Here is a 229649-nt window from a genome sequence, read left to right as displayed (position 1 = left end):
GGGGTCCTGGTCGACCGCCGCCTGTAGTTCTCCCACGACCTCGTGATGGCGACGGCAGGCCAGTTCCGCCTCGTAGCAGTCCTCGCGCGTGGCCATCCGCTCACTGTGCAGACCGGCCAGCTCCGCCCAGGCGACGCCGGACTCGGCAAGATCCTCCAGCGCCGGGCCCCGCCACATCGCGAGGGCCTCTCGCAACAGCCGTGCCGCGCTGCCGAACGAGCCGACCGACAGTTGTGTCCGGCCCCGGGCGGCGGCTCGTCGGAATGAGACGAGATCCAGGCATCCGGGATCCAGCCGCAGAGTGTATCCGGGGCCGCGGCTCACCAGGGCCGTGGCGTCGGCGTGCACTTCGTACTGCCTGAGGGTGCCACGCAGCCCGGAGACCGCGTTCTGCAGCATCTTGCGCGCCGTGCGGGGTGCTTCGGCCGGCCACAACGCCGTCACCAGATCACGGGTGGTGACGGCGTGGTTGGCATGCAGGAGCAGGAATCCCAGGGTGGCGCGTTGCGTGAATCCGCGTACGGGCAGGATGCGCTCGCCGCTCACGACCTCCAGCGGGCCCAGTATCCGGAACCCGACCGCGTGCTCACCTGCGGTGGGTGGACATACGGTGCGTGCCAGCAGTCCGTCCACGGGGGCACTCCTCGTCAGTCGGCGTCGGGAGCGGCGGACCGCTCGGCCAGGGACCGCAGCTGCCGGCGGTCCACCTTCCCGGAGACGGCCAGTGGCAGTTCGGCGTGGAAAGTGATCCGAGCCGGAACGTGCAGTGGTGTGAGTACGGAGGCCACGTGGCGGCGCAGTTGCTCCGCGGTGCACCCGGCCCCTGGCCGCAGAGCCACGTCCGCGTGCACGTGCTCCAGCTCGTCCGAGTCCCGTACGCCGTACACGACGGCGTTCGCGACGCCCTCGTGGGAAGCCAGTGCCTTCTCCACCGTCGCGGGGTGGATCTTGGTCGCGCGGGACTTGATCACGTCGCTGAGCCGCCCGGTGAGGTGCAAATAGCCCTTGGCGTCCAGATGACCGAGGTCACCGGTACGCAGCCAGCCGTGCCGCAGCGTTCTCGCGGTCAGAGCGGGATCGCCGACGTAGCCGGACATCATGTTCGGGGATTTCATCCACACCTCGCCGGTGCGCCCCGGAGGCAGTTCCTGCTCGGTCTCCGGATCGCGGACGCTCAGGTCGACCTCGGGGAACGGGCGGCCCACCGTGGACAGCAACTCCGGGCTGTGGTGGTCCCGCGGGCCGAGCAACGTGATTCTCCCGCCCTCGCTCGTACCGTAGTTCTGCATCAGGGCGTCGCCGAAGAACCGGACGGCCTGGGCGAGGCGTTCCGGCGAGGCGGGGCAGCCGCCGTACATGAGCTGGCGCAGCGAGGAGACGTCGGTGTCCGCGAGCGCGTGGTGGTCGAGCAGGGCGTACAGCTGGGGCACCGCCATATAGGTGCCGGTGATCCGCTCAGCCTCGATCGCCCGGATGGTCTGTCCCGGTTCGAAACGCTCGTGCAGTACGACGGTGCCGCCGGCGGCGAGCACGATGTCCAGGATCACGCCGACGGCGTGGCTGACCGGGGTGACGACCAGGAACGTGACTTTCCCCGCGTTCCGAAGCGCTGGGTAGGCGGACAGCACCGTGCTGTTCCAGCCGGTGAACGACTGGCGGATGCCTTTCGGCCGGCCGGTGCTGCCGCTGGTGTAGGTCACGACTGCGAGGTCGGGCTCGTGTGCCGGAGCCGGTCGGTCCGCGGGGACGTCCGCCGCGGTGAGAGTGGGGATCCCCGCCCCGCACTCGCCGAAGCCGGCCAGGCGGACCGGAGGGGACAACAGGTTTGCCGCGGCCTGCCCGGTCCGGGCGTTCGCGGGGTCGACCACCAGCAGGTCTGCGCCCGTCTCGCGGAGGATCTCCGCCTGGTCGGCGGCCGGCAGGGCGGGGGCCTGTGGTCCGGGGTTCGTCGAGCGCACGTACACGACTGTCGCGCCGAGCAGGTGCGCGGCGTAGCGAGCGGTCAGTGCCAGGGGGCTGTTGGCCTCCGTCAGCACGCCGACCGTGGTGCCCGGGCCCACGCCCAGCCGGCGCAGGCCCTCCGTCGCGAGGCCGATGTCCCGGTGGAGGCCGCGTGCGGAGACCGATGTGCCGCGCCAGCGCAACGCCGTGTCGTCCCCGCGGAGCCACAGGCTCCTGAGGATGGCCTGCACGTAGTGGGTCGTATCGCGCTCCGGCTCTCCGGTGGACACGGGAATGAGTGCTGCCACGGTGATCCAATCTCGGGAGGGTGGGACGGGCCCGAATCGGGTGATGGGCATCGCGGACGGCCCATGGTGTCCGGCGGCTCTCGAGATTCGATGGGGAAGGGCTGGTGGGGTGATGCCGGCCGGACTGGCCGGGACCTGCGCAACTGCGGTCCCGGCCGGCCCCGTTCGGGGGCGGCGGCGCGTCGAGGTGCTATTCCTGGACGCGGGCGATCTCCAGCTCGCGCCAGATCTGGTCCAGGACCTCCACGAATTTCTGCACGTCGCTGAGTGTGTGCACGGCGGCCGGCGCGACCCGCAGGATCTCCTGGCCGGTCCGCACGCTGGGAGCGTTGATCGCCTGCACGTAGATGCCATGGCGATCGAGGAGCAGCCGGGAGGCCTGCTTGCTGGTCGCGTCGTCACCGATGAACACCGACACGATGTGGGAACCGTCGGAGAGGAAGGGGATGCCCCGTTCGGTGAGCAGACGGTGGAGCAGGCGGGCGTTCTTCGCGAGGGCGTCACGTTCCCGTTCCGATGCCCTGAGGTGCCGGACCGCGGCGAGCGCACCCGCGGCGACGGCCGGCGGCAGGGACGTGGTGAAGATGAACGAGCGGGAGAAGGCGCGGATGGCGTCGACGAGCGGCGTCGGCCCGGCGATGTATCCCCCCGCGGTGCCGAACCCCTTTGCCAGAGTTCCCATGATGACGGTGAAGTCGTCGGCGATCCCCTCGCGCGCCGCGATACCGGCGCCCTGGGGGCCGTACATTCCCACGGCGTGCACCTCGTCGAGGAACGTGGTCGCCTTGTACCGCTTCGCGATGTCGCTGATCTCGGCGAGCGGCGCCACGTCGCCCGACATCGAGTAGACCGATTCGAGGACGATCATCTTGGGTCGTTCGGGGTCGGCGGCCGACAGCAGTTCCGCCAGATGTGCCGGATCGCTGTGGCGGAAGATGCGCTTCTCCGCACCACTGTGCCGAAGGCCATCGATGATGGAGGCATGATTGAGCTCGTCCGAGAAGACCAGGCAATCCTTCATCCGGCCGGCGAGAACCGACAGTGAGCCGTCGTTGGCAGTGTATCCGGATGTGAAGAGCAGGGCGTCTTCCTTGCCGTGCAGATCTGCCAGTTCCTTTTCCAGCAGCACGTGGTAGTGGTTGGTACCGCCGATGTTCCGTGAACCGCCGGAGCCGGCGCCGAATTCGTCGACGGCACGCTTCACCGCTTCCAGTACGTCCGGGTGCTGTCCCATACCCAGGTAGTCGTTGCTGCACCAGACGCTGATGTCGGAGGTGTCTTCAGTGCCCCTGTTCCAGGTGCGGGCACTCGGGAACCTTCCTGCCCTGCGGCCTATCTCAAGGAACTCCCTTTTCCTTTCGGCTATTTCTTCGATCTGCTCCGAGAAGAGGTCAAGATGCTGCGGCACGGTGATGACTCGCTTTCTGTCGAGTGAGTACCTTCGCGGCTTGCACGGACCTCAATGACGGTAGAGAGATGCTGTGCGGCCTGTAAAGGCGGATGTTCCGCTGCGCGTCCAGTGCCGGGTAACCCGTCGTCCATCGTGCTTTCCCGGCCCGATTACCGGGCAATTGACGGCCGACTGAACATTCCGCTCAACAGAATCCGGATATGCATGCCATGCTCATGGGCCTCGGTCGTGCATGCTCTTAAAATTTCCCGCGCGGAGGTCAACATGTCCCTCTCAGTGGCTGCCATCCTCGCCGAATCCGCTCTGCGCCGCCCGGATCATCCGGCGCTCGTCTTCGGCGCCGCCCGCATCACCTACCGGGAACTGTGGGGCGGGGCAGCACGGTATGCGGCGGTCCTGCGCGAACACGGGATCGGCCCCGGCGACCGGATCGCGTTGCTGCTGCCCAACACGCCTCATTTCCCGATGGTCTACTTCGGCGCGCTCGCCCGCGGAGCGACGGTGGTCCCCGTGCACGCCCTGCTGCGCGCGGACGAGATCGCCTACGTGCTGCGGGACTCGGCGGCCAAGGTCCTGGTGTGCGCGGCGCCGTTGCTGCCGGAGGGCGGTCCCGCCGCGCGTTCGGCGGGAGTCCCGCTGCTGACGGTGATGGCGGAGGAGGACGACGCGGCCCCGCGTCTTGATGTGCTCGCCGAGCGTGCCGTTCCAGTCGAGCGCCCCGTTCCGTGCGAGCCCGGCGACGTGGCGGTGGTCCTCTACACCTCCGGCACCACGGGACGTCCCAAGGGCGCGATGCTCACGCACCTGAACATCACCATGAACGTGGACACGACTATGCTGTCGCCCTTCGATCTCCGTGCCGACGACGTCCTGCTCGGTGCGCTGCCCCTGTTCCACACCTTCGGTCAGATCTGCGGCATGAACACGTGCTTCCGTGCCGGCGCGACGCTGGTTCTCATGCCGAGGTTCGACGGGCGACAGGCCCTGGAACTCATGGTGCGCGAGCAGTGCACCGTCTTCATGGGCGTCCCGACCATGTACACGGCGTTGCTGGAAGCCGCCGAGACCAGCCCGGCCCGGCCTCCCCTCGACCGTGTCTTCTCCGGCGGCTCGCCCCTGCCGGTCGTGCTCCTGGAGAAGGTCGAGGAAACGTTCGGGTGCCCCGTCTACGAGGGGTACGGGCTGACCGAGACCTCACCGGTGGTCGCCTACAACCAGAAGGCGTGGCCGTGCAAACCGGGCACGGTGGGCCGGCCGATCTGGGGTGTCGAGGTCGGCATCGCGCGTGCCGACGTCGAGGGCAGGATCGAACTTCTTCCCGACGGGGACCTGGGGGAGATCGTCATACGCGGCCACAACGTGATGGCCGGCTACCTCAACCGGCCGGAGGCCACCGCCGAGGTACTGGTCGACGGCTGGTTCCGCTCCGGCGACCTCGGCAGGAAGGACGCCGACGGCTGTCTGGTGGTGGTCGACCGCAAGAAGGACATGGTGCTGCGGGGCGGCTACAACGTGTACCCGCGCGAGGTGGAGGAGGTACTGGTCCGCCATCCGGCCATCGCGCAGGTCGCGGTCATCGGTGTTCCGGACGAGGCGCACGGTGAGGAAGTGTGCGCCGTGGTGGTGGCACGAGGAGGCGTCCGCACGGACACGGAGCTCGCCGGGCGGATCGTGGCGTGGAGCAGGAGTCGTCTGGGCGCGCACAAGTACCCGCGCCGGGTGGAGTTCGTAGAAGGCTTCCCCCTCGGCCCGAGCGGCAAGGTCCTCAAACGCGAGCTGGCCCTCCGCTTCGGCGGTTCCCGGGCCGCCTGACCCGAGGCTTCTGGAGGCGGGCTCGATACCAGGTGGTGGGAGCGTCCACGGCGGTCGTCCGCGCGCGAAGGCCTGGGAGCCTCGGTGTCGGAACAGCCACTCGTCGAATGCACTCAGACACGGGGAGCGTAGTCATGCTGCCAATCACGCCGGTTCCCTCCTCCCACCTGCTCGGGAACGCATCGCGCTCCCGGGCCGCCGGTACCAGCACCCTGCTGTCCCAGCTCCTCCTGGCCACGGGGGCCACGAACGTGGCGGAGTGCGGATCCGCCGAGGGGGACCTCACGGTCCGGATCGCCCAGACCCTGAGCGCCAACGGCCGTGGGCAGGTGATCGGTTGCGAAGCCGACCGACAGCGGGCCGGGCGGGCCCGAGGCACGCTGGAACGAGTGGGACTGACGGCGTACGGCCGTGTGGTGCCGGGCGTGCCCGGGGATCTGCTGGCCGCCGTCGAGGGCCCCGTCGATCTGCTGGTGCTCGGGGGTGAACCCAGCCAGTTCCTGCCCGCGCTCCGTCTGTTCGAGCCCCGGCTGCTGCCGGGTGCGGTGATCGTGACCCGCACCGGCGCGGCCGGTGCGGAGGACGCCGCGGGCCTTCTGGTCCGCCTTCGTGCCGCTGACAGCGGCTACGTCTCTCTCCCTCTGACGCTCGACGGCGGTCTGGAGCTGTCCGTCCGTGTGGACTGACCTTTCACCATCGCAGAAAGCGGGGTACGTGCGGATGACATCCGAACAGCAGGCGACCACGCCCGGGACACGGCTGCGGGTCGCCGAAATCGAGTGCCTCTACGGCGCGATGCTCGACTGCCTTACGCCGCCACCGGCGGAGTGGCCCGACAGGACCGCGGATCACGATTCTTTCAGACTCGCTCGAGCAGTCCTCCAGATCGTGACCGCACCGTGGTCCCCGCAGCAGGCCTTCTGAAGATTCCGAGGAGAGTTGTCATGAGCGATGCTTGGCTCGTCGGTACCTGGAACACCCAGCTCGACGACGACGGCAGGGCCGTCCCGGGGCTCGTCACCTTCTCCGCCGACGGTGGGGTCGTGTCCGTTCAGGCGAACACCAAGAGCGTGGGCCTGGGCGCGTGGCGGTCCACGGGGCCCAACACCTTCGCGTACGAGTTCCGCATCCTCGCCGTGAACGACGAGGGACAGCATGTGGGGCAGGCCCACGTCAGGGTGGAAGGGGAGTTCGTTTCCGCTTCCAGCTGGCACGGCACCGGAGGCGCCGAATTCCACGACCCGCAGGGCACCAGGCTTCGTGGTCACTCCGGCTCGAAGGTCACTGCCGACAAACTCGGTGCCTCCGAATGAGGCTGCGAGAACGCCTCAGCGGCGATCTGATCCTCCCCGGCGACCCCGGCTACCCGCTGGCCCGTCAGGTACAGAACACAGAGTACGACGCGATCCTTCCGGCAGCCGTCGCGTACTGCGAGACCCCGGAGGACGTCAGCGCGTGCGTACGACACGCCGCAGAGAACGGACTGCGCACACATGTGCGCAGCGGTGGGCACAGTTTCAACGGCTGGTCCACCGGGACCGGACTGGTGATCGACGTCTCCCGGATGCACCTGGTGGCCGCCGACGGTCCGACGGTGCGGCTGGGAGCCGGCACGCAGTCACTCGACGCGCTGGACGCCCTGAAAGAGCGGGGACGCCAGATCGTGACAGGCACCTTTCCCACGGTCGGCGCCGCCGGCTTCCTCACCGGTGGTGGCATCGGCTGGCAGACCAGGAAGTTCGGGGTCGGCAGCGATCGTATGGTCTCCGCCCGGGTGGTGCTGGCCGACGGCACGGCCGTGCGCTGCTCCGCGGATGAACACCCCGATCTTTTCTGGGCGTTGCGGGGCGGCGGAGGCGGCACCTTCGGGATCGTCACCGAGATCGAGGTACGGCCGATCGACGCGCCGCTCCTCATCGGCTACGAGACGCTCTGGGCGTACGACGACGCGGTCCAGGTCCTCGCGGCCTGGCAGGCCTGGTGCGTCGAGGGTGCCGACGAGCTCGGCTCGTCCCTGGTCGTTCTGCCCGGCATGTTCGGTCCGGGCGGCAGGCCGGTGGTCCGGATCTGGGGCGTCCACCTGGGGCCGGCCGAGGTCCTCGAACGAGCGCTTGACGAGCTCACCGAGCGGGCCGGCAGCAAGCCGATGAGCCGGACCGTGGGCACCCGCGGGCCGTACGCCGACGTGCTGCACGAGGCGATGTGCGGCTCCAAGACCGTCGCCCAGTGCCACCGTACGGGAACCGGTCCCGAGGCGGAGGGCCATCGGCATCCCTGGACCCGGCAGAGCTACCGCCTCACCTCACGGGCCGTCACCGAGTCCGAGGCGACGTCCCTCCTTGCGGCCTGGAACCCGGAATCGGATCAGGAACGGTATCTGCTGTGCATCGCCGTCGGCGGCGCCGCGAACCGGGTGGACGCCACGGAGACGGCGTACGCGCACCGCACCGCACAGTTCCTCACGGGCTATCAGCTCGCGTGCCGGGACCCCGAGCCGGCCCCCGGCACCGTTGCCGAGTTCACGGCCTGGGCCGACCGCTGCGCCGCTGCCCTCGCCCCGCTCGCCTGCGGCTCCTACATCAATTTCCCCAGTTCACGGGTGACACCGGGCTGGGAGGCGGACTACTACGGTGCGAACCACGACCGGCTGTCCCGGGTGAAGAGGACCTATGACCCGGAGGACTTCTTCCGGCACGGGCAGAGCATCGGCAGTCTGCCACTCACCACGGAGGCGCGCTCATGAAGACCGATCTACGCGACAAAGTGGTGCTGGTCACGGGGGCGTCCTCGGGTATCGGACGCGCCACCGCCGTGGCGTACGGTGCCGAGGGCGCGCGCGTCGCCGTCACGTACCACACCGGAGAGGAGCGCGCGCAGGAGACGGCCCGGCTGGTGGCCGAGGCGGGCGGCACTCCGCTGGTCCTGCGCTACGACCTTGCCGACGAACGGTCCGTCCGCGACGCGGTGTCCCGGATCGCCGAGGAATGGGGCCGGATCGATGTCCTCGTGGCGAATGCCGTCGTGTGGAGCGAGGCGATCCCCCGTCCCGGCAGACCGGTTCCACGCTTCGAGGACATCCCGCCCAAGCAGTGGCAGGAGGTGCTGCGGACCTCGGTCGACGCCGTGTTCCACACGATCCAGGCTGTGCTGCCCCTGATGCGCGGGTGTCCCTGGGGCCGCATCGTGATGATCGGCGCGGGGCTGGCGGACACGGGCAAGTCCGGTGCCGGCGCGTACGGGGCGGCCAAGTCGGCGCTGTACGGGCTGACACGCAGCCTCGCCTGGGAGCTGGGTCCGGAGGGCATTCTCGTCAACATGGTCGTCCCCGGGCAGACGCTCACCGAGACGGTACTCGCCAACGTCCCCGCCTCCTTCCCGGAGGAGAAGGGCAGGTCCCTGCCGTCGGGGCGGATGTCGCTGCCGGAGGACGTGGCGAACGCCGTGGTCTTCCTGGGCTCCGCGGCGAACGGGAACACCCATGGGGAGACCCTCCGGGTCACCGGGGGTGCCTGATGGACGTACGCGCTCTGGACGGGGACGCCCCGGCCACGATCGCCGTACTGCTTCCCGGGTTCCGGGAGACCATGCGGCGTGAGCTTCCCGCCGATCCTCCGGTGACCGCGGAACTGCTCGCGCGCCTGCTCCAACGCCGGCACGGTGCCGACCGCATCCTGCTGGTCGCCTTCGACGGGGCGGAGCCCGCTGGAATCGTCAAGCTCGGCCTCGACCTGGCGGATCCTGACGGTCCCGGGCATGGCTCCCTGTGGGTCTTCCCGGGCTTCCGGCGCCGGGGGTACGGCCGGGCACTCGTGGATGCCGCTCTGGCTGCCCTGCGAGAGCGTGGACGTGGTCCGCTCCTGGTGGACGCCCCACAAGGAAAGGCGGCAGACGGCTTCGCCGCCCTCGTGGGCGCGCGGTGCACGGCGGTGAACGCGCGCAACCGGCTGGTGCTGCGGGGACCCGCGCACGCGGCGCTCGGGGCCGCCGCCGCCCGGCCGGTTCCCGGTCACGGGTTGAGGCGCTGGGCGGGCCGTTGCCCCGACGACCTGGTCGACTCCTACGCCCGCACCTGGGGAGCGCTCGACGCCCGGGTGAACGGGCAGGCCAAGGTGCGTGAACCGACCGTCGAGGACGTACGTGCCAGGGAGGCCGAGGCAGAACGGGCGGGACACCGGCAGTACGTCACGGCGGCCGTCCGCACCGACGGTGACGTCGTGGCCTACAGCACCCTCTACGTGCGGGCCAGCCCGATGGCCGACACGGGGGAGACCTTCGTGGTGCCGGACCTGCGCCGACGTTCGCTGGCCACCTGGGTCAAGGCCGACCTCCTGCTCACGGCCGCCCGCGAGAACGCTCACCTGGCCGTGGTCCAGGCCTTCAACGAGACCACCAACGCCGCCGTCATCGCGCTCAACCGAAGGCTCGGTTTCAAGGCCGACTCCCACTGGGCGACCTATGCGCTCGCAGACCTGGAAGGATCTCCGCGATGAGTTCCAGCGACACCTCCGTGCTGATCGTGGGTGGCAGCCTGGTCGGGTTGTCCACCGCGCTGTTCCTCACCCACCACGGCATCGCGTGCACCATGGTCGAACGCCATCCGGGCACGTCGATCCACCCCCGTGCGGTCGGCTACTACCCGCGTACCGGTGAGCTGTTGCGCCAGGCCGGTGCGGAGGAGGCGGCCAAGCGGGCCGCATCGGGGTTCGAGAACCACCGGACGCGTGCCGGAGTGGAATCGCTCGCCGGTGAAGTGCTTTTCAGCCGTGAGGAGTTGGCGGGTGCGGACGATCTGGGTGACGTCACCCCGGCGCGATTGCTGTTGCTTCCGCAGGACCGGCTGGAACCCGTGTTGCGTGCTCGTGCCGAGGAGCTCGGCGCCCGCCTCCTGTTCGGCACCGAACTTCTCTCGTTCGAGGAGGACCCCGAGGGCGTCACAGCGGTGCTCGGCGCTGCCGACGGCACCTCCCGTACGGTGCGCAGCGACTTCCTGGTGGCCTGTGACGGCCCGGACAGCATGGTGCGCGAGACCCTCAAGGTGCCCCGGCACGGCCGCGGCGTGCTCTCCCGGCATGTGAGCATCGCCTTCGGCGCCGACCTGAAACAGGTGCTCGGGGACCGTCGTTACAGCGTTGTCCACGTCAAGAACCCACAGGTCACCGGGATCCTGGTGCATGACGACACGCTCACCGGCGGGACCCTGATCGTCGGCCGCGACGCGGAGCACGAGGAAGGTCTCGACACCTTCACCGACGCTCGCTGTGCCGAGCTGGTAAGCGCGGCCGTCGGTGCGCCGGGAGTCGAAGTGACGATCCGCTCCCGCTTTCCCTGGGACATGGCCGAGCAGATCGCCGAGGGGTACGTGCACGGGAGGGTGCTGCTGGCCGGCGACGCGGCCCATGTCATCCCGCCGACCGGTGGATACGGCGCCAACACGGGCATCGCCGATGCGCACAACCTGGCCTGGAAGCTCGCGCTGGTGCTCCAGGGCTCGGCGGGTACGGCCCTCCTGGACACCTACGACGCAGAGCGCAGGCCCGTGGGCGAGTACACGGCACAGCAGGCGTCGCTCCAGCTGGCCGTGCGCTCGGGAACCGCCACCCCGGAACAGCGCGCCGAGCTGGTCGACGAGCTCACGGTGACGATGGGACAGTCCTATCGATCCACCGCAATCGTCCCCGAGGCGGGGCACGAGCAGTGCCCGGACCCGTGCGATCCCCGTACCCTGCGAGGCGCCCCGGGCACGCGTGCGCCGTACGTGATACTCGAAGGCCGAGGCGGCCCGGTTTCCACGCTCGACCTGTTCGGAGAGGGCTTCGTCCTGCTGGCCGGTGAACGCGGCACGCCCTGGGCCGTGGCCGCAACGGCCGGTGCGCGGCGGTGGGACGCCGACGTCACCGCCTGGCGAGTGGTCGCGGAGAGAGCGGACGAGGCGGGAGTCCTCAAGGATCCGGAGGGGCTCTGGGCCGACCGGTACGGAGTGGGAGCCGAGGGCGCCGTGCTCGTCCGGCCCGACGGGTACGTGGCCTGGAGGTCGGACGGCGCCGAGCCCGCCGGCGACGAGACCGGGGTGCTGACGGAGGTACTGCGCGCCGTACTGGCGCGAATCTGACGGACGCGGGTCCCGCGCGGGTCACCGGGGCCCGCCCTCGTGCGCTGCTATCCGGATTCCGTGCCGTGCGGCAGGTGCGCCAGGGCGTCCACGTACTTGATCAGCAGGCGGGCGAACTCCAGCCGCTCCCCTTCCGGCCACGCTCGGGTGATGTGCTCGTACGCCGCTCTTTGGTGGCGGCGGAAGCCCGCGAGCATCTCCTTGCCGAGGTCGGTGAGTTGCAGGATCGTGCGACGGCCGTCGAGCTGCGAGGCCGCGCGGGCCAGATAGCCCGCAGAGATGCAGTCGGACACCATGCGGCTGGCCACCGAAGGGTCCACGGCCAGCCGCTCACCGATCACACCCACGGTGACTTCCTGTCCGTCAGGGCTCGGCCCCTCCTCCACGAGCCCCAGTACCAGGGTCCTGCTGAGGTCTTTGCGGGACAGCGGCCGCTGTGCGTTGAGCGCGGCGGCGCGCCGCAGCCGGGAGAAGGCCGGGCCAACGGCATCGAGCAACTCGGCGGCAGCCGGCGGCGAGGGCGAGGGGTCCATGGAAGACATCCTAGGCGAGCTCTTTGAACCTCGTCTGCATATGCGTAACGATAAGCAATTGCATGCCAATGTGCATATGATTCTCATGTCCCCCTCCCAGAAAGGCTGATCCATGACATCCGACCAGGACTTCGACGTGCTCATCGTCGGCGGTGGTCCGGTGGGTATGCTCCTCGCCGCCGAACTGCGGCTCGCGGGAGTTCGCCCGGTTGTCCTCGAACGGCTGCCGGAGCGCTCGCCGCATTCCAAGGCGTTCGGGCTGCACGCCCGCTCACTGGAGTCGCTCGACCGGCGCGGTCTGCTCGCCCGGTTCCGTGACGGAGCCCGTTCCTGGAACAACGGACACTTCGCCGGGCTGGACGAGTGGGTGGACTTCTCTCTGCTCGACAGCAGGCACGGCTATGCGCTGCTGTCCGAGCAGACGCGGACCGAGCGGCTTCTCGAGGAACACGCCCGTGGCCGTGGTGCCGAGATACGCCGCGGGCACGAGGTCACGGCGGTGCGCCAGGACGCGGACGGCGTCGTGGCCGACATCGTCGCCCCCGGGGGTGCCTACACGCTGCGCGCCGCATACGCCGTGGGCTGCGACGGCGGACGCAGCCTGGTTCGGCGAGCCGCCGGCATCGGATTTCCGGGTACCGGAGGGCGGGTCACCGCCCGGCTCGGTGACGTCGTGCTGGCCGATCCGGAGCACGCCCCGATGGGGATGGAGCGCACCGGGCGGGGGCTGCTGTTCTGCGTGCGTCTGGACGACACGTACCACCGTGTCGCCACCTTTGACTTCGAGCGGGGAAAGAACCCCGACGACGACCTCGACCTGGAGGAGCTGAGCGCCAGCCTGCGGGAGATCTGGGGCGACGACCTGGGCGCGCACTCTCCGCGCTGGCTGTCCTGGTTCACCGACTCGGCCTGCCAGGCCGAGCGGTACCGGGAAGGACGGATCCTCCTCGCGGGCGACGCCGCGCACACCCACTTCCCGGTCGGTGGGCAAGGGGTCAATCTCGGTCTCCAGGACGCCTTCAACCTCGGCTGGAAGCTCGCCGCCGAGATCCACGGCTGGGCCCCGGAAGGGCTCCTCGACAGTTACGACCGGGAACGCCAGGTGCCCGCGCGCAAGGTCCTGGAGAACACCCGCGCACAGATCGCGCTGATGAACCCCGATCCCTACGTCACCGACCTGCGCCTCCTCTTCACCGATCTCATGCGCAGGGAACAGGTCAACCGCCACCTCGCCGAGATGCTGAGCGGCGTCACCGTCAGGTATCCCGTCGAGGGACCCGGGCACCGACTTCTCGGTGACTTCGCCCGGGACCTCGACCTTCGGACGGGCGACGGCAAGTGCACCCTCCCGGAACTGCTGCACGAGGGCGCGGGCGTGCTGCTCGATCTCGACGGGACCGGCCGGATCGGGGAGGCGTTCGAGGAGTGGGGTGGGTCGGTCTCGGCGCCGGCCCGGGTGCGTCATGTGCGGGCCGAGTGCGATGAGGAGCCGGACCTGGCGGGCCTGCTGGTGCGCCCTGATGGCTATGTGGCGTGGGCCGCGGACCGTGCTGCGTCCGACGGCGAGGTCGGCGACGGGCTCCGGGCCGCGCTCCGGGCCTGGTTCGGGACGGTCTGAGAGCCGCCGCAGATACGAGTGGTGACCGCCTGCAAACATGTGTATGCTTGCAGACAAGTGCTTGAAAGCATATAAATGTAACCCGCATGTCGGGCGGAGTCCCAGGCTGTGACCCGGGACTCGAGAGACCTCCTGAGTTGGGAGAAATCATGCGTATCGTCCGCCACGACGAGCACGGGGCTCCGGCAGTGCTGCGCGTCGAAGAGGTGGAGAAGCCGCAGCCCGGTCCGGGCGAGGTGCTGATCCGCGCGGAAGCCATCGGAGTGACATTCGCCGAGGTCCAGCGCCGTCGGGGAATTCCGATCGGCGGTCATGCGGATCTGCCGGGATCTCCGGGTGGTGACGTGGCCGGCGTCGTCGAGGCGGTCGGCGAGGGCGTCACCAACGTCATGGTGGGAGACCGTGTGGTCGCCGATGTGGACCGAGGCGCCTACGCCGACTATGTCGTCGCGGACAGTGCCTGGCTCATCGCCCTGCCCGAGGCCATCGACGCGGCCGAGGCCACGCTGCTGCCCAGCCCCGCCCAGACCGCCTACCACGCGATCAAGGAGTCCGGTCAGCTCAAGCCGGGCGAGACCATTCTGATCGACGCCGCGTCCGGCGGGGTAGGGCACCTCGCGGTGCAGATCGCCAAGGTCATGGGTGCGGGCAAGGTCATCGCGACGGCCAGCACTCAGGCCAAGCTGGACTTCGTGCGCGACCTCGGAGCCGATGTCACCATCAACTACACCGACGACGACTGGGACGAGCAGGTCAAGGCCGCGACCGACGGTCGGGGCGCCGATGTCGTCCTGGAGACCGTGGGCGGGGACATCCTGACCAAGAGCGTCCAGCTCACCGCCCAGTTCGGGCGGTTGGTCTTCTACGGCTCGGCCAGCGGAACCATGCAGCCGATCCACCCGCTGGCCCTCAGCCGGATGAAGACCGTCGCCGGATTCGCCCTGTACGCGATGCTGTACAACCGTCCGGAGGCCATCGCGGCCGGACAGCGCGATCTGTTCGACATGATCCTCAGCGGCAAGGTCCGACCGGTCGTGCACGAGCGCCTCGCCCTCACGGACGCCGTGAAGGCGCACGAGCTGATGGAGGCCCGGGCGCACATCGGCAAGATCGTTCTGGTTCCCTGACCCGTACGAGCTGCGGCCGACCGTCGTAATCCCCCGAGGCGGTCGGCCGCTTCGTCATGCCCGAACCGGATACCGGGCGGATCCGCGCCGTGCCCGGGCCGGCCGGGCGCACGGCTTCAGAACTCTTCGAGCCCTCCTCGAACCCTGCCGACCATGGTGTTCACACAGCAACACCCCGGACGTCGACAGGCTGCCAGGAGGCACATGTGACCACGACCGAGAATCCGACGACAGAGGAAGCGATCGATCCCGGCCCGTTGATCAAGCTCACCATCGCGGACTGTGCCGCCAAAGCCCTGCACAGCGCCCTCGCGCTCGGGGTGTTCGAGGCGTTGGCCGAGGGGCCTGCCGACCTGGCCGGAACGGCCCAGCGCGCCGGTCTGCACCCTCGCATGGCTGCCGACTTCCTCGACGTCCTGGTCGGCCTCGGTCTGCTGGAGCGTGCCGGTGACCGGTACGGCAACTCTGCTCTGGCGCAGGCCTACCTCGTGCCCGGCTCGGCCTCGTACCTCGGTGGGTTCGTCGAGCTCACCAACGAGACCCTGTACGGGACATGGGGCCGCCTCACGGAAGGGCTGCGCACCGGCGAACCCCAGCATCTCGACCCGGACAAGGGCGGGTTCGTGGGGGACAGGCATCAGGACCCCGCCAAGATGAAGCGTTTCCTGGCCGGCCTCGACGCCTACAGCGATCGGATGGGCACGGAGCTGGCCCGTCGCGTCGACTGGCAGGGTTACCGGTCGTTCCTGGACCTGGGAGGCGCACGCGGAAATCTCGCCGCCGTTCTGGTCCGGGCGCATCCCCACCTTGAGGCGATGTGCTTCGACCTGGAGCGCACCAGGCCCCTGTTCACCGAGCACATCCGCGGGCTGGGCCTCGAAGGCCGGATCGGGTACACGGGGGGCGACTTCTTCACCGACCCTCTGCCCGAGGCCGATGTGGTCGTTCTCGGGCACATCCTGCACGGATTCGACACCGCTCGACGGCGCGCCCTGCTGCGCCGGGTGTTCGACGCCGTCCGGCCGGGCGGCGCGGTGCTTGTGTACGACCGGATGATCGACGACGACCGCAGCGACCCGGAACGGCTGCTCAGCAGCCTGCACATGAGGCTGGTCAGCCCCGAAGGATCCGAGTACCGGGCGGCGGACTGCCGGAACTGGCTCCGCGAGGCGGGCTTCGCCGAGGGGCGCACCGAGGCGATGCTCGGCACGCACACCCTCGTGACGGCCTACCGGTGACCACGCCCTCAACCAGCCCCGCAGACTCCCCCAGGAGACAGGACATGAAGCAGGAGAACGCGCCCGTCGTCATCATCGGAGGCGGGCTCACCGGACTGTCGGCCGCCGTCTTCCTCGCCCGGTGCGGGGTGCGGGCGACGCTGCTCGAACGGCATCCGCACACGTCCACCCACCCCAAGGCCCGGGCCATCAACCCGCGCACCATGGAGCTCTTCCGGTCGGTCGGCATGGAGGAACGAATCCGGGCGGGCCGTTCGCCGATCACAGGCAACACCGACCTGATCCACGTCGTGACGTTGGCCGGTGAAGAACGTGTGCGCATGCCCAACGCCTCGATCGAGGACATCGGGCGCATCAGTCCCGCGACGTGGACGCTCATCGACCAGAACCAGCTGGAACCGATCCTGCGCGAGCGTGCCGTGGAAGTCGGTGCCGACCTGCGCTTCCACACCCGGGTCGATGCCCTGGAGGAGGACGCCGACGGTGTCGTGGTCCACACCACCGACATGGCGACGGGCGACACCGGACGCATACACGCGGCGTACGTGATCGCCGCGGACGGCAGCCGCAGCCCGATGCGTGAGCACCTCGGCATCGGTGCGCACGGCCGGGGCACCATCACCAATCTCGTCAGCTTCTTCTTCGAGGCCGATCTGGAGTCCGCCCTCAAGGGCAGGAAGATCATCGCCGCCTACGTCAACAACCCCGAGGTGCGCGGCACGATCATTCCGATCGACAACGACCGGCGCTGGGTCATCAACGTCTCCTTCTTTCCCGAAAAGGGGCAGAGCGCGGCGGACTTCACCGAGGAACGCTGCGTCGACCTGGTCCGGGCCGCCGTAGGCACCTCCGACCTGCCCTTGAAGATCGAGTCCGTGAACATGCCCCCCTGGGACATCTCCGCCCGCGTCGCGGACCGCTTCGCCACCGGACGGATCTTCATCGCCGGCGACGCGGCCCACGTCATGCCCCCCACCGGGGCCTTCGGGGCGAGCACGGGTATTCAGGACGCCTACAACCTTGCCTGGAAGATCGGCCTCGTACTGTCCGGTGCCGCCAGTCCCGGGCTGCTGGAGAGTTACGACGCCGAACGGCGGCCGGTCGCGGAGGCGACCGTCGAGCAGGCGTTGCTGCGCTTCGCCGTGCGGGAGGGCAAGCAGTTCCGGGAAGTCGCCGACCGGCTGCTGGACGAGACGACCATGACCTTCGGCTACTGCTACCCCGTCGGTGCTTTCGCGGCCGAGGCCGGCGCCCCCGACACGGTGATCGAGAACCCCGACCAGCCGAGCGGCCGTCCGGGGAGCCGTGCGCCGCACGTCGCCCTGGACAGTGCGGACGGTCCGGTGTCCACGATCGACCTCTTCGGTAACGGGTTCACCTTGTTCGCCGGGGCCGCCGCACGGCAGTGGACCGGCTCGGCCGTGGCCGCCGCACAGCGGCTCGGCGTCGAGTTGACGGCGCACACCGTGGGCAGCGGCGCCGAATTCACCGACCCGACAGGCCAGTTCAGCAAGCGTTACGGCCTTGAGGACGGCGGAGCCACGCTCGTACGGCCCGACGGGTTCGTCTGCTGGCGGGCGACGACGGACCGGAACGGCGGCTGGGCAGACGCGGTCACCGACGCTCTGCGCGACATACTCGACCGCCGCTGATCAAACTGCCCCGTACGCCTCGGCGCGCCTCCGTGGAGGCGCGCCGAGAGCATGTCCGGGAGGTGCGGGGGTTCACCCGGCGCGGCACAGGATCCGGTCGAGGACCGAAGAGAGCTCCGCGCCCGCGGAGAGCGGCCCTTCCGAGGTACGCCAGGCGATGAAGCCGTCGGGCCGTATGAGGACCGCCCCCTCCTCGCCCACGCCGTACGCCTTGGCGAAGCGCTCCGAGACCTCGGACGGCTCAGCGATACCGATCCGGTGGAAGGCGACGGCGAGTCCGGTGGCGGTGCGCACTTCCGCGAGTGCTGGGCCCCATGCGCTGCCGCCGGGGCCGGCCATCAGCAGGAACCCTCCGTCGAGCAGGTCGTGCAGGGGAGTGCCCTCTCCTCCCTCGGCCTTGCCCAGCGGCAGATGAGGGGCCCTCGTCCCCGGCCGGCCGGAGGGGAGCGCGGGGTCCTCCACGGGGGAAGCGTCGTCCATGCAGGTTTCCCCCACGACCGCCCCGGAGCGGTAGACATGGCCGAACAACACGGTGGTCTCCGGCTGATGCCGGGCCGCCGCCTCCTCGTCCAGCCCGCTGCGTTGCAGATACCGGATGACACCCTGGTCCACGGTGAACTCCGCGACCGGCGCCCGCTCCTGCTCGTAGCTGTCCAGCAGCCCGGGACCGGCCTGACCGCGCAACACCAGCGAGAGCTTCCACGCCAGGTTGTGCGCGTCCTGCACACCCATGTTGCCGCCGAACCCGCCGGTGGGCGGCATCACATGTGCGCAGTCGCCGGCCAGCAGCACTCGGCCCGAACGGAACCGGTCGGCCACCCACGCCCCGATCTCCCAACTGGTGGACGACTCCACGGTCACCGCGAGGCCCGGCACCCCCGTGGCCGCACGCACCAGATCCACGCATGCCTGTGTGTCGTACTCCTGATGGCTGTCCTCGGGCGGCAGGCTGGGCGCCAGCACCCAGCGGTCGGATCGCTCCCCGCCCAGCTTCCCCAGCACACCCTTGACCTGGGCATTGCTCACGAAGCACAGGAAGAAGGTACGCCCGGCGACGTGCGCGTCGAGATCCGCGTGGAAGACGATGTTCATCTGGCGCCCGAAGACGCCCGGACCGTGCACACCGATGCCCAGCCGCTCCCGGATCGGAGAACGAAAACCGTCCGTGGCGACGAGATAGCGGGCGCGTACCGAACGCTCCGTACCGTCGGAGACATTTCGGAGGATCGCATCGACACCTGAATCGTCCTGGGAGAACGAGACCAGCTCGGTGGCGAACCTGAGGTCCGCCCCGAGCGCTTCGGCGCGGGCCCGGAGGACGGGTTCGAACTTGTCCTGACCGATCAGGGTCCAGCCGGTGGCGGCCACCTCGCTGGGGTCGTGGCGGAACGGGCCCCTGAACCGCCCGAGTTCGCGGCCGGCGAGGGATTCGGCCTGAAGAATGTCCCCGTACTGGGCGTGCGGGTTCTCGTTGGCGCGCACCTCGTCCTCAAGTCCTAGCGCCCTCATCAGTTCCATGGTGCGCGGGCTCACGGCCTGGGCGCGTGGATGGGCCGAGAGATGCTGGTGACGTTCCACCAGCACCGGCCGCACGCCCTGCTGGGCGAGGAACAGGGCCGTGGACAGCCCCACCATGCTGCCGCCCACGATGAGCACCTCGACTGTCTCGTCCGCCATTGAAGACTCCTTCGGATGAGTCGGGACCACACCGACCGAGGTAACGCGGCACGCATCGAGCCCGGCTGGGGCGAGGCGCCAGCCGATGGAGGTGCCGGGTGGCGGGACACCAGGGGGAATCGAGTGGACTCCCAGATTCGACTGCGAATGTTCGATCCGCCGACGCGGATGAGCTGCCGCGATGGCGGACGGGACGGACCGACGAGAGGGACTGACCGTGGTGGAGGCGCTGAGTGTGCTGGTGCTGCTGGGCACCGGGCTGGTGGCGGGGGTGCTGTTCGCAGTAGCGGTGAGCGTGATGCCCGCGCTGATCGCCATGCCGCCCGACCGATATGTGATCACGCACAAACTGCTCGGCCGGCACTACGACCGGATCATGCCGTTCATCGTCACCGGGTCCGTCGTGATCGACACGGTCCTCGCCTTCCGGGGATCCGGCACCGGTCAGGTGCTGTTCGCCGCGGCAGCCCTGTGCATGGCCGGCGTGGCTGTGATCTCCCAGACCAGGAACGTTCCGATCAACAAACGGGTGAAGGGCACGCGACCCGAGGACCTTGGACCGGACTGGGAGGATCCGCGGATCCAGTGGCGTGACTGGCACCTGGTACGCACCTGCTGTGCTGTCGCCGGGTGCGCACTGACCGCTGCGGCGGTGGTGCTGTCGTGAGCTCGGTCGTCGAACGGGCGCTGCCCGACGAGAAGGACAGGGCCGAGACGGACGCTCGGATGCGTGAGCTGCTGTCGAGGCCCGCACCCGGGCCGGTTGCCGAACGCATCGCACTGCTGCACTTCGTCGGCAGGCGCACGGGCCGTCCGTACATCGTGCCGGCGGGCGTGCACGCCCTCGGGAACCGGCTGGTCGTGGCGACGGGAAGTGCCTGGCGGCACAACTTCGCGGGCGGCGCCGACGGTGAGCTGACCTGGCGGGGCGAGCGCCGGAAGGTCGGTTTCGCTCTGCTGAGCGACACCGCGCTGACCGCCCGTGGCTATCTGGAGCTCTATGAGAGGTACGGCGACCAGGCGGAGCGGCGCCTGGGGATCGTGGTGCGCGGCGTGACGCCGCCGGGCCTCGACGACTTCCGGGAAGCCGTCGAGCACCGCGGACTGTCGCTGGTGGAGGTCCGGCAGTCCGGCGACACGACCGTGCCCCCCAACACCCTTGTCGCGAACGAGAGGACACCACGATGAGCGGAATCGCAGGCTGGGCGGACTTCGAACGGGACCTGGTTCCCGAAGCGAGGACGGTACGGGCGATGGCAGGGACACTCGCCCATCGCGGGCCGGACGGCGAAGGAGAGTGGATCAAGGGTCATGTCGCTCTGGCCCATCGCCGGCTGAACCTGCTCGATGACGAGCACGCACAGCAGCCGGCCGTCGTGTCGTCCGGGAGCGGCCCCGCGGCCGTGCTGGTGATCGACGGTGCGCTGACGAACGGTCCCGAGCTGAGCCGCCACTTGGCGGCCAAGGGGCACCGGCTCACCGGCCACGGCGACGCCGAGCTCGCCCTGCACGCCTACCTGGAGTGGGGCTCCGGCTTCCCGAATCATCTGGAGGGGCTGTTCGCGCTCGCCGTGTGGGACGAGCGGCGACAGGAGTTGCTGCTCGTTCGTGACCGGCTCGGAGTCAAGCCGCTGTGCTACTTCCGTACCCCGTCCGGTCTGTTGTTCGCCTCTGAACCGAAGGCTCTGCTCGCCCACCCGGCAGTCGAACCGGTGGTGGACGCCGACGGGCTTCGTGAACTGTTCGCCCACAGCCGCAAACCCGGCACAGCCGTGTACCGGGGAGTGCATGAGGTGCTGCCCGGTCATACCGTCGTCGCCCACCGCTCCGGCGTGGAACAGCGCCGATACTGGCAACTGGCCGCCCAACCGCACACCGACGACCTGGAGACGACGGTCGCCACAGTGCGCACGCTGCTGTCGGAGGCTGTCGCCTCCCACCTGCACGCCGACGTTCCGGTGGGCGCGATGCTCTCCGGGGGCATCGACTCAAGCGCGCTGAGTGCTCTGGCCGCCGCGTCGCTGCGGGACTCGAACTCCGGACCACTGCGGACCTTCTCCGTCAACTTCACCGGTTACGCGGAGAACTTCGAACCGCACCCGACGATGCGGGCAACGCCCGACGCCCCCTTCGCCGAGCTGGCCGCCCGGCACATCGGTACCGAGCACACCGAGATCCTCCTTGACACCGGAGCCCTCGTCGAACCCGAGGTGCACCTGGCCGCACTCCGCAGCCAGGACGCTCCGTCACCCCTGGGCGACATGGACGTCTCCCTGCTTCGCTTCTTCGAGGCCGTGCGACGCGCAGGGGTGACGGCGGTGCTGTCGGGAGAGACGGCGGACGAGGTCTTCAACGGGTACTTCTGGGCCTACGACCCGCAGCACAGCAACTCCCGGACGTTCCCGTGGATCTCCTTCGAACGTGGTCACGACGCTGCGGCCGGCGGGCTCGGCTGTTCCCTGGTGGACCGGACGCTGCGCAAGGAACTGGACTTCATGGAGTATGCGGACCAGCACTATCGGGACGCACTCACGGAGGTGCCGCACGTGGCCGGCGAGAGTCCCGAGGAGCGAAGGGCCCGTGAGATCACTTATCTCGCGCTCACCCGCTGGGCGCCGACGCACCTCGACCGGGCAGACCGGATGAGCATGGCGCACGGCGTACAACTGCGCCCACCGTTCTGCGACCGGGCCCTCGTCGAGTACGTGTACAACGTGCCGGCGGCGATGAAGCGGGTGAACGGGCAGGAGAAGAGCCTGCTGCGTGCCGCAGTCGCCGACCTGCTGCCCAAGCCCGTGCTGGATCGGCGCAAGAGCGCCTATCCCACCACGCAGGAAGCGGCCTACGGTGAGTCCGTCCGCAGCCGTTTCGTAGAGCTGACACGAGACCGTGGTTCCCGTGTCGCCGCGCTGCTGGACACCAGGGCCACCGATGCCGTGCTGACGTCGGAAGCCGCACCGAGCGGCGCTTTCGCGTGGGTGGAGCGCGCGAGTATGGAGATGATGCTGCAGCTCGATGCCTGGCTGGCTGACTACAATATCGAGCTGCGTCTGTAATTCTTATATTCTCGACAGTCGGTCTAAGAGGCTGACCGTCTGGTCCATTCCAATGGAACCGATCGGCGTGACATGTGTCACGTTTGTGTTGGTGAGCGGAGTGCTGGACGGAGTCACCGGCCCGCATGTTTCTCCGATACGGAAAGAACCTGGCCATCCGTCCCTTGCCCTGGTGACACTGACGGGTAAGTGTGAGTAGGTTCGCGGATGGCCAAGGCCCCATCACGACAGGATGGTTCAACTAGGCTGCGGGGGAGTGTGTTGATAGAGATCGATTTACTGGGCGCGTTCCGAATACGACGAGACGAGTTGGAGGTCACGCCGTCTGCCCCGAAACTCCGTCAGGTGCTTGCCCTCCTGGTGCTCAATGTCAATACCCTGGTGACGGCCGACCAGATATGCGAGGAGTTGTGGGGAGAATATCCCCCGGTCAGTGCACTGACCACTCTGCAGACCTACATCTACCAACTCCGCCGTAAGCTCCGGTTGTCCACAGGACAGTCCGGTGCGGCTTTCGGTTCCCGGCCCTCGCGGGAATTGCCGGCCCTCCTGACCAGAGTGGGCGGCTACGAACTGCGTTTGCGGAACAAGGCAGCCGTGGACGCATACCGCTTCGAGCGGCTTGCGGAACAGGGCATGACCGAATATCGCGCAGGTGCGGGCGAAACGGCCGTCCGAACGCTGCGGGAGGCGTTGGCGGTCTGGCGAGGAGAGGCGCTCGTGGACGTATCGGGCGGCCACCGGCTCTCGGCCTGGTCGACGCAGTTGGAGGAACGGCGCAAGAGCACGTTGGAGAAGCGATTCGCCATCGCGCTGGAGCTGGGCCATCACCAAGCGGTGGTCGAAGAGTTGTCCGCCGTCGTGCGCACGTACCCCACCGATGAGATCTTCGCGGGGCAGCTCATGCGAGTCCTGCAGCACTGCGGTCGCCGTCCGGAAGCGCTCGACGTCTTCCGCGTGCTGCGGTCCCGGCTCGTCAACGAGTTGGGGCTGGAGCCCTCTGCGCCGCTTCAGAAGCTGCACCAGGAGGTGCTGGCGGACCGGGGGCATCTGGTCAAGCAGGACCGACTGAAGTCCGTCCCCGCCGCGTCGGCCCGGCTGGCCGCCCCCAGGCCCGCGCAGCTTCCCGCTGACGTGAGCGATTTCGTGGGCAGGGAAGCGGAGCTGGACCAGGTGGAGGCATACCTGTGCGGCGACGCCTCCCCCGAGACGGGGTTGCGCCTCCTTGAGGTTCACGGCCCGCCCGGAGTGGGCAAGACCGCCTTTGCCACCAGAGCCGCGCACCGGCTGCGCAGGTATTTTCCCGACGGGCAGCTCTTCATCGACCTCACCCACGTGGACAACGGTGCCTCTCAACTCGCCGATGCGCTGGCCGCGAGTCTGAGCGCGTGCGGCATGGCCCGGGAGAAGCTGCCCACGGGGCTCGACGAGCTGGGTCAGCTGTTCCGCAGCGTGACCGCCGACCGTCGAGTCCTGCTGGTGATCGACGACGTGCTCGTAGCGTCGCAGTTGCGTGCCCTCCTGCCGGGCGGTTCCAGTTGCTCGGTCATCACCACCAACCGCTATCGCACGCAGGGCCTCGCCACCGGCCGGAAGATCGCGCTCTCCGCGCTCTCCCCCGGAGAGTCGCTCCAGCTGTTCGACGGGTTGGTCGGTGGCGGCAGCCAGGGCAACGAGGCCGCCGCCGTACGTGAACTGATGCGCATGTGCGACGGCCTGCCGCTGGCCGTGCGGGGCGTGGGCACCCGCCTCGCCGCGCGGCCGACCTGGTCCGCCACGCGGTTGATGGCCCGACTGCGCCGTGACCATGGTCTGCTGCTCGAACTTCAGGCAGGCACCCAGTCCTTGCTGAGCACCGTCGAGTCGAGCTACCGCTTGCTGCCGGAGCGGCACCGGCTGCTGCTGTACCTCATGGCCGAGAGCGGCCGTAGGCGGTGGCGCCTGGACGAGGTCGGCCGGCTGTTGCCCGGGGACGACATCGAGACGCTGGTCGAGTCCCTGGTCGACGTGCACCTGGTCAACGAGTCCCTCGGCCTGGAACGCCTGTCCGGGCGGCAGTCGGAGAACGAGCCGGTCTACACCCTGTCCAGCCTCAACCGGCAAGCCGTACTCAGGCTGTACCCGGAGCGGGGCAGGCCGGGCCCGGTGAGCCTCACGAAGGCACGCGGCGTCGTGCGTCCGCGTCGTTCCACCGTGCCGAGCCGGCCGTCCTCCTGATCGCTGGTGCCAGAACCGAACGGCCCTTCACACCTCCCGGTGTGAAGGGCCGTTCGGTTCTGCTCGCACCGCACCACCGCCGCCGGGTGGCACCAGCATCCTTCGAGACTCCTTCGAACCCCGCCGACCAGGGTGAACCAGGAACCAAGCAGCTGGAGGGCATCGTGCATCGAACGCTGATCGTGGCGAGGATGGACCTCACCGACGCACAACAGGTCGCGGAGATCTTCGCCGACTCGGACCGGACCGAACTGCCGCGCATGGTGGGGGTGTCCCGGCGAACCCTGTTCGCTTTCCACAACCTCTACTTCCACTTGGTGGAAGCCGACGAGGACATCGCACCCAACCTCTACAAGGCGCGCAGTCATCCCCTCTACGGCGAGATCAACACCCGTCTCGGCCAGTTCATCTCCCCGTACGACCCTGACTGGCAGGAGCCCAAGGACGCCATGGCTGTCCCCTTCTACTCGTGGACGCCGGACCAGGGGCCGCTGATCACCGAGCCGACCGGTGCGAACCGGGGAGGCGCCGCGTGACCGACTCACCTGCCACCACCAAGGTCGCCGTGGACTCCGTGCCGGCCAACACCAAGCGCGGCGGTGACATACGCGTGACCCTGAGCCCGAAGACGGTGGGGTGCGGCTCCGGCTTCGGGGGAGTGCTGAGGCTGGCGCCCGGAGAGTTCGTGACCGAGCATCTCCACCCGTACTCCGAGGAGTTCCTGCACATCGTCCAGGGGCACGTGGAAATGAGCCTGGACGGAGTGCCGGTGAGGCTGGAACCGGGTGACTCGTTGCTGGTACCGATCGGCGTCCGGCACCGGCTCGTGAACACCGGTACCGTCTCCGCCGAAGCGGTCTTCCACCTGTCTCCGCTCGCGCCTCGCCCCGAACTCGGCCACGTGGACATCGAGCAGCCGGTACACGTGGACGCCGGTGACCCGAGTGTCGGCGGCTCCCGATGAGCCGCCGCGCTGTCATCACCGGCGTGGGGGTGGTCGCGCCGGGCGGTGTCGGGCATGACGCCTACTGGGACCTGCTCACCGCCGGGCGCACCGCGACCCGAGCCATCAGCCTCTTCGACGCCTCCGGCTTCAGGTCCCGGGTTGCCGCGGAGTGTGACTTCGATCCGCTGGCGGCGGGACTGTCGCCGCAAGAGGTGCGGCGCATGGACCGTGCTGCGCAGTTCGCGGTCGTCGCGGCGCGTGAAGCGATCGAGGACAGCGGGTTGGAGCTGTCGTCGGCCGACCCCGGCCGGGTCGGGGTGAGCATCGGGAGCGCGGTGGGCTGCACCATGGGCCTTGAGGACGAGTACGCCGTGATCTCCGACGGCGGACGGGACTGGCTCGTCGACCACACCTACGGGGTTCCGCACCTCTACGGCTACATGGTCCCCAGCACGCTGGCCGTCGAGGTCGCGTGGCAGGCAGGGGCCGAAGGCCCGGTCGCCCTGATCTCCACAGGATGCACGTCGGGTCTTGACGCGATCGGTCACGGCGTCCAGCTGATCGAGGAGGGCGGCGCCGACATCGTCCTGGCAGGTGCCACCGATGCCCCGCTGTCCCCCATCACCTCCGCCTGCTTCGACGCGATCAAGGCGACCACCCCCGACAACGACGATCCCGCACACGCCTCGCGTCCCTTCGACGGGCGGCGCAACGGGTTCGTACTCGGCGAGGGGTCGGCTGTGATGGTGCTGGAGGAGGCCGAGGCGGCGCGGCGCCGCGGCGCATCCGTCTACGCGGAGATCCTCGGATTCGCCGGTCGTAGCAATGCCTTCCACATGACGGGGCTCAAGCCGGACGGCAGGGAGATGGCCGAGGCCATCCGGGTCGCTCTGGACCGGGCGCGGCTCGATCCGGACGACATCGACTACATCAACGCCCATGGCTCTGGTACCAAGCAGAACGACCGCCACGAGACGGCAGCGTTCAAACGCAGCCTCGGAGAGCGCGCGTACCGCGTTCCGGTCAGCTCGATCAAGTCGATGATCGGGCACTCGCTCGGTGCGATCGGCTCGCTGGAGGTCGCCGCCTGTGCCCTGGCACTGCGGCACCAGGTCGTGCCGCCGACCGCCAACCTTTCAGTGTCCGACCCGGAGTGCGACCTGGACTACGTGCCCAGGGACGCGCGTGAGCACCGGATGGAGCGGGTGCTGACCGTCGGCAGCGGATTCGGCGGATTCCAGACCGCGATGGCCCTGGGCAGGCCCCGTACCCAGCGGGAGGTGGCATGAGCGCATCAGGTCTGCGATCCGGTCACCATCCACCACCGGTGGTCACCGGGCTCGGCGTGGTCGCGCCGACCGGGATCGGCGTGCGCCGGCACTGGGAGTCGGTACTGGCCGGCAAGAGCGGCCTGGGCCGTATCACCCGCTTCGACCCTTCGCGGTATCCGGTTCAAGTGGCGGGTGAGATCCCCGGGTTCGACGCCGGACGCCTGGTGCCCGGACGTCTCGTCCCGCAGACCGACCGGTTCACCCATGTCGCCCTGATCGCCGCGGAGGCCGCGCTCGACGACGCGCGCGCCGAACCCCGGTCGCTTCCCGAGTACGAGATGGCCGTGGTCACCGCCAGTTCCTCCGGCGGCACGGAGTTCGGTCAGCACGAGATGGAGCGGCTCTACCAGAAGGGATCCTCCTGGGTCAGCGCCTACCAGTCGATCGCCTGGTTCTACGCGGCGACCACCGGGCAGGTCTCCATCCGGCACGGCATGCGTGGCCCCTGCGGCGTGCTGTGCTGCGAGCAGGCGGGCGGCCTGGAGGCGCTCGCCCAGTCCCGTCGGTTGCTGAACAGCGGCTCCAGACTGGTTCTCAGCGGCGGCACCGACGCCTCCTTGTGCCCGTACGGTCTGGTGGCTCAGATGGCCACAGGAAATCTGTCGACCGAGGACGACCCGGCGCGGGCTTACAAACCCTTCGACGTGGCCGCCTCGGGCCAGGTACCGGGCGAGGGCGGTGCGTTCCTGGTGGTCGAGAGCGCCGCCTCCGCCCGGGAGCGGGGCGTCGGCCACTACGGGACGCTGCTCGGGCACGCGGCCGGGTTCGACCCGCCCCCCGGATCCGGGCGGCCGCCGGTGCTCGCCTCGGTGATCCGGCAGGCACTCGCCAATGCCGAGGTGGGACCGGAGGAAGTCGACGTCGTCTTCGCCGACGCCTCCGGTGTTCCGGCACACGACCTCGCCGAAGCCCGCGCCATCACCGAGGTGTTCGGGCCGGGCGGAGTCCCGGTCACCGCACCCAAGACCCTCACCGGACGCCTCTACGCGGGTGGTGCGGCTCTGGACACCGTCACCGCGCTGCTCGCTCTGACCAGCGGCGTCGTGCCGCACACCGCCGGGCTCGAACGTCAGGCCCCCGGCTGCGACCTCGCCCTGGTCCGCGACCGGCCGCGCCGGACCGACCCGCGTGTCGCGGTGGTGCTCGCGCGGGGCCACGGCGGCTTCACCTCCGCGCTGGTGGCGGGCCGCGGCGACCGTACGGACATAGGGCAGTGAACCGGCCGACATCCCACAACAGCGATCCACGAAAGGGGCCGAAGATGGCCAAGTTCACGGTGGACGACTTCACACGGATCCTGCGTACCGGCGCCGGAGTCGACCAGCAGACCAACCTGGACGACGAGCGCGCCGCCGACACCTCGCTCGTCGACCTCGGCTACGACTCGCTGGCGGTCCTCGAACTCACCAGCCGGATCGAGCGTGAATACGACATCGCCATACCGGACGGCGATCTGGCGCACACCCTGACGCCGCGCGAGGCCGCCACCTACGTCGCCTCCCGGATCGCGGAGGTGCAGGTCTGATGGCCGGGCACGTCGACAACGAGATCGTCATCAACGCGCCCATGGAGTTGGTGTGGTCGATGACCAACGACGTGGCCTCGTGGCCGCAGCTGTTCAACGAATACGCGTCCGCCGAGATCATCGAGCGCCGTGGGGAGACCGTCACCTTCCGGCTTGCGCTGCACCCCGACGAAACCGGCACGGTGTGGAGCTGGGTCTCCGAGCGTACGGCGGATCAGACGACCCGTACCGTGCAGGCTCACCGTGTGGAGACCGGCCCCTTCGCGTACATGAACATCCGCTGGGAGTACGAGCAGCGGCCTGAAGGCGTCCGGATGCGCTGGATCCAGGACTTCGCGATGAAACCCGGTGCACTGCTCGACGACGCGGGCATGACCGAGCGCCTCAATCGCAACACGCGTGTTCAGATGCGGATCATCAGGAACAAGGTGGAGACCGCCGCACGGGCGGACCGGCAGCTGGCCGGTCGTCGCATCCTGGTCACCGGCGGCACGCGGGGCATCGGGCGGGGGATCGTACTGGCCGCCGCGCGGGCCGGCGCGCAAGTGGTCACCTGTTACCGAAAGCCCGGCGAGGCCGTCACCACGCTGGAGCACGAGCTGGCGCGAGTCTCTGGCAAACACACGGTACTGCGGGCCGACGTCTGCGACGAGAACGACGTCGACCGGCTTCTCGCCGAGTGCCAAGCGAGTCTCGGCGGACTCGACGCGGTGGTCAACAACGCGGGCGCCTTCGTCCCGAAGCCCTACGAGGAGCTGGACACCGCCGATTGGTCGGACACCCTGCGCGGCAATCTGACAGCCGCACACCTGGTCAGCAAGGGCGCCATCCCGCTGCTGGGGCAGGGATCCTCCATCGTGAACATCGGTTCCACCGTGGCGTCCATCGGTATGACCGGCGGCGTCCACTACACGGCAGTCAAGTCCGCGCTGGTGGGCATGACCCGTTCACTCGCCCGTGAACTCGGCCCGCGGGGCATCCGCGTCAACACGGTCTCACCGGGCCGGATCGCCACGGAGGCACTGGACGCCCTGCCGCAGGACGTCGCCGACCAGCAGCGGCGGATCTTCTCCTCGTTCGCGGCGCTGGGCCGGCTGGGCACAGTCGAAGAGGTCGCCCACGCCGTGCTCTTCCTCATCAGCGAGCACGCGACGTACGTCACCGGTCAGAACATCCACGTCGACGGCTGCGTGTGAGCAACGCCCATTCTCCAGAAGGGAACACCCCAGTGGAACTCGCCCTGCACGGCAAGAAGGTCCTCATCACCGGCGGAACCCGCGGTATCGGCCGTGGGATCGTCCTCGCTGCCGCACAGGCCGGCGCAGATGTGCTCACCTGCCACCGGCAGGACGGCGCAGCCGTCGACAGCCTGGTCCAGGCGCTGAAGGAGACCGAAGGCGATCACCACGTGATACGGGCCGACGTCGGCGATCTCGACCAGGTCGACCGGCTCGTCAACGAGGCCAAGGACCGCTTCGGACGGCTCGACGGCGTCGTCAACAACGCCGGGGTGATCAGTCACGTTCCGTTCGCGGAACTCCCCGCGGCGGAGTGGTCGCGGATCCTCGACACCAACCTCACCGCCTCGTACCGCGTCATCCAGCAGGCCCTGCCGTTGCTCGGGGCGGGTTCCTCGGTGATCAACATCGGGTCACGAGGTGCGGCCGCCGGTATACCGCTACGGGCCCACTACACGGCGGCCAAAGCAGCATTGATCGGCCTCACCCGGTCACTCGCCAAGGAACTCGGACCACAGGGCATCCGCGTCAACGTCGTCGCTCCTGGTGTCATCGAGACGGAGGCGTTCGACGACATGCCCGCCGACCGCGCCGCGGGCCTGCGGGCCACCTATGCGCAGAAGACCGCCCTGGCGCGGCTCGGCACCGTGGACGAACTCGCGGGGCCTGTTCTGTTCCTGCTCAGCGATCTGTCGACGTACGTCACCGGTGAGACCGTCAACGTCGACGGAGGGATCTGAGATGGATGACGTCGTTTTCCGGGTGATGCTCCGGATGGAGATCAGGGCCGGTATGGAAACCGACTTCGAACGGGTGTGGCGCGAAGTGGGGGACTCGGTCACGGGCCATCCCGCGAACCTCGGACAATGGCTGTCCCGCAGTGCCGAGGAAGACGGCATCTACTACATCGTCAGCGACTGGGTGGACGAGCCGCAGTTCCGGGAGTTCGAGACCAGCGACCGGCATCTGGCGCACCGCACAAAGCTGCACCCCTATCGACGCGGCGGCTCCATGACGACCATGCATGTGGTCGCGGCACTGGCCGGTGCCGCCGGCGACCGGTCGTGACGTCGGGTGCGGTGGAGGTGGTGCTCTACCACCTCAGCGAGGACTCGGACCAGGTACTCACCGCGTACCACGAGTCGAGCCGCCGGATGGCAGGCACGCCTGGACTCCTGGGCAACCAGCTGCTGACCCGGGCGGACGATCCTCGGGCGTTCGTGGTGATCAGCCACTGGACGGACTGGAACGCCTTCGCGGCGTGGGAGGGCGCGGCCGCGCACAAGGAGCAGACAGCACCGCTGCGCCCGTTCCGTGACACCGCCCGGGAGCGCCCGTTCGAAATCTATCGAGAACTTGCCCACTACGGCCCTGGCCGGTTCGGACCAGTCGGAAAAGGAGCATGAGATGACGGAAGCCAATACGTCGTCGCCCCCGCTCGAACTGTTCACGCCCACGTTCTTCCAGCAGCCGCACGACGTGCTCGCGGAGCTGCGACAGGCCGGGCCCGCACTGCCGGTGACCACTCCGAACGGGCTGCGCACCTGGCTGGTCACACGCTATGAGGATGCCCGGACGCTTCTCGCCGATCCGCGGTTGAGCAAGGACATGCGCATCGGCCGGGACCTCATCCCGCGCAACTTCGCGGACCCGGCGAAACGGGAGGAGTTCCTGAAGGAGGCCGGCGACCAGAGCCAGTTCCCCCATGTGCTGAGCGTGCACATGCTCGACAGCGATCCCCCCGACCACACACGGCTGCGGCGACTGGTGGGCAGGGCGTTCACGGCCCGCCGGGTGGCCTCGCTACGGCCGAGGATCGCCGAACTCACCGACGAACTGCTGGAAGGAATCGCTCGGCACCAGCGGACCGACCTCATGGAAGCACTGGCGTTCCCCGTTCCGTTCACGGTGATCTGCTGGCTGCTCGGTGTCCCTCCGGACGACCGGACCGAGTTCCGCCGGTGGTCGAATCTGCTGGTGTCCGGTGCGGGCACGGACGAGGTGAGGCAGGCCAGTGCCGACATGATCGGCTATCTGCGGGCTCTGATCGACGCCAAGCGCGCTACGGCGGACGACGACTTGCTCTCCGACCTCGTCCACGCCACGGACGAGGGGGATCAGTTGACACCGGACGAACTGATCTCCATGGCCTTCCTGCTCCTGGTCGCCGGGCACGAGACCACGGTGAACCTCATCGGCAACGGTGCACTCGCCCTGCTTCGCCATCCGCGGGTACGTGAGCAGCTCGCCGCGGACGAAGCGTCATGGCCTGCGGCGATCGAGGAGTTCCTGCGTTACGACGGTCCGGTGACCAACGCAACGTGGCGCTTCACGACCGAGCCTGTCGAGGTGGGCGATGTCGTCATACCCGCAGGGGAGTTCGTGACGATCTCCCTGGGCGCCGCAGCCCGTGATCCGCGACGCTACGAGGACCCGGACCGGTTGGACATCGGCCGCGACAACTCCGGAGGGCTTGCTTTCGGCCACGGCGTGCACCACTGCCTGGGAGCTCCTCTCGCCCGGTTGGAAGGGCACATCGTGCTCAGCCGGCTCTTCACACGGTTCCCGGGACTGCGGCTCGCGGAGGCCCCGGACGCGCTGCGCTGGCGCAGCAGCCTGATGATGCGTGGACTGGAGAAACTGCCCGTGTCCACGGCCTGAGCCTTCCGCCGGACACCTCGGCTGTCGGCGACGCCTGAACCGTGGTCCTGGATCACTCCCAGCGCCAGGGCCACGGTGACACACGGAAACCGCGGTCATGAACGTCCGTGGGTGACGTACTCCTCCAGGCGGCCACCCTCCTCACCGACCAGGTGCTGTCCGCCCACCTGTCTGGGTGGGCACCTTGCCGGCGATCTTCGCGAACCGGAGAGGAGGGCGGCGGCACGAGGCCTCCTTCGCCTCGACCGCCGTGGCCCACGGTGTTCCCAGCCACGAGGTCTCGCGCCTGCGGCCCTGACTGCGTGATCGCTTTCCCCGGATGCCAAGCCTCTGGTGCAGCCCCACGCACACCGGAACCTGAGCGGGGCGGGGAGGCGGATCCAAGCGGGCCCGCGTCGACGATGCCGGTGGCGGTCGGCGAGGAGCTTGCCGCCGGGCCGCCGGGTCCGCCCGTCTCCGCGCAGCCCCGCTGTCGGATCCCGGGCCTATGTTCTCACCCATGACTCCTGAACTGATGGGCCGGCTCACGCCGTTCCGTGAGGAAGCGCTGAGGCGCGGGATACCGCTCCAGGACGTCGAGCGGTGGATCGCCGCCGCCCGTCCGTCCGGAACGCTCGTCACGCGTGGGGAGGGGCCGGTGGCCGGCCGGTTCGGCGGCTCCCTGATGCTGCCCGCTGATGCCCCCGATCCCTGGTACCCGCTGCTCGCCACCCTCGACTGCGCGGCCCTGCCCGAGGCGGTGACGGGCCTTCCGCTGCCGGCCGACGGTCACCTGCTGTTCTTCGGCTTCCCCGAGATGACGTACTACGGCGACAGCGCCGGTGAGGTCGTGTACATCCCTGCCGGGACGCCCGTCGAGGAGCGGCGGACGAAGTACCCCTGCGTCCACGGCGAGGAGGGGGACGGGTTGGACGACGAGACGCTCCGCATCCACGAGCAGTTCCCCCAGGACGACCTGCGCCTCTCGGCCGACGTCTCCCTGCCGTACCACTTCCTGGTCCCGTCCCCGGAGCCCGGCCAGGAGGACGCTCCGCTCCCCGGCCATCCCCGCGCCTGGGAACTGGCCGAGGCGTGGACGGACACGTGCGACGGCATCGTCGTCGACGGCCCCCTGCACATCGGCGGGTACGCCTCCCACGAGTGCACGGAAACGGACCCGGTCGCGGACGCCGCGCAGGACGCGGAGCGGGCGCGACGGCACCGGACCGCGGGGGCGCACGAACCCGTGGACGCCGCGGAACTGCCCGCCCCCGACCAGTGGACGCTGCTCGCCCAGTGGGACATCGGACTCACCGGGCGGGAGGGCGCCACCTTGCACTGGGTGATCCCGCGACAGGACCTGGCCGAGCGCCGCTTCGAGCGCGCGCATGTCTCGTTCTTCTGGAATCCCTGAGCCGACTCGTACCCTGCGCGCCGGGAACCCTCCTTCCGAAGCCATGGCGCCGGCCGGACGTCTCGGACGGCGGCAACCGGCGAGAGCCGGCGCGAGGGGAGGGCGCGGCTCGCGGGACGTCCCGGAGGCGGGGCAACGGCTGGGCCGGATCGACGACTGGTGCGAACAGGCGGGCGGCGCACGGGAACACCGGCGGGTGCCGGGGAGTGGTACTGCTGTTCCCACCCTCGCGACTGGCGGCCGGTCGATCGCCCGGCGGATGATCGAACAAGCGAACTACGGCCGGGTCCGCAGCGTTCGGCACAGGGCACGGCACCATCAGACCGGAGACCGTCATGACCATGGCCTACCTCGCCCAGCCCGACCAGCAGCAGCGCCTCGAATGGCTCGACGGCGGGGAGTTCGCCGTACTCCTGGACAGCGCGGCCACCGCCGGACAGCTGACCGTCGGACGGTTCTCCGTCAGCAAGGGCGAAGCGCCGCCGTACCACACGCACACCCGTGAGGACGAGGTCTTCATGCTGGTCAAGGGCAGTGCGCTGCTGTGGTGCGACGACCAGGAGATGGAGCTGTCGGAGGGCGGCATCGTCTTCCTGCCCCGGAACGTCCCGCACGGCTACCGGATCACTTCCGACACCGCCGACCTGCTGATGATCTGTACCCCCGGCGGTATCGAAGGCATGTTCCGGCACGCCGGACGTGACCTGGCCACCCCGCGTCCCGAAGGCTTCGCGATCTCACGGGACCTGATGGCCGAAGCCGCCGACAGGTACGGCCAGATCATCGTCGGGCCGCCGCGCTGACCGCCCGCGACTGCGCGCCGGTCACCGCTCTGCCGTACGCACGGCACCCACCGGAACCCACCGGAACCACGAAAGGCACCGCCATGTCCCGGTCACAGCGCCAGACCCTCGACGACCTGCTGCGGCACGGCCCGCTCGACCTCGGCGGCGACGTCGCCGAACAGCGCGCCGTCTTCCACGACATGATGACGTCCCTGCCCTTGCCCGCCGATGTCCTGACCACGGCGGGTGAGCTGGGCGGCGTACCCGTCGTCACCGTGGGGACGCCGGCGGACGACCCGGCGACCGTGCTGCTGTACCTGCACGGCGGCGCGTACGCCATCGGCTCGGCGGCCGACGCCGCGGGCCTGGCCGGGGACGTCGCCCGGCGCGCCGGCGCCCGCGCCGTGTGCGTGGACTACCGGCTGGCCCCCGAGAACCCGTTCCCCGCGGCCGTCGACGACGCGCTGGCCGTCTACCGCGCGCTGCTCGACGGCGGCGTGCCCAGCTCCGCCGTCGCCTTCGTCGGCGAGTCGGCGGGCGGCGGTCTCGCCGTCGCGACCCTGGTCGCCGCCAGGGACGCGGGCCTGCCGCAGCCCTCGTCGGCCGCGGTCTTCTCCCCGTGGGCCGATCTGAGCGTGTCCGGCGACAGCGCCGTCGGCAAGGCCGCCGTCGATCCCGCGCTGACCGCCGAAGGCCTGCGCAGGCGTGCCCGCGACTACCTGCGCGACACGGATCCCGCCACGCCGCATGCCAGCCCCGTCTTCGCCGACCTGACCGGCCTGGCGCCCCTGCTCATCCAGGTCGGCTCGCACGAGATCCTGCTGGACGACGCCGTACGGCTGGCCGCGCGCGCCGCCGAGTGCGACGTCCACGTCGAACTGCAGGTCTGGCCCCGGGTACCGCACGTCTTCCAGGCGTTCGCCGCGATGCTGGACGAAGCCGACGCCGCGCTGCGGGCCGCCGCCGCCTTCACCCGCGCGCACTGGGCCGCCACCGATGCCGACGACGTGTCCGGCGAGGTGTCCGGCGAGGTGCTGCCGGGGGGTAAAGAGTCTGTTGTGCGGCAGTAGAACCACCGTGCAGGTCACGGCAGTTGGACGACGATGACCTGCATGGAACCGACGAACCACTTCGGCATCGCGCTGCGGGGCTGGCGTGAACGCGTGTCGCCGCAGGACGGCGGACCGGAGACGGGCGCGGTCCGGCGCATCCCCGGACTGCGCCGCGAGGAACTCGCCCGGCTGGCCGGGCTGTCGGTCGACTACGTGGTCCGGCTGGAACAGGGCCGCGCCCGGCACCCCTCTGGCCAGGTGGTCGCCGCCCTGGCCAGAGCGCTGCGCCTCGACCCGTCCGAGCGCGACCATCTGTTCCGCTGCGCCCGGCTCGCACCGCCCGCCACCGGGAACGTGTCCCGGCAGGTGCCCGCGCGGGTACAGCGGCTGGTGAGCCGGTTGGGGGACTTCCCCACCGCGGTCTTCGCCGCCGACTGGACCATCGTCGGCTGGAACGGGATGTGGTCCGCCACGATCGGCGATCCCCGGACGTACGGCTGGGACGAGCGCAGTCTCGTCGCCGGGATGTTCCGGCCGGGCGCGGGCCGGGCCCGGCAGCCGATCGCGGCATGGCCCGTGCTGTCCTGGGCGGGCGACGAGGCGGAGGAGGAGAACCTCGTCGCGGACCTGAGGGTGACGGCGGCCGCCCATCCTCACGACGGGCGGCTCGCCGCGTTCGTCGAGCACCTGCGGCGGAACAACTCCCGTTTCGCGCGACTGTGGTCCAACGGCACCGCCCGTACCCAGGGCGGTGACCGCAAGACCGTCCAACACCCGCTGGTGGGTGACATCGCACTCGACCTCGACGTCCTGACGGCCGCCGGCACCGACCTCAGGGTCGTCACCTACACGGCCGAGGCCGACTCCGCCGACGAGCAGAAACTGAACACCCTGCGTGCCACCTGCCGGCCGCGCCCTGCCTCGTCGGACACCTCCGCCGCTGAGCCTGACTCCGGCGAGGATCTCGGAGGCGCCGAAGCCGTCCGCTGGTGACCCGCCAGGTCTTCGGCCGGGGGTCCGCGTGCCGAACCGTGCTGATTCTGCGCGGGCCCGGATCACTCGGAGGTGCGCGGCGGCACTCGGTGGCGCGGCCGCCGCTCGCGCAGGTCCGCGGCAGCCGCCCGGCACGCCCCGCGCGGTCAGTCGTAGTGGAGGAAACGGGGCCACAGGGCGTGCCACGGCCGGACCGGGTCGTGGCAGAGGTAGACGGCGCGGTGCTGTTCCTCGGTGTCGATGCGGTAGCCGCTGTCCAGCCGGCCCTCGACGCGGCAGTCGGCGAACTGGGCGGACAGCCAGGCCCGGTCGTCGTAGCCGACGACGACGGCCGTACGGGCGGAGTCGGGGGGAGTGCCCAGGGTGCGCAGGGCGTTCTGCCCGCTGTAGAGGACCTGCCGGGGAATGCCGTGGGCGGCGCCGTAGCGGTCGAGGGCGCCGTACTCGCCGTAGTTGCCGGTGACGATGATCGCGCCCGGGCGGTAGACGGCGGCGATCTGGGAGACGTAGCGCGGCCAGCCGATCTCGTCGCCGAGGCCCTGGTCGGCCTCGGCGAGGTGCAGGCTCTGCTGGCTGCGGAGGGAGACCACCGGCAGGGCGAACGCCGCCGAGACCACCAGGTTGAGTCCGAGGAGCAGGGCGAACAGCGCCCGGCTGTGCCGCCGTTCGGCCAGCGCCCGCGCCACCGGCACGGAACCCACCGCGTGCAGGGTCAGCACCGTGCCCATGGCGTAGTAGGGCTGTGCGGCGACGGCGCAGAGCAGCACCAGCAGCAGGAGGTATCCGACGCCGAAGGCGCGCAGGGGCCCCAGCACCGGATCGCGGAACACCCGGAGCAGGCCCGCCACGGCGATGTACGACAGGGGCAGCCCTACCGTCAGGAAGAAGAACGGGATGTTCAGCACGCCGCCCAGGGCGCCCTTGTCCGAGCGGAGGGCACCGGCCATGGTGAGCGCCGGGAAGTGGTGGGTGGCCTGGTAGACGAGGTTCGGTGCGCCGATCAGCGCGGCCAGCCCCATGCCCGCCCACGGCCACCGCGACAGCAGCACCCGGCGCGGTCCGACCGCCAGCAGGCCGGCGCCCAGCGTGGCCAGAAGCAGCAGGACCAGCAGCTTGTTGTACAGCCCCACGCCGACCACCGCGCCGACGGCGAGCCACCACCGCGGCCGGTCGCGCAGCAGAGCCCGGAAGGCGAACAGCGCGACGGCGAGCCACACGACCATGTCCAGCGACGTGGTCACGAACAGATGCCCGAAGGTCAGCACGAGCGTCCCCGAGGAGGCCGCGGCCGCCAGCGTCTGCGCGCCGGGGCCGCCGCCGACCTCACGGGCGATCAGCGCACACAGGTACGCCACCGCTCCCGCCGCCAGGACCGCCGGGACCCGGAGGCCGCGCACGGTGTCCCCGAACAGGGCGATCGACGCGCGGGTGAGCAGCGGGGTGCCGGGCGGCTGGTCGACGTATCCCCACGCGGGATGCCGGCCCAGCACCCGGAAGTACAGCTCGTCCCGGTGATAGCCGTACCGCGAGGCGAACATCAGCAGCAACGCCGTCACCGCGAGCGCCACCACCGAGACCGGGAGCCAGGCGAATCCACGACGCTGCGGGCCGGTGTCCGTCACGGCGAGAACGTAGCGGCGCCCGCGATGCGTACGGAAGCGGCATGCCGCAAGTGGTATGCGACTCCGTCAGTTGTGACACCGGTCCGAGGAGCCGGCGCATGATCGTCGAGGAGGAACAGGCGCGTCTGGGCATGACGGCCCCGGACCGCGTCGAGAGAGCCGACGCCTGACACCTGGAGAAGACAGAACGCGGTGCTCCGGCCTCATCGCCGTCGAGCCCTGAGCCCGGTCCCCCCTACGCCGACTCGCGCACCCGCAGTTCCGCCCCCACCGTCAGCTGGTCGGAGTGGAGCGGGCCGGTGCCGGTCAGCAGCCGGGCCGCCTGTTCGACGGCGAGCGCGCCGAGACTGCGGGTGTCCAGGGCCACCGTGGTCAGCTGCGGCTCGACCAGCGTGCCGAGCCGCAGGCCGTCGAAGCCGATCAGGGCCAGGTCCCGGGGGACCTGCCGGCCCAGCCGGCGCGCGGCGCGCAACGCCCCTATGGCGATGATGTCGTTGAACGTGAACACGGCGGTCAGGTCCGGGTGCCGGGCGAGGAGTTCCTGGAGCGCCCGCTCGCCGCCCTCGACGCTCTGGTCCGCGCGGGCCACCGAACCGGAGTCCAGCCCGCACGCGGACATCGCGGCGTCGAACCACTCGTGCCGGACGCTCGGCTCGGAGCGTTCCGCGTGGTCGAGCATGCCGATGTGCCGGTGCCCGGCCGCGGTCAGGTGCCGTATCGCCGCGTGCACGCCCGCCTCGCCGTCGATCAGGATCGAGCTGAAGCGTTCCGAGCGGTGCTTGCGGTCGATGAGGACGACGGGGAGCCCCCGGGTGAGCCGTGCGATCTCGTCCTCCGGCAGGCTCAGGTAGCCCACCACCGCGTCCACCTGGGAGGCGATCACCTCCAGGGTGCCGCGCTCCTCCTCGACCCGGTCGCCGGTGTCGTACACGACCACATGCCAGCCGCGTCCCCGTGCCGCGTCCAGCGCGGCGGCGGCGACCTCGGTGAAGAACGGGTTGAGCAGGTCGGGGATGACCAGGCCGACGCTGAACGTGTCCTGCCTCACCAGCCCCCTGGCGAACCGGCTCGGCCGGTACCCCAGCGCGAGGGCCGCGTCCAGGACGCGCTGCTTCGTGGAGACGCCGATCTCGCCCTTGTCGTTGAGCGCCCGTGACACGGTCTGCCGGGAGACTCCGGCGGCCTCGGCCACATCGTCGATCGTCACCCTGCGGGGTCCGGTTCCCGACGACGCCATCGCGCACCTCCGTGAAATTGCCGACGCGCCCGCGTCGCAGGGACACCGAGTATGCCCGGGTCCGACGTCATGAGCCTTGACACTCCGGCGGACCGGAGCTCACACTCCCAATCAACTTCCCGTTACCGCTCCCGTGAGCGCTCACGTTACCGCTCACGGACCCTTATTCCAACCAGCAGGCAGCCGCCTCCAGGAGTCAACGTCGACCCGCCTGACCACCTTCGCCAGGCGTTCTCTGGAACGGAAGATATGAGCAGCACAGTCACGCGCACCCGCCTCGCCGTCGCAGCGGCCACGGCCGGCATCGTCGTACTCGCCGGGTGTTCCTCGTCCGGTTCGTCGGACAAGGCGTCCGCATCCTCCTGCGAGCCCGCGAAGGGCAAGGTCACCCTCCAGTACTGGAACACCGTTCCGGGCATGGACAAGGTCGTCGACCTCTGGAACAAGCAGCATCCGAACGTCCAGGTGGAGATCAAGAACATCTCCAACGACCAGTACGGCATCCTCGGCAACGCCCTCAAGGCGAACAAGGCCCCGGACCTCGCCCAGGTCGGCTACGACGAACTGCCCAACCTGCGCACCCAGAGCGCCTTCGTGGACGCCTCCGCCTGCAAGGCGGCCACCGCGGCCAAGTCGAAGTTCGTGCCGTGGACCTGGTCGCAGACCAGCTTCGGCGGCACCGGGGTGTTCGCGATCCCGCAGGACACCGGACCGATGGCGCTCTACGTCCGCAGCGATCTCTTCAAGAAGTACAACGTCGCCGTGCCCACCACCTGGGACGAGTACGCGACGGCCGCCGAGAAGCTGCACAAGGCGGACCCGAACCTCGACATCACGTTCTTCGACCCGAACAACGCCGAGTGGTTCAACGGGCTCCTCTGGCAGAACGACGCCAAGATGTACGGCTACTCCGGCGACAAGTGGCAGGTCAGCGTCGACTCGGCGCAGAGCAAGCAGGTCGCCGACTACTGGCAGAAGCTGATCTCCGAGAAGGTCGTGCGCACCGACCTCGCCCACGGCTCGACCCAGATGTACGCGGCGTACCAGAAGGACCAGATCGCCACCTACGTCGGCGCCGCCTGGGGCTACAGCATGTTCCGCGACAACCTGCCCAAGCAGGCCGGGAAGTGGACCATCGTCCCGATGCCGACATGGGGTGCGAACGGCTCCTCCGGTGACTGGGGCGGCTCGACCGTCGCGTTCATGAAGGGCAGCCGGCACCTCTACGAGTCGGTGGAGTTCAACACCTGGCTGAACTCCGACCCGGACGCCCTGGCGCTGGAGAACAAGCTGGGCGGCCTCTACCCGGCGGCCACCGCGGGCCTGGACCTGCCCGCGCTGCAGCAGGGCGTGCCGTACTACGACAACGAGAAGATCTTCGACGTCTTCGCCGACGCCTCCAAGAAGATCGACACCAGCTTCGCCTGGGGCCCCACGCAGAAGACCGTGAACCTGGCCCTCCAGGACGCGATGGCCAAGGCCGCGGCCGGCAGCGGCACCCTCACCGACGCGCTCGCGACCGCCCAGGCCGCCGCGCTGAAGTCGATGAAGGACCAGGCGATCCCGGCGACGGCGGGCAAGTGACCGTTCGATGACCGACCTCGCAACCCGCTCGGCCGGCGTGCGAACCACGCCCGGAGGCCGCCGTCGCCCGAACGGCGGCGGCCCCCGGGCGGCCACCGTCGCCGCCTTCGTGACCCCGTTCTTCCTGCCGTTCCTGCTCTTCTACCTGGTGCCGGTCGGCTACGCCCTCTGGCAGAGCTTCCGCGTCGTGCGCCGCTCCGGCGGCCAGTACGGGACGTCGTACACGACCTTCGGCGGCTTCGAGCAGTACGGGCAGGTGCTCCAGAACACCGAGTTCTGGTCCAGCATCGGCCGCATCGGCCTGTTCGGCATCGTGCAGGTGCCGGTCATGCTGTTCGTGGCCCTGATCATCGCGCTGCTGCTCGACACGCCCCTGCTGCGGGCCAAGGGGTTCTTCCGCATCGTCGCGTTCATGCCGTACGCGGTGCCCGGCGTCATCGCCGCCATCATGTGGTCGTACCTCTACTCGCCCCAGCTCAGCCCGGTCGTCGATCTGCTGAACGGCATCGGGCTGCACCCCGACTTCCTCGGCCCGGGTGCCGTCCTGTGGTCGGCCGCGAACGTCTCCACCTGGCTGTGGACCGGCTACAACATGCTGATCATGTTCTCGGCGCTCCAGTCGATCCCGCAGGAGCTCTACGAGGCCGCCAAGATCGACGGCGCCTCCAACTGGGCCATCGCCTGGCGGATCAAGGTCCCGATCATCGCCCCGTCGATCGTCCTGACCACCGTCTTCTCGATCATCGGCACGCTCCAGCTGTACGCCGAGCCGGCGGTGCTGCGGCAGATCTCCTCGAACATCTCCAGCACGTTCACCCCGAACATGCTCGCCTACACGGTGGCCTCCGGGAACAACTACCAGCAGGCCGCGGCCATCTCCGTCGTCATCGCCGTCATCACCTTCGTCTTGAGCTTCGGGTTCATGCGACTGACCTCGAAGAAGGCGGGACTGTGAGCAACCCGACCACTACTCGCGAAAGCCGGGTCAGCCGTACCGCCGCCATGGGGCTGATGCTGCTCCTGGCCGTCTACTTCCTGCTGCCGGTGTACTTCCTGGTCGTCGCCTCGACCAAGCCGCAGGGCGACCTCGCCGCCACCAACGGCCTGGTGTTCTCGCACTTCAGCCTGTTCGAGAACCTCCGGACCCTGTTCACCCGCAGCGACGGCATCTTCGGCCGCTGGGCCCTCAACACCGTCCTGTACGCGGTGCTGGGCGCGGCCGTGGGCACCCTGATCTCCGCGCTGTGCGGCTACGCCCTCGCCAAGTTCACCTTCCGCGGCCGGGAGTTCCTGTTCTCCGTCATCCTCGGCGGCGTCCTGGTGCCCACCACCGCGCTCGCCCTGCCGCTGTTCCTGCTGTTCTCGGCGACCGGTCTCGTCAACACCTACTTCGCCGTCTTCCTGCCCAGCATCGTCAGCCCGTTCGGCGTCTACCTGGCGCGGATCTTCGCCAACGCCTCCGTGCCGCAGGAGCTGATCGAGTCGGCGCGGCTGGACGGGGCCGGCGAGTTCCGGATCTTCTTCTCGGTGGGCTTCCGGCTGATGACACCGGCCCTGGTGACCATCTTCCTGTTCCAGTTCGTGGCCATCTGGAACAACTTCTTCCTGCCGATGGTCATGCTCCAGAAGGAGTCCCTCTTCCCGATCACCCTCGGCCTGTACGAGTGGAACGGCCAGACCGCCCGCGCCCCGCTGCTCCAGGAGTCCATCATCACCGGCTCACTGGTGTCGATCCTGCCGGTGATCGTCGTCTTCATCCTCCTCCAGCGGTTCTGGCGCACCGGCCTCGCCGCCGGCTCGCTCAAGTGACCCCCCACGCACAGAAGGTGTTCCCCACCATGCCCAACCCGGCTGTCTTCGTGCCCCACTTCCACTGGGACCGGGAGTGGTACGAGCCGTTCCAGGTGTTCCGGCACCGCCTTGTCGCCGCCCTCGACACCGTGCTGGAGACGGCCGAGGCCGACCCCGGCTTCCGGTTCACCGTCGACGGGCAGATGGCCGCGGTCGAGGACTACCTGGAGATGCGGCCCGAGAACCGCGACCGGGTCGCGGCCCTGGTCCGCGAGGGCCGGCTGGCCGTCGGGCCGTGGCTGATCCTGCTCGACGAGTTCCTCTGCTCCGGCGAGACCGTCGTCCGCAACCTCCAGATGGGCTGGGCGGCCGCCGAACGGCTCGGCGGTGCGATGCCGATCGGTTATCTGCCGGACATGTTCGGCCACATCGCGCAGATGCCGCAGATCCTGGCCCGCGCCGGCATCGAGCACGCGGCGCTGTGGCGCGGGGTGCCCGGCACGGTCGACGGACACGCCTTCCGCTGGCGCGCGCCCGACGGCTCCGAGGTGCGCACCGAGTTCCTCTTCGACGGATACGACAACGGTCTCGACGTGCTGCTGGTACCGGACCGGATCCGGCACGCGCTCGGCGAGTACGCCGAGATGACGGCGGACCGGTGGGGCGACGACCCGGTGCTCGCCATGGCCGGCACCGACCACAACGCCCCGGACCCGCGGCTGGCGGACTGGCTGCGCAAGGCCTCCGGGGAGGAGCGGCCGATCACCGTAGCCACCCTCGACGAGTACATCCGGGGGCACGTGCGGGACGAGGTGACCGCCGTCGTCACCGGTGAACTGCGCAGCCATGTGCGGGGCAACATCCTCCCGGGCGTGCTGTCGGTCCGGCTCGGGCTCAAGCAGCGGATGGCCGCCGCCGAGCGGACGGTCGACCACGCCGAGCGGATGAACGCCCTGTGGTCCGGCCGCGACGAGTCCGGCTTCCTCGCCCTCGCCTGGCACAAGATCATCGAGTCCACCGCGCACGACTCGGTGGTCGGCTCCGGCACCGACGAGACCTGCGACCAGGTCGCGGCCCGCCTCGCCGAGGCCGCGCAGACCGCCCGCGCGGTCCGGGACGCGGCCCTCGCCGAGCCCGCCGCCGGGGTGCCCGGCGACGCCTACCTGGTCGCCAACCCGCTGCCGGCGCCGCGGACCGCACTGGTCGAGGTGGACGTCGTCGCCGCACCTGAGGGGAGCACGCTGGTCGCCACCACCGCCGACGGCTCCGCGCACCCCGTACAGCTGGTCTCCCAGGCCCCCACCGTCCTCAGCGACGAGCAGCTCGACGCCTCCCAGCTGGAACGCGTCCTGCGCCGCATCCACCGCCGCGAGCTGTTCGGCCTGCTGATCAACGGCTACGAACTCACCCCGAACTCCCTGGTCTTCCACCTCGCCGAGGTCCCGGAAGGACCCTTCGACCTGATGACCCTGCGCGGCGAGGTCGCGGCCGCGGCCGCGGCGCATCCGGGGGAGTGGCGGGTGCGGACCCTGGCCCAGGCCCGGGCCACCGCACTGGTGGCGGTGCCCGTCCCCGCCGCCGGGCTGGCCGCCTTCCGGGTCGAGGCGGGCGACGACCGGCCCGCCGCCCCCGCGCCGCGGGGCGCGACGGCGACGGCGGACACCCTCTCCAACGGCCTGGTCCGGGTCGCCGTGGCCGCCGACGGCACCCTGGACGTGACCGGCGCCGACGGCACCGTCCTGTCCGGCGTCGGCCGCCTGGTGGACGGCGGTGACCGAGGCGACAGCTACAACTACGCCCCGCCCGCCCACGACGTCCTGGTGTCCGGGCCGACCCGTGTCGCGGTCGATCTCCTCGAAAGCGGCCCGCTGCGGGCCCGGTTGCGCGTCACCCGCGTCTACGACTGGCCGGAAGCGCTCGCCGACGGCGACCGGGACCGGCGCAGCGGCCGTACCGTCCCGACCCCCGTGGAGATGCTCGTGGAGGTCCGTGCGGGCGAGCCCTTCGTCCGGGTCTCCACGGCGTTCCTGAACCGGTCCGCCGACCACCGGCTGCGCCTCCACGTCCCGCTGCCCGTGCCCGTCACCGGCTCCGCGTCGGCCGGGCAGTTCGCCGTCACCGAGCGCGGGCTGACCGCCGAGGGCGGCTGGGGCGAGTACCCGCTCCCGACGTTCCCGGCGAGCACCTTCGTGTCGGCGGGCCCGGCCACCGTCCTGCTCGACCACTCCGCCGAGTACGAACTCGTCGACGACGGCTCCGCGCTCGCCCTCACCCTGCTGCGCGCCATCGGCTCCATCAGCGTCAACATCCACCCCCTGCGCGACGAACCCGCCGCGAGCGAGATCCCGGCCCCGGGCGCCCAGGACCTGGGCATGCGCATCGAGAACCGGTTCGCCGTGCTGCCCTGGGCGGCCGGCTGGCAGGGCGCGAACGCGGTCGCCCTCGCCGAGGAGTTCCGGAACGACTGCCTCGTCACCCGCGGCACCGCGCCCGGCGGCGCCCCGCTGCCCCCCGACGCGGCCGGCGTGCAGGTCGACGGCCGGGACGTGCACGTGTCGAGCATCCGCCGCGTCACCGACCCCGAGCACGGGCCCGGCACCGAGGTCCGGCTGGCCGCGATGCGCGACACCGCGACGGCCGTCCGCGTGACCGGCGCCTTCACCGAGGCGACCACCGTGGACCTGCTCGGCCGGCCCATCGCCCCCGAACCGGTGCGGGACGGCCTCGAACTCGTCCTGGGCCCCTGGGAGATCCGCACGGTGGTGCTCCGCTGGTAGGGCCGCGATGTGCCGTCTGTCGTCTGCCGGTCCGTCGTGGCTGGTCGCGCCCACGCGGCGGAGCCGCATATTGACACAGCCCCGCGCCCCTTCGGGCGCGCTGTAGCTCCCCCCATCATCAAGAAAGTTGTGACCCCTTGCCCTCCCAGCTCACCGCGTACGTATCGGACCCCGCCCCCTGGCACGGCGCCCTGCGCCCGGCCCGCTCCTGGCTGCACTCCGACGCCCCGTCCCTGTCGCTGAACGGCCCCTGGCGCTTCCGGCTGTCGCCCACGGCGGCCGTCGCCGAGGAGTTCACGACCGAGGACTTCGACGACCAGGGCTGGGACGGCATCCCGGTGCCGGCCCACTGGGTGCTGGAGGGCGACGGCGCCTACGGCCGGCCTGCCTACACGAACATCCAGTTCCCGTTCCCGATCGACCCCCCGCACGCCCCCGACGAGAACCCCACCGGCGACTACCGCCGCCACTTCGGCCTCCCCGCCGACTGGGCGGACGCCGAACGGGTCGTGCTGCGGTTCGACGGCGTCGAGTCGCTCTTCAAGGTGTGGGTGAACGGCGTCGAGATCGGCAGCGCGAGCGGCAGCCGGCTGGCCCACGAGTTCGACGTGACCTCCGCGGTCCGCCCCGGTGACAACGTCGTCGCGGTACGGGTGCACCAGTGGTCGGCGGCCAGCTACCTGGAGGACCAGGACCAGTGGTGGCTCCCGGGCATCTTCCGGGACGTCACCCTGCTGGCCCGCCCGGCCGGGGGCATCGAGGACGTCTGGCTGCGCACCGGCTACGACGGCGGGCGCGGGCGCCTCGACCCGGAGGTCACCGCCGGCGCGGCCGCGTTCCCGGTCACCCTGCGCATCCCCGAACTGGGCGTGGAACGGGTCTGGCAGACGGCGGCCGACGTGGCGCCCGTCGACGTCCCGGAGGTGGAGCCGTGGTCGGCCGAGCGGCCCCGGCTGTACGACGTGACCGTGTCCTCGGCCGCCGAGACCATCGCCCTGCGGACCGGTTTCCGCACGGTCGAGATCCGCGGCGACCAGTTCCTGGTCAACGGCCGCAAGGTCGTCTTCCACGGCATGAACCGGCACGAGGCCCACCCCGAGCGCGGCCGGGTCTTCGACGAGGCGCACGCCCGCGCCGACCTGGCCCGGATGAAGCGGTTCAACGTGAACGCCATCCGCACCAGCCACTACCCGCCGCACCCCCGGCTGCTCGACCTCGCCGACGAACTCGGCTTCTGGGTCGTCCTCGAATGCGACCTGGAGACCCACGGCTTCGACAAGGTCGGCTGGGTGGGCAACCCGACCGACGACCCGGCCTGGCGCGCGGCCTGCCTGGACCGCATCGAGCGCACCGTCGAGCGGGACAAGAACCACCCCGGCGTCGTGATGTGGTCGCTCGGCAACGAGGCCGGCACTGGCGCCAACCTCGCCGCCATGTCCGCCTGGGTGCACGCCCGCGACCCCGAGCGCCCCGTCCACTACGAGGGCGACTACACCGGCGAGTACACCGACGTGTACTCCCGGATGTACGCGACGGTGCCGGAGACCGAGCAGATCGGCACGGACGGCTCCACCGCGCCGCTGCTCGGCTGCACCCCCGCCCAGGGCGCCCGGCAGCGCACCAAGCCGTTCCTGCTGTGCGAGTACGCCCACGCCATGGGCAACGGTCCGGGCGCCCTCGACCAGTACGAGGAACTCGTCCACCGCCACCCCCGGCTGCACGGCGGCTTCGTCTGGGAGTGGCGCGACCACGGCATCCTGGCCACCACCCCCGACGGGACGCCGTACTACGCCTACGGCGGCGACTTCGGGGAGGTCGTGCACGACGGCAACTTCGTGATGGACGGCATGGTGCTCAGCGACGACGTGCCGACACCCGGCCTGCACGAGTTCAAGGCGGTCGTCCAGCCGGTCCGGTTCGCCTTCGACGGCGACAAGCTCGCCATCACCAACCTGCGGCACTCGGCCGACACCTCCGACCTGCGCTTCCGCTGGCGCGTCGAGTTCGACGGCATCCCCGTGGAAGCGGGGGAGCTGGAGACCCCCCTGCTCGCGGCCGGCGAGTCGGGACGGGTGCCGCTGCCCGCGATCGCGACGGCCGCGGACGCCGAGACCTGGCTGACCGTCGAGGCGGTGCTGGCGACGGACACGGCCTGGGCCCCCGCCGGGCACGAGGTCGCCACCGCCCAGCTGGACTGCTCGGTACGGCGGCCGGTGCCTGCCGTCCGGCCCCGGTCCGGCTGGCGGCCGGGCGGCGGAACCCGCACCCTCGGCATCGCCGAGTTCACCGACGGCTCCCTCACCCGGCTCGCCGGGCGGCCCGTGACCGGGCCGCGGCTGGAGCTGTTCCGCGCCCCGACCGACAACGACGAGGGCACGGCCGACCGGCTGGAGGGCAGCGACGCCAGCGCCGAAGGGGTGTCCAGCGCCGAGCTGTGGCGCCGGGACGGACTCGACCGCCTCACCGCACGGCGGATCGGTGTGGAACACGCCACGGACGCCCTGCGCACCGTCGACCGGGTCTCCGCCGCGGACTCCGCGCTCTCGGTGACCGTGGAGTCGGTCTGGTCGGTCGAGGACGGCCGGCTGGAACTGCGCGTCGAGATCGAGCCCGCGCGCGGCTGGGCGACGGTGTGGCCGCGGATCGGCGTGCACTTCGAACTCCCCGACGGGCCGGCCCCCGTGGACGGCGCCGAGTGGTTCGGCCTCGGCCCGCTGGAGTCCTACCCCGACAGCCTCCGGGCGGCCCGCACCGGCCGCTTCTCGGCCACCGTCCGCGACCTGTCGGTGGACTACGCGCGCCCCCAGGAGACCGGCCACCGCTCCCAGGTCCGCCACCTCACACTGAACAGCGGCGACACCGAGGCACTGCGTGTCGAGGCGCTCCCCGACACCCGCGGGCGGCGCCCCGGCTTCACCCTCGCCCGCCACACCCCGCAGCAACTCGCCCGGGCCGCCCACCCCTTCGAACTCCCGGAGTCCACCACGAGCCACCTCATCATCGACGCGGCCCAGCACGGCCTCGGCTCCCGCGCCTGCGGACCGGACGTGTGGCCCGAGTTCGCGCTGCGCCCCGAGGCCCGCACCATCAGGCTGCGCTTCACGGCAGGCGCCTGAGCAACCGGACCTGACAGCCCGACAGCTCCTTCACAGTCCGCACCCACGCGTCTCACGGCCGGGAGGTGGACGGTCACCGGCCATGAAGTTATCCACCGGTACCCCACGGATCCTGGTCGTGGACGACGAGAAGGACCTGACCGACCTGCTGGTGACGGTGCTGCGGGCCGAGGGCTGGCGGACCGAGCCGGCACCGGACGGCACGACGGCCCTGCGGGCGGCCCGCGGCTTCCGGCCCGACGCGGTCGTCCTGGACCGCGGGCTGCCCGACCTGGAGGGCCTGGAGGTGCTGCGGCGGCTCCGGGCCTGGCGGCCGGACCTCCCCGTGCTGTTCCTGACCGCCCGGGAGAGCGTGGAGGACCGGGTCGCCGGCCTGTGCGCGGGCGCCGACGACTACGTGCCCAAGCCGTTCGACCTCGACGAGGTCGTGGTCCGGCTGCGCGCCCTGCTGCGCCGCTGCGACGCGGGCGGCGCGGGCGGCTCGCTGCTCGTCGTCGGCGACCTGACCCTCGACGAGGAGACCCGGCAGGTGCACCGGTCCGGCAGCCCGGTCCGGCTCACCGCCCGGGAGTTCGAGCTGCTGCGCTACCTGATGCGGCACACCGGCCGGGTCCTCGGCCGGGCGGAGCTCCTCGACAACGTCTGGGCCGACGAGGCCGACCGGCACCTGAACATCGTCGAGAGCTACGTCAGCTACCTGCGCCGCAAGATCGAGCACGACCGGTCCGTCCTCATCCACACCGTGCGCGGCGTCGGCTACCTGATGAAGCCCGCCGAAGCGAAGCGATGAGACGCGGCCCGCGCCGGCCGCGCAGCCTGCGTTCCCGGATGATCCTCTCCAGCAGCCTGCTGCTGGCCGCGCTCTCCGTCGCGATCATCGCCATCACCGGGCTGACCATGCGCACCTACCTGATGGCCGGACTCGACCAGCGCCTGGACGCCCTCGCCGAGCACTCGTCGGCCGCCCGCGGCCAGATCGGCGCCCCGACCAGCGGCCTGCCCTACCTCAGGGCGTTCGGGGTCCCGGCGGGCACCATCGGCGTCTCCGTGGCCGGCCGGCACGGCGCGGGCACGGTCCGGCACGCGGCGGTGGTGACCGGCTCCGGGGAGCTGACCGCCCCGACCGCCGGCCAGCGGCGGATCCTCGCCACGGTCGAGGCCGACGGCCACCGCCACACCCTGGAGCTGCCCGGCCGCGGCACGTACCGGGTCAAGGCCGTGCGCGCCGACACCCGGACCACCGAGATCACCGTGGTCACCGCGCTGTCGGTGCGCCCGGTGGACCGGATGCTCGGCCGGCTGCTGGCCGTCGAGTCGGCGATCGCGGCCGCCGCGCTCGCCGTCGCCGCGCTGATCGGGGCCACCGTGATCGGCCGTCAGCTACGGCCCCTGCAACGCGTCGTCGCCACCGCCACCCGCATCTCCCGCGAACCGCTCGGACACGGCGAGGTCCGTGCCCTGGAGCGGGTTCCTGAGGCCGACTGCGGCACCGAGACCGGCCGGCTCGCCGAGGCCGTCAACCGGCTGCTCGGACACGTCGAGAGCGCCCTCGCCGACCGCTACGCCACCGAGCTGCGCATGCGGGACTTCCTCGCCGACGCCGGCCACGAACTGCGCACCCCGCTCGCCTCCGTCGCCGGCCACCTCCAACTGGTGCGCCGCGCACCGAAGTCGGCGGCTCCGCAGGCCGAGTACGCGCTGGGCCGCATGGAGTCCGGCATCGGCCGGATGCGCACCCTCGTCGAGGACCTGCTGCTCCTCGCCCGCCTGGACACCGGCCGCCCGCTGGCCCACGAGGAGGTGGGCCTCGGCCCGCTGCTCGCCGAGGCCGTGGCCGACGCCCGCGCGGCCGGACCCGACCACCGCTGGGAGTTCCTGATGCCGGGCGACCTGGTGCTGGTCGAGGGCGACCCGGACCGCCTCCACCAGGTCGTCGCCAACCTCCTCGCCAACGCCCGCACCCACACCCCGCCCGGCACCAGGGTCACCGTGACCGTCCGGACCGTCGGCGACCAGGCGGTGGTCCGGGTCGCCGACGACGGCCCCGGCATCCCGCCCGAGCTGCTGCCCCGCGTCTTCGAGCGGTTCGCCCGCGGCGACGCCTCCCGCTCCCGGGCCACCGGCAGCAGCGGCCTCGGCCTCGCGATCGTCGCCGCCGTGTCCGCCGCCCACGCGGGCCGCGCGGAGGTCAGCAGCGAACCGGGCCGCACGGTGTTCACCGTACGGCTGCCGCTGCTCACGGCGTACGCCGGTGAGGTGAACCCGCCGCGGAAACCCATTGGACGTGAACTCCCTTTCGGGTAAGGGTGGTTGGCTGAGCACACCACGAAGGACCGGGAGACGGCGTATGAGCAGGGTCTGGCTGATCACCGGCGCGAGCAGCGGCTTCGGCCGGGCGCTCGCCGAGGCCGCGCTCGCCGCGGGCGACACCGTGGTCGGGGCGGCCCGGCGCCCCGAGGCACTGGCGGAGCTGGCCGCCGCCCACCCCGGCCGGGTGGACCCGGTCCGCCTGGACGTCACGGACACGGCGGCGATCGGGCCCGCCGTGGCGGACCTGATCGCCCGGCACGGGCGGATCGACGTCCTGGTCAACAATGCGGGCCGCACCCACGTCGGCGCCTTCGAGGAGACCACCGACGCCGAACTGCGCGACCTGTTCGACCTGCATGTGTTCGGCCCGGCCGCGCTGGTCCGGGCGGTCCTGCCGCACCTGCGCGCCCAGCGCTCGGGAGCCGTCGTCCAGATGAGCAGCATGGGCGGGCAGATGTCCTTCGCGGGCTTCTCGGCCTACAGCGGCACGAAGTTCGCGCTGGAGGGCATGTCCGAGGGTCTCGCCGACGAGGTGAAGGAGTTCGGGATCAAGGTGCTGATCGTGGAGCCGGGCGCCTTCCGCACGTCGCTCTTCGATGCCGGTCGGGCCGGGGTCAGTTCCGACACCGGCGTGTACGCCAAGGTCGCCGAGACCCGCGGCTTCGTGGAGGGCGGCGACGGCAGCCAGCCCGGCGACCCGGCCAAGGCGGCCGCCCTGATCCTGGCCGCCCTGAACGCCGAGGAGACCCCGCTGCACCTCCCCCTGGGCGACGACGCGGTAACCGCCGTACTGACCCAACTGGACGCCGTACGAGGGGACATCGCCGCCTGGGAGAAGCGCACGCGGGCCACTGATTTCAGCTGAGCATCAGCGCCCCGTAAGGGGCGCGGGGAACTGCGCGACCAGCCACGACGGCGCCGCAGCCGAACGACGGCGCATCGCGGCACTTACAGCCGGCCCACGGCTGTCGGCTCCGTAACCCACCCCGCCGCCAGCACCAGCCGCGTCTGCCGGTGCACAGCAAGGAAGCCGAACGGCCGGTCGAAGGCGGCCCGCACCACCGTGGACTCGTGCCGGTGCTGCGCCGGCCCGCCGCCCGGCGCCGCCACCACGGCGGTGACCGCGGCGGCCCGGAAGCCCAGCGGCCCGAACTCCGCGACCGCGGACTGCCCGGCCGCCCCGATGGCGAGCGGCGCGGCGCTGATCCCGGGGAAGTGCCCCTCGCGGGCGTCCGCGGCCGTGGAGAGCCCGAACAGCCCGTGGAGCTGGAGCAGATCGTGGTCGGCGCGGACCGCGAAGCCCGGGGTGGTCACATCGAGCCGTATCGGGTCCGGGGCCACGGACGGCTGCCGCTCCACGACCACACCCGGCCCCGCGGGCCCGTACGGCAGCTGTCCGCCGGTCGTCACCGGCAGGGCCCGCTCCAGGACGCCGATGCCGGTGTGCAGCACCTGCCCGGGAGCCATCCCCTCCGCGCCGAGCACCAGGTGCACGTCGAGGCCGTTGTCCCCGAGGACCTTCAGCGTGGTGACGTGCCCGTCCGGGCCCGCGGTCACGCCGATCCGGTCCAGGCGGACACTGCTGCGGTGCAGACCGGCCAGGTCCCGCCCCTGCCAGGGCCCGGAGCCGGGCCGCAGCGTCGTCTCCCGGAACGGGTGCTGCCAGTCCGTGCGCAGCGCCAGCGCGGTCGCCAGCACCATCCGGGCGCCCTCGGCCGGCCGGACCGGCATCCGCTCGACCAGCCCCTCGGTGCGCTTCGCCGCCCACGCGTCCAGCGCCTCCTGGGAGGCGGCGAGATCGGCGCCGAGCACCCCGTGCGCGTCGGCGGGCAGCCTCGCCGCCCACTGCTCGCGCAGTTCCAGCGTCCGGTCGGTCCACAGCCCCAGAGCCGAGCCGACGCCCGGCATCGAGTCGAGCCCCGTGAGTAACTCCCGCGCACCGGCGGCGGCCTGGTCCGCTTGCATCCCCACGGCCCGGGTCAGTTCGTCCCGGGCCGGGCCCGCGGCGCCGTCGGCGAGAAGGGCCAGCAGCGGCCAGACACCGGCGGCCGAGAAGACCGTGCTCTGTCTGGTCTGCCGCGCCCAGCGTGCGGTGAGCGCGTTGACGGCGCGGACGGTGTCGTTCATTCGTCGTGCTCCCAGGGGTACTAGGGGAAGGGCGGGGGATCCGTCACCCGGCCCGCCGCGAGGACGAGCCGGGAGTGCCGGTGCAGGGCGGGGAAGCCGAGGGGGCGGTCGAAGGCGGCGCTGATCCGGGTGGTGACGGGACGACGCCCGGGCGGGGGTCCCGCTGCGGCCGTTCCCGCCGGCAGCGGCCCCGCCCCGGCCGCCGGGAACACCGTGCCGCCCTCCGCCGCGGCAGCCCGGTGCGCGGTCGGGCCGTTCACCGCGCGCACGGCCGCCTTCCCCACCCTCATTCCGCCCCCGTTCACGGCGCGCTTACGATGCGCGCAGTCGTACGTCAGTTCAGCCGTCCGTTTCCGCGCGGCCCGACGCCCCCTCAGGAGCACGGTACCGGTGTCCATACCTCCGCCCCCCGGCCCCCACCAGCCACAAGGGCCCTACCCACCGCCCCAGTCGGGCCAGCCGCAGTACCCGCAGTACCCGCAGGGACCGTACGGGCAGCAGCCGCCGTACCCCGGGCCGTACCAGCCGTGGGGGCAGGGCTACGGCCCCTACGCCGCCCAGCCGCCCGTCAACGGGCTCGCCATCGCCTCCCTCGTGCTCGGGCTGCTGTGCTGTCTGCCGGGGGTGGGGCTGGTGCTGGGGCTGATCGGGCTGAGCCAGATCCGCAAGCGCGGTGAGCGCGGCAAGGCGATGGCGGTCACCGGGTCGGTGTTCTCCTCGGTCGGGCTGGCCCTGTGGGTGCTGCTGCTGGCCACCGGCGGGGCGGGCGAGTTCTGGGACGGCGTCAAGGAGGGCGTGAACGACAGCTCCAGCCTCTCCCTCTCCACCGGCGACTGCTTCGACACCCCCGACGGCACGCTCACCGGCGACCTGGTCTCCGACGTCACCGTCGTGGACTGCGAGAAGGCGCACGACGGCGAGGTCTTCGCCACCTACAGGCTCAAGGGCTCGTCCTACCCGGGCGACGACAGCGTCGGCGACTCCGCCGACCGGCGCTGCTACGCCCTGGAGGACGGCTACGCGATGGACGGCTGGGCGATCCCCGGCGACGTCGACGTGTACTACTTCACGCCCAGCGAGGACAGTTGGAAGTACGGCGACCGGGAGGTCGCCTGCGTCTTCGGCAACACGACCGAGGGCCGCACCCTGTCCGGCTCGCTGCGCAACGACGAGAGCGTGCTCGACGCCGACCAGGTCGCCTACCTCCACGCCGCGCACGTCCTCAACTCCGCCCTCGCCACGGTGCCCGAGGCCGAGTACGTCGAGGACGACCTGCCCGGCTACCGGCAGTGGGCGGACCGGGTGACCACGGCCATCGGCAAGCAGACCGCGATGCTCCGCGCGCACGGCTGGGGCCCGGACGCGAAGCGGCCGGTGAACGACCTGGTCACGGAGCTCGACCGGGCGAAGGCGGAGTGGGCGAAGGCCGCGAAGGCCACGGACGCGGACACGTACTACGCGCACTACGACAAGGGTTCGGCGCTGCTCGACCCGAAGCGGACCGTCACCGCGCGCAAGGCTCTGGGCCTCGCCACGACCCCGCCCTCGTACGACGACGGGGGCGCGGGCTCCGGCAGCGGAGGAAGCGGCTCCGGCCTGGAGGTGTGATCGCGGCCATAGCGGGGAGAAAGTGCCTGCGTAAAGCCTCCCCCGGCCATATGTCATCACATCGAGTGATTCTCTGGCCTTTGCTTGCACCGCTCAACCCACGGTTGCCACGCTGTTGCTGTCTGTACAACCTGATGGGAGCGGCCAGTGACTTTCGGTGAGCAGCCGGCGTATCTACGTGTCGCGGGTGATCTCCGCAAGAAGATCGTCGACGGTTCGCTGCCGCCTCACACCCGGCTGCCCTCCCAGGCCCGCATCCGCGAGGAGTACGGCGTCTCGGACACGGTCGCCCTGGAGGCCCGCAAGGTGCTGATGGCCGAGGGGCTGGTCGAGGGCCGCTCCGGCTCCGGGACCTATGTGCGCGAGCGGCCCGTGCCCCGGCGGGTGGCCCGCTCCGGGTTCCGCCCGGTCGGCGGTGCCACCCCGTTCCGGCAGGAGCAGTCGGACGCGGCCGCGCGCGGCACCTGGGAGTCCAGCAGCGAGCAGGCCGAGGCCGGCGCCGCGATCGCCGACCGGCTCGCCATCCACCTCGGCGACCGCGTGATGCGCACCCGGTACCTGTTCCGGGACGCGGGCGAGCCGATGATGCTCTCCACCTCCTGGGAGCCCCTCGCCGTCACCGGCCGCACCCCTGTGATGCTGCCCGAGGAGGGGCCGCTCGGCGGGATGGGCGTGGTCGAGCGGATGCGCGCCATCGACGTCGTCGTGGACAACGTCACCGAGGAGGTCGGCGCCCGCCCCGGCCTCGCCGAGGAACTGCTCACCCTGGGCGGGGTGCCCGGCCATGTCGTCCTGGTGATCCAGCGGACGTACTACGCCTCCGGCCGCCCGGTGGAGACCGCGGACGTCGTCATCCCGGCCGACCGCTACCGGGCGTCCTACCATCTGCCGGTGAAGTAGCGCGCGTACCACCTCTGCGTGAAGTAGCGCACACCCTTGCGATGGTTGACGCCTTCACCACTCAGGTCCGGGCCTGCGCCCGGGCGCTGGAATCCGGCCGTTCTCCCAGGTGGCCCCGGCTGTCCCCGGTATGCTCGCGACCCGAAGTGTGGGGCGTGCGAACGGCGCGTTCGTCACCGTGCGCCCCCACCGTTCTGGCTGGTTGCGTACCTCTTTGTGAAAAGGCGTATTCGCTGCGTAAAGGTTAGGCGTACGCTCGGGCATATGCGGAGTGCGGTTTCCTTAGCGGGGCGGGGATGGGCGGGAGCCGGGAGATGCGGAGGGGCGCGATGACGGAAGGCACGGTCTCTCTCCCCTGGCTCGTCATACGGCAGGACGACAACGGCAATCGCTACCGCGTCGGCCGGTACGCGACCCGGGCCGAGGCGCAGAAGATCGCCGACAGTCTCGACGACCGCGGACACAAGCAGCTCTACTGGGTCGAGCGCATCGGCCACAGCAACGGGGACGGGGCCAGCCGGAACTGACCCTCCCGTAGGCTCCGGCCCATGAGCGAACGGATCGTGGTGGTCGGAGCCGCCCTGCTCGACGCCGGCCGCCTCCTCGCGGCCCGCCGCAGCGCACCCCCCGAACTGGCCGGCCGCTGGGAACTCCCCGGCGGCAAGGTCGAGCCCGGCGAGACCCCCGAGCACGCCCTGGTGCGCGAACTGCGCGAGGAGTTGGGCGTCGAGGCGGAGGTGCTGACACGGGTGCCGGGGGAGTGGCCGCTGCGTGAGCCGTACGTCCTCCAGGTGTGGACGGCCTGCCTCCACCCCGGCTCGCCCGCCCCCAAGCCCCTCCAGGACCACGACGAGCTGCGCTGGCTGTCACCGGAGGAGCTCTGGACCGTGCCCTGGCTGGACCAGGACGTCCCGGCGGTACGCGAGGTGGCCGCGCTGGTGGGACACGGGGCTGTATGAGTCCGGGGCGCAGCCCCGGCGAACAGGGGCGCGGGGAACTGCGCGACAAGCCACAACGCACCCGCAGCCGCCCGACCCCCGCGCCCCCCGAGCTCCTAGGCGCCCGGCCCTCCCGGCGTAAGCCGTTCGCACCACAGTGCGCCCTCCCGTGCGGTACTGCCTCCCGGTAATCGGGTATGTGCCCATTAACCCCACGAAACCGGACAGGGGCGGGCTCGCAGCCAGGAAAGCGACTGGGAAGTGATCGGTGTGATCGACACCGAAGGTGACACCGCCGAGTGGACCTTTCCCGCGGAACCGGACGCCGTGCGCACCGCCCGGACCGCGGTCCGTGACCAACTGCGTGGCTGGGGTCTCGACCCCCTCGCCGACATCACCGCCCTGCTGGTCAGCGAGCTGGTCACCAACTCGCTGCGGCACGCCACGGGCCCCATCGGCGTCCGCCTGGTGCGGCCCCCCGGCCTCGGCGACACGCTCCGCGTCGAGGTCTCGGACCCCCTCCCGGACCCGCCCCGCGAACGCGCCGTCGGCCCCGACGACGAGAACGGCCGCGGCCTGCAACTCGTCGCGGGCTCCTCGCGCAGCTGGGGCACCCGGCCCGGAGTCAACGGCAAGACGGTCTGGTTCGAGCTGGCCGTACCCGGGTGAACGGGGTGTACACGCGGTGCTACGCCGTCCACCCGCGAGAGTGGCTGATCAACACGTGCCGGAGTACGTGATTCGACGGCGTGTTCCCTGGTTAGAAGACTGGAAGTGTTGTCACGGTCCGGTCCGGAAATCGTCGGGACCGTGCTGTGATCGTGAACACCGTGTCAGGCGGCGCCGTAGTGCTGGATACTGCGGGCAGCCGCACCCGGTGACCGGTGCCGGACGCGGTGAGCTGGAGGGGACGGTTCGCGTGAGCGAGATACCAGCTAAGGCCACGGAGTCCGAGGACCCGTCGGACGGCGCGAGGGCGGGGACCGCGGAGACAGCCGCGGCGGCCCCTGGCGACGCCATGTGGCAGAGCAGCCCGCCCGGCTCGATCTACGACTACATCAAGGTCGCCTCGTTCTCCATCGGCGCCGGCGGCCTGGTCGACCAGTGGAGCCTGCGCGCCGAGCAGATCTTCGGCATCCCCGCCGAGCGCGCGGTCGGCATGGACCCCATCGAGGCGTTCATAGACTCGGACCTGCGCGAACGCGGCCAGCGGAAGATGGCCGAGATCCTGGACGGGCGGGAGTGGACCGGCGTGGTCCCGTTCCGGATGCCCGACACGGCGGACGGCGAGCGCGGCGAGGAGGGCATCGCCGAGGTCTACGTCATGCCCACCCGCACCGCCGAGGGCGAGAACGCGGCCGTGTGCATCGTGGTCGACGTCCGCACCCTACGCAGCATCGAGACCGACCTCGCGGCCTCGCAGTCGATATTCGGTCAATCTCCGTTCGGCTTCCTGCTGATCGACACCGACCTGCGGATCCGCCGTGCCAACGTACGGTTCTCCTCCATCTTCGGCGGCACCCCCGACGACCACCGCGGCAAGGGCGTCCACGACTATCTGCCGCGCTCCGAGGCCGAGCGGGTGGCGGCCACCCTGCGCCGGGTCCTGGAGACCGGCAACTCCATCACCGACATGCACGTCACAGGCTTCGTACCGGGATCCGAGGAGCGCCGGCACTGGTCCATCAACCTCTACCGGGTGCACAGCGGCACCGGCCGCCCCATCGGCATCGCCTGGCTCGGCCTCGACATCACCGCCCGCCGCGCCGCCGCCCGCGAGGCCGCCGCAGCCCGGCGGAATCTCGCCCTCCTGAACGAGGCCGGTGCCCGCATAGGCAACTCCCTCGACCTGGAGACCACCGCCCGCGAACTCCTCGACGTGGTCGTGCCCGGCTTCTGCGACCTCGCCACCGTCGACCTCTACCAGGGCCTGCTGGCGGGCGACGAGCGGCCGCCGGGGCTCTCCGACGGCAGCGCGGAGCTGCGCCGGGTCGCGTTCGCCAGCGCGGTCTCCGACGCGCCCTTCGTGGGCGGCGGCGTCCCGGTGGCCGTCGGCGCGGTCCACCACTACCCCTTCAACTCCCCGTGCGCGGACGCCCTGCGCACCGCCCGCCCGCAGCACGTGCCGGCGACGGACGGCGGCCTCGTCCAGTCCACGCTGGCCGTGCCCATGGTCGCCCACGACACGGTCGTCGGCCTCGCCCAGTTCGCCCGCACCAAGGGCAGCGAGCCGTTCGGCGACCGGGACCGGGACCTCGCCGTGGAGCTGGCCGCCCGCGCCGCCGTCTGTATCGACAACGCCCGCCTCTACCGGCGCGAGCACGAACGCGCGCTGATACTGCAACGGTCCCTGCTCCCGCCCGGCGACCCGGAGGCCTCGGGCCTGGACATCGCCTGCCGTTACCTCCCCGGCAACGCGGCCACCGAGGTCGGCGGCGACTGGTTCGACGTCATCGAACTCCCCGGCCACCGCACGGCGCTGGTGGTGGGCGACGTGATGGGCCGGGGTCTACGCGCGGCGGTCGCGATGGGCGAACTCCGCACGGCGGTCCGCACGCTGGCCCTGCTCGACCTCGAACCGGCCGAGGTCCTCTCCGCGCTGGACGAGATCGCCCGCGGTCTGGGCACCCCCGGCGGGGTCCAGCAGGCCACCCGCACCGCCCGCCAGCCCCGCGACGCCGACCTCTCCGAGGTCTACCTCGCGACCTGTGTGTACGCCGTCTACGACTCCGTCACCCGGCGCTGTACGTTCGCCAACGCCGGCCACCTGCCCCCGGTCCTGGTCGAACCCGGCGAGGACGCCCTGATGCTCGACGTCCCGCCCGGCATGCCGCTCGGCGTCGGCGGCGAGCCCTTCGAGGAGGTCGAGGTCGAGCTCCCCGAGGGTGCGTTGCTGGCGCTCTACACCGACGGCCTGGTCGAGTCCCGCGACCACCCCCTGGACGAGGGCCTCCAGGCCTTCGTCGGAGCCCTCACCGACCCGTCCCAGCCCCTGGAGGACGTCTGCGACCACGTCCTCAGCACCCTCGACACGCACCACGGCGAGGACGACATCGCGCTGCTGATGGCACGTGTACAGGGGTTGCCGGCCGAGTCGGTCGGCGACTGGACGCTGCCGCGCGAGCCGCGCAGTGTGGGCCGCGCCCGTGAGTACGCCCGCGGCCAGCTGGTCACGTGGGGCCTGGAGCCGCTGGTCGACACGGCGGAACTCCTGGTCAGCGAACTGGTCACGAACGCCCTGCGGTACGGCGAGGGCGAGATAAGGCTACGGCTGTTGCTCGACCGCACGCTGGTGTGCGAGGTGTGGGACTCGGGCCTGGTCCAGCCGAGGCGCCGTAGGGCGCGGGACACCGACGAGGGCGGGCGTGGACTGCAACTGGTCGGCCTGCTCAGCGCGGCGTGGGGCTCACGCCGGACGCCGCGCGGGAAGACGGTGTGGTTCGAACTCCCGCTGCCGGACGGGGAGACGGGCCTGACGGACCCTGCGGAGGCTCTGCTCAGCCTGTTCTGAGGAGGGGCCCTCCGGCCGGTGGTTCGGCGCGGCGCCGTGGGGGCCTGTCGCGCAGTTCCCCGCGCCCCTAAAGGGGCGCTTCGACTGACGTCCACGGGAACGCGCCCCAAAGGGGCGTTTCGACTGACGTCCGCTGGAACGCGCCCCAAAGGGGCGCGGGGCTGTGTCTGATATGCGGCTCCGCCGCGTGGGCGCGAACAGCGAAACGCCCCGTAAGGGGCGCGGGGAACTGCGCGACAAGCCCCCACTCACCCGCAGCCGCCCACGGCCCCCCCGTGGCACCCCCTGACGCGCTACCCCAGCCGCCCCCTGCTCTCCGGCCCCCCGAAGGCCACCACCGGCCCCCCGTCGCCCTCCTCGCCCAGCAGCACACCCCCGAGCACCGCCCCCGCCACCCCACTCCCGTGCACCGCCTCCCCGGCGAACGGGTTCCCGTGCGCGCGCACATCCCGCTCCGCCAGCTCCCGCGCCTTCCGGGCGAGCCGGTCCGTATCCGTCGGCCCCGCGCCCCGCGCCGCCGCCAGCAACGCCCGCGCCTCCGCCCCCACCGCCGCCCGATGCGTCCCGGCGAAGTCGTCCGCCGCCCCCAGCGCGCTCCGCGCCACCAGCCCCGCCCCCGCCGCGATCACCCCGGACCGCCCGCCCCCCGTCCCCTCCACCGCCCGCACGACCCGGCGCAGGGCGTCCAACGGGTCGTACGGCCCGCCGGTCATCTCCTCCCGTACGGCGGCCAGCACGGTGTCGGCATGCGCCAGCCGCGCCGGCAGGGCCGTCCCCCGCAGACCCGCCAGCTCCGCCTCCGCGCCCGTCAGGGCGGCCGGCAGCAGCTCCGCCGCCGTCCGCAGCTCCCGCACCAGCCGTTCCACCCCGCCCAGCAGCACCCCGGCCTGCGCCACGGCCCCCTCGGCGGCCCGCACCCCCCGCCGGAACCCGTCGCCGTCGCCCGAATCGGCGTCCTGGCGGGCCCGGTTGAGCCGTGAGGTCGCGAACACCAGCCGGTCCTTGGCCTGTTCGACGTGTCCGACGACGGAGGCGACCGCCGTCGCGCCGTACCGCTCGCCCGCCTCGGCCAGCCCGCCCGCCACCCCGCCGGTCCGCCCCGCCAGCTGCCGGAACCGCCCCTCGGCCACCGCCAGCGCATCCCCCGCGTCCCACTCGGCGTCGAACTCCGCCGCCCCTGCGTCCAGTTGCCGCCCCGCCTCCGCGGACCGCCCTATCACCCCCACCAGGGCCTGACGCCGGCCGGCGTCGTCCCCCGGGACCCCCTCCTCGTACCGCCGCCATATCGCGAACGCGGCCGCCAGCTCGGTCTCGGCCGCCCGCAGGGCCCGTACGACGGACTCGCCCCCGTCGACGTACCCGAGCGCCTCCCGGCTGGTGCGTACGCAGTCGTCGGCCAGGACCAGGGAGGCGCGGGCCTGCCGCTCGACGTCGACGGGCGACGGAGCCGGCGGGGCGGGGGAGAGGATCCCCGGCGTGGTGCGGGAGCGGGCCCGCCGTGTCCGGCGTACGTACCCGTAGCCGCCCAGGGCGCCGGCGGCCGCGACGGCGACGAGCGGCAGGACGTAATCGGTGGCCGACGCCCCGTCCGCCGCCTGGGCCGCGGCGACCGTTCCGCCGCCCGTCACGGGAACCGGATCTTGAGTGGCGCTCGTCATCACCGGCAACACCAGCCAGACCGCCCCGGCCACCCCGCCCAGCACCGCATGCCCCACCCGCACACCTATGTGCCCGGTGGCATGCCTCGGCCGACCCCGGATCAAGGATGACGTCACATTTCGGAGCGTATGGGCAGCCAGTCGCCTTCGCGACCGGGGCGGAGACAGCCGGGGGACGACGCGAAAAGGGGGACAGACCATGAAACGGAGCCCAAACCCGGAGAGAGACCCCACAACCACCGACAAACCGAACTCCACCCAGCCGCCACCCGCACCCGCCGACGGCCGGAACTCCGAGCAGGCGTCACCCTCACCCGCCGACGGACCGGTCTCCGCGCAGGCCTCGCCCGCACCCGCCGACGGCCGGAACTCCGAGCAGGCGTCACCCTCACCCGCCGACGGACCGGTCTCCGAGCAGGCCTCGCCCGCACCCGCCGACGGACCGGTCTCCGCGCAGCCGTCACCCGCACCCGCCGACAGACCGGACCCCCTGTCGGTCTCCGCCGCGGCCGCCGACGCGCCCGCACCCCCGCAGGGGCCACCCGCACCCGACGACGAGAGCCGCACGGGCCGGGCGGGTGGGAAAACGAAAGTCGGCAGATGGACGCTGCGCGTCCTCCTCGTGCTGCTGGTCCCCCTCCTCATCGCCGAGACCGCCCTCCGCATCAACTACACCGGCGACCCGAAGGCCGGTACCCACAGCAGGAGCCGGGACGCCCTCTGGCTCGGTCACGCCTGGGTCGACGGCCGTAAGACCGACGCCGATGTCACCGCCCTCGCCGCCCGGCTCGCGGACACCGGCATACGCGACCTCTACGTCCATGCCGGACCACTGGAGCACAACGGCACGCTGCCCAAATCGGCCTACCCCAAGGCTCGTTGGCTGATAACGGCCGTGCATCGAAAACTCCCCGGCGTCCGGGTGCAGGCCTGGCTCGGGGACGAGGTCGCGCCCGAGAAGCCGTATGCCATGCATCTGGAGAGGAGGGCGACGCGGGACGCCGTCGTCGCGTCGGCCCGGCAGGTCGTCGGCGCCGGGTTCGACGGCGTGCACTTCGACCTGGAGCCCCTGCACTCCGGCGACCCGAACTACCTCGCCCTCCTCGACGCCCTGCGCCCCGCAACCCCGCTGCTCTCCGTCGCCGCACACCAGATCGATCCGCTCCCGGCCTTTCACTCCTTCTGGGGTACCGTCACCGGTCATCCCAAATGGTGGTCGCAGGAGTATTTCGGGCAAGTCGCTCGTCGGGTGGATCAGATCGCGGTGATGTCGTACGACACCATGCAGCCCCTGCAGAGCCTGTACGGCGGCTACGTCGCGCAGCAGACCAGCCTCGCGCTGGAGGTCACGCCCAGGTCGACCGAGCTCCTGATGGGGCTGCCCTTCTACCACGAGAACCGGTTCGGGCACTGGGCGCACGCCGAGACCGTGCCGGCGGCCGTGCGCGGGGTTCGGCTGGGATTGTCACGGACGGACGCGGATCGCGCTAACTTCGGCGTCGCCCTGTACGTCGACTTCGCCGCCACCGACGATGACTGGACCTCTTATCGGAAGGACTGGGTTCGTACGTCATGACAACCGCTCGTGCCCACCTCACCCGTGACGACCTCGCGTCGCTCTCCCGCGAGGCCCTCGGCCGTGCCCCCGCCGCGGTCACCCGGCTGCGCGGAGGGAGCAAGAAAGGCGTCTACCGGCTCGCCCTCGACAACGGCCGCAGCGCGATCGCCTACGTCTGGTCCCCGGAGGAGGACTACTGGGGGCCCGCCGACGCCGACATCCGCGACCCCTTCGCACACGCCTCGGGTCTCGGCCTCTTCCTGTCCGCCCACGACCTGCTGACCGAACTCGGCGTGCGCACCCCGCGCCTGCTGTTCGCCGACGAGGACGCCGCACACCTGCCCGCCTACGCCGCGGTCGTCGAGGACGTCCGCGGCGGCAGCCTGGAGGTGCTGCTGCGCAGCGACCCGGGCGCCGCACGGGTGCCGCTGGCCCGGCTGGCGGGAACGCTCGGCGTGCTCCGCGAGTGCGTCTCCGCCGGGTACGGCAAGGCCGCCCTGGTGGAGGAGGGCGGGAAGCCGCTCGGCAACTCCTGCGAACAGGTCGTCGCGGACCGTGCGATGCGCGACATCGCGGAGGTGGCCGAGCGGGACCCCCGGGTGCGCGAGGTACGGCAGGCGCTGGCCGAGCGGGTGCACGAGCTCTACGACGCGGTCGAACCGCGCGAGCACGCCTCCCTCGTGCACGGCGAACTCGGCCCGGACCACGTCCTGGTGACCGAGGAGGGCGATCCCGCGCTCATCGACATCGAAGGCCTGATGTACTTCGACGCCGAATGGGAGCACGTCTTCCTCGACCTCCGCTTCGGGCCCGCCTACGACGTGCTGCGCACCGCCGACCTCGACGAGGACCGGACGGCGCTGTACCGGCTGGCGATGCACCTCAACCTCGTGGCGGGGCCGCTGCGGCTGCTGGACGGCGACTTCCCGGAGCGGGAACCGATGCAGGACATCGCCGAGTCCAACCTCCGGCAGGTGCTCAGCCTCCTGCGGGGCGCCTCCTGATCTTCGAGCCGAGCCACACGAGGGGGTCGTACTTGCGGTCGACCGCCCGCTCCTTCAGGGGGATCAGGGCGTTGTCCGTGATGTGGATGCCCTCCGGGCAGACCTCCGTGCAGCACTTGGTGATGTTGCAGTAGCCGAGACCGTGTTCGTCCTGGGCCGTGCGCTTGCGGTCCAGGCCGGAGGCTTCCGCCGCGTCCAGCGGGTGCATGTCCAGTTCGGCGACCCGCATGAGGAAACGCGGCCCGGCGAAGGCCGTCTTGTTCTCCTCGTGGTCGCGGACGACGTGACAGGTGTCCTGGCACAGGAAGCACTCGATGCACTTGCGGAACTCCTGCGAGCGGTCCACGTCCTCCTGGTACATGCGGTACTCGCCCGGGCCGAGGTCGGCGGGCGGCACGAAGGACGGGACCTCCCTGGCCTTCTGGTAGTTGAAGCCGACGTCCGTGACCAGGTCGCGGATGACCGGGAAGGCGCGCAGCGGGGTGACCGTGATGGTCTCGTCCTGCTCGAAGACGGACATCCGGGTCATGCACAGCAGGCGCGGGCGGCCGTTGATCTCCGCCGAGCACGAACCGCACTTGCCCGCCTTGCAGTTCCAGCGGACGGCCAGGTCGGCGGCCTGGGTGGCCTGGATGCGGTGGATGATGTCCAGGACCACCTCGCCGTCGTTCACCTCGACCTTGAAGTCCTCCAGGCCGCCGCCCTCGACGTCGCCCCGCCACACCCGGAAGTGGGCCGTGTAGCCGCTCATTCGTACAGCTCCTCTTCGGCGAGGTACTTGACCAGCTCCTCCTTCTCGAAGAGGGCGAGCAGGTCGGCTCGGATGGGGTCGGTGCTCTCACGGGTGAGGTCGATCTGGTCGCGCTCCGGGTCGGCGGCGGCCAACCCGCCCGTGGGGTCGGCCAGTCGGCAGAGCAGGTTGACGGGACGCCACCGGCGGTCCATGACCGGGTGGTCCTCGCGGGTGTGGCCGCCGCGCGACTCGGTGCGCTCCAGCGCGGCGCGGGCCACGCACTCGCTGACCAGCAGCATGTTCCTGAGGTCCAGGGCGAGGTGCCAGCCCGGGTTGAACTGCCGGTGCCCCTCCACCCCGGCCCGGCGCGCCCGTACCCGCAGCCCGGCGAGGTTCTCCAGGGCCTGCTCCATCTCGCCCTCCCGGCGGATGATGCCGACCAGGTCGTTCATGGACTGCTGGAGCGCCTGGTGGAGGGTGTACGGGTTCTCCGGCGGGCCGGAGTCCGGTTCCTGGCCCTCGGCGGAGAAGGGCCGCAGCGCCTCGGCCGCGGCCGCGTCGATCTGCTCGTCGTCCACCGCCGGCCGCTCGTCGAGGTCCGCCGCGTGGTCGGCCGCGTGCCAGCCCGCCCGGCGCCCGAACACCAGCAGGTCGGAGAGCGAGTTGCCGCCGAGCCGGTTGGAGCCGTGCATCCCGCCGGCCACCTCACCGGCGGCGAACAGCCCCGGTACGCCACGGGCGGCGGCGGTGTCGGAGTCCACCGCGACCCCGCCCATCACGTAGTGGCAGGTCGGCCCGACCTCCATCGCCTCCGCCGTGATGTCGACGTCCGCCAGCTCCTTGAACTGGTGGTACATCGACGGCAGCCGGCGCCGGATCACCTCGGCCGGCATCCGCGTCGACACGTCCAGGAAGACCCCGCCGTGCGGGGAGCCGCGGCCCGCCTTCACCTCGGAGTTGATCGCGCGGGCGACCTCGTCGCGGGGGAGCAGCTCCGGGGGGCGCCGGTTGTGGTCCGGGTCCTCGTACCAGCGGTCGCCCTCCTCCTCGGACTCGGCGTACTTCTCCTTGAAGACGTCCGGGATGTAGTCGAACATGAACCGCTTGCCCTCGGAGTTGCGCAGCACCCCTCCGTCGCCGCGCACCGACTCCGTGACCAGGATCCCCTTCACCGACGGCGGCCAGACCATACCGGTCGGGTGGAACTGCACGAACTCCATGTTCAGCAGCGGTGCCCCGGCCAGCAGGGCCAGCGCGTGCCCGTCGCCGGTGTACTCCCACGAGTTCGACGTCACCTTGAACGACTTGCCGATGCCACCGGTGGCGATGACGACGGCGGGCGCTTCGAGGACGAAGAAACGTCCGGTCTCCCGCTCGTACGCGAAGACCCCGGAGACCCGTGTGCCGTCCTTGAGGATCCGGGTGACCGTGCACTCCTGGAAGACCTTGAGCCGGGACTCGTAGTCGCCGGTCTCCTTCTCGTCCTCCTGCTGGAGGGAGACGATCTTCTGCTGGAGGGTGCGGATCAGTTCGAGGCCCGTGCGGTCGCCGACGTGGGCGAGGCGCGGGTACTCGTGGCCGCCGAAGTTGCGCTGGGAGATCTTCCCGTCCTTCGTGCGGTCGAAGAGGGCGCCCCAGGTCTCCAGCTCCCAGACCCGGTCCGGGGCCTCCTTGGCGTGCAGTTCGGCCATCCGCCACTGGTTGAGGAACTTGCCGCCGCGCAGGGTGTCGCGGAAGTGGACCTGCCAGTTGTCGTGCTCGTTGACGTTGGCCATGGCCGCCGCGATACCGCCCTCGGCCATCACCGTGTGCGCCTTGCCGAACAGCGACTTGCAGATCACCGCCGTACGGGCGCCCCGCTCGCGCGCCTCGATCGCGGCGCGCAGCCCGGCCCCGCCGGCGCCGACGACCACGACGTCCCACTGCTGCCGCTCCACCGCTGACATCAGAAGCCCCTGTCTCAAAAGAATCGCGGATCGTCGAAGACACCGGACGCGAGCAGATAGACGTAGAAGTCGGCGAGCGCCACGCTCACCAACGACGCCCAGGCGAGCTGCATGTGCCGGGCGTTGAGCCGGCCGACGAACTGCCACGCCTTGTAGCGCACGGGGTGTTTGGAGAAGTGCTTGAGCTTGCCGCCGACGATGTGCCGGCAGGAGTGGCAGGACAGGGTGTACGCCCAGATCAGCACGATGTTGACCAGGAAGACGAGGGTGCCGAGGCCCATGTGGCCCCAGTTCTCGTGCGTGTCCCGGAACGACAGGACCGTGTCGTAGGTCAGCACGCCGGCGACCAGCAGGGCGAAGTAGAAGAAGTACCGGTGGACGTTCTGCAGGATCAGCGGGAAGCGGGTCTCACCGGTGTACTTCGCGTGCGGCTCGGCCACCGCGCAGGCCGGCGGGGACGCCCAGAAGCTGCGGTAGTACGCCTTGCGGTAGTAGTAGCAGGTCAGGCGGAAGCCCAGCGGGAAGATCAGGATGATGATCGCCGGGGAGATCGCCCACCAGCTGCCGAAGAGGTCGGCGTTCGGGCCGGACGGCATGGTCCTGCAGTTTTCGGCCAGACACGGCGAGTAGAACGGCGAGACGTACGGCGCCGAGTAGTAGTGCGCGTTCGAGAAGGCCCGCCAGGTCGAGTAGACGACGAACGCGAACAGACCGGCCGCGGTGACAGCGGGTGCCAGCCACCAGCGGTCGGTCCGCAGATGCGGGGCGGAGATCGCGGCGCGCGTACGGGTGCGTACGCCGCCGCTGTTCTGATGTGGTTCCGTACCAGTGGCCAACGGATGACTCCGGTCGGGTCGGGGGTCGGGTCCCTGCGGGCGGCGCTCCTAGGGGGCGTGCCGGTCGCGGGCGCCGAGACCCTCGTCGTCCGTGTCCGTCCACAGGTTGATGTCGTACGGATCGTCGGAGATGGTGACGAGCTCGGGGCGTTTGCTCGGGGCGCCGGAGTTGGCCGCCTCCCGCAGCAGTGCCACGCTCTCGCGCAGGTGAGCGGCGTCGGCCCGGACGCGGCGCATCTCCAGTCCGCCGCTCCCGAGCTGCTGCTCCAGGCGGCCGACGGACCGGTTCAGGTCCTCTAGGCAGCGCTGGACTGACGTCAGGTCGTCGTGCACGGACATGACGTGACCTCACTTCCGGACCCCGTGGTCCAAGGCGGCAACGTTCATGCGCCTGCGAGTGTTGCGCGTCACACCTACTGATGTGAAGCCATGTGCAGCGATTGGCGGATTGCGTGCCTCCGTCGCGCGCCCGCACGCGCTCTGTGTGCGCCGGGGAAGACACCGCATTGCGCCGCACGGGTGGCCTTTGGCAGCCCCCGCCGCCGTGTCGTCCCCGGCCGACGGACCCCGTCCATTTCAGTGGGGTCCGTACTTCTGACGTACATGTGATCAACTCCAAAATACCCCCAAATGTGAACAGACCGCACCCTTGTCACGGGGCCTCCCGGAGGTAAGCAGAGATGTCTCACCACGGCGTCAGCCGTAGCGCCCCTTCAGGGGCGCGGGGCGTTCTTGAATTTGCGGCTACCGCCGCGCGGGCGCGACCAGCCACAACGGCGCTGCAGCTGAAGGACGGCCCATCGCGCCGCCTCCAGCGAAGCGCCCTCGCCTTTCTCGCCGCAGGCGCGCTCGCGGTGCCTCTCCTCGCCGGCTGCGGTTCCGACGACGAGGGGAGCAAGCCGCTGGCCGGGCAGGACATCGTGCCGGTCGCCCGGGACGCGGTCGCCGAGGGCGGCACCCTGAAGATCGCCGTGGACGCCGTACCGGAGACCCTCAACACCTTCCAGGCCGACGCCGACGCGGGCACCACCCGGGTCGCCCAGGCCGTCCTGCCGTCGATGTTCACCATCGACGCCACCGGGAAGCCGGTCCGCAACCCCGACTACCTGGAGTCGGCGAAGGTCATCGAGACCGAGCCCCGCCAGGTCGTCCTGTACAAGCTCGACCAGCGGGCCGTCTGGAGCGACGGCCGGGAGATCGGCGCCGCCGACTTCGCCGCCCAGTGGCGCGCCCTGTCCGGCAAGGACTCCGCCTACTGGACCGCCCGCAACGCCGGCTACGACCGCATCGCCCAGATCGAGCGCGGCGCCAACGACCTGGAGGTCCGGGTCACCTTCGACCGGCCGTACGCCGACTGGAAGTCGCTGTTCTCGCCGCTGTACCCGAAGGACGTCATGGGCACCCCGGACGCCTTCAACGACGGCGCCCGCCGCAAGCTCACCGTCAGCGCGGGCCCCTTCCGGGTCGACAAGGTCGACACCGTCAAGAAGGACGTCGTCCTCACCCGCAACCCGCGCTGGTGGGGCCGCCCCGCCAAGCTCGACGAGATCGACCTGCACGCCGTGGACCGCGAGAAGCGGGCGACCGCGCTCGCCGCCGGCACGGTCGACGTCGCCGACATCGACGCCTCCGAGGCCGAGCGGATCAGCATCGCCGGCCGCGAGAAGGGCACCGGCCTGCCGTTGCAGGGCGCCGGGAAGACCTCCGCGAAGAAGCTGCGGTCCTGGGCGCTGACCCTCGGCATGGACGAGGAGAAGCTCCCCGAGGGGCCGAAGAAGCTCCGCAGGAGCATCGCCAAGTGGCTGGAGCAGCAGCACGAGCTGCGCGACTTCGAGGTCCGCAAGTCGCTGGAGCCCGCCTTCACCCAGCTCGCCCTCAACGGCTCCGAGGGCCCGCTCGCCGACGACCGGGTGCGCCGGGCCGTCGCCCGCGCCCTCGACCGCAAGGCGCTCGCCAAGCTGGTGCTCACCCCGCTGGGGCTGCCCGCGGTGCCGGTCGGCAGCCATGTCGCCCTGTCCGGGCAGCCCGCCTACACCGACGGCAGCGGGGCCGTCGGCGGCCTCGACACCCACGAGGCGCAGGCGCTGCTCGCCGACGCGGGCTGGGTGGCCGGCGGGCCGGTCAAGACCGGCGGCAAGGCGGCCGGCGCGCAGGACGAGAAGAAGGGCGACAAGGGCGACGAGTCGGACGGCGGGCACGACGGGCAGTACATCGTCGGGGAGGACGACAAGGCCCACGACAAGGACACCCGCGACCACCAGAAGGACCACGCCCACGGGGCGCCGGGGGCGTACGCGCCGAAGGGCACGGCGGCACCCGGGGGAGGGGCGCCGGCCGGGCCGCTGGCCAAGGACGGCAAGGCGCTCTCGCTGCGGTTCGTGCTGCCGTCGGGGCCGGGCTCGCAGACGCTCCAGACGGTCGCCGACCAGATCTCGAAGATGCTGGACAAGGTGGGGATCGCGACCGAGATCCACAAGGTCTCGGACGACAGCTACTTCAAGGACCACATCGCGTCCGGGCAGTACGACCTCGCGCTGTACTCGTGGCCGTCGTCGGCGTTCCCGGCGACGGACGCCCGGCCGATCTACGCGAAGCCGGTGGTGGCGGCCGACGGGTCGCTGAACGTGGAGCAGAACTACACGCGGGTCGGCACCGACCAGGTGGACCAGCTCTTCGACCAGGCGCTGGGCACGCTGGACGAGGACGAGGCGGACGGGCTGCTGCGCAAGGCGGACTCCAGGATCTGGGCGGCGGCGGGGTCGCTGCCGCTGTACCAGCGGCCGCAGATCGTGGGCGCCCGCAAGGACCTGGTGAACGTGGGCGCCTTCGGCTTCCAGACGCCGGTCTACCAGGACATGGGCTTCCTGAAGAAGGGCGCGAAGGTGTCGCCGAGCCCCAGCAAGTGACTGACCGCCGTGGGCAGGCGTTCCGCAGGGCGGAACGGGTGGGCACGGCGAGCAGCGCCGGGTGCGTAGAAAACCAAGCTGAAGTGCACATACGTATCCCGGCGCGCCCTAGTGGCAGCGGCCCCGTACCATGGGGTGAGGCCGTGGCGTGTTCAGCCCGGCAGGGTCCGCGTAACACCGACGTACGCGCAGGCCCCTTCCTCACACTCTGGGAGTACGCCGCACTATGGCCACGCGCCACGACATCCGCAATGTCGCCATCGTCGCTCACGTCGACCACGGCAAGACGACCATCGTCGACGGCATGCTGAAGCAGGCCGGCGCGTTCGCAGCGCACCAGCTCGAAGGCGTCGACGACCGCATGATGGACTCGAACGACCTGGAGCGTGAGAAGGGCATCACGATCCTGGCCAAGAACACGGCGGTGAAGTACCACCCCAAGGACGGGGGGGACGTCATCACCATCAACATCATCGACACCCCCGGCCACGCCGACTTCGGTGGCGAGGTCGAGCGCGGTCTGTCGATGGTCGACGGTGTCGTCCTGCTCGTCGACGCCTCCGAGGGTCCGCTGCCGCAGACCCGGTTCGTGCTGCGCAAGGCGCTCCAGCAGCGCCTGCCCGTCATCCTGTGCATCAACAAGACGGACCGCCCGGACTCCCGCATCGACGAGGTCGTCAACGAGACCTACGACCTCTTCCTCGACCTGGACGCGGACGAGGAGCAGATCGAGTTCCCGATCGTCTACGCCTGCGGCCGTGACGGCATCGCCTCGCTGACCAAGCCGGAGAACGGTACGGTTCCGGCCGACTCCACCAGCCTGGAGCCGTTCTTCTCCACGATCCTGGAGCACATCCCGGCCCCGACCTACGACGAGGAGGCCCCGCTCCAGGCCCACGTCACCAACCTGGACGCCGACAACTTCCTCGGCCGGATCGCGCTGCTCCGCGTCGAGCAGGGCGAGCTGCGCAAGGGCCAGACCGTCACGTGGATCAAGCGTGACGGCACGATGTCCAACGTGCGCATCACCGAGCTGCTGATGACCGAGGCGCTCACCCGCAAGCCCGCCGAGAAGGCCGGCCCGGGTGACATCTGTGCCGTCGCCGGTATCCCGGACATCATGATCGGCGAGACCCTCGCCGACCCCGAGAACCCGATCCCGCTGCCGCTGATCACGGTCGACGAGCCGGCGATCTCCATGACCATCGGCACCAACACCTCGCCGCTGGTCGGCCGTGGCGGTACCGGCAAGGGCGCCGACAACAAGGCGGCCGTCAAGGACCGCAAGGTCACCGCCCGCCAGGTCAAGGACCGCCTCGACCGCGAGCTGGTCGGTAACGTCTCCCTCCGCGTGCTGGACACCGAGCGTCCGGACGCCTGGGAGGTCCAGGGCCGCGGTGAGCTGGCGCTCGCCATCCTGGTCGAGCAGATGCGCCGCGAGGGCTTCGAGCTCACCATCGGCAAGCCGCAGGTCGTCACGAAGGACGTCGACGGCAAGACCTACGAGCCGGTCGAGCGCATGACGGTCGACGTGCCCGAGGAGCACATGGGCGCCGTCACCCAGCTCATGGGTGTCCGCAAGGGCCGTATGGACAACATGTCGAACCACGGCTCCGGCTGGGTCCGCATGGAGTTCGTGGTGCCCTCGCGCGGTCTCATCGGCTTCCGGACCGAGTTCCTGACCCAGACCCGCGGCACCGGCATCGGCCACTCGATCCACGAGGGCTTCGAGCCCTGGTTCGGCACCCTGCAGACCCGTAACAACGGCTCGCTGGTCGCCGACCGCGCCGGTGCCGTCACCGCCTTCGCGATGACGAACCTCCAGGAGCGCGGCGTGCTCTTCACGGACCCGGGCACCGAGGTGTACGAGGGCATGATCGTCGGTGAGAACTCCCGCTCCGACGACATGGACGTCAACATCACCAAGGAGAAGAAGCTCACCAACATGCGGTCTTCGTCGGCCGACTCCTTCGAGGCGATCGTGCCGCCGCGCAAGCTCTCGCTGGAGCAGTCGCTGGAGTTCTGCCGTGACGACGAGTGCGTCGAGGTGACCCCGGAGGCCGTTCGCATTCGCAAGGTGAACCTGGACGCCCGCGAGCGGGCCCGCGCCGCCAGCCGCGCCAAGCACGGCTGATCGCAGGACACCTGAGCCCGGGTGCCCCCATCATGGGGGTGCCCGGGTTTTTTGCAACCCTTTTTCGGGCGGGCGGAAGTCGGCCATCCTCGACCCGGTGTACGAAATGCGGAGATCCGCGCCCGATACCCATGTAACAAGTCCGTTTCGCGGCCTTCTCCCGTCGAACGCTTTGTCCATTTTTCGGAAGAACTACGCGCCAGCTGTGACTGAATTGAGATTTAAAGACAGTGGTCGGCACCTGGCTCATGGCAGATAGTTAGCCGCGTAGCGCTCGGGTCAATGGGTCTCGCGCTGTGGGGACAGCGCCCGACTCACGAGCACCAGGGGGTGTCTGACCCTCCGTCAGGGGTGTCGGAGGGTATGGACGGAAGCCTCCTGTTGGTGAACACGTGAAGTCATGAGGAGAAGTCCCATGTGCAGTGTCACAGGCACCAGGTGGGTTCCATCGTCCGTTCCGTCCGTGCCGTCCGTTCCGTTCGACCGCCCTTGCCCGTCCGGCGGTTCGTCCTGAAGCAGCGGTCGGCCGTGTAGCGCCGTCGCTCGCCTACGCGCGTCCGGCTGCGGCATTCCCGCTCACCGCGGGCTGCCCTGACGCTTCATCGGATCACCGCTCATCGGATCACGCCTCGGTGGCCGCGCACCCGCGCCGGTCGCCGGTTCGGCACACCCATACCTGTGAATTGGACCAACTGTGACAAGTCCTACGGACATTGAGGGCGGCGGAAGGTCGGCCGTCGTGGACGGCGGACCCGAGCCCGACACGAACACCGGGACGGTGAAGGTCGAGGGCCGGTCGCCGGGACAGCTGATGTGGATCCGCTTCAAGCGCGACCGCACCGGCGTCATCTCGGCGTTCGTCGTGGCCTTCTTCTTCCTCGTCGCGGCGGCGGCCCCGCTGATCTCGAAGCTGTACGGCAAGGACCCGTACACCATCTACGCCGACGTACGCCCGGAACTCTTCGACAGCGCGGGTGTGCCGGTGCAGCCCAACGGCGGCATCAGCAGCGAGTTCTGGTTCGGCCTCGAACCGGGCAACGGCTACGACGTGTTCACCAAGCTGATCTACGGCATCCGGACCTCGCTGATGATCTCCTTGGCGGTCACTGTCGCGGTCGTCCTCACCGGAATCCTCCTCGGTGTCACGGCCGGCTACCTCGGCGGCAAGACCGACTTCTTCATCGGCCGGCTCATCGACTTCCTGCTCGCCTTCCCCTCGCAGCTGTTCTTCATCGCGAGCATGCCGGTCGTGGTCTCGCTGTTCGTCAGCCCGCGCGACCAGACGCCGACCTACGTGCGCGTCGTCGCGCTGATCGCCGTCCAATGGGTGCTCGGCTGGATGAGCCTCGCCCGCATCCTGCGCGGCACGACACTCGCCCTGCGGGAACGGGAGTTCATCGAGGCGGCCAAGGTGAGCGGCGCCTCGCCGTGGCGGATCATCCGCAGGGAGATCCTGCCGAACGTGGTGACACCGCTGCTGGTGCAGACCACGTACACGCTTCCGTACCTCGTCACGGGCGAGGCGGGCCTGTCGTTCCTCGGCGTCGGCATCGTCGAGCCCACCCCCGACTGGGGCCAGATGTTCTCCAAGGCCTCGACCGAGCTCGTCCTGCAGAACGACATCACGTACATGTTCTTCCCCGGCGTCTCGATGGTCGTCTTCATCGTCGCCTTCAACCTGCTCGGGGACTCGGTCCGGGACGCCTTCGATCCCAAGACGGCGCGCTGACCGGGAGCTTGTGGGCGTCCTCGCCCGGATACCGCACGGCCATTTCCTTCGCACCGGCGTACACACAGATGGGTGGAGACTTCAGTGATGAGTAGGGGCGGACGCCGTACATACGCCGCTTTGTCGATATTCGCGGCCGGGGCACTCGTGCTCAGCGGTTGCAGCAAAGGCGGCAGCAATGCCAGCGACAACAACAAGAAGGACCAGCAGAACGCCAAGCGGCAGCAGGCGTCGATCAAGTTCGGTGGGGCGGCGGACTCGACAGGACCCGCGGCCGCCGTGCCGGGCGCGAAGACCGGCGGCACCCTGGAAGTGCTGCAGCGCGACTCCTACGCCCACCTCGACCCCGGGCAGATCTACGTCTCCGACGAGGGCTCGCTCGCGACGCTGATCCACAGAGGTCTCACCGGCTACAAGGCCACCAACAACAAGGGCAGCGGCCACGAGGTCGTCGGCGACCTGGCCACCGACTCCGGCACCACCACGGACGGCGGCAAGACCTGGAAGTACACGCTCAAGGACGGCATCAAGTTCTCCGACGGGACGCCGATCACCTCCGCGGACTTCCGCCAGACCTTCGAGCGGCTCTTCGCGTCCTTCATCAACCAGGGCCCCACGTACCTCCAGCAGTGGATGGCCGACACCAACGGCGCCGACTACCGCAAGCTGCTCCCGGACGGCCCCTACAAGGGCAAGCACCTGCCGAACAGCATCCTGGAGACGCCCGACAGCAAGACCGTCATCTTCCACTTCAAGACCCCGCACCCGGACCTGCCCTACGCGCTCGCGATGGCGGGCTACGCCGTCGTCTCCAAGAAGGGCGACACGAAGGAGAAGTACGACAAGGCCCCGGTGACGACCGGCCCGTACAAGATCCAGTCGTTCAAGTCCGGCAAGTCGATGGTGCTGGTCAAGAACCCCAACTGGGACCCGAAGACGGACCCGATCCGCAACCAGTACGTGGACCAGATGGACTTCTCCTTCAACGTCCAGTACGAGGACTCCACCAAGGCGCTCCTGGCCGACACGGGCGCCGACCAGACCGGCATCAGCTTCAACAACTCGGTGGACGCCGGCAACATTTCCGCGGTCCTCGGCGGCGACGCGGCCGTCAAGGCCCGTACGGTCGCCGGCTACCAGCCCTACGTCGGCCAGATCAACATCAACCAGTCCCACGCGGCGCTCCAGGACAAGACGGTCCGCGAGGCCATCGCCTACGCCCTGCCGATCACCCCGATCATCCGTGCCTTCGGCGGTAGTTCGGCCGCGGAGGTCGCCGGCGGCTACATCAGCCCGACCGTCAGCGGCTACGACGCCTCCTTCGACCCGTGGGGCAAGAAGAAGAACCCGGGCGGTGACGCGGCCAAGGCCAAGGCGCTGCTGAAGAAGGCCGGCAAGCTCGGTCTGAAGCTGACCTACGGCTACCAGAACACGCCCGAGGGCCAGCAGTACTCCACCGCCATCGCCGCCGCCCTGAAGAACGCCGGCTTCAACGTGCAGCGCCAGGACATCCCGGCCGAGACGTACTACGACCAGGTCGGCAAGATCGACAACAACTACGACATCTACGCCTCCGCCTGGGGCGCCGACTGGCCGTCCGCCTCGACCGTGATCCCGCCGCTGTTCGACGGCCGCGCGATCGCCGACGGTTCGCCCAACTACTCGCACGTCAACGACGCCAAGGTCAACGCCGACATCGACGCCGCCAACAAGATCAGCGACCCGGTCAAGTCGGCCGCCGCGTGGGAGAAGATCGACCAGTACCTGGTCAAGGACGTCATCAACGCCGTTCCCACCATCGACTACAAGCAGGTCCAGATCGCCGGTTCCAAGGTCGGCGGCCTGGTCTACGACGACGTGATCGGCGGCATCGACCCGCGTCGCCTGTACATCAAGTAACCCCACCAGTCCGACCGGTACCCGGTGCGCCAGCCCGTCGGGGCGGCAGCGCACCGGGTACCGCCCGGCCCGCCGACGTCAGAAAGCCCCTCGCATGCTGCGCTTCCTCGTCCGCCGGATCCTCGGTGCCGTCGTCATCCTCTTTCTGTTGAGCATCGTGACGTTCTTGCTGTTCTTCGGGATGCCACGCGACCCGGCGCTGCTGATGTGCGGCAAGACCTGCAATCCGACCAGCCTCGCCAACATCCACCATGTGCTCGGCCTCGACAAGTCGATCCCCGAGCAGTACTGGATCTTCCTGCACAACCTGATCCTGGGCAGCAACCAGTTCGCGCAGGGCCCCTGCCCCGCCCCCTGTTTCGGGTACTCGTACCACACCAACGACCCGGTCTGGGCCACCATGATGGACCGGCTGCCCACCACGGTCTCGCTCACCCTGGGTGCCGCGGTGGTGTTCCTGATCGTGGGTCTGGGCACCGGGATGGTCGCCGCGTGGAAGCGGGGGACACTGCTCGACAAGACGGTCACCGCCGGTTCGATGGTGATCAGTTCGATGCAGATCTACTTCCTCGGACCGCTGGCCCTCGCCGTCCTTGTCTACCAGTCCCACCTCTTCGACAAGCCCGCCTACAACAACTTCACCGCGAACCCGGTCACCTGGTTCTCCGGGCTGATCATCCCGTGGGTGGTGCTCTCCACGATCTTCGCCTCGCAGTACACCCGTATGGCGCGCTCGTCGATGATCGAGCAGCTCCAGGAGGAACACGTCCGCACCGCCCGCGCCAAGGGCATGTCCCGCAGATACGTCTTCTTCCGCTACGCCTGGCGCGGCTCGCTGATCCCGATCATCACCATCTTCGGTATCGACCTCGGCACGCTGCTCGGCGGCGCCATCATCACGGAGTACACCTTCGGACTGCCCGGCCTCGGGCGCCTCGCGGTGGAATCCGTGCAGTTCAGCGATCTGCCGCTGCTGCTGGGCGTCATGCTGTTCTCCGCCTCCATGATCCTGCTGTGCAACCTCATCGTCGACGCGGCCTACGCGTTCATCGACCCGCGCGTCCGGCTCGCCTAGGCCGGGCAAGAGGAGAACCGTCGTGACCACTCTGACCAAGGACGCCGGCACCCCCGCACCGGCCGACGCGGGTGCCTTCCTCTCGGTGCGGGACCTGCACGTCAGCTTCAAGACCGAGGACGGCGTGGTACGGGCCGTGGACGGGCTGTCGTTCGACGTGGAGCGGGGCAAGACCCTCGGGATCGTCGGCGAGTCGGGCTCCGGGAAGTCGGTCACCAACCTGACCATCCTCGGCCTGCACAACCCCCAGTTCACCACCGTCGAGGGCGAGATCCTCCTGGACGGCCAGGAGTTGATCACCGCCCGCGAGTCCGAACTGGAGAAGGTACGCGGCAACAAGGCCGCCATGATCTTCCAGGACCCGCTCACCGCGCTGTCGCCGTACTACACGGTCGGCCGGCAGATCGCCGAGCCGTTCATGAAGCACCGGGGCGCCTCCAAGCGCGCGGCCTGGGACCGGGCGGTCGAGATGCTCGCCAAGGTCGGCATCCCCAACCCGAAGGAGCGGGCGAAGGACTACCCGCACCAGTTCTCCGGCGGTATGCGCCAGCGCGCGATGATCGCGATGGCCCTGGTCTGCGACCCCGACCTGCTCATCGCCGACGAGCCGACCACCGCCCTGGACGTGACCGTCCAGGCGCAGATCCTGGATCTGCTCAAGGACCTCCAGCAGGAGTTCGGATCGGGCATCATCTTCATCACCCACGACCTGGGGGTGATCGCCGACATGGCCGACGACATCATGGTGATGTACGCGGGCAGCGCGGTGGAGCGCGGCACGACGAACGAGGTCCTGCGCGCGCCCCAGCACCCGTACACCTGGGGTCTGCTGAACTCGATGCCGCGTCTGGACTCCGACCTGGGCATGCCGCTGAACCCGATCCCCGGCGCCCCGCCCTCCCTGCTGACCCCGCCCTCCGGCTGCCGCTTCCACCCGCGCTGCACCTTCCAGGACCGGGTCGGCGGCACCCGCTGTGTCACCGAACGCCCCCTGCTGGCCCCCGACCGCGCCTCGGCATGCCACCTCACGGCGGACCAGAAACGCACCATCTTCCTCGAAGAGATCAAACCCCGACTGGCCTAGGTCCTGGAGGACACGTCATGACAGAGGACATGGTCCTCCCGGCTCAGCACAATCCCGTCACCGTGGGGGAGCCTCTCCTGGAGGTCTCCGGGCTGACCAAGTACTTCCCGGTCAAGGGCGGTTTCCCGATCCGGCGCACGATCGGGCACGTCCAGGCGGTGGACGGCATCGACCTCACCGTGCGGGTGGGGGAGAGCTTCGGCCTGGTCGGCGAGTCCGGCTGCGGCAAGTCCACGACCGGCCGGCTGATCACCCGCCTGCTGGAACCGACGAACGGCTCGATCAGCTACCGCGGCCAGGACATCAGCCACGCCTCGCGCAGGGAGCTGGCGCCGGTCCGCTCCGAGATCCAGATGATCTTCCAGGACCCGTACTCGTCACTGAACCCGCGCCAGACGGTCGGCAAGATCATCTCGGGCCCGATGGAGATCAACGGGATAGAACCGGACGGCGGCCGCGAGAAGCGGGTACGGGAGCTGCTGGAGATCGTCGGCCTCAACCCCGAGCACTACAACCGCTTCCCGCACGAGTTCTCCGGCGGCCAGCGCCAGCGCATCGGCGTGGCCCGTGCCCTGGCCCTGGAACCGAAGCTGATCGTCGCCGACGAACCGGTCTCGGCGCTCGACGTCTCCATCCAGGCCCAGGTGGTCAACCTCCTCCAGGAGGTACAGAGGGAACTGGGCATCGCGTTCCTGTTCATCGCCCACGACCTGGCGGTGGTACGGCACTTCTCGCAGCGCGTCGCGGTGATGTACCTCGGCAAGATCATCGAGGTCGGCGACCGGGAGGCGATCTACACCCGCCCCCGCCACCCCTACACCCACGCCCTCCTGTCCGCCGTCCCCGAGGTCAGCCTCACGGACGACGGCGACTCGGCCGGCCGTGAACGCATCCGCCTGGCCGGCGACGTCCCGTCCCCCATCTCCCCGCCGTCCGGCTGCCGCTTCCGCACCCGCTGCTGGAAGGCCCAGGACAAGTGCGCGACGGAGGAACCCCCGCTGGTCCAGATCTCCGGCAACCACGCGGGCCACCTCACGGCCTGCCACTTCCCGGAGGACCCGACGACGGAGGCCCGGGACGAGGACATCGTGCTGGATCCGGCGCTGGCCGCGCTGGAGGAGGAGGGCTAGGGCCTGTCTGACAATTCCCGTCTGCCTCGCGACGCCATGCACGCACTCTCGCCGCACCGGGCGCAGACCCAAGTACGTCCAGTACGAGGGCCTACGCCCGGCACGCCGAGAGCACGCACCTGACGCCGCGAGGCCGCCCTCCGGGCGACGACGGGAATGGTCAGACAGGCCCTAGGGCGCCCGTGTGAGGGAGGCGGAGAGGCCCTGGTCCGAGCCCGTCGGTAACCTCAAGGACCCGATCCGCTGCATCACACCTTGGGCGACGCATGACGAGCACGGAAGTCAAGATCACGACACGCCCGTCCCGGAGGACGGGCGTGCTCCTCGCCCTGGCGTACCTCGCAGCGGTCTTCGGTCTCGACTACCTGAGCGTCGAACGCGGCCTGGACGCCGCGACCGCGGCCGTCACCGTCATCACCTTCCCCTCGGGCGTCGTGACGACGATCCTGTTCCTCCTCGGCGCGGTGGTCTTCGGCTACGACGACTACAGCCCCGGCCCCGACACGTACGCCCCGTCCGTCCACGCCGTCGCGGGCATCGTCCAGGTCGTCCTGGTCCGGCTGGTCCTGAGGCTGCTGCGGAAGCGCCAGGAGAACAACCGGAAGAACACCCACCGCGGCCTGGTGTCCACGGGCCTCAGGCGCGTCGGGCGACCGTGATGATCTCGGGGCTGCCGGGGGACAGCGGCCCGCGCGCCCAGTCGCCGTACTGCTCGACGACCTCCAGACCGGCACCGCCCAGGAAACCGGCGAGGGCGTCGGGCCCGAGGAAACGCAGGGTGGACCGGCACACCTGAGGCTGTGTCCAGGTCCCGCCCTCGTACGTCTCGGTGAAGGTCACCCGTTCCCCGCTCGGCGGCCCCTCGACCTCGTGCCAGACCCGGACGGCACAGCCGTCCGGGCCGGCGATCTGACGCACCCGGTCGGGGGTCCAGCCCTCCCAGGCCCGGGCGGCGGGGTTACGGGTCTCGAACACGAAGCGCCCCGTCGCGGACAGCGCACAACGCACGGCGGTCAGCGCCGCCCTCAACTCCTCGTCCCCGAGCAGCTCCTGGAACGCGTGACCGGTCATCACGACGAGATCGAAGTCGTCGGTGTCCCAGCGGCGGGTACGCAGATCGCCGAGCACCCACTCGACGGCGGGTTCGGCCCGACGCGCCTGTACGAGCATCGCCGCGGCCGGCTCCAGCCCCGTCAGCCGCCCGCCGTGCCCTTCGGCCCGCGCCCCGCGCAGCAACCGCCCGGTACCGCAGCCGACATCGAGCACGGACCCGGCCGCCATCACCAGGTCCAGGTAGAAGTCGTCACCCGGCCCCCACGGGTTGAGGCTGTCGTAGAGCGCGGCGAGCGAGAGATCCGCGTACGAATGATCGACCACCGCGGCAGTGTGCCACATGATGTTGAACGACGGGTCAGGAACGGCTTACTTCTTGAGCATCTATCAACTTCCTGTGGAACCAGGCACTTTGAGCCCCGCGAGAAAGCCCGCGAAGGCGGCGGCGGGGAAGGTGAGGGCGGCTCTGGCGGGGGCTTTGGAGTCACGGACGGATATGTGGGCGGGGTGGTGGGCTACCTCGACGCAGTTGTTGCCGTCGCCGCTTCCCGAGTAGGACGACCTGCGCCACTTGTCAGGGGCCACGGTGTGCCTCACAGCTCTTTCGTCAGGTTGTGGATGAAGTCGCGCGACCGCTCGGGGTCGAGGGACGCGGACTCCACCTTACGGAAGAGCGTTCGAAAAGACCCGAGTTGGGCCTCCGAGTCGATGAACCCCGCGCCCTGCGGCGCATCGCGTACCGCTGTGTCCAGCTTGGGCACGGCGCCGCCCGCGTACATCATGGCGTTCGTCGCTCCGGCGAAGCCGTCCAGGTCGAACGGAATGACCCGGACGGTGATGTGGGGTGCTTCGGAGAACTCCAGGATGCGGTCGAGCTGGGCACGCGTGGCGGCCCGGTCGCAGACCCTGATGCGCAGGGCTGCCTCGTGGATGACGGCCTCGTAGGGAACACGGGCCGGCTCTTCGATGACTGCCTTGCGTGCCATGCGGTGACGGACGCGCAGCTCAAGCTCGTCCGCGGGGAGTTCGGGGACCCGGTACGAGAAGATGGCGCGGGCGTGGTCCTCCGTCTGGAACAGACCGGGGATGTGCAGGAACTCCACGTCGAGGCGGTACGAGGAGTGGTACTCCAGCTCGGCGAGATCCAGAAACGGCGTCGGCAGCAGACCCCGGTACTCCTCCCACCACCCCCGGGTCCGGTCGGTCGCCACCGACACCAGCGCCTCGATCAACTCCGCGTCCGTGCAGGAGTAATGGGCGGCCAGTCGCCGTACGCGCTCCTCGCTCACGCCTGCCGTGCCGAACTCGATCTGGCTGATCTGAGCCGAGTCGGTCCCGAGCAGTGCGGCAGCTTCCAGCCCTTTCAGCCCCGCGGCCTCGCGGAGCTTGCGCAACTCGGAACCCAGGCGCGCCTGACGTGCAGTGGGTTGTTTCCTGCGCGTCATGTCTTCCTCCTCGCCGAGAACTGCCGCGAAGCAGCACCTCGTTCGAGGGGAAGATTACGGCAGCGACTTGCACCGTCCCAAATTATGACTCTACTGTCGGTGACGTAACGCACACGCTGCGGAAGTGCACCGCACCGTTCTCGTGCGGCGATGCCACCCTGCGTGAAATCCCCTTCATCCGCCTGGAGTTGATGACGCATGCCCGAGACCTGGGACTACACGCTCTACATCCCCAACGACCCCAGAGCGGTGACGATCTGCCGTCGCACCCTGCGTCTGATCCTGACGATGCACGGGTTGATCGGCCTCGCCGACACCGCAGAGCTGCTCGCTGCGGAGCTGGTCTCCAATGCCGTACGGCACACGAAGGGGCCGGCGGCACTCAGGGTCCGGCGCTCCCCGGAGGGCGTCGTGTGGATCGGGGCGTGGGATGCGGATCCCGTGCCTCCGGAGCCGCCGGGGTCGTTGGAGGTGGTGACGGACCGGGAGCAGGGGCGGGGGTTGGGGCTGGTGGTGGCGTGTGCGGACTGCTGGGGCTGGCAGCCGTCGGCCCGGTTCGGGGAGCGGGGCAAGTACGTGTGGTGTGAGTTGGGGGTGGCGTGATGGTGGGGTCGTCGCATGAGGCGTTGCACCGGATCTTCCAGAAGGAGCCGGGGTTGCTGACCAAGGCCTTACGGCAGGTCTTGGCTCTGCCGTTTCCGGAACCTCTGAAGTTCGCCGCGCTGAACGTGGATCTCACGGAGGCCCAGCCGGTCGAGCGCCGGGTGGATACGTTGCTGCGGGCGGAGACGGAGCAGGGGACGTATCTGCTGGTCGTCGAGTCACAGGGGAAGATCGATGACCGCAAGCGCGGAAGCTGGCCTTACTACCTGTCGTATCTCTACGAGAAGCCCCGCTGTGAGCCGGTGCTCATCGTCATCACGCAGAGCAGTGCGACGGCGCAGTGGGCGTCGCGCCCCATCCAGCTGGGGTTCCCAGGATGGGATTCGCTGACGGTACGGCCGTTGGTGCTGGGGCCGGACAACGTGCCGGTGATCGCGGACAAGCGGCAGGCCGAGAGCGACGTATCTCTTGCGGCGCTTTCGGCCATGACACACGGGCGGGGTCCGCGGGCCGCGGCCATACTGGAATCCCTGGCAGCCGCCTTGAAAACCATCGACCGTGACAGTGCCGCGGTCCTCGTGCAGTTCGTCGACTCGTGCCTGGCTGATTCCAAGGCGAAGCAGATGTGGAGGGACCTGATGACGGAGATCCAGTACTTCTGGAGGCACGAACTGGCCGAGCAGGTGCGCGAGGAAGGCCGCGAGGAAGGCCGCGAGGAGGGCCGCGAGGAAGGCCGCCAGGAAGGGCGTCGGGAAGGGCGCGAGCAAGGCTGGGCCGAGGCCAAGGCCGAGACGGTTCTCCAGATCTTGCAGTGGCGCGGCATGCCGGTGACCTTCGCTGTCCGCGAGCGGGTGAAGGCCTGTACGGACCTGGACCAGCTGGAAGCCTGGACGCAACGGGCGATGCACGTCACGGACGCTGCGGAGTTGTTCGCCGGAGAGTGAGTGTTGGGGCCGCCTGCCTCTGGGGGCAGAGCTGTGTTTCCGCGAACCAAGTCGAGGGTGCCGCGACCCTCCGATCACCCTTGGCCATGGCTCACTGCCGCGGGGGAAAGCGAGTGGGCGGCCAGTAGAGGCTGTCGCTGCCGGGCGGTCGGTAGTCGGACGGAGTGGACTAGGAGGAGCCGGGTGACGGGGATTCAGTACTTCTGGCGGCATCCGCTGGCGGAGCAGGTGCGCGAGGAAGGACGTGTGGAGGGCCGGCGAGAGGCTCAGAGCGAGGCCCGGAGCGAGGGCTGGGAGGAAGGATTCCGGGCCGGGCGCCTTCGGGAGCGTTACGAGATGGTCGTGAGCGTCTTGGAATGGCGCGGCATCTCGGTTGGTGACGATGTTCGTGCGCGGGTGAACGCCAGCAAGGACCCGGATGAGCTCACAACCTGGGTGATCCGGGCCTTGCGCGCGAATGACGCCGAGGAAATCTTCGTCGACGTATGAGAAGGGCCCGCACCTGGGGAGGTGCGGGCCCTTGCTCCCCTGGAGCGGACGTTCAGGGCTCGGGTCAATGGGCCGGTGAAAGTCCGATCCGCAGGCGGCGGCTGACGGAAAAAGGGGTGTGTCAGGCCGCTGCCTCGGGGTCCTTGGAGAGGCGCGGGGCGGGAACCGTGTCCCGCACCTCGGGGTAGTGGCAGGCGGTGAGGTGGCCGGGCTTGTTGCCGTCGGCCTGGACCAGCGGCGGAGCCTCCGTCGCGCACTTCTCCGTCGCCTTCCAGCAACGGGTGCGGAAGCGGCAGCCGGACGGCGGGTTGATCGGCGACGGCACGTCTCCGACCAGGCGGATCCGCTCGCGCGGCTCCGCGTCCACCGTCGCCTCGGGCACGGCGGACAGCAGGGCCCGCGTGTAGGGGTGGCGCGGGTTGTCGTACAGGTCCTCGCGATCGGCGATCTCGACGATCTTACCGAGGTACATGACCGCGACGCGCTGTGAGAAGTGCCGCACGATCGCCAGGTCGTGGGCGATGAAGACGAACGCGATGCCCAGTTCCTTCTGGACCTTCTGGAGAAGGTTCACGACCTGGGCCTGGATGGAGACGTCGAGCGCCGAGACCGGTTCGTCGGCGACGATCAGCTTCGGCTGCAGGGCCAGGGCGCGGGCCACGCCGATGCGCTGGCGCTGGCCGCCGGAGAACTCGTGCGGGAAGCGGTTGTAGTGCTCGGGGTTGAGGCCGACAATCTCCAGCAGCTCCCGGACCCGGTTCTCACGACCGCCGGCCGGGTTGACGTTGTTGATCTCCATCGGGCCGGAGATGATCTTGCCGACCGTGTGGCGGGGGTTCAGCGAGGCGTACGGGTCCTGGAAGATCATCTGGATCTCGGACCGGATCGGCGCCAGTTCCTTGCGGTTGGCGTGCGTGATGTCCTGGCCCCGGTAGCTGACCTTGCCGGCGGTCGGTTCCAGCAGGCGGGTGATCAGCCGGCCGGTCGTGGACTTGCCGCAGCCGGACTCGCCGACCAGGCCGAGGCTCTCGCCCTCGGCGACCTGGAAGTCCAGGCCGTCGACGGCCTGGACCGCGCCGACCGTGCGCCGGATCGGGAAGCCGCCCTTGATCGGGAAGTGCTTGGTCAGCCCGGAGACGTCCAGGAGGGGAGTGGTGCTGCTCATGGTGGTGATGTCCCGTCTCTTGTACGTCAGTGGTGCTTGGCCGCGGTCAGGTCGGCGAGGTGCTCGGTCCGCTGCTCGTCGGTCAGGTGGCAGGCACTGCCCCGGCCGTCCGTGATCTCAAGGACCGGGCTCTCCGTGGCACACCGGTTGCCGCCCACCTTCTCGGCGAAGGCGCAGCGCGGGTGGAAACGGCAGCCGGAGGGCGGGTTGAGAAGGGAGGGCGGGGAACCGGGGATCGGGTTCAGCGGGACGTCCACCGGGCCGTCCAGGCTCGGCATGGAAGCCAGCAGGCCCCACGTGTACGGGTGCTGCGGGCTGCGCAGCACCTCCTTCTTCGTGCCGCGCTCCACGCACCGGCCGCCATACATGACCAGGACCTCGTCGGCGATGTCGGCGATCACGCCCAGGTCGTGGGTGATGAAGATGATCGCGGTGCCGAACTCCCGCTGGAGGTCCTTGAGCAGGTCCATGATCTGGGCCTGGACCGTCACGTCGAGCGCGGTGGTCGGCTCGTCGGCGATCAGCAGTTCGGGGTCGCAGACCAGGGCCATGGCGATCATCGCCCGCTGGCGCATACCGCCGGAGAACTCGTGCGGGTAGTTGTCCACCCGGCTCTCCGGCTGCGGGATACCGACCCGCCGGAGCATCTCGATGGCCCGCTCGCGGGCCTCCTTCTTGGAGGCGCCCTTGTGCTTGCGGTACACCTCGCCGATCTGCGCGCCGATGGTGTGGTACGGCGACAGCGAGGCCAGGGCGTCCTGGAAGATCATCGCCATCTTGTTGCCGCGGAGGTGCTCCAGCGTCTTCTCCGGGGCGCCGTTCAGCTCCTGGCCGTCCAGCTCGATGGAGCCCTCGACCGCGGTGCTGTCCGGGTTGTGCAGGCCCAGGATGGTCAGGTTGGTGACCGACTTGCCGGACCCCGACTCACCCACGATGCCCAGCGTCTTGCCGCGCATGAGGTCGAAGGAGAGGCCGTCGACGGCCTTGACGACGCCGTCCTCGGTCGAGAAGTGCACCTTCAGGTCCTTGACGGACAGGAAGGGCTGCTGATCGGTGCTCGTCACGGGGACGCTCCAGAGGGGGGTGATGCGGGGTGCTGGTAGGGGCGGGCGCGGTCAGGCGAGCCGGATGCGCGGGTCGATGAGACCGTAGACGGCGTCAACGATGATGTTGGCGATCACCACGAACGACGACGTGATCACCATGATGCCGAGCAGCATGGGCAGGTCGTTGGTCTGCACCGACTTCACGGACAGCAGGCCGATGCCCTGGAGGCTGAAGGTGTACTCGGTGATCATCGCGCCGCCGAGCAGGGTGCCCAGGTCGATGCCGAAGATCGTGACGATCGGGGCCATCGCGCCGCGCCAGGCGAAGCGGAAGAAGACGTTGCGCCGCGACATGCCCTTGGCCCGGGCGGTGCGCACATAGTCCTCGGTGAGCGTCTCGACCAGTTGGGAGCGCGTCATACGCGTGTAGTTGGCGGTCCAGATCAGGGCCAGCACCAGCCAGGGCACCAGGAGACCGTTCGCCCAGGAGAGCGGGTCGCCGAGGAAGCTGTTGTACGACGGCTGGTCGAGGATGTGGAACTGGTACACGAGGAAGTACAGGGCCAGCGGGCCGACGAAGTAGATCTGCATCGACGAGGCGACCAGGGACGCGCTGCTGGCGATCTTGTCGAGGGCCTTGCCCTGCTTGACCGCGGCGAGCATGCCGGTGCCGATACCGAAGATCAGGAACACCACGGCGGAACCGAGGGCGAGCGAGACCGTCGTCGGGAAGCGGTCCGCGATCGTGGAGAGCACGGGCTCGCGGTTCACGAACGAGTAGCCCAGGCACGGGGCGTTGCAGTGGCCGAAGCCCGGGTACTCGCGCCCCAGGAAAATGCCCGTGATCCAGTGCCAGTACTGGACCGGCAGCGCCTCGTCGATTCCCATGTTGTGGCGGATCAGCTGGAGCGTCTCCGGCGTGCAGAGCTTGCCGCAGGCCATCCGCGCCGGGTCACGAGGCACCGCATAGAAGAGCATGAAGGTGATCGCGCTGATGATGAACAGCGTGATCACGGCGCCGAGGATTCGGCGGACGAGGAAGCGAAACATGGGGAGTGGCTTTCCTGGGAGGGCCGTCGTGCGGATCGGGCCGTGCCGGGGTGACCGGAGGTCCGGTGGACGAGCCGAGGGTGGGGCGGCCGGTAGCCGCCCCACCTCTCAGGTGATGGATCAGGCCTTGACGTACAGCTTGTAGAGCATGCAACCGTCGAAGTTCGGGTCCATCTTCACGTTCCCGAGCTTGGAGCCGTGCAGGTACAGACGGCGCATGTAGACGTCCGGGATGAACGCGCCGGTCTCGGTGACCTGCTTGTCCAGGGCGGCCCACATGGCGTTCGCCTTGTCGTTGTCGGTCTCGGCGGTGGCGGCCTTGATGGCGGCGTCCACAGCCGGGTCCTTCAGGTGCGAGTAGTTCGAGCCGCCGTCGGCGATCGCCTTGCTGTCGAACAGCGGCTGGAAGACCGAGTAACCGGTCGGCCAGTCGGAGGACCAGCCACCCCAGTAGATGTCGTACGGGTTGGCGATCTTGCCGGTCTGGTCGTACCAGGTGGTGGAGTCGATGCCCTTGGAGACGACGTCGAAGCCGGCCGCCTTGAGGGCGTTCTCCACGACGACCTTGATCTTCGCCTGGGTCGGGTCCTGCTGGTACGCGTAGACGACCTTGGCGCCGGTCTTGCCGGCCTTCTCCAGGATCTTCTTCGCGGCCGCCGGGTCGCCCGCCGGGTTCTTCAGCTTGCCCCAGACGTCCTGCGACTTGTAGCCGGCGACGAGCGGGCTCATGACGCCGGTCGCGTAGTCACCGCGGACCGAGCCACCCTGCAGCTGACGGATCGCGGCGGTCGGCCAGGCCTTGATGATGGCCTCGCGGACGTCCTTGTCGGTGATCCGGGTGGTGTTGATCCAGTAGAGGCTGACGCCGCTGCTCAGACCCTGGAAGATGCGGTCCTTGGCGTCGGTCTGCGCCTTCTGGACGCGCTCCTGCGGGATGGTGCGCCAGGAGACGGCGTACTGGTCGTTGCCGGAGTCGGCCAGCAGGCGGTCGATCGCCGTGAGCTGCTCGATACCGAAGGAGAAGTCGAACTCGTCCGGGTAGGCGTTGCGGATCGGGTCCGTGCTCGCGTCCCAGTGCTCGTTGCGGACGAGAACCATCGACTTGTCGGTGTCGTGCGACTTGACCTTGTAGGGGCCGTTCGAGAACGGCTTCTTGTCGTAGTTCTGCTTGGTGTCGTGCTTCACCGGGGTCGGCGCGTACGTCTGCATCGCGACGACGTAGTTGAAGTCCGGGCGAGCCTCGGAGAGGTGGAAGGTGATGGTCTTCCCGCTCGTCGTGATCGACTTCAGGTGCTTGCCCGAGTACGGACCCGAGTAGGACTTGCGGTAGTCGGTGGAGCCCGTCAGCCACGACTGGACGTACATGGCGCCCTCGGTGATGTAGCTGGCGAAGGCGCGCTCGAAACCGTGGCGGACGTCGTCGACGGTGACGTCGGAGCCGTCCTCCCACTTGACGCCGTCCTTCAGGGTGAAGGACCAGGTCTTGCCGCCGTCCTTCATCGTTCCCGTGTCGGTGGCGAGGTCGCCGACGAGGGTCTGGGAGCCGTCGTCCGCGATCTTGTAACCGGTCAGGGCGCGGTTGATGACGATGACCGCGAGCGAGTTCCAGGCGTAGTAGACGCGCTGCGGGTCGAGGTGCGAGAAGTCGTCGTCGTTCAGAAGGTAGACCTTGCCGCCCTTCTTCGCGCCGGAGACCTCGGGAGCCGGGCCCTTGGAGTCCTCCGCCGTGCCGATCTTGACCGTGGTGGTCTGGGCCTTGGCGGCCTCCTGCTTGCCACCGCTGGAGCCACCGCTGGAGTCACCGCTGCTGCACGCGGTCAGCACGGAGCCCGCCGCGGCGGCGACACCGGTGGCTATCAGGAAGTTTCTGCGCGAGAAAGACATCGCATCCTGCCTTGATGTGGGTTGGTGAGAGAAATCCGGCACCCGGCGCCTTTGCCGTGGTCCTGAAGAAGCCGGAGATCAGCGCTTGGTCTTCGGGTCGAGCGCGTCACGCATCGAGTCACCGAGAAGGTTGAACGCCAGCACGAAGATCACCATGGCCACGCCCGGGAAGAGCAGGAAGGTGATGTCGTCCTGGTAGAACTTGGCGGCGTATCCGATCATGACGCCCCAGTCGGGGGTCGGGTCCTGAAGACCGACACCGAGGAACGCGAGACCCGCCTCCGTGGTGACCATCGCCGGGAGCGTGAGCGTTCCCTGGATGAGGATCGGTGTCCACAGGTTGGGCAGCAGTTCCTTGAAGATGATGCGTGCCGGAGACGCACCCGTGACCTTGGCCGCCTCGACGAACTCCCGTTCGCGCAGGGCCAGTACCTGACCGCGCAGCAGCCGGGCGATGGAGGCCCAGCCGAAGGCCGTCAGGAGGCCGATGAGGCAGACGACGACGAGCCAGGTCGGGGTGTTCTCGTTGTCCGGCACGAACAAGGAGACGACGACGGGGGTGAAGGCCACGAAGAACAGCTGCTGCGGGAAGGCGAGCAGGATGTCGATGACCCGGCCGAAGAACCAGTCCGTCTTGCCGCCCATGTAGCCGGCGGTCACGCCGACCACCACACCGAGGACCACGACGAAGAGCGTGATGCCGACGGAGATCAACAGCGAGTTGCGGATCGCGTAGAGCAGGAAGGTGAAGACGTCACGGCCGAGCTGCGGGTCGATACCGAACCAGAAGTCCGGGCTGATGCCGCCGTTGGGCTTGACCGGGAAGCCGTTGTCCCCGAGCAGTCCAGGCGTGTTCAGCCCGTACGTGGTGTACGGATCCTTCCCGTACAGCTTGGCGATGAGCGGAGCGGCCAGCGCGATCACGAAGAAGAAGATCACGATGATCGCCGATATGACGCCCGTGCGGTCCCGCTTGAAGCGGCGCCACGCGAGCTGTCCCGGGGACCTGCTCTCGCTGCCCTTCGAGCCGTCCGAAGTGATCGACTTCTTCTCGGTCTCGTCGGTCACCTCGAGCGGGGCAGCCGCGGATGGAGTTGGGGGGGTCATGGTGCTCCTGGCCCAAGGGAGGGTCTGATGACTCCGCAGGGACACACTCCCCTACGGGCTACGCCGGACTTTTTCAACGCAATTCATTCAAGGTCAATAAATTCTCGGTCGGCTTGGGCTTGTCTTTACTTTCTTTGCCTGGGCTTGACCGTTCCGTAGCTACGCGGGTAGCGCCTCGTGATCGCACCGTGCTTTAGTTCGGGCGAACTACGCGAAACGGGCAAGGAGTTCGTTATGCGGACGCCTGGGTGCCGAAATGCGTACATCGCCGGGTGGCAATCCAACGTTTCGGCATCGTTGCGCGGAGATCCATTGCGTCGCCTCCACAAGATCCTCAAGAGGGTCCCGGAGGGGCGTCTGCAATCGGGTGACGTGTCCCTCTAAAGGTCGGCATGGGGCCCTCGGGGGGCCGCCGTTCGGGGCAGTGGGTGAGCGATATCGGCCTATTGGGTCGATATTGACCGATAGCGGAACATCCACGGATCAAGCGATCTCGACGGATCAGGCGATCCCGACGGATCAACGGATCTGGACGGATCAACGGATCTCGACAGATCGACGGATCTCGACGGATCACCTTTCACGGAGGAGGCACGCCATGCGTTCAGCCACGCACGCCCGAGGGGCGGCCTGCGCGGTGGTGGTGGCGCTCGCCGCCACGGCCTGCGGGGGCGGCGGCAGCGGCGGGGGCGGCGGAGGCGAGAGCGGCGTGCTCAGCTCCTCCTGGGGCGACCCGCAGAACCCCCTGGAGCCGTCCAACACCAACGAGGTCCAGGGCGGCAAGGTCCTCGACATGATCTTCCGCGGCCTGAAGAAGTACGACCCGAAGACCGGCAAGGCCACGGACATGCTCGCCCAGAAGATCGACACGAGCGACTCGCAGAACTTCACGATCACGCTCAAGGACGGCTGGACCTTCTCCAACGGCGAGAAGGTGACCGCCAAGTCGTTCGTCGACGCCTGGAACTACGGAGCGAGCCTCAAGAACAACCAGAAGAACGCCTACTTCTTCGGCTACATCCAGGGCTACGACAAGGTCCACCCGGACAGCGGCTCCCAGAGCGCCGACACGCTCTCCGGCCTGAAGGTCGTCGACGACAGCACCTTCACCGTCGCGCTCAACCAGAAGTTCTCCAGCTTTCCCGACACCCTCGGCTACGCGGCCTTCGCCCCGCTGCCGCAGTCCTTCTTCACCGACCACGCCGGCTGGCTGAAGCAACCGGTCGGCGACGGGCCCTACAGCATCGAGTCGTACACCAAGGGCTCGCAGATGGCCCTGAAGAAGTGGGACGGCTATCCCGGTGCCGACAAGGCACAGAACGCCGGGGTGACCCTCAAGGTCTACACGGACAACGACACCGCCTACACGGACCTCATCGCCGGCAACCTCGACCTTGTCGACGACGTTCCCGCCTCGCAGCTCAAGAACGTCAAGAACGACCTCGGTGACCGTTACATCAACACCCCGGCCGGCATCATCCAGACGCTCGCCTTCCCCTACTACGACAGCGCCTGGAACAAGAGCGGATCGGAGAAGGTCCGCACCGGCCTCTCCATGGCCATCAACCGGAAGCAGATCACCGACACCATCTTCCAGAACACCCGCACCCCGGCCACCGACTGGACCTCGCCGGTGCTGGGCACGGCGGGCGGCTTCAAGGAGGGGCTGTGCGGGAGCGCCTGCGACTACGACCCCGCCCAGGCCAAGAAGCTCATCCAGGAGGGCGGGGGACTGCCCGGCGGACAGCTCAAGATCACATACAACGCCGACACCGGCTCGCACAGGATGTGGGTGGACGCCGTGTGCAACTCCATCAACAACGCGCTGGGCAACGACAAGGCGTGCGTCGGGAATCCGATCGGTACTTTCGCCGACTTCCGCAACCAGATCGGCCAGCACAAGATGACCGGACCGTTCCGCGCGGGCTGGCAGATGGACTACCCGCTCATCCAGAACTTCCTCCAGCCGCTCTACTACACGAACGCCTCCTCCAACGACGGCAAATGGTCCAACAAGGACTTCGACAAGCTCGTCGACCAGGCGAACGCCCAGACCGACACCGCCAAGGCCGTGTCCACCTTCCAGCAGGCCGAAGGGGTTGTCCGCGACAACATGGCCGCCATTCCGCTCTGGTACCAGAACGGCAGCGCCGGATACTCCGCGCGGCTGTCGAACGTGGCCCTCAATCCGTTCAGCGTCCCCGTCTACAACGAGATCAAGGTCAGCTGAACCGGCATGGGACGCTATGTCGTCCGGCGGCTGCTCCAGATGATCCCGGTGTTCATCGGGGCCACGCTGCTGATCTTCCTCATGGTCAATGTGATGGGCGATCCGATCGCCGGCCTGTGCGGTGAACGGGCCTGCGATCCGGCGACCGCCGCCCAGCTGAAGAAGGAGTTCGGACTCGACAAGCCGGTGTGGCAGCAATACCTCACCTATATGGGGAACGTCTTCACCGGGGACTTCGGTACGGCGTTCAACGGGCAGCCGGTCACCGAGCTGATGTCCACCGCGTTCCCCGTCACCATCCGGCTCACCGTCGTGGCGATCCTCTTCGAGATCGTCATCGGCATCACGCTGGGGGTGGTGACCGGTCTGCGGCGCGGCCGGCCCGTCGACACGGGGGTGCTGCTCGCCACCCTGGTCGTCATCTCCGTGCCGACCTTCGTCACCGGCCTGCTGCTCCAGCTGCTCCTGGGCGTGGAATGGGGCTGGATCAAACCCTCCGTCTCCCCGGACGCCACCTTCGGCGAGCTGATCGTGCCGGGACTCGTCCTCGCCTCCGTGTCGCTCGCCTATGTCACCCGGCTGACCCGGACCTCCATCGCCGAGAACAAACGGAGCGACTACGTCCGTACGGCCGTCGCCAAAGGGCTGCCCAGGCACCGGGTCATCACACGGCACCTGCTGCGCAACTCCCTCATCCCCGTCGTCACCTTCATCGGCACCGACATCGGCGCGCTCATGGGCGGCGCGATCGTCACCGAGCGGATCTTCAACATCCACGGCGTCGGCTACCAGCTCTACCAGGGGATCCTGCGGCAGAACACCCAGACGGTGGTGGGCTTCGTGACCGTACTGGTCCTGGTGTTCCTGGTGGCCAACCTCCTGGTGGACCTGCTCTACGCCGTACTCGACCCGAGGATCCGCTATGCCTGAGCAGCCGTTCGAGCCCGACCGGGCGATCGCGGGGACCGGGGCGGGCGGGGCGATGGACCTCGCGACGAGCGAGGCGCAGACGCTGGAGACGACCCCGGGCGGACCGCTGGGCACGGGGCCGGCGGCCAAGCCGCGCTCGCTCTGGTCCGACGCCTGGCGGGACCTGCGCCGCAACCCCGTCTTCCTCGTCTCCGCGCTCGTCATCCTCTTCCTCGTCGTCATCTCCCTGTGGCCGTCCCTGATCGCCTCCGGCTCCCCCCTCAAGTGCGACCTGGCCAAGGCCCAGGAGGGCTCCCAGCCGGGCGCTCCCTTCGGCTACGACGGACAGGGCTGCAACGTCTACACGCGGACCGTCTACGGGGCCCGTACGTCCGTCACGGTGGGCGTCTGCGCCACGCTCGGGGTCGCGCTGCTCGGGTCGGTCCTCGGCGGGCTCGCCGGGTTCTTCGGCGGGTTCTGGGACTCGGTGCTCTCCCGGATCACCGACGTCTTCTTCGCGATCCCGGTCGTCCTCGGCGGTCTCGTCCTCCTCTCGGTGGTGACGAGTAATACGGTCTGGCCGGTCATCGGGTTCATGGTGCTGCTCGGCTGGCCGCAGATCTCCCGGATCGCCCGCGGCTCGGTGATCACCGCCAAACAGAACGACTACGTCCAGGCCGCCCGCGCCCTCGGCGCCTCCAACTCCCGCATCCTGCTGCGGCACATCGCGCCCAACGCGGTGGCCCCCGTGATCGTCGTCGCGACCATCGCGCTCGGCACCTACATCGCCCTGGAGGCGACCCTGTCGTACCTCGGCGTCGGCCTGAAGCCGCCCAGCGTCTCCTGGGGCATCGACATCTCCGCCGCGTCGCCCTACATCCGCAACGCCCCGCACGCGCTGCTGTGGCCCTCCGGAGCCCTCGCGCTCACCGTCCTGGCCTTCATCATGCTCGGCGACGCGGTGCGCGACGCCCTCGACCCGAAGCTGAGGTGAGCGCCGCCGTGCTGCTCGAAGTGCGCGACCTGCACGTGGAGTTCCGGACCAGAGACGGGGTCGCGAAGGCGGTCAACGGCGTCTCGTACGCCGTCGACGCGGGGGAGACGCTGGCCGTGCTGGGCGAGTCGGGGTCCGGCAAGTCGGTGACCGCCCAGGCCGTGATGGGGATCCTCGACATGCCGCCCGGGCGGATCGGCGGCGGCGAGATCCTCTTCCGGGGGCGCGATCTGCTGAAGCTGAAAGAAGAGGAGAGACGGAAGATCCGGGGCGCCGAGATGGCGATGATCTTCCAGGACGCGTTGTCGGCGCTGAACCCGGTGCTGAGCGTGGGCGACCAGCTCGCCGAGATGTTCGTCGTGCACCGCGGGATGTCGAAGAAGGACGCGCGGGCCAAGGCCGTCGAGCTGATGGACCGGGTGCGGATCCCGGGCGCCGCCCAGCGGGTGCGGGACTATCCGCACCAGTTCTCCGGCGGCATGCGCCAGCGCATCATGATCGCCATGGCGCTGGCCCTGGAACCGGCGCTCATCATCGCCGACGAGCCGACGACGGCGTTGGACGTGACGGTTCAGGCCCAGGTCATGGACCTGCTCGCCGAGTTGCAGCGCGAGTACCACATGGGGCTGATCCTGATCACCCACGACCTGGGCGTGGTCGCGGACGTCGCCGACCGGATCGCCGTCATGTACGCGGGGCGGATCGTGGAGTCCGCGCCCGTGCACGACATCTACAAGGCGCCGGCGCACCCGTACACGCGTGGGCTGCTCGACTCCATCCCGCGCCTCGACCAGAAGGGCCAGGAGCTCTACGCCATCAAGGGCCTGCCGCCCAACCTCATGAACATCCCTCCGGGCTGCGCCTTCAACCCGCGCTGCCCCATGGCCCAGGACGTGTGCCGCACCGACGAACCACCGCTGTACGAGGTGGACCGGCACCGGGGCAGTGCCTGTCACTTCTGGAGGGAGTGCCTCAATGGTTGACGCGGTGGTTGAGCCGATCCTGGAAGTGAGTGGACTGGTCAAGCACTACCCCTTGACCCAGGGCATCTTGATCAAGAAAGTGATCGGTGCCGTCAAGGCCGTTGACGGTGTTGACTTCACGCTCAACAAAGGAGAGACCCTCGGCATCGTCGGGGAGTCCGGCTGCGGCAAGTCAACAGTTGCCAAGATGCTCGTCAATCTTGAGCGGCCGACGGCGGGGTTGATCAAGTACAAGGGCGAGGACATCACCAGGCTGGGCGGCCGTGCGCTCAAGGCGGTGCGCCGCAACATCCAGATGGTCTTCCAGGACCCGTACACCTCCCTCAACCCCCGTATGACCGTCGGCGACATCATCGGGGAGCCGTACGAGATCCATCCGGAGGCGGCTCCCAAGGGCGACCGGCGCAGGCGGGTCCAGGAGCTCCTGGACGTCGTGGGACTCAACCCCGAGTACATCAACCGCTATCCGCACCAGTTCTCCGGCGGCCAGCGGCAGCGCATCGGTATCGCACGGGGGCTGGCACTGCGCCCCGAGGTGATCGTCGCCGACGAGCCGGTGTCCGCGCTCGACGTCTCGGTGCAGGCCCAGGTGATCAACCTGCTGGACCGGCTCCAGAACGACTTCGACCTGTCGTACGTCTTCATCGCCCACGACCTCTCGATCGTGCGGCACATCTCGGACCGGGTCGGGGTGATGTACCTCGGGCGGATCGTGGAGATCGGCAAGGACGAGGAGATCTACGACCACCCGACCCACCCCTACACCCAGGCGCTGCTCTCCGCGGTGCCGGTACCGGACCCGGAGGCGCGGGAGCGCCGGGAGCGGATCATCCTGAGCGGGGACGTCCCGTCGCCGACGAACATTCCGTCGGGGTGCCGGTTCCGCACGCGGTGCTGGAAGGCGCAGGAGCGCTGCGCGCTTGAGGTGCCGTTGCTCGCGGTGCCCGCCGTGTTCCGGCTGGTGCCGGGGCCGGCGGCGCATGACTCGGCCTGCCACTTTGCGGAAGAGAAGCAGGTGGTGCCGCCGGAGGAGCCGACGGACGATCTTGGTAACGGGGGTGCATAGCGGGGCGTATGCGGGTCAATCGCGTTAACACGCAGGCAACTTCACCGACCCGGTCTCGATATACGGACGCGGCACGCTTAACAGCGTACGGCCGTGCGGGTGCCGTAAACGGGCCGGAGCGCGCCATGTCGCTCCGGCCCGTTGCCGTGTGCGGGTGTGCGGGGGCTGATCGCGCAGTTCCCCGCGCCCCTTTGGGGCGCGTTATGCCAAGCCCAGTGACCTCTTCAGGAAGTCCAGCTGGAGCAGCAAGAGGTTCTCCGCCACCTGTTCCTGCGGGGTCATGTGGGTCACGCCCGACAGGGGGAGGACCTCGTGCGGGCGGCCCGCTGCCAGCAGGGCGCTGGACAGGCGCAGGGAGTGGGCCACCACCACGTTGTCGTCCGCCAGGCCGTGGATGATCATCATCGGGCGGTGGGGTTCGGCGGCGTCGACCAGGCCGGTGTCGTCGATCACCGAGTTGCGGCGGTAGACCTCCGGCTGTTCGGCCGGGTGGCCGAGGTAGCGCTCCTGGTAGTGGGTGTCGTACAGGCGCAGGTCGGTCACCGGGGCGCCCACCACCGCCGCGTGGAAGACGTCCGGGCGGCGCAGGGCCGCGAGGGCGGCGAGGTAGCCGCCGAAGGACCAGCCGCGGATCGCCACCTTGGTCAGGTCGAGGGGGAAGTCGGCGGCGAGTGCCTGGAGCGCGTCGACCTGGTCCTGGAGGACGATCGCCGCGATGTCGTCCTTGACGGACTTCTCCCAGGCCGGGGAGTGGCCGGGAGTGCCCCGCCCGTCGGCGACGACCACCGCGAAGCCCTGGTCGGCGAACCACTGCGAGGTGAGGTGGGCGTTGTGCGCGGCGACCACCCGCTGGCCGTGCGGACCCCCGTAGGGGTCGAGCAAAACCGGAAGGGGAGTGTCTCCGTGGTAGTCCTGTGGCATAAGCACGGCGCACGGAATTCGGCGTGCGCCCCCCACAGTGAGCGTCACGCGCGGGGACAAACCGGGGTCTTCGGCGTACGACGTGACAGTTGCCAGATGCTTTCCGTCGCGCAGCACCTGGACCCGGGCGCCCGGGCTGTCCAGGGTGGCGGAGACCAGTACGGTCACGCCCCCGGCGCGCACCGCCGTGTGCACGCCGGGCTCCTGCGACACGCGCTCCACGCCGAGCTCGTTCACGCGGTAGACGTGCACCTCGCCGATCTCGGGGGACTCCGCCTCCTCGCCGGCGGACGCGGAAACCAGCACGTCATCGGCGGTCACGTCGAGAACCGCGCGGATGTGCAACTGGGGTCCCGTGAGCGGCCGTTCACCCACCGCGAGCACCCGGGCGCCGCCCTCGTCGGCGATCCGGACCAGCTGTCCCGAGGGGCTCCAGCAGGGCACTCCACCGAAAAGTTCAAGCCATGTTGGATCTTCGTCGGCGTGCACCATCCGGGTCGCCCCCGACCCCGGGTCCACGGCCAGGAACAGCTGGCTGCGCTGGTCGCGCGCCTGTACGAGCAGCAGCGGGGCACCCGCCTCTGACCAGTGCACATGCGCCAGGTACGGATAGCGCGCCCGGTCCCAGGAGACCTCCGTGCGCTCCCCTCCGAGGTCGTGCACGAACAGGCGTACGTCCGCGTTCTCGGTGCCCGCCGCCGGGTAGGCGACATGATGTGGCTCACGCTCCGGGTGGGCGGGGTCGGCGATCCACCACCGCCGTACCGGCGTGTCGTCCACGCGCGCCACGAGCAGCCGGTCGGACCGCGGCGACCACCAGAAGCCGCGCGATCGCCCCATCTCCTCGGCCGCGATGAACTCGGCCAATCCGTAGGTGACCTGTTCCGACTCCGGCTCGGCGAGCGCCCGGTCGCCCTCGCCCTCGGCGCCCACCACGCGCAGGGCGCCCTCCGCGACGTACGCGACATGACGGCCGTCGGGGGACGGACGCGGGTCGATCACCGGCCCGGGGACCGGGAGTTCGCGCGCCGTGCCGACCCTGAGCTCGGCCGTGAAAAGCCGCCCTGACAAGGCGAAAGACGCCAACTCCAGGGCCGCGTCGGTGGCGTAGCCGACGATGCCGGCACCGCCCTCACGGCTGCGTTCGCGACGGGCCCGCTCCTGGGGCGAGAGGTGCTCGTCGGCACCGCCGAGCAGGGTGCGCGGGTCCGCCGCGAGACGTTCCTCGCCGGTCGGTACATCAAGGACCCAGAGGGAGTTGGCGCGGTCGGTGCCGGAACCGGAGCGCAGAAACGCCACGCGGGAGCCGTCGGGGGCCACGGTGAACGCGCGCGGCGCGCCGAGCGTGAAACGCTGGGTGCGGGCGTGCCGGCGGGGGAATGAGACAGCCTCGGTCGTCATCCCCCGACCATATTGGCCATGCGCCCCCTTGTGCGGCCGTGCGCCGAGCGATGCGCGAGCACGCATAGTTATGATCACTACCGCTGAGTGGGTATGAACCTGCTGGCATGCGCATGGATTTGCTGTACCGATCTACAACCCCCATACCCGAACCCCCCTCGTCCCTGGGATCTTTGGAGGTGAGCCGCCGTGGCACTCTCGATTTCGGCGGTGGTGCTGCTGGCGATCATCGTCTTCTTGTTGATCAAGAAGTCAGGTCTGAAAGGCGGTCATGCGGTCGTCTGCATGCTGCTCGGTTTCTATCTCGCCTCCTCGACCATCGCACCGACGATCAGCGATCTGACGACGAACGTCGCCAGCATGATCGGCAGCATCAAGTTCTGACCCCGATCACTTTTCGCACCGGTCGACCGGGGCTGCGCGGCACTGTCGGTGTCGTTTCGTAGGGTGGGCACATGACGGAACTGCCTACCCGGCGTCTGTTGCTCGTGCACGCGCACCCGGACGACGAGTCGATCAACAACGGCGCCACCATGGCCCGCTATGCGGCCCAGGGCGTCCATGTGACGCTGGTCACCTGCACCCTCGGCGAGGGCGGCGAGGTCATCCCGCCCGAGCTGCAGCATCTCACCGGCCCCGCCCTGGGCGAGTACCGGCTGGGCGAGCTCACCACCGCCATGCGCGAGCTCGGTGTGGACGACTTCCGGCTGCTCGGCGGCCCCGGCCGCTACCGCGACTCCGGAATGATGGGCCTGCCCGACAACGACGCGCCCGACTGCTTCTGGCAGGCCGACCTCGACGAGGCCGCCGGACACCTGGCCGAGGTGATCCTGGAGACCCGCCCCCACGTCCTCGTCACCTACGACGACAACGGCGGATACGGCCACCCGGACCACATCCAGGCGCACCGCGTCGCCATGCGAGCAGTCGAACTGGCGGCCGAGGCCGGCCACCGCATCCCCAAGGTCTACTGGAACCGCGTCCCGCGCACGGTCGCCGAGGCCGCCTTCACCCGGCTCCAGGAGGACCTGTCGGGGCTGCCCTTCGGCAAGTCCGCCGCCGTCGACGACGTACCGGGCGTGGTCGACGACCGCCGTGTCACCACCGAGATCGACGGCACCTCGTACGCCGGTGCGAAGACCGCCGCGATGGCCGCCCACGCCACCCAGGTCGAGGTGGCACCGCACGGCGCCCGCTACTTCGCGCTCTCCAACGAACTGGCGCAGCCCGTGTTCACCACGGAGTTCTACGAGTTGGTGGGCGGCGAGCCGGGCGCCGCGCGCGAGACCGATCTCTTCGCGGGCCTCGGGGAGGCGTCATGAGTTCCGGCGGACGCGGGTCGGCGCTCGCGCAACCCCTGCAGGCGCCCTCGGCCGGCCGGGTCGCGGCTCTCCTCGGGCTGGTCGTGCTCGGGGCCGTGGTCGGCGTCGCAGGGGCCCTCGTCCAGGCCGGCTGGTTCCCGGGCGGGCTGCTGCTCGCCCTGGCCGGCGCCGCCGGGCTCTTCCTCGGCGGGGCCCGGGCCATGGTGAGCCGCTCGGGGGCCGTCGCACCCGCGTTCGGCTGGGTCGTCGCCGTCATCTTCCTCACCGCCAGCCGCCCGGAAGGCGACTTCCTGTTCGGCGCGGGAGTCGGCTCGTACCTCTTCCTGCTCGGTGGCATGGCGCTGGCTGTGATCTGCGCCACAATGGGTTTGGGGCGGCAACCTGAAGCGGACGGCGCCCGACTTGGCAAGTGACGTACCACTTCGCCGTGGGGCGCCCGTGGGAGTCCGGTGTGGGTTTCCCCAGCGGTCATGGGATAAGCGTGAGAAGTGGCCAGTATGGTGGTGCGCGCCGCCGAGCCGCCTGAGCAAGGTCGTCACCGGCGGTGGAGCCAACCGGGAGAACCTGCCTTGAGTCGTGAAACTGACACTCCGTCCTCCGGGCCCAACGGGCGCGGAGGATCCGCATACCCTTCGGGCACGCCGCCGTACGGGACCCCCATGGCTTCCGACGACGGTACGGACGCGGCCCGTTCGGCCGCGCAGCCGGAGGAACGCAAGACCGAGACCACGCTGACGACCCGGATCCGGATCAACATCCCCGGTTCCCGGCCGATTCCGCCCGTGGTCGTCCGTACCCCCGTCGCGGACGTCGACGGCGCCGCCGCCGGTGCGACCGGCACGGGCGGCACCGGCGAGGAGACGGGCACGCACACGCTGCCGACGGGCGCCGCCACGTCCACCGGCATCGTCGAGCCGCCCGCCGCCGAGCCGGCGCCCGCGCCCGCCGCCGACGAGAAGGCCAGCGACTGGTTCGCGCCGCGCAAGTCCGGCCCGGCCAAGGGCGGTCCGCGCGGCGGCGCCACGAACGGCGGCGGAGCGCCCGGCGGTTCCCCCGCCGCGGCGCCGAGCGCGCCGAACGGCCCGGCGACCCTGGGCGGTGCGCGTCCGGGCGGCGGCCGTCCCGGCGGTGTCGTCGGCTCCATGAGCGTGCCCGGCACGTCCCGGCCCGGCGCGACCAACGGCGCGGGGCTGCCCACGGGAGCCACCGGCGGCCCGGTGGCTCCCGGCCACGGTGGCGGCACCGGCTCCTTCGACGTGACCGAGGCGCTCGCCGCGGGCCCCCTCGGTGGCCCCCGGGGCGGCGCGAAGGGCGGCGGCGACGGCCGCCGCGACGACCTGCCGTACTTCTCGGACAACGGCGGCCAGAACGGCGCCCAGACCGGTCCCGGCGCGCCCGGCGGCGGCCCGGCCGGACCTGGCGGCCCCAGCGGCTTCAACGGACCGGGCGGACCCGGCGGCCTCGGCGGCCCGCAGGGCCCGGCAGGCCCCACCGGCGGCCCGGTCACCGGGGACGGCCCGTTCGTCCCGCCGGTCAACGGCGGCGAGCCCTTCGGCGGCCCGGCCGTCCCCAACGGAACGGGCGGCCCCGGCGCGGCCTTCGGCGGCGGTGAGCCGTTCGGCACCCCGGGCGGTCCCGCGGGCCCCGGCGGCGGCCCCGCCCGCCCCGGTGGTCCCGGCGGCCCGCGCGCCCGTGCCGCCCAGGCCCGGCCCGGCGCGCGCACCGCCCCCGCCGGCCTCCCCGGCGGCGGCCTGAGCGACGACACCGCGATCCTCACCCCGCAGAAGCCCGCCCCCGAACCGGGCACGCCCGGCTACGGCTCCCCGGCGCACAACGTCTCCGGGCACACCGTCACCAGCGGCATCCCGGTCGTGCCGCCGGGCGCCAACTCCCCGTTCGCGCCCGGCGCGCCCACCGACGGGCCGCTGCCGCACACGCCCCCGAAGCTGCCCGAACCGGTCTCGCCGCCCCCGGCCGAGGCCAAGTCCAAGGGCAAGGCGAAGGCCAAGAAGAAGCGCGGCAAGCTGCCGCTGCTCGGCGGCGTCGTGGTGGTCGCCGGCATCGGCGTCTACGGCGCCGGGCTGCTCATGAACCACTCCGACGTGCCCAAGGGCACCACCGTGCTCGGCGTCGACATCGGCGGCGGCACCCGGGACGACGCCGTCAGGAAGCTCGACGACGCCTTCGGCAAGCACGTGAACCAGCCGCTGAAGCTGTCCGTCGACGGCAAGACCGTCTCGCTGCCGCCGGACCAGGCGGGCCTCCAGTTCGACATGCAGAACACCGTCGAGGCGGCCGCCAAGAGCGACTACAACCCGATCTCCGTGATCGGCTCCCTGTTCGGCCAGAAGCGGGTCGTCGACCCCGCCATGCCGGTCGACGAGGAGAAGCTCCAGGCCGCCCTCAAGGACCTCGGCAGCAGCTCCGGCTCGGTCACCGAGGGCACGATCAAGTTCACCTCCGGCAAGGCCGTCGCGGTCTACGGCAAGGCGGGCAAGGGCATCGACGCGGCCGCCTCCACGCAGGCGGTGAAGCAGGCGTACGAGACGATGGTCGAGACCGGCACCGCCACCGCGGTGAACGTGCCGACGACCACCGTGCAGCCGACGGTCTCCAACGCCGAGGTCGACCGCGAGATGAAGGCGTTCGCGCAGCCGGCGATGTCGGCGCTGGTCACGGTGAAGACGGACACCGGCGTCCAGGTGCCGATGAGCCCGCAGAACTCCCTGTGGAAGTTCCTCCGGGTCAAGGTCGTCGACGGCAAGCTCGTCGACAGCCCGGATCTGAACGCGCTCAAGAACCTCTACGGCAACGCCTTCGACGGCGTCAAGATCACCCGCGCCAGCGGCGAGAAGACGGCCGTCACCCCGCAGGACGTCTACGTCGCCCTGCGCCAGGCCCTGCTCAGCAAGACCAACCGGGTGGGCGTCATCGACACCAACCCGAGCTGACGCGCGGCGAAGGGGCGCCCGGTGCTCACCGGGCGCCCCTTCGCGCTTGTCACGCGCCGCTCATGACATCTGTCATGCGGCTCTCCGGACGACCGGCACTGCCCCCGGCCAGGGGCTCGCCGACAGCATGGAGGCATGACAACGACAGCGGCGACGACGGCCACCGGGACCCCGGTGGTGGTCGGGTTCGACCAAGTGAGCAAGACCTACGGGAACGTGCGGGCCGTCGACGGGCTCTCGCTGCGGCTGCACCCGGGGGAGACCGTGGCCCTGCTCGGGCCCAACGGCGCGGGCAAGTCGACCACGCTCGACCTGCTGCTCGGCCTCAAGCAGGCCGACACCGGCACGGTGAGCGTGTTCGGTCTGAGCCCGCGCGAGGCCATCGTCGCCGGACGCGTGGGCGCGATGCTGCAGAGCGGCGGCCTGATGGACGAGGTCACGGTCGCCGAGCTCGTCAAGCTCGCCTGCCAGCTGCACCCCAAGCCCTACAAGGTCACCGACGTCCTCGCCCGCGCGGGCATCTCGCAGATCGCCGACCGCAAGGTCAACAAGCTCTCCGGCGGCCAGTCCCAGCGCGTCCGCTTCGCCCTCGCCACCGCCGGTGACAGCGACCTGATCGTCCTGGACGAGCCCACCACCGGCATGGACGTCTCCGCCCGCCAGGCGTTCTGGGCCACCATGCGCGAACAGGCCGACCAGGGCCGTACCGTCCTGTTCGCCACCCACTACCTCGAAGAGGCCGACGCCATCGCCGACCGGGTGCTGGTGCTGCACCGGGGGCGGCTGCTGGCCGACGGGACGGCCGCCGAGATCAAGGCGAAGGCCGGAGCGAGAAGGATCTCCTTCGACCTGGAGGGCGAGATCGACGAGGCCCCGCTGCGGGCGCTGCCCTTCCTCACCGCCGCCACTGTGTCAAAAAGCGGCTCCGCCGCGGGGAGCGGCCAGACCGTCCGTATGCAGTCGTCCGACGCCGACGCCACCGTCCACGCCCTCTACGGCCTGGGGCTCTACCCCCGCAACCTCGAAGTCGCCGGGCTCGGCCTTGAGCAGGCGTTCGTCGCCATCACGGAGGCCGAAGAGGCCAAGGAGGCCACGCAGTCATGAACGCCCTGATCAAGCTGGAGCTCGCCCGCGCCCTGCGCAACCGCAAGTTCCTGTTCTTCTCGGTGATCTACCCCTCGATCATCTTCCTGCTGGTCGCGAGCCAGGGCGGCACCGGCGCCACCGTGGACAACTCCGGCCTGTCCGTCGCCGCCTACGTCATGGTCTCCATGGCCTCCTTCGGCGCCCTCACCGCCGTCCTGATGGGCAACAGCGAGCGCATCGCCAAGGAACGGGAGAGCGGCTGGGTACGGCAGCTGCGGCTGACCACGCTGCCCGGGCGCGGCTACGTCCTCGCCAAGACCGCGAGCGCCGCCGTGGTGAGCCTGCCCTCCATCGTGGTCGTCTTCCTGGTCGCCGCCTCGGTCAAGCACGTACGCCTGGACGCCTGGCAGTGGTTCGCCCTCACCGGTGCGATCTGGGCCGGCAGCCTGGTCTTCGCCGCGCTCGGCGTGGCCATCGGCTACCTCGCCTCCGGGGACGCGGTCCGTCCGATCACGATGATCACCTACTTCGGCCTGTCGATCCTCGGCGGCCTGTGGTGGCCGTCCTCGTCCTTCCCGACCTGGCTCCAGGACATCGCGAAGTGGCTGCCCACGCACGCGTACGCTGCACTCGGGCGGGCCATCGAGCAGAGCCAGGCCCCGAAAGCCCAGGACATCGCCATCCTCGTCGTCTTCTTCGCCCTCTTCGTCGGCGGCGCGGCCTGGCTGTACCGGAAGGACACGCTGAAGGCGTGAGCACCATGACGGAAGACCTGCGACCCGGCGACGAAGCCCGGGCGGAACGGCTGGTGCGCATCGGCCGGCCGCCCCGCAACCGGAGCGAGGCGATGCGCAAGCTGGTGTGGGTCCTGCCCTGGCTGGTCTTCCTGGCCTCCCCGGCGCAGGACCTGGCCTCCGGCCACCACACCACCGGAGCCACGGCGGCCGGCTGGGCGGGCCTGACGGCCTTCGTCGGGATCTACCTGACCATCGTCTTCCGCTCCATGGGCCGGCCCTACCGCGGCGGGATCGTCACCGCCGCGATCGTCGTGGAGGCGACGCTCGCGGTCACTCTGGCCTTCACCCTCGGCGGCTCCTGGTTCGGCCTGTTCGTGTACGTCTCCGTGATGTGCGGAGTGACCTTCCCGCTGCGGGCCGCCTACTGGACGATCCCGCTGACCACCGCCGCCATGATGCTGGCGGGCTGGTACGTCCACGACATGGACGAGGCGTGGGGCCTGTTCCTGGTGGTGCTGCTGGTCGGCTTCTCCATGACCGGCGTACGGCAACTCGTCGCCACCACCATCGAGTTGCGCAAGGCCCGCGCCACCGTCGCCCAACTGGCCGCCAACGAGGAGCGGTTGCGCCTCGCCCGCGACCTGCACGACCTGCTCGGCCACTCCCTCTCCCTGATCACCCTGAAGAGCGAGCTGGCCGGCCGGATGCTCCCCGACCACCCCGACAAGGCGGCTCAGCAGGTCTCCGACATCGAACAGGTCAGCCGCCAGGCCCTGGTGGACGTCCGCGAGGCGGTCACCGGCTACCGGCGGCCCCGGCTCGCCGCCGAACTGGCGGGCGCCCAGGTCGCCCTGACCGCCGCCGCGGTCACCGCCGACGTCCCGGCCGACCCCGACCTGGCCGGCGTACCCGACGACGGCGAGGCGGCCCTGGCGTGGGCGCTGCGGGAGGCGATCACCAACGTCGTACGGCACAGCGGTGCGAGTGTCTGCACGGTGGAGCTGCTGCGCCGTCAGACCCTGGACGGCCCGGTCCTCGAACTCGCCGTCGAGGACAACGGTTCGGGCGGCGCGGGCAAGGGCCCCGGCAACGGGCTCACCGGGCTCACCGAGCGGCTGGAGAAGGCGGGCGGCACGCTGGAGGCGGGCCGTGCGAAGCGCGGTTTCCGGCTGGTCGCCCGGGTCCCGCTCGGCTCCGGCATGGCCGTAGGATCCGGGGCATGAGCAGCACGATCAAGGTCCTCCTCGCGGAGGACCAGTCGATGGTCCGCGAGGCGCTGGCCGCCCTGCTGGGCCTGGAGGACGACATCGAGGTCGTCGCTCAAGTCGCCCGCGGCGACGAGGTGTTGCCGACGGCCCGGCAGCACGACATCGACGTCGCCCTGCTCGACATCGAGATGCCGGGCTGTACGGGCATCGAGGCGGCGGCCCAGCTCCACAAGGCGCTGCCGACGGTGAAACTGGTCGTCCTCACCACCTTCGGCCGGCCCGGCTACCTCCGCAGCGCGATGGAGGCGGGCGCCGACGCGTTCCTCGTCAAGGACGCCCCCGCCGCCCAGCTCGCCGAGGCCGTCCGCAAGGTCCTCGCCGGCGAACGCGTCATCGACCCCACGCTCGCGGCGGCGGCCCTCGCCGAGGGCGCCAACCCCCTGACCGACCGCGAACGCGAGGTCCTCCGCGCGGCGGCCGACGGCTCGACCAACGCGGAACTGGCGGCTGCGCTGCACCTCTCCCAGGGGACGGTACGGAACTACCTCTCGACGGCGATCCAGAAGCTCGCGGTACGGAACAGGGCGGAAGCGGTCCGGATCGCGAGAGAGAAGGGCTGGCTCTAGAGGGCGACCGGTGGGTTGAGGGCGACCGGCGGGGCTCAGTTGAGACGAGCCCGTGCCGCCCGGGCCTCCCCCCGCACCTTCTCCGCCGCCCCCTCGTCGACCACGTCGATCAGCCCCGCGTACTCCTCCAACTCCTCGGCGCCGTCCGCGAACTCACCTCGTTCCACCAGCAACCGCGCCCGCTCGTAGCGCAGTCGCGCCGGATGCGACGGCATCAGCAGGGACAGGTCCACCCCCCACAGGCCCACGTCCGACCGCTCCGGGCGGGTCGCCGCCCACGCCCGCACGTTGTTCAGAATCCGCCGTACGACGTCCAGGGCATCGGCCGGCTCCAGCATCGCCGGCTCCAGCGGCACCCCCGCCGCCCCCACCACCAGCAGCTCCGCGTCCGCCCCGGTCAGCACCCGCCCCCCGTCGAACGGATCGGCCAGCACCTGCTCCTCCGCCGCCCCGAACCCGACCACGAAGTGCCCCGGCAGCGCGACCCCGTACACCGGCGCCCCCGCCCGCCGGGTGACCTCCAGCCACACCACGGACAGCAGGATCGGCAGCCCGCGCCGCCGCCGCAGCACCTCGTGCAGCAGCGAGGACTCCAGCCGCTGGTAGTCCGCGGGGGTGCCCCGGAAGCCGAAGCGTTCGCCAAGGACCCGGTGCGCCGCGGTAGCCCACGCGTGCGGCCCGCCCGGCCGGTACGGCAGCTGCCCGGCCAGCCGGTCCAGTTCCATCTGCGCCGCGTCGATCCCGGCCTCGTCCAGCGAGCCGTCGGCCGCCGCGCCCAGCAGCAGACACAGCGTCGCCAGATCGGGCCGCTCGGACCGCGCCTCCTCGGCGAACCGCCGCCGTACCTCGGCGGCCCGCCCCGACGACGGCGGACGTGGGTGTGGCTGACCGGAAGCCATAGCTGTCTCGTGCCCCTTCGGAATGATCGGTACCGCCTCGACGCCAGGATTCAGGAGCCGTCCGCCCCCGGCGCCCGGTAGTGGTGGTACGCGTGATGCGCCGCGAAACCAAGCCGCCCGTACAGCTCCCGCGCCCCCTCGTTGTCCGTCTCCACCTGCAGCCAGGCCGCCGACGCGCCCTCCTCCAGCGCCCGGCGCGCGAGCGCGGCCATGACCTCGGTGGCCAGCCCCCGCCGCCGCAGCCCCGGATCCACCTCCACGGCGGCGAACCCGGCCCACCTGCCGTCCACCACCAGCCGCCCGATGGCCGCAGGGGCACCTCCCTCGGCTCCCGGCACGGTCGCGAACCACACCGACGGCCCGCTCCCCAGCACCTTCAGCGCAACCTCGCTCACCCCCTTGCGCTGGTACCGCGCCAGCCACTCCTCGCCGGCCTCCCGGTCGAGCAGCACCCCGGCCCCGGCCGCCCGGTCCGCGACCGGCGCCAGCCCGCCGGTCCACAGCTCGGCGCTCACCTCGCGCACCCACCCGCGCCGCTCCAGCTCCGCGCAGAGCAGCTCCTGCGTGCCCTCGGCGCCGGTCGCGGTCTGCACGTACGCGGGCAGCCCCCGCTCGCCGTACCAGCGCCGTACGGCCGCCAGCGCCGCGTCCAGCGGCAGCCCGGGATCACCGAGCGGCAGCACGCTGTTCGCCCGCCGGGTGAACCCCGCGGCGGCGCGCAGCTCCCACTCGCCGAGCCGCTCGCTCTCCACCGGGCGCCAGCCGCGCGCGGCGACACGCGCGAGTTCCCGATAGGTCGCCGCGGGTCCCCGGCGGCGCGCCGGAGCGGCCGGCACCACCTTCCCCGCCACCAGCGCGGACTCCGGTATCCGGACGGTCTCCCCGTCCCGCCGTGTGATCGTCAGCATGCCGTCGTCGTCCCATGATGTGAGAACACCCACCGTGTCGGTGAACTTCTCCGTGGCGACACCATTTCCGGTCAAACGGCGCACGGATACTCGTTTACCCACGTCAGCAGCGGTGATACGGACCTCGAAGCGTCCTGCGGCAGAGATTTCCACTGGTCAGTTCACCCCTCCTGTTCGGATCATGCCCAGGAACGGAGATACTAGGGGCGGGCATCGACGACGCCGCGCTCCCGCGCGCCAGGCGGCGGAGCCTACGGAGGCCCGCCAGCGCCCATTCGAGGAGGAACGACAGCGTGACCTACGTCATCGCGCAGCCTTGTGTCGACGTGAAGGACAAGGCGTGCATCGAAGAGTGCCCGGTCGACTGCATCTACGAGGGCCAGCGGTCCTTGTACATCCACCCGGACGAATGCGTCGACTGCGGCGCCTGTGAACCGGTCTGCCCGGTCGAGGCGATCTTCTACGAGGACGACACTCCGGAGGAGTGGAAGGACTACTACAAGGCCAACGTCGAGTTCTTCGACGACCTCGGCTCCCCGGGCGGCGCCAGCAAGCTGGGCCTGATCGAGCGGGACCACCCGTTCATCGCCGCGCTGCCCCCGCAGGCCGAGTAGTCCGCACCGGCGGCCCGCCGCATCACCGTGCCGCCTCGGTCCCGTACGGCCTGATCACGCCCGATCGGCGCCGTACGGGGCCGAGGCGTTTGCCGTACCGGCCGTTGTCGGCTGTACCGGCTGTACCGGCTGTACCGGCTGTACCGGCTGTACCGGTCGTACCGAAGAAAGTGAGCAAGGAACCGTGTCCGCAGTCTCCGACCGTCTGCCCACCTTCCCCTGGGACAAGCTGGAGCCGTACAAAACGACGGCAGCGGCGCACCCGGACGGCATAGTCGACCTGTCGGTCGGCACCCCGGTGGACCCGGTCCCCGACCTGATCCAGAAGGCCCTGATCGACGCGGCCGACTCGCCCGGCTACCCCACGGTCTGGGGCACCCCGGCGCTGCGCGACGCGATCACCGCCTGGGTCACCCGCCGCCTCGGCGCCAGGGACGTCACCCACCGCCACGTCCTGCCGATCGTCGGCTCCAAGGAACTCGTCGCCTGGCTCCCCACCCAGCTGGGCCTCGGTCCCGGTGACAAGGTGGCCTACCCGCGCCTCGCGTACCCCACCTACGAGGTCGGTGCCCGCCTTGCCCGCGCCGGCTACGAGGTCTACGACGACCCGCGCGACCTGGACCCGGCCGGCCTGAAGCTCCTCTGGCTGAACTCCCCGTCCAACCCGACCGGCAAGGTCCTCGCGAAGCAGGAGCTCACGGAGACCGTCGCCTGGGCCCGTGCAAACGGCGTGCTGCTCTTCTCCGACGAGTGCTACCTGGAGCTGGGCTGGGAGGCCGACCCGGTCTCGGTCCTGCACCCGGACGTCAACGGCGGCTCGTACGACGGCATCGTGGCCGTCCACTCCCTCTCCAAGCGCTCCAACCTCGCCGGCTACCGCGCGGCCTTCCTGGCGGGAGACCCGGCGGTCCTCGGCCCCCTCCTGGAGATCCGCAAGCACGGCGGCATGATGACGTCGACCCCGACCCAGGCGGCGGTGGTGGCGGCCCTGTCCGACGACACCCACGTCCACGAACAGCGCGAGCGCTACGCCTTGCGCCGCAGCCTCCTCCGCGAGGCCCTCCTCTCCCACGGCTTCCGCATCGAACACAGCGAGGCGAGCCTCTACCTGTGGGCGACAAGGGACGAGTCCTGCTGGCAGACGGTGTCCCACCTGGCCGACCTCGGCATCCTGGTGGCACCGGGCGACTTCTACGGCAAGGCCGGCGAAAACTTCGTACGCGTGGCCCTGACGGCAACGGACGAGCGAGTGCGAGCGGCGGTGGAGCGGCTCTCGTAGCGCCCCGCAAAGCGCCCCGTGAGGGGCGCGGGGCTGTATCACTTTGCGGCTCCGCCGCGTGGGCGCGACCAGCCCCCACCCACCCGCAGCCGAAGCACAACGGAAAGGGACCCAGGGAAAACCCCGGGTCCCTTTCAACCACCGGTCAGGCAACTCAGCCCAGCGGCAGACCCTTGACGGGCAGCCCACCCTTGGCGAGCCCGTCCGTCGGCAGCCCACCCTTCGTCGCGGTGGACGCCGTGTCACCCAGCAGCCCACCGGCGGAGCCGGCCGCGTCGCCCGCGGTGTGCTGCACCACCGGCGCCGCCTTCTTGACGGTCTTGCCGCCGGTCTTGCCCGCGGCCGGCACCGCCGACTCGACCGCCTTGCCGCCGGTGTGGCCGACGACCCCGGTGACGTGCTGCGCCGCACCGTCGGCGGTGTTGCCGACGTTCGCCCCGTCCAGCGCGGTCAGACCGCCCAGGTTCGGGGTGGCCGGCAGACTCGGGGCCGCACTGGCGGAGCCGGCCGCACCGACCCCGGCAGCCGCTCCCGCTGCGACGAGCAGCGCGGCACGGGCGATCCGGCGGGTCAGGGGGAGAGACATGGTGCTCCATTCGACGGGAGGGAACGTGATCGCCGTGACTACCGCTCGAAGCCCGCAAAGGTTGCGGAGGCCCAAGGTAAAGAATTGATAACGCATCGCATTATCGGGTGTGGAGAAAAACGGGCAAACAGTGCCTTGCCGGTGGATCCGCAGAATCCTTACGGCTCAGTGTTCCCAAGGGGATTCACGCATGCGCGAGTGACCGTGCGGAAACGTGGGCGCACCACGCATGCGTCGCGTCCCGGCTGACCCGCCGGAGGGAATCCCCGAACTACTGCCCGGTCACGATCCGCACCGAGCCCGCGGACTTCTCCGCTCCGCCCGTGCCCTGCGTGCCGGACGCCGTCTCCCACTGGCTGTCCGTGCTCCCGGCGGCCCACTCCCGGCCCGCGTACGACACCCGCTGGATGTGCAGCGCCGAGGAGTTGGCCACCGCCCAGTGCGCCAGCTGCCAGCCGCGCTCGCTCTCGGTACGGCCCGACTTGTCCTTCTTCTTCCCCTCCGGCACCGGCACGGTCACGGTCCGCCCGTGCGCCGTGGCGGTCACGCTCGGCGTCGGCGTCGGCGAACTCGCGGACGAGCCGCTCACCTCCGCGCCGGCCTCCTCGACCGCGTCCCGCCCGAAGTCCCGTACGAGCGCGGTCCGTACCGCGTCCGTACCCGTACCGGTACTCGTCGTCGCCGTCGTCGTCACCGTCTCCGTGCGGGCCGCCGGGCGCCCGTCGCAGGTCAGCGTGGCCGCCGCCTGCCCGGTCAGGGCCGCCGCGAGCAGTGTGGCGTCGGTCTCGTGCTTGGCGTACGCCTGCGGGTAACCGCTGCGCTGGACGCGCTGTGCGGCCACTGTCAGCGGCAGGGTCTCGTAGTCGGGCACCTTGGCCAGGTGGGCGTAGAACATGCCCGCCGCGTACGCCGGGTCCAGGATCTGCTTCTCGGTGCCCCAGCCCTGCGAGGGCCGCTGCTGGAACAGGCCCAGCGAATCGCGGTCGCCGTGTTCGATGTTGAGCAGCCCGGACTCCTGGATCGCGGTCGCCAGGGCGATGGCCACCGCCCGCTCGGGCATACCGCGGTCGGTGCCGACGGCGGCGATCGTCGCCGCGTTCACCGCCTGCTCGGGCGTGAACTCGTACGACTCGCCGTCGCTTCGGCCCGAGACGACCTTGCAGCCCTCGGCGCCACCGCCGCCGGTGACGTACTGGACGACCAGGTAGGCCGCGACGGCGCACAGAATGAGCAAGCCCGACACGAAACGCAGGACACGGCTGCGACGCTTGGGGCGGATGGGGGACGGCTCTGGCACGCGTACAACATACTGGACAGTACGAGCCGCTCACCCCCGGGTCCGGAAGCCTGTGAACCAGCCCGTGGGCCGACGGGCGCTAGGGTCGAGGCCATGGCCGACACCTCGCTTGACCTCACGCTGGACGCCGCCGCGCTCACCGCGCGGCTCGTCGACCTCCCCTCCGAGAGCGGCACCGAGAAGCCGCTCGCGGACGCGATCGAGAGCGCGCTGCGTGTCCTGCCGCACCTGACGGTCGACCGGTACGGCAACAACGTGATCGCCCGGACCGACCTCGGCCGCCCCGAGCGCGTGATCCTGGCCGGCCACATCGACACCGTCCCCATCGCGGAGAACGTGCCCTCCCGCCTCGACGAGGACGGCGTGCTGTGGGGCTGCGGCACCTGCGACATGAAGTCGGGCGTCGCGGTCCAGCTGCGCATCGCGGCCACCGTCCCGGCCCCCAACCGCGACCTGACCTTCGTCTTCTACGACAACGAGGAGGTCGCCGCCGACCTCAACGGCCTCAAGCACGTCGCCGAGGCCCGCCCCGAGTGGCTGGCGGGCGACTTCGCGGTGCTGCTGGAACCCTCGAACGGCGAGGTCGAAGGCGGCTGCCAGGGCACCCTGCGCGTGCTGCTGAAGACCTCGGGCGAGCGGGCCCACTCGGCGCGCTCCTGGATGGGCTCCAACGCGATCCACGCGGCCGCCCCGATCCTGGCCCGCCTCGCCGCCTACGAGCCGCGCTACCCGGTCATCGACGGCCTGGAGTACCGCGAGGGTCTCAACGCGGTCGGCATCTCGGGCGGGGTGGCGGGCAACGTCATCCCCGACGCGTGCGTGGTCACCGTCAACTTCCGGTACGCCCCCGACCGTTCCGAGGCCGAGGCCATCGCCCACGTCCGCGAGGTCTTCGCCGACTGCGGGGTCGAGGAGTTCGTGGTCGACGACCACAGCCCCGGCGCGCTGCCCGGCCTCTCCCACCCGGCCGCGGCCGCCTTCATCGAGGCGGTCGGCGGTACGCCGATGCCCAAGTACGGCTGGACCGACGTCTCCCGCTTCTCGTCCCTGGGCGTCCCCGCGGTCAACTACGGCCCCGGCAATCCGCACTTGGCTCACAAGCGGGACGAAAGGGTGGAAACCGCCAAGATCCTGGCGGGCGAGGCGCGGCTGCGCACCTGGCTGACCAGCTGAGCCGCACGACGGCGCTGCGCACCCGACATGCCGACGTCCCGCGCCTGTAACCCGCGCGGATCTACGCTGGGGCGGATACACCTGCAAGCGGAGGGAGCGCACATATGCCTACCGGGAACCCCGAGGGGAAGAAGGTGCCGCCGGACGAGCAGCGCCTGGGACCGGTCCTCCGACGGCGCGGCCAGGTGACCGCGAGCACGACAGACCAGCGTCTCCTGGACGCGGGCGGCCCCTCCGACTGGGTGCACACGGACCCCTGGCGGGTGCTGCGCATCCAGTCGGAGTTCATCGAGGGCTTCGGCACGCTCGCCGAACTGCCGCCCGCGATCAGCGTGTTCGGCTCTGCGCGAACGCCGGTCGACTCGGCCGAGTACGACGCGGGCGTGAAGTTGGGCCGGGGCCTGGTCGAGGCCGGCTGGGCGGTCATCACGGGCGGCGGGCCCGGCGCCATGGAGGCGGCGAACAAGGGTGCCCTCGAAGCGGGCGGTGTCTCGGTCGGCCTCGGCATCGAGCTCCCCTTCGAACAGGGCCTCAACCAGTACGTCGACATCGGCCTCAACTTCCGCTACTTCTTCGTGCGGAAGATGATGTTCGTCAAGTACGCGCAGGGCTTCGTGGTCCTGCCCGGCGGCCTCGGCACCCTCGACGAACTCTTCGAGGCCCTCACCCTCGTCCAGACCCAGAAGGTCACCCGCTTCCCGATCGTCCTGTTCGGCAGCGGCTACTGGGGCGGCCTCGTCGAGTGGCTGAAGAACACGCTGGTCGCCCAGGGCAAGGCGGCGGAGAAGGACCTCCTCCTCTTCCACGTCACGGACGACGTGGAGGAGGCCGTGGGCCTGGTCTCGAAGGAAGCGGGCCGCTAGGACCGGCGGTTGCCCACCCGCCCACCCGACTCGGTCTCTTGAGGAGTGGACCTCGAACGGTCTTTCTGCCTCGTCTTTTCAATCGACCGAGTCGGGTGGTGGGTGGGCGAGGAAACCGGGGGGGCTGGGGGCGGAGCCCCCAGGACGCTACGCCAGCCCCCGCCGGGCCACCGCCGGAGGCCGGTGCCCGGCGATCGACGCCACCATGTCCAGCACCTGCCGCGTCTCGGCGACCTCGTGCACCCGGTACACCTGAGCCCCCAGCCACGCCGACACCGCCGTCGTCGCCAGCGTGCCGATCACCCGTTCCTTCAGCGGCCGGTCCAGGGTCTCGCCCACGAAGTCCTTGTTGGACAGGGAGACCAGCACCGGCCACCCCGTCTCCACCATCTCCCCGAGCCGCCGCGTCGCCTCCAGGCTGTGCCGGGTGTTCTTGCCGAAGTCGTGCCCGGGATCGATCAGCACCGACTCCCGCGGCACCCCCAGCGCGACGGCCCGCTCGGCCAGCCCCAGGGTCACCCGCAGGATGTCGGCCACGACGTCGTCGTACGTCACCCGGTGCGGCCGCGTCCGCGGCTCGGCCCCGCCCGCATGCGTGCACACCAGCCCCACCCGGTACCGCGCCGCGACCTCCGCCAATCCCGGGTCGACCCCGCCCCACGCGTCGTTCAGCAGATCCGCCCCGGCCTCGCAGGCGGCCTCCCCGACCGACGCCCGCCAGGTGTCCACGCTGATCACGACGTCCGGGAAGCGTCTGCGCACCTCCGCGACGAACCCGACGATGCGCCGCGCCTCCTCCTCGGCGCCGACCTCCTCGCCCGGCCCGGCCTTCACCCCGCCGATGTCGATGATCGCGGCCCCTTCGGCGACCGCCTGCTCCACGCGCGCGAGGGCCGGCTCGTCGCGAAAGGTCGCCCCCTGGTCGTAGAAGGAGTCCGGCGTCCGGTTCACGATGGCCATGATCACCGGTTCGTACGGCCCGAATTCCCGCCTGCCCAGCCTGAGCATCGCCTGTGACCTCTCGTAGTAATTCCCTCGGTAAGACCGCCTGCGACCCTAACTGTCAGACTCGCATGGCACGATCGGACGCAGACACATTCGACACCGAGCACACTGAGCACAACGAGTGCTGCTGCACCGAGCTTCATCGAGCCTGGGGGCCCACCGCGATGGTTATGTTCCTGTTCCTCGTCGTCGCGCTCGCGGTCGTGGTCGCCGCGGTCACCCTCTCCGTGGTGAGCGGCGGCGAGAGCGGACCGCTGCCCGAGGTGGCGCCCGAGCGGTTCCAGGACCCGCTGCCCCCGGACCGCCCGGTGAACCGCGCGGACGTGGAGAGCATCCGCTTCCCGCTGGTCCCGCGCGGCTACCGCATGGCGGACGTCGACGACGCGCTGAGCCGTCTCGGCGCCGAGCTCGCGGAGCGTGACGCCCGGATCAACGACCTGGAGTCCGCGCTGGCCGGCGCCCAGGCCGCGCCGCACACCCCGCACACCTCGCTGGACAAGCCCGAGCCGGAGGACCGGCCATGACCGACGCGCCCGACGTGCCAAACGTCATCGACGGAGCGGCGGTGGCCGGCCCGGACGGCAGGCTGCGCTGCCCCTGGGCGCTGTCCACCGAGGACTACGTGGCGTACCACGACGAGGAGTGGGGCCGCCCGGTCCACGGCGACGAAGCCCTCTACGAACGCCTCAGCCTGGAGGCCTTCCAGTCCGGCCTCTCCTGGATCACGATCCTCCGCCGCCGCCCCGGCTTCCGGGCCGCCTTCGCCGGCTTCCACATCGAGAAGGTGGCCGCGTTCACCGACGAGGACCGCGAACGCCTGCTGGCCGACCCCGGCATCATCCGCAACAGAGCGAAGATCGACGCGACGATGGCCAACGCCAGGGTCCTGGCGGAGTGGGCCCCGGGCGAGCTGGACGCCCTGATCTGGTCGCACGCCCCGGAGCCGGGCACGTATCCCGCACCGAAGACCATCGCCGACGTGCAGGCGGTGACCCCCGAGTCGACGGCCCTGTCCAAGGCCCTCAAGAAACGGGGCCTGCGCTTCATCGGCCCGACGACGGCGTACGCCCTGATGCAGGCGTGCGGGTTGGTCAACGACCATCTCGAAACCTGCGTAGCCCGGAAAACCCCGTAGGCGGCAGCGCCCCGTGAGGGGCGCGGGGCCGCATCGATATGCGGCTCCGCCGCGCGGGCGCGACCAGCCCCCACCGGCCCGCAGTTCCCCCCAACCGTCACCGCCCCAAATACTTCGGCTTCTCCTTGTTCACGAACGCCTGCACGGCGATCCCGTGATCCTCGGACGCCCCGGCCCGAGCCTGCAGCTCGTCCTCCTTGTCGAGCGTCTCGTCGAGGGAGTGCGTGAGCCCGTAGGCGACGGCCTCCTTCAGCGCCGCGTACGCCACGGTCGGCCCGTCGGCCAGTTTCCGTGCCACCTTCTCGGCCTCGGCCCGCAGCTCGGCCGAGGGCACCACCTTGTTCGCGATGCCCAGCTCATACGCGTCCTGCGCACCGATGCTCCGCGGAAAGAGCAGCAGGTCGGCCGCGCGCCCCGGCCCCACAACCCGCGGCAGTGTCCACGACACCCCGGAGTCCGCGGTCAGCGCGACCCCCGCGAACGACGTGTTGAACGCGGCCGTGTCGGCGACCACCCGGTAGTCCGCGGCGAGCGCGAAACCGAACCCGGCCCCGGCCGCGACCCCGTTCACGCCGGCCACCACCGGCTTCGGCGCTCCCGCCAGCGCCCGGACGATCGGGTTGTAGTGCTCCCGAACCGTCGTCATCGTCTGCCCCGCCCCGGTCTCCCGGTCGGACGCGAGCAGCGTGATGTGCTCCTTGAGGTCCTGGCCCACACAGAACGCCCGGTCCCCGGCGGCGGTCAGCAGGATCGCCCGGACGGCCGTGTCGGCCGACGCTTCCTGCGCGGCCTCCCGAAGAGCCACCTTCGTCGCGATGTTCAGCGCGTTCATCGCCTCGGGGCGGTTCAGCGTGATCGTCGCGAGCCCGTCGCTCACCTCGTAGAGCACGGTGTCGGTCATGGTGCGTCCCCTCCGTCGTCTCCGTCGTCGCGGCTGACGTACCGCTCAGTACGTCGATGTCCGAAGGACAGCATGGCGGAGATCGCCGTCGGGGGACCGGACCCGGCGTGTGACCTGCGTCAAAGAATTCCGGAGCCGACTCGGTCGGCGTAAGGACGCAGGGTGGCGGAGTATCGCAGTCACATCGCCGAATTGGGTGGTTTTGCTCGCGTGCGTTGCCCAAGCGATGCCGACTGATGTTGGTCATCGGGTCCTGAGATGCGGGATAATGGCTTGGAAGCAATGTGTTCGATGCCGGTGTCGCGTGTCCCGTGAGGATCACGCGTGCCCTCCAGGGCCGTCGGTAGACGATGAGCTGTTTTGAGGAAGGGGACGAGCATGGCGGCCATGAAGCCGCGAACGGGTGATGGCCCGCTCGAGGTGACCAAGGAGGGGCGGGGCATCGTCATGCGCGTTCCGCTCGAAGGCGGCGGTCGGCTCGTCGTCGAGCTGACCCCTGACGAGGCCGCGGCGCTTGCCGACGCCCTCAAGAACGTCGTCGGCTGAGGCGTCAGCGACCATACCCTTTCGGCCGCCCCGGCACCCCAAGAGGTGCCGGGGCGTTGCCGTCTTTCCGGTCCCTGTCCGCCCGGTCCCTGTCCGCCGGGACCCTGTCCGCCGGGACCCGGTCCCTGCCCGTGAGGGCTATCGCTTGACCGCGCACAGCAGTCCGTCGCCCACCGGCAGCAGCGACGGCACCAGCTCCTGGCTCTCCCGTACCGTGCGCAGCAGTTCGCGCAGCCGCAGTACCTCGGTCGGCTGCGGCCCCGAGTCGACGGTGCGGCCGTTGGCGAAGACGCCCTCGAAGACCACCAGGCCACCCGGACGCAGCAGGCGCAACGATTCAGCGAGATAGTCGGAGTATTCCTGGCGGTCGCCGTCGCAGAAGACGAGGTCGTAGCCGGCGTCCGCGAGGCGGGGGAGCACGTCGAGGGCGCGGCCGGGGATGAAGCGGGCCCGGTTGCTGGCGAAACCGCAGGCGCGGAAGGCCTGCCGGGCGAACTGCTGGTGTTCGGGCTCGGGATCCACGGTGGTCAGCACGCCGTCCGGGCGCATGCCGTGCAGCAGATACATCCCGGACACCCCGCACCCGGTGCCGATCTCGGCGACCGCCTTGGCGTCCACGGAGGCGGCGAGCATGCGCAGCGCGGCGCCCGTGCCGGGCGACACCGAGCGCAGCCCTGCCTCGCGGGCCCGGTCACGGGCCCACCGCAGTGCTTCGTCCTCGGCGACAAAGGCGTCGGCGAACGCCCAGCTCGTCTGCCGGTTGCCGGTAATGACCCTCTCCTGTCCCCGTGGTTGCCTGGGCGTGACTGTATCCGTTGGCACCGGGAACCCGCAGATGGGACCAGGCGTTTAGAGGGGTGGAAGACAGGGCGGGGGGACACGAATGGATCACGATGACGAGACGGTGGTCGAGCAGCTGCTGGCGCGGTCGGACGAGCCCCATCAGCAGAGATCAAATTCTCGTAAAACCGCTTATCCGGTGCTAACGGGCGAGGTGGCTATGGTAGGGGCTCCACTGGACACCACCAGAGCCGACAGGGGAGGTGCGGCTGCGCCTGGGGATCGGGGAGGAGTGCTGCGGCGCTTCCTCGGATCGGCAGGCAGGCCGAAATCCGTGAACGACACCGCTGCTGACCCCAGCCACGCCGCCGCGCTCGCCATGGGCGAGGACCGGACCGCGACCTTCTCCACCGACGCGGACGGGCAGGCATGGACTCCGCCCACGTGGGAGGAGATCGTCAGCACGCACAGCGGCCGCGTCTACCGCCTGGCCTACCGCCTGACCGGTAACCAGCACGACGCCGAGGACCTCACCCAGGAGGTCTTCGTCCGCGTCTTCCGCTCGCTGTCGACGTACTCTCCGGGCACCTTCGAGGGCTGGCTGCACCGCATCACCACCAACCTGTTCCTCGACATGGTCCGCCGCAAGCAGCGCATCCGCTTCGACGCCCTCGGCGAGGACGCGGCCGAGCGCCTGCCCAGCCGCGAGCCCACCCCCTCGCAGGCATTCAACGACGCGCACTTCGACGCCGACGTCCAGCAGGCCCTGGACACCCTCGCGCCCGAGTTCCGCGCCGCCGTCGTGCTCTGCGACATCGAGGGCCTGTCGTACGAGGAGATCGCCGCGACCCTCGGCGTGAAGCTCGGCACGGTCCGCTCCCGTATCCACCGCGGCCGCTCCCAGCTGCGCAAGGCTCTCGCGCACCGCTCCCCGGAGGCCCGCAAGGCCGAGCGCCGTTCCTTCGTGCCCCGTGTTCCCGCACTGGGAGGAGGGGGCGCGACCGCGTGAGTGGATCACGACCGAAACCGGCCGAGCGACAGCTCGCCGAGCAGCACCTGGGAGACCGACTCTCCGCTCTGGTGGACGGAGAGCTCGGTCATGAGACGCGTGAGCGCGTCCTGGCCCACCTGGCGACCTGCGCCCGGTGCAAGGCCGAGGCGGACGCGCAGCGCGCCCTGAAGAACGTCTTCGCGGCGGCCGCCCCGCCCCCGCCCTCCGAGAGCTTCCTGGCCCGCCTCCAGGGGCTGCCCGCGGGCGGCGACCCGGACGGCGGCGGTTCGCCGTTCGGCGGGGGAGACCCCGCGGGACGCGGATCCGACAGCGGGGTCTTCGACCTGAGCCGGGACGACCGCTTCGAGTTCGGCTATGTCCCCGCCCGCCCCCACGACCCGGCCGCGGCCGCCGGCCGGGGCTTCCGCATCCACCCCGTCGGCCGCCCGGACAGTGACCGCTCCGCCTCGCGCGGCATGCGGTTCGCGTTCGTCGCCGCCGGCGCGGTCTCGCTGGCCGCGGTCGCCCTCGGCGGGGTCACCGCCGGCCTGCCCGGCGCCCCGGCCGCCGACGCCCGCAGCGGCACCGGCGGCGGCAGTGTCGCCCCGGCCGGCACGGCGGGCTCCGGCACCAGCGGGACCGCCGACACGCAGCGCCGCCGCCTGCTCACCCCGCTGCTGTCGTCCGGCACGCTGCTCGGCGGCGCCGCCCCCGCCATGCCCACCTCGGTGTCCGCGCCGTTGCTGCCCGGAGTGCCCTCCCCGGCCGCCGCCCAGCAGAAGCTGCGGGAACTGACCGCACCGGTGATGGCCGGCGCGGCCGCGGTCTCCCCCTTGATACGGCCGCTGAGTGCCAACCCGCCGTTCGCCCTCACCTCGTGGACCAGCACCCCCGAGGCGACCGGTACCGGCCTGCTCGCCGCACCCGTCCCCGACACGACCTCCGCACCCTCCCCGTCCCCGTCCCGCTCCTACCGCGCCGCCCACTGACCGGGCCCTGCCCACCTGCTGAACGGCCCTGCGCGGCGACTCGCGAACCTGGTTGAATCCTGTGAATCAGCCATGCCCGTGGCACCACCGCGGGCACGGAGCCGACCTTCCGCGAGCCGCCGGTGCACGGCGGCCGCGGTGAGCCCGCGAGGAGACCATGGACGAGGGGATACCGACGTCACCGACGACACCCGGCGACACCACCGGCAGCACCCCGTCCCTGCCGCAGGGCGATGCGGCCGGGGCCGCGGCAGGGCGGCGGCGGTCGCGGAGCCGGCGGACGCTCGTCGTGGGGGCGCTGGTGCTCTCCGTGCTCTCCGGTGCGGCCGGCGGGCTGCTCGGCGGCTATCTGGTGCGCACCGGCGGCGTGGAGGCCGTACAGCTGCCCCAGCCGGGCCCGCCGCCGCCCGGGCGGCCGCCCGGCGATGCCGCCGGGATCGCCGCGCGGGCGCTGCCCAGCGTCGTCACCCTGCACGTCACCGGCACCGGTACCCGTGCCGGTGAACAGGCCACCGGCACCGGCTTCGTCCTCGACACCCGCGGGCGCATCCTCACCAACCACCACGTCGTCGCCCCCGCGGTCTCCGCGGGCGGCCGGATCACCGTGACGTTCAGCAGCGGAGCCACCGCCCGGGCGACCGTCGTCCGCCTGGACGCCGGCTACGACCTCGCCGTCCTCCAGGTGTACGGCGTGCACGGCCTCACCCCGCTGACGCTCGACGGCCCCGGCGACCGCCCCGGCTCCTCGGACAGGAACTGACAGAAACCTCACAGGCAGGGCCCCACTCGTGCCCCGACTAGGCAAACAACCCGGAAAACCGGTCGTACACACGCAGTCGGACACCTCGGGGCAGTACCGGTCGGACAGGTGCGCCGGGTACCGTGGACCCGGCCCGGACCACGGAACAGCCGCAACAGCGACCGGAGGGCCGAGGACCGAGGACATCGCAAGGAGCTTCAGGTGTTCAATGACATAGGACCACTCGAGCTGGTGACGATCATTGTGCTCGCCGTGCTCGTCTTCGGTCCGGACAAGCTCCCGAAGGTCATCCAGGACGTCATGCGGACCATCCGCAAGATCCGGGAGTTCTCGGAGAGCGCCAAAGAGGACATCAGGCAGGAACTCGGCCCGGAGTTCAAGGACTTCGAGCTGGAGGACCTCAACCCCAAGACCTTCATCCGCAAGCACCTGGACAGTGACGAGCTGGGGCTGAAGGAGATCCGCAACGGCTTCGACCTGAAGAAGGAGATGGCCGAGGTCACGGAAGCGGTGCACAGCCGCGACACCGACCCCTCGCCCTCGTCCTCCGGAAGCGGTTCTTCGGGGAGCGGCCGGATCGACATGACCAAGAAGCCGGACGACCCGGGCAAGGAAGACCGTCCGCCCTTCGACGCGGACGCCACCTGAGCCCGGATCGCCGATCCGCGCATGAGCGGCGCACGTGACGCGTTTCATACCGCGTGTGCGCCGCCCATACGTCTCTTAGGGCCCGAACCCGCCGCCCGTGCGACCCACGCACCGGGCGGTTTCGCTGCTGGTCCCAGCGGGGTCGATATGCTGCCGAGTTGTTGTGCGGACCGGACGAGTGCGCCCGAAGGGGGGCGGGCCGCCCCGGACCGACCAGAGCTAGGAGGCGTCGGGGCTGATGGAGACGACAAGTCAGGTGGACGGACAGGCACCGGTCGCGGAGGGCGAACGGCAGGTCCCCTCCGTTCGCCGCACGGTCGACGGCTACCTGGAGGCCGCCTTCCCCTGGTACGGCCTCGACGAGGCGTTCACGGGGCAGCGCTGGCTGATGCAGGTGGGTACGGCGGCCGACGGTGCGGTGGAGCACGGGTCGATCGGGCACGGCGACGAGCCGTCGGTGCGGAACGAACACCTCGCCTCGGCCGTCGGTGAGCCGCGGGAGAAGTTCGCGGTGGTCGTGACCGTCGCGGCGAGTCCGTCCCGGAGGAGTGCCGACGGGACGGGGCTGCTGGAGGCCACGTCGGTGTCGTCCGCCGCCTGGCTGGCCGGGGTCGGGCTGCTGTCCTTCACCTGGCCGGGGCAGATGGACCACAGCCTGCGGGACGACTGGCTGGAGCAGCAGACCGAGACGGCGTGGGAGCTGGCCGACGATCTGGCCGGGCCCGAGTGGTCGGCACTCTCGCTGCCGGTGGACGGGGTGTCGACGCCGTTCCACTACCGGGAGTCGGAGTTCGGGTGGGTACTCGCCGGGTCGACCGGGGAGGGCGTGCATCTGGGGGCGTACGGGCGGGGGATGTCGGCGTACGGGCTGGGGTTCGCGGTGATCAAGGACATCACGACGTACGCGTAGGGAAAGGGCCTTGGTGCGAGTCGCGCGCCCGGGCCCAGGCGCATGCTGCCTCAGCGGTGGGCCAACGTATGCCAGAGCCCCACGGCTGCCACTACTTGGGCCAAGATCCAGCCGACGTGTGTCGAGAAGCCCCGCACCTGGTAGATCGACAGAAGCAGGGCGACTCGACTGCTCCACAATTCCTGCTCGTGTTTGAAGGTCGCCGTGTCCAGCCAAATGCTGGTGAGTGCGAGCGTGATGAGCATGAGCAGGAGATAGAGAAGTACGTGGCCGAAAGGTGCATCGGTGATCCTGATGATCAGCAGCGCGAGGCAGATCGGCAACGCGGATGCCAATGTCAGGCTCCAGGCGCGTACCGGACTGCGGTGCCCGGGCAACAGGCGCCACAACGCCCCGAGGGCGAATCCGGCGCCGGTCCATGCCAGCTGATAGAGCAAGAAACGCGCGACGAATTCCGGAATCCCGGTGGCCTGGTAGGTGTATTGCGTAACATTCCGGTCGTCCTGTAGATCGAGAAACACAAGGGCCGCACTGGCCGGGAGTCCGAAACAGAACGCCAGGCGTGCGGCATGCACGGCATTCGACCACCAGTGCCCCTGTGGACCCCAGGCGAGCGCGACGTCCAGTACGGAAATGTGCTCGGGCGGACTCTCCCCGCCGCACGCGTCGACCAGCCATCGATGCAGTCCATGCAGCTCGTCCTCCAGCTGCTGACGTGTAGCGCTGCCCCCATGGCCCTGGTCCAACAGGTGCAGTTGGTGGTTCAGGCTGCGATAGCGCTGCGCCTTCGACAGCAGTTCGGGTCGACGTTTTTTGCTGTTCAGTTGCCTTCCGTGGAAGCAAGCTCGCAGCTGGCCCAATACCGAGTATCGTCGACCCATAGCGAGAACCAGGTACAGCGAGCCGATGTTCAGCGGGATCCAGGCGCTGCCGTACAAGGCGCTGGCACCTGCGAAGCTTCCCCCTGGCACGCCCACGAGGAAGGCGAATACGGCTGCGATCAACAGGAGTTCGGGAGTTCCCGGCCACAAAGAGGCCTGCTCCTGTTTGTTCCGAGCCTGCTCCTGCTGTGTCCTGACGCGAAGATACAAAAGCGCTACCAAAGCGACCACGGTCAAAATCCAGCTGTGCGAGAAGACCCAAATCAGGTCCGAGAAGGAGAAATCCGCCATGAGCTGGTTGACGTACGGCGCCTTGGCGAACGAGGTTTCGCCGGTGAGCCAATTGGCGCGCGCCCACTGCCGATAGCTCGACCACAAGGCACACCCGAGCAGGGTCAACGTGACCCCCACCAGCAGGATTCCGACCGTTGCGGTGCAGCGGCCCGGCGCGCGATCCCATGCGGCGGCCCAGGCGCGTGCCAGACCTCCCTCGCGCGCAAAGCGCCAGGCCCAGGCGGTCATCGCGGCGAGCCACAGCCACACGGTCGCCAGTCCCAGCAATGTGAGCCCGAACAGGCCCAGAACGGTCGGTGGCGCTTTCGGCACCAGGTTCGCCGGCAAGCCGAAGAGCCCATGGCCCAGGAGTACCAGCAGGCCGACGGCCGTGGCCACGGCCGCGGCCACGGCCACGGCGTGGATCTGGCGGCGCTGGACATCATCCGGATCAGCGGCCCCCTCCGCCTCTGTGTCTGCCGCGACCGGTGACCCACCGCGCTTCCAGGGGCGGGCGACGAAGAGCAGAGCCAGACCCGCGCCCATGCAGATGAGGCTGCGCCACTTGCGGGGGATGGAGTTCTCGGGAATGACCAGAATCAACGTAACGACAACGGCTGTGCTGAGCACGGCCCATTGGAGCGTCGTCCCCACAGGACTCTCGATTCGGATGACGTCGGACCGCCACCCGGGTGTCCGCGAACTCTGGCCTGATGCACCTTGGGTGGCAGAAGAGTACGACTGCCGGCTGCGAAGTGCGGCCAGCGCCATCACGCAGGAAGCGGACACCCACCACGTGGCGACACCCGCTTTGCTCAAGAACGACTCAGTGAAAACCAGTGTCACAGAATGCTGGAAGGGAATATCGAAATCGACCTTGACATCTTTGGGCATTTCATGGTCCCACTCCAGTCCGTTCGCGTCCGAAGATTTCACATCCCGTGTGGAGTGATTGTCGAAGTCCAGTCCGTCCAGTTGCACTCCGATATGCTTCCAGGCGAACCCATCGAGGCTCGGCGGTTGAAGCGCGACCTCCCAATGGTGTTTCTTCAGGGCCGAAACCCGCCAAGGGCCGAGCTGGAAGATGCCGTATCTGTCAATCCAGGTGTATGCATCGTACTGTACGGTGACCAGGCCGTCCTTTGCGGTCACTCTAGGGTTGCTGGACCGCCATTCCCTGTCACTCGCCACGCCCTTTTTGCCGAGTAGCAGGCAGTGTATTGCCCTTCGGTAATCCCCGGAACTGTCGCTGAATGTGAGGTTCTTTGCAAGGTCCCATTTCATGGGTACCTTGATCGTCATGTCGGAATACATCTTGATGTAAGTCTGGTGGTGCTGTGTGAACCGGATGTCTGCAGTCACCTCACTCGCCCGAAGTTGATCCGTCAAGCAGCGGTCGGGGCTGCCTTCCCGCGCCTCCGCAGGGGAGCACCCCCACCACACCACCGCCAACACCATCAGCGACACCAGTCGCCACCACCTGAGCTCCGGCAAGTTCCAGCACCTCCTGCCCGGAGAATTTAGACACATGTTCCACGTGTCACACCCAGGCGCACTGTGGAGCAGGGGCAACCCCACCCCTTCGTCCCAGTCTCCCGAATTGCAGGAAAGCAGTCAGTGACTGATAATGGAATCCGATCACCGTCAGCTATTCGACGGAGGGGTTATGGCTGACATAAACGTTTCCGCGCCGAGAAGTTCGCTTCCCGGTTTCGAGGAGGCCGAGGCGCTAGGCCCTCAGGACGCCGAGTTCGTGCGGGATCTGGCCGCGGTACTGGCCAAGCACGGCAATCTGAACCGGTTCGGTCTGTGCCTGCTGCACGATCATTTCCCGATCGCCGCCGACGAGGTACTGGTGGAGACCAACGACCCCCGAACCCGCACCCTCCACGCCCATGTGGAGAAGGCGGACGGTACTCGCCACACCAAGGCCTCGCAGTGGCGGTTCCTGCCGCATACCGAGGCCGCTGAAGGTGGCCGCTATGAGGTGATCCAGCTCTGCACTCCGCTCGACCTCTGCCCGGGACGGGCGGCGGAGTAGCCGGCGGAGTAGCACGACGAAGGGGGCGCCGTCCGTGACGGACGGCGCCCCCTTCGTCGTAGCGGCTCTAGAACTTGTTCTTCGGGGTGATCCCCAGCGAGAGGCCCGACAGGCCCCGCTGCCGTCCTCCCAGCTTCCCCGCGATGCCCCGCAGTGCCGCGCCCGCCGGGCTGTCCGGGTCGGTCAGGACGACCGGCTTGCCCTCGTCGCCGCCCTCGCGGAGGCGGACGTCGATGGGGATGTTGCCGAGGACCGGGACGGTCGTGCCCGTCGTACGGGTGAGGCCGTCCGCGACCAGCTGGCCGCCGCCCGTGCCGAAGATGTCGACCATCTCGCCGCAGTGCGGGCAGGGGAGGCCGGACATGTTCTCGACGACGCCGACGATCTTCTGGTGGGTCTGGACCGCGATGGAGCCGGCCCGCTCCGCGACCTCTGCCGCCGCCTGCTGGGGCGTCGTGACGACCAGGATCTCGGCGTTCGGGACCAGCTGGGCGACCGAGATGGCGATGTCGCCGGTGCCGGGCGGGAGGTCGAGGAGGAGGACGTCCAGGTCGCCCCAGTAGACGTCGGCGAGGAACTGCTGCAACGCCCTGTGCAGCATCGGGCCGCGCCAGACGACCGGGGTGTTGCCCGGGGTGAACATGCCGATGGAGATGACCTTCACGCCGTGCGCCGACGGCGGCATGATCATGTTCTCGACCTGGGTCGGGCTGCCGTCCGCGCCGAGCATCCGCGGAACGGAGTGGCCGTAGATGTCCGCGTCGACCACGCCCACCTTGAGGCCGTCGGCGGCCATCGAGGCGGCCAGGTTGACCGTCACCGACGACTTGCCGACGCCGCCCTTGCCCGAGGCGACCGCATAGACGCGGGTGAGGCTGCCGGGCTTGGCGAAGGGGACCTCGCGCTCGGCCTGGCCGCCGCGCAGGGCGGTGGCCAGCTCCTTGCGCTGCTCGTCGCTCATCACGTCCAGGGTGACGTCGACCCGCGTGACGCCCTCGACCCGGGAGACCGCCTCGGTGACGCGCTGGGTGATCGTGTCCCGCATGGGGCAGCCGGAGACCGTCAGGTACACGGTGACCGCGACCGCGCCGTCCTCCCCGATCGCCACCGATTTGACCATCCCCAGTTCGGTGATGGGTCGGTTGATCTCGGGGTCGTTCACCGTCGCCAGTGCCTCGCGCACCGCGTCTTCGCTAGCCATACAGAGATGGTACGGCGAGGCGCAGTGCCCCTATAACGCCCCTCAGCGGTCGTCTACGTCACGCCGTGCCGACCGTTCTGCCGGGAATACGACATGCCCGTCCCGTCGCTCGTCCGTCATCTCCCTGAGGAGGTCCTGTAGCTCGGAGCGGATCCAGTCCCGGGTCGCCACCTCGCCCAGGCCCATGCGCAGGGCGGCGATCTCCCTGGTCAGGTACTCGGTGTCGGCGATGGACCGTTCGTTCTGCTTGCGGTCCTGTTCGAGGTTGACCCGGTCCCGGTCGTCCTGCCTGTTCTGCGCGAGCAGGATCAGCGGGGCCGCGTAGGACGCCTGCAGGGACAGAGCCAGCGTCAGGAAGATGAACGGGTACTCGTCGAAGCGGAGCTTGCCGGGTGCGGCGATGTTCCAGATCACCCAGAGGATGATCACGAACGTCATCCAGACGATGAACCGCCCGGTGCCCAGGAACCGCGCGATGCGCTCGGAGAGCCGTCCGAAGGCTTCCGGGTCCCACTCGGGCAGCAGCCTGCGCCGCGGCGGGCGCGGCTGGTCCAGGCGGGTGCGCGACCGGCCGGCGGCGGTGGCGCCGGCCGGCGTCCGCTCTCGCGTGCCCTCCCGCTCAGCCGCCATGGATCCCCGCCCCCTTCTCCGGCGCCTTCTCCTCCGCCGGCTCCCCTTCGTCCAGGTGGAACTCGGTCTCCCGCCAGTCCTCCGGCAGCATGTGGTCGAGCACGTCGTCCACGGTCACCGCGCCGACGAGCGACCCCGCCTCGTCCACCACGGGCGCCGCGACCATGTCGTACGTGGCGAAGAACCCGGCGATGACCGGGAGCGTGGCGTCGGGGGCCAGGGGCTGCAGATCGTCGTCGACGACCAGCGAACTGACCAGGGTGTACGGAGGATCGCGCAGCAGCCGCTGGAAGTGGACGGTGCCGAGGTACTTGCCGGTCGGGGTCTCGTCGGGCGGCCGGCAGACGTAGACCTGGGCGGCGAGGGCCGGGGAGAGGTCGGCGTTGCGGACCCGGGCGAGGGCGTCGGCGACGGTGGCGTCCGGGCGCAGCACGATCGGCTCGGTGGTCATCAGACCGCCCGCCGTGTGCTCCTCGTACGACATCAGGCGCCGCATCTCGGCCGCGTCCGCCGGCTCCATCAGGCTCAGCAGCCGTTCCTTGTCCTGTTCGGGGAGTTCGGCGAGCAGGTCGGCCGCGTCGTCCGGGTCCATGGCCTCCAGGACGTCCGCCGCCCGCTCCTCCTTCAGCTTGCCGAGGATCTCGATCTGGTCGTCCTCGGGGAGTTCCTCCAGTACGTCGGCCAGGCGGTCGTCGTCGAGGGCCGCGGCCACCTCGGCGCGGCGCTTGGGGGAGAGGTGGTGCAGCACGTTGGCGAGGTCGGCGGGGCGCAGCTGCTCGAAGGTGGCCAGCAGGCTCTCGGCACCCTGGCCGTGTTCCTCCAGGGAGAACCCGGTGACCTGCGACCACTCGACGGTGAGCGTCTCGCCCCTGGTCCGCCGGAAGGTGCCGGTGCGGCCCTTGCGGACGAAGACCCGGTCGATCTCCCAGTCCCGGCGGGCCGGCAGCTGCTGCACGGCCAGATCCAGGACGGTGACCTCCTCGCCGGTCTCGACCAGCTGGACGCGGCGGTCGAGGAGCTCGCCGAAGACCAGGCGTTCGGTGGGGCGCTGCTCGAAGCGGCGGACGTTGACCACACCGGTGGTGATGACCTGGCCGGACTCGACGCCGGTCACCCGGGTCATGGGCAGGAAGATGCGGCGCCGGGTGGACAGTTCGACGACCAGGCCGAGCAGCCGCGGGGGCTTGCGGCCGACGCGCAGCATGACGACGAGGTCCCGGACGCGGCCCACCTGGTCGCCGTTGGGGTCGAAGACGGGGATGCCGGCGAGGTGCGAGACGAAGATGCGGGGAGCGCCGGCTGCCATGGGGTTGCTTCCTTTGCCTACCGAAGTTCTGCTTGCGTTGTTTTCAGTCCCTTTTGACCGCTCGGTGGGCTTCAGGCTAGCCCGTACCGATCGGATATGCCCTGGTGGGCGGTCCGGACGGACTGGCTCCGCCGGGCGGGTGGGGCACCGGTACGCTGCGGTACGCCGTGCCGGACCCCTCAGAAAGGTGGCCCTGTCTGTGACCGCGATTGCTCCGGGCCGTACTCGCCACACCGCACTGGTCACCGCCGTGTGCGCACTGGCCGTCCTCACCGGGTGCAGCGGGGATCCGGACGCCGGGACGAACGGGGTGGGCAAGCTGTCGCCGGCCGTGATCCAGTCGAAGACGCGGGCGGCGGCGGCGTCGGTGGCGACGGTGCGGATGGCGGGGACGGTGGTCACGAGCGGGCGTACGTACGAGCTGGACATGCGCCTGAACAAGGACGGCGGGACCGGGTCGGTCACGTCGAAGGGGTCTACCTTCCAGCTCGTCCGGGTCGGCGCCACGCTGTATCTGCAGGCCGACTCGGGGTTCTGGAACCACGCCGACGGCAGCGACACGACGGCCGCGACCAAGCTCGACGGCAAGTACGTCAAGGTGCCGCGGACGGATCCCGCGTACAAGAAGTTCAGCGGTTTCACGGACAAGGACGTCCTCCTCTCGGGCCTCCTGACCCTGCACGGCTCGCTCTCCGTGGCCGGTCACCACGAGCAGTCCGGTACCCGCACGATCCGCATCGCCGGCGACAAGGGCTCCGGCGGCACCCTGGACGTCTCCCTCGAAGGCAAGCCGTACCCCCTCCGCCTGGAACGCGGCGGCGGCGCCGGCACCCTCACCTTCTCGGACTGGGGCAAGGACTTCAGCGTGGCCGAACCGGAGAAGAGCGAGACGGTCGACTACGGCAAGCAGCTGCCCACGTCGTAGGGGGCGGCGGAATGGGGGCACTGGGACTTCGGCGGGTTCGGCACCGCCGACCGGTGCCGCGGGGGCTGAGCGCCGTTGCTGCGGATCCAGAAGACCGCTGGATCCAGAAGACCGGCGGATCCGTGGGATCTGCCGGACTGGCGGGGTTGCCTGGTCGGCAGGTCGGCAGGTCGGCAGGTCGGCAGGTCGGCAGGTCGGCAGGTCGGCAGGTCTGCCGGGTTGGTGGAGCTGTGGGGCCGGTCGTTTCGCAGGTTGGATCATCGGGCTTGTGGAACGGGCGGTCGAGACGACGGCCGACGGCCCCCGAATCCCGCCGCGACGGCGATCCGCCACGACGGTCGTGTCCGGCGGTGCCGAACTTGGCTCAGGTGTCCGCTACTTGCGCTTCCGGCGTCTGGAAAGCAACCGTGGCAGGGCGGCCGGGACCGCGCGCCGGGTCGTTGCCGGGGAGGGGAGCGGGGCCGCTGCCAGGTTCTCCTTTGGCAGTGGCGATGTCGCTCCCGTCGGTGTCAGGCGCAGCACCCTGCACTCCCTCGCCCAGCGGCCGGTCATCGCCTCGCCGTCGGGGGCGTTGAGGCGCTTGCCCTTCAGTTCCGCGACCGCGGCGTCCCACTCCGGGGTGCCGGCGGGCAGTTCCGTGACCGTCGCCGTCCAGGTGACCAGCCGGCCGCCCTTGTCCTTGCTGCGGACGGTCACCTCCGCCGACCCCCCGTCGACCAGCTCGCCCAGCGGCTGCTCGGCTCCGTCGCCGACCAGGCACACGCCCCCGTCGGCCCACGCGTGCCACACCGCACGCGCGGCCGCCGCCCCCGCGCCCCGCACCCAGATGAGGCCCGACTTCTTCGTGGCCTCCTCGACGAGGGCCTGGTCGAGCAGCTCGCTTGTCATGGCGCCAGCCTATCCAGGGCCGCTCAGAGCCAGCCGTTGCGCTTCAGCGTCCGGTGGATGCCGAGGCAGATGCAGACCGTGATGCCCATGATCACCGGGTAGCCGTACTTCCAGTGCAGCTCCGGCATGTACTTGAAGTTCATGCCGTACACACCGCACACCATCGTCGGTACGGCGATGATCGCGGCCCATGCCGTGATCTTCCGCATGTCCTCGTTCTGCGCCACGGACGCCTGCGCGAGGTTGGCCTGGAGGATCGAGTTGAGGAGTTCGTCGAAGCCGACGACCTGCTCCTGGACGCGGGCGAGGTGGTCGGCGACGTCCCGGAAGTACTTCTGGATGTCGGGGTCGACCAGCCGCATCGGCCGCTCGCTCAGCAGCTGCATGGGGCGCAGGAGGGGCGAGACGGCGCGCTTGAACTCCAGCACCTCGCGCTTGAGTTGGTAGATCCGCGCCGAGTCCACACCACGGGAGACCCCGCCCCTGCGGGCCGGCGTGAAGACCTCGGTCTCCACCTCGTCGATGTCGTCCTGGACGGCGTCGGCGACCGCGACATAGCCGTCGACGACGTGGTCGGCGATGGCGTGCAGCACGGCCGAGGGGCCCTTGGCGAGCAGTTCGGGGTCGTCCTGGAGCCGGTGCCGCAGCGCCCGCAGCGAGCCCTGCCCGCCGTGCCGGACGGTGATGAAGAAGTCCCGGCCGGTGAAGCACATGACCTCACCGGTCTCCACGACCTCGCTGTTGGCGGTGAGCTGGTCGTGCTCGACGTAGTGGATGGTCTTGAAGACGGTGAAGAGGGAGTCGTCGTACCGCTCCAGCTTCGGGCGCTGGTGGGCCTGGACGGCGTCCTCCACTGCCAGCGGGTGGAGCCCGAACTCGCTCGCGATACCGGCGAATTCGGCCTCGGTCGGCTCGTGCAGGCCGATCCACACGAACCCGCCGTCACGGCGCACCAGCCGCATCGCCTCGTGCGGGGTGAGCGGCTTGCCGGTCTCGACCCGGGCGCCGTCGCGGTAGACGGCGCAGTCGACGACGGCCGACGGCGTACCGGGGTCGCGGGTGGTGTCGTACGCGCCGTTGTCCGGACGCAGGCTCTTGCGCATCGAGGGGCGGGAGGGGCGGACCACGGCACGGAGGTCGCGGATCATCGACATGGGCAGGCTCCTTCGCGACAGGCAGCGGAAGATCGCATGCGAACGAGTGGAACTACCCGGAATGAGGACGTCCTGACTGCGGATGTTTGGCACGTCCACAAAGCGGGGAGCACCGCACCGTTGCGGTGGCGACTTCGCTACTGATTCAGATCAGACGAACGGATCCAGACAGATCCGGAACGGACCGGTCAGAAGGATCAGGCAAGCGAAACGAAGTGCTCTTCCGAACGACAACGCGCACGAGAAGGCGGCAGCCAGCCAGAGAAGAAATCAGAGGCCGGAAGAGCGAGTGGTACTGCACGGGTGACTTCGATCCATGACAGCCCCACCTCCTCCAGCCGGTCCCTCGTAAGGGAGTCCTGTCGGCGTCGGATATGGCCGCGACGCGCTGCGTGCTGCCCCGAACCGCCGCGGTCAGAGTAGCAGCAGCCCTCAGTGTCAAGGCGCCGCTTTGCCCGGTACTGACGAGTTCTATGCTCACGACATGGCTGAAGTTCTTCCTCTGGTCGAGGCCCGGTTGACCACCACGCTGGGCGAACCGGACGCGCGCGCGGCGGTCACCTTCCTCGGTACGGACCCCATTGAGGTGCTCCGTTTCCACGAGGACCTCCAGGGCGAGGACGTCGTCCGGTACGCCACGCTCGGCATGTCCGCGCACCCCATGACCGACCCCACCGCGATGGTCGCGGACCCCGTCAAGGGACCGCGTGCCGAACTGGTCCTGTCGGTCCGGGCCGGGCTCGCCGAGACCGACAAGGTGCTCCGCGCGCTCGCCGTACTCGCCGCGTCCCCGCAGGTGGAGGGCCTGGTCGTGGCGCCGGGCGCGTCGCTGGACGTCGGTGACCCGCTGTGGCCGGGGGCGCCCTTCACCTCCGTCCTGGTCGGCGAGCCGGGCGGCCTCGTCGAGGATCTGGAGCTGGACGAGCCCCTCGACCCCGTACGGTTCCTGCCGTTGCTGCCGATGACACCGAACGAGGCCGCCTGGAAGCGCGTGCACGGTGCCGGTGCCCTCCAGGAGCGCTGGCTCGCGAACGGGACGGACCTCCGGGACCCGCACCGGAAATCCGCCCCGCTGGACTGAACCGGACCGAACGGGCGGGGTGAGCAAGCTCACCAAGCACCGCTCGGGGAGAGTCAGTTGGCAAAGACCGTGACGCCGTCCTCGGTGGCGTGCCGAGGTTCCAGCTGCTCGGCGTCGTGAGTGAGGGCGTTGCGTCGTACGAGCACCACGACCGCGCCCAGGACCGCGGTGACCGCCGCCACCACGAACGGGATGTGGATGTCGCTCCACTCCTCGATCTTCGGCGCGAAGTAGGGAGCCGCCGCCGCGGCGAACCAGCGGACGAAGTTGTAGCCCGCGCTCGCCACCGGGCGCGGCGCGTCCGACACTCCGAGGGCCAGTTCGGTGTAGACGGTGTTGTTCACGCCGATGAACGCGCCGGACAGGATCGTGCAGACGACGGCGGTGGTGTGGTCGCCGTAGCCGAGGACGAGGACGTCGGCGGCGAGCAGGACGAGCGAGCCGCCGAGCACCTTCAGGGAGCCGAACCGCCGCTGCATGCGCGGGGCGACCACCACCGAGAAGAGCGCGAGCAGTACGCCCCAGGCGAAGAACACGGCGCCCGATCGGTACGGGGTCATGTTCAGCACGAACGGGGTGAAGGCCAGCACGGTGAAGAACGTGTAGTTGTAGAAGAAGGCGGAGGCGGCCGCGGAGGCGAGGCCGCCGTGGCCCAGCGCCCGGACGGGGTCCAGGACCGAGGTCTTGCGGGCCGGCTTCGGCTGCTCCTTCAGGAACGCCGTGATGCACAGGAAGCCGATCGCCATCAGGGTGGCGGTGCCGAAGAACGGGTAGCGCCAGCTGATGTTGCCGAGTACCGCGCCCAGCAGCGGGCCGCACGCCATGCCGAGGCCGAGCGCGGACTCGTAGAGCAGGATCGCGGCGGCGCTGCCGCCGGCCGCCGCGCCGACGATGACGGCGAGGGCGGTGGAGACGAAGAGGGCGTTGCCGAGGCCCCAGCCGGCCCGGAAGCCGACCAGCTGGCCGACCGTGTCCGAGGTGCCGGCGAGTCCGGCGAAGACCACGACGAACGCGAGGCCGAGCAGCAGTGTCCGGCGGCCGCCGATGCGGCTGGAGGCGAAGCCGGTGAACAGCATCGCCACGGCGGTGATCAGGAAGTACGAGGTGAAGAGCAGGGAGACCTGGCCGGCCGTGGCGTCCAGGCCCTTGGCTATGGAGGGCAGGATCGGGTCGACGAGTCCGATGCCCATGAAGGCGACGACGGACGCGCCGGCGGTCGCCCACACGGCCTTCGGCTGTCGCAGGATGCTGCCCGCTCCCGCGTCGAATGGGTCGTCCATGCGCTTCCTCCGCTCAGACGGATTTAGTTGGTATATGCACATAGTAAGTTAGGGCAGCTAATTAATGCAAGATGCATCTAGTCCCCCTCGGTGAACGGGTCCGCCCGGACGGGTGATCGTCCTTGACGTGGACGATTCCGGGTAGGACCGTGGGGCCCTATGAGGGGCGAACCCAGTTGCCCGAAGTGTGGTGGCCGGGTCAGGGCTCCCGGACTCTTCGCCGACACCTGGCAGTGCGATGTGCACGGGACTGTGCATCCGGTACAGCCCGTGATCCCGCCCAGCGTCGAGGCCCTCGGTGTGGTGGTGCACCGCACCCAGGTTCCGGTGTGGATGCCCTGGCCGTTGCCGGTCGGCTGGCTGTTCACGGGTGTCGCGTGCGCCGGTGACGACCGCAGTGGCGGGCGCGCGACCGCCGTCGCCTGCTCCGGACCCGCGCCGCTCGGCGGCATAGGGGAGATGATCCTGATCGCCGAGGAGCTGGGTGTCGGCCTCGGAGCCCGGTACGCGGGGATCGACGGGCCGGACCCCGGGCCGTTGATGAACGTGGAGAAGCCGCCGCAGGCGAAGGTGCTGGCGGCGGGGCGGCCGGCGCCGCTCTGGCATGTCTCCGGTGCGCCGGACGACAGGGCCGTCTTCCTGGGCGAGGCGCGGGGGCTGTGGCTCTGGATCGTGGTGTGGCCCGAGCAGACGGGGCTGCTGATGTACGACGAGTTGGTGCTGACCGACCTGCGGGACGCGGGGGCGGAGCTGGACCTGGTGCCCTGCGGGGCGTTGTCGCCGCGGTTGCTGGAGCCGTAGGGGGGTGCCGTGCGTGGGCGGCTGCGGCGCCGTCATGGCTTGTCGCGCCCACGCGGCGGAGCCGCATATCGATACAGCCCCGCGCCCCCAAAGGGGGCGTGTTGTCCTGTGCGTTGGCTGTATGGGGCGCCGCCTGCTTTTGGGTGTGACAGGACACCCTCTGTCGGCGGCTATCCTTGACGCGTTCCCTTCCGTTCCGTCCCGTTGGAGTCTGTGTCGTGCGCATCGATCTGCACTGCCACTCCACCGCGTCCGACGGTACGGACACCCCGGCCGAGCTGGTGCGCAACGCCGCCGCTGCCGGTCTTGACGTCGTCGCGCTGACCGATCACGACAGCACCCGTGGGTACGCCGAGGCGATTGCCGCGCTGCCCGAGGGACTCACCCTGGTCACCGGCGCCGAGCTGTCGTGCCGGATCGACGGCGTCTCCATGCACATGCTGGCCTACCTCTTCGACCCCGAGGAGCCCGGTCTGCTCGCCGAGCGCGAGCTGGTCCGGGACGACCGGGTGCCGCGCGCCCAGGGCATGATCGCCAAGCTGAACGCGCTGGGGGTGCCGGTCACCTGGGAGCAGGTCAAGCGGATCGCCGGGGACGGCTCGGTCGGGCGGCCGCATGTCGCCTCCGCGCTGGTCGAGCTCGGCGTCGTACCGACCGTGAGCGACGCCTTCACGCAGGAGTGGCTGGCCGACGGCGGCCGGGCCTTCGTGGAGAAGCACGAGACCGACCCCTTCGAGGCGATCCGGCTGGTCAAGGGGGCCGGCGGAGTGTGCGTGTTCGCGCACCCCGCGGCCGCCAAGCGCGGGCGTACGGTGCCCGAGTCGGCGATCGCCGAGATGGCCGCGGCCGGCCTCGACGGCATCGAGGTCGACCACATGGACCACGACGAGGACACGCGCACCCGGCTGCGGGGGCTCGCCGGGGACCTGGGGCTGCTGGTCACGGGGTCGTCCGACTACCACGGCAGCCGCAAGACCGTGACGCTGGGCGAGTACACCACCGACCCCGAGGTGTACGGCGAGATCACGCGCCGGGCGACCGGTGCGTTTCCCGTCCCGGGAACCGGCGGACTCTGAGGCTCGGCCCTCGCCCGTCCAAGTCCCTCACTCCCGCAAGGCCTGTGGCACCACCATGTTCGATCTCGCCGTCTTCGGCTCCCTCTTCCTGACCCTGTTCGTCATCATGGATCCCCCCGGGATCACCCCGATCTTCCTCGCCCTCACCGCCGGCCGGCCCGGCAAGGTGCAGAAGCGGATGGCCTTCCAGGCCGTGTGCGTGGCCGGCGGCGTGATCACGGTCTTCGGACTGCTGGGGCACCAGATCCTGGACTACCTGCACGTCTCCGTGCCCGCGCTGATGATCGCGGGCGGGCTGCTGCTCCTGCTCATCGCCCTGGACCTGCTCACCGGCAAGAACGACGAGCCGAAGCAGACCAAGGACGTCAACGTGGCGCTGGTGCCGCTGGGCATGCCGCTGCTGGCCGGTCCCGGTGCGATCGTGTCGGTCATCCTCGCCGTGCAGAAGGCCGACAGCGTGGCCATGCAGGTGTCCGTGTGGACCGCGATCCTCGCCATCCATGTCGTGCTGTGGCTGGTGATGCGCTACTCGCTGCTGATCATCCGGGTCATCAAGGACGGCGGCGTGGTCCTGGTGACGCGGCTCGCGGGCATGATGCTCTCCGCGATCGCCGTGCAGCAGATCATCAACGGCGTCACCCAGGTGATCAAGGGCGGGTAGGGGGCGCGGGTCCACAGGGCTCCGAACGCAGAACCCCCGCACGGCGTCGGTGCCGTACGGGGGCTCTGAAGACTGTGCGGTGTTCCGCGTGTCGTCGGTGTGGCTGCTGCTCGTCTGTCGTATCGCGTCGTCGTGCGGTGAAGCCTCGTTGCGAAGCCTCGTTGCGAAGCCTCGTTACGAAGCCTGGGTCTCGGCCGGTCGGATCCACAGGCGCTGCCCCACGGCGGCGGCCTGCTGCACGATCCTGCTGACGGAGGCGGCGTCCACGACAGTGCTGTCCACGGTGGTGCCGTCGACCTCGTCGAGTCGCATGATTTCGAAGCGCATGGCCTCTCCCTTCGTCGTCCTGTTCCGTAGGAGTCAACGGCTTGCGTGTTACAAACATTCCCTACGCTAAAGAAATTTTTCGAACGTCTAATTACCGACCGGTACAAGTCTCAAGGAGACTGACCGGGACCGGTTGTGTTCGCAGCGTGACCGCCGGGACAATGGAGGCGATGAACGACGACCTCGCCGCCCTCCGGGCCCGTATCGACCGCACGAACGAGCTGCTCACCCGCATGCTCGCCGAAGTGGCGAAGACGCCCTCGACCCACGCGATCTTCGTCGACGCGGGTTACCTCTACGCGGCCACGGGCCGGCTCGTCGCCGGGACGGAGGACCGTCGCGCCTTCGACCTCGACGCCGAAGGGCTGATCGAGGCGCTCATCGACAAGGCACGCCAGATCTTCGCCGACAGCCGGCTGCTGCGCGTCTACTGGTACGACGGTGCCCGCCGCCGCATCCACACCGCCGAGCAGCAGACCATCGCCGAACTGCCCGACGTGAAGGTCCGCCTCGGCAACCTCAACGCCAACAACCAGCAGAAGGGCGTCGACTCCCTGATCCGCACCGACCTGGAGTCACTCGCCCGGCACCGCGCCATCAGCGACGCGGCCCTGCTCGGCGGCGACGAGGACCTGGTCTCCGCGGTCGAGGCCGCCCAGGGGTACGGCGCCCGCGTCCACCTGTGGGGCATCGAGGCTCCCGAGGGCCGCAACCAGGCCGAGCCGCTGCTCTGGGAGGTCGACAGCCAGCGCACCCTCGACCTCGAATTCTTCAAGCCGTACGTCTCCCGGCGCACCGCCCCCGCCTACGAGGCCGGCACCACCAGACCCACCCGCGAGGACGTCCGGTTCGTCGGTGCGCAGATCGCCGCGAAGTGGCTGTCCTCGCGGGGGCGCGAGGCGCTCGTCGAACTCCTGCCCGGCCACCCCTACCTGCCGGGTTCCGTCGACCAGGACCTCCTCGTCGAGGCCGAGGGGATGCTCCAGTACTCCCTGCGCGGCCAGGCCGACCTGCGCCGTGCCCTGCGGGACGGCTTCTGGGAACACCTCCAGACGCAGTACTAGCCCTGGTTCTGGTCCACTAGCCCTGGTTCTGGTCCGCGGGGCCGGTGCTGTCCCAGAAGGCGGCTGTCGCCTCGGCGGTGGCGGCCGGCCGGTCGGTGTTGGGCGAGTGCTCCGCCCCCGCGACGACCGTCCGGTGTGCGCGCAGCCGCAGCGCCATGTCGTCCAGCAGCGGCACCGGCCAGGTGTCGTCCCGGGCGCCCGACAGGACGTGGAACGGCAGCGGTACGGCGGCGAGTTCCGCGACGCGGTCCGGCTCGGTGCACAACTGGCGGCCGGTGGCGATGAGTTGGGCAGGCTTGTTGCCCAGCCAGCGGCGCCGCAGATCCTCGCCGTCCTCCAGGCCCTCCGCCGGGGCGTCCGGTTCCTCCAGCTCCTCCGGTGCCTCCATGGCCTGCATGGCGTCCCACACCTCGGCCATCGACATCACGGCGAGCGCGTCCCGCAGCAGCTTCACGCGCTGCTGCTGGGAGGAGGAGATCTGCGCCGGGCCCGAGGCCATCAGGGTCAGCGAGCGGAACGGTGCGCGGTCGAGGAGCACGGCGGCACGCGCGATCTGACCGCCGAGGGAGTGCCCCAGCAGATGCACCGGCCGGCCCGCGCCGACCGTCGCCGCCTGCGCGAGCACGTCCCGCGCCAACTCCTCCTGGGCGTAAGCCGATTCGTCGTCCACAGGCCCGTCCGACTCGAACTGCCCGCGCCCGTCCACGGCGACCGTCCGGTAACCGCGCCGGCCCAGTGCCTCGTGCAGCAGGTTGAAGTCCTCCTTGCTCCCGGTGAACCCGGGCAGCAACAGCGCGACCCCCCTCGGCTCGACCCCGGCGGCCACGGGCGCGTCGACGACGGCGAACTCACCCCGGTCGGTGGCGAGCGCATACGCACGGGCACCGGCGGGCGGGACGAAGGTACGAGGCCTGCTCATGGGGGAGAGGGTATCCGGAGCGGGGTGACCGACCGGGAGCCGGTGGGTGCATCCCGGCGCCGATGCGCGCCGAGCGCCGCGGAGCGGGTGGCGACCCGCGGCGCGTGAGGTCGCGTGGGGTTGGGGTGGGGTGAAGGGGGGGCGGGTGGGGCGGGTGATGCGGAAACGCCGACGGCCCGGACCACACGGGGTGGTCCGGGCCGTCGCGTGACGGGCTCAGGCCTCGGGAGCCGCGGCGGTGGCCTTCCGGGTCCGGCGGACCTTCGGCTTCGCCTCCGCGTCGGCCGCCTCGGCGGATCCGGCGGTCTCCGGTGCCTCGGTGGCCTTGCGGGTGGTGCGTCGCCTCGGCTTGGCCGCCGGCTCCTCAGTGGCCTGCGCCGGGATCTCCGCGGTGACGGCGGCTGCCGTCGTCCTGCGGGTGCGGCGGGGCTTGGCCTCGGTGCCTTCGGCGGTGTCGACGGCGGCCTCGGCAGTGGCAGCCGTCTTCCGGGTCCGGCGCGGCTTGGGCGCGGCCTCGGCTTCGGCCTCGGCGGTCTTCTCCGGGGCGGCCGCGGCCGTCTTCCGGGTCCGGCGGGGCTTCGCCTCGGCGACTGCCTCGGTCGTCTCCGTGTCGGCGGCGGGTGCGGTCGCCTTGCGGGTGCGGCGGGGCTTGGCCTCGACGGCTTCGACGGTGTCCACCGCGGTCTCGGCGGCTGCGGCCGTCTTGCGGGTGCGGCGGGGCTTGGCCTCGACGGTCTCGGCGGTGTCCACCGCGGCTTCGGCGGCTGCTGCCGTCTTCCGCGTGCGGCGCGGCTTCGGCTCGGCCACCGTTTCGACCGCCTCGACGGCTGCCGCGGGTGCGGTCGCCTTGCGGGTGCGGCGGGGCTTGGCCTCGACGGTCTCGGCGGTGTCCACCGCGGTCTCGGCGGCTGCGGCCGTCTTGCGGGTCCGGCGCGGCGTGGCCTCGGTGGCTGCCTCGGTCGTCTCCGTGTCGGCGGCTGCGGCCGTCTTGCGGGTGCGGCGGGGCTTGGCCTCGACGGCTTCGGCGGTGTCCACCGCGGCTTCGGCGGCTGCTGCCGTCTTCCGCGTGCGGCGCGGCTTCGGCTCGGCCACCGTTTCGACCGCCTCGACGGCCGCCGCGGGTGCGGCGGCTGCCTCCGGAGCCTCGGCCGTCTTGCGGGTGCGGCGGCGTACGGGGGCTGTCGGCGCCTCCTCGGCCTCCGGAGCCTCGGTCACCGGCGTCGTCGCCTCCGCAACCGGCGCGGTCTCCGCGGACCTGCGGGTGCGACGGCGGCGCGGCTGCTCGGCCGCGGCCGGTTCGACCACGGCCTCGACCGTCTCGACGACGGCCTCGGGCGTCACGGTCACCGGAGCGGCGGCCGCCACCGGCTCCTGCGGCGCACCGTTGCGCGTACGGCGACGGCGGCGCGGGGTCCGGGTGGCCGTCGGCTCCGACGCCGCGAGGGCGTCGTCGGCGGAGACGGGCGGCGCGGACTCGGCGGCCGGCGCCGTGGACGCCGTACCGGATGCCTGCTCCAGGGCCGTACCGCCACGTGTGCGACGGCGGCGGCGCGGGGTGCGGGCCGGACGCTCGCGCTCCTCGGCACGGGCCTCGGCGCGGGGCTCAGGGCGGCCGCCCCGGCCACCGCGACCACGGCTACCGCGGCCGCCGGTCTCGCCCAGGTCCTCCAGCTCCTCGGCCTCCAGCCCGGCGCGGGTGCGCTCCGAGCGCGGCAGGACACCCTTGGTGCCCGCGGGGATCTTGAGGTCCTCGAAGAAGTGCGGGGAGGTCGAGTACGTCTCCACCGGGTCGGGGAACTTCAGGTCCAGCGCCTTGTTGATGAGCTGCCAGCGCGGGATGTCGTCCCAGTCGACGAAGGTGATCGCCGTACCCGAGGCGCCGGCGCGGCCGGTACGGCCGACCCGGTGCAGGTACGTCTTCTCGTCCTCGGGGGACTGGTAGTTGATGACGTGGGTCACGCCCTCGACGTCGATGCCGCGCGCGGCGACGTCGGTGCAGACGAGGACGTCCACCTTGCCGTTGCGGAACGCGCGCAGCGCCTGCTCGCGCGCGCCCTGGCCGAGGTCGCCGTGGACGGCGCCGGAGGCGAAGCCGCGGCGCTCCAGCTGCTCGGCGATGTCGGCGGCGGTGCGCTTGGTGCGGCAGAAGACCATCGCGAGCCCGCGGCCGTCGGCCTGCAGTATGCGCGCGATCATCTCCGGCTTGTCCATGGAGTGCGCGCGGTAGACGAACTGCGCGATGTTCGCGACGGTCGCGCCCTCGTCGTCCGGCGCGGTGGCGCGGATGTGGGTGGGCTGGCTCATGTACCGGCGCGCCAGGCCGATGACCGCGCCCGGCATGGTCGCCGAGAACAGCATGGTCTGGCGCTTGGCCGGAAGCATGGCGATGATCTTCTCGACGTCGGGCAGGAAGCCCAGGTCGAGCATCTCGTCGGCCTCGTCGAGGACGAGCGACTTGATGTGCTTGAGGTTGAGCTTCTTCTGGCCCGCGAGGTCGAGCAGGCGGCCCGGGGTGCCGACGACCACGTCGACGCCCTTCTTCAGGGCCTCGACCTGCGGCTCGTAGGCGCGGCCGCCGTAGATGGCGAGAACGCGTACGTTACGGACCTTGCCGGCCGTCAGCAGGTCGTTGGTGACCTGGGTGCAGAGCTCGCGCGTGGGGACGACGACGAGCGCCTGGGGGGCCTCGGTGAGGGCCTCGGGGGCGGCGCGGCCGGCCTCCACGTCGGCGGGGACGGTGACGCGCTCCAGGAGCGGCAGACCGAAGCCGAGGGTCTTGCCGGTGCCGGTCTTGGCCTGGCCGATGACGTCGGTGCCGGACAGGGCGACCGGGAGTGTCATCTCCTGGATGGGGAAGGGGTTGATGATGCCGACGGCTTCCAGGGCCTCGGCGGTCTCGGGAAGGATTCCGAGTTCACGAAACGTCGTAGTCAGGGTGCTGCCTCTTCTGTGTGGCGCGGCGCGAGGCGAGCGCGGGGGTCTTTGACGGACCGTGCCGGGGGACGTCGGCTGCCTTACGTGCGGGCCGTGGGGGGCACGCCGTACTGCACGGGACCTCTGCCGACGCTCTAGCGCTCGTACCGCTGAGGGTGTGTCCCTCCGGTCGTCGTACGCACAGTGCCGTACGAACCGGGAGGGCTGTCAGGTCGGAGCCGATCGGGCCACCGACCGGGCATCCTCATACGTGCGGCCTGTCGAGGTACGTCGAAAATCGACGGCGTACCAGCAGGCGCATTACCACCATACCCCGGAATCGTGCACATGCGATGGCCGATTTGGTCACGTCGTGGTAGTCACAGTGGTTGACCAGGGGGTTCGCGAAGACTTCCGGTGGCCTTACGGGACTTCCCCGGGGGTTCCCCAGGGCTTCCCCGGCGCGGCGGGCGGGCTATTGTGCGCTTCATGACGAGCTCTGACAAGCCTGAGACCGCTTCCGCCGAACCGACCGGTGTCGCCGCCCAGGACTGGGCGACGGCGGCTGCCGACCCGCACTACCGTGCCGCGGTCGTGGACCTGCTCGGCGCGCTCGCGTACGGCGAGCTCGCGGCGTTCGAGCGGCTCGCGGAGGACGCCAAGCTGGCGCCCTCGCTGGCGGACAAGGCCGAGCTGGCGAAGATGGCGTCGGCCGAGTTCCACCACTTCGAGCGGCTGCGCGACCGGCTGGCGGAGATCGGCGAGGACGCGACGCAGGCGATGGAGCCGTTCGTCGCGGCCCTTGACGGCTTCCACCGGCAGACGGCGCCGTCGGACTGGCTGGAGGGTCTGGTCAAGGCGTACGTCGGCGACTCGATCGCCAGTGACTTCTACCGGGAGGTCGCGGCCCGCCTCGACTCCGACACGCGCGAGCTGGTGCTGGCCGTCCTCGACGACACCGGGCATGCCGGGTTCGCGGTGGAGAAGGTCCGGGCGGCCATCGACGCCGACCCCCGGGTGGGCGGCCGACTGGCTTTGTGGGCGCGGCGGTTGATGGGTGAGGCGCTGTCGCAGTCGCAGCGGGTGGTGGCCGACCGGGACGCGCTGTCGACCATGTTGGTCGGGGGCGTGGCCGACGGGTTCGATCTCGCCGAGGTGGGGCGGATGTTCTCGCGGATCACGGAGGCGCACACCAAGCGGATGGCTGCGCTGGGGTTGGCGGCGTAGCGCTCTGAGGGGGGTGGCTGCGGGGGTTGCGCGGCCTTCCGGCCGGTGGGGGCTGGTCGCGCCCACGCGGCGGAGCCGCACATCGACACAGCCCCGCGCCCCTTCGGGGCGCGCCTCGGTTCGGGGCGTTGAAGAGTCCGGGGCGTTCGAGGAGTGCGGCGTGCTCGACGGGCTACGCCGGGATCGATCGTCGGCGGAGTCGGCGGCCCGCCGGGCGGAGCAGCAGCGACAGGGACGCCGCCGAGACGATCGCCGCGCCCAGGAGAGTGACCAGGACCGCGCCGGGGCCGAGTGCGCTGTGGGTGACGAAGTCGCCGAAGAGGGCTCCCGCGACACCCGTGGAGAACACCAGGGGGCGGGCCGGGAGCCGGTGGGACAGGCGGCTGGTCGCGGCCCACGACAAGGCCAGGCCGAGCAGGGCGGATCCTAGGACTTCCAGGAGCATCACGAGGGGTCCCTCCCACGGCTGGCCGGCGCTTCACGGTCGTAGCCCGTCCTACCCGTGACCTGCGGAATGCAATCCTCCCCTGTGGACGACTTGTGGGCCACATGTGGAGGGCCGACACGCGGAGGGGCCGGGCGGACACACGTCCACCCGGCCCCTCCGCGCTGCTGTGGTCAGACCGCGCTGAAGCCGACCTTGCGCACGGTCGGCTCACCGAGCTCGATGTACGCCAGCCGGTCCGTCGGGACCAGGACCTTGCGGCCGCGCTCGTCCTCCAGGGACAGCACCTGCGACTTGCCGGCCAGCGCGTCGGCGACGAGACGCTCGACCTCCTCGGCGTTCAGACCGCTCTCCAGCACGATCTCGCGGGGCGCGTGCTGCACGCCGATCTTGACCTCCACGGCTATGTCCCTCCGACGGTCAGTTAAGTGCGCGACCTTCCGCGCCGTACGCTGCACACATTAGCCCGGTGAGGGGACGTACACGCTGCGGGCGTGCACGCCAGGAGCGAACAGCGAACGGGAATGCCGCGCGGGTCCGTCAGTGGTGGGAGTCGATCCCGTGCAGCGGGAAGCCGGCGATGCCCCGCCATGCCAGCGAGGTCAGCAGCTGTACCGCCTGGTCGCGCGGGACGCTGCGGTCGCTGTGCAGCCAGGACCGCGCCACCACCTGGGCGAGTCCGCCGAGGCCCGAGGCCAGCAGCATCGACTCGGCGCTCGGCAGACCGGTGTCCTCGGCGATGACCTCGCAGATCGCCTCGGCGCACTGGGTGGTGACCTTGTCGACGCGCTCGCGCACCGCGGGCTCGTTCGTCAGGTCGGACTCGAAGACCAGGCGGAAGGCCCCGCCGTCGTCCTCGACGTACGCGAAGTACGCGTCCATGGTCGCCCGGACCCGCTGCTTGTTGTCGGTCGTCGACGCGAGCGCGCCGCGCACCGCCTGGATCAGCGCTTCGCAGTGCTGGTCCAGCAGGGCCAGGTAGAGGTCGAGCTTGCCCGGGAAGTGCTGGTAGAGGACCGGCTTGCTGACGCCGGCACGCTCGGCGATGTCGTCCATCGCGGCCGCGTGGTACCCCTGTGCGACGAACACTTCCTGGGCGGCGCCCAGCAACTGGTTCCGTCGGGCACGGCGCGGCAGGCGAGTGCCCCGCGGGCGTGCCGCCTCTGTCTGCTCGATGGCTGTCACGCCGCGCCTCCCAAAGTCGTCCACATGCGGATCGCTCCGCGCGGCCATCGTACTTTTCGGTAACCGTGCTGTGCGCGGTGCGAGCGCAGAATTTCACGTACCGGACGACGGCGAAAGCCGCACCGGGAAATGCGGACGGGCCAGGTGGGCCCGCCGGAGGCCGGTTCCGGTCAGCGGTAGTCCTCCTCGTCGAGGGAGACCACACGTGCCTGTTCGATGAGATCGGCCTCGTTCGCGCGGCCCGGGTCACCGGTGAGCGGGTCGTCGTGGGACGGTGTGACGTCCGTGTGCTGCTCGGCTGAGTCGCCCTCGGGAGCCTCGACACCGATCTCCGGGGCGTCCTCCGCCTCCAGATCGTCGAGCACGTCGGGGTCGGTGGGGTCATGGGCCATGGTGGGCTCCCTTCCTTCGAACATCCCTGCGGAAGCAGGGGGCCACAAACGGGTGCCCTGTGTACGAGCGTAGGAGACACCGGATGCGGGCGCTATGCCATCCGGGACCGTTCGTTCCGGACGGCCGGTGGCCGGTCACTCCGGCCGGTGCGCGGTTCGTACGCGGCTCGCCCGGCTGGTCCTGTGACGGCGAACACATGAATCACAGTGTGATCGTCTCGTAACATTGGCCCATGTCTTCGACCGAGCTGCCCTCCGTGCCGCCCACCAGCGTGCTCTCCGGGGCGGAGGCAGTCAGAGTCGCGGAGGGCGAGCGGCTGCGGTCGGTGGGACTGCCCGGCGTCACCCTCACCGTCCGTTCGCGGCCGCCCGCGCGCGCGGGCCTGCCGCCCGCGCTGTACATCCACGGGCTCGGCGGCTCCTCGCAGAACTGGTCGGACCTGATGGAGCGGCTCGAAGGCGTCGTGGACGGCGAGGCGGTCGACCTGCCGGGCTTCGGCGACTCGCCGCCGCCGGACGACGGGGACTACTCCGTCACCGGGCACGCGCGCGCGGTCATCCGCTATCTCGACGCGGTCGGCCGCGGCCCCGTCCACCTCTTCGGCAACTCCCTCGGCGGTGCGGTCGCCACCCGCGTCGCCGCCGTCCGCCCGGACCTCGTCCGCACCCTCACGCTCGTCTCTCCGGCCCTGCCCGAGCTGCGCGTCCAGCGCACGGCCGTGCCGACGGTCATCCTCGGCCTCCCCGGCGTCGCCGGGCTCCTCACCCGCACGACCGGCAAGTGGACCGCCGAACAGCGGGTACGGGGCGTCCTGGCCCTCTGCTACGGCGATCCCGGCCGGGTGACGCCCGAGGCGTTCGAGCACGCGGTGGCGGAGCTGGAGCGGCGGCTGCGGCTGCCGTACTTCTGGGACGCGATGGCGCGGTCCGCGCGCGGGATCGTCAACGCCTACACGCTGGGCGGCCAGCACGGGCTCTGGCGCCAGGCCGAGCGCGTCCTCGCCCCCACCCTGCTGATCTACGGCGGCCGCGACCAGCTCGTCAGCTACCGCATGGCCCAGAAGGCCGCGCGCAGCTTCCGCCACTCCCGGCTGCTGTCCATGCCGGACGCCGGGCACGTGGCGATGATGGAGTACCCGGAGGCGGTGGCCGGGGCGTTCCGTGAACTTCTCGCGTCTGCCGACGAGTTGGCCGGCGGACCGGCTGCCGGGACCATCGGCGGCCGACCGGTCGCGCCGGGCGCGGGGAGCTGAGGGGCGAGTGGGACGCCACAGCCGCCGCGGCCCGGCACCCAAAGGTGACGACGCGGACATAGCGGACGTGCGTGCGGCCCGGAAACAGGGCCCAGGAGGCGGGGAGCGCGGGCCCGCGGGCACGACGGTGCCACATCCGGCCGACGGGACACCCTCGGGCGGGCCGCCCCGGTTCGCGGACGGTACGCCTGCCCAGGGCGTCCCGCGAATACCCGACGGCACGCCTGTGCGAGGAGTGCCGCGGATCGCCGACGGCACGCCGGCGAATGGCGTGCCTCGCTACTCGGACGGGACCCCGGCCCACGGCGTCCACCGCCTCCCCGACGGGACCCCGGCCCACGGCGTCCCCCGGGTCCGTGGTGGTCACCCCCAGCAGCGTGAAGCGGGCGGTGGCTGGGGAGAGTTGGGCGGGCAGGCCGGTGTTGCAGGGGTGGCCGGTGCTGCTGGTGCTGCCGGGGTGTCGATACCGCGGCAGCGGCGGAGCGGGCCCGGTGGGCCCCGGCAGGACTACGTCGACGCCTTCGACGAGGACGTCGACGTCTTCGCGCCCCGCCCCGGCATCGGCGCCCAGCGTGCGGAAACGTATCCGCCCTTCTCCGGCCCGCACGCCTCACCGCTCCCGTCCGGGACGGACGACGGCGATGACGACGCGCCGCCCACCGGTGAACCGGCCGCCCAGCCCAAGGGCGGCAAGGGCCGTGCCTTCACCGGGATCGCGGCCGCCGCCGTCACCACCGTGCTCGCGGTGATCGTCGCCGGGCAGGTCGTCGACGGCCGCGACGGCAGCGCCGTACGGTCGCAGTCGGCCGCGGGCGGTACACGGGCCACCGACGGCGCCGCCTCGCGCGGAAACAGCCGTACGACGCCGTCCGTCTCCGCCTCGCCGAGCGTGGCGACGCTCTCGTACGAGCAGGCGATGGGCGAGAAGTACCCGCTCAGCGCCAAGCTGGCCGGGTCCGGGAAGTTCACCACCGTGCCCGGGAGCGCGAAGGCGCCGGGCAAGGGACGGAAGTACACCTACCGCGTCGACGTGGAGCAGGGGCTCGGGCTGGACGGGAAACTGTTCGCCGAGGCCGTGCAGAAGACACTCAACGACGACCGCAGCTGGGCCCACGACGGCGCCCGCACCTTCGAGCGCGTCTCCTCGGGCAAGCCCGACTTCGTGATCACGCTCGCCAGCCCCGGCACCACCGCCAAGTGGTGCGCCAAGTCCGGCCTCGACACGACCGAGGACAACGTGTCCTGCGACTCGGCCTCCACGGAACGCGTCATGATCAACGCGTACAGGTGGGCCCAGGGCAGCAAGACGTACGGCGACAAGATCCACGCCTACCGGCAGATGCTGATCAACCACGAGGTCGGCCACCGACTCGGCTACGGCCATGTGACCTGCGAGAAGGACGGCGAGCTGGCGCCGGTCATGCAGCAGCAGACGAAGTTCCTCGACCATGACGGAATCCACTGTCTGCCCAATCCCTGGCCATACCCCAAGAGTTGACAGGTGGCTCATACATCACGTTGACATGCGCAGAAAGTTCGTACATATTTCTGGGCATGTCGTCCCTTCACGCCTCCGCGCGCGCCGCCATCGAGCTGGCGCTCATCGGCGTGACCGCGCTCTGCGTGGCCGACATCGACTGTCGCTGACGCCCGCCCTCAGGCGTTCGCGTCGCGATCTCCTTCTGTTGCCGTGACCTGGGTCACGGCTCTTTCGACGACCTGACGCCGGGGCAGACGTGTGTTCACTTTCGTCTCACTCCTCGTCAATCTGTCTCACCAATCGAGACTCGCCTTCCGAGAGGTCGTCATTCCGATGCGTCACCCGTCCGTAACCAGCGCCCGCGCGGCGTACGTTTCGCTTGCCCTGGTCGTGGCAGCGGGCGCCGCCGCCTGCGGGCCGAAGGACAACGATGCCAACGGCTCCAGTGGCGACTCCACGCCGCACAAGGGCGGCACGCTCACCGTCCTGAACTCCGACCCCCAGACGGACTTCGACCCGGCCCGCCTGTACACCTCCGGCGGCGGCAACGTGCCCTCCCTGGTCTTCCGCACGCTCACCACCCGCAACCGCGCGGACGGCGCCGCCGGCACCAAGGTCGTCCCCGACCTGGCCACCGACACCGGGCGCCCCAGCAAGAACGCGACCGTGTGGACGTACACCCTGAAGAAGGGCCTCAAGTACGAGGACGGCACCGCGATCACGTCCGCCGACATCAAGTACGGCATCGAGCGCTCCTTCGCCCCCGAGCTCTCCGGCGGCGCCCCCTACCTGCGGGACTGGCTGGTCGGCGCCGCCGACTACCAGGGGCCGTACAAGGACAAGAAGGGGCTGTCGGCGATCGAGACGCCGGACGACCGCACCATCGTCTTCCACCTGAACAAGCCCGAGGGCGAGTTCCCGTTCCTGGCCACGCAGACGCAGTTCACGCCCGTCCCGCAGGCCAAGGACACCGGCACCAAGTACGAGGAGCACCCGGTCTCGTCCGGCCCCTACAAGGTCGTGAAGAACGAGAACGACGGTGAGCACCTGGTCCTGGAGCGGAACAAGTACTGGTCCGCGGCCGTCGACGACCAGCGCAAGGCGTACCCGGACACGATCGACGTGCAGTCCGGGCTCGACTCGTCCGTGATCAACCAGCGGCTGTCGGCGTCCCAGGGGACGGACGCGGCCGCCGTGACGACGGACACCAACCTCGGCCCGGCCGAACTCGCCAAGGTGACCGGCGACAAGGAACTCGCCGCGCGCGTCGGCACCGGCCACTTCGGCTACACGAACTACATAGCGTTCAATCCGAAGGTCAAGCCGTTCGACAACCCCAAGGTGCGGCAGGCGATCTCGTACGCCGTCGACCGGTCGTCCGTGGTCAACGCGGCGGGCGGCAGTGCCCTCGCCGAGCCCGCGACCACCTTCCTGCCCAACCAGAAGTCTTTCGGCTACACCCCGTACGACCTCTTCCCGGCCGGTGACACCGGCAACGCGGCCAAGGCCAAGGAGCTGCTGAAGGAAGCCGGTTACCCGAACGGGCTCACCGTCACGCTGACCCACGACAACGCCGACAACTTCAAGACGAGCCCCGAGATCGCGACCGCGATCCAGGACGCCCTCAAGAAGGCCGGTATCACGGTCAAGCTCCAGGGCCTGGAGGACAACAACTACTCCGACACGGTCCACAGCGTGAAGACCGAGCCGGGCTTCTTCCTCGCCGCGTGGGGTGCCGACTGGCCCTCCGGCGGTCCCTTCCTCGCCCCGATCTTCGACGGCCGGCAGATCGTCAAGGACGGCGCGAACTTCAACGCCTCCCAGCTCAACGATGCTTCGGTCAATGCCGAGATTGACGCGATCAACAAGTTGACCGACCTTGACGCGGCCGCCCAGCGCTGGGGTGCACTGGACAAGAAGATCGGCGCGCAGGCGCTGACCGTGCCGCTGTTCCACCCGGTCTACAAGCGGCTCGTCGGCAAGGACATCAAGAACGTCGTGATCAGCGACTGGACCGGTGTCCTGGACATCTCCCAGGTCGCGGTGAAGTAGCGCCGTGAGCGAGGCACTTGTCGCCACCCAGGCCCCCGAGGCGCTCGCCTCGGGGGCTTCGGGGGCTCGTCAGTTCTGGCGGCGGCTGCGTACGCAGCGGGCCGCCACGGTCGCGGCGGGGATCGTCGCGCTGCTCGTCCTGGTCGCGCTCGCCGCGCCGCTGCTCACCGCGCTGGAGGGCCAGGACCCGACCACCTACCACCCCTCCCTCATCGACTCCGCGCGCGGCGGCGTGCCGACCGGCTCCCTCGGCGGCATCTCCGGCCACCACTGGCTGGGCGTGGAGCCGCAGACAGGGCGTGATCTGTTCGCGCGGCTGGTGTACGGGGCCCGGGTCTCCCTGGGCGTCGCGTTCTCGGCGACCGTGATCCAGGTCTTCGTCGGGCTGGTCGTCGGGGTGGCGGCCGCGCTCGGCGGCCGATGGATTGATCAACTGTTGAGCCGGATCACGGACATCTTCGTCGCACTGCCCCTGATGATCATGTCGCTGGCGCTGCTCGCGATCGTGCCGCAGAGCTTCCCCCGGCCCGTCCTGGTCACCCTCGTCATCGGGCTCATCTCCTGGGGCAGCATCGCGAAGATCGTGCGCGCCCAGACCCTCACCCTGAAGGGGCTCGACTACGTCGCCGCCGCGCGGCTCAGCGGCTGGGGTGCCTGGCGCATCGCCCGCCGCGAGCTGCTGCCCGGCCTGGCCGCGCCGGTCATCACGTACGCCTCGATCCTCATCCCGGTCAACATCAGCGTCGAGGCGGCCCTGTCCTTCCTCGGCGTCGGCGTGAAGCCGCCGACGCCCTCCTGGGGCCAGATGCTCACCGCCGCCGACGTCTGGTACCAGGCGGCCCCGCAGTACCTGCTCCTGCCGGCCGGCGCGCTGTTCGTGACCGTCCTCGCGCTGGCCGTCCTCGGCGACGGCGTCCGCACCGCCCTGGACCCGCGCGCCGCCTCCCGGCTCGGCGTCGGCACCGGTCGCGGGCGCGGGCGCGGGCGCGAGGCCGTGACGACGGCGAAGGAGGAATCCGCGTGAACGGCTTCGGCGGCTTCCTGCTCCGCCGCACCATAGGCACCCTGGCGACCCTGCTCGCCATCTCGGTGATCGTCTACGTCGTCTTCTACGTCACCCCGGGCAACGTCGCCCAGATCACCTGCGGCCCGCGCTGCTCCCCGGAGCAGGTTCACCAGGTGGCCCAGCAACTGCACCTCGACGACCCCCTGTACGTGCGCTACTGGCACTTCCTGCAGGGCCTGGTCGTCGGCCAGGACTACTCCACCGGCACCTCCGTGGAGCACTGCTCCGCGCCCTGCCTCGGCCTCTCCTACCAGACCGACCAGCAGGTCCTGAGCATCATCCTGACCAGGCTTCCGGTCAGCCTCTCGCTGGTGACCGGAGCGATGGTGCTGTGGCTGGTCCTGGGCGTCGGCACCGGCGTGCTCTCCGTCTGGCGGCGCGGCCGGCTCACCGAGCGGGTGCTGACCGGCCTCACGCTGGCGGGCTGGGCCACGCCGGTCTTCGTCATCGGCCTGGTCCTGATGATCGTCGTCTGCGGCGAACTGCAGCTGCTGCCCTTCCCGCAGTACGTGAAGTTCACCGACGACCCCGAACAGTGGGCGTGGAACCTGCTGCTGCCCTGGTTCTCCCTCGCCCTCATCGAATCCGCCGCGTTCGCCCGGATGACCCGCTCGTCGATGCTGGAGACCCTGGCCGAGGACCACATCCGCACCTTCCGCGCGTACGGCGTCGGCGAGCGGTCGATCGTCGGGCGGCACGCCCTGCGCGGGGCGCTCGCGCCGGTCATCGCGCTGAACGCCAACAACTTCGGCTCGGCCGTCGGCGGTGCCGTGCTCACCGAGACGCTGTTCGGACTGCCCGGCCTCGGCCAGGAACTCGTGCACGCCGTCAGCGTGGTCGACCTGCCCGTCGTCGTCGGCGTGGTCCTCGTCGTCGGCTTCTTCGTGGTCCTCGCCAACGCCGTCGCGGACGTGCTGTACGCGGTGGCCGACCGACGGGTGGTACTGACGTGAGTCTCGTCCAAGTCACTGATCTGACCGTCGAGTTCGGCGACCTGCGGGCCGTGGACGGGCTGTCGTTCACCCTGGAGCGCGGCGCCGCCCTCGCCCTGGTCGGCGAGTCCGGTTCCGGCAAGTCCACGGTCGCCTCGGCCCTGCTGGGCCTGCACCACGGCACGGGAGCGCGGCTCGGCGGTTCGATCGAGGTCGCCGGCACCGACGTACAGGACGCCTCCGACGCCGAACTGCGGAAGCTGCGCGGCGCGAAGGCGGCGATGGTCTTCCAGGACCCGCTGTCGTCCCTCGACCCGTACTACGCGATCGGCGACCAGATCGCCGAGGTGTACCGCGTGCACACACGCGCGTCACGACGGGCCGCACGCGCGCGTGCCGTGGAGGTGCTCGACCGGGTCGGCATCCCGGACGCGCGGTCCCGGTCCCGGTCCCGCCCGCACGAGTTCAGCGGCGGCATGCGCCAGCGCGCGCTGATCGCCATGGCGCTCGCCTGCGAACCCGAGCTGCTGATCGCCGACGAGCCCACCACCGCCCTCGACGTGACCGTCCAGGCCCAGATCCTCGACCTGCTGCACACGCTGCGCGAGGAGACCGGCATGGGCCTGCTGCTCGTCACCCACGACGTGGGCGTCGCCGCCGAGAGCGTCGACCGGGTGCTCGTCATGCGGCACGGGCGCGTGGTCGAACAGGGCCCGGTCGCCGGCGTGCTCGGCGCGCCCACGCAGCCGTACACCCGGGAACTGCTCTCCGCCGTCCCGCGCGTGGACGCGGCGCGCGTGCCCTCACAGGCGTCCGAGGGGGTCGTCCTGGAGGCGTCCGGCCTGCGGCGCGAGTTCGGGCGCGGCAAGCGGGCGTTCGCGGCCGTCGACGACGTGTCGCTGACCGTGCACCGGGGCGAGACCCTCGGCGTCGTCGGCGAGAGCGGCAGCGGCAAGACCACCCTCGGCCGGATGCTGGTCGGACTGCTGGAGCCGACGGCGGGGGAGGTCCGTTACGACGGCCACGCGCGCGTGGGTGTGAACCCGGCCGTCCAGATGGTCTTCCAGGACCCGGTGTCCTCCCTCAACCCGCGGCGCAGCGTCGGAGAGTCGATCGCCGACCCGCTGCGGGCGCGGGGCGAACACGACGAGGGGCGCATCCGGGGGCGCGTGACAGAACTGCTGGAGCGTGTGGGGCTCGAAGGGGCGCACTATCAGCGCTATCCGCACGAGTTCAGCGGCGGCCAGCGCCAGCGCGTGGGCATCGCGCGGGCGCTCGCGGCCGACCCACGTGTCATCGTCTGCGACGAGCCGGTCTCCGCGCTGGACGTCACCACCCAGGCCCAGGTCGTGGCCCTGCTCGGTGAACTCCAGCGCGAACTCGGGCTCGCGCTCGTCTTCGTCGCCCACGATCTCGCCGTCGTGCGGCAGGTCAGCGACCGGGTCGCGGTCATGCGCCGCGGCCGGATCGTCGAGACCGGGCCCGCCGACGAGGTCTACGACAACCCGCAGGACCCGTACACCAGGCAGCTCCTGGCCGCCGTGCCCGCCCTCGACCCGGAGGTCGCGGCCCGGCGGCGGGCGGCGCGCCGGGAACTGGCGTCGGCGTGACGTTTCCACAGATCTGGACACGGATCCGGGCGTGACGTTCCGGCTCCGTTGGGCTGCTTAGCGCGACCGAACGCGACCCGCACGGGAAAGTTACGACCGTTCACCCCTTTTGGTGGCGCGATGGACAACCGTCCATCGCGCCACCGCCTTGTCCGCATACGTTCGTCCCGCTGCGAGCCGCCGAGCCACGGTGGCTCCCCATACGGGAGATCGATCGGGGGTGCACACGTGCGCATCGGACTGGTTACGGAGGGTGGCTATCCGTATGTGAGCGGTGATGCCAGGCTCTGGTGCGACCGGCTCGTGCGCGGGCTCGGGCGGCACGAGTTCGACCTCTACGCGCTCAGCCGCACCCGGCGTCAGGAGGACGAGGGCTGGCTGCCGCTGCCGCCGCACGTCAGCCGGGTACGGACAGCTCCCCTGTGGACCGCCGAGGAGGACGGGGCCAGGTACGGACGGCGCGCGCGCCGGCGCTTCGCGGAGAGCTACGGCGAGCTCGCGGGGGTGCTGTGTGCCGGCCCGGGACCGAACGGCACGGAGGACTCGCACGGCTCGACCGGCGCGGCGGGCTCAGGTGCCGCGGGCGGCTTTGGTGCCGGGCCCGGTTCTCTGGCGGACCGTTTCGGCAGCGCGCTCCACGGACTCGCCGAACTCGCCCGCGACGAGGGCGGACTGGTCGGCGCGCTCCGCTCCGACACCGCCGTACGCGCACTGGAGCGCGCCTGCCGCGCGCCCGGCGCACTCGGTACGGCACGCGAGGCACGCGTGCCCGACCTGCTCGCCGTCGCCGCCCACCTCGAACGCGCCCTGCGCCCCCTCTCCCTGGACTGGTACGGCGACGACGGCCTCGGCGCGGCCGATCTCTGCCACGCCACCGCCGGCGGCCCCGCCGCTCTGGCCGGCCTGCTCGCCGGACACTTCTCCGGCGTGCCGCTGCTGGTCACCGAGTACGGCATGCGACTGCGCTCGCACTACCTCGCCTCGGGCCCCGACGTGGCCGCCCCCGCCGTACGCGCGCTGCTCGCGGCCTTCCACGGCCGGCTCGCCGCCGAGGTCTACCGCCGCGCCGCGATCATCACCCCGGGCAACGCGCACACCCGCCGCTGGCAGGAGCGCTGCGGCGCCGACCGCGCCCGTATCCGGACCGTGCACCCCGGCATGGAGGCCGCCCGCTTCACCGAGGTGGGCGAGGCCCCGGACCGCGCCGACCCGGACACCCTCGTCTGGGTCGGCCGTATCGAACCGGCCAAGGATCTGGTGTCGTTGCTGCACGCCTTCGCCGAGGTCCGCAAGGAGGAGCCCAAGACGCGACTGCGGGTCGTGGGCGTCCCGGCGGGGCCGGAGGGCGAGGCCTATCTGGGGCACTGCAGGGCGCTCGCCGCACAGCTCTTCCCCGACGAGGCCGAAGGGGTGCACGCCGTCGGCGACAACCCGGTCTCCTTCGAGGAGATAGGCGGCCCGGAGGCACCGACCCTCGCCGACGCCTACGCGTCCGGCGCGGTCGTCGTTCTCTCCAGCGTCGTCGAGGGCTTCCCGGTGGGACTCGTCGAGGCGATGTTCTGCGGCCGGGCGACCGTCTCCACGGACGTCGGCGCCGTGGTGGAGGTCATCGGCGGCACCGGGCTCGTCGTACCCCCGCGCAATCCGCGGGCGCTCGCTGAGGCGTGCGTGACGCTGCTGCGCGACTCCGAGCGCCGTGAGCGCCTCGGAGCCGCCGCGCGCGCCCGCGCGCTCGAACTGTTCACCGTCGAGCAGAACATCGCGGCATTTCACGGCATTTACCTGGAGATCGTCTCGCACTGCCCGGTGCGCCGGATCGTCCTCGACCAGGCGGGCGAGCCCCTGCCGTTCGCCGTCCCGGCCGAGGTCCATGTGCCCGGCCGCTGGACCGGGCCCACGGCCCGCGTCGCGCATCGCGCCGGGCCCGGCCGGGCCCTGGGCGCCGCGCTGCGGCCCGCCCCGGTACGGGCCACCCCGCTCGCGGCCACCGAGGGGGCGCTGTGAACGGCGAGGAAGGCGGCGCGGTGAACGCCGGTCCGGGGGAGCTGGACCGGCCCGGGCGGCCCGGCGCGGCCGACGCCTGGGACACGAGGTCGGAGGAATGGCTCCTGGGGGCGGACCAGCCCGGCTCGGTGGACGCCTTCCCCGGGGGCGGGTCGCCGGCGCCCGGCGGGGACTCTCCGGGGAGCCGGGCCGCGGCCGAGGACACCGCCGGCAGCCGCGGATCCACCCCCCGCCGGGGCGCCGCCGCCGACCCGGTGAAGACGCTGATGCACCGTCACCGTGAGCTCTGCGAGCGGGCCGTGGACCCCCTGGAGATCGCGGCCGGCCTCGAAGTGCACGGTGTCACCGACCGCACCGCCGCCCGCTTCCGGCACCGTGACGTCTTCTCGCTCGCCGAAGAGCTCTACGCGCGCGTGCCCCGCGACGGCGACCGGCGCCCGCCCCCCGAACCGGTGCCCGCGCCCCGCGTGCGCGCCGACTGGGCACTGCTCACGCTCCTCCCGGGCACCGTGTGCGCGGCGGCCGTGACCGGCGTACGGCTCACCGAGGGCCGCCCGCGCCTCGTGGCGGCAGCCGTCGGCGTGCTCGCCGTCGCCCTCGCCGTACGCCCGGCCCTGCGCCGCGGCCCGCTGGCCCTGCCCGTCCGTACCCCCGCCCGGCACACCGCCACCGGCACGCGCGCGTGGACCTGCTGGCTCCTCGCCTACGCCCTCCTCGGCGACGGCCTGCTGCGGGCCGTCATGCACGGCGGTCCCGACGGACTCCCGACCGGCGCCGCCCACGGCCCCTGGCCGGTGACCACGACCCCCGTCCTCGCCCTCACCCTGGCCTGCGCCCCGGCGGCCTGGAGTGCCCACCTCCTCACGGCGGGCGCCCGCCGCAGGCTCGCGAGCAGCCGCGGCCTGGAGGAGTTCACCGGCGCCGTACAGCCGTTGCTGCTCGGCACGTTCGCCCTCTTTCTCGGCGCCCTCACCGCCCTGCTCGCCCTGTGCGGCGCCGCCCTCGGCGAACCCGCCGGCTACCCGGCGGCCCTCGCCCTCGGCGCCCTCCTGCTGCTCGCCCGCCTCCTCGCCGTCCACAACGTCCCGCAGGGCCCCACCCTCGCCGCCGCGGCCGCCACGGAAGCGGCGGCCGTGGCCCTCGTCCTGGCCGGCCGGCTGCCCGGCTGCGCCTTCCTGGCCGCCCCCGTCGACGCCCTGGCCGACGCCTGGGGCGCGGGCAGCGTCCCGGCCCTCGGCTGCGGCGCCGCCGCCCTGGCGCTGCTGTTGCGGGCGACCCGCACCCTCACCCGGGCCTCGGCCCACGCGCCGACGGGAGACCCGCAGTGAGCAGAGCCGCCGATGTCCTCGCACGCCTCGCCGAGCCGTCCCGGCGGCAGGCGCCCGGCACCCCGCCGGAGGCAACCGCACCACCCCTCGAAGGAGACCACCAGATGACCACCTCCCGACCCGGACCCGGAGCGTCCGGAACCACCGGAGGCACCGGAGCCACCGGAGTCGCCGGAGCGCACACCCCGGGAGCCGCACGATGAGGGTTCTGCTGATCGGAGCCAACGGATACCTCGGCCGCTTCGTCGCCGACCGGCTGCTCGCCGACCCGGCCGTCCAGCTCACCGCGCTCGGCCGTGGCGACGACGCCGACGTCCGCTTCGACCTCGCCACCGGCAGCCCCGGCGCGCTCACCCGGTTCCTCGACGCGGTCCACCCGGGCGTCATCGTGAACTGCGCAGGTGCCACCCGCGGCGGCGCCCGGGAACTCACCCGGCACAACACCGTCGCCGTCGCCACCGTCTGCGAGGCCCTGCGGCGCAGCGGCTGCGGCGCCCGCCTGGTGCAGGTCGGCTGCAGCTCCGAGTACGGCCCGAGCCAGCCCGGCTCCTCCACCGCCGAGGACGCCGTGCCGCGCCCCGGCGGCCCGTACGGCGTCAGCAAGCTCGCCGCCACCGAACTCGTCCTCGGCTCCGGGCTGGACGCCGTCGTCCTGCGCGTCTTCTCGCCCGCCGGTCCTGGCACCCCGGCCGGCTCACCGCTCGGCCGCCTGGCCGAGGCCATGCGCCGCGCCATGCAGTCCGGCGACGGCGAACTCAAACTCGGCGGCCTCGGCGCCCAGCGCGACTTCGTCGACGTACGCGACGTCGCCCGCGCCGTCCACGCGGCCTCGCTCTCCGCCGCCCAGGGCGTCATCAACATCGGCTCCGGCCGCGCCGTCCGGCTCCGTGACGCCGCCGCCGTCCTCGCCCGGGTCGCCGGATACGGCGGCGCCCTGCACGAACTCGACGGCCCGCCCGGCCCCCCGCTGCGCAGCCCCATCGGCCACCCCCGCCTGGACCCCGACCACGCGGCCCCGGTCGCGTACCCGTACCCGGACGGCTGCGGCAGCTGGCAGCAGGCCGACGTGCGCTGCGCCCGCGACCGGCTCGGCTGGCGGCCCCGCATCAACCTCGAAGAGTCCCTCGCGGACATCTGGATGGAGGCGGCGTGCCGCATCTGACCAGCACCCGGGCGGGCGCCGCGACCACCGGCGTCCGCACCGCCGTCGGCATCCCCGGCTACGCCCACCCGCTCCTCGCCCCCGCCCAGTGGGCCGAACTCACCCGCCCCGGCACCCCTTTGCACTGGGTCGTCCTCAACGTGGCGAACGGCCCCGGCAGCCGCCCCGACCCGCACTGCCTGGAGGCGGCCGGCCGGCTCCGCAACGCGGGCGTCCGCGTCCTCGGTCGCCTGGACACCACCTACGGCGCCCGCCCCCATGGCGACCTGCTCACCGACGCCCGCCACTTCCACGACTGGTACCGCATCGACGGCTTCCTGCTGGACCGCTGTCCCGCCGAGCGCACCGCGCTCCCCGAGATCCGCCGCGCGGTCGCCGCGCTCCGCACCATAGGCGACGACCCCCACATCGTCCTCGGCCATGGCACCCACCCCCACCCGGGCTACGCCGAGAACGCCGACCAGCTGGTGACCTTCGCCGGGCCCTGGAGCGACTACCGCTGGTCCCAGGTCGCCGAGTGGACCGCCGACTACCCGCCCGACCGCTTCTGCCACTTCGTGCACGGCGTGCCCCTCGGCCACCTCGACGAGGCACTGCGCATCGCCCGCTGGCAGGGCGCCGCCACGATCTACTTCACCGACCGGACCGACCGCTGGGGCCGGGCGGACCCCTGGGAGACGATGCCCGGCTACTGGGACGAAATCGTCTCGCGGATCGGAACAGGTGTCTCGGAATGAAGAAGCCCGTGGCAGTGTTACAGGGAGAACAATTGTAGTGATTGACCGATCAACGGAGTCCCCGTGTCGCTGCCACCCCTGGTCGAGCCAGCTGCTGAGCTCACCGTAGACGAGGTCCGCAGGTACTCCCGCCACCTGATCATCCCCGACGTCGGGATGGACGGGCAGAAGCGGCTGAAGAACGCCAAGGTGCTGTGTGTGGGCGCCGGCGGCCTGGGCTCGCCGGCGCTGATGTACCTGGCCGCCGCGGGCGTCGGCACCCTTGGCATCGTGGAGTTCGACGAGGTCGACGAGTCGAACCTGCAGCGCCAGATCATCCACAGCCAGGCCGACATCGGCCGCTCCAAGGCCGAGTCCGCCCGTGACTCCGTCCTCGGCATCAACCCGTACGTGAACGTGGTCCTTCACGAAGAGCGGCTCGAGGCCGAGAACGTGATGGACATCTTCAGCCAGTACGACCTGATCGTCGACGGCACGGACAACTTCGCCACCCGCTACCTGGTCAACGACGCCTGCGTGCTGCTGAACAAGCCGTACGTCTGGGGCTCCATCTACCGCTTCGACGGCCAGGCCTCGGTCTTCTGGTCCGAGTACGGCCCCTGCTACCGCTGCCTCTACCCGGAGCCCCCGCCGCCGGGCATGGTCCCCTCCTGCGCCGAGGGCGGCGTCCTGGGCGTGCTGTGCGCGTCCATCGGCTCCATCCAGGTCACCGAGGCCATCAAGGTCCTCACCGGCACCGGCGAGCCCCTCGTCGGCCGCCTGATGATCTACGACGCCCTGGAGATGCAGTACCGCCAGGTCAAGGTCCGCAAGGACCCGAACTGCGCGGTCTGCGGCGAGAACCCGACCGTCACCGAGCTCATCGACTACGAGGCCTTCTGCGGCGTCGTCTCCGAGGAGGCCCAGCAGGCGGCCGCCGGCTCGACGATCACTCCCAAGCAGCTCAAGGAGTGGATCGACGACGGCGAGAACATCGAGATCATCGACGTCCGCGAGCCGAACGAGTACGAGATCGTCTCCATCCCCGGCGCCAAGCTGATCCCGAAGAACGAGTTCCTGCTCGGCACCGCCCTGGAGGGCCTGCCCCAGGACAAGAGGATCGTCCTGCACTGCAAGACGGGTGTCCGCAGCGCGGAGGTCCTCGCGGTCCTGAAGTCCGCGGGCTTCGCGGACGCGGTCCACGTCGGCGGCGGTGTGATCGGCTGGGTCAACCAGATCGAGCCCCAGAAGCCGGTCTACTGAGCACAGGCTCCGCGAAGGGCGGGGGCTCCGGGCGGCACGGCAGGTGCCCGGGGCCCCCGCCTTCGTCATGAGCAGACCTTGCCGTCCTTCGGGACCGTGCCGTCCAGCAGATAGGCGTTCACCGTCGAGTCCACGCAGTCGCTGCCGCTGCCGTACGCGCCGTGGCCCTCGCCCTTCCAGGTCAGCTCGACGCCGACCCCCTTGCCCAGCTCGTCGGCCATCCTGCGGGCGCCCTCGTACGGGGTCGCCGGGTCGCCGGTGTTGCCGACCAGCAGCACCGGTGCCGCGCCCGGTGCGCTCACGTCCGGGGTGTCCCACTGCCCGGCCACCGGCCAGTCGTGGCACCAGCCGGCCGAGTCCCAGCCCAGGAAGTCCCCGAAGACGGGCGAGACCTTCTCGAACTCCGGCAGCAGCTTCTTCGTCTCGGCGAGCGTCGGCCGCTCCTTGTCGTCCAGGCACGATATGACCCGCTGGGAGTGGGTGGTCGTGCCGTAGTGCCCCGAGGAGTCCCGCTCGTTGTACTGGTCCGCGAGCGACAGCAGCTCCGAGCCGTCGCCCTCCTCGGCCGCCTTCAGCGCGCTGGTCAGCGTCGGCCAGCTGTCCTGGCTGTACAGCGGCAGCACGATGCCGGTGACCGCGAGGGTCTGGGTCAGCTTCCGCCCGGACGACGTGGGCAGCGGCGTGGCGTCGAGCCTCTTCAGCAGATCGCCGATCTTCAGCGAGCCCTGCTTCGGGTCCTGGCCGGTGGACTTGAGGTAGTCGTCCAGGGCCCGCTGGAATCCGGCGGCCTGGTTCTTCTCCTGGCCGACCGAGTCGGCCGTCGGGTCCACCACCGCGTCCAGGATCAGCCGCCCCACGTTCTTCGGGAACAGGTGGGCGTACACGCCGCCCAGTTCGGTGCCGTACGAGATGCCGAAGTAGTGCATCTTCGGGTCACCGAGGACCTGGCGCATCAGGTCCATGTCGCGGGCCGTGTCGGTCGTCGAGACATGTGCGATCAGCGTGCCGGCGGCCTTCTCACAGCCCTTGCCGAAGGCGGCGGCGTCCTGGAAGTACGCCGTCTCCTCCACCGCGGTGTCCGGTGTCGCGTCGATCGACTCGGCGCTCTGGATGTCCTTGTCGCTGCGGCACCGGATCCCCTCACTGGCTCCCACCCCGCGCGGGTCCCAGCTCACCAGGTCGTACCGCTCGCGCAGCGCGGAGACGGTGGACGCGTAGTACGGCATCGTCGAGACGCCGGAGCCGCCCGGCCCGCCGAAGTTGAACAGCAGCGAGCCGATCCGCTTCCCCGAACCCCCGCTCGCCTGCTCCCGGATGAGCGCCAGCCCGATGGTCTCCCCGTCCGGCTTCGACCAGTCCAGCGGCACCTTGAGCGTCGCACACCGCCACTCGTCCCCGGGTGCGGCGGAGTCCGAAGTGGCCTTGCAGCGGCTCCAGTCGAGCTTCTGGCCGGTGAGGGACGCGGGCAGGGCGGCCGAGCCGCTGGTGGCGGCCGACGGCTGTCGGGACGCGACCTTCCCTTCGTCCGAGCCCCCGCCCGACGCCCCACCGCTGCACCCGGCCACGAGCAGCCCCGCCGCAACAGCAGCCGCCCACCGTACATGTCGCAACATCCGCGCACACCCCCCACACAGGCTCTCCGCAGGTTCGTCGCGGAAAGCGGTCAGGCCATAGTAGGCGGATCGACCGAAGGCCGTTGCGGCCTGTGGATAACCCTTTGACCTGCGTGTTTACAGCGCCCCGATATGGGCGCGGCACTCTCGGCGCGTCCTCACGTACAGACCGTTCCCGCCTTCGGCACCGTCCCCTCCAGCAAATAGCCGTTCACGGCACCCTGCACGCACTTGTTCTTGCTGTCGTACGCCCCGTGTCCCTGCCCCTGGTACGTCAGCTCGACCCCGACGCCCTTCCCGAGCGCGTCTACCATCCTCTTCGCGCCCTCGTACGGCGTCGCCGGATCCCCCGTGTTGCCCACGACCAGGATCGGCGCCGACCCGGGCGCGCTGACGTCGGGGTGGTCGGCGGCGCCCGGCACCGCCCAGTTCGTGCAGCTGACCATCCCCCAGGCGAGGTAGTCGCCGAACAGCGGGGAGGCGGCGCGGAACTCGGGCAGTTTCTGCTGGACGTACTCGGGGGTGTACCGCGGCTTCTCGTCGGCGCAGTTGATGGCGATGTTCGCCGCCGTGATGTTGCTGTACTCGCCGTTCTGGCTGCGGCCGTTCATCGAGTCGGACAGCAGCATCAGGATCCTCCCGTCGCCGTCGTACGCCTCTTCGAGCCCCTCGGTGAGGTACTCCCAGAAGTCCTTGGAGTACAGGGACTGGGCGATGCCGTTGGTTGCGACGGTCTGGGTGAGCTGGCGGGGCAGGACGCCCGGGATCGGCTTCTTGTCGAGGTCCGCGAGGAGCTTGGCGATACGGTCCTTCACGTCCTGCGGGGTGTCTCCGATCGGGCACTCTGTCTTCTTCGACGTGCAGTCCGCGGCGAAGTTGTCGAGCGCGAGCTGGAAGCCCTTGGCCTGCCCGAGCGAGCTCTGCTCCGGGTCCTGGGTGGGGTCGACGACGGCGTCGAAGACCGCCCGGCCCACGTTCTTCGGGAACAGGTGGGCGTAGACGCCGCCGAGTTCGGTGCCGTAGGAGATGCCGAAGTAGTGCAGCTGCCGGTCGCCGAGGACCTGGCGCATCAGGTCCATGTCGCGGGCGGCGTCGGTGGTGCGGACCTGCGGCAGGATCGTCCTGGAGTTCTTCTCGCAGGCGGCGTTGAACTGCTTGGTGCGGTTGATCAGCTGGGTGCGTTCGGCGCTGGTGTCGGGCGTCGCGTCCTGCTGGAAGTAGTCGTCGAGCTGCGTGTCGCTCTCGCACTCGACAGGGTCGCTGCGGCCGACTCCGCGCGGGTCGAAGCTGACGAGGTCGTAGCGGGTACGCAGGGCCGCGTAGTCCTCACCGAACGCGGGGAGGGTGGTGACGCCGCTGCCGCCGGGTCCGCCGAAGTTGAAGACCAGGGAGCCGATCCGCTTGCTCGGGTCGCCGCTGGCCCTGGCCCGGATCAGCGCGAGCCCGATGGTGGCGCCCTTCGGCTTCGACCAGTCCAGGGGTGCCTTCATGGTGGCGCACTGCCAGGTGCCGCCGCCGGGCAGCGGTGACGGCGCGTCGCCGCCGCCCTCGGCCTCGTCGGGTGCCGGGCAGTTCTTCCAGTCCAGCTTCTGCGCCGTCAGATCCCCGTCGTTGGAACCGTCGCTGCACCCGGCCAGCACAGAGGACAGCGCCAGGGCTGCGGCCAGGGCGGCGACGCGGATCCGGAAGGGGTTCGGCATGCTCCCATCCTGGCGTCGCCCACGGCCACGCGCGCGGGGCGCGAGCCGTCCGAGGTACGCCCCTAGAGCGCGCCCTTGCGCGAGAGATGGTTGAAGGCCAGCCAGCCCGGCAGGACCGGCAGCCACAGGGTCAGCAGCCGGTACAGCAGGACGGCGGGCGCCGCGACCTCCTTGGGGAGGCCGATGGCGATCAGGCCGACGGTCAGGGTCGCCTCGACCGCACCGACACCGCCCGGGGTCGGCGCCGCGGAGCCGAGCGCGTTGCCGGCGAGGAAGACGACGGCGACGCTGGCGATGCTGAGCGAGGTCGACTGGTCGCCGAAGGCCCGGATGGAGGCGTCCAGGCACATCACGAAGCAGGCGGTCAGCAGCAGCATGCCGCCGATGCCGGTGACGAGCTTCTGCGGCCGCTGGAGCACGTCCAGCATGCGCGGCACGACGCCCGCGAAGAGCGACCGCACGCGCGTGCTGACGAACTTGCGCAGGAGCGGCACCGAGGTCACCACGAGGACCAGTACGGCGACGGTCAGCAGGCCCGCGATGACCGTCCGGGACGGCGACAGCGAAGGCGTCTTCTCGGTGCCCGTCAGATAGCCGAACGACAGCAGCATGAGGATGTGACAGCCGAGCCCGAACAGCTGTGAGGCGCCGACGCTCGCCACCGCGAGCCCTGGGCGCACACCCGCGCGCTGCAGGAAGCGCGTGTTGAGGGCCACACCGCCGACCGCGGCGGGCGCCACGATCTTCACGAACGACCCGGCGAGCTGCGCCGCCACGGTCCGCACGAAGGGGACCCGCTCGGGCACGAACCCGAGCAGCGACATCGCGGCGGCCACATAGCTGAGCGCCGAGAACAGCACCGCGGCGATCACCCAGCCCCACTGGGCGTTCGCGACCAGGGGGCCGAACTCGATGTGGGTGAGCTGGGTCAGCAGGTAGTACCCGCCGATCGCGCCGGCGAAGACGCTGATCAGTGTGCGCGGCCGCACCCGCTCCAGACGGGCCGGCTCGACGGGCGCCTGCGGCCTGATCCGCAGCACCTGGTGCCGGATCTGGGTGAGCAGGTCCTCCTCACGGGCCTCTTCCAGCGCGTCGTCCAGGGCGCGCTTCTCGGCCCGCTGCTCGGCGCGCACGGTCTTCTTGTCGGGCTTCTCGGCCTCCTCCACACGGGCCTGCTTGACCTGCCGGGACGCCTCCAGGACCGCGTCCCGCTCGCGCTGGGCGCGCTCCCTGGCCAGTCTTCGCAGCGTCGCGCGCGTGGAGCGCGTCAGCGCGATCGGCTGGAGCATCGGCAGACAGTCGGCGACCGCGTCGGGTCCGAGGACGCCGACCGCCGAGGCCACCGCCCGCTCGGCGCCCACCCGCAGGCCGAGCGTGGTGACCAGCTGGGCGACGTCCATGCGCAGCAGCAGTTCACCGGCTGCGATCTCGCCGCCGCGCAGGTCGGTGAGGATCACCGTGCCGGAACGATCCACCAGGATGGCGTCCCCCGCGAGCCGGCGGTGCGCGATCCGGCGCGACTGCAATGCCTGCACCTGGTGCCAGGTGTGGCGCAGCAGTTCGTCGGTGATCTCCTCGTCGGCCAGCGAGTCGAGGGTACGGCCGCCGGTGTGCTCGTAGACGAGCATCACGGCGTCCGGGCCCAGCTCGGAGGTGGCGATCAGCTTGGGGGCGTTGGCGCCGGCCGCGATCGCCGCGTACGCCAGCAGGGCCTCCTGCTCCAGGGCCTGGCGCAGGGACTGGAGGCTGGAGCGGGTGGCGAAGCCGCGCAGGGTCAGGTTGCGCCACACCCGGTAGAAGAAGCCCTGGGCCTGCTGTTCCCGGTCGACGACCGTGACGTCCAGCGGTGGGCCGTCCTCCAGGGTGACGAAGTAGCGCCGGCCCCGGTCGCCGTTCTCGGTGTCCAGGGCCTCCTCGCGGGCCGCGCCGACCGGGTGGAAGCCGACGTGCCTGAGGCCGGCCAGCAGGGTCCGGCCGGTGGGGCGGACGTTGGGGGAGCCGACGGCGTACAGCGTGCCGTAGGCGACGGTCCAGCCGATCAGCACCGTGAGGATGATCGAGAACGGTGTCGTGTAGCCGGTGACGAGCATGGAGAACGCGTCGAGCAGCAGCACGATCCACAGCACCGAGCGCCATCTCGGCCGCCGGGACATGCCGACGGCCGTCATGTAGGCGATGACGGGCGCGAGATAGCCGTGCACCGGGTCGGTGAGGGCGTGGATGTCGCCGGGGGAGGGCTGGGTCAGCGCCTCCTGGATGGAGCCCGGGGCGGCCCTGGCCACCCACAGGTCGGTGGCGAGGGTCACGCCGTGCGCGAGAACGGCCGCGAGCACCCCGTCGGCGATGCGCAGCCCGTCCCGCTTGATCAGCCGCTCGATCGCGAACGCGACCGGCACCAGCAGGATCGCGATGCTGGAGGCCAGCCCCGCGAACCTGATCAGCAGGTCGGGGGCCTGTCCGGTGCCCTTGTTGATGTCCTGTTCGAGCCCGGAGGTGGTGCCGTGCGCGAACGCGGCGATGCCGAGCAGTACGGCGATGGCGAGGACCCCGACCAGGAGCCGCATGAGGTCGGAGGGGCGGTGCACGCGCGCGGGGAGCAGCGGTTCGTCGCCCTCCACCTCGTCGGCGTGCGTTTCGTCGCACTCCGCGGGGTCCGGTTCGACGACGCCCGACTGCACGGCTGCCGGCTGTGCGGCGTCGGCGTTCTCGGCGGCCGGATCCGTGGTGTCGGGTTTCGCGGCGGCCGGCTCTGTGGTGTCCGGGCGCACGGTGTCGGACTGGGGCGCGTCCGGGTGCGGTGGCGTGCCGGACTCCGCCGTGTCCGGGCGTGCGGCGGCGTCAGAGGTGCCGGCTCCGCCCTCGGAGCGCACGCCCTGCTGTTCGGTCGTCTCTTCTTGATCTCGTATCACCAGTCACCGCCCGCACGATGGTGGCATGCTCCACCGACACCCTGGGGCATCAGGGTGCAGATGCGGGGGCGCACAGTCTGCCCCAAGCGCGGCGAGAGGGCGAGGCGCAGGCCTGCCGCGGACCGCGCGGGTTGTCGGTGAGGTGCGGCAGGATGGGGCGAATGAGCGAGCAGAGCCTTCCCGAAGACACCCGGGAGGGGTACGCGGACGAGTTGCCCGAGTATGCCGAGCGGGTCCTGGAGGTCGCCGAGCGGATTCCGCCCGGGCGCGTGATGACGTACGGCGACGTCGCGGAGTGGCTGGAGGAGGGAGGCCCGCGCCAGGTGGGGCGGGTGATGTCCCTCTACGGCGGTGCCGTCCCGTGGTGGCGGGTGGTGCGCGCCGACGGGGCGCTGCTCCCGGGGCACGAGCTGAGCGCGCTGGACCACTACCGCGCCGAGGGCACCCCGCTGAAGGAGGCGAGCAGGGCCGCGGAGGGCCATCTGCCGCGGCTCGACATGAAGCGGGCGCGGTGGGACGGCGGCGCGGACGCGGGGGCTCACACCTGACAGCTTCCGCCATCGGAGGCCCTCGGGGGGAACCGGTGGCCCGTACGAGGGACACCGGGGACGTCCGTGGCATGACGTACGTTCGTGAGATGTGCGGCGCGCGTGCCGCGAGGGCCGTCCGGGGCGGACGGGAAGAAGCGGAAGCCCTGCTTCCGTCCGGTTCGTCGGCGTAGCGTCGGCTGCGCGTGTCCCGCTCACCCCGCGGCCACCCCTGCGCACGCGCGACCGCGAACCGACCAGCACACCCACCAGGACCGGCGAACCACGTGAGCTCCTCTTCCTCCACCCGGCACCTGCCGCACCTCCCGGTGCGGCAGGGGAACCGTGGCGCTTACCGACTGGTCCGTACCCCGCCGGCCGATGTGGATCCCCCTCGTCTGGACGCCGCACAGCGCGCCGTGGTTGACCACGGGTCCGGCCCGCTGCTCGTCCTCGCGGGCCCAGGCACCGGCAAGACCACCACCCTGGTGGAGTCGGTGGCCGCGCGGATCGCCCGTGGCGCGGACCCCGAGCGGCTCCTGGTGCTGACGTTCAGCCGCAAGGCCGCCGTCGAACTGCGCGACCGCATGGCCCTGCGGGTGGGCGCCGCCCGCGCACCGCGGGCGACCACCTTCCACTCGTACTGCTACGCCCTGGTCCGCGCCCACCAGGACAGCGGTCGGTTCGCGGACCCGCTGCGGCTGCTGTCCGGCCCCGAGCAGGACGTCGCCGTCCGCGACCTGCTGGCCGGCCAGCCCGACCTGGAGCGGCTCGGGCTGAACCATGTGCGCTGGCCCGACGACCTGCGCGCCTGTCTGACCACCCGGGGCTTCGCCGACGAGGTCCGCGCGGTCCTCGCCCGCAGCCGCGAGCTGGGCCTGGACCCGGCCGCCCTGGACGCCTTCGCCCGCCGTATCGGCCGCCCCGACTGGCGGGCCGCGGCCGCCTTCCTCGCCGAGTACCTCGACGTCCTCGACCTCCAGGGCGTCCTCGACTACGCCGAACTCGTCCACCGCGCGGTGCTGCTCGCCCACCGTCCCGAGGTCGCCCTGGACCTCGCCGGCCGCTACGACGCCGTGTACGTCGACGAGTACCAGGACACCGACCCGGCCCAGGTGCGCCTGCTGCACTCACTGGCCGGCCACGGCCGCACCCTGGTCGCGTTCGGCGACCCGGACCAGTCGATCTACACGTTCCGGGGCGCCGACGTGAACGGCATCCTGGACTTCCCGTCGGCCTTCGCGCGCGTGGACGGCCGTCCCGCCCCCGTGGAAGTGCTGCGCACGTCCCGCCGCTCCGGCGCCGGCCTGCTGGCCGCGACCCGGCTGCTGACCCAGCGGATGCCGCTGACCCGGCTGCCCGCCGAGAAGGTACGCGCGCACCGCGAGCTGACCGCCGCGCGGGACGACGGCCGCGTCGAGGTCTACACGTACCCGACGCCCGGCACCGAGCTGGACAACATCGCCGACATCCTGCGCCGCGCGCACCTGGAGGACGGCGTCCGCTGGAGCGACATGGCCGTCCTGGTGCGCGCCGGCTCCCACACCATCCCGACGGTCCGCCGGGCCCTCACCGCGGCCGGCGTGCCCCTGGACATCGACGGCGACGACATGCCGCTGCGCCACGAACCGGCGGTGGCGCCCCTGCTGACGGCGCTCCGGGCGGTGGCGGAGGCGGAAGCGGCGCCCGACGCAGGAGAGGGCGCCTGCTGGCTCGACACCGAGACCGCGCTCACCCTGCTCGGCTCCCCCCTCGCCGGCATGGACGCGTCCGACCTGCGCCGCCTCGGCCGTGCCCTGCGCGACGAGGAGCGGGCGGCCGGCAACGCGCTCCCGCCCCCGTCCGACGAACTGCTCGCGCGGGCGCTCGCCGAGCCCGAGCGCCTGGCCGTCCACGACCCCGGGTACGCCCGCGGGGCGCAGCGGCTCGGCGCGCTGCTCGGCCGGGCCAGGGAGCGCCTCACGAGCGGCGGTACGGCCGAGGAGGCGCTGTGGGTCCTGTGGAACGGCACACCCTGGCCCTCGCGCCTGGAGCGTGCCGCCCGCCGCGGGGGCGCGGCCGGCCGCAACGCCGACCGGGACCTGGACGCCGTGTGCGCCCTTTTCGCCACCGCCGCCCGCGCGGAGGAGCGCAGCGGCGGCCGGGGCGCGCTGAACTTCCTGGCGGAGATCGAGGCCGAGGACATCGCCGCCGACACCCTCGCCGGCCGCGCGGTACGCCCCGACGCCGTCCGCCTGATGACCGCGCACCGCGCCAAGGGCCTGGAGTGGCGCCTGGTCGTCGTGGCCGGCGTCCAGGAGGGCCTGTGGCCGGACCTGCGCCGCCGCGGCTCGCTCCTGGAGGCCGACCGCATCGGCCGTGACGGGCTCGCCGAGCCGCTCACCCCGGGCGCGCTGCTCGCCGAGGAACGCCGCCTGTTCTACGTCGCCGCCACGCGCGCGTGTGAACGCCTCGTCGTCACCGCCGTGAAGGCCCCCGCGGACGACGGCGACCAGCCCTCCCGGTTCCTCGCCGAACTGGGCGTCGAACCCCAGGACGTCACCGGACGGCCCCGCCGTCCGCTCGCCGTGGCCGCCCTGGTCGCCGAGCTGCGCGCGACCACCGTCGACCCGCGCGCGTCGGACGCCCTGCGGGAGGCGGCCGCCCGCCGGCTGGCCCGGCTGGCCGCGCTCGCCGACGAGGACGGGCGCCCCCTGGTGCCGTCCGCCCACCCCTACCGCTGGTGGGGCATGTTCGAGCCGACCGAGAGCAAGGTGCCGCTGCGCGACCGCGACCAGCCCGTGGTGCTCTCCGGCAGCGCCCTCGATCAGCTCGCCAACACCTGCAGCCTGCAGTGGTTCCTGGGCCGCGAGGTGAAGGCCGACGCGCCCGCCACCACCGCCCAGGGCTTCGGCAACGTCGTGCACGTCCTCGCCGACGAGGTCGCCTCCGGCCGCACCCCCGCCGACCTCGCCGTCCTCATGGAGCGGCTGGAGTCGGTGTGGAACGCGCTCGCCTTCGACGCGCCCTGGAAGTCGGCGCAGGAGAAGGACAACGCGCGCGTGGCGCTCGAACGCTTCCTGAAGTGGCACGTCCTGGACCGCACCGCACGCACCCCGGTGGTCAGTGAGCAGGACTTCGACGTCACCCTCGAAGCAGGCGACTACGAGGTGCGCATCCGCGGCCAGATGGACCGGGTGGAGGCGGACGGCGAGGGCCGCGCGTACGTCGTCGACTTCAAGACCGGCAAACAGGCGCCCAGCGCGGCCGAGGTGGCCAGGCATCCGCAGCTCGCCGTCTACCAGCTCGCGGTCCGCGAGGGCGCCGTGGACGAGGCCTTCGACGGTGTACGGCCCGAGCCCGGCGGCGCCGAGCTGGTCCACCTCAGACAGGGCGCGGCCCGGCGCGACGGCGGCGAGACCCTGCCCAAGGTGCAGGCGCAGGAGCCGCTGGAGGGGGAGTGGGTCGGAGACCTGCTGGCCACCGCAGCCGGCAAGGTCCTCGACGAACGGTTCGCACCGACCACCGGCCAGCACTGCACCCACTGCGCCTTCCGCGCGTCGTGCAGCGCGCGGCCGGAGGGGCGGCACGTGGTGGAGTGAGCGCTGTGTCATCGATTGCGCTGTTTTATCGATTGTCAGTGCCCGCCGCTAGCCTCTTTCCTCATGCCCGCCCGTATCACCGACCCCGAGCAGCTCAAAGAGCTCCTCGGCATCCCGTTCACCCCGGAGCAGACGGCCTGCATCACCGCGCCGCCCGCCCCGCAGGTGATCGTGGCCGGAGCCGGTTCGGGCAAGACGACGGTGATGGCGGCCCGCGTGGTCTGGCTCGTCGGCACCGGGCAGGTGGCCCCGGAGCAGGTCCTCGGCCTGACCTTCACCAACAAGGCGGCCGGTGAGCTCGCCGAACGCGTCCGCAAGGCACTCGTCAGGGCCGGCGTCACCGACCCCGATGTCATCGGCCCGGACCACCCGCCCGGCGAGCCGGTCATCTCCACCTACCACGCCTTCGCCGGCCGGCTGCTGACCGACCACGGCCTGCGCATCGGCCTGGAGCCGACCTCCCGACTGCTCGCCGACGCCACCCGCTACCAGCTCGCCGCGCGCGTGCTGCGCGAGGCCCCCGGCCCCTACCCGGCCCTCACCCGCTCCTTCGCCGACCTGGTCAGCGACCTGCTCACCCTCGACTCCGAGCTCGCCGAACACCTGGTGCGCCCCGAGGACCTGCGGGCCTGGGACGCCGGTCTGCTGAACACCCTGGCAGGCGTCAAGCTCGGCAACGCCGACCTGCGCAAGGTCCCCGAGACGGCCGCCGCGCGCCGGGAACTGGCCGAGCTGGTCCTGCGCTACCGGGCCGCCAAGCGCGAGCGGGACCTGCTCGACTTCGGCGACCAGATCGCGCTGTCCGCGGCGCTGGCCGGCATCGCCGAAGTGGGCCGGCTGCTGCGCGACGAGTTCCGGGTCGTACTCCTCGACGAGTACCAGGACACCTCGGTCGCCCAACGCGTACTGCTGGCGGGCCTGTTCGGCGGCGGCACCGGCCACCCCGTGACCGCGGTCGGCGACCCCTGCCAGGCCATCTACGGCTGGCGCGGCGCCTCCGTCGCCAACCTGGACGACTTCCCCGAGCACTTCGCGCACGCAGACGGGCGCCCGGCCACCCGCCAGGCGCTCAGCGAGAACCGCCGCAGCGGCGGCCGCCTCCTCGACCTCGCCAACGGCCTCGCCGAGCCGCTGCGCGCCCTGCACGCGGGCGTGGAGGCCCTCCGTCCCGCTCCGGGCGCCGAGCGGGACGGCACGGTCCGCTGCGCCCTGCTGCGCACCCACGCCGAGGAGATGGACTGGATCGCCGACTCGGTCGCCCACCTCGTCCGCACCGGCACCGCCCCCGGCGAGATCGCGGTCCTGTGCCGCACGGCGACCGACTTCGCGGAGATCCAGGGCGCCCTCGTCGCCCGCGACGTCCCCGTCGAGGTGGTCGGTCTCTCCGGGCTGCTGCACCTGCCCGAGGTCGCCGACCTCGTCGCCGTCTGCGAGGTGCTCCAGGACCCGGGCGCCAACGCCTCCCTGGTCCGGCTGCTGACCGGCCCGCGCTGGCGCATCGGCCCGCGCGACCTCGCCCTCCTCGGCCGCCGCGCCCGGCGGCTGGTGTCCCACGCGCGCGTGGGCGACGCCGACGACGCGGACCGCAGGCTCGCCGAGGCCGTCGAGGGGGTCGACCCCGCCGAGGTGATTTCCCTCGCGGACGCCCTGGACACGTTCCTGGAGCTGCCGTTCGACGGCGACCGGCCCGGACAGGGGGACGACGGGCTGCCGTTCTCGCCGGACGCGCGCGTGCGCTTCGCCCGGCTCGCCACCGAGCTGCGCGAGCTGCGCCGCTCCCTGTCCGACCCGCTGATGGACGTCCTGCACCGCGTCCTCGCGGTCACCGGCCTGGAGGTGGAGCTGTCGGCGTCCCCGCACGCGCTGGCCGCCCGCCGCCGCGAGACCCTGTCCAACTTCCTGGACGTCGCCGCCTCCTTCGCGGCGGGCGACCAGGAGGCGACCCTGCTCGCCTTCCTCGGCTTCCTGCGCACCGCCGCCCAGTACGAGAAGGGCCTCGACAACGCCCTGCCCGGCGGCGAGAACACCGTCAAGGTCCTCACCGCGCACAAGTCCAAGGGCCTGGAGTGGGACGTCGTCGCCGTCCCCGGACTGGTCAAGGGCACCTTCCCGAGCAGCCAGGGCCGCGAGAAGTGGACCGCCCAGGCCAAGGTGCTCCCGCACGCCCTGCGCGGCGACACCGCCACCCTGCCCGACGTCGAGGCCTGGGACTCGCGGGGCATGAAGGCCTTCCACGAGGCCATGAAGGACCACCAGCACACCGAGGAACTCCGCCTCGGCTACGTCACCTTCACCCGGCCCCGCTCCCTGCTCCTCGGCTCCGGCCACTGGTGGGGCCCCAGTCAGAAGAAGCCGCGCGGCCCCTCCGACTTCCTCCAGGCCCTCTACGACCACTGCGCCGGCGGACACGGCGAGATCGAGGCCTGGACCGACGAGCCGGAGGAGGACGAGGAGAACCCGGCCCTGCACACGGCGAGCGCCGACCAGGTGTGGCCGCTGCCCCTGGACGCGGCTGCCCTGGCCCGCCGCCGAGCGGCCGCCGAGACCGTGCTCGCCCACCTGGACGCCCTCAACGCCGAGGCGGACGGAGGCGCTCCCGCCGGCCACGACCCGGCCGCCGGCGAGGACCCGGACTGGCCCCCGCCGCCCGAGGACGACGAGCCCGAACCCTACGAGGACGCCTTCGCGGACCCGGACGCCGCCGACTGGGACTCCTGGAGCACCGACCGCCCGACGGTCCCGCACCAGGCCACGCCCGCCGAGCACATGCCCGCCGAGCGCACGCCCCCGCGCACACCGGCACCCGAGCGCACCCCCCTCACCCCCGAGGAAGCCCGCGCCGTCGCCTCCTGGGACCGCGACCTCGACGCGCTCACCGGCGAGCTGCTGCGCGCCCGCCGGAACGTCACCGACGTCCCCCTGCCGGCCACGCTGTCCGCGACCCAGCTGATGCGGCTGGCCGAGGACCCGGACGGGCTCGCGCAGGAACTCGCGCGCCCCATGCCACACCCTCCGCAGCCCGCCGCGCGCCGGGGCACCCGCTTCCACGCCTGGGTCGAGGCACGCTTCGAGGAGCTCACGCTGCCCATGCTGGAGCCCGACGAGCTGCCCGGCAGCGACGCCGAGATCGCCGACGAACGCGACCTCGAAGCCCTCAAGGAGGCCTTCGAACGCACCGAGTACGCGCACCGCACGCCCTACCGCGTCGAGGCCCCCTTCCAGCTCTCCCTCGCGGGCCGGGTCGTCAGGGGCCGTATCGACGCCGTCTACCGGACGGACCACGGCGACGGGGCGACGTACGAGATCGTCGACTGGAAGACCAGCCGCACCCGCGCCGCCGACCCGCTCCAGCTGGCGATCTACCGGATCGGCTGGGCCGAGCAGCAGGGCGTGCCGCCCGAGTCGGTCACGGCCGCGTTCGTGCACGTGCGCACCGGCGAGGTCGAACGCCCCGACGGCCTGCCGGACCGGGCCGCCCTGGAAAGGCTGATCGTCGGACAAGCCGAGTGTGACGAACCGCCCGCCGAGGATGTCGGTCCGGGCCGATAGGCTCGTGACCATGAGCCAGACCCCGGACAGCGCCGTCCGTACGTACATCGAGCAGCACCGCACCGCCTTCCTCGCCGACCTCGCCGAGTGGCTGCGCATCCCCTCCGTGTCGGCCCAGCCCGACCACGCCCCCGATGTACGCCGCAGCGCCGACTGGCTCGCCGCCAAACTGACGGAGACCGGCTTCCCGACCGCCGAGGTCTGGGAGACACCGGGCTCCCCGGCGGTCTTCGCCCAGTGGCCCGCCGACGACCCCGAGGCGCCCACGGTCCTCGTCTACGGCCACCACGACGTGCAGCCCGCCGCCCGCGAGGACGGCTGGGACAGCGACCCCTTCGAGCCCGTCGTCCGCGAGAACCGCCTCTACGCGCGCGGGGCGGCCGACGACAAGGGCCAGGTGTTCTTCCACACACTCGGTGTCCGTGCCCACCTCGCCGCCACCGGCCGCACGGCCCCCGCGGTCAACCTGAAGCTGCTGATCGAGGGCGAGGAGGAGTCCGGCTCCCCGCACTTCCGCGCTCTCGTCGAGGAGCACGCCGAGCGGCTCGCCGCCGACGCCGTGATCGTCTCCGACACCGGCATGTGGTCCGAGGACACCCCCACGGTGTGCACGGGCATGCGCGGGCTCGCCGAGTGCGAGATCGTCCTGCACGGCCCCGACCAGGACATCCACTCCGGCGCCTTCGGCGGCGCCGTCCCCAACCCGGCCACCGTCGCCGCCCGCCTGGTCGCCGCGCTGCACGACGAGCACGCGCGCGTGGCGATCCCCGGCTTCTACGACGGCATCGTGGAGCTGAGCGACCGCGAACGGCAGCTCTGGGCCGAGCTGCCGTTCGACGAGCAGAGCTGGCTGCGCGAAGCGCATTCGTACGCCACCGAGGGCGAGGCCGGGCACACCACCCTGGAGCGTGTCTGGGCCCGCCCCACCGCCGAGGTCAACGGCATCGGCGGCGGCTACCAGGGCCCCGGCAGCAAGACGATCATCCCGTCCTCGGCGCTGCTGAAGCTGTCGTTCCGGCTGGTCGCCGGGCAGGACCCCGACCGCATCGAGAAGATCGTCCACGCCTGGGCCGCCGAACGGATCCCCGCCGGGATCCGGGCCGAGATCACGTTCCTGCCGGCCACGCGCCCGTGCCTGACCCCGCTCGACCACCCCGGTCTCCAGTCGCTGGCCCGCGCCATGGGCCGGGCCTTCGAGGGACCGGTCAGGTTCACCCGTTCGGGTGGCTCGGGGCCCGCCGCGGACCTCCAGGACGTCCTCGGCGCACCCGTCCTCTTCCTGGGCATCTCCGTCCCCTCCGACGGCTGGCACGCCCCGAACGAGAAGGTCGAGCTGGACCTCCTCCTCAAAGGCGTCGAGACCAGCGCCTACCTCTGGGGCGACCTCGCCGAGAACTGGCGCCATGCCCCCTGAGCCACCGACAGCGTCAGGAGCGGTACCGCCGACGGGGCACACTGGAAGGACCGTCCCGTCCGCCCCGCCCCCGCCCGACCCGGTCTCCTCCCGCCCTACGTCCCGCTGAACCGCCCGATGAAACATCCGTTGCACTGGGGGAGTTGGAAGCACCCGTGACCACCTGGACCGACCACACCGCCGACCGCCCCATCTCGCTCACCGCCCCGAGCGGCATCGACCGCGCCGCCCACCACCGGCTCGACGAGGCCTGGCTCGCGGCGGCGTGGAGCCACCCCGACACCCGCTGTTTCGTGGTCTCCGGCGGCCAGGTCCTCATCGACGAGACGCCCGAGGGCCGCACCGAACTCGTCATGACGCCCTCCTTCGAGGCCCCCCTCACCGAGGCGCACCGCTACTTCCTGGGCACCGACGAGGACGGCGTCAGCTACTTCGCCCTCCAGAAGGACGCCCTGCCCGGCCGCATCGACCAGTCCGCGCGCCCCGCGGGCCTGCGCGAGGCCGGACTGCTGCTGTCACCGCGCGACGTGGGCCTGATGGTGCACGCGGTCGGCCTGGAGAACTGGCAGCGCACCCACCGCTTCTGCTCCCGCTGCGGCGAGCGCACGGTCATCGCCGCCGCCGGCCACATCCGCCGCTGCCCCGCCTGCGGTGCCGAGCACTACCCGCGCACCGACCCCGCCGTGATCATGGCCGTCACCGACGAGGACGACCGCATCCTGCTCGGCCGCCAGGTCCACTGGCCCGAGGGCCGCTTCTCCACGCTCGCCGGCTTCGTGGAGCCCGGCGAGTCCATCGAGCACGCGGTACGCCGCGAGGTCTTCGAGGAGGCCGGGATCACCGTCGGCCCGGTCGAGTACGTCGCCAGCCAGCCCTGGCCGTTCCCGTCCAGCCTGATGCTCGGCTTCATGGCCCGCGCCACCTCGACCGAGATCAACGTCGACGGCGACGAGATCCACGAGGCCCGCTGGTTCTCCCGCGACGAACTCGGCGCAGCCTTCGACTCCGGCGACGTCCTGCCGCCGTACGGCATCTCGATCGCGGCCCGCCTGATCGAGATGTGGTACGGCAAGCCGCTGCCGACGAGGAGCTTCGTCTGAGACGGCCGTCATGAGCACAGAGGAGTACTGGAACCACAACGTCCACTACCACCCCGTGGTGCTGGACGCGGTACCGGACGGCTGCCGCACCGCCCTGGACGTCGGCTGCGGTGACGGCCTGCTGGCCGCCAAGCTCGCGGCCAGGGCGCAGTCGGTGACCGGCGTGGACCGGTCGGCGGAGATGATCAGGCAGGCGCGCAAGCGGGCCCCCGCGAACGTCACCTTCCTGGAAGGCGACTACCTCGACGGCGCCGCCCTCGACGAGGAGGGCTACGACTTCGTCAGCGCGGTCGCCGTCCTCCACCACGCCCCCTTCGACGACGCGATCGACCGGCTGGTGGGACTGCTCGCGCCCGGCGGCCGGCTGGTCGTCGTCGGCATGGCACACGACCACACCCTGCTGGACCGGGTGATCAGTTGCTGCGGAGTCCCCGCGAACCTGCTGACCGCGCTTCGGCACGGCGGCGAGCAGGGCCCGGCCGAGATGCCCGTCGAGGACCCGATCATGACCTGGGGAGAGGTCCGGCAGTCCACCGCGCACCGGCTCCCCGGCCGCCGGTACCAACGGCGCCTGCTGTGGCGCTACACGCTGGTGTGGGACAAACCGGCCTGAACATGCGAAGGCGGCCCCTGATTGACTCAGGGGCCGCCGTGCGCCGGGAAACCTACGCGCCGACCTTCTGCTTCACCTGGGCCAGCGACGGGTTCGTGAGCGTCGAGCCGTCGGCGAAGAGCACCGTGGGGACCGTCTGGTTTCCGCCATTCGCCTTCTCCACGAACGCGGCCGACTCCGGGTCCTGCTCGATGTTGATCTCGGTGTAAGCGATGCCCTCGCGGTCCAGCTGGCTCTTGAGCCGGCGGCAGTAGCCGCACCACGTGGTGCTGTACATCGTCACAGTGCCCTGCATCTCGCTCGCACTCCTTCGGCAGGTCGGGGAAGGTCGTCCAGGAGAGGAACGTACGCAACCTGCCCGCCATTCCCGCAGCACGGGCCCCGAGCATTCCCGCAGCGCGGGCCCGAGCGTGACGCCTGCCGCATTAGTACGACTGCGTGGGGCTGCCTGTGGACAACCGGCACAGCCGTCCCGGGCGACCTGGCAGCATGGCCATGTGACAGCAGCAACGCACTCCTCCCTCTTCCCGCCGGTACCGGACTCTGCCGACGCGGTGCTCGAAGGGCTCGACCCCGAGCAGCGCGCGGTGGCGACCGCCCTGCACGGTCCCGTGTGCGTGCTGGCCGGAGCCGGTACCGGCAAGACCCGGGCGATCACCCACCGGATCGCCTACGGGGTGCGGGCCGGCATCCTCCAGCCGTCCAGCGTGCTCGCCGTCACCTTCACCAACCGCGCTGCCGGGGAGATGCGCGGCCGGCTGCGCCAGCTCGGCGCCCAGGGTGTGCAGGCCCGCACCTTCCACTCCGCGGCGCTGCGTCAGCTGCAGTTCTTCTGGCCGAAAGCGATCGGTGGGTCCCTGCCCCGGCTCGTCGACCGCAAGATCCAGCTCGTCGCCGACGCGGCCGCCGCCTGCCGCATCCGCCTCGACCGGGGCGAGCTGCGGGACGTCACCGCCGAGATCGAATGGTCCAAGGTCACCCGGACCGTCCCCGCCGACTACCCGCCGGCCGCCCTGAAGGCCGGCCGGGAGGCCCCCCGCGACCCCGCCGAGATCGCCCAGCTCTACTCGGTCTACGAGGACCTCAAGCGTGATCGCGGGGTCATCGACTTCGAGGACGTCCTGCTGCTGACCGTCGGCATCCTGCAGGACCGGCTCGACATCGCCGACCAGGTCCGCGCCCAGTACCAGCACTTCGTCGTCGACGAGTACCAGGACGTCAGCCCGCTCCAGCAGCGGCTGCTGGAACTGTGGCTCGGCGAGCGCGACAGCCTGTGCGTCGTCGGCGACGCGAGCCAGACCATCTACTCGTTCACAGGAGCAACTCCCGACCATCTGCTCGACTTCCGCACCCGCCACCCCGGGGCCACCGTCGTCAAGCTGGTCCGCGACTACCGCTCCACACCCCAGGTCGTCCACCTCGCCAACGGCCTGCTGGCCCAGGCCAGCGGACGGGCCGCCGACCACCGCCTGGAGCTGGTCTCCCAACGCCCCGCCGGACCCGAGCCCGTGTACACCGAGTACACCGACGAGCCCGCCGAGGCCGAGGGCGCCGCCCGCCGCATCCGGGAGCTGGTCGCCGCCGGGGTGCCGGCCGCCGAGATCGCCGTGCTGTTCCGCACCAACGCCCAGTCCGAGACGTACGAGCAGGCCCTCGCGGACGCCGGGGTGCCCTACCAGCTGCGCGGTGCCGAGCGGTTCTTCGACCGGCCCGAGGTGCGCAAGGCGGGCGTCGCCCTGCGCGCCGCGGCCCGCTTCGGCGGCAACGACGCGCTGCTCGACGACACCGTGGACCTGCCCTCGCAGGTGCGCGCGGTCCTCTCCGGGGAGGGCTGGACCACCTCGCCCCCGGCCGGCTCCGGCGCGGTCCGGGAGCGCTGGGAGTCGCTGGCCGCTCTGGTCAACCTCGCCCAGGACGTCGCCGCCGCCCGGCCCGCCGCCACCCTCGCCGACTTCGTCGCCGAACTCGACGAGCGCGCGGGCGCCCAGCACGCCCCGACCGTCCAGGGCGTCACCCTCGCCTCCCTGCACTCGGCGAAAGGCCTGGAGTGGGACGTCGTCTTCCTGGTGGGCGTCGCCGAGGGCATGATGCCGATCACCTATGCGAAGACCGACGAACAGATCGAGGAGGAGCGCCGGCTCCTCTATGTCGGCGTGACCCGCGCCAGGGAACGGCTGCATGTCTCCTGGTCCCTCTCCCGCACCCCCGGCGGCAGACCCGGCCGCAGGCCCAGCCACTTCCTGGACGGTCTGCGCCCCGGCTCCACCGGCACCGTCGGCCGGGCCGGCGGCGCCGGTGGCGGAGGCGTCGAACGCGGCTTCACCGGCGGCCCCGCGGCCGCACCCCGGCGCACCCAGCGCACCCCCGCCCGCTGCCGGGTCTGCGGACGCACGCTGACCGACGCCGGCGAGATGAAGCTGATGCGCTGCGACGGCTGCCCCTCCGACATGGACGAGGGCCTCTACGAGCGGCTGCGCGAGTGGCGTGCGGACCAGGCCCGGCTCAGCGGCCAGCCCGCCTTCTGCGTCTTCACCGACAGGACGCTGATGGCCATCGCCGAGAGCGCCCCGGACGACGACCGCGAGTTGGCCCGCATCCCTGGTGTCGGCACGCGCAAGCTCAACCGTTACGGCGCCGATGTTCTGGCCATCTGCGCAGGCCAGGAGCCCGAGGGAGAAGAAGTGGGGGGCTGATGCCAACTCGTCGAAAAAATAGTTTGCGCATGCCCCGGCAATCCCCATAGGTTCTAGGCACGGAAGCGGCGGCCTTCTCGAAGGCCCGGTTCCGTGTTGTACTTGCATATCCGAGCGGATCGGCTCAACACCGGTCCCCTAGACGCCGAGAGGAGGCGAGTCCAGTGATCAGCATCAAGACCAACATCAGCGCGGCCAAAATGACCGATCTCTCGGCCGTCTCCGTGTGCATGCTCGGCGTCTCGAACCTGGGCACCGGTCTGTCCGGCATTGCCGTGCGTCCGGCGTCCTCCGTTTCTCTCGCGGGTCTTCCTGTCCGTGAGCGGAATGAGCGACCGACCAAGGCACTGGAAGCAGTAGCGGCACGGGCGCAGGCCTATGCCTTTACGGCAGCCGGTGCCGGTAGCCGGAAGCAGACGACGCAGCACCACCTGATGTGGGCCTTCCGTGGGCCAGAACCCTGGAGTGATCCAGCCTGATCGATCAGGCCGGCGCCTTCAGGGCCGCGGAACCCCATCCGGGATCCGCGGCCCTTCTGTTTTCCCCGAACGGGGAGAGCGGAGCGAAGGGGCCTCGGGACAAGAGCAGAACCCGGTACCAGCCGCCAACCGGTCCAACCCGACCGGCACGACCAGACGAGGAAGAACAACCGTGCAACTCGAAGCGCACGCCCCGTCCGTACCGCCTTCCGAAACGATCCCCCCGCCCGGCCTCACGGAGGACTCCACCTTGATCCCGCTCACCGCGCTCACCGCGCTCGACGACGCCATCGAGAACCTCGGCGTACCCGTCCCCTGCCGCTCCTACGACCCGGAGGTCTTCTTCGCCGAGTCGCCGGCGGACGTCGAGTACGCCAAGTCCCTCTGCCGCACCTGCCCGCTGATCGAGGCCTGCCTCGCCGGGGCCAAGGAGAGGCGTGAGCCCTGGGGCGTCTGGGGTGGCGAGCTGTTCGTCCAGGGTGTCGTCGTCGCCCGCAAGCGGCCGCGTGGCCGCCCGCGCAAGAACCCGGTCACGGCATGAACATCCACGGAACGATCGACCGCCCCCTCACGCACGATCCCAAGAAGCAGGCCCCGATGAAGCCGTCCGTCAGCGAGCCCGCAGGCTCCGCGATCCCAGACTTCACCACCGCCGGTACCGCCACCGGCTCGCGTCAGAACAGGACCCGAGAGATGCAACTCATCCCAGAAGCCTTGGCTCGTGCGCATATGCACGAGCGACTGCACGAGGCCGAGCGGGAACGCCGGGCCGTGCGCCTGGCGACCGCTCGCCGGATGCAGCGCCGGGCCGAGCGCGCGTCGATGCGCGCCCGCCGTGCGCTCGCCATGGCCGTGATGCAGTAACCCAGTACACCTGAAGCGGTGGCCTCCCGACCCCGGGAGGCGAATGCTCCCCGCGGGGGCCGGTCCGGCCGAACGGACCGGCCCCCGCGGTGCGTTGTCCCGGCGGATCCGCGCCGCGGAGTTATCGTCACCGGGTGACAAGTCTTTCCGGAGGCAGTGATCACGGCGGCTCCACCACGGAGCCCCACCCGCTCGTGTGCGCCTGCTGCGGCACCCCGGCCGACGGCCCCCAGCCCACCACCTGGACGTGCTCCGTGGAGAACGGCGTCCGCCAGTTCTTCTGCGACACATGCTCCAGGGAGAACCTCAGAGCGATCGAGGGCCGGCTCGATTCGTCCTGGTGGTGAACACCGCCCCCTACTGCGCCTCCACGGCCGCCTCGGTCTCTTCTTCGAGCTCCTCGGGCACGAACCCGGGCAGCCACGCCTCCAGCTCCTCCCGCAGCCGTACCGTCGCACCCAGCTGGCACAGCACGCCGATGGTGCTCAGGGTCACCCGGTGTATGAGGAGGTAGGCCGGCGGCAGGTTGAGCTGCTTGCCCAGCTGGTGGGCGGGGTTGCGGGGGTCTGCGATGCGGGCCGCCTGGCTGCGCATCCAGTTGCGGGTGAAGGTGAACTCGTCGACCTGGGCCGGTTCGATGATCGGCAGCAGATAGTCCAGGACGGCGTCGGGGTCCAGCTCTATGGACTCCTTGACGAACCCTTCCGCGCACAGCAGCTCGTAGACCGCCTCGGCGTCACCGTCCAGCGTCATCCGCAGGGAGTCGCCGATCGGGCTGGGCAGGCCGCCGGAGAGGCGGTCGACGGTGCCGAAGTCCAGCACACCGAGGCGCCACTCCTCCTCGTCCTCCGGTGCACCGGGCAGCAGGCGGAAATTGCCGGGGTGCGGGTCGGCGTGCAGAAGGCCGGTGCGGGCCGGGCCCGAGAACAGGAACCGGGCCAGGAGCTGACCGGCCCGGTCGCGCTGCTCCTGGGTACCCGCCGAGATGATCTCGGAGAGCGGTATCCCGTCGATCCACTCCGTGACCAGGACCTGGTCGCACTGGTGCACCACCGCGGGCACCACCACATCGGGGTCGCCCTCGAACTCCTCCGCGTGCGCCGTCTGGGCCTGCGCCTCCAGGGAGTAGTCCAGCTCCTCGGAGACCCGGTCGCGCAGCTCCGCGATCAGCGGCTTGATGTCCATACCGGGGATCAGCGGACCCAACAGGCGGGCGAAGCGGCTCAGTTGTCCCAGGTCGGACAGGAGGGCCTCGCCGGCTCCCGGGTACTGCACCTTGACCGCCACCACCCGGCCGTCCTGCCACACCGCCCGGTGCACCTGACCGATCGAGGCCGCCGCCGAGGGCTTGTCCTCGAACTCCAGGAACAGCTCCCGCCAGTCCTCCCCGAGACGCTCGGTGAGCACCGAGTGCACGGTGCGGGTGGGCATCGGCGGCGCGGCGTCCTGGAGTTTCGTGAGAGCCGCCCGGTAGGGGCCGGCGACCTCCTCCGGGAGGGCCGACTCGAAGACGGACATGGCCTGCCCGAACTTCATCGCCCCTCCCTTCAACTCGCCCAGGACTTTGAACAGTTGCTCCGCGGTGCGCTGTTGCAGCTCCCGGCCGACGATCTCCGCGGACTCGCCCACGATGCGCTTGCCCAGACCCCAGGTCGCCCGGCCGGCGAAGCCGAGCGGGAGCGCGGCGAGCTTGGCGGTCCGGGTGACCGCCTTCCGGGGAAGATCAGACATGCGCCCTCCAAGTCCCAGTCGGCCGTGCCGCGTCCGCGTGCTGTCCTCGCTCCGCCGACGGCCGTTGCACCACCATTGTCGCGTGTGGATCCCCGTTGGTTGAGGAGTGTTCCCCCTTAGCTTTCTCCGCGGCCCCGCACGGGCATGCGGGGTGCGGCCAGACCGGCCGCGCGTGCCAGTGCAGAGCCGGCACGGACACCTCCCAGCGCGCCCCGGCGCCGGCCGGCGATTCTCCGTCGAGGAAGGCCAGGGCGTGCGAGGCGGCCAGCCCGGCCACGGCCGTCGCCAGCGTCAGATCGCAGGCGGCCACCCGGCGGGCCTGCCCGGACCGCCACTGGGCGATCAGGCGCGGCCAGGCCGGATCCCGGTCCGTGCGGTGCTCGTGCAGGCAGCGGGCGCACCCTGTCCCACCGGGCAGGACGAGGGGGCCGACCACGCCGGTGCCCTCCACGACTCCCGTGTAGAGATGGGGGGTCCCCGAGGCCATGAGCGGTTCGGCGGCGCGCGCGTCCGGGGCGTGCACCAGCACGTCGTCGCGCGGGGCGATGATCACCAGTGCGAGGCCCGGCTCCTCCGCCGACGGGTCCGGGCGGCGGGGCGGGCGGTCCGGGGCCGCCCGGCGGACGACTCTGCGCGCGGCCTCGTCGCGGCGCTCGCCGATCGCCTCCGCGGGCAGCCCGCCCGACGCCACGTCCCATGGCTGGACGCGACCCACGTCCCGCACGTCGACCTCGCCGACGCCCGCGCCCGACAGCAGCGCGGCCAGCGTGACACCGACCCGGCCCGCGCCCTGCACCCGCACCCGCAGCGCGCGCCGGGCCGCCAGCCGGCCGATCGCGCCACCGGGCTCCGGAGTGATCAGGGAGAGCGAGGCGAGATCGGGACGCAGCCGCTCCAGCACCTCCTTCTTCTCGCGCAACGCCTGCGCCGCCGGCCCGCCGCCGAGTGCGTCGTCGACGAGCCCGGCCCGGGACAGCCGTTCCACCAGAGCGTCGACATGACCGTCCGGCAGGTCCATGCGGCGTCCCTCCTCGCGCAGCAGCGCGAGCCCCCGGGCGCCGTTGAGCAGGTCCAGGAAGCTCCCGGTCGCCGTGTCCATCGGCCCCAGTGTCATCGCGTGCGCGGGAGTCATCCCGAACTGCACGGTGTTGAGATCGCGCCAGCCGCGCCGCAGCGCGGGCTTCACCAACGGATGCATGACAGGCCCCCGTATCTGTCGAAAGGTCACAGAACATCCCCGAGTGCCGATGGAGCCGGTCACGCTCCGCCGACGAGTGCCAGCATGCCCGGGCCTCCCGGTGGGTGCCGAAAGTTGTCCACAGGTAGTGGGTATTCGTCGTACAAATCAAACGCATGGTGGGGGATCGGCACCGAACCGTCCCGGACCCGGGACTTCCCGCATGTGCAGCGGGTAACGTCGGGGCGTGCCCGCCGACCCACTGCACCGCGCCGGAAAGCCACAGCGCAGCACGACGAGCCAGCCGCCCAGCGGCTTGGGGGCGAGCGCGATCGAGGTTCGCAGAAGCGCCCGGCGCCGCCGGACCGTTTCCGCGTACCGCGAGGGCGATCGCACCGTCGTGCTGATCCCCGCCCGGATGTCCGAGGCGGAGGAAAAACGCTGGGTGACCGTCATGCTCAACAAACTCGCCGCCCAGGAGAGCAGGCGAGTGCTGGGCGACGCCGAACTGGCCGAGCGCGCCGAGCGGCTGTCGGCCCAGTACTTCGGCGGCCGGGCCCGCCCCGCCTCGGTGCGCTGGGTCACCAACCAGAACACCCGCTGGGGCTCGTGCACCCCGTCCGAGGGCAGCATCCGTCTCTCGCACCGGCTCCAGGGCATGCCCGAGTACGTCGTCGACTACGTGCTCTGCCATGAACTGGCGCATCTGCTGGTGCCCGGGCACGGCCCCGGGTTCTGGCGGCTGCTGGAGGCGTACCCGCGGACCGAGCGGGCCCGCGGCTACCTCGAAGGGGTGGTCGCGGCCGACCGGCTGCCCCAGGTGCCCGGCGCGCGTGATGAGTGACACACCCCGGAAGCGCTCCCTCCGGGGTCGCTGAGCGCGGTTGTGTACCGGGTCTGTACCGACTTCTTCCGATGTCCGAGTTAGCCGTTAGCCTGGCGCGACGCACTCACATTCGGGATGGGGGACGGTCGTAACGCATGGCCAGGGAATTCCAACGCGGCCACAAGGCCAGGATCAGTGACCTCACGGCGGGCACGGATCTGTACGTAGGCGTGCAGATCGCCGGCCCCGGACTGACCTTCGACATCAGTTGCTTCGGCCTCGACGCCGACGAACGGCTGTCGGACGACCGGTACTTCGTCTTCTTCAACCAGCCGAAGTCGCCCGAGGAGTCCATCCAGCTGCTGGGTGCGCAGGCGGGCGACACCGAGTCCTTCCGGGTCACGCTGGACCGGATCCCGTCGCAGATCCAGAAGCTGGCGTTCACGGCGACCATCGACGGTGCCGGGCAGATGTCGCAGGTCGCGCCCGGATACATCCGGATCGTCGCGGGCGGCGAGGAGGTGGCCCGGTACTCCTTCAACGGCTCGGAGTTCTCCACCGAGCGCGCCGTGATGCTCGGCGACTTCTACCTGAAGGACGTGTGGCGCTTCGCCGCCGTCGGCCAGGGCTTCGACGGTGGTCTGGAGGCGCTCCTGAAGAACTTCGGCGGCGAGGTGGCGGAGGACGAGGCGCCCGCCGCGCCGGAACCGCAGCAGCCGCAGACCGGGTCCGCGCCCGGCTTCGCGCCGCCGGCGTTCGGGGCTCCCTCCGCGCCGACGCCGGCTCCCGCGTCCACCCCGACGCCCGCGCCCGCCCCCCAGGGCTTCACCCCGCCGCCGGCCCCCGGTCCGGTGCCGGCTTCGAACGTGCACCATGCGCCCACCATCATCGCCCCGTTGACCCCGTCGGCGCCCGGCATGGTGCCGCCCCCGTCCCCGGCGCCCGCACCCTACGGTCAGCCGCCCGCCCCGCCCGGCTACGGGCAGCACCCGGCGCCCCCGCAGGCTCCGGGCCCGCCGCCCGGATACCCGCAGGCGCCCCAGGCCCCGACCCCGCCCCCGGGCTACGGTCAGCAGCCGCCGTTCGGCCAGGTCCCCGTGCAGGGGCAGCAGACCTACGCGGTCCCGCAGGGCGCTCCCCAGGGCGGTGCCGGTGTCGGTGCGGCGCTCCAGAAGTTCAAGGAGACGCCCACCGGGCAGCGCTGGACCCCGCAGAACAGCAAGCTCATCCGCGTCGACCTCGGCATCGGCGGCCAGCCGGTGCTGGCCCGGCAGGGCAGCATGGTGCTCTACCAGGGCAAGGTCGACTTCAGCTACAAGGGCGCCGGATTCGCCGGCCGGATCGTCGGCAACGCCACCGGCCAGGAGATGCAGCTGATGCGCTGCACCGGCAACGGCCAGGTGTTCTACGCCGAGAACTCCGCGAATCTGCACCCCGTCGAACTCCAGGGTGACGCGATCTGCGTCTCCGCCGAAAGCGTCCTCGCCTTCGACGAGAGCCTCCAGTACGAGGTCCGCCGGATCGAGGGACACGGCATCCCCGGCGGCGCGCTGTTCACGATGCAGTTCCAGGGCACCGGCACGATCGTCGTCAAGACACACGGCACGCCCGTGGTGCTGCCCGTGACCCCGACGACCTTCGCCGACTGCAACGCGGTCGTCGCCTGGTCGGCCGCCTCGCAGGTGATCGTCTCCAGTCAGGTCCGGATGCGCCGCAACGCCTACCCGGGTGACACCGGAGAGAGCGTCAACCTCCAGTTCCGTGGCGCGCCCGGCAACTTCATCGTCGTCCAGCCGTACGAGGTCTGAGGGAGCCCGTCATGAACCAGCCGCTCGCGGGCTACGCCCCCGCACCCGTCACCGCCCGCATGGACAACCACGGCGACCACATGCTCAAGGTCGCCATGCAGACCGGGAACGACCTCCTCGCGCGCGTGGGGTCGATGGTCGCCTACGAGGGCTTCGTGCAGTACGAACCCAACCCGCCGGCCGTGCGCCAGATCGCCCGGGACTGGATGACCGGCGAAGGCGCGCCGCTGATGAAGTGCTCCGGCGACGGTCTGCTCTACCTCGCCGACTACGGCGCGAACGTCGTCGTCATCAACCTCAACGGCGACGGCATCTCCGTCAACGCCACCAACCTGCTCGCCTTCGACGCGCATCTGACGTGGGGCGTGGAGCGGGTCAAGGGCCTGGCGAAGTTCGCCGGTCAGGGCCTGTGGAACACCAAGATCTCCGGCCAGGGCTGGGTCGCGCTGACCTCCCGGGGCAAGCCGATCGTCGTCGACTGCGGAGGCGGCGAGGACGAGACGTACGTCGACCCGGACGCGCTGGTCGCCTGGTCCCCGAACCTCAAGGTCAAGGGCAAGCGCAGCTTCAAGGCGCAGTCGCTGATCGGCCGGGGCAGCGGCGAGGCCTACCAGATGGCCTTCTCCGGCCAGGGCATCGTCGTCGTCCAGCCCAGCGAGGACAGCACCGACCGCCTCCGGTTCCGGGGCTGAGGGGGAGTCAGGAAACCATGCAGAGCCCGCTTTTCGCCTTCAACGACTCCCAGGCCCCAGGCCGCTACAGCCTGCAGAACAAGCAGATGCTGCGGGTCGTCCTGGAGGGCCATGACGACATCCTCGCCCGCAAGGGCACCATGGTCGCCTACCAGGGGCTCGTCGAGTTCGACGCCGAGTACCAGGGCCACAACCAGGCACGCGCGCGTGCGTACACCGGCGAGGGCCTGGACCTGATGCGCTGCCACGGGCAGGGCACGGTCTACTTCGCCAACCTCGCCCAGCACATCCACGTCCTGGACGTCGAGCAGGACGGCCTGACCGTGGACAGCGGCTACGTCCTCGCCATGGACTCCTCGCTGCACTACGAGGTCGTCGCCGTCGACAGCCTCTACGGCATCTCCGGGTCCGGGAAGTACCAGCTCAACATCACCGGACGCGGCCAGGTCGCCCTGATGACCTCCGGCGCGCCGCTGCTGATGCAGGTCACGCCCGACAAGTACGTCAACTGCGACGCCGACGCGATCGTCGCCTGGTCCACCGGGCTGCGCGTCCAGATGCAGGCCCAGACGCACTCCTCGGGCGTGTGGCGGCGCCGGGGCAGCAGCGGGGAGGGCTGGGAGCTGAGCTTCATGGGAAGTGGCTTCGCGTTGGTCCAGCCGAGTGAACTGCTGCCTCCGCAGCACGCCCAGATCGGTCAGGGCGTCGCCGCCCAGTTCGGCATGGGCCAGCAGGGTGCGCGCGGCATGAACCAGGGCAACGTCTGGAGCTGAGAGCCCGAAAGGGCCCCTGAAGGGCCTGAAAGGTAAGGGGCGCCCACCAGTGCGGGCGCCCCTTACACATGCGCCGATGTCTCCAGAAGCTCCAGGTCAGAGCCGCGGGCGGGTCTCTTCCAGCAGCCGTACGACCGAGTCGTCGGCGACCTCCGGCACCTCGTCGTAGGCGAACCAGCGCAGGTCGAGGGACTCGTCGCTGATCGCGTGGGCGGCGCCCCGCGGGGCGAGGGCCGCGTACTGGACGTCGAAGTGCCAGTGACACGGCGCCGGGATCGGGTGCCGGTCCAGGCGGACCGGGCCGCCCGGCAGCAGCGTCAGCCCGGAGACGCCGGACTCCTCGGTCGCCTCCCGGAGGGCCGCCGCCGCCAGGGTGGTGTCGCCCGGCTCGCAGTGACCGCCCATCTGCAGCCACATCCGCAGTTTCCTGTGGAGGGTCAGCAGCACCCGGCCGTGCTCGGGGTCGACGACCAGCGCGCTCGCCGTGACATGGCCGGCGTGACAGGCCTTCCACATGCCGTCCGGGTGTGCCGCGAGGTGGTCCAGGTAGGCCTGGCGCAGCTCGTCCTGGCCCTCGTATCCCTTGAGGACGAGGACCGCGTCGTCGTACAGGCTCACTCGGTGTCGTCGCCCTTTGCCTGGTCCTCCTGGTCGTCCTTCTTGTGCAGGTCGGGCTTCTGCGCGGCCTCACCGAGCATCTTGTCGAGCTCGGAGAAGTCCAGCTGCTCGCGGTGGACGAAGCCGTCCGGGTCGTCCAGGTCGCTCGCCGTCGGCAGCATGTCGGGGTGCGCCCACAGCGCGTCCCGGCCGTCGACACCGCGCGCGTCCGTGAGCGAGGCCCACAGGCGGGAGGCGTCGCGCAGCCGGCGCGGGCGCAGCTCCAGGCCGATCAGGGTGGCGAAGGTCTGCTCCGCGGGGCCGCCCGTGGCGCGGCGGCGGCGCAGGGTCTCGCGGAGCGCGTCGGCGGACGACAGGCGCGGCTTCGCGGCCGCGTGGACCACCGCGTCGACCCAGCCCTCGACGAGCGCCAGAGCCGTCTCCAGACGGGCCAGGGCGGCCTTCTGCTCGGGCGTGTCCTCCGGCTGGAACATGCCCTGCTGGAGGGCGTCCTGGAGCTGCTCGGGGTTCTGCGGGTCGAACTGGCCGACCACGTCCTCCAGCTTGGCCGTGTCGACCTTGATCCCGCGCGCGTACCCGTCGACCGCGCCGAACAGGTGCGAGCGCAGCCACGGCACGTGCGCGAACAGGCGCTGGTGGGCCGCCTCGCGCAGCGCGAGGTACAGCCGCACCTCCTCCTTCGGCACGCCGAGGTCCTTGCCGAACGCCTCGATGTTCACCGGCAGCAGCGCGGCCTTGCCGGCCGGGCTCAGCGGCAGGCCGATGTCGGTCGAGCCGACGACCTCGCCCGCGAGCACGCCCACGGCCTGCCCGATCTGGGTGCCGAACATGGCGCCGCCCATCGAGCGCATCATGCCGATCAGCGGGCCGGCCATGGCCTGCATCTCCTCCGGCAGGACGTCGCCCATCGCGGCGCCGACCCGCTCGGCGACCGGGTCGACCAGCTCCTGCCAGGCGGGCAGCGTCGCCTCGACCCACTCCGCGCGCGACCACGCCACGGCCGAACCGGAACCGGACGGCAGCGACGTCGCGTCGTCCAGCCACAGGTCGGCCAGTCGGACGGCCTCCTGGACCGCGGTGCGCTCGGCGGGACCGACGCTCGCGTCCTTGACGCCGTCCGCGGTGCCCTGGGAGACCGTCTGGCGGGCGATCTGCTTGGCCATGTCCCAGTTCACCGGGCCGCCCTCGTACGAGAGCATCTGGCCCAGCTGCTGGAAGGCCGCGCCCAGGTCGGTGGGGTTCAGCGAACCGAACATGGCAGCGAACGGATTGTCGGCACCGGGGCCGCCGAAGCCGCCGCCTCCGGGCGTGCCGAAACCGAACGGGTTGGCCGGTCCCTGCCCACCACCGCTCTGCTGGTCCTTCTTCTTGCCCTCGTCGCCGTCTTCCGGCTCCTCCGGCGGAAGGCCGAAACCGAATGGGGTGTCACTCACGGGAATCCTCGGCTGGTAAGGCCACCGGTTCTCTCCGGCGGCGCGGCTGCCCGACAACACCACCCAGCGTAGACACCCCGACCCGATCGGGCCTCGGTGCTTCGCCGACAGTCGGCCTGCGGCAGGATGGATGCCACCTGGTACGTACGCGTCACACGCGCTCGTACTGAAGACAACCGCTGGAGACGCCCGGTGAGTTCCCCAGATCCGCAGGTTCGCGCAGCGCGAAACCACTCAACCCCTCCCGCGGTGCGCGGGCCCGTCGTCGCCGTGACCGGCGCCGCGACCGGGGTCGGCGCGCTGCTCACCGAGCGGCTGGCCGCGTCCCAGGAGATCAGACAGGTCATCGCCATCGACGAGCGGCGCGGGGAGTGCGCCGACGCCCAGTGGCACATCCTGGACGTGCGGGATCCGGCCATCGCGGACAAGCTCCGTGGGGCCGATGTGGTGGTGCATCTCGCGCTCGACCTTGATCTGGAGACCGATTCGGCCGCTCGTACGGCCTACAACGTGCGGGGGACGCAGACCGTGCTGACGGCGGCGGCCGCCGCCGGGGTGCACCGCGTGGTGCTGTGCACCTCCGCGATGGTCTACGGCGCGCTTCCGGACAACGAGCTGCCGTTGTCGGAGGATGCGGAGTTGCGTGCCACCGCGGAGGCCACCGGGGTCGGCGACCTGCTGGAGATCGAGCGGCTCGCACGCCGGGCGCCCCGCGCGCACCCCGGGCTCAATGTCACCGTCGTGCGCCCCGGGGTGCTGGTCGGGGGCACCGACACCGCGCTGACCAGGTACTTCGAGTCGCCTCGGCTGCTTGTCGTCGCGGGGTCGCGGCCCGCGTGGCAGTTCTGTCACGTCGAGGATCTGTGCAGCGCGCTGGAGTACGCCGTCCTGGAGAAGGTCGACGGGGAACTCGCCGTCGGCTGCGACGGGTGGCTGGAGCAGGAGGAGGTCGAGGAGCTCAGCGGGATCCGGCGGATGGAGCTGCCGTCGGCGGTGGCGCTGGGCGCCGCGGCTCGGCTGCACCGGATCGGGCTGACGCCGTCGCCGGCCGGGGATCTCGCGTACACGATGTATCCGTGGGTGGTGAGCGGGAGCCGGCTGCATGACGCCGGGTGGCGGCCGGGGTGGACGAACGAGGAGGTGCTGGCCGAGTTGCTGGAGGAGGTGGCCGGGCGGCACACGGTGGTGGGGCGGCGGCTGGGGCGCAAGGATGCGACGGCTGCCGGTGCGGCGGGAGCGACGGTCGCGTTGCTGGGGGCGGCGGCCGTGGTGCGGCGGGCTCGGAAGGCGCGGCGGCGGATCTGAGGGGGAGTTTCGCCCCCGCCGCCCCTACCCGTCCCGTCATCCAGGGGGCGGGCCCCCTTCGCCCCCCCGTCCCTGGGGGCGGCGCCCCCAGACCCCCGCTTCGGCCTGAACGGCCTCGTCCTCAAACGCCGGACGGGCTGGAGAGTGGGGGTGCGGGCCGGCTGTCGTCCTCGAACGTCGGACGGGCTGGAGAGTGGGGGTGCGGGCCGGCTGTCGTTCTCGATCGTCGGACGGGCTGGAAGACACCACACTGTACGAGTCTCCAAAGCCGTACGCGTGTGTGCCTGGTGATAGCGGTATTCCGTGTGGTCCTGGGCTTGCGGCACGATGGGGGTATGGCTGTTGTGAGTGATCATCCTGGGGAGCGGGGCGCCGTCGATCCCGTGAAGTTGATCGGGATTCGGGAGAGTGCGCTCTCCTTGGACGAGGTCTTCGCGGCCGTGGGGGACGACGCGGCCGGCGGGATCGCGCTGTTCGTGGGGACCGTGCGGAATCACGACGGGGGCGCTGACGTGGACGCGCTCGGCTATTCGTGTCATCCCAGTGCCGAGAGCGAGATGCGGCGGATCGCCGAGAAGGTCGTCGCCGAGTACCCGGTGCGGGCGCTGGCCGCCGTGCATCGGGTGGGGGACCTGCGGGTGGGTGATCTCGCTGTGGTCGTCGGCGTGTCGTGTCCGCATCGGGGCGACGCCTTTGAAGCCTGTCGGAAGCTGATCGACGACCTCAAGCACGAGGTGCCCATCTGGAAGCACCAGAAGTTCTCGGATGGGACGGAGGAATGGGTCGGGGCCTGCTGAAGGGCCCCTGTCCGGCCTCCGCTTGCGTAACCGTACCCCTCGCGTGAGCGTTGTCAGTGCGGGTGATTAATCTGCTGATCAGTCAGTCGCGGACGCTCATGAGGTTGGAGGTCGGCATGGCGGCGCTCGTCTGGTTGCTGATTCCGCTTGTGGCGGCGGTCGGTGCCGGTCTGTGGGGCAGCTGGGCCAACCGGACGAGGAGGGCGCGCAGCGACGGGCCGGAGCTCGACGGGTACGCGCGCTTCCGCGAGGCCATGGAGAAGTCCCGCTCCGGCGGCTGAGGCGCGTGTGACGGGTGGCCCTGACGGTGCGCTGACAGACCCGTCCCGTACTGTCTTTGCATGCCACGCCGCACCGCGACGATGCTCGCCTCCACTCTGATGCTGATCGCGCTCCTGTGCGCCGGAGTGCTCATCAACGTGCCGTACTCGGAGATGTCTCCCGGCCCGACCGTGAACACGCTCGGGGACCACGACGGCGAGCCGGTGCTGCAGATCTCCGGTCACAAGACCTACACGACCTCCGGGCATCTGAACATGACCACGGTGAGGGTCACCAGCGCCGACTACAAGATGAATCTTGTCGAGGCGGTCTACGGATGGCTCTCGCACGACAACAAGGTCGTGCCGCACGACACGCTGTACCCGGACGGCAAGACGGAGCAGCAGTCGACGCAGGAGAACGCCGAGGAGTTCAGCGAGTCCCAGGAGAGCGCGAAGGTCGCCGCCCTGAAGGAGCTGGATGTCCCGGTGAAGTCCTGGGTGATCGTGTCGACGGTCCTCAAGGGCTCGCCTTCCGAGGGCAGGCTGCACGCCGGTGACGTGATCAAGGCCGTCGACGGCACGGCGGTCAAGCAGCCGGCCGACGTCGCCACCCTGGTGACCAAGCACAAGCCCGGCGAGAAGGTCGTCTTCACCGTCGTCCCGGCCAAGGAGCAGGCCGCCGCCGTGAAGGCGAACAAGACGGCGACCAAGACGCAGAACGTCACCATCACCACCGCCACCTCCGACGACAGCGGCCAGAAGCGCGCCATCGTCGGGATCTCCGCCGGGACCGATCACACGTTCCCGTTCTCCATCGACATCAAGCTCGCCGATGTCGGCGGGCCGAGCGCGGGGCTGATGTTCTCGCTCGGGATCTACGACAAGCTCACCCCGGGCAGCCTCACCGGCGGCAAGTTCGTCGCCGGTACCGGCACGATCGACGACGACGGCAAGGTCGGTCCGATCGGCGGCATCTCGTTGAAGACCATCGGCGCGCGCAGCAAGGGCGCCCAGTACTTCCTGACCCCGGCAGACAACTGCGCCGAGGCCGCCAAGGACACCCCCGGCGGGCTCACCCTGGTCAAGGTCAAGACCATCGACGACGCCCTCGGCGCCCTCAAGGACATCCGCAGCGGAGACACCGGCGCCCTGCCGAAGTGCACCACCAAGGGCTGAGCCGGCGGATACGCGGCCGGGGGCGCCCTTCCTGACGAGGGGCGCCCCCGGTGCCCCGGGTGCGGTCCGGCGACGGTCTCAGTCCTCGAAGGTCGCCTTCAGCGCGTCCGCCAGGCCCGGGACCAGCTCGGGGCCGGTGAGGACCTCCGTCGGCGAGTCCTTCTCGCGCAGGCGTACCGCCGAGTCGCGGCTGCCGTCGCGCAGCACGGCAACCGTCATCCGGACCTCCTGGCGGTCGGGGTGGCTCGCCACCCACTTGGCCAGCCTGGCCTCGCTCATCCCCTCGGGGACCTGGGACTCGGCGGACGGCGGCAGCATCAGCCGCTCCACCGTGAGCGCGCAGCCGACCACCGCGTCCGGCCAGGCGATGGTGCCGAGGAACTCGTCCAGCCCCTTGTCCGTTGGCACTTCGTCCTGCTCGATCGGGGTGAGACCGGTGGTCGCGGGCTCGTCCTCCAGACCGAGCTGGGCGGCGAGAGCCGGTTCCTGGGTGCGCAGCCGTGCGGTGTCGACGAGGGCGAAGAGGCGAGCGGGCTGGTCCCAGCCGAGGCCGGAGGCGTACTCGTCGATCTCGAGGACGGCCCGGGTGAGCGGGTTCGCTGCCATGGGAGTGTTGGACATGGTCACAATCCTGCCTCGTTCATGGCCGGAATCGGGAACCGAGTAAGCCGTGAGTAAGTTGCATAGGTGTGGCCTCGCGATCACGGGGGGCCACGGACGGCCCCCGATCACGGGGGCCTGACGGAACAAAAGCGGATCAACAGCGGATCAACAGCGACTTCGAGGTGCGCACCTTGGCTTTCCAGATGCCGGACCGCGGCGGAGGCCCGACGGGGCCACGGATCAGAGCGACCGGACGTCCGTCCCGGCGGGTCCGGACCCTGCTGCTGACACTGGGCGTCCTTGCCGTGCTCGGCATGGCGTTCACCATGTTCGCGGGCTTCTGGACGGACTGGCTCTGGTACCGGTCGGTGCACTACTCCTCGGTGTTCACCACCACCCTGTGGACCAAGATCGGGCTGTTCTCCGTCTTCGGCCTGCTGATGGCGGCCGCCGTGGGCTTCAACATCTGGCTGGCGCACCGGCTGCGGCCCCCGCTGAGCGCCATGTCCATGGAGCAGCAGAGTCTCGACCGCTACCGGATGGGCATCGCGCCGTACAAGAAGTGGCTGCTGCTCGCGGTCACCGCGCTGGTCGGGCTGATCGCCGGCGCCTCCGCGGCCGGCCAGTGGCGCACCTGGCTGATGTGGGTCAACGGCGTGCCCTTCCACCAGAAGGACCCGCAGTTCCACCTCGACGTCTCCTTCTACGCCTTCGACCTGCCCTGGTACCGCTTCCTGCTGGGGTTCGGCTTCGCCACCGCGATCCTCTCCCTGATCGCCGCCGCGCTCACCCACTACCTGTACGGCGGGCTGCGCGTCACCAGCCCCGGCGCGCGCGCCACCGGTGCCGCGACCGGCCACCTGTCGGTGCTGCTCGGCATCTTCGTCGCCCTCAAGGCGGTCGCCTACTGGCTCGACCGCTACGGACTCGCCGTCAAGTCCAGCGACTTCAAGGCCACCGACAACTGGACCGGACTGCGGTACGTCGACGCGAACGCGTATCTGCCGGCCAAGACGATCCTGTTCTGCATCGCCGTCATCTGCGCGCTGCTGTTCTTCGCCACCCTGTGGCGGCGCACCTGGCAGCTGCCCGTCATCGGCTTCGGCCTGATGGTCCTGTCCGCGATCCTCATCGGCGGCCTCTATCCGGCGATCGTCCAGAAGTTCCAGGTCCAGCCCAACGAGCAGGCCAAGGAAGCCCCGTACGTCCAGAAGAACCTCAAGGCGACCCGCGAGGCGTACGGAATCGACGACACCCAGGTCACCGAGTACACGGGCAAGAGCAGCACCACGGACAAGGCCAGGCTCCGGGGCGACGTCGACACCACGGCGAGCATCCGGATCATGGACCCGAACATCGTGTCGCCCACGTTCCAGCAGCTCCAGCAGATGCGGAACTACTACGCGTTCCCGACCAACCTGGACGTGGACCGCTACACCAAGGACGGCAAGGTCCAGGACACCGTCATCGGGCTGCGCGAGCTGAACCTGGCCGGCATCCCGAAGAACAACTGGATCAACGACCACTTCCGCTACACGCACGGCTACGGCGTGGTCGCCGCCAAGGGCACCGAGGCCGACGACCAGGGCCAGCCGGTCTTCACCGAGTCCGACCTGCCGTCCACGGGCTCCCTGGGCACGTACCAGCAGCGGGTCTACTACGGCGAGAAGACGACCACGTACTCGATCGTCGGCGGTCCCCAGAAGGAGATCGACTACTCCGACGACAACGGCGAGAAGACCACCAGTTACGCGGGCAAGAGCGGGGTCAGCCTCTCCAGCCCGATCAACCGGGCCGCGTACGCGGTGGCGTTCAACGAGCCGCAGATCCTGTACTCCGGCGCGATCGGCAAGGGTTCGCGGATCCTGTACAACCGCACGCCCAAGGAGCGCGTGGAGGCGGTCGCCCCCTGGCTGACCATCGACGGCGACGCCTACCCGGCCGTGGTGAAGGGCCGTATCCAGTGGATCGTCGACGCGTACACGACGTCGAACGGCTACCCCTACGCCTCGCGTACGACCCTCGGTGACACGACGGCCGACTCGCTGACCGCGACCAACAACTCGCGCGCGGTGGTCGCCCAGCAGAACCAGGTCAACTACATCCGCAACTCGGTGAAGGCGACCGTCGACGCGTACACCGGCGAGGTCAAGCTCTACCAGTGGGACACCGAGGACCCGGTGCTGAAGACCTGGATGAAGGCCTTCCCGGGCACCGTGCAGCCGAAGAGCGCCATCTCGCAGGACCTGATGGACCATCTCCGGTACCCGCAGGACCTGTTCAAGGTCCAGCGCGAGCTGCTCACCCGCTACCACGTGACGGACGCCCAGACGTTCCTGACCGGCAGCGAGGTGTGGCAGGTGCCCGACGACCCGACCAACAACTCGGGCGACGCGGTGCCGCCGTACTACCTGAGCATGAAGATGCCCGACCAGAGCGCGCAGGCGTTCTCGCTGTCGACGACGTTCACGCCCAACGGCCGGGACAACCTCAGTGCGTTCATGTCGGTCGACTCCGAGGCCGGTTCCAAGGACTACGGCAAGATCAGAATCCTGAAACTGCCGACCAGCACGACCGTCGACGGGCCCAAACAGGTCCAGAGCAAGTTCAACTCCGAACAGGACATCGCCGCCGCCATCAAACTCCTCAAGGGCGGCGACTCCGAGGTGGAGTACGGCAATCTGCTGACCGTGCCGCTGGACGACGGCCTGCTGTACGCGGAGCCCGTCTACGTACGCGGTGCCGGGGTCAAGTACCCGCTGCTGCGCAAGGTTCTGGTGACCTACGAGGGCAGGACCGCCTTCGAGAACACCCTCGACGAGGCGCTCAACAAGGTGTTCGGGACGAACAGTTCGGACACGGGATCTTCGGACACCGGGACGACCACACCACCGACGTCCGGCAACCCCACGGTCCAAGAGGCGCTGAACGATGCCCAGAAAGCCTTCGAAGCGGGCCAGGAGGCCCTGAAGAAGGGCGACTGGACGGCGTACGGCAAGGCTCAGGACGAGCTGCAGGACGCGCTCAAGCGGGCCGAGGAGGCACAGTCCAAGGCCGGCAAGACCGGTGGGGGCACGACGCCGAGCAGCAGTCCCAGCCCCAGTGCCAGTGCCGGCGCCAGCGCCAGTCCGAGTGCCACCGCGAGCAGCAGTCCCAGCGGATGATCAAGACCAGGTGATCAAGGCCAGGTGATCCAGAGCAGGTGATCCAGAGCGGATGATCGAACCGGCTCCGCGCCGTGGTACGGTTGAGTCACAACGGCGCGGGGTGGAGCAGCTCGGTAGCTCGCTGGGCTCATAACCCAGAGGTCGCAGGTTCAAATCCTGTCCCCGCTACTGGAATCGAAGGCCCGGATCCTTTTGGATCCGGGCCTTCGTGTGTCCGGGGGCAGGTCTGCCCGGCCGGACGGCTCCCGGTGTCCGGACGGGCGGCGAACGCATGTACCGGTGGGCGGGGTCGCCGCGCCGCTGTGGGGAGTTGGCGGAGTTGTGTTTGACTTGTCGTTCTGTGGGCATGTCGACAAAACGCTGAAGTGACCTCACGGTCTGCGGTATACGTGGTGTACCCAGGTTGCAGGTGGTGCGACGATGAACGTTATGGGGGACAAGGCAACTCTGTTCGAGACAGGGCGATTTGTGCAGCCTTCGGGCGAGGAGCCTACCCGCGACGAGGCCGCCGAGGCCGCCGAGGAGGCGCGCCGCCGGCTCCAGGCCGAGGCAGGTGACGTCGAGTCGATGAGTGTGCTCGGCGCCATGCTGCTGCGCCGTGGCGACCTCGACGGAGCCGAGCCCCAGCTGCGCGCGGCCACCGCCGCCGGTGACCGGGCCGCCGCGAACAACCTGGGTGTCCTGCTGCACCAGCGCGGCTACCCGGACGAGGCGGCCGGCTGGTGGCGGATCGCCGCCGTCGCCGGATCCGCGGCCGCCGCCCACGCGCTGGGCCGCCACCACCGCGAACGCGGCGACGAACCCGCCGCCGAGTACTGGCTGCGCCAGTCCGCCGAGCAGGGCCACGCGCTCGGCGCCTACGCGCTGGCCGACCTGCTGGAGCACCGGGGGGACGCGGACGCCGGACAGTGGATGCGGGCCGCCGCCGAGCGGGGGCACCGGGAGGCGGCGTACCGGCTGGCGCGCGCGCTGGACCGCAGGGCGGGCGTGGGCGAGGGCGAGACCGGGCCCGACAATGTCGACACGGAGACTCCGGCCGGGGCTCCGGAGGCCGACGAGGCCGAGCAGTGGTACCGGCAGGCCGCTGCCCGCGGGCACCGGAGGGCCGCGCTGCACCTCGGCGCGATCCTGGAGCGGCGCGGCGAGCTCAGGGAGGCCGGGCGCTGGTACCTGACCTCCGCCAAGGACGGCGAGGCCCGGGCCGCCTGCGCGCTCGGCTTCCTGCTGCGCGACGCCGGGGACACCGAGAGTGCCGCCGTGTGGTGGCTGCGGGCCGCGCAGGACGGCGACGGCAACGCGGCGAACGCGCTTGGCGCGCTGCACGCCGAGCGCGGCGAGACGCAGACCGCGGAGCGCTGGTACCGGGCGGCGATGGACGCCGGCGACGACAACGGGGCGTACAACCTCGGGCTGCTCTGCGCCGAGCAGGGGCGGACCGCGCAGGCCGAGCAGTGGTACCGGCGGGCCGCGTACGCGGGGCACCGCGAGGCCGCGAACGCGCTCGCCATCCTGCTGCTCCAGGTCGGAGACACGAGCGGCGCCGAGCCGTGGTTCTCCAAGGCCGCGGAGGCGGGGAGCGTGGACGCCGCGTTCAACCTGGGGATTCTCTACGCCGGACGGGGCGAGGAGCGGGTCGCGCTGCGCTGCTACGAGCAGGCGGCCGCCGCCGGGCACACGGAGGCGGCGCTGCAGGTCGGCATCGCGCGGCTGCGCGAGGGCGACGAGGCCGCCGCCGAGCGCCATCTGCGGTGTGCGGCGGGCGGGGGCAGTGCCGAGGCCGCCTACCGGCTCGCCGCCGTCCTCGACGCGCGCCGGCCGGCGGTGTCCGAGCATGAACTCGGGGAGTCGTCCCTGAACGTGAAGACCGAGTGCGAGGAGTGGTACGAGCGGGCCGCCTCGCAGGGGCACCGGCGGGCCCAGGTGCGGGTCGGGATGCTGGCCGCGGCGCGCGGGGATGTGGTGGAGGCGGCGCGCTGGTACCGGGCGGCGGCCGAGGCCGGGTCGCGCAACGGCGCGTTCAACCTCGGGCTGCTGCTGGCCCGGGAGGGGAGCGAACCGGAGGCGGCCGTGTGGTGGGAGCGGGCCGCGGACGCGGGGCACGGGCGGGCGGCGTTGCGGCTCGCCCTGGTCTACGCGCGTCGTGGCGAGCTGGCGGTGGGGCAGCGGTGGGCCGACCGGGCGGTGGCGCTGGGGCCGGCGGAGGTGACCGAGCGGGCGGGGCGGCTCCGGGACGCGCTGCGGGAGGAGCTGTCGGCGTAGGCCGGTGCGTTTCCGCAGGTCAGGTGGGCTGACCGGTATTGATTTGCTTCTGTCCGTGTCCCTCACGTAGTGTTCAGTTCATCGACGCGGGGTGGAGCAGCTCGGTAGCTCGCTGGGCTCATAACCCAGAGGTCGCAGGTTCAAATCCTGTCCCCGCTACTGAAGGCCGAGGGCCGGAGTCCGGAAACGGACTCCGGCCCTCGGTTTTTTGTGCCCGGGTGCCCGGTGCCCGGGTGCTCCGGAGGCCCGCAGAGTACGACGAAGGCCCCGGCGCTCATCACGAGTGACGAGTGCCGGGGCCTTCGGAAACGTTTGTCAGACGGCTGCCGCGCAGTCCGGGCACAGGCCGCGGTACGTCACCTCGACGTCGGAGACCGTGAAGCCGAAGCGCTCCGAGGCGGGCAGGTCGGCCATCGGGTTGCCGGTCGGGTGGACGTCACGGATCGAGCCGCAGCGGGCGCAGACCAGGTGATGGTGCGGCCGGTGCGCGTTCGGGTCGTACCGCTTGGCGCGCTTGTCCGTCGAGACCTCGATGACCTCACCGAGCGAGACCAGCTCGCCCAGCGTGTTGTAGACGGTCGCCCGGGAGATCTCGGGCAGCTTGACGACGGCCTTGGCGTGGACCTCGTCGGCCGTCATGTGGACGTGCTCGCCGTCCAGGACCTCGGCCACGACGCGTCGCTGCGCGGTCATGCGCCATCCGCGTCCACGCAGCCGTTCCAGAAGGTCACTCATGGCATTCAGCCTAACAGCAGGGGCCCCTTTTTCCGAACAGGTGTGACTTTGGAGCTCTGCTTGACTTGGACTTAGTCCAATGTAGGATCGAGTTCGGGGCCAGCAAAGTGACAGGAATGGTGTGAAATGACGCAGGAGACAGGTGTGACGCAGGGGCCGTTGACCACGGAGGCGGGGGCGCCGGTGGCCGACAACCAGAACAGCGAGACCGCGGGCATCGGCGGTCCGGTCCTGGTCCAGGACCAGCTCCTGCTGGAGAAGCTCGCCCACTTCAACCGTGAGCGCATCCCGGAGCGGGTGGTGCACGCGCGCGGTGCGGGCGCCTACGGCACCTTCACGGTGACCGCCGACGTCACGCCGTACACGCGCGCCGCCTTCCTCTCCGAGGTCGGCAGGCAGACCGAGACGTTCCTGCGGGTCTCGACCGTGGCCGGCAGCCTCGGTTCGGCCGACGCCGTGCGCGACCCGCGTGGCTGGGCGCTGAAGTTCTACACCGAGGAGGGCAACTACGACCTCGTCGGCAACAACACTCCGGTGTTCTTCATCAAGGACGCCATCAAGTTCCCCGACTTCATCCACACCCAGAAGCGCGACCCGTACACGGGCAGCCAGGAGGCGGACAACGTCTGGGACTTCTGGGGGCTCAGCCCCGAGGCCACGCACCAGGTGACCTGGCTGTTCGGCGACCGCGGCATCCCGGCGTCGTACCGCCACATGAACGGCTACGGCTCGCACACCTACCAGTGGAACAACGCGGCCGGCGAGGTCTTCTGGGTCAAGTACCACTTCAAGACCGACCAGGGGATCAGGAACCTCACCCAGGCCGAGGCCGACAGGCTCGCCGGTGAGGACCCCGACAGCCACCAGCGCGACCTGCGCGAGGCCATCGAGCGCGGGGACTTCCCGACCTGGACCGTGCAGGCGCAGATCATGCCGGCGGCGGACGCGGCGACTTACCGCTTCAACCCGTTCGACCTCACCAAGGTGTGGCCGCACGAGGACTACCCGCCGATCGAGATCGGCAGGCTGGAGCTGAACCGCAACCCGCAGAACGTCTTCGCCGAGGTCGAGCAGTCGATCTTCTCCCCGGCGCACTTCGTGCCCGGCATCGGCCCGTCCCCCGACAAGATGCTCCAGGGCCGCCTCTTCGCCTACGGCGACGCGCACCGCTACCGCGTCGGCATCAACGCCGACCACCTGCCGGTCAACCGCCCGCACGCCGTCGAGGCGCGCACCTACTCCCGGGACGGCTCCCTGTACGACGGCCGGCACGGCGGCGCGAAGAACTACGAGCCGAACAGCTTCGGCGGACCGGCGCAGACCGGTCGTCCGCTGTGGCAGCCGTACGACGCTCTCGCCGGCGGCACCGGCAACCACCCCGCACCCGTGCACGCCGAGGACGACGACTTCGTGCAGGCGGGCAACCTCTACCGCCTGATGTCCGCGGACGAGCAGGAGCGGCTGATCGGGAACCTGGCCGGCTTCATCGCCAAGGTGTCGCGCGACGACATCGCCGAGCGCGCGATCAACAACTTCCGTCAGGCCGACGGAGACTTCGGCAAGCGACTGGAGGCCGCGGTCCAGGCCCTGCGTGGCTGACATTCCAGTACTGGACAAGTGCTGGGCCAGTACTGGACCGCTTGTCGTGGGCGGGCGGGCCGGATCCCCGGGAGGTCGGGGTCCGGCCCGTTCGGCATGCCCGCAGGGGCCGCTACACGGGCTGCGGTGCGCGGGCCGGGGCCCAGCAGCGGATGATGTCGCGGACCGAGACGATGCCGGCCGGTTCGCCGCCGTCCAGGACGATCAGATGGCGGAAGCCGCCGTGGGCCATCGCCCGGGCCGCCTCCTCCAGCGTCCAGGTCGGGGTGGCGAAGACGACGTCGTTGGTGGTGTGGGCGTGGATGGGCTCCGTGTCCGGGTTCTGGCCGAGGCCCACGGAGTTGAGGATGTCGCGTTCGGTGAGGATTCCGATGCCACCGGCGTCCGGGTCGTGGACGATCGCCGCGCCCACGCGGCGCGCGGACATCAGGGCGGCTGCCTGGCGGAGGGTGTGGGCGGGGCCGACGGTGAGGACCACCGTGCTCATGGCGTCGCGGACGAGCATGAAGGGTGCCACCTCCTAGGGAACCGCCGGGATAGTGCGGCGATTCACAAATGCACAAGTGAGGGTTCTCTCAGGGTGGCAGGTAAAGCGGGGGTCAACAAGGGGGTGCGTGCATCCAATTGAGGGCGCACGCGCTCATATGTGCCGGGGTCGGTAACCCCGTTCAGCCCCGTTGTGCCTCAGAAGACCGTTTCAGTAACGCTGGGCGAGGTACGACAGCAGCTCGTCGTGGAGCAGACCGTTGGACGCGGCCGCGTTGCCGCTGTGCGGGCCCGGACGGCCGTCGAGGCCGGTGAAGGTGCCGCCGGCCTCCGTCACCACGATCGCGTTGGCCGCCATGTCCCACAGGGACAGCTCCGGCTCGGCGCAGATGTCCACGGACCCCTCGGCGACCATCATGTACGGCCAGAAGTCGCCGTACGCGCGCGTGCGCCACACGTCGCGGGTGAGGTCCAGGAACCCGTTCAGGTGCCCCCGCTCCTCCCAGCCGCCCAGCGAGGAGTACGCGAAGGACGCGTCAGCCAGCTTCGAGACCCTGGAGACGTGCAGGCGGGTCGCCGAGGACAGACTGCGGCCGGTGAAGGCGCCGTGCCCCTTCGCGGCCCACCAGCGGCGGCCCAGCGCGGGCGCGGAGACCAGGCCGACGACCGGCTGGTAGCCGCCCTCGGCCGCCTCCATCAGGGAGATCAGGGTCGCCCAGACCGGGACGCCGCGCACGTAGTTCTTGGTGCCGTCGATCGGGTCGATCACCCAGCGGCGCGGGCCGGTGCCCTCGATGCCGTACTCCTCGCCGAGGATCGCGTCCCGCGGGCGGGCGCGCTGCAACTGGCCGCGGATCAGCTCCTCGGCGGCCTTGTCCGCCTCGCTCACCGGGGTCAGGTCCGGCTTGGTCTCGACCTTGAGGTCGAGGGCCTTGAAGCGGTCCATGGTGACGGCGTCGGCCGCGTCCGCGAGCACGTGGGCGAGACGCAGGTCATCGAGGTAGTCCGGCATGTGACGAACGGTATCTGCAGGGGTGGGGGTGGGGCTACCAGGGGAGGCCTGGTGATGCCGGCAAGTGATCGGGCGTGTGTTGGCCGAAGGGCGCCCCCCGATGCCTTCGCGAACCCTTGACAGTGGATTCGTGCGCGTCAAATCTGGGCGCAGAGCCGCTCGCCCCAGGGAGGCGATGATGCCTGCAGCCCGGGAATCCCTTCTGGACGCCGCGTACGCGGCGCTTGCGCGCCGGCCGTGGGCTGCCGTGCGGATGGTCGACGTGGCGGCCGCGGCCGGGGTGTCCCGGCAGACGCTGTACAACGAGTTCGGCAGCAAGGAAGGCCTGGCGAGGGCGCTGGTGCGCCGGGAGGCGGACGGGTATCTCGCAGGGGTCGAACGGGCGTTGGGGAGCCATGCCGAGGCGCGCGAGCGGCTCACCGCGACCGCCGAGTGGATGACCTCCACGGCCCGCGAGAACGCGCTCGTCCGGGCCATGCTCACCGGCTGCTGGAGCGAGCGCCTGCCCGCGCCGACGCTCTCCGCCGTGCCGTCCTCCTCCGCGGTGCCCGCGCAGCGCCGGGCGGACGGGCCGCTGCCCTCGCCCGGCGACTTCGTGCAGATGGTGCGGGACCGGGCGGTGGCCGTGCTCTCCGGGACCGGCGCGGCCAGGACGGACGGCGAGCTGGCCCGCTCCTGCGAGCTGGCCGTACGGCTCGCCCTGTCCTGCGTGGCCGCGCCCCCGGCGGACGGCGCGGTGGCGGACCTGGTCCGCGGAGCCCTCCACCGGCAGCCCGTGCAGGACAGGGTCGGGTGAGCCGGCCCGCCTTCGTGCGGAGTCCGCCGCCAGGACGGGGCTATTTGAGCCAGCCCACCTTCGTGTAGTCGTCGGAGGCCAGTCCGGTCGCGCCGAAGTTCGCCAGGTCGGAGCGGACCGCCAGCACCTGCGGGCGCTGGTAGAGCGGGATGGAGTGGCCCAGCGCCCAGATCTTCGCGTCGGCCTCGTTGTACAGCTTGTTCGCGGCGGCGGTGTCCGTGGTCTCGCCCGCCTTCGTCAGCAGCGCGTCGATCTCCGGCGAGCCCACCGAGCCGTAGTTCTCGTAGAGGTTCTTGCCCGACGGCTGCCGGTAGATCGGGTACGCCTGGGAGCGGAACGTCTGGTCGACCCAGCGGAAGCTGGTCAGGTCGAAGTTGCCGATGGTGACGTACTTGGAGAAGTAGTCGTCGCTCGGCACCTTCTGGATGTCGACCTTGATGCCGACCTGCGCCAGCTGCGCCTGGACCAGCTCGGACTGGTCGACCTGCGCGGAGGTGGAGCCGGCGCTGAGCGTGTAGCCGAGGGTGAGCTGCCTGCCGTCCTTGACGCGCTTGTCGCCCTGGAGCTTCCAGCCCGCCGCGTCCAGCAGCTCGCCCGCCTTCTTCAGGTCGTATGTGGCGTAGCCGCCGGAGTTGTCCTGGTAGCCGGCCTGGTTGGGCATGAAGAAGTGGTTGCCGTACGTCTTCAGTTCGACCGGGAGATCCTTGCCGAAGGCGGTGGCGATGGCCTTGCGGTCGATGGCGTGCTGGAGGGCCTGGCGGACCCGGACGTCCTTGAGCGGCCCGTGCGCGCCGTTGAGCTCGATGTGCACCTCGTCCCAGCGGGCGCCGACCCGGATGTCGGTGCCGGCCGCCTTGTTGAGCCGCTTGTAGTCCTCGGGGAGGATCGCGGAGGCGTAGTCGATCTCCTTGTTGAGGTAGGCGTCCGTCCAGGCCGTGTAGTCCAGGGCGCGGAAGACGATCGAGTCCAGCTTGGGCCTGGTTCCCCACCAGTTCGGATCGGGGACCGCCGTGATCGTCTGGGCCGTCCTGTCGTACGCCGAGATCTTGAACGCGTTGCCGGTGACCGGGATCTTCTCGGTCCAGCCCTTGTTGAACTTGTCGGGTGTGTCGATCGCGGCGGCCGGCAGCAGCGGGTCGAACAGCCGCTGCCAGTCGGCGTACCGGCCGGCGAAGACGACCTTGACCTGGTGGGCGTCGGCGCCCTGCTCGACCGTGGTGATCTGCTCGTATCCGGAGGTGTCGGCGGCCTCGTACGCCTTGTTCTTCCCGTTCTGCGCCTGCCATACGGCCTTGAAGTCGCGCCAGCTCAGGGGCTTTCCGTCGGACCACCGGGCCTTCGGGTTGAGCTTGTAGACGACCGTCTGCGGACTGGTCGAGGTGACCTCGGCGGAGACGAGGAAGTTCTTGTTGATGTGGCTGTCGCCTTGCGCGTCCGCGTCGAACAGGTCTGGTTCGACCAGTTCATTGATGCTGGCGGCGTCGCCCTGGTTGCCGTTGGCGGTGTAGCGGTTGAAGTCGGCGATCCACTGCGAGATGGGCAGCTTGAGGGTGCCGCCCTGCTTGATGTCGCCCAGCGGGTGGGCGTTGATCTGCTGGCTGCCGGCCGGGGCCGCGCTCTTCTGGGCGGCGGGTCTGCCGTCGTCCGAGGAGCCGCAGCCGGTCACCAGCAATGCCGTCGCCGCGGTGGCGGCGAGCCAGGCAGTGGCGGTGGTGGAGCGCAGGGGCGGGCGCATGTGGGGGTCCTTCGCGGAGAACGGGAGCGGATGCGCCGAACGTAGAACGGGTCACGACCGCCGGGGGAGGGCTCCCGGATTTCTGACATGTTCTCTTCATGATGTGGCAACAGGAGGACTACACCATTTCTTCTGTGCCTGCCTACCTGGCCAAACGCCTCGGCTACTACGCCGTGCTGCTGCTGGCCGCCGTCTGCCTCTCCTACCTGCTGGCGTCCCTCGCGCTCGACCCGCGCGCGTACTACGCCGGCCGGCAGCCGCCGATCCCCGCGGCCTCGGTGAACCATCACCTGACCGAGATCGGCGTCAACGACCACGACCCGCTGCTCTCCCGCTTCCTGCACTGGGCGGGCCACGCGGTGCGCGGCGACCTCGGGCAGACCATCGACGGCACCTCCGTCAACGCCGAGTTCGGCCGCCGGCTCGGCGTCAGCCTGCGGCTGCTGCTGGCCGGCACCGTCCTCGGCACGGTCGCGGGCGTCCTGGCCGGCGCCTGGACGGCCGTACGGCAGTACCGGCTCAGCGACCGCGCGGTCACCGTCGCCTCCTTCGCGCTGCTCTCCACGCCGGTGTTCCTGCTGGCCATCCTGCTCAAGACCGGCGCGATCTGGTTCAACCAGAGCACCGGCACCGATCTCATCCAGTTCACGGGGGAGAGGAGCCCCGGTCTGACCGGCGGCTTCTGGACGATCCTGAAGGACCGCTCCGTGCACCTCCTGCTGCCCACCCTCTCCGTCGCCCTCTTCGCCGTCGCGAGCTACAGCCGCTACCAGCGCAACACCATGCTCGACGTCCTCGGCTCCGACTATCTGCGCACCGCGCGGGCCAAGGGGCTGGGACGGCGGACGGTGCTGCTCAAGCACGGCCTGCGCACCGCGCTCATCCCCATGTCGACCTACTTCTCCTACGGCTTCCTCGCCCTGTTCACCGGCGCCACCTTCACCGAGACGATCTTCGGCTGGCACGGCATGGGCGAGTGGTTCATCGACTCCATTGGCAAGAACGACGTCAGCTCGGTCGTCGCCGTCAACGTCTTCGCCGCCGTCACCGTGCTCCTGTCCGGCTTCCTGGCCGACCTGCTGCACGCCGCCCTCGACCCGCGCATCCGGCAGGCGTCATGAGCACCGCTCTCGAAACACCCCCGGAGGGACTCGAACCGCAGGGCCCCGAAAAGGCGGTCCCGGACAAGGCCCCGGCCGGCCGCGGCACCGTCGTCCTGCGCCGCTTCCTGCGCGACCGCACCGCCCTCGCCGGCGCCGTCGTCCTGCTGCTGCTCTTCCTGCTGGCCTTCGCCGGCCCGTACGTCACCCCCTGGTCGTACAGCCACATCGACTACACCGCGCTGCGCGCCGCGCCGAGTGCCGACCACTGGTGGGGGACGAACCGGATCGGCCAGGACGTGTTCGCGCAGACCGTGCGCGGACTCCAGAAGTCCCTGGTCATCGGGTTGCTGGTGGCTGTGCTCGCCACCGGGCTCGCCTCGCTGGTCGGCGCCTGCGCGGGCTATTTCGGGGGCTGGACCGACCGGCTGCTGATGTTCTTCGTCGACCTGCTGCTGGTCTTCCCCTCCTTCCTGGTCATCGCGATCATCTCGCCCAGACTGCGCTCCGGCGGCTGGTTCGCCTTCGTCGGGCTGCTCGCCGTCTTCGGCTGGATGATCACCGCACGCGTGGTGCGGTCCATGACCCTGTCCCTCAAGGAGCGCGAGTTCGTGCGCGCCGCCCGCTTCATGGGCGTCGGCCCCTTCCGGATCATCTGGCGGCACATCCTGCCCAACATCGCCTCCTTCCTCATCATCGACGCGACCATCCAGGTCGGCGGCGCCGTGATGAGCGAGACCGCGCTGTCCTACTTCGGCTTCGGCGTCCAGCCGCCCGACGTGTCCCTGGGCACCCTGATCGCCTCCGGGACGAGCGCTGCGGTGACCTATCCCTGGATGTTCTTCTTCGCCGCCGGGCTGCTGGTGCTGTTCGTGCTGGCCGTGAACCTGGTGGGCGACGGCCTGCGGGACGCACTGGACCCGACCGCCCGGCGAGGAACCCGATGAGCACCACGCCCCTGCTCGAAGTGGCCGGTCTGGATGTCGACTTCGACGGACGCCCGGCGGTGCGCGAGCTCGGCCTCACCCTCCGCCGGGGTGAAGTCCTGGGTCTCGTCGGGGAGTCGGGGTCCGGGAAGTCCGCGACCGCCCTGGCCGTCCTCGGACTGCTGCCCGGCAACGCGGCCGTGCGCGGTTCCGTACGACTGGACGGAACCGAGCTTCTCGGCCTGCCCGAACGGGAGTTGACCCGGATCCGCGGCCGCCGCGTCTCCATGGTCTTCCAGGACCCGCTCTCCGCGTTCACGCCCGTCTACCGCCTCGGCGACCAGATCGCCGAGGCCGTACGCGCCCACCAGGACGTGTCCCGGGAGCGGGCGGCCGAGCGTGCCGTCGAACTCCTCGACCTGGTCGGGATCCCGGAGCCCGCCCTGCGCGCCAGGTCGTTCCCGCACGAGTTCTCCGGCGGCATGCGCCAACGCGCGATGATCGCCATGGCGATGGCCAACGACCCCGACCTGATCCTCGCCGACGAACCGACCACCGCCCTCGACGTCACCATCCAGGCCCAGGTCCTGGACGTGCTGCGGACCGCCCGGCAGGCGACGGGGGCGGCGCTGCTGCTGGTCAGCCACGACCTCGGGGTCATCGCCGGGACGGCCGACCGGGTCGCCGTGATGCGCGACGGGCGGGTCGTCGAGCAGGGCACCGTGGACGACGTCTTCCGGCGGCCCCGGGAGCCGTACACCCGGGAACTCCTGGCCGCGGTGCCCCGCCTGGACGCGACGCGCCGGCCCCGGCCGGGCAGCGGGGAGCCGGTGCTCAGGGTGCGCGGACTGACCCGCACCTTCCCCGTCCTCAAGGGCACCGCCTTCCGGCGCCGCGTCGGCACCGTGTACGCGGTGGACGGCGTCGATCTGGAGGTGCGGCGGGGCGAGACGCTCGCGCTGGTCGGCGAGTCGGGGTCCGGGAAGTCGACGACCCTCTTCGAACTGCTGGAACTCGCCCGGCCGGAGGGCGGCTCGATCGAGTTGTTCGGACAGCAGCCGGGCACGCTGGGCAAGGCGGCGGCCAGGGCGCTGCGCCGGCGGATCCAGATCGTCTTCCAGGACCCGATGGCCTCGCTCGATCCCCGGATGCCGGTCGGGGACATCGTCGCCGAGCCGCTGCGGACGCAGGGAGCCGGCCGGGCCGCCGCCGGGCGGCGGGTACGGGAGCTGCTGGCGCAGGTCGGGCTCGATCCGGCGGACGCGGAGCGGTACCCGCACGAGTTCTCCGGCGGGCAACGGCAGCGGATCGGCATCGCCCGCGCGCTGTCCGTGGAGCCGGAACTGCTCGTGCTGGACGAGCCGGTGTCCGCGCTGGACGTCTCCGTCCAGGCGGGGGTGCTCGAACTGCTGCAGCGGCTGAAGGACGAGCTGGGGCTGGCGTATCTCTTCGTCTCGCACGACCTGTCCGTGGTGCGGAACATCGCCGACCGGGTGAGCGTGATGTATCTCGGCCGCACGGTCGAGGCCGGGCCGGTGGACGAGGTGTTCGCGGCGCCCCGGCATCCGTACACACAGGCCCTGCTGTCGGCCGTGCCGCTGCCCGATCCGGAGCTGGAGCGGAAGCGGACGCGGATCCTGCTGGCGGGGGATCCGCCCAGTCCCACGCGCAGGTACGAGGGGTGCCGGTTCCGGGGGCGGTGTCCGTTGTACGCGGAACTGGCGGAGCAGGAGCGGAAGAGATGCGCCGTCGACGTGCCGGTGTTCGAGGGGGACGGGGTCGCCTGTCACTTCCCCCGGGTGCGCTCGGTCGTGTGAGGCCGGGCCCCGGCCCGGGGGCCGGGGCTCAGTGGGCCGCGTCTCAGTGGGCCGAGCCCGACAGCTGGAGGCCGATCACGCCCACGATCACCAGGCTGATCGAGACGAGCTTCAGCGTCGAGACCAGGTCGCCCAGGAAGACCATGCCGTAGATCGCGGTGCCCGCCGCGCCGATGCCGGTCCACACCGCGTACGCCGGGCCCACGTCCAGCTTTCTCAGGGAGAGGGTCAGGAGGCCGAAGCTGCCCAGGGCGAAGGACGCGAACGCCACCGTCGGCCACAGCCGGGTGAAGCCGTGGGAGAGCTTGAGGCACACGGCGAAACCGGTCTCCAGGATCCCGGCCACGATCACCAGCAGCCACGCCATGTGCTGTCCTCCCGTATGTCCAGCTCGGTGCGATTATGCACTTACCGAACTCGGGTCATGACAAACACCCCGGTGGTCAGTCGCCTTCCTTGCGCTCCCGCGTCGACAGCAGCCGGCGCAGCGAGTACAGGCGGGCAGGATCCGCGTGGCCCTCGGCGACCCAGGCGTCCAGCGCGCAGTCCGGCTCGTCGTGGCTGCACGCACGCGGGCAGTTCACCGTGCCGGGCTCCAGGTCGGGGAACGCGAGGATCACCCGGGACGGGTCGATGTGGGCCAGGCCGAAGGAACGGATGCCCGGGGTGTCGATGACCCAGCCCCCGTCGTCGGACAGGGGGAGGGCGAGAGCGGAGGTCGTGGTGTGGCGGCCCCGGCCCGTCACCGCGTTCACATGTCCGGTCGAACGGCGGCGGTCCTGCGGGACCAGGGCGTTCACCAGCGTCGTCTTGCCGACGCCCGAGTGGCCGACGAACGCCGTGATCTTGCCGTCGAGATGCTGCCGGACCCGGTCGGCGGCGTCGCCCGTCACCAGTTCCTCGCGGCTCGTGACCACGTAGGGGATCTCCAGGTCGCCGTACAGCTCCAGGAGCTTGTCCGGCGAGGCCAGGTCCGACTTGGTCATGACCAGCAGCGGGGTGAGGCCGCCGTCGAAGGCCGCGACCAGGCAGCGGTCGATGAGCCGGGGGCGGGGTTCCGGGTCGGCCAGGGCCGTGACGATCGCCAGCTGGTCGGCGTTGGCGACGACCACCCGCTCGAACGGGTCGTCGTCATCGGCGGTACGGCGGAGCAGGGACGTGCGGTCCTCGATGCGCACGATACGGGCGAGGGTGTCCTTCTTGCCGGACATGTCGCCGACCAGGGCCACCCGGTCGCCGACCACCGCCGCCTTGCGGCCCAGCTCACGGGCCTTCATCGCCAGGACCGTACGGTCCTCGACCAGGCAGGTCAGGCGGCCCCGGTCCACGGTGAGGACCATGCCCTCGGCGGCGTCCTCGTGTGCGGGGCGGATGTTCGTCCGGGGCCGGGTGCCCTTGCGGTTGGGACGGCTGCGGATGTCGTCCTCGTCGGTGTGCTTGCCGTAGCGGCGCATGTCGTACGCCCCTAGGCCCCGTCGCTCCCGAGCATCCCGGTCCACAGGTCGGGGAAGTCCGGCAGGGTCTTCGCCGTCGTCGCCACGTTCTCGATCTGCACGCCGGCCACGGCCAGGCCGATGATCGCACCGGCCGTCGCCATGCGGTGGTCCTCGTAGGTGTGGAAGACGCCGCCGTGCAGCTTGCGCGGGCGGATGCGCAGCCCGTCGGCGGTCTCGGTGACGTCACCGCCGAGCTCGTTGATCTCCTTGGTGAGCGCGGCCAGCCGGTCCGTCTCGTGCAGCCGGAGGTGCGAGACCCCGCGCAGCGTGGAGGGGGTGTCCGCGAGGGCGGCGACCGCCGCGATGCCGGGGGTCAGCTCGCCGACGTCACCCAGGTCGACATCGATGCCGTGGATCCGGCCCGAGCCGGTGAACTCCAGGCCGTACTCGGTCAGTTCGCAGGAGCCACCCATCTCGGTGAAGATCTCGCGCAGCCGGTCGCCCGGCTGGGTCGTCCGGGACGGCCAGTCCGGGATCAGCACCCTGCCGCCCGTCACCAGGGCCGCGGCGAGGAACGGCTGGGCGTTCGAGAGGTCCGGCTCGACGGTGAGGTCCCGGCCGAGCAGGGCGCCCGGGGTGACCCGCCAGACGTTCGGCTCGCCGCCCGACTCCGGGGTGTCCACCTGGGCGCCGACCGCGCGCAGCATGTCGACGGTCATCCGGATGTGGGGGAGGGAGGGGAGGCTCCGGCCGGTGTGGCGGACCTCGACGCCCTGGTTGAAGCGCGGGCCGGAGAGCAGGAGGGCCGACACGAACTGGGAGGAGGACGAGGCGTCGATGGACACCGGGCCGCCGTCCAGCGCGCCGCCGCCGTGCACGGTCAGCGGGAGCGCGCCCCGGGCGTCGTCGTCGATCCGGGCGCCGAGGACGCGCAGGGCGTCGATCACGCCGTGCAGGGGGCGCTCGTAGGAGCGGGGGTCGCCGTCGAAGCGGATGTCGCCTGCGGCGAGGGCGGCGACGGGCGGGAGGAAGCGCATCACGGTGCCGGCGTTGCCGACGTCGACGGTGGCGGGGCCGCGGAGCCCTGCGGGGAGCACCCGCCAGGCCTCGCCGGAGCCGTCCGGGCCCACGCCCTCGTCGATGCCGACGCCCATCGCGCGCAGGGCGCCGGCCATCAGCAGGGTGTCGCGGGAGCGGAGGGGGCGGCGCAGCCAGCCCGGTTCGGAGGCGAGGGCGGCGAGGACGAGGGCGCGGTTGGTGACCGACTTGGACCCCGGCACGTGAACCGTCGCGTCGACGGCTCCGCGCGCGTGGGGGGCGGGCCAGAGGGCGGTTGGTGCGGTGGGGTTTGCGGCCATGGGGTCACTTTAGTGGCAGGGGGCGGTATGAGCCGGTGGGCGGGCGGCCGGGGAGCGGGTGCGGCGCCGCTCTGCGGGGAGGCCGGTGGTCGGGTGCGGCGCCGTGGGGGTCGGTGGTCGGGTGCGGCGCCGTGGGGGTCGGTGGTCGGGTGCGGCGCCGTGGGGGCTGAGCGCGCAGTTCCCCGCGCCCCTTTGGGTTGGCTGCGCTGCCGTTGGCTGTGAGGTGCTGGTCGCGCCCGCGCGGCGGAGCCGCAAGTCGAATACAGCCCCGCGCCCCTTTGGGTTGGCTGCGCTGCCGTCGGCTGCGATGTGCTGGTCACATACCGAGCAGCCAGCGTCCGCCGCCGATCAGTGAGCACAGGGACACCGTGTGGAACAGGAACAGCCATACGCCCGCCGGGAGATGGGTCAGCCTCGACAGCTGGTCCGCGTCCGAGTCGCCGGCGCCGCCGCGGGAGCGCTTCGCCTGGAGTTCGAATGCCGGACGGACTCCGCCCAGCAGCAGGAACCACACCACGGCGTACGCGAACGCCGCCTGTACCTGGGGGCCCGCCAGCCAGGACACCAGCAGGAAGGTGCCGCCCGCCAGGAACACCGTCAGGACGCCGTACGCGTTGCGGATCATCACCAGCATCACGACGAGCAGGGCGGTGGCGAGCCAGAGCAGGAGGGTGATGCGGCCGGCGCCGAGGAGGGCCGCGCCGCCCAGGCCGAGCAGCGGGGGCGCCGTGTAGCCCGCAGCCGCCGTGAGGATCATGCCGATGCCGTGCGGCTTGCCCCGGCTGAGCGTGAGGCCGCTGGTGTCGGAGTGCAGCCGGATGCCGGTGAGCTGGCGGCCGGTGAGCAGGGCGGTCAGGCCGTGGCCGCCCTCGTGGGCGATCGTGATGGCGTTGCGGGATATCCGCCACGGGTTGTGCGGGACGACCACCGCGAGCGCGGCGACCAGTGTCGCGAGCACCACCCACAGATCGGGGTCGGACTGGGTGCCCGTCAGACGGTCCCAGAGGTCGGGCAGCGCGAGGGCGGCGATGCTGTCCATGGTGCGGCGGTTGCTCCCTCTGGTCAGTCGGAAGGTGTCGGCGCGTAGCGCCGTCGTTGTGAGGTGGTGGTCGGGCGACGGGTGGGCCTGGCAGTGTTGCACGTATGTGCGGACGGTATGCATCCAGTCGTAGGCCCGAGGATCTCGCAGGAGTCTTTGAAATAGAGAAGTGGGAGCCCGAGGAGACCCTGGGACCGGACTACAACGTGGCTCCGACCAAGGAGGTCTACGCCGTTCTCGACCGTCCGTTGAAAGACGCCGACGACCGCCGTCCGGTTCGCCAGCTGCGCCGGCTCAAGTGGGGGCTGGTGCCCTCCTGGGCCAAGTCGCCCGAGGGCGGCGCCCGGATGATCAACGCGCGGGCCGAGACCGTGCACGAGAAGCCGTCGTACCGCCGTGCCTTCGCCGCCCGCCGCTGCATCCTGCCCGCCGACGGCTACTACGAGTGGGTCACGGCGAAGGAGGAGCGGGACCTGGAGGTCGAGGGGAGGAAGAAGCGGCCGCGCAAGCAGCCGTACTTCGTGCTCCCGGCCGACGGCTCGGTGTTCGCGATGGCCGGGCTGTACGAGTTCTGGCGCGACCGTACGCTGCCCGACGAGCACCCGCTGGCCTGGTGGGCGACCTGCTCGGTGATCACCACGGAGGCGGAGACCGCGCCGCTGGCCGTGGCGCCCGCCGAGGGGCCGCGGACGTTGTCCGACATCCATCCCCGGATGCCGCTGATGCTGACCCCCGACCGGTGGGACGCCTGGCTCGACCCGGCCCGGACGGACGCCGAGGACCTGCGCTCGCTGCTCGCCCCGCCGCCGGAGGGCCTGATGCGGGCCTACCCGGTCTCCACGGCGGTCAGCAACGTCCGCAACAACGGCCCGGAGCTGCTGACGGAGCTGGAGGCGCCCGAGGAGGGCACACTCTTCTAGCCTTCGGGTGTGACCACAGCGAAGATCGTCGGTACGGAGGCGGGGGACGCCCGCATCACCTGGCACGAGGCGGAGCAGGCGCGGCTGGTGCTCGCCCTCGGCCATGGGGCGGGTGGTGGCATCGAGGCACGGGATCTCCGGGCGATCGCAGCGGTCCTGCCGGAGCACGGCGTGACCGTCGCACTCGTCGAGCAGCCCTGGCGGGTCGCCGGGAAGAAGGTCGCGCCCGCGCCGAAGACGCTCGACGTGGGCTGGCGGGGGGTGTGGCCCGCGCTCGCCGCGCCGGGGCTGCCGGTGGTGTCGGGCGGGCGCAGTGCCGGAGCCCGGGTCGCCTGCCGGACAGCGACGGAGCTGGGGGCGGCCGCCGTCCTCGCCCTCGGTTTTCCGCTGCACCCGCCGGGCAGGCCGGAGAAGTCGCGGGCCGAGGAGCTGCTGGGTGCCGGGGTGCCCACGCTCGTCGTGCAGGGCGGGAACGACCCGTTCGGGAAGCCGGCCGAGTTCCCGGACGGGGCGTACGAACTCGTCGAGGTGCCGGGCGGCGATCACGGTTTCGCCGTGCCCAAACGTGCGGAGATCGGGCAGGAACGGGCAGTGACCATCATCACGGACGCGGTCCTCGCGTGGACCGTGGCACTCGGGTAACGCCCGGGAATGTTGTGCAACGGACCACTGTTGAGGCGGACAGAAGTGCTGGGGCACCAGCGCCGACGCCGAAGGAGAGGAAGTCCGCCGCATGGGTTCGACCATCTGCCCGAGCCGCGACAGCCGCGTTGACCTGGACTGGTCGGTGCTGCACGCGGCCAAGACCGCTCCTATTCGAGCGGCGGCAGGCACGGGTCGTGTTCTATCCTCCGAGACGAGTGGGATCGGTTTCGGTCCTGCCCGGGAACTTGAGGAGGTGGGTCCGGTCACCGGTACCGACGCAGGGACCGACAACGGCCAGGCGGAGCTGCCCGAGGGCCAGGGCGTCAGCGCGGAGTCGACCTCGGAGCGCACCGCGCGCTTCGAACGCGACGCGCTCGAATTCCTCGACCAGATGTACTCGGCCGCGCTGCGCATGACCCGCAACCCGGCCGACGCCGAGGACCTGGTGCAGGAGACCTACGCCAAGGCGTACGCGTCCTTCCACCAGTTCCGCGAGGGCACCAACCTCAAGGCCTGGCTGTACCGCATTCTCACGAACACCTTCATCAACTCGTACCGCAAGAAGCAGCGCGAGCCCCAGCGCTCCGCGGCCGAGGAGATCGAGGACTGGCAGCTCGCCCGCGCCGAGTCGCACATGTCGACCGGTCTGCGCTCCGCGGAGTCGCAGGCGCTCGACCACCTGCCCGACTCGGACGTGAAGGAAGCGCTGCAGGCGATCCCCGAGGAATTCCGCATCGCCGTCTATCTCGCCGACGTCGAGGGCTTTGCGTACAAGGAGATCGCGGACATCATGGGGACACCCATCGGTACGGTGATGTCCCGGCTGCACCGGGGCCGCCGTCAACTGCGCGGCATGCTGGAGGACTACGCGCGTGAGCGCGGGCTCGTCCCGGCCGGTGCCGGAGAGTCGAACGAAGCGAAAGGCTCGGGCTCATGAGCTGCGGAGAGCCGCACGAGACGGACTGCAGTGAGGTACTCGATCATCTGTACGAGTTCCTCGACAGTGAGATGCCGGACGTCGATCGCGTCAAGTTCAGGCAGCACTTCGACGAGTGCTCCCCGTGCCTGGAGAAGTACGGGCTTGAGCAGGCCGTGAAGAAGCTGGTCAAGCGGTGCTGCGGGCATGACGACGTGCCCAGTGACCTGCGGGCCAAGGTGCTCGGGCGGCTGGATCTGATCCGCTCGGGCCAGACCGTCCCGGAACACGACGTCGCGGCTGCCCAGGCCGCTCCGGCCGCGCAGGTCACCCCGGTCGCTCCGGAGAGCTGACCGCGGCGGCGCCGGGCCGTTCGCGCCCCGGTGTCCCGTCACCCGAACGTGCTAATCCTCCGGTCATAAGCCCCCGCACCCTCCGGCTCCCGCCCTAGGCTCCGGAGCCTGGACGGGCATGGTCGGGGGAGGGGCGAGATGGAGGCGGTTCCGGCACGGGTACGCGCGTACGTGACCTGTGTCGCCCTTGCCGCCCTGCTCTGTGTACTGCATCTGCCGGGCGTCCGTACGCCGTGGCGGGCAGTCACGCCGTGGTGGGCTGTCACGCCGTGGTGGGTCGTCGCGCTCCTCGCCGCGCTGTACGCGGCCTGCGAGCACGTCGTACGGCGCCGTCTCGGCGGCACCTTCTACCCGGTGCTGCTCGCCGGCGCCTTCCTGCTGCCACCGCCGGCCGCGGCGCTCGTACCGCTGCCGGGTGCGCTGCTCTCGCGCGCCGAGCAACGCCCGCAGGCACTGCGCCGGACCTGGCGGGCGGCCGAGCTGGCGCTCGCGGTGTGGGGCGCGGGGCGTGTGCACTGGGCGCTGGGCGGGCGGGACGCGGTGGTGGACTCCGACTTCCCGTACGCACTGCTGCCCTGCGGCGCGGCCGTGCTGGCCTTCTGCGCGGTCCTCGCCCTGCTGGACGGCGGGATTCTCGCGGTGGCCGAGAGGGTGCCGGTACGCCGGGCCTGGCGCGGTCTGCTGTCCCGCTCCCTCGCCCCGGTCGGGGTGCACGGGCTGGCGGGGCTGATGATGGCCGTGCTCTGGCGCAGCCCGTACGGTCCCGTCGCCGCGCTGCTCGTCCTGCTGCCGATGTGCGTGTCCTGGTGGGTGTTCGCCCAGTACCACCGGGAGCGCGCCGCCCACCAGGCCACCATCCGCGCGCTCGTCCAGGCCGTCGACATCAAGGACGGGTACACCCGCGGGCACAGCGAGCGGGTCGGACAGGCCTCCGTGATGATCGCCCGCGAGCTGGGCCTGGACGACGACCGGGTGGAGGTGCTCCGCTTCGCCGGCATCCTCCACGACGTGGGAAAGCTGGGCGTGCCCACCCGGCTGCTCCGCAAGAACGGGCCGCTCACTCCGGAGGAACGGCGGATCATCGAACTGCACCCCGAGTACGGCCACGAGATGGTGCGCGGGATCTCCTTCCTTGGCGAGGCCCGCGCGGCGATCCTCCACCACCACGAGCGCATCGACGGCAGCGGCTACCCCTACGGACTGGTGGGCACCCAGATCCCGGAATCCGCCCGCGTGGTCGCCGTCGCCGACGCCTTCGACGCGATGACGTCGACCCGCTCCTACAGCCGGGCCCGGCCGGTGGCCGTCGCGGTGGCGGAGTTACGGCGGTGCGCCGGGCGGCACTTCGACACGGGGGTCGTCGACGCCCTGGCGCGAGCGCTGGCCAGGCACGGCTGGCACCCCGCGGTCACCGCCGACGTCCAGCCGTCCGACGCGTCCGACGCGTCCGGCCCGTCCGTCTCCGGTCCGCCGGACGGTGACCGCGAAAGCGTCGGGCGAGGTGCCCTGTGATGCCCGGTGAGCCGGCGTTCGCCCCGGGACCGGCCGGCCGCGGCTTCGCACAGGCGAGCAGCGGCTCTGTCGGCGACGGCTCGGCCGGTCCGGCCGGTTTGGCCCCGGGACCCGGCTTCCGCCGTCTCGCCGCGCTCGGATGCATCCGCCTCGCCGCCCTGCTGCTCGCCCTCGGCTGTCTCGCCGGCACCCTCTGGGAGGGCCTCGGCGACCGCGGCATCGCCCTCGCCTTCGGTGTGCTCGTCGGCATCGGGGAGCGGGCCCGGTGGACCGGCGCCGAGGTGCGGGAGGCCGCCCCGCTCGGGGCCGCCGGCGGGCTCGCCTACGCCCTGCTCGGCGCCGACGCCGGGGTGGCCACACACGACGGGGCCTTCCAGGTCGTCACCGTCGTCTGCGCGGCCTCGCTGCTCGGCAGCGTCCCGCACATAGCCGGCGGGCGGCGGCCCACCCTCGACCATCTCGCCCGCCGCGTCCTCACCGTCGGCTTCGCCGCCGTCTGCTTCCAACCCCTCTACAGCAGGGGCGTGTTGGAGCAGTGGGGCGGACCGGCGTACGCGCTGCTGCTCGTCGCGCTGCTCGTGCTCACCGCGTTGTGCGACGCCGTGCTCGCAGCCGGGCAGGCCCACTCCCGCACGGGGTGGCCGTTCGGGCCGCTGCTGCGGGACGAGCTGCGCGGGCTGCTCGGCATCGGGTCCGCCGTCTGCGCCACCGGGGCGGTGATGGCGCTGGCCGTCGCCGTCGTCGGGCTGTGGGCGCTGCCCGTCTTCTGTCTGCCCCTGCTCCTCACCCAGCTGTCCCTGCGCCGGTACGCGGCCGTCCGGGCCACCTACCGGCAGACCATCGCCTCCCTCGCCCGCGCCACCGAGATAGCGGGATACACCCCGGCCGGGCACGCCCGCCGGGTGGCCACGCTGAGCCAGGCCGTCGGGCGGGACCTGGGGCTGTCCCAAGCGGAGCTCACCGTGCTGGAGTACGCGGCGCTGATGCACGACATCGGCCAGCTCAGTCTTGTCGACCCGATGCCCGCCGGGGCCACCGCCGGGCTGCCGGCGGCGGAGCAGCGGCGGATAGCCCTGCTCGGCGGGGCCGTCGTGCGGCAGACCGGGGTGGACGCGGCGGTCGCCGTGGTCGTGGAGCGGCAGGCCGACCCGTACCGGGAGCAGCCGGTCGCCGCGCGGATCGTGCGGGCCGTCAACGCGTACGAGGAGAAGGCCCGGGATTCCGGGCCCGGCGGGCCGCTGACCGCGCTGGAGGAGTTACGCCTGGCCACTGCCGGGGACTACGCTCCCGAGGTCGTGGAGTCACTGGCCCGCGTGCTCTCCAGGGACTGTCTGACCTTGCGCGCGGCTGGGTAACCCATGGGTAATGAGCGGCCCTCCCGTCGTACGTGGTTGGATGCGAAGGAGAGGGTGATGTCCGGGGGCACAAGCCAGCCCACTGTGCGGAAATGGAACTGGCAGGCGGGAATCGTGAGGATCTTCGGCAAGGGACGGCACCGGCCCTCCGCCTCCTGGCGGCAGGCCACCGACCGCGCGTTCACGCTGATCGGCGACGGCCGGTACGAGGACGCGGGCGAGCTGCTGACGCGCGCAGCCGACCTGGAACCCTGGCTGTCGGAGTCCTGGTTCAACCTCGCCCTGCTGCACAAGTTCCGGCACGACTGGGAGCAGGCGCGGGCGGCCGGGCTGCGGGCGGTGGCCCTGCTCGACCGGGAGACCGGGGCACCCGACTGGTGGAACGTGGGCATCGCGGCGACCGCGCTGCAGGACTGGCCGCTGGCCCGGCGGGCCTGGCAGGCGTACGGGCTGCGGGTGCCGGGAGGCGCCACCGCGTCCGGTGAGCCGGACGGCATGGACCTGGGCAGTGCCGCCGTACGGCTGTCCCCGGAAGGGGAGGCCGAGGTGGTGTGGGGGCGGCGGCTGGACCCCGCCCGTATCGAGGTGCAGTCCATTCCGCTGCCCTCGTCGGGGCGGCGCTGGGGCGAGGTGGTCCTCCACGACGGGGTGCCGCACGGCGAGCGGACCACGGCGACCGGGCACGCGTACCCCGTCTTCGACGAGATCGAGCTGTGGGCGCCGTCGCCGGTGCCGACCTGGGTGGTGCTGCTGGAGGCGGCGACCGAGTCGGACCGGGACGCGCTGGAGCAGCTGGCGGGGGATGCCGGGTTCGCGGCGGAGGACTGGTCCTCCTCGGTGCGGCTGCTGTGCCGGATGTGCTCGGAGTCGCGGATGCCGTCCGACGAGGGGGACGGGGTGCACCTCGATCCCCACGACCACAGTGAGCCGGGGCATCCGGGGCCGCTGGGGCACCGGACGGACGGGCAGCTGTGGGTGCCGGAGCGGGAGTGCGGGGTGGCTGCGCCGGCTGCGCTGGTGAGGGGGTTGCTGGACGGGTGGGTTGCGGACAGCCCTGACTCCCGGGACTGGCGGGATTTGGAAGAGGTCTGTTGAGCGTCGCTCGTCGGGTGCGGGCCGGTGGGGGCTGGTCGCGCCCACGCGGCGGCAGCCGCATATCGGATACAGTCCCGCGCCCCTGACGGGGCGCATCCACGTACCCTGTATCAGCAACATCTCCCCTGTTTTACCTAGGAAGGCTTACGTCGGTCATGGCCCAGCAGGACACCGATCAGCAGCACGCGGGCGTGCTCCCCGTGGATGACGAGGGCTTCGTCGTCGACACCGAGGGGACCGAGGAGCGCGAGAACGCCTGGCGTGAGCGGGGGACCTCGCGGCCCATCACCGTCGTCGGGAACCCGGTGCTGCACAAGGAGTGCAAGGACGTCACCGAGTTCGGGGCGGAGCTGGACCAGCTCGTCGCCGACATGTTCGCGAGTCAGCGGACCGCCGAGGGCGTCGGCCTCGCCGCCAACCAGATCGGCGTCGACCTGAAGGTCTTCGTCTACGACTGCCAGGACGACGCGGGCGCCCGGCACGTGGGTGTCGTCTGCAACCCGAAGCTGGTCGACCTGCCGGCGGACAAGCGGCGGCTGGACGACAGCAACGAAGGGTGCCTGTCGGTGCCCACCGCCTACGCCCCGCTCGCCCGGCCCGACTACGCCGAGGTCACCGGGCAGGACGAGAAGGGCAACCCGATCAAGGTGCGCGGCACCGGCTACTTCGCTCGGTGTTTGCAGCACGAGACCGACCACCTGTACGGCTACCTGTACATCGACCGGCTCTCCAAGCGCGAGCGCAAGGACGCGCTGCGGCAGATGGCCGAGAACGAGCCACGCTACCCCGTGGTCGCCAACGACTGATACGCAGGGAACGCTGCAGGACAGCTGTGACGCCTGGTCGGGAACCCTCCGACCAGGCGTTCGTCATGTTCGATCGGACTCGCTCGTCTGTGCGTCGCACATTCGATCCTTTGTGCACCCCTAACGATCCTTAATCAGTCACACAAGGGGAGATTCTCGGCACTGTGGGGTAGTGAGTGAAGCAAATCCGTTCCCAGAGCGGTCAGTTGTGGTGCTGAATGGGGACTGCGGGGATACGCAACGGCGCACGCCCGGCACAGCGGGAGGGGCGTGCGCACCTGGCTCGGCTGAGAGGGGTTTGTTCGTGCATGCTTTCCCACACAGCACCACATCGACGCCGACGGCGGTCGCGGTTCCACCGCAACTCGCCCTCCCGGTGATCGAGGCCGAGTTTCCCCGGCAACTGCATCCGTATTGGCCGCAGCTACAGGAGAAGACCCGCCTCTGGCTGCTGGAAAAGCGGCTGATGCCGGCCGGCAAGGTACAGGAATATGCCGACGGCCTTTGCTACACAGACCTGATGGCGGGGTACTACCTGGGGGCGTCCGACGAGGTCATCCAGGCGATATGCGACTACAGCGCCTGGTTCTTCGTCTGGGACGACCGGCACGACCGTGACGTCGTGCACGGCAGGCCGGCCGACTGGCGGCGGCTGCGGTTCCGGCTGCACGCGGCCCTCGATGCGCCCCTGCACCACCTGCACCACCCGGACACCCTGGTCGCGGGGTTCGCGGACAGCGTCGCGCGGCTGTACTCGTTCCTGCCGGTGACCTGGAACCAGCGCTTCGCCCGGCACTTCCACGCGGTGGTCGAGGCCTACGACCGCGAGTTCCGCAACCGTAGGTCGGGATACGTTCCCAGGGTCGAGGAATACCTGGCCCTGCGGCGCCTCACCTTCGCCCACTGGATATGGACGGACCTGCTGGAGCCGAGTGCCGGGACCGAACTCCCGGACGCCGTGCGGAAAAACCCGGCGTACCGCCGGCCGGCGCTGCTCAGTCAGGAATTCGCCGCCTGGTACAACGACTTGTGCTCGCTGCCGAAGGAAATAGCGGGCGACGAGGTGCACAATCTCGGAATCAGTCTTGTCACCCATGAGGGAATGAGTCTGGAACAGGCGGTCGAGGAAGTAAGGCGACGCGTCGAGGGATGCATTCGCGAATTCCTGGTCGCCGAGCGGACCGCACTGCGGTTCGCCGACCGGCTCGACGACGGCACCGTGCGCGGAAAAGAACTCGGCGCCGCCGTCACGGCCTGTGTCGGCAATATGCGGAACTGGTTCAGTTCCGTCTACTGGTTCCACCACGAATCCGGCCGTTACATGGTCGACAGCTGGGACGACCGGTCCACGCCCCCGTACGTCAACAACGAAGCGGCAGGTGAGAAATGACCGTCGAGTCCGTGAACCCCGCGACCGCGGAGGCTTCCGAACACAGTCAACTGCGCGAACCGCCCCTCGCCGGCGGCGGTGTGCCGGTCCTCGGGCACGGCTGGCGGCTGGTCCGCGACCCGCTCGCCTTCATGTCCCGACTCCGTGCCCACGGCGACATGGTGCGCCTCAGGCTCGGCCCCAAGGAGGTGTACGCCGTCACCACCCCGGAGCTCACCGGCGCCCTCGCCCTGAACCCCGACTTCGTCATCGCCGGCCCGCTGTGGGAGTCCCTGGAGGGGCTGCTCGGCAAGGAGGGCGTGGCCACCGCCAACGGCCCCCGCCACCGGCGCCAGCGCCGCACCATCCAGCCCGCGTTCAACCTCTCCGCGATCCCGGACTACGGGCCGGTCATGGAGGAGGAGGCGCACGCGCTGACCGAACGCTGGCAGCCCGGCTCCACCGTCGACTGCACCTCGGAGTCCTTCCGGGTCGCCGTCCGCATCGCCGCCCGCTGCCTGCTGCGCGGCGAGTACATGGACGAGCGCGCGGAGCGGCTCAGCGTCGACCTCGCGAGCGTCTTCCGCGGTATGTACCGGCGGATGGTCGTACCGCTCGGCCCGCTGTACCGGCTGCCGTTGCCGGCCAACCGCGAATTCAACCGGGCGCTGGCCGATTTGCATCTCCTCGTCGACGAGATCGTCGCCGAGCGCCGGGCATCTGGTCAAAAGCCGGACGATTTGCTGACGGCATTGCTCGCGGCGAAGGACGAGAATGGCGAGCCCATCGGGGAACAGGAGATCCACGACCAGGTGGTCGCGATACTCACCCCCGGCAGCGAAACAGTCGCCTCCACGATCATGTGGCTGCTCCAGGTGCTCGCCGAACACCCGGAACACGCCGAGAAGGTACGGACCGAGGTCGAATCGGTGACGGGCGGTCAACCGGTTGGTTTTGAGCACGTTCGCCGGCTCACGCACACCAACAATGTCGTCGTCGAGGCGATGCGTTTGCGGCCCGCCGTATGGATATTGACGCGGCGCGCCAAGGCGGACACCGAGCTCGGCGGGTATCGCATTCCGGCCGGGGCCGACATCGTCTACAGCCCCTACGCCATCCAGCGCGACCCGGACTCCTACGCCGGGCACCTCGACTTCGACCCGGACCGCTGGCTGCCGGAGCGGGCCAAGGACGTACCCAAGTACGCCATGAGCCCCTTCAGCGTCGGCAACCGCAAGTGCCCCAGCGACCACTTCTCCATGACCCAGCTCAGCCTGATCACAGCGGCCCTGTGCGCCAAGTACCGCTTCGAACAGGTCGCCGGGTCGAACGACACCACCCGGGTGGGCATCACCCTGCGCCCGCACCGGCTGCTGCTCGCACCCGTGCCCTGGTGACCTGCCGACCGGCGGGTCACGCCTGATACCGGCGCGCGCTCAGGCGGCCTCAGGGCCCCGGAACGCGCGCCGGTAGGCGTTCGGCGTCGTACCCAGCGACCTCACGAACTGGTGCCGCAGCGCGGCCGCCGTCCCGAAGCCGGTCCGGCCAGCGATGGCGTCCATCGTCTCGTCCGTCCCCTCCAGCAACTCCTGTGCCAGCAGCACCCGTTGCCGCAGGATCCAGCGGTACGGGGTGGTGCCGGTCTCCTGCTGGAAGCGGCGGGCGAAGGTGCGCGGGGCCATCAGGGCGCGGGCGGCCAGCTGCTCGACGGTGACCTCCTCGTCGAGGTGCTCCGTCATCCAGGCCAGCACCCCGCCGACCGTGTCGCAGGGGCCCTCCGGCAGCGGACGCTCGATGTACTGGGCCTGGCCGCCGTCCCGGTGCGGGGGCACCACCATCCGCCGGGCGATCTTCGTCGCCACCTCCGGGCCCTGCTCCTTGCGCACGATGTGCAGACAGGCGTCGATACCGGCCGAGGTGCCCGCCGAGGTGATCACCGGATCCTCGTCGACGTACAGCACGTCCGGCTCGACCCGGGTCCGCGGGAAGCGGCGGGCCAGCAGGTCCGCGTGCCGCCAGTGCGCGGCGCACCGGCGCCCGTCCAGCAGCCCGGCCGCGCCGAGCACGAAGACGCCGGAGCAGACGCTGAGCACCCTGGCCCCCCGGTCCACCGCCCGGCGAAGGGCGGCGAGCAACTCAGGGGGATACTCCCGGGCGACGTTGGCGTCCGAGGCCGGCACCGCGATCAGATCGGCCTCGTCGAGGCGGTCCAGGCCGTACGGCGTGGAGACGGTGAGGCCCGGCACATGGGTGCCGAGCGCCGGCCCCTCCGCCGAGACCACCGCGAAGTCGTACACCGGCAGCCCCTCGTCGGAGCGGTCGAGGCCGAAGACCTCGCAGACCACTCCGAGCTCGAAGGGGTGCACACCGTCGAGAAGCACTGTGGCCACGTTCTTCAGCATGCTGCCAGTGTGCCTCGCCCCTGGCAGTAATTCGAGGGTGTGTGGCAGTGCTGCCACTCACGGTAAGGAGTATCCGGCCTGAGACTGGTGTCCATGAACGGAAACCAGATCGAAGGTCTCATCGGAATGGTCCTGGTCCTCGGCATCCTGGTCCTCATGGCCCTCCCGTCCGTGCTCGGCGTCCTGCGCGACAGGCGCATCGACCGGCAGATCAGGGAGGCCCATGAGGACCGCGGGGAGCGGGATACCCCGAAGGCTCAGCAGGCTCAGAAGTCCTCGTCCAGGTCGACGGTGCCCTCCACCGCCACCTGGTACGCGGACGGGCGCCGCTCGAAGAAGTTCGTCAGCTCCTGAACGCCCTGCAGCTCCATGAAGGAGAACGGGTTCTCCGAGCCGTAGACCGGGGCGAAGCCCAGGCGGCCCAGCCGCTGGTCGGCGACGCACTCCAGGTACTGGCGCATCGAGTCGGTGTTCATGCCCGGCAGGCCGTCACCGCACAGGTCCCGGCCGAACTGCAGCTCCGCCTCCACGGCCTCCCGCAGCATGTCGGTGACCTGCTGCCGGAGCTCGTCGTCGAAGAGCTCCGGCTCCTCCTTGCGGACGGTGTCCACGACGTCGAACGCGAAGCTCATGTGCATCGTCTCGTCACGGAACACCCAGTTGGTGCCGGTGGCGAGACCGTGCAGCAGACCCCGGCTGCGGAACCAGTAGACGTACGCGAAGGCGCCGTAGAAGAACAGGCCCTCGATGCACGCGGCGAAGCAGATCAGGTTGAGCAGGAAGCGGCGGCGGTCGGCCTTGGACTCCAGGCGGTCCAGGTTGTCCACCGAGTCCATCCACTTGAAGCAGAACTCGGCCTTCTCGCGGATGGAGGCGATGTTCTCCACGGCGGCGAACGCGGCGGCACGGTCGTCCGGGTCGGGGAGGTAGGTGTCCAGCAGCGTCAGATAGAACTGGACGTGCACGGCCTCCTCGAAGAGCTGGCGCGACAGGTACAGGCGCGCCTCCGGGGAGTTGATGTGCTTGTACAGCGTCAGCACCAGGTTGTTCGCCACGATCGAGTCGCCCGTCGCGAAGAAGGCGACCAGACGGCCGATCATGTGCTGCTCGGCGGGCGTGAGCTTCGCGAGGTCGGCCACGTCCGAGTGGAGGTCGACCTCCTCCACGGTCCAGGTGTTCTTGATGGCGTCCCGGTAGCGCTCGTAGAAGTCCGGGTAGCGCATGGGGCGGAGAGTCAGCTCGAAGCCGGGGTCGAGGAGATTCTGGTTACGGACGGACATTACTGGCAGGCCTCGCAGGACTCGGGGTTTTCCAGGGAGCAGGCGACGGCGTCCTCGGGAGCCGTCTGCTGCACGGGGACGGTGGCTCGGGCCGCGCGGGCGATCCGGGTCGCCGGGCGGGAGCGCAGGTAGTACGTCGTCTTCAGGCCCGACTTCCAGGCGTACGCGTACATCGAGGAGAGCTTGCCGATGGTCGGCGTCTCCAGGAAGAGGTTCAGGGACTGGGCCTGGTCCAGGTACGGGGTCCGGGCGGCGGCCATGTCGATCAGTCCGCGCTGCGGGATCTCCCACGCCGTGCGGTAGAGCCGTCGTACGTCCTGCGGGATCCACGCGAAGTCCTGCACCGAGCCGTTGGCCTCGCGCAGCGCCTCGCGGGTGCGGGCGTCCCAGACGCCGAGGTCCTTGAGGTCCTGCACCAGGTAGGAGTTGACCTGGAGGAACTCACCGGAGAGCGTCTCGCGCTTGAAGAGGTTCGAGACCTGCGGCTCGATGCACTCGTAGACACCGGCGATGGACGCGATGGTGGCCGTCGGCGCGATGGCGAGCAGCAGGCTGTTGCGCAGGCCGGTCGTGGCGATCCGCGCGCGCAGCGCCGCCCAGCGCTCCGGCCAGGTGAACTCGACGCCGTAGTGGTCGGGGTGCAGCACACCTTGCGCGGTACGGGTCTTCTCCCAGGCCGGCAGCGGGCCGCTGCGCTCGGCGAGGTCGGCCGAGGCCTCGTACGCGGCGAGCATGATCCGCTCGGCGATCCGGGTGGAGAGTGCCGTGGCCTCGGGGGAGTCGAAGGGCAGGCGCAGTCTGAAGAAGACGTCCTGGAGGCCCATCGCGCCCAGCCCGACCGGCCGCCACCTGGCGTTCGACCGGCCCGCCTGCTCGGTCGGGTAGAAGTTGATGTCGACGACCCGGTCGAGGAAGGTGACGGCGGTGCGGACGGTCTCGTCCAGCCGCTCCCAGTCGATGTCACCGCCCGCCGTGTCGACGAAGGCGCCGAGGTTGACCGAACCGAGGTTGCAGACCGCCGTCTCGCCGTCGTCCGTGACCTCCAGGATCTCCGTGCAGAGGTTGGAGGAGTGGATGACGTGACCGGGCAGGGCCGTCTGGTTCGCGGTGCGGTTGGCCGCGTCCTTGAAGGTCATCCAGCCGTTGCCGGTCTGCGCGAGGGCACGCATCATCCGGCCGTACAGGTCACGGGCCGGGATGGTCCTGCGCGCGAGGCCCTTGTCCTCCGCCGCCCGGTAGGCCGCGTCGAACTCGGCGCCCCACAGGTCCACCAGCTCCGGCACGTCGGCGGGGGAGAACAGGGACCACGGCTCGTCGGCGTTCACCCGGCGCATGAACTCGTCCGGAACCCAGTGCGCGAGGTTCAGGTTGTGCGTACGCCGGGCGTCCTCGCCGGTGTTGTCGCGCAGCTCCAGGAACTCCTCGATGTCGGAGTGCCAGGTCTCCAGGTAGACCGCGGCCGCGCCCTTGCGCCGGCCGCCCTGGTTCACGGCGGCGACCGAGGCGTCCAGCGTCTTCAGGAACGGCACGATGCCGTTGGAGTGCCCGTTGGTGCCGCGGATCAGCGAACCCCGGCTGCGGATCCGGGAGTACGAGAGGCCGATGCCGCCGGCGTGCTTCGAGAGCCGGGCGACCTGGTGGTAGCGGTCGTAGATGGAGTCCAGCTCGTCCTTCGGGGAGTCGAGGAGGTAGCAGGACGACATCTGGGGGTGCCGGGTGCCGGAGTTGAAGAGGGTGGGGGAGGACGGGAGGTAGTCGAGGCGGCTCATCAGGCCGTAGAGCGCGGCGACTTCGTCCAGGGCGCGGGCGGTGTCTCCCCCAGAGGGGGCACCCCCATCCGCCAGGCCGGCGGCGACCCGGAGCATGAAGTGCTGGGGGGTCTCGATGACCTTGCGGGTGATCGGGTGCCGGAGCAGGTACCGGCTGTGCAGGGTGCGCAGGCCGAAGTAGCCGAAGCGGTCGTCGGCGCCGGGGTCGACGAGGGCGTCGAGGCGGGCCGCGTGCAGCCGTACGAACTCGGCGGTCCGGTCGGCGATGAGCCCCTCCCGGTGCCCCACGGCGACGGACTCGGTGAAGGACGTCACGCCCTGCGAGGCGGCCTCGGCACGGACGGAGACCGTCAGCAGCCGGGCGGCGAGCCTGGAGTAGGCGGGGTCCTCGGAGATGAGACCGGCGGCGGCCTCGGTGGCCAGCTCGCGCAACTCCGCCTCGTCGGCCCGGGCGGACCGGCCGCGCAGCGCGGCGGCGGCGACCCGGCCGGGTTCGGCGTCGGGGAGGTCGGCGGTCAGCTCGGCCAGGGTCCGCAGCAGCGCGGTACCGGGACCGTCCTCTTCCACAGAGATGGTCGCTGAGGCCGGGTCGGCTGGCGCGATGGTCACGTGGGGCTCTCCCTCGCTGGGCTCGGGGCCTGG

The 229649-nt window shown here is 70.7% G+C and carries 202 protein-coding genes and 2 tRNA genes (1 of these 204 only partly in view); 140 read left to right on the top strand and 64 right to left on the bottom strand.

The window, feature by feature from the left end:
- The 3 genes from SSP29_RS03980 to hemA all read right to left on the bottom strand — a co-directional run.
- Positions 1–633 carry the start of an AfsR/SARP family transcriptional regulator gene (locus tag SSP29_RS03980; RefSeq protein ID WP_167449845.1) on the bottom strand. Its footprint begins 864 nt before the window's first position, so only the first 633 of its 1497 coding nucleotides appear in the window; its start codon is at positions 631–633; the stop codon falls past the left edge of the window.
- 14 nt (positions 634–647) lie between these two features.
- A complete protein-coding gene (locus SSP29_RS03975) occupies positions 648–2249 on the bottom strand; it encodes a class I adenylate-forming enzyme family protein (protein ID WP_167449844.1) in 1602 nt (533 codons plus the stop codon).
- A gap of 190 nt (positions 2250–2439) precedes the next feature.
- Complete coding sequence (gene hemA, locus SSP29_RS03970) at positions 2440–3657, bottom strand: 5-aminolevulinate synthase (protein ID WP_089099035.1); 1218 nt, start codon at positions 3655–3657, stop codon at positions 2440–2442.
- Positions 3658–3924: 267 nt separating this feature from the next.
- Here hemA and SSP29_RS03965 point away from each other — a divergent pair, with 267 nt between their 5' ends.
- From SSP29_RS03965 to SSP29_RS03930, 7 genes are all read left to right on the top strand, one after another.
- Positions 3925–5472 (top strand): long-chain-fatty-acid--CoA ligase, encoded by a 1548-nt coding sequence (locus tag SSP29_RS03965; protein ID WP_089099034.1) that lies wholly within the window; start codon positions 3925–3927, stop codon positions 5470–5472.
- 134 nt (positions 5473–5606) lie between these two features.
- Positions 5607–6158, top strand: coding sequence for a class I SAM-dependent methyltransferase (locus SSP29_RS03960; protein ID WP_167449843.1), 552 nt, complete (start codon positions 5607–5609; stop codon positions 6156–6158).
- A 258-nt stretch (positions 6159–6416) separates the two neighbouring features.
- On the top strand, positions 6417–6785 hold the full coding sequence (locus tag SSP29_RS03950; RefSeq protein ID WP_089099031.1) for a hypothetical protein: 369 nt from the start codon (positions 6417–6419) through the stop codon (positions 6783–6785).
- Positions 6782–8215, top strand: coding sequence for an FAD-binding oxidoreductase (locus SSP29_RS03945; RefSeq protein WP_089099030.1), 1434 nt, complete (start codon positions 6782–6784; stop codon positions 8213–8215). The genes SSP29_RS03950 and SSP29_RS03945 overlap by 4 nt, the downstream gene beginning before the upstream one ends.
- The gene (locus SSP29_RS03940; RefSeq protein ID WP_089099029.1) at positions 8212–8985 is read left to right on the top strand and encodes an SDR family NAD(P)-dependent oxidoreductase; all 774 of its coding nucleotides are present in this window, start codon (positions 8212–8214) and stop codon (positions 8983–8985) included. The genes SSP29_RS03945 and SSP29_RS03940 overlap by 4 nt, the downstream gene beginning before the upstream one ends.
- Positions 8985–9962, top strand: a complete 978-nt coding sequence (locus SSP29_RS03935) for a GNAT family N-acetyltransferase (RefSeq protein WP_089099028.1) — start codon at positions 8985–8987, stop codon at positions 9960–9962. The genes SSP29_RS03940 and SSP29_RS03935 overlap by 1 nt, the downstream gene beginning before the upstream one ends.
- Positions 9959–11581 carry an FAD-dependent monooxygenase gene (locus SSP29_RS03930; protein WP_089099027.1) on the top strand — a complete coding sequence of 541 codons (1623 nt, stop codon included), beginning with the start codon at positions 9959–9961 and terminating at the stop codon, positions 11579–11581. Before SSP29_RS03935 ends, SSP29_RS03930 begins: the two co-directional genes overlap by 4 nt.
- A gap of 47 nt (positions 11582–11628) precedes the next feature.
- On the opposite strand, the gene SSP29_RS03925 is transcribed toward SSP29_RS03930, so the two are convergent.
- Positions 11629–12123, bottom strand: a complete 495-nt coding sequence (locus SSP29_RS03925) for a MarR family winged helix-turn-helix transcriptional regulator (RefSeq protein WP_089099026.1) — start codon at positions 12121–12123, stop codon at positions 11629–11631.
- 103 nt (positions 12124–12226) lie between these two features.
- Here SSP29_RS03925 and SSP29_RS03920 point away from each other — a divergent pair, with 103 nt between their 5' ends.
- From SSP29_RS03920 to SSP29_RS03905, 4 genes are all read left to right on the top strand, one after another.
- The gene (locus tag SSP29_RS03920; protein WP_089099025.1) at positions 12227–13732 is read left to right on the top strand and encodes an FAD-dependent monooxygenase; all 1506 of its coding nucleotides are present in this window, start codon (positions 12227–12229) and stop codon (positions 13730–13732) included.
- A gap of 149 nt (positions 13733–13881) precedes the next feature.
- On the top strand, positions 13882–14859 hold the full coding sequence (locus SSP29_RS03915; RefSeq protein ID WP_167449842.1) for a quinone oxidoreductase family protein: 978 nt from the start codon (positions 13882–13884) through the stop codon (positions 14857–14859).
- A 206-nt stretch (positions 14860–15065) separates the two neighbouring features.
- Positions 15066–16097 carry a methyltransferase gene (locus SSP29_RS03910; protein WP_167449841.1) on the top strand — a complete coding sequence of 344 codons (1032 nt, stop codon included), beginning with the start codon at positions 15066–15068 and terminating at the stop codon, positions 16095–16097.
- A 44-nt stretch (positions 16098–16141) separates the two neighbouring features.
- Positions 16142–17749, top strand: coding sequence for an FAD-dependent oxidoreductase (locus SSP29_RS03905; RefSeq protein ID WP_089099022.1), 1608 nt, complete (start codon positions 16142–16144; stop codon positions 17747–17749).
- A gap of 72 nt (positions 17750–17821) precedes the next feature.
- Here the strand turns inward: SSP29_RS03905 and SSP29_RS03900 are convergent, their stop codons facing one another.
- A complete protein-coding gene (locus SSP29_RS03900) occupies positions 17822–19426 on the bottom strand; it encodes an FAD-dependent monooxygenase (protein WP_167449840.1) in 1605 nt (534 codons plus the stop codon).
- A gap of 181 nt (positions 19427–19607) precedes the next feature.
- Here SSP29_RS03900 and SSP29_RS03895 point away from each other — a divergent pair, with 181 nt between their 5' ends.
- From SSP29_RS03895 to SSP29_RS03810, 18 genes are all read left to right on the top strand, one after another.
- Positions 19608–20093 carry an anthrone oxygenase family protein gene (locus tag SSP29_RS03895; protein WP_150133503.1) on the top strand — a complete coding sequence of 162 codons (486 nt, stop codon included), beginning with the start codon at positions 19608–19610 and terminating at the stop codon, positions 20091–20093.
- Positions 20090–20614: a hypothetical protein gene (locus tag SSP29_RS03890; protein ID WP_089099019.1), complete on the top strand. Its 525-nt coding sequence runs from the start codon at positions 20090–20092 to the stop codon at positions 20612–20614. Before SSP29_RS03895 ends, SSP29_RS03890 begins: the two co-directional genes overlap by 4 nt.
- The gene (gene asnB, locus SSP29_RS03885) at positions 20611–22482 is read left to right on the top strand and encodes an asparagine synthase (glutamine-hydrolyzing) (RefSeq protein WP_089099018.1); all 1872 of its coding nucleotides are present in this window, start codon (positions 20611–20613) and stop codon (positions 22480–22482) included. The genes SSP29_RS03890 and asnB overlap by 4 nt, the downstream gene beginning before the upstream one ends.
- A 207-nt stretch (positions 22483–22689) precedes the next feature.
- A complete protein-coding gene (locus tag SSP29_RS03880; protein WP_089099017.1) occupies positions 22690–24699 on the top strand; it encodes an AfsR/SARP family transcriptional regulator in 2010 nt (669 codons plus the stop codon).
- A gap of 164 nt (positions 24700–24863) precedes the next feature.
- Entirely contained in the window at positions 24864–25235 is a 372-nt protein-coding gene (locus tag SSP29_RS03875) for a TcmI family type II polyketide cyclase (protein ID WP_089099016.1), read from the top strand.
- A complete protein-coding gene (locus SSP29_RS03870; RefSeq protein ID WP_089099015.1) occupies positions 25232–25663 on the top strand; it encodes a cupin domain-containing protein in 432 nt (143 codons plus the stop codon). The genes SSP29_RS03875 and SSP29_RS03870 overlap by 4 nt, the downstream gene beginning before the upstream one ends.
- Positions 25660–26934: a beta-ketoacyl-[acyl-carrier-protein] synthase family protein gene (locus tag SSP29_RS03865; RefSeq protein WP_089099014.1), complete on the top strand. Its 1275-nt coding sequence runs from the start codon at positions 25660–25662 to the stop codon at positions 26932–26934. The genes SSP29_RS03870 and SSP29_RS03865 overlap by 4 nt, the downstream gene beginning before the upstream one ends.
- Positions 26931–28193, top strand: coding sequence for a ketosynthase chain-length factor (locus SSP29_RS03860; RefSeq protein WP_089099013.1), 1263 nt, complete (start codon positions 26931–26933; stop codon positions 28191–28193). The genes SSP29_RS03865 and SSP29_RS03860 overlap by 4 nt, the downstream gene beginning before the upstream one ends.
- A gap of 44 nt (positions 28194–28237) precedes the next feature.
- Positions 28238–28501, top strand: a complete 264-nt coding sequence (locus SSP29_RS03855) for an acyl carrier protein (RefSeq protein WP_089099012.1) — start codon at positions 28238–28240, stop codon at positions 28499–28501.
- Complete coding sequence (locus SSP29_RS61505; RefSeq protein WP_089099011.1) at positions 28501–29697, top strand: SDR family oxidoreductase; 1197 nt, start codon at positions 28501–28503, stop codon at positions 29695–29697. The genes SSP29_RS03855 and SSP29_RS61505 overlap by 1 nt, the downstream gene beginning before the upstream one ends.
- 32 nt (positions 29698–29729) lie before the next feature.
- The gene (locus SSP29_RS03845) at positions 29730–30479 is read left to right on the top strand and encodes an SDR family NAD(P)-dependent oxidoreductase (RefSeq protein ID WP_089099010.1); all 750 of its coding nucleotides are present in this window, start codon (positions 29730–29732) and stop codon (positions 30477–30479) included.
- A gap of 1 nt (position 30480) precedes the next feature.
- Entirely contained in the window at positions 30481–30807 is a 327-nt protein-coding gene (locus tag SSP29_RS03840) for an antibiotic biosynthesis monooxygenase family protein (protein ID WP_089099009.1), read from the top strand.
- Positions 30804–31145, top strand: coding sequence for an antibiotic biosynthesis monooxygenase family protein (locus SSP29_RS54925; protein ID WP_089099008.1), 342 nt, complete (start codon positions 30804–30806; stop codon positions 31143–31145). The genes SSP29_RS03840 and SSP29_RS54925 overlap by 4 nt, the downstream gene beginning before the upstream one ends.
- A 1-nt stretch (position 31146) precedes the next feature.
- Positions 31147–32400 carry a cytochrome P450 family protein gene (locus tag SSP29_RS03830; protein ID WP_089099007.1) on the top strand — a complete coding sequence of 418 codons (1254 nt, stop codon included), beginning with the start codon at positions 31147–31149 and terminating at the stop codon, positions 32398–32400.
- 499 nt (positions 32401–32899) lie between these two features.
- Positions 32900–33793: a DUF1963 domain-containing protein gene (locus SSP29_RS03825; protein ID WP_245883006.1), complete on the top strand. Its 894-nt coding sequence runs from the start codon at positions 32900–32902 to the stop codon at positions 33791–33793.
- 335 nt (positions 33794–34128) lie between these two features.
- The gene (locus SSP29_RS03820) at positions 34129–34596 is read left to right on the top strand and encodes a cupin domain-containing protein (protein ID WP_089099006.1); all 468 of its coding nucleotides are present in this window, start codon (positions 34129–34131) and stop codon (positions 34594–34596) included.
- Positions 34597–34679: 83 nt separating this feature from the next.
- Positions 34680–35648: an alpha/beta hydrolase fold domain-containing protein gene (locus SSP29_RS03815; RefSeq protein ID WP_089099005.1), complete on the top strand. Its 969-nt coding sequence runs from the start codon at positions 34680–34682 to the stop codon at positions 35646–35648.
- 42 nt (positions 35649–35690) lie between these two features.
- Entirely contained in the window at positions 35691–36623 is a 933-nt protein-coding gene (locus SSP29_RS03810) for a helix-turn-helix transcriptional regulator (protein WP_089099004.1), read from the top strand.
- A gap of 146 nt (positions 36624–36769) precedes the next feature.
- On the opposite strand, the gene SSP29_RS03805 is transcribed toward SSP29_RS03810, so the two are convergent.
- Both SSP29_RS03805 and SSP29_RS03800 read right to left on the bottom strand, forming a co-directional pair.
- Positions 36770–38245, bottom strand: coding sequence for a glycosyltransferase family 39 protein (locus SSP29_RS03805; RefSeq protein ID WP_150133497.1), 1476 nt, complete (start codon positions 38243–38245; stop codon positions 36770–36772).
- Between the two features lie 235 nt (positions 38246–38480).
- Positions 38481–39482, bottom strand: a complete 1002-nt coding sequence (locus tag SSP29_RS03800) for a LacI family DNA-binding transcriptional regulator (RefSeq protein WP_089099003.1) — start codon at positions 39480–39482, stop codon at positions 38481–38483.
- A gap of 249 nt (positions 39483–39731) precedes the next feature.
- Between SSP29_RS03800 and SSP29_RS03795 the strand changes: the two genes are divergently transcribed.
- The 8 genes from SSP29_RS03795 (at position 39732) to SSP29_RS03760 (ending at position 51925) form a co-directional block, all read left to right on the top strand.
- Positions 39732–41066, top strand: a complete 1335-nt coding sequence (locus SSP29_RS03795; RefSeq protein WP_089099002.1) for an ABC transporter substrate-binding protein — start codon at positions 39732–39734, stop codon at positions 41064–41066.
- Between the two features lie 7 nt (positions 41067–41073).
- Positions 41074–42021, top strand: a complete 948-nt coding sequence (locus tag SSP29_RS03790; RefSeq protein WP_089099001.1) for a carbohydrate ABC transporter permease — start codon at positions 41074–41076, stop codon at positions 42019–42021.
- A 47-nt stretch (positions 42022–42068) separates the two neighbouring features.
- Positions 42069–42875: a carbohydrate ABC transporter permease gene (locus SSP29_RS03785; RefSeq protein WP_245883033.1), complete on the top strand. Its 807-nt coding sequence runs from the start codon at positions 42069–42071 to the stop codon at positions 42873–42875.
- 29 nt (positions 42876–42904) lie between these two features.
- Positions 42905–45634: a glycoside hydrolase family 38 N-terminal domain-containing protein gene (locus SSP29_RS03780; protein ID WP_089098999.1), complete on the top strand. Its 2730-nt coding sequence runs from the start codon at positions 42905–42907 to the stop codon at positions 45632–45634.
- 137 nt (positions 45635–45771) lie between these two features.
- Positions 45772–48750, top strand: coding sequence for a glycoside hydrolase family 2 TIM barrel-domain containing protein (locus SSP29_RS03775; protein ID WP_089098998.1), 2979 nt, complete (start codon positions 45772–45774; stop codon positions 48748–48750).
- Positions 48751–48832: 82 nt separating this feature from the next.
- The gene (locus SSP29_RS03770) at positions 48833–49540 is read left to right on the top strand and encodes a response regulator transcription factor (RefSeq protein WP_089098997.1); all 708 of its coding nucleotides are present in this window, start codon (positions 48833–48835) and stop codon (positions 49538–49540) included.
- A gap of 38 nt (positions 49541–49578) precedes the next feature.
- On the top strand, positions 49579–51054 hold the full coding sequence (locus SSP29_RS03765; RefSeq protein ID WP_245883005.1) for a sensor histidine kinase: 1476 nt from the start codon (positions 49579–49581) through the stop codon (positions 51052–51054).
- 43 nt (positions 51055–51097) lie between these two features.
- Positions 51098–51925 (top strand): oxidoreductase, encoded by an 828-nt coding sequence (locus tag SSP29_RS03760; protein WP_089098995.1) that lies wholly within the window; start codon positions 51098–51100, stop codon positions 51923–51925.
- A gap of 83 nt (positions 51926–52008) precedes the next feature.
- On the opposite strand, the gene SSP29_RS03755 is transcribed toward SSP29_RS03760, so the two are convergent.
- Both SSP29_RS03755 and SSP29_RS59055 read right to left on the bottom strand, forming a co-directional pair.
- Positions 52009–53187, bottom strand: a complete 1179-nt coding sequence (locus SSP29_RS03755; RefSeq protein ID WP_089098994.1) for a serpin family protein — start codon at positions 53185–53187, stop codon at positions 52009–52011.
- A gap of 20 nt (positions 53188–53207) precedes the next feature.
- Entirely contained in the window at positions 53208–53477 is a 270-nt protein-coding gene (locus tag SSP29_RS59055) for a hypothetical protein (protein WP_150133495.1), read from the bottom strand.
- A gap of 100 nt (positions 53478–53577) precedes the next feature.
- Here SSP29_RS59055 and SSP29_RS03745 point away from each other — a divergent pair, with 100 nt between their 5' ends.
- The 6 genes from SSP29_RS03745 (at position 53578) to SSP29_RS03720 (ending at position 60144) form a co-directional block, all read left to right on the top strand.
- The gene (locus SSP29_RS03745) at positions 53578–54795 is read left to right on the top strand and encodes a DUF4190 domain-containing protein (RefSeq protein ID WP_089098992.1); all 1218 of its coding nucleotides are present in this window, start codon (positions 53578–53580) and stop codon (positions 54793–54795) included.
- A gap of 147 nt (positions 54796–54942) precedes the next feature.
- A complete protein-coding gene (locus tag SSP29_RS03740) occupies positions 54943–55695 on the top strand; it encodes a GntR family transcriptional regulator (protein ID WP_089098991.1) in 753 nt (250 codons plus the stop codon).
- Between the two features lie 329 nt (positions 55696–56024).
- The gene (locus tag SSP29_RS03735) at positions 56025–56222 is read left to right on the top strand and encodes an SPOR domain-containing protein (protein WP_089098990.1); all 198 of its coding nucleotides are present in this window, start codon (positions 56025–56027) and stop codon (positions 56220–56222) included.
- A 21-nt stretch (positions 56223–56243) separates the two neighbouring features.
- The gene (locus SSP29_RS03730; RefSeq protein WP_089098989.1) at positions 56244–56654 is read left to right on the top strand and encodes a (deoxy)nucleoside triphosphate pyrophosphohydrolase; all 411 of its coding nucleotides are present in this window, start codon (positions 56244–56246) and stop codon (positions 56652–56654) included.
- A gap of 240 nt (positions 56655–56894) precedes the next feature.
- Positions 56895–57302 (top strand): ATP-binding protein, encoded by a 408-nt coding sequence (locus SSP29_RS03725; RefSeq protein ID WP_089098988.1) that lies wholly within the window; start codon positions 56895–56897, stop codon positions 57300–57302.
- A gap of 250 nt (positions 57303–57552) precedes the next feature.
- Positions 57553–60144, top strand: coding sequence for a SpoIIE family protein phosphatase (locus tag SSP29_RS03720; protein WP_089098987.1), 2592 nt, complete (start codon positions 57553–57555; stop codon positions 60142–60144).
- 293 nt (positions 60145–60437) lie between these two features.
- Here the strand turns inward: SSP29_RS03720 and SSP29_RS03715 are convergent, their stop codons facing one another.
- Positions 60438–61919, bottom strand: coding sequence for a hypothetical protein (locus SSP29_RS03715; RefSeq protein ID WP_089098986.1), 1482 nt, complete (start codon positions 61917–61919; stop codon positions 60438–60440).
- A 373-nt stretch (positions 61920–62292) separates the two neighbouring features.
- On the opposite strand from SSP29_RS03715, the gene SSP29_RS03710 reads away from it, so the two are divergent.
- Positions 62293–63378, top strand: a complete 1086-nt coding sequence (locus SSP29_RS03710) for a glycoside hydrolase family 18 protein (protein WP_089099792.1) — start codon at positions 62293–62295, stop codon at positions 63376–63378.
- Entirely contained in the window at positions 63375–64364 is a 990-nt protein-coding gene (locus SSP29_RS03705; protein WP_089098985.1) for a phosphotransferase family protein, read from the top strand. Before SSP29_RS03710 ends, SSP29_RS03705 begins: the two co-directional genes overlap by 4 nt.
- Here SSP29_RS03705 and SSP29_RS03700 read toward each other — a convergent pair.
- From SSP29_RS03700 to SSP29_RS03685, 4 genes are read right to left on the bottom strand one after another with little or no spacing between them, the layout of a single operon-like run.
- The gene (locus SSP29_RS03700; protein ID WP_089098984.1) at positions 64339–65115 is read right to left on the bottom strand and encodes a succinate dehydrogenase/fumarate reductase iron-sulfur subunit; all 777 of its coding nucleotides are present in this window, start codon (positions 65113–65115) and stop codon (positions 64339–64341) included. The genes SSP29_RS03705 and SSP29_RS03700 overlap by 26 nt on opposite strands.
- Positions 65112–67043 carry a fumarate reductase/succinate dehydrogenase flavoprotein subunit gene (locus tag SSP29_RS03695; RefSeq protein WP_089098983.1) on the bottom strand — a complete coding sequence of 644 codons (1932 nt, stop codon included), beginning with the start codon at positions 67041–67043 and terminating at the stop codon, positions 65112–65114. Before SSP29_RS03695 ends, SSP29_RS03700 begins: the two co-directional genes overlap by 4 nt.
- A gap of 14 nt (positions 67044–67057) precedes the next feature.
- The gene (gene sdhC / locus SSP29_RS03690) at positions 67058–67879 is read right to left on the bottom strand and encodes a succinate dehydrogenase subunit SdhC (RefSeq protein ID WP_089098982.1); all 822 of its coding nucleotides are present in this window, start codon (positions 67877–67879) and stop codon (positions 67058–67060) included.
- A 48-nt stretch (positions 67880–67927) separates the two neighbouring features.
- Entirely contained in the window at positions 67928–68218 is a 291-nt protein-coding gene (locus SSP29_RS03685) for an Rv0250c family protein (protein WP_089098981.1), read from the bottom strand.
- 341 nt (positions 68219–68559) lie between these two features.
- On the opposite strand from SSP29_RS03685, the gene SSP29_RS03680 reads away from it, so the two are divergent.
- The 8 genes from SSP29_RS03680 to SSP29_RS03640 all read left to right on the top strand — a co-directional run bounded on the left by SSP29_RS03680 (position 68560) and on the right by SSP29_RS03640 (position 80495).
- A complete protein-coding gene (locus SSP29_RS03680) occupies positions 68560–70785 on the top strand; it encodes an ABC transporter family substrate-binding protein (RefSeq protein ID WP_089098980.1) in 2226 nt (741 codons plus the stop codon).
- Between the two features lie 226 nt (positions 70786–71011).
- Positions 71012–72919, top strand: a complete 1908-nt coding sequence (gene typA, locus SSP29_RS03675; RefSeq protein ID WP_089098979.1) for a translational GTPase TypA — start codon at positions 71012–71014, stop codon at positions 72917–72919.
- A gap of 694 nt (positions 72920–73613) precedes the next feature.
- On the top strand, positions 73614–74648 hold the full coding sequence (locus SSP29_RS03670) for an ABC transporter permease (RefSeq protein ID WP_089098978.1): 1035 nt from the start codon (positions 73614–73616) through the stop codon (positions 74646–74648).
- Between the two features lie 87 nt (positions 74649–74735).
- Positions 74736–76547, top strand: a complete 1812-nt coding sequence (locus SSP29_RS03665) for an ABC transporter substrate-binding protein (protein WP_089098977.1) — start codon at positions 74736–74738, stop codon at positions 76545–76547.
- 94 nt (positions 76548–76641) lie between these two features.
- Complete coding sequence (locus SSP29_RS03660; protein ID WP_089098976.1) at positions 76642–77622, top strand: ABC transporter permease; 981 nt, start codon at positions 76642–76644, stop codon at positions 77620–77622.
- 22 nt (positions 77623–77644) lie between these two features.
- Positions 77645–78706 (top strand): ABC transporter ATP-binding protein, encoded by a 1062-nt coding sequence (locus SSP29_RS03655; RefSeq protein ID WP_089098975.1) that lies wholly within the window; start codon positions 77645–77647, stop codon positions 78704–78706.
- 17 nt (positions 78707–78723) lie between these two features.
- Positions 78724–79836, top strand: a complete 1113-nt coding sequence (locus SSP29_RS03650; protein ID WP_089098974.1) for an ABC transporter ATP-binding protein — start codon at positions 78724–78726, stop codon at positions 79834–79836.
- Positions 79837–80102: 266 nt separating this feature from the next.
- Positions 80103–80495, top strand: a complete 393-nt coding sequence (locus SSP29_RS03640) for a hypothetical protein (protein WP_089098973.1) — start codon at positions 80103–80105, stop codon at positions 80493–80495.
- Here the strand turns inward: SSP29_RS03640 and SSP29_RS03635 are convergent.
- From SSP29_RS03635 to SSP29_RS03625, 3 genes are all read right to left on the bottom strand, one after another.
- The gene (locus SSP29_RS03635; protein WP_089099791.1) at positions 80473–81213 is read right to left on the bottom strand and encodes a class I SAM-dependent methyltransferase; all 741 of its coding nucleotides are present in this window, start codon (positions 81211–81213) and stop codon (positions 80473–80475) included. The two genes, SSP29_RS03640 and SSP29_RS03635, sit on opposite strands and share 23 nt — an antisense overlap.
- Before the next feature lie 63 nt (positions 81214–81276).
- Complete coding sequence (locus tag SSP29_RS03630; protein ID WP_089099790.1) at positions 81277–81474, bottom strand: DUF397 domain-containing protein; 198 nt, start codon at positions 81472–81474, stop codon at positions 81277–81279.
- 8 nt (positions 81475–81482) lie between these two features.
- Complete coding sequence (locus tag SSP29_RS03625; protein ID WP_089098972.1) at positions 81483–82334, bottom strand: helix-turn-helix domain-containing protein; 852 nt, start codon at positions 82332–82334, stop codon at positions 81483–81485.
- A 198-nt stretch (positions 82335–82532) separates the two neighbouring features.
- Here SSP29_RS03625 and SSP29_RS03620 point away from each other — a divergent pair, with 198 nt between their 5' ends.
- From SSP29_RS03620 to SSP29_RS03610, 3 genes are all read left to right on the top strand, one after another.
- Positions 82533–82937, top strand: a complete 405-nt coding sequence (locus tag SSP29_RS03620) for an ATP-binding protein (RefSeq protein ID WP_089098971.1) — start codon at positions 82533–82535, stop codon at positions 82935–82937.
- On the top strand, positions 82937–83881 hold the full coding sequence (locus tag SSP29_RS03615) for a hypothetical protein (protein WP_089098970.1): 945 nt from the start codon (positions 82937–82939) through the stop codon (positions 83879–83881). The genes SSP29_RS03620 and SSP29_RS03615 overlap by 1 nt, the downstream gene beginning before the upstream one ends.
- A gap of 183 nt (positions 83882–84064) precedes the next feature.
- Entirely contained in the window at positions 84065–84370 is a 306-nt protein-coding gene (locus SSP29_RS03610) for an RpnC/YadD family protein (RefSeq protein ID WP_089098969.1), read from the top strand.
- Positions 84371–84491: 121 nt separating this feature from the next.
- On the opposite strand, the gene SSP29_RS03605 is transcribed toward SSP29_RS03610, so the two are convergent.
- The 5 genes from SSP29_RS03605 to SSP29_RS03585 form a co-directional block, all read right to left on the bottom strand.
- Entirely contained in the window at positions 84492–85535 is a 1044-nt protein-coding gene (locus SSP29_RS03605) for an ABC transporter ATP-binding protein (protein ID WP_089098968.1), read from the bottom strand.
- Positions 85536–85561: 26 nt separating this feature from the next.
- On the bottom strand, positions 85562–86599 hold the full coding sequence (locus tag SSP29_RS03600) for an ABC transporter ATP-binding protein (RefSeq protein ID WP_089098967.1): 1038 nt from the start codon (positions 86597–86599) through the stop codon (positions 85562–85564).
- A 51-nt stretch (positions 86600–86650) separates the two neighbouring features.
- On the bottom strand, positions 86651–87631 hold the full coding sequence (locus SSP29_RS03595; RefSeq protein ID WP_089098966.1) for an ABC transporter permease: 981 nt from the start codon (positions 87629–87631) through the stop codon (positions 86651–86653).
- 120 nt (positions 87632–87751) lie between these two features.
- The gene (locus SSP29_RS03590; RefSeq protein ID WP_089098965.1) at positions 87752–89515 is read right to left on the bottom strand and encodes an ABC transporter substrate-binding protein; all 1764 of its coding nucleotides are present in this window, start codon (positions 89513–89515) and stop codon (positions 87752–87754) included.
- A gap of 78 nt (positions 89516–89593) precedes the next feature.
- Positions 89594–90583 (bottom strand): ABC transporter permease, encoded by a 990-nt coding sequence (locus SSP29_RS03585; protein WP_089098964.1) that lies wholly within the window; start codon positions 90581–90583, stop codon positions 89594–89596.
- Between the two features lie 637 nt (positions 90584–91220).
- Between SSP29_RS03585 and SSP29_RS03580 the strand changes: the two genes are divergently transcribed.
- From SSP29_RS03580 to SSP29_RS03560, 5 genes are read left to right on the top strand one after another with little or no spacing between them, the layout of a single operon-like run.
- Positions 91221–92852 (top strand): peptide ABC transporter substrate-binding protein, encoded by a 1632-nt coding sequence (locus SSP29_RS03580; RefSeq protein ID WP_089098963.1) that lies wholly within the window; start codon positions 91221–91223, stop codon positions 92850–92852.
- 6 nt (positions 92853–92858) lie between these two features.
- Complete coding sequence (locus tag SSP29_RS03575; protein ID WP_089098962.1) at positions 92859–93782, top strand: ABC transporter permease; 924 nt, start codon at positions 92859–92861, stop codon at positions 93780–93782.
- The gene (locus SSP29_RS03570) at positions 93775–94755 is read left to right on the top strand and encodes an ABC transporter permease (RefSeq protein WP_089098961.1); all 981 of its coding nucleotides are present in this window, start codon (positions 93775–93777) and stop codon (positions 94753–94755) included. Before SSP29_RS03575 ends, SSP29_RS03570 begins: the two co-directional genes overlap by 8 nt.
- An 8-nt stretch (positions 94756–94763) precedes the next feature.
- Complete coding sequence (locus tag SSP29_RS03565) at positions 94764–95738, top strand: ABC transporter ATP-binding protein (RefSeq protein ID WP_089099789.1); 975 nt, start codon at positions 94764–94766, stop codon at positions 95736–95738.
- Complete coding sequence (locus tag SSP29_RS03560) at positions 95731–96804, top strand: ABC transporter ATP-binding protein (protein WP_089098960.1); 1074 nt, start codon at positions 95731–95733, stop codon at positions 96802–96804. The genes SSP29_RS03565 and SSP29_RS03560 overlap by 8 nt, the downstream gene beginning before the upstream one ends.
- A 201-nt stretch (positions 96805–97005) precedes the next feature.
- On the opposite strand, the gene SSP29_RS03555 is transcribed toward SSP29_RS03560, so the two are convergent.
- A complete protein-coding gene (locus SSP29_RS03555; protein ID WP_089098959.1) occupies positions 97006–99126 on the bottom strand; it encodes a prolyl oligopeptidase family serine peptidase in 2121 nt (706 codons plus the stop codon).
- A 189-nt stretch (positions 99127–99315) separates the two neighbouring features.
- Here SSP29_RS03555 and SSP29_RS03550 point away from each other — a divergent pair, with 189 nt between their 5' ends.
- The 8 genes from SSP29_RS03550 to SSP29_RS03515 all read left to right on the top strand — a co-directional run bounded on the left by SSP29_RS03550 (position 99316) and on the right by SSP29_RS03515 (position 107056).
- Positions 99316–99510, top strand: coding sequence for a hypothetical protein (locus SSP29_RS03550; protein ID WP_089098958.1), 195 nt, complete (start codon positions 99316–99318; stop codon positions 99508–99510).
- A 71-nt stretch (positions 99511–99581) separates the two neighbouring features.
- Complete coding sequence (mshB, locus tag SSP29_RS03545) at positions 99582–100448, top strand: N-acetyl-1-D-myo-inositol-2-amino-2-deoxy-alpha-D-glucopyranoside deacetylase (protein WP_089098957.1); 867 nt, start codon at positions 99582–99584, stop codon at positions 100446–100448.
- Entirely contained in the window at positions 100445–100861 is a 417-nt protein-coding gene (locus SSP29_RS03540) for a DUF6113 family protein (protein ID WP_089098956.1), read from the top strand. The genes mshB and SSP29_RS03540 overlap by 4 nt, the downstream gene beginning before the upstream one ends.
- 156 nt (positions 100862–101017) lie before the next feature.
- A complete protein-coding gene (locus SSP29_RS03535) occupies positions 101018–103399 on the top strand; it encodes a peptidoglycan binding domain-containing protein (RefSeq protein ID WP_089098955.1) in 2382 nt (793 codons plus the stop codon).
- Between the two features lie 135 nt (positions 103400–103534).
- Positions 103535–104503 (top strand): ABC transporter ATP-binding protein, encoded by a 969-nt coding sequence (locus SSP29_RS03530; RefSeq protein WP_089098954.1) that lies wholly within the window; start codon positions 103535–103537, stop codon positions 104501–104503.
- Positions 104500–105240, top strand: coding sequence for an ABC transporter permease (locus SSP29_RS03525; protein WP_089098953.1), 741 nt, complete (start codon positions 104500–104502; stop codon positions 105238–105240). Before SSP29_RS03530 ends, SSP29_RS03525 begins: the two co-directional genes overlap by 4 nt.
- A 5-nt stretch (positions 105241–105245) precedes the next feature.
- The gene (locus SSP29_RS03520; protein WP_089099788.1) at positions 105246–106445 is read left to right on the top strand and encodes a sensor histidine kinase; all 1200 of its coding nucleotides are present in this window, start codon (positions 105246–105248) and stop codon (positions 106443–106445) included.
- Entirely contained in the window at positions 106442–107056 is a 615-nt protein-coding gene (locus SSP29_RS03515; protein ID WP_089098952.1) for a response regulator transcription factor, read from the top strand. The genes SSP29_RS03520 and SSP29_RS03515 overlap by 4 nt, the downstream gene beginning before the upstream one ends.
- A 35-nt stretch (positions 107057–107091) precedes the next feature.
- Here SSP29_RS03515 and SSP29_RS03510 read toward each other — a convergent pair whose 3' ends face one another.
- A complete protein-coding gene (locus SSP29_RS03510; RefSeq protein WP_089098951.1) occupies positions 107092–107955 on the bottom strand; it encodes a transglutaminase-like and tetratricopeptide repeat-containing protein in 864 nt (287 codons plus the stop codon).
- A gap of 50 nt (positions 107956–108005) precedes the next feature.
- Positions 108006–109016 (bottom strand): GNAT family N-acetyltransferase, encoded by a 1011-nt coding sequence (locus SSP29_RS03505; RefSeq protein WP_089098950.1) that lies wholly within the window; start codon positions 109014–109016, stop codon positions 108006–108008.
- Between the two features lie 140 nt (positions 109017–109156).
- Between SSP29_RS03505 and fdxA the strand changes: the two genes are divergently transcribed.
- Together fdxA and SSP29_RS03495 are read left to right on the top strand one after the other, a co-directional pair.
- Positions 109157–109477, top strand: a complete 321-nt coding sequence (gene fdxA, locus SSP29_RS03500) for a ferredoxin (RefSeq protein ID WP_089098949.1) — start codon at positions 109157–109159, stop codon at positions 109475–109477.
- Positions 109478–109661: 184 nt separating this feature from the next.
- Positions 109662–110756, top strand: coding sequence for a bifunctional succinyldiaminopimelate transaminase/glutamate-prephenate aminotransferase (locus tag SSP29_RS03495; protein ID WP_089098948.1), 1095 nt, complete (start codon positions 109662–109664; stop codon positions 110754–110756).
- Positions 110757–110910: 154 nt separating this feature from the next.
- Here the strand turns inward: SSP29_RS03495 and SSP29_RS03490 are convergent, their stop codons facing one another.
- Positions 110911–111342, bottom strand: a complete 432-nt coding sequence (locus SSP29_RS03490; protein ID WP_089098947.1) for an ATP-binding protein — start codon at positions 111340–111342, stop codon at positions 110911–110913.
- Between the two features lie 271 nt (positions 111343–111613).
- Positions 111614–112639 (bottom strand): heavy metal transporter, encoded by a 1026-nt coding sequence (locus SSP29_RS54910; protein ID WP_438363772.1) that lies wholly within the window; start codon positions 112637–112639, stop codon positions 111614–111616.
- Between the two features lie 93 nt (positions 112640–112732).
- Here SSP29_RS54910 and dapE point away from each other — a divergent pair, with 93 nt between their 5' ends.
- Together dapE and SSP29_RS03475 are read left to right on the top strand one after the other, a co-directional pair.
- On the top strand, positions 112733–113812 hold the full coding sequence (dapE, locus tag SSP29_RS54905; protein ID WP_089098945.1) for a succinyl-diaminopimelate desuccinylase: 1080 nt from the start codon (positions 112733–112735) through the stop codon (positions 113810–113812).
- A 104-nt stretch (positions 113813–113916) separates the two neighbouring features.
- A complete protein-coding gene (locus tag SSP29_RS03475) occupies positions 113917–114675 on the top strand; it encodes an LOG family protein (RefSeq protein ID WP_089098944.1) in 759 nt (252 codons plus the stop codon).
- A 147-nt stretch (positions 114676–114822) separates the two neighbouring features.
- Here SSP29_RS03475 and folP read toward each other — a convergent pair whose 3' ends face one another.
- Complete coding sequence (gene folP / locus SSP29_RS03470) at positions 114823–115683, bottom strand: dihydropteroate synthase (protein ID WP_089098943.1); 861 nt, start codon at positions 115681–115683, stop codon at positions 114823–114825.
- Positions 115684–115844: 161 nt separating this feature from the next.
- Between folP and SSP29_RS03465 the strand changes: the two genes are divergently transcribed.
- Both SSP29_RS03465 and SSP29_RS03460 read left to right on the top strand, forming a co-directional pair.
- Positions 115845–116204 carry a DivIVA domain-containing protein gene (locus tag SSP29_RS03465; RefSeq protein ID WP_089098942.1) on the top strand — a complete coding sequence of 120 codons (360 nt, stop codon included), beginning with the start codon at positions 115845–115847 and terminating at the stop codon, positions 116202–116204.
- Positions 116201–116815, top strand: coding sequence for a DNA-3-methyladenine glycosylase I (locus tag SSP29_RS03460; RefSeq protein ID WP_089098941.1), 615 nt, complete (start codon positions 116201–116203; stop codon positions 116813–116815). The genes SSP29_RS03465 and SSP29_RS03460 overlap by 4 nt, the downstream gene beginning before the upstream one ends.
- Before the next feature lie 97 nt (positions 116816–116912).
- Here the strand turns inward: SSP29_RS03460 and chcB are convergent, their stop codons facing one another.
- Positions 116913–117716 carry a 2-cyclohexenylcarbonyl CoA isomerase gene (chcB, locus tag SSP29_RS03455; protein ID WP_089098940.1) on the bottom strand — a complete coding sequence of 268 codons (804 nt, stop codon included), beginning with the start codon at positions 117714–117716 and terminating at the stop codon, positions 116913–116915.
- A gap of 378 nt (positions 117717–118094) precedes the next feature.
- Between chcB and SSP29_RS03450 the strand changes: the two genes are divergently transcribed.
- On the top strand, positions 118095–118262 hold the full coding sequence (locus tag SSP29_RS03450; RefSeq protein WP_069751535.1) for a DUF3117 domain-containing protein: 168 nt from the start codon (positions 118095–118097) through the stop codon (positions 118260–118262).
- A 138-nt stretch (positions 118263–118400) separates the two neighbouring features.
- Here SSP29_RS03450 and SSP29_RS03445 read toward each other — a convergent pair whose 3' ends face one another.
- Positions 118401–119084, bottom strand: coding sequence for an O-methyltransferase (locus tag SSP29_RS03445; protein ID WP_089098939.1), 684 nt, complete (start codon positions 119082–119084; stop codon positions 118401–118403).
- A 250-nt stretch (positions 119085–119334) separates the two neighbouring features.
- Between SSP29_RS03445 and sigE the strand changes: the two genes are divergently transcribed.
- The 5 genes from sigE to SSP29_RS03420 all read left to right on the top strand — a co-directional run bounded on the left by sigE (position 119335) and on the right by SSP29_RS03420 (position 123340).
- Positions 119335–120051, top strand: a complete 717-nt coding sequence (gene sigE / locus SSP29_RS03440) for an RNA polymerase sigma factor SigE (protein WP_089098938.1) — start codon at positions 119335–119337, stop codon at positions 120049–120051.
- Positions 120048–121022: a zf-HC2 domain-containing protein gene (locus SSP29_RS03435; RefSeq protein ID WP_089098937.1), complete on the top strand. Its 975-nt coding sequence runs from the start codon at positions 120048–120050 to the stop codon at positions 121020–121022. The genes sigE and SSP29_RS03435 overlap by 4 nt, the downstream gene beginning before the upstream one ends.
- Before the next feature lie 157 nt (positions 121023–121179).
- Positions 121180–121782, top strand: a complete 603-nt coding sequence (locus SSP29_RS03430; protein WP_089098936.1) for a S1 family peptidase — start codon at positions 121180–121182, stop codon at positions 121780–121782.
- A gap of 201 nt (positions 121783–121983) precedes the next feature.
- Positions 121984–122430 (top strand): sec-independent translocase, encoded by a 447-nt coding sequence (locus SSP29_RS03425; protein ID WP_089098935.1) that lies wholly within the window; start codon positions 121984–121986, stop codon positions 122428–122430.
- A 238-nt stretch (positions 122431–122668) separates the two neighbouring features.
- Positions 122669–123340 (top strand): hypothetical protein, encoded by a 672-nt coding sequence (locus SSP29_RS03420; RefSeq protein WP_089098934.1) that lies wholly within the window; start codon positions 122669–122671, stop codon positions 123338–123340.
- A gap of 50 nt (positions 123341–123390) precedes the next feature.
- Here the strand turns inward: SSP29_RS03420 and SSP29_RS03415 are convergent, their stop codons facing one another.
- The gene (locus SSP29_RS03415) at positions 123391–125952 is read right to left on the bottom strand and encodes a DUF6185 family protein (protein ID WP_245883032.1); all 2562 of its coding nucleotides are present in this window, start codon (positions 125950–125952) and stop codon (positions 123391–123393) included.
- A 208-nt stretch (positions 125953–126160) separates the two neighbouring features.
- On the opposite strand from SSP29_RS03415, the gene SSP29_RS03410 reads away from it, so the two are divergent.
- On the top strand, positions 126161–126535 hold the full coding sequence (locus SSP29_RS03410; protein ID WP_089098932.1) for a hypothetical protein: 375 nt from the start codon (positions 126161–126163) through the stop codon (positions 126533–126535).
- A gap of 67 nt (positions 126536–126602) precedes the next feature.
- Here the strand turns inward: SSP29_RS03410 and SSP29_RS03405 are convergent, their stop codons facing one another.
- Genes SSP29_RS03405 through SSP29_RS03395 form a run of 3 tightly spaced genes read right to left on the bottom strand, consistent with a single transcriptional unit; the run spans position 126603 to position 129672 of the window.
- A complete protein-coding gene (locus SSP29_RS03405) occupies positions 126603–127736 on the bottom strand; it encodes an Mrp/NBP35 family ATP-binding protein (RefSeq protein WP_089098931.1) in 1134 nt (377 codons plus the stop codon).
- Between the two features lie 42 nt (positions 127737–127778).
- Entirely contained in the window at positions 127779–128366 is a 588-nt protein-coding gene (locus SSP29_RS03400) for a DUF1003 domain-containing protein (protein ID WP_089098930.1), read from the bottom strand.
- Positions 128356–129672 (bottom strand): magnesium transporter MgtE N-terminal domain-containing protein, encoded by a 1317-nt coding sequence (locus SSP29_RS03395; protein ID WP_089098929.1) that lies wholly within the window; start codon positions 129670–129672, stop codon positions 128356–128358. The genes SSP29_RS03400 and SSP29_RS03395 overlap by 11 nt, the downstream gene beginning before the upstream one ends.
- Positions 129673–129871: 199 nt before the next feature.
- Here SSP29_RS03395 and SSP29_RS03390 point away from each other — a divergent pair, with 199 nt between their 5' ends.
- Positions 129872–130597 carry a hypothetical protein gene (locus SSP29_RS03390; RefSeq protein ID WP_174855917.1) on the top strand — a complete coding sequence of 242 codons (726 nt, stop codon included), beginning with the start codon at positions 129872–129874 and terminating at the stop codon, positions 130595–130597.
- A gap of 375 nt (positions 130598–130972) precedes the next feature.
- On the opposite strand, the gene SSP29_RS03385 is transcribed toward SSP29_RS03390, so the two are convergent.
- Positions 130973–131485 (bottom strand): hypothetical protein, encoded by a 513-nt coding sequence (locus SSP29_RS03385; protein ID WP_089098928.1) that lies wholly within the window; start codon positions 131483–131485, stop codon positions 130973–130975.
- Between the two features lie 23 nt (positions 131486–131508).
- On the bottom strand, positions 131509–132639 hold the full coding sequence (locus SSP29_RS03380) for a magnesium and cobalt transport protein CorA (RefSeq protein ID WP_089098927.1): 1131 nt from the start codon (positions 132637–132639) through the stop codon (positions 131509–131511).
- 484 nt (positions 132640–133123) lie between these two features.
- Here SSP29_RS03380 and SSP29_RS03375 point away from each other — a divergent pair, with 484 nt between their 5' ends.
- Entirely contained in the window at positions 133124–133720 is a 597-nt protein-coding gene (locus SSP29_RS03375) for a suppressor of fused domain protein (RefSeq protein WP_089098926.1), read from the top strand.
- Positions 133721–133773: 53 nt separating this feature from the next.
- On the opposite strand, the gene SSP29_RS03370 is transcribed toward SSP29_RS03375, so the two are convergent.
- A complete protein-coding gene (locus tag SSP29_RS03370; protein ID WP_089098925.1) occupies positions 133774–135000 on the bottom strand; it encodes an MFS transporter in 1227 nt (408 codons plus the stop codon).
- 159 nt (positions 135001–135159) lie between these two features.
- On the opposite strand from SSP29_RS03370, the gene SSP29_RS03365 reads away from it, so the two are divergent.
- The 3 genes from SSP29_RS03365 to SSP29_RS03355 all read left to right on the top strand — a co-directional run bounded on the left by SSP29_RS03365 (position 135160) and on the right by SSP29_RS03355 (position 137538).
- Complete coding sequence (locus SSP29_RS03365; protein ID WP_089098924.1) at positions 135160–135801, top strand: DUF6758 family protein; 642 nt, start codon at positions 135160–135162, stop codon at positions 135799–135801.
- Between the two features lie 218 nt (positions 135802–136019).
- Positions 136020–136877, top strand: coding sequence for a PHP domain-containing protein (locus tag SSP29_RS03360; RefSeq protein WP_089098923.1), 858 nt, complete (start codon positions 136020–136022; stop codon positions 136875–136877).
- 55 nt (positions 136878–136932) lie between these two features.
- Complete coding sequence (locus SSP29_RS03355) at positions 136933–137538, top strand: MarC family protein (protein ID WP_089098922.1); 606 nt, start codon at positions 136933–136935, stop codon at positions 137536–137538.
- A gap of 174 nt (positions 137539–137712) precedes the next feature.
- On the opposite strand, the gene SSP29_RS54900 is transcribed toward SSP29_RS03355, so the two are convergent.
- A complete protein-coding gene (locus SSP29_RS54900; protein WP_089098921.1) occupies positions 137713–137865 on the bottom strand; it encodes a DUF8834 family protein in 153 nt (50 codons plus the stop codon).
- Positions 137866–138026: 161 nt separating this feature from the next.
- Here SSP29_RS54900 and SSP29_RS03345 point away from each other — a divergent pair, with 161 nt between their 5' ends.
- Complete coding sequence (locus SSP29_RS03345) at positions 138027–138929, top strand: NYN domain-containing protein (protein WP_089099786.1); 903 nt, start codon at positions 138027–138029, stop codon at positions 138927–138929.
- 16 nt (positions 138930–138945) lie between these two features.
- On the opposite strand, the gene SSP29_RS03340 is transcribed toward SSP29_RS03345, so the two are convergent.
- Positions 138946–139848, bottom strand: a complete 903-nt coding sequence (locus tag SSP29_RS03340) for an alpha/beta fold hydrolase (protein WP_089098920.1) — start codon at positions 139846–139848, stop codon at positions 138946–138948.
- 216 nt (positions 139849–140064) lie between these two features.
- Complete coding sequence (locus tag SSP29_RS03335) at positions 140065–142689, bottom strand: DEAD/DEAH box helicase (RefSeq protein WP_089098919.1); 2625 nt, start codon at positions 142687–142689, stop codon at positions 140065–140067.
- A gap of 561 nt (positions 142690–143250) precedes the next feature.
- On the opposite strand from SSP29_RS03335, the gene SSP29_RS03325 reads away from it, so the two are divergent.
- Positions 143251–143988 (top strand): ferritin-like fold-containing protein, encoded by a 738-nt coding sequence (locus SSP29_RS03325; protein WP_089098917.1) that lies wholly within the window; start codon positions 143251–143253, stop codon positions 143986–143988.
- A gap of 172 nt (positions 143989–144160) precedes the next feature.
- Here SSP29_RS03325 and SSP29_RS03320 read toward each other — a convergent pair whose 3' ends face one another.
- The 4 genes from SSP29_RS03320 to SSP29_RS03305 all read right to left on the bottom strand — a co-directional run bounded on the left by SSP29_RS03320 (position 144161) and on the right by SSP29_RS03305 (position 146010).
- Positions 144161–144433 carry a hypothetical protein gene (locus SSP29_RS03320; RefSeq protein ID WP_089098916.1) on the bottom strand — a complete coding sequence of 91 codons (273 nt, stop codon included), beginning with the start codon at positions 144431–144433 and terminating at the stop codon, positions 144161–144163.
- Between the two features lie 173 nt (positions 144434–144606).
- The gene (locus tag SSP29_RS03315; protein WP_046730492.1) at positions 144607–144834 is read right to left on the bottom strand and encodes a DUF3107 domain-containing protein; all 228 of its coding nucleotides are present in this window, start codon (positions 144832–144834) and stop codon (positions 144607–144609) included.
- A gap of 139 nt (positions 144835–144973) precedes the next feature.
- Positions 144974–145618, bottom strand: a complete 645-nt coding sequence (locus SSP29_RS03310) for a TetR/AcrR family transcriptional regulator (protein ID WP_089098915.1) — start codon at positions 145616–145618, stop codon at positions 144974–144976.
- A gap of 170 nt (positions 145619–145788) precedes the next feature.
- Positions 145789–146010 (bottom strand): Rv3202a family protein, encoded by a 222-nt coding sequence (locus SSP29_RS03305; RefSeq protein ID WP_089098914.1) that lies wholly within the window; start codon positions 146008–146010, stop codon positions 145789–145791.
- A 233-nt stretch (positions 146011–146243) separates the two neighbouring features.
- Here SSP29_RS03305 and SSP29_RS03300 point away from each other — a divergent pair, with 233 nt between their 5' ends.
- The 12 genes from SSP29_RS03300 (at position 146244) to moeZ (ending at position 160876) form a co-directional block, all read left to right on the top strand.
- Entirely contained in the window at positions 146244–147263 is a 1020-nt protein-coding gene (locus tag SSP29_RS03300; protein WP_089098913.1) for an alpha/beta fold hydrolase, read from the top strand.
- A gap of 7 nt (positions 147264–147270) precedes the next feature.
- Positions 147271–148761, top strand: a complete 1491-nt coding sequence (locus SSP29_RS03295) for a DUF3152 domain-containing protein (RefSeq protein WP_089098912.1) — start codon at positions 147271–147273, stop codon at positions 148759–148761.
- 56 nt (positions 148762–148817) lie between these two features.
- Positions 148818–148910, top strand: a complete 93-nt coding sequence (locus SSP29_RS61130; protein ID WP_309500592.1) for an Ms4533A family Cys-rich leader peptide — start codon at positions 148818–148820, stop codon at positions 148908–148910.
- Positions 148911–149076: 166 nt separating this feature from the next.
- Complete coding sequence (locus tag SSP29_RS03290; protein ID WP_089098911.1) at positions 149077–150795, top strand: ABC transporter substrate-binding protein; 1719 nt, start codon at positions 149077–149079, stop codon at positions 150793–150795.
- A gap of 4 nt (positions 150796–150799) precedes the next feature.
- On the top strand, positions 150800–151819 hold the full coding sequence (locus SSP29_RS03285; RefSeq protein ID WP_089098910.1) for an ABC transporter permease: 1020 nt from the start codon (positions 150800–150802) through the stop codon (positions 151817–151819).
- Entirely contained in the window at positions 151816–152814 is a 999-nt protein-coding gene (locus SSP29_RS03280) for an ABC transporter permease (protein WP_089098909.1), read from the top strand. Before SSP29_RS03285 ends, SSP29_RS03280 begins: the two co-directional genes overlap by 4 nt.
- Complete coding sequence (locus SSP29_RS03275; protein WP_089098908.1) at positions 152811–154403, top strand: dipeptide ABC transporter ATP-binding protein; 1593 nt, start codon at positions 152811–152813, stop codon at positions 154401–154403. Before SSP29_RS03280 ends, SSP29_RS03275 begins: the two co-directional genes overlap by 4 nt.
- A 267-nt stretch (positions 154404–154670) precedes the next feature.
- Entirely contained in the window at positions 154671–156407 is a 1737-nt protein-coding gene (locus tag SSP29_RS03270; protein ID WP_245883003.1) for a glycosyltransferase, read from the top strand.
- On the top strand, positions 156404–157735 hold the full coding sequence (locus SSP29_RS03265; protein ID WP_150133466.1) for a hypothetical protein: 1332 nt from the start codon (positions 156404–156406) through the stop codon (positions 157733–157735). The genes SSP29_RS03270 and SSP29_RS03265 overlap by 4 nt, the downstream gene beginning before the upstream one ends.
- 199 nt (positions 157736–157934) lie before the next feature.
- Positions 157935–158897: an NAD-dependent epimerase/dehydratase family protein gene (locus tag SSP29_RS03260; protein ID WP_089098906.1), complete on the top strand. Its 963-nt coding sequence runs from the start codon at positions 157935–157937 to the stop codon at positions 158895–158897.
- A complete protein-coding gene (locus SSP29_RS03255) occupies positions 158885–159634 on the top strand; it encodes a spherulation-specific family 4 protein (RefSeq protein WP_089098905.1) in 750 nt (249 codons plus the stop codon). Before SSP29_RS03260 ends, SSP29_RS03255 begins: the two co-directional genes overlap by 13 nt.
- 63 nt (positions 159635–159697) lie before the next feature.
- Positions 159698–160876 (top strand): adenylyltransferase/sulfurtransferase MoeZ, encoded by a 1179-nt coding sequence (gene moeZ / locus SSP29_RS03250; protein WP_089098904.1) that lies wholly within the window; start codon positions 159698–159700, stop codon positions 160874–160876.
- Positions 160877–160941: 65 nt separating this feature from the next.
- Here the strand turns inward: moeZ and SSP29_RS03245 are convergent, their stop codons facing one another.
- The 3 genes from SSP29_RS03245 to SSP29_RS03235 all read right to left on the bottom strand — a co-directional run bounded on the left by SSP29_RS03245 (position 160942) and on the right by SSP29_RS03235 (position 167098).
- Positions 160942–162489, bottom strand: a complete 1548-nt coding sequence (locus SSP29_RS03245) for an alpha/beta hydrolase (RefSeq protein ID WP_089098903.1) — start codon at positions 162487–162489, stop codon at positions 160942–160944.
- 158 nt (positions 162490–162647) lie between these two features.
- A complete protein-coding gene (locus SSP29_RS03240) occupies positions 162648–164189 on the bottom strand; it encodes an alpha/beta hydrolase (RefSeq protein ID WP_089098902.1) in 1542 nt (513 codons plus the stop codon).
- A gap of 62 nt (positions 164190–164251) precedes the next feature.
- The gene (locus SSP29_RS03235) at positions 164252–167098 is read right to left on the bottom strand and encodes a lysylphosphatidylglycerol synthase domain-containing protein (RefSeq protein ID WP_089098901.1); all 2847 of its coding nucleotides are present in this window, start codon (positions 167096–167098) and stop codon (positions 164252–164254) included.
- A 161-nt stretch (positions 167099–167259) separates the two neighbouring features.
- Here SSP29_RS03235 and SSP29_RS03230 point away from each other — a divergent pair, with 161 nt between their 5' ends.
- The 6 genes from SSP29_RS03230 (at position 167260) to SSP29_RS03205 (ending at position 177882) form a co-directional block, all read left to right on the top strand.
- Positions 167260–167646 (top strand): MGMT family protein, encoded by a 387-nt coding sequence (locus tag SSP29_RS03230; RefSeq protein WP_089098900.1) that lies wholly within the window; start codon positions 167260–167262, stop codon positions 167644–167646.
- Between the two features lie 266 nt (positions 167647–167912).
- The gene (locus SSP29_RS03225; protein WP_089098899.1) at positions 167913–171206 is read left to right on the top strand and encodes an ATP-dependent helicase; all 3294 of its coding nucleotides are present in this window, start codon (positions 167913–167915) and stop codon (positions 171204–171206) included.
- A 63-nt stretch (positions 171207–171269) separates the two neighbouring features.
- A complete protein-coding gene (locus tag SSP29_RS03220; protein ID WP_089098898.1) occupies positions 171270–174755 on the top strand; it encodes an ATP-dependent DNA helicase in 3486 nt (1161 codons plus the stop codon).
- Positions 174756–174765: 10 nt separating this feature from the next.
- Complete coding sequence (locus SSP29_RS03215) at positions 174766–176169, top strand: dipeptidase (RefSeq protein WP_089098897.1); 1404 nt, start codon at positions 174766–174768, stop codon at positions 176167–176169.
- A gap of 155 nt (positions 176170–176324) precedes the next feature.
- Positions 176325–177269 carry an NAD(+) diphosphatase gene (gene nudC, locus SSP29_RS03210; protein ID WP_089098896.1) on the top strand — a complete coding sequence of 315 codons (945 nt, stop codon included), beginning with the start codon at positions 176325–176327 and terminating at the stop codon, positions 177267–177269.
- A 10-nt stretch (positions 177270–177279) separates the two neighbouring features.
- Positions 177280–177882 (top strand): class I SAM-dependent methyltransferase, encoded by a 603-nt coding sequence (locus SSP29_RS03205; protein WP_089098895.1) that lies wholly within the window; start codon positions 177280–177282, stop codon positions 177880–177882.
- A gap of 52 nt (positions 177883–177934) precedes the next feature.
- On the opposite strand, the gene SSP29_RS03200 is transcribed toward SSP29_RS03205, so the two are convergent.
- Positions 177935–178177 carry a mycoredoxin gene (locus SSP29_RS03200; RefSeq protein ID WP_089098894.1) on the bottom strand — a complete coding sequence of 81 codons (243 nt, stop codon included), beginning with the start codon at positions 178175–178177 and terminating at the stop codon, positions 177935–177937.
- A 202-nt stretch (positions 178178–178379) separates the two neighbouring features.
- Here SSP29_RS03200 and SSP29_RS03195 point away from each other — a divergent pair, with 202 nt between their 5' ends.
- The 5 genes from SSP29_RS03195 (at position 178380) to SSP29_RS52435 (ending at position 182265) form a co-directional block, all read left to right on the top strand.
- Positions 178380–180575: an ATP-dependent DNA helicase UvrD2 gene (locus tag SSP29_RS03195; protein ID WP_174855916.1), complete on the top strand. Its 2196-nt coding sequence runs from the start codon at positions 178380–178382 to the stop codon at positions 180573–180575.
- Positions 180576–180739: 164 nt separating this feature from the next.
- Positions 180740–181054, top strand: coding sequence for a hypothetical protein (locus SSP29_RS03190; RefSeq protein ID WP_089098892.1), 315 nt, complete (start codon positions 180740–180742; stop codon positions 181052–181054).
- A gap of 172 nt (positions 181055–181226) precedes the next feature.
- A complete protein-coding gene (locus tag SSP29_RS54895; protein ID WP_010984500.1) occupies positions 181227–181595 on the top strand; it encodes a WhiB family transcriptional regulator in 369 nt (122 codons plus the stop codon).
- Entirely contained in the window at positions 181592–181918 is a 327-nt protein-coding gene (locus SSP29_RS03180; protein WP_089098891.1) for a putative WhiB-interacting protein, read from the top strand. The genes SSP29_RS54895 and SSP29_RS03180 overlap by 4 nt, the downstream gene beginning before the upstream one ends.
- 134 nt (positions 181919–182052) lie before the next feature.
- Positions 182053–182265: a hypothetical protein gene (locus SSP29_RS52435; protein WP_145968842.1), complete on the top strand. Its 213-nt coding sequence runs from the start codon at positions 182053–182055 to the stop codon at positions 182263–182265.
- A gap of 10 nt (positions 182266–182275) precedes the next feature.
- Here the strand turns inward: SSP29_RS52435 and SSP29_RS03175 are convergent, their stop codons facing one another.
- The gene (locus SSP29_RS03175; protein ID WP_089098890.1) at positions 182276–183649 is read right to left on the bottom strand and encodes an ABC1 kinase family protein; all 1374 of its coding nucleotides are present in this window, start codon (positions 183647–183649) and stop codon (positions 182276–182278) included.
- Positions 183642–184847: a TOMM precursor leader peptide-binding protein gene (locus SSP29_RS03170; RefSeq protein ID WP_089098889.1), complete on the bottom strand. Its 1206-nt coding sequence runs from the start codon at positions 184845–184847 to the stop codon at positions 183642–183644. The genes SSP29_RS03175 and SSP29_RS03170 overlap by 8 nt, the downstream gene beginning before the upstream one ends.
- A gap of 226 nt (positions 184848–185073) precedes the next feature.
- Between SSP29_RS03170 and SSP29_RS03165 the strand changes: the two genes are divergently transcribed.
- The 4 genes from SSP29_RS03165 to SSP29_RS03150 all read left to right on the top strand — a co-directional run bounded on the left by SSP29_RS03165 (position 185074) and on the right by SSP29_RS03150 (position 188925).
- The gene (locus SSP29_RS03165) at positions 185074–185670 is read left to right on the top strand and encodes a M48 metallopeptidase family protein (RefSeq protein WP_089098888.1); all 597 of its coding nucleotides are present in this window, start codon (positions 185074–185076) and stop codon (positions 185668–185670) included.
- A 137-nt stretch (positions 185671–185807) separates the two neighbouring features.
- The gene (locus tag SSP29_RS03160) at positions 185808–187460 is read left to right on the top strand and encodes a TerD family protein (RefSeq protein WP_089098887.1); all 1653 of its coding nucleotides are present in this window, start codon (positions 185808–185810) and stop codon (positions 187458–187460) included.
- Positions 187461–187471: 11 nt separating this feature from the next.
- Positions 187472–188152, top strand: coding sequence for an AIM24 family protein (locus SSP29_RS03155; protein WP_089098886.1), 681 nt, complete (start codon positions 187472–187474; stop codon positions 188150–188152).
- A gap of 17 nt (positions 188153–188169) precedes the next feature.
- Positions 188170–188925 (top strand): AIM24 family protein, encoded by a 756-nt coding sequence (locus tag SSP29_RS03150; protein WP_089098885.1) that lies wholly within the window; start codon positions 188170–188172, stop codon positions 188923–188925.
- Positions 188926–189021: 96 nt separating this feature from the next.
- On the opposite strand, the gene SSP29_RS03145 is transcribed toward SSP29_RS03150, so the two are convergent.
- Together SSP29_RS03145 and SSP29_RS03140 are read right to left on the bottom strand one after the other, a co-directional pair.
- Positions 189022–189543, bottom strand: a complete 522-nt coding sequence (locus tag SSP29_RS03145; protein WP_089098884.1) for an NUDIX hydrolase — start codon at positions 189541–189543, stop codon at positions 189022–189024.
- Positions 189540–190976 carry a zinc-dependent metalloprotease gene (locus SSP29_RS03140; protein WP_089098883.1) on the bottom strand — a complete coding sequence of 479 codons (1437 nt, stop codon included), beginning with the start codon at positions 190974–190976 and terminating at the stop codon, positions 189540–189542. Before SSP29_RS03140 ends, SSP29_RS03145 begins: the two co-directional genes overlap by 4 nt.
- Positions 190977–191168: 192 nt before the next feature.
- Here SSP29_RS03140 and SSP29_RS03135 point away from each other — a divergent pair, with 192 nt between their 5' ends.
- The 4 genes from SSP29_RS03135 to SSP29_RS03120 all read left to right on the top strand — a co-directional run bounded on the left by SSP29_RS03135 (position 191169) and on the right by SSP29_RS03120 (position 194517).
- Positions 191169–192281, top strand: coding sequence for an SDR family oxidoreductase (locus SSP29_RS03135; protein WP_089098882.1), 1113 nt, complete (start codon positions 191169–191171; stop codon positions 192279–192281).
- A 335-nt stretch (positions 192282–192616) separates the two neighbouring features.
- The gene (locus SSP29_RS03130) at positions 192617–193078 is read left to right on the top strand and encodes a molybdenum cofactor biosynthesis protein MoaE (protein WP_089098881.1); all 462 of its coding nucleotides are present in this window, start codon (positions 192617–192619) and stop codon (positions 193076–193078) included.
- 98 nt (positions 193079–193176) lie between these two features.
- Positions 193177–193359, top strand: coding sequence for a hypothetical protein (locus SSP29_RS03125; protein ID WP_145968841.1), 183 nt, complete (start codon positions 193177–193179; stop codon positions 193357–193359).
- 60 nt (positions 193360–193419) lie between these two features.
- Positions 193420–194517 (top strand): YlbL family protein, encoded by a 1098-nt coding sequence (locus tag SSP29_RS03120; RefSeq protein ID WP_150133456.1) that lies wholly within the window; start codon positions 193420–193422, stop codon positions 194515–194517.
- A gap of 78 nt (positions 194518–194595) precedes the next feature.
- On the opposite strand, the gene SSP29_RS03115 is transcribed toward SSP29_RS03120, so the two are convergent.
- Positions 194596–195138, bottom strand: coding sequence for a PPA1309 family protein (locus SSP29_RS03115; RefSeq protein WP_150133455.1), 543 nt, complete (start codon positions 195136–195138; stop codon positions 194596–194598).
- 185 nt (positions 195139–195323) lie between these two features.
- Here SSP29_RS03115 and SSP29_RS03110 point away from each other — a divergent pair, with 185 nt between their 5' ends.
- From SSP29_RS03110 to SSP29_RS03095, 4 genes are all read left to right on the top strand, one after another.
- Complete coding sequence (locus SSP29_RS03110) at positions 195324–198284, top strand: UPF0182 family membrane protein (RefSeq protein ID WP_089098878.1); 2961 nt, start codon at positions 195324–195326, stop codon at positions 198282–198284.
- A 97-nt stretch (positions 198285–198381) separates the two neighbouring features.
- Positions 198382–198455: transfer RNA gene (locus SSP29_RS03105), tRNA-Met, on the top strand.
- A 252-nt stretch (positions 198456–198707) separates the two neighbouring features.
- Positions 198708–200546, top strand: coding sequence for a tetratricopeptide repeat protein (locus SSP29_RS03100; protein ID WP_150133453.1), 1839 nt, complete (start codon positions 198708–198710; stop codon positions 200544–200546).
- Between the two features lie 85 nt (positions 200547–200631).
- Positions 200632–200705 (top strand) — tRNA-Met (locus SSP29_RS03095).
- Between the two features lie 156 nt (positions 200706–200861).
- Here the strand turns inward: SSP29_RS03095 and SSP29_RS03090 are convergent.
- On the bottom strand, positions 200862–201281 hold the full coding sequence (locus SSP29_RS03090; protein WP_089098876.1) for a Fur family transcriptional regulator: 420 nt from the start codon (positions 201279–201281) through the stop codon (positions 200862–200864).
- A 126-nt stretch (positions 201282–201407) separates the two neighbouring features.
- On the opposite strand from SSP29_RS03090, the gene SSP29_RS03085 reads away from it, so the two are divergent.
- Complete coding sequence (locus SSP29_RS03085; protein ID WP_089098875.1) at positions 201408–202880, top strand: catalase; 1473 nt, start codon at positions 201408–201410, stop codon at positions 202878–202880.
- Between the two features lie 112 nt (positions 202881–202992).
- Here SSP29_RS03085 and SSP29_RS03080 read toward each other — a convergent pair whose 3' ends face one another.
- Entirely contained in the window at positions 202993–203385 is a 393-nt protein-coding gene (locus SSP29_RS03080; protein WP_089098874.1) for a CBS domain-containing protein, read from the bottom strand.
- 192 nt (positions 203386–203577) lie between these two features.
- Positions 203578–204378: a histidinol-phosphatase gene (gene hisN, locus SSP29_RS03075; protein WP_089098873.1), complete on the bottom strand. Its 801-nt coding sequence runs from the start codon at positions 204376–204378 to the stop codon at positions 203578–203580.
- Between the two features lie 175 nt (positions 204379–204553).
- Here hisN and SSP29_RS03070 point away from each other — a divergent pair, with 175 nt between their 5' ends.
- Positions 204554–205174: a TetR/AcrR family transcriptional regulator gene (locus tag SSP29_RS03070; protein ID WP_174855915.1), complete on the top strand. Its 621-nt coding sequence runs from the start codon at positions 204554–204556 to the stop codon at positions 205172–205174.
- Between the two features lie 40 nt (positions 205175–205214).
- Here the strand turns inward: SSP29_RS03070 and SSP29_RS03065 are convergent, their stop codons facing one another.
- Positions 205215–206909, bottom strand: coding sequence for an ABC transporter family substrate-binding protein (locus tag SSP29_RS03065; RefSeq protein ID WP_150133451.1), 1695 nt, complete (start codon positions 206907–206909; stop codon positions 205215–205217).
- A 134-nt stretch (positions 206910–207043) separates the two neighbouring features.
- On the opposite strand from SSP29_RS03065, the gene SSP29_RS03060 reads away from it, so the two are divergent.
- The 3 genes from SSP29_RS03060 to SSP29_RS03050 are packed head-to-tail and all read left to right on the top strand — an operon-like array spanning position 207044 to position 210752.
- Positions 207044–208030, top strand: a complete 987-nt coding sequence (locus SSP29_RS03060) for an ABC transporter permease (RefSeq protein ID WP_089098871.1) — start codon at positions 207044–207046, stop codon at positions 208028–208030.
- Complete coding sequence (locus SSP29_RS03055; RefSeq protein ID WP_089098870.1) at positions 208027–208956, top strand: ABC transporter permease; 930 nt, start codon at positions 208027–208029, stop codon at positions 208954–208956. Before SSP29_RS03060 ends, SSP29_RS03055 begins: the two co-directional genes overlap by 4 nt.
- Complete coding sequence (locus tag SSP29_RS03050) at positions 208953–210752, top strand: dipeptide ABC transporter ATP-binding protein (protein WP_089098869.1); 1800 nt, start codon at positions 208953–208955, stop codon at positions 210750–210752. Before SSP29_RS03055 ends, SSP29_RS03050 begins: the two co-directional genes overlap by 4 nt.
- 43 nt (positions 210753–210795) lie before the next feature.
- On the opposite strand, the gene SSP29_RS03045 is transcribed toward SSP29_RS03050, so the two are convergent.
- From SSP29_RS03045 to SSP29_RS03030, 4 genes are all read right to left on the bottom strand, one after another.
- On the bottom strand, positions 210796–211119 hold the full coding sequence (locus SSP29_RS03045; protein WP_089098868.1) for a DMT family transporter: 324 nt from the start codon (positions 211117–211119) through the stop codon (positions 210796–210798).
- A gap of 76 nt (positions 211120–211195) precedes the next feature.
- Positions 211196–212206, bottom strand: a complete 1011-nt coding sequence (gene rsgA, locus SSP29_RS03040) for a ribosome small subunit-dependent GTPase A (RefSeq protein WP_089098867.1) — start codon at positions 212204–212206, stop codon at positions 211196–211198.
- A gap of 11 nt (positions 212207–212217) precedes the next feature.
- A complete protein-coding gene (gene aroA, locus SSP29_RS03035; RefSeq protein ID WP_089098866.1) occupies positions 212218–213546 on the bottom strand; it encodes a 3-phosphoshikimate 1-carboxyvinyltransferase in 1329 nt (442 codons plus the stop codon).
- A 316-nt stretch (positions 213547–213862) separates the two neighbouring features.
- Positions 213863–214585, bottom strand: a complete 723-nt coding sequence (locus tag SSP29_RS03030) for a M50 family metallopeptidase (protein ID WP_089098865.1) — start codon at positions 214583–214585, stop codon at positions 213863–213865.
- Between the two features lie 104 nt (positions 214586–214689).
- Between SSP29_RS03030 and SSP29_RS03025 the strand changes: the two genes are divergently transcribed.
- The 10 genes from SSP29_RS03025 to SSP29_RS02980 all read left to right on the top strand — a co-directional run bounded on the left by SSP29_RS03025 (position 214690) and on the right by SSP29_RS02980 (position 224953).
- The gene (locus tag SSP29_RS03025) at positions 214690–215505 is read left to right on the top strand and encodes an SOS response-associated peptidase (RefSeq protein ID WP_089098864.1); all 816 of its coding nucleotides are present in this window, start codon (positions 214690–214692) and stop codon (positions 215503–215505) included.
- Between the two features lie 9 nt (positions 215506–215514).
- Positions 215515–216147: an alpha/beta hydrolase family protein gene (locus tag SSP29_RS03020; RefSeq protein WP_089098863.1), complete on the top strand. Its 633-nt coding sequence runs from the start codon at positions 215515–215517 to the stop codon at positions 216145–216147.
- Between the two features lie 256 nt (positions 216148–216403).
- On the top strand, positions 216404–217087 hold the full coding sequence (gene sigR, locus SSP29_RS03015; protein ID WP_189267612.1) for an RNA polymerase sigma factor SigR: 684 nt from the start codon (positions 216404–216406) through the stop codon (positions 217085–217087).
- Positions 217084–217419: a mycothiol system anti-sigma-R factor gene (gene rsrA / locus SSP29_RS03010; RefSeq protein ID WP_089098861.1), complete on the top strand. Its 336-nt coding sequence runs from the start codon at positions 217084–217086 to the stop codon at positions 217417–217419. Before sigR ends, rsrA begins: the two co-directional genes overlap by 4 nt.
- 138 nt (positions 217420–217557) lie before the next feature.
- Complete coding sequence (locus SSP29_RS03005) at positions 217558–218931, top strand: HD-GYP domain-containing protein (protein WP_089098860.1); 1374 nt, start codon at positions 217558–217560, stop codon at positions 218929–218931.
- Complete coding sequence (locus tag SSP29_RS03000) at positions 218931–220286, top strand: HD-GYP domain-containing protein (RefSeq protein WP_107436136.1); 1356 nt, start codon at positions 218931–218933, stop codon at positions 220284–220286. The genes SSP29_RS03005 and SSP29_RS03000 overlap by 1 nt, the downstream gene beginning before the upstream one ends.
- Before the next feature lie 114 nt (positions 220287–220400).
- Positions 220401–221381 carry a hypothetical protein gene (locus SSP29_RS02995; protein WP_089099781.1) on the top strand — a complete coding sequence of 327 codons (981 nt, stop codon included), beginning with the start codon at positions 220401–220403 and terminating at the stop codon, positions 221379–221381.
- 155 nt (positions 221382–221536) lie between these two features.
- Complete coding sequence (gene def / locus SSP29_RS02990) at positions 221537–222187, top strand: peptide deformylase (RefSeq protein ID WP_089098859.1); 651 nt, start codon at positions 221537–221539, stop codon at positions 222185–222187.
- Between the two features lie 304 nt (positions 222188–222491).
- Positions 222492–223577 carry an epi-isozizaene synthase gene (cyc1, locus tag SSP29_RS02985; RefSeq protein WP_089099780.1) on the top strand — a complete coding sequence of 362 codons (1086 nt, stop codon included), beginning with the start codon at positions 222492–222494 and terminating at the stop codon, positions 223575–223577.
- Complete coding sequence (locus tag SSP29_RS02980; protein WP_089098858.1) at positions 223574–224953, top strand: bifunctional albaflavenone monooxygenase/terpene synthase; 1380 nt, start codon at positions 223574–223576, stop codon at positions 224951–224953. The genes cyc1 and SSP29_RS02980 overlap by 4 nt, the downstream gene beginning before the upstream one ends.
- 39 nt (positions 224954–224992) lie before the next feature.
- On the opposite strand, the gene SSP29_RS02975 is transcribed toward SSP29_RS02980, so the two are convergent.
- Positions 224993–225958 carry a helix-turn-helix domain-containing protein gene (locus tag SSP29_RS02975; protein WP_089098857.1) on the bottom strand — a complete coding sequence of 322 codons (966 nt, stop codon included), beginning with the start codon at positions 225956–225958 and terminating at the stop codon, positions 224993–224995.
- A gap of 84 nt (positions 225959–226042) precedes the next feature.
- Between SSP29_RS02975 and SSP29_RS02970 the strand changes: the two genes are divergently transcribed.
- On the top strand, positions 226043–226312 hold the full coding sequence (locus SSP29_RS02970) for a hypothetical protein (RefSeq protein ID WP_089098856.1): 270 nt from the start codon (positions 226043–226045) through the stop codon (positions 226310–226312).
- On the opposite strand, the gene SSP29_RS02965 is transcribed toward SSP29_RS02970, so the two are convergent.
- Both SSP29_RS02965 and SSP29_RS02960 read right to left on the bottom strand, forming a co-directional pair.
- Entirely contained in the window at positions 226225–227238 is a 1014-nt protein-coding gene (locus tag SSP29_RS02965) for a ribonucleotide-diphosphate reductase subunit beta (RefSeq protein WP_089098855.1), read from the bottom strand. The genes SSP29_RS02970 and SSP29_RS02965 overlap by 88 nt on opposite strands.
- Positions 227238–229616 (bottom strand): ribonucleoside-diphosphate reductase subunit alpha, encoded by a 2379-nt coding sequence (locus SSP29_RS02960; protein ID WP_089098854.1) that lies wholly within the window; start codon positions 229614–229616, stop codon positions 227238–227240. Before SSP29_RS02960 ends, SSP29_RS02965 begins: the two co-directional genes overlap by 1 nt.
- Between the last annotated feature and the right edge of the window lie 33 nt (positions 229617–229649).

Origin of the sequence: Streptomyces hyaluromycini, assembly GCF_002217755.1 — a bacterium.
In the GTDB taxonomy this organism is placed as follows: Bacteria; Actinomycetota; Actinomycetes; order Streptomycetales; family Streptomycetaceae; genus Streptomyces; species Streptomyces hyaluromycini.
The sequence above is the reverse complement of the archived record's forward strand: the minus strand, read 5'-3'. Positions and strand labels throughout refer to the sequence as shown.

Excerpts from the sequence above, each read along its gene's own strand:
- SSP29_RS03025 (WP_089098864.1), top strand. The coding sequence starts at position 214,690 with ATGTGCGGACGGTATGCATCCAGTCGTAGGCCCGAGGATCTCGCAGGA.
- SSP29_RS03465 (WP_089098942.1), top strand. The coding sequence starts at position 115,845 with ATGGTTATGTTCCTGTTCCTCGTCGTCGCGCTCGCGGTCGTGGTCGCC.
- SSP29_RS03735 (WP_089098990.1), top strand. The coding sequence starts at position 56,025 with ATGACGGAAGGCACGGTCTCTCTCCCCTGGCTCGTCATACGGCAGGAC.
- SSP29_RS03795 (WP_089099002.1), top strand. The coding sequence starts at position 39,732 with ATGAGCAGCACAGTCACGCGCACCCGCCTCGCCGTCGCAGCGGCCACG.
- SSP29_RS03665 (WP_089098977.1), top strand. The coding sequence starts at position 74,736 with ATGAGTAGGGGCGGACGCCGTACATACGCCGCTTTGTCGATATTCGCG.
- SSP29_RS03365 (WP_089098924.1), top strand. The coding sequence starts at position 135,160 with ATGAGGGGCGAACCCAGTTGCCCGAAGTGTGGTGGCCGGGTCAGGGCT.
- asnB (WP_089099018.1), top strand. The coding sequence starts at position 20,611 with ATGAGCGGAATCGCAGGCTGGGCGGACTTCGAACGGGACCTGGTTCCC.
- SSP29_RS03030 (WP_089098865.1), bottom strand. The coding sequence starts at position 214,585 with ATGGACAGCATCGCCGCCCTCGCGCTGCCCGACCTCTGGGACCGTCTG.
- SSP29_RS03460 (WP_089098941.1), top strand. The coding sequence starts at position 116,201 with ATGACCGACGCGCCCGACGTGCCAAACGTCATCGACGGAGCGGCGGTG.
- SSP29_RS03580 (WP_089098963.1), top strand. The coding sequence starts at position 91,221 with ATGCGTTCAGCCACGCACGCCCGAGGGGCGGCCTGCGCGGTGGTGGTG.
- SSP29_RS03660 (WP_089098976.1), top strand. The coding sequence starts at position 76,642 with ATGCTGCGCTTCCTCGTCCGCCGGATCCTCGGTGCCGTCGTCATCCTC.
- SSP29_RS03590 (WP_089098965.1), bottom strand. The coding sequence starts at position 89,515 with ATGTCTTTCTCGCGCAGAAACTTCCTGATAGCCACCGGTGTCGCCGCC.
- SSP29_RS03730 (WP_089098989.1), top strand. The coding sequence starts at position 56,244 with ATGAGCGAACGGATCGTGGTGGTCGGAGCCGCCCTGCTCGACGCCGGC.
- SSP29_RS03640 (WP_089098973.1), top strand. The coding sequence starts at position 80,103 with ATGACGAGCACGGAAGTCAAGATCACGACACGCCCGTCCCGGAGGACG.
- SSP29_RS03825 (WP_245883006.1), top strand. The coding sequence starts at position 32,900 with ATGACTCCTGAACTGATGGGCCGGCTCACGCCGTTCCGTGAGGAAGCG.
- SSP29_RS03395 (WP_089098929.1), bottom strand. The coding sequence starts at position 129,672 with ATGGCAGCCGGCGCTCCCCGCATCTTCGTCTCGCACCTCGCCGGCATC.
- SSP29_RS03540 (WP_089098956.1), top strand. The coding sequence starts at position 100,445 with ATGAGTTCCGGCGGACGCGGGTCGGCGCTCGCGCAACCCCTGCAGGCG.
- SSP29_RS03415 (WP_245883032.1), bottom strand. The coding sequence starts at position 125,952 with ATGGTGTTGGCGGTGGTGTGGTGGGGGTGCTCCCCTGCGGAGGCGCGG.
- SSP29_RS03695 (WP_089098983.1), bottom strand. The coding sequence starts at position 67,043 with ATGTCAGCGGTGGAGCGGCAGCAGTGGGACGTCGTGGTCGTCGGCGCC.
- SSP29_RS03375 (WP_089098926.1), top strand. The coding sequence starts at position 133,124 with ATGGCTGAAGTTCTTCCTCTGGTCGAGGCCCGGTTGACCACCACGCTG.
- SSP29_RS03860 (WP_089099013.1), top strand. The coding sequence starts at position 26,931 with ATGAGCGCATCAGGTCTGCGATCCGGTCACCATCCACCACCGGTGGTC.
- mshB (WP_089098957.1), top strand. The coding sequence starts at position 99,582 with ATGACGGAACTGCCTACCCGGCGTCTGTTGCTCGTGCACGCGCACCCG.
- SSP29_RS03430 (WP_089098936.1), top strand. The coding sequence starts at position 121,180 with ATGGACGAGGGGATACCGACGTCACCGACGACACCCGGCGACACCACC.
- typA (WP_089098979.1), top strand. The coding sequence starts at position 71,012 with ATGGCCACGCGCCACGACATCCGCAATGTCGCCATCGTCGCTCACGTC.
- SSP29_RS03605 (WP_089098968.1), bottom strand. The coding sequence starts at position 85,535 with ATGAGCAGCACCACTCCCCTCCTGGACGTCTCCGGGCTGACCAAGCAC.
- SSP29_RS03050 (WP_089098869.1), top strand. The coding sequence starts at position 208,953 with ATGAGCACCACGCCCCTGCTCGAAGTGGCCGGTCTGGATGTCGACTTC.
- SSP29_RS03765 (WP_245883005.1), top strand. The coding sequence starts at position 49,579 with ATGATCCTCTCCAGCAGCCTGCTGCTGGCCGCGCTCTCCGTCGCGATC.
- SSP29_RS03370 (WP_089098925.1), bottom strand. The coding sequence starts at position 135,000 with ATGGACGACCCATTCGACGCGGGAGCGGGCAGCATCCTGCGACAGCCG.
- SSP29_RS03560 (WP_089098960.1), top strand. The coding sequence starts at position 95,731 with ATGGTTGACGCGGTGGTTGAGCCGATCCTGGAAGTGAGTGGACTGGTC.
- SSP29_RS03810 (WP_089099004.1), top strand. The coding sequence starts at position 35,691 with ATGGAACCGACGAACCACTTCGGCATCGCGCTGCGGGGCTGGCGTGAA.
- SSP29_RS03900 (WP_167449840.1), bottom strand. The coding sequence starts at position 19,426 with ATGGCGGACGAGACAGTCGAGGTGCTCATCGTGGGCGGCAGCATGGTG.
- SSP29_RS03960 (WP_167449843.1), top strand. The coding sequence starts at position 5,607 with ATGCTGCCAATCACGCCGGTTCCCTCCTCCCACCTGCTCGGGAACGCA.
- rsrA (WP_089098861.1), top strand. The coding sequence starts at position 217,084 with ATGAGCTGCGGAGAGCCGCACGAGACGGACTGCAGTGAGGTACTCGAT.
- SSP29_RS03620 (WP_089098971.1), top strand. The coding sequence starts at position 82,533 with ATGCCCGAGACCTGGGACTACACGCTCTACATCCCCAACGACCCCAGA.
- SSP29_RS03770 (WP_089098997.1), top strand. The coding sequence starts at position 48,833 with ATGAAGTTATCCACCGGTACCCCACGGATCCTGGTCGTGGACGACGAG.
- SSP29_RS03400 (WP_089098930.1), bottom strand. The coding sequence starts at position 128,366 with ATGGCGGCTGAGCGGGAGGGCACGCGAGAGCGGACGCCGGCCGGCGCC.
- SSP29_RS03115 (WP_150133455.1), bottom strand. The coding sequence starts at position 195,138 with ATGTCCAACACTCCCATGGCAGCGAACCCGCTCACCCGGGCCGTCCTC.
- SSP29_RS03490 (WP_089098947.1), bottom strand. The coding sequence starts at position 111,342 with ATGTCTCTCCCCCTGACCCGCCGGATCGCCCGTGCCGCGCTGCTCGTC.
- SSP29_RS03700 (WP_089098984.1), bottom strand. The coding sequence starts at position 65,115 with ATGAGCGGCTACACGGCCCACTTCCGGGTGTGGCGGGGCGACGTCGAG.
- SSP29_RS03320 (WP_089098916.1), bottom strand. The coding sequence starts at position 144,433 with ATGCTCCTGGAAGTCCTAGGATCCGCCCTGCTCGGCCTGGCCTTGTCG.
- SSP29_RS03685 (WP_089098981.1), bottom strand. The coding sequence starts at position 68,218 with ATGTCCGTGCACGACGACCTGACGTCAGTCCAGCGCTGCCTAGAGGAC.
- SSP29_RS03790 (WP_089099001.1), top strand. The coding sequence starts at position 41,074 with ATGACCGACCTCGCAACCCGCTCGGCCGGCGTGCGAACCACGCCCGGA.
- hisN (WP_089098873.1), bottom strand. The coding sequence starts at position 204,378 with ATGCCGGACTACCTCGATGACCTGCGTCTCGCCCACGTGCTCGCGGAC.
- folP (WP_089098943.1), bottom strand. The coding sequence starts at position 115,683 with ATGCTCAGGCTGGGCAGGCGGGAATTCGGGCCGTACGAACCGGTGATC.
- SSP29_RS03940 (WP_089099029.1), top strand. The coding sequence starts at position 8,212 with ATGAAGACCGATCTACGCGACAAAGTGGTGCTGGTCACGGGGGCGTCC.
- SSP29_RS03510 (WP_089098951.1), bottom strand. The coding sequence starts at position 107,955 with ATGGCTTCCGGTCAGCCACACCCACGTCCGCCGTCGTCGGGGCGGGCC.
- SSP29_RS03920 (WP_089099025.1), top strand. The coding sequence starts at position 12,227 with ATGACATCCGACCAGGACTTCGACGTGCTCATCGTCGGCGGTGGTCCG.
- SSP29_RS03385 (WP_089098928.1), bottom strand. The coding sequence starts at position 131,485 with ATGACAAGCGAGCTGCTCGACCAGGCCCTCGTCGAGGAGGCCACGAAG.
- SSP29_RS02980 (WP_089098858.1), top strand. The coding sequence starts at position 223,574 with ATGACCGTCGAGTCCGTGAACCCCGCGACCGCGGAGGCTTCCGAACAC.
- SSP29_RS03410 (WP_089098932.1), top strand. The coding sequence starts at position 126,161 with ATGGCTGACATAAACGTTTCCGCGCCGAGAAGTTCGCTTCCCGGTTTC.
- SSP29_RS03120 (WP_150133456.1), top strand. The coding sequence starts at position 193,420 with ATGCCACGCCGCACCGCGACGATGCTCGCCTCCACTCTGATGCTGATC.
- SSP29_RS03530 (WP_089098954.1), top strand. The coding sequence starts at position 103,535 with ATGACAACGACAGCGGCGACGACGGCCACCGGGACCCCGGTGGTGGTC.
- SSP29_RS03150 (WP_089098885.1), top strand. The coding sequence starts at position 188,170 with ATGCAGAGCCCGCTTTTCGCCTTCAACGACTCCCAGGCCCCAGGCCGC.
- SSP29_RS03935 (WP_089099028.1), top strand. The coding sequence starts at position 8,985 with ATGGACGTACGCGCTCTGGACGGGGACGCCCCGGCCACGATCGCCGTA.
- chcB (WP_089098940.1), bottom strand. The coding sequence starts at position 117,716 with ATGACCGACACCGTGCTCTACGAGGTGAGCGACGGGCTCGCGACGATC.
- SSP29_RS03155 (WP_089098886.1), top strand. The coding sequence starts at position 187,472 with ATGAACCAGCCGCTCGCGGGCTACGCCCCCGCACCCGTCACCGCCCGC.
- SSP29_RS03705 (WP_089098985.1), top strand. The coding sequence starts at position 63,375 with ATGACAACCGCTCGTGCCCACCTCACCCGTGACGACCTCGCGTCGCTC.
- SSP29_RS03595 (WP_089098966.1), bottom strand. The coding sequence starts at position 87,631 with ATGTTTCGCTTCCTCGTCCGCCGAATCCTCGGCGCCGTGATCACGCTG.
- SSP29_RS03065 (WP_150133451.1), bottom strand. The coding sequence starts at position 206,909 with ATGCGCCCGCCCCTGCGCTCCACCACCGCCACTGCCTGGCTCGCCGCC.
- SSP29_RS03475 (WP_089098944.1), top strand. The coding sequence starts at position 113,917 with ATGCCTACCGGGAACCCCGAGGGGAAGAAGGTGCCGCCGGACGAGCAG.
- SSP29_RS03260 (WP_089098906.1), top strand. The coding sequence starts at position 157,935 with ATGAGGGTTCTGCTGATCGGAGCCAACGGATACCTCGGCCGCTTCGTC.
- SSP29_RS03965 (WP_089099034.1), top strand. The coding sequence starts at position 3,925 with ATGTCCCTCTCAGTGGCTGCCATCCTCGCCGAATCCGCTCTGCGCCGC.
- SSP29_RS03345 (WP_089099786.1), top strand. The coding sequence starts at position 138,027 with ATGGAGGCGATGAACGACGACCTCGCCGCCCTCCGGGCCCGTATCGAC.
- SSP29_RS03085 (WP_089098875.1), top strand. The coding sequence starts at position 201,408 with ATGACGCAGGAGACAGGTGTGACGCAGGGGCCGTTGACCACGGAGGCG.
- SSP29_RS03045 (WP_089098868.1), bottom strand. The coding sequence starts at position 211,119 with ATGGCGTGGCTGCTGGTGATCGTGGCCGGGATCCTGGAGACCGGTTTC.
- SSP29_RS03305 (WP_089098914.1), bottom strand. The coding sequence starts at position 146,010 with ATGGCCCATGACCCCACCGACCCCGACGTGCTCGACGATCTGGAGGCG.
- SSP29_RS03855 (WP_089099012.1), top strand. The coding sequence starts at position 28,238 with ATGGCCAAGTTCACGGTGGACGACTTCACACGGATCCTGCGTACCGGC.
- SSP29_RS03160 (WP_089098887.1), top strand. The coding sequence starts at position 185,808 with ATGGCCAGGGAATTCCAACGCGGCCACAAGGCCAGGATCAGTGACCTC.
- SSP29_RS03110 (WP_089098878.1), top strand. The coding sequence starts at position 195,324 with ATGCCGGACCGCGGCGGAGGCCCGACGGGGCCACGGATCAGAGCGACC.
- SSP29_RS02965 (WP_089098855.1), bottom strand. The coding sequence starts at position 227,238 with ATGTCCGTCCGTAACCAGAATCTCCTCGACCCCGGCTTCGAGCTGACT.
- SSP29_RS03520 (WP_089099788.1), top strand. The coding sequence starts at position 105,246 with ATGACGGAAGACCTGCGACCCGGCGACGAAGCCCGGGCGGAACGGCTG.
- SSP29_RS03230 (WP_089098900.1), top strand. The coding sequence starts at position 167,260 with ATGAGCGAGCAGAGCCTTCCCGAAGACACCCGGGAGGGGTACGCGGAC.
- SSP29_RS03815 (WP_089099005.1), top strand. The coding sequence starts at position 34,680 with ATGTCCCGGTCACAGCGCCAGACCCTCGACGACCTGCTGCGGCACGGC.
- rsgA (WP_089098867.1), bottom strand. The coding sequence starts at position 212,206 with ATGCGCCGCTACGGCAAGCACACCGACGAGGACGACATCCGCAGCCGT.
- SSP29_RS03355 (WP_089098922.1), top strand. The coding sequence starts at position 136,933 with ATGTTCGATCTCGCCGTCTTCGGCTCCCTCTTCCTGACCCTGTTCGTC.
- SSP29_RS03575 (WP_089098962.1), top strand. The coding sequence starts at position 92,859 with ATGGGACGCTATGTCGTCCGGCGGCTGCTCCAGATGATCCCGGTGTTC.
- SSP29_RS03680 (WP_089098980.1), top strand. The coding sequence starts at position 68,560 with ATGTCTCACCACGGCGTCAGCCGTAGCGCCCCTTCAGGGGCGCGGGGC.
- SSP29_RS03915 (WP_167449842.1), top strand. The coding sequence starts at position 13,882 with ATGCGTATCGTCCGCCACGACGAGCACGGGGCTCCGGCAGTGCTGCGC.
- SSP29_RS03840 (WP_089099009.1), top strand. The coding sequence starts at position 30,481 with ATGGATGACGTCGTTTTCCGGGTGATGCTCCGGATGGAGATCAGGGCC.
- SSP29_RS03240 (WP_089098902.1), bottom strand. The coding sequence starts at position 164,189 with ATGCCGAACCCCTTCCGGATCCGCGTCGCCGCCCTGGCCGCAGCCCTG.
- SSP29_RS03515 (WP_089098952.1), top strand. The coding sequence starts at position 106,442 with ATGAGCAGCACGATCAAGGTCCTCCTCGCGGAGGACCAGTCGATGGTC.
- SSP29_RS03245 (WP_089098903.1), bottom strand. The coding sequence starts at position 162,489 with ATGTTGCGACATGTACGGTGGGCGGCTGCTGTTGCGGCGGGGCTGCTC.
- SSP29_RS03525 (WP_089098953.1), top strand. The coding sequence starts at position 104,500 with ATGAACGCCCTGATCAAGCTGGAGCTCGCCCGCGCCCTGCGCAACCGC.
- SSP29_RS02975 (WP_089098857.1), bottom strand. The coding sequence starts at position 225,958 with ATGCTGAAGAACGTGGCCACAGTGCTTCTCGACGGTGTGCACCCCTTC.
- SSP29_RS03005 (WP_089098860.1), top strand. The coding sequence starts at position 217,558 with ATGGAGGCGGTTCCGGCACGGGTACGCGCGTACGTGACCTGTGTCGCC.
- SSP29_RS03055 (WP_089098870.1), top strand. The coding sequence starts at position 208,027 with ATGAGCACCGCTCTCGAAACACCCCCGGAGGGACTCGAACCGCAGGGC.
- SSP29_RS03420 (WP_089098934.1), top strand. The coding sequence starts at position 122,669 with ATGGAGACGACAAGTCAGGTGGACGGACAGGCACCGGTCGCGGAGGGC.
- SSP29_RS03000 (WP_107436136.1), top strand. The coding sequence starts at position 218,931 with ATGCCCGGTGAGCCGGCGTTCGCCCCGGGACCGGCCGGCCGCGGCTTC.
- dapE (WP_089098945.1), top strand. The coding sequence starts at position 112,733 with ATGGCCGACACCTCGCTTGACCTCACGCTGGACGCCGCCGCGCTCACC.
- SSP29_RS03905 (WP_089099022.1), top strand. The coding sequence starts at position 16,142 with ATGAAGCAGGAGAACGCGCCCGTCGTCATCATCGGAGGCGGGCTCACC.
- SSP29_RS03625 (WP_089098972.1), bottom strand. The coding sequence starts at position 82,334 with ATGACGCGCAGGAAACAACCCACTGCACGTCAGGCGCGCCTGGGTTCC.
- SSP29_RS03130 (WP_089098881.1), top strand. The coding sequence starts at position 192,617 with ATGGCTGTTGTGAGTGATCATCCTGGGGAGCGGGGCGCCGTCGATCCC.
- SSP29_RS03220 (WP_089098898.1), top strand. The coding sequence starts at position 171,270 with ATGCCCGCCCGTATCACCGACCCCGAGCAGCTCAAAGAGCTCCTCGGC.
- SSP29_RS03090 (WP_089098876.1), bottom strand. The coding sequence starts at position 201,281 with ATGAGTGACCTTCTGGAACGGCTGCGTGGACGCGGATGGCGCATGACC.
- SSP29_RS03125 (WP_145968841.1), top strand. The coding sequence starts at position 193,177 with ATGAGGTTGGAGGTCGGCATGGCGGCGCTCGTCTGGTTGCTGATTCCG.
- SSP29_RS03650 (WP_089098974.1), top strand. The coding sequence starts at position 78,724 with ATGACAGAGGACATGGTCCTCCCGGCTCAGCACAATCCCGTCACCGTG.
- SSP29_RS03780 (WP_089098999.1), top strand. The coding sequence starts at position 42,905 with ATGCCCAACCCGGCTGTCTTCGTGCCCCACTTCCACTGGGACCGGGAG.
- SSP29_RS03880 (WP_089099017.1), top strand. The coding sequence starts at position 22,690 with ATGGCCAAGGCCCCATCACGACAGGATGGTTCAACTAGGCTGCGGGGG.
- SSP29_RS03215 (WP_089098897.1), top strand. The coding sequence starts at position 174,766 with ATGAGCCAGACCCCGGACAGCGCCGTCCGTACGTACATCGAGCAGCAC.
- SSP29_RS03170 (WP_089098889.1), bottom strand. The coding sequence starts at position 184,847 with ATGCATCCGTTGGTGAAGCCCGCGCTGCGGCGCGGCTGGCGCGATCTC.
- SSP29_RS03325 (WP_089098917.1), top strand. The coding sequence starts at position 143,251 with ATGACGAGCTCTGACAAGCCTGAGACCGCTTCCGCCGAACCGACCGGT.
- SSP29_RS03830 (WP_089099007.1), top strand. The coding sequence starts at position 31,147 with ATGACGGAAGCCAATACGTCGTCGCCCCCGCTCGAACTGTTCACGCCC.
- SSP29_RS03180 (WP_089098891.1), top strand. The coding sequence starts at position 181,592 with ATGAACATCCACGGAACGATCGACCGCCCCCTCACGCACGATCCCAAG.
- SSP29_RS03450 (WP_069751535.1), top strand. The coding sequence starts at position 118,095 with ATGGCGGCCATGAAGCCGCGAACGGGTGATGGCCCGCTCGAGGTGACC.
- SSP29_RS03570 (WP_089098961.1), top strand. The coding sequence starts at position 93,775 with ATGCCTGAGCAGCCGTTCGAGCCCGACCGGGCGATCGCGGGGACCGGG.
- SSP29_RS03615 (WP_089098970.1), top strand. The coding sequence starts at position 82,937 with ATGGTGGGGTCGTCGCATGAGGCGTTGCACCGGATCTTCCAGAAGGAG.
- aroA (WP_089098866.1), bottom strand. The coding sequence starts at position 213,546 with ATGGCCGCAAACCCCACCGCACCAACCGCCCTCTGGCCCGCCCCCCAC.
- SSP29_RS61130 (WP_309500592.1), top strand. The coding sequence starts at position 148,818 with ATGTCGTCCCTTCACGCCTCCGCGCGCGCCGCCATCGAGCTGGCGCTC.
- SSP29_RS03800 (WP_089099003.1), bottom strand. The coding sequence starts at position 39,482 with ATGGCGTCGTCGGGAACCGGACCCCGCAGGGTGACGATCGACGATGTG.
- SSP29_RS03930 (WP_089099027.1), top strand. The coding sequence starts at position 9,959 with ATGAGTTCCAGCGACACCTCCGTGCTGATCGTGGGTGGCAGCCTGGTC.
- SSP29_RS03895 (WP_150133503.1), top strand. The coding sequence starts at position 19,608 with ATGGCGGACGGGACGGACCGACGAGAGGGACTGACCGTGGTGGAGGCG.
- SSP29_RS03925 (WP_089099026.1), bottom strand. The coding sequence starts at position 12,123 with ATGTCTTCCATGGACCCCTCGCCCTCGCCGCCGGCTGCCGCCGAGTTG.
- SSP29_RS03405 (WP_089098931.1), bottom strand. The coding sequence starts at position 127,736 with ATGGCTAGCGAAGACGCGGTGCGCGAGGCACTGGCGACGGTGAACGAC.
- SSP29_RS03080 (WP_089098874.1), bottom strand. The coding sequence starts at position 203,385 with ATGCTCGTCCGCGACGCCATGAGCACGGTGGTCCTCACCGTCGGCCCC.
- SSP29_RS03205 (WP_089098895.1), top strand. The coding sequence starts at position 177,280 with ATGAGCACAGAGGAGTACTGGAACCACAACGTCCACTACCACCCCGTG.
- SSP29_RS03755 (WP_089098994.1), bottom strand. The coding sequence starts at position 53,187 with ATGAACGACACCGTCCGCGCCGTCAACGCGCTCACCGCACGCTGGGCG.
- SSP29_RS03785 (WP_245883033.1), top strand. The coding sequence starts at position 42,069 with ATGGGGCTGATGCTGCTCCTGGCCGTCTACTTCCTGCTGCCGGTGTAC.
- SSP29_RS03335 (WP_089098919.1), bottom strand. The coding sequence starts at position 142,689 with ATGACACTCCCGGTCGCCCTGTCCGGCACCGACGTCATCGGCCAGGCC.
- SSP29_RS03555 (WP_089098959.1), bottom strand. The coding sequence starts at position 99,126 with ATGACGACCGAGGCTGTCTCATTCCCCCGCCGGCACGCCCGCACCCAG.
- SSP29_RS03340 (WP_089098920.1), bottom strand. The coding sequence starts at position 139,848 with ATGAGCAGGCCTCGTACCTTCGTCCCGCCCGCCGGTGCCCGTGCGTAT.
- SSP29_RS03100 (WP_150133453.1), top strand. The coding sequence starts at position 198,708 with ATGAACGTTATGGGGGACAAGGCAACTCTGTTCGAGACAGGGCGATTT.
- SSP29_RS61505 (WP_089099011.1), top strand. The coding sequence starts at position 28,501 with ATGGCCGGGCACGTCGACAACGAGATCGTCATCAACGCGCCCATGGAG.
- SSP29_RS59055 (WP_150133495.1), bottom strand. The coding sequence starts at position 53,477 with ATGAGGGTGGGGAAGGCGGCCGTGCGCGCGGTGAACGGCCCGACCGCG.
- SSP29_RS03070 (WP_174855915.1), top strand. The coding sequence starts at position 204,554 with ATGATGCCTGCAGCCCGGGAATCCCTTCTGGACGCCGCGTACGCGGCG.
- SSP29_RS54900 (WP_089098921.1), bottom strand. The coding sequence starts at position 137,865 with ATGCGCTTCGAAATCATGCGACTCGACGAGGTCGACGGCACCACCGTG.
- def (WP_089098859.1), top strand. The coding sequence starts at position 221,537 with ATGGCCCAGCAGGACACCGATCAGCAGCACGCGGGCGTGCTCCCCGTG.
- SSP29_RS03950 (WP_089099031.1), top strand. The coding sequence starts at position 6,417 with ATGAGCGATGCTTGGCTCGTCGGTACCTGGAACACCCAGCTCGACGAC.
- SSP29_RS03175 (WP_089098890.1), bottom strand. The coding sequence starts at position 183,649 with ATGTCTGATCTTCCCCGGAAGGCGGTCACCCGGACCGCCAAGCTCGCC.
- SSP29_RS03945 (WP_089099030.1), top strand. The coding sequence starts at position 6,782 with ATGAGGCTGCGAGAACGCCTCAGCGGCGATCTGATCCTCCCCGGCGAC.
- SSP29_RS03200 (WP_089098894.1), bottom strand. The coding sequence starts at position 178,177 with ATGCAGGGCACTGTGACGATGTACAGCACCACGTGGTGCGGCTACTGC.
- SSP29_RS03380 (WP_089098927.1), bottom strand. The coding sequence starts at position 132,639 with ATGTCGATGATCCGCGACCTCCGTGCCGTGGTCCGCCCCTCCCGCCCC.
- SSP29_RS03820 (WP_089099006.1), top strand. The coding sequence starts at position 34,129 with ATGACCATGGCCTACCTCGCCCAGCCCGACCAGCAGCAGCGCCTCGAA.
- SSP29_RS03760 (WP_089098995.1), top strand. The coding sequence starts at position 51,098 with ATGAGCAGGGTCTGGCTGATCACCGGCGCGAGCAGCGGCTTCGGCCGG.
- SSP29_RS03300 (WP_089098913.1), top strand. The coding sequence starts at position 146,244 with ATGTCTTCGACCGAGCTGCCCTCCGTGCCGCCCACCAGCGTGCTCTCC.
- SSP29_RS03290 (WP_089098911.1), top strand. The coding sequence starts at position 149,077 with ATGCGTCACCCGTCCGTAACCAGCGCCCGCGCGGCGTACGTTTCGCTT.
- SSP29_RS03865 (WP_089099014.1), top strand. The coding sequence starts at position 25,660 with ATGAGCCGCCGCGCTGTCATCACCGGCGTGGGGGTGGTCGCGCCGGGC.